Origin of the sequence: Streptomyces sp. HP-A2021 (assembly GCF_022807935.1) — a bacterium.
In the GTDB taxonomy this organism is placed as follows: Bacteria; Actinomycetota; Actinomycetes; order Streptomycetales; family Streptomycetaceae; genus Streptomyces; species Streptomyces afghaniensis.
The window spans coordinates 567,109-791,728 of the sequence record NZ_CP094344.1; the positions used below are offsets into that span (position 1 = coordinate 567,109).

Sequence of the window (224,620 nt, forward strand, 5' to 3'; positions counted from 1 at the left end):
TCAACACCCGCTCGGCGATCGCCAGTTCGTCCCGCTCGACCTCGACCTCCTGAAGCACTCCACAGGGCTTGGAGCCAGTCGGGCGGGTGATGGCGCGGGGTGTGGTCCAGGCGGTGGCAACGGCCGGATGACGTGTCATTTGGGGATTCGGGCCATGCCGCAGCCGAGGACTGCCCGGATGGTCACCTGGGCCTGAGGCTGGGCCGCGCTTCAGTGAGGCAGCAGGACCTCAACCTGCCCCCGGATGTCCTGCACGATCTCCTCGACGCTCAAGGCGATGTTCACGCTCGCCGCCATGCTGAGGAACATCACGGCGGACACGATGTGTGCCAGCGTCGCGGCGTCGCCCTCTGCGACCCGCTCGTCTCGGCGCAGCACGGCGGCGACGGCCTCCTCGGTCTGCGCGACGATGGCGAGTGCCGCGCCGTGCCGGGGCTCCTCGGGGTCGCCGAAGACCATCTCTCGCAGGTAGGTGCGTCCGTTGTCGATCTGGATGCGGTTGCACTCGACGATCGGCCGGACGATCGCCAGCACCGCGTCCAGCACGCCTGGGACGGTCTCGGCGTCCGCCCGGCCCCGCTCAAGTGCTTCGACGTACTTGGCGTTCTGGACAAGGAGGAGGAGTTCGCCCTTGGTCTTGGCATAAAGGAACAGGGTCCCGGTGCCGATGTCGGCCTTGTCAGCGATCTGCTGGGTCGTGACCTCATCGACGCCGTGTTCGGCGAACAGTTCACTGGCGGCAGCGACGATGCGGTCGAGTTTTTCCTGCTTGTTCCGCTCGCGCCGTCCGAGAGGCATGGCGGTGTCCTCCAGGGATTCTGACTGTAATCAGTTATGATTCTACTCAATATCATGTGAGCTCGAATGTGGCTCCGCTCATTCTCCCATCGCGGGGCGGCGAGTCGTTGCTCCATCCGTGCGCAGCCACGTACTTCACATCCCCCTGGGAAAGAAGGAACCCATGCCCTCCCTCGATGGAGCAGTCGTCCTCGTCACCGGCGCCAATGGCGGTATCGGCACCCACTTCGTCCAGGACGCCCTGGCTCGCGGCGCCGTCAAGGTCTACGCCACCGCCCGCTCCCCCCGCGCCTGGGACGATGACCGCATCGTCCCCCTGACCCTTGACATCACCGACCGCGCGTCGATCGACGCGGCCGTCGCCGCAGCGGCGGATGTCACCGTGCTCGTCAACAACGCGGGCGCCATCCCGCCGAGCGCGAGCCTGCTGGACGTCACCGAGGCCGACATCCGGGCGAACATGGAGACGAACTTCTTCGGACCGGTCTTCCTCGCCCGCGCCTTCGCACCGATCCTCGCCGCCAAGAAGGGGTCAGTCCTCATCGACGTGCACTCCGTTGCCAGCTGGTATGCCTTCGGCGGCGCCTACAGCGCGTCCAAGGCCGCACTGTGGTCGGCCACCAACTCGCTGCGCATCGAGTTCGCACCCATGGGCGTCCACGTGACGGGTGTGCACATGGGCTACGTCGACACCGGTATGGCCGCGCACGCCGACGGACCCAAGATGCTGCCGACGCAGCTGGTGACGACGGTCTACGACGCCGTCGAGGCCGGAGAATACGAGGTCCTGGCCGACGAGTTGACCAAGGGGGTCAAGGCGGCTCTGAGCGGCCCGGTCGAGGCGCTTTACCCGGACCTGCACAGCACGGACACCTGAGCTTGATCTTCGGTCCCGACGTGATCTCTTCACGTCGGGACCCAGTGATCCATGTTCGAACAGTTGGACGGCCGGTGTCCAGAAGCGGTGCACCGTCGCGGCCGTCGAGCGGTGGATGACATCGGCGGTCGATCCGGCAGCAGCCCGATCCGACCACGGTGCCGAAGACGTCGGAAATCAGGTGGGCCCCGCGGCAACGAGGACGGACGCGGCATCGGCTGCGTCCGTGCTCGTCTTCTGATGGGTGTCAGCGTTGCTGGTTGGCGATGCCGATGTAGTGCCCGAGACGGTACTCGAAGTCGATGCCGGCCTGTTCGACGACGGCCTGCGTGCCTGCGGCCCGGGTGAGGAAACCGGGGAGGGTGAGGGAGCGGGTGAACTCGCCGTACGCGGCGACCAGGTCCGCGTCCGGGGGCAGGGATGCCCGGTTGATCTGGGCTTTGGCCGAGGCGAGTGAGGTGCGGTCGAAGGAGGCGAGTCGGGCGGCGACGGTGCCGACGAAGGCGTCGAGTTCGCTGTCGGGGAGGGCGCGGGTGACCCAGCCCCAGCGTTCGGCGGTGTCGGCGTCGTAGTCGTCGCTGGTGAGGATGGCTTCCAGGGCGCGGTCGCGTCCGATGGCCCGGGGCAGGCGTTCGCTGCCACCACCGCCGGGCAGCAGTCCGCTACCGACCTCGGGCTGTCCGAAGATCGCCTTCTCACGACTGGCGTAGCGCAGATCGAGGGCGAGGGCGAGCTCGTTCCCGCCGCCGCGGGTGCGTCCACGGATGGCCGCGATCGTGATGTACGGCGCTTTGGAGAGTTCCAGGACCAGATTCGTCCATGCCGGCACCGCGTCCGGGTCCTCGGGGGCGGGGAAGTCGGCGGCGGCGGCCAGGTCGAAGTGGTTGTAGAAGAAGTCGGGGGTGGCGCTGTCGAACAGCACGACCTGGATGTCCGGGTCGGTCGCCAGTTCGGTGACGATCTCGATGAGGCGCAGGACTGTCTCGCCGGCGATGAGATTGACGGGCGGGTTGGCGAAGGTGATCTTCGCGATCTGCGGTGAGGTGCGCTCGTAGTGGATGGTGCTCTGCTGCTCGCTCATGGTTGGCTCCAGATACGTGAGGGGTAACAGACGGCGACGGGGGCGCGAGGAGGGCCAGGAAGCCGGGGCGGATGGATTTGCCGAGCAGATCCGGCGGTCCCGCTTCCGGTCTACGCGCCGCTCACTCCTGGTAGCGCGGGAGGATCTCGCCGTTCTTGACGTAGGTGAGGGTGGCGGTGACGTCGTAGGCGTGGATCGCGGAGACTTGCGGTGCCAGCCGGCTGGACAGGTCCTCGATCGCGTTGCCGGTGAAGAAGGCGTCCCGTGCCGCGGTGTCGGTGAACCCGAGGCTGACCGAGGCGTGGAAGTGCTGGTCGCGGGGGTTGTCGTGGGCGACGTCCGGGGTGTCCCAGAGCTTTTCGAGCCAGGGCAGGAACGTCTGCGTGCGCAGCTCCTTCAGCACTCCGGTGCCGGCGAGCGCGGGTGCGAGCTGCTCGTTGACGAACTTCCGGAAGGCGCCGGCGCCGACCCCGTCTCTGCGGCGAAGGTAGATCAGCGCGCGGGCACCGACCGTCTGTCCGGGGCCTGCGACGTCGTACCACCGAGAGGAGTTGGGCGGGCCGGCGTAGAGCAGGGTGCGGCGGAACACGTTGATCTCGTCGGCGTAGGCCAGCTTCGTCTGCTCACGCCCTTTCAGGGGTGCAAGCACCGATTGGAAGGTGACTTCCGCGACGCCGTCGATCTTCCGGTCGGCGGGGATCTCGGTCTGGACCCCGTCGATGGCCGGCCACAGGCCCGTGTTGTGCTCGGCGAGGTGGATCTGCCGGTACTCCTCCAGGCCCGGGGTGGCGGAGATGATCCCTGAGTGCGGGCCCTTCCAGTGGTCCATGCCGGTCTGGCGGGGCTGGTCGGTGCGCACCCACAGCAGGATCGAGGAGGTGAGAGGCTTCTTCACTTCCAGGGGCGCGGCGGCCGGTGACGTGCTCATGGTGTTGCCCTTTTTTCCTGGTCAGGTGGTGGTCATCGGGCCAGGAAATCGACCGCTACGGGGGCGAATTCCTGGTGGTACTGGAAGATGCCGCCGTGCCCGGAGTCGGGGTAGATGATCAGCTCGCTGCCCTTGATACGCCGGTGCAGGTCCTCCGACAGGACCGACGGCACCATGCGGTCGTTGTCGCCGTTGGCGATCAGGGTGGGCTGCGTGATCGACGACAGGTCGTCGGGGGCGGAGCGCCCCCACTTCTTGATCGCCTTCAGCTGCGTCTGGAACGCCTTGGTCTTGATCTCCGCGTCGCGGTCGACAGTGCGCTCCTTGAGCCGGTTGACGAACGCGCGCCCGGCGGCCTTGCCGGTGGCATTGCGGTTGAAGAACAGGAACTCCTTGGGGTCCGAACGGGTCAAGGTGGCGCGCAGGATGTCCCAGTAGGTGATTCTGGCGACCTTGTCCATGTCCTTGCCGCCCTTGGGCCCGGTGCCGGTGAGGACCAGCTTGCGGACGAGCTCGGGGTGCTTCACCACCAGGGCCTGAGCGACCATGCCGCCGAGGGAGAAGGAGAAGACGTCGATCTTGTCGTACCCGAGCGCCTTGATGAACGTGTAGGCGTCGTCGGCCATCGCCTCGACACTGTCCGGCACCTGACCGGTGGATGCCCCGACACCGCGGTTGTCGAAAGCGATGACGTGACGGCCCTTCGCGATGGGATCGATGATGCGGGGGTCCCAGTTGTCCAGGGTCGCGGCGAGGTGGACGAAGAAGACGACGGGGATACCGCCCTTCGGGCCCAGCTCGCGGTAGGCGTAGGTGACGCCGCCGGCGCTGACGGTGCGGGCCGGGGCCTTCGCGTAGGAGGTGATGACGGCTTCGTTCGGGGTGTCGGTGCTGCTCATGACGGATTCTCCTTGCATGTTCTGTGTCGCTGTGTGTTTCGTGTCGCCCGTCGCGGTTGCGGCGGTCAGCTGTTGCCGATGACGGCCTTGCCGCGGATGCCGCCCTGGGACAGGGACTGCAGCGCGTGCGGGGTCTGGTCGAAGGGGAACACCTTTCCCACGACCGGGCGCACCGCGCCCTGGTCGACGAGGGTGGTGATCTGGCGGAGCTGGTCGCCACTGGCGCGCATGAACAGGAACTCGTACATCACGCCGAGCTTCTTGGCCTGCTTGCGGATCTTGCGGCTCAGGCCTGCGACCGCGAGGCGCAGCAGCGGGTTCAGACCGGCCTCGCGGGCGAACGCGGGGTCCGGGGGACCGGCGATCCCGATGGCCTTGCCGCCGGGCTTGAGCACCCGCAGTGACTTCTCGAGAGTCTCCCCACCGAGGCTGTCCAGCACCAGGTCGTAGCCGGTCAGGAGCTGCTCGAAGTCCTGGCTGCGGTAATCGATCACCGTGTCCGCGCCGAGCGCGCGCACGAAGTCCGCGTTGGAACCGCTGGCGGTCGTGGCGACGCTCGCCCCGAGGTGTGCGGCGAGCTGGATCGCGATCGAACCGACCCCGCCGGCGCCGGCGTGGATGAGAACCTTCTGCCCGGGCCGCACCTTCCCGCGCTCCACCAGCGCCTGCCACGCCGTGAGCGCCGCCAGCGGCAGCGAGCCGGCCTCTTCCATGCTGATGGAAGCGGGCTTGAGCGCCAGGTCGCCTTCCGCTATGGCGATGCGCTCGGCGAACGTGCCGATGCGGTCCTGGTGGGGCCGGGCGTAGACCTCGTCTCCGGGCTTGAAGCCGCGAACTGCCGTCCCGACGCCGACGACGGTGCCCGCGACGTCGTTACCCAGGATCAGCGGCAGCTTGTAGGGCAGGATCTGCTTGAACTCACCGGCGCGGATCTTCTCATCCAGCGGGTTCAGTCCGGCGGCCTCCACCCGCACGAGCACGTCGTGCTCCCCCACGGTGGGCTCGGGGACCTCCGCCTCCTGCAGCGGCTCCTTGTACTTGGTGACTACGAACGCTCGCATGGGGCGCTACTCCTAATAATTGTCCTATTTATCCAGGTCTGAGACTGGATCAGCAAACCCGGCGCGACATCCGGGGGCCTCGCAACCTCGCCCCACCCTGCTAATCCGAGTACACTCAACTATGAGTCCACTCAGAAATATTGTCAAGGGAGGTCCCCATGGGAAGCGGTCACATGCCGATCGGGCGCCGCGAGAGGGCCAAACAGGACAAGCGCGAGCGCATCATGACCGCCGCCCGCGAGCTGTTCGCCGAACACGGCGTCGACAGGGTCACGACGCAGCAGGTCGCCCGCCGGGCCGATGTCGCAATCGGGACGCTCTATCTGTACGCGTCCACGAAGGCCGAGTTGCTGATCATGGTGCAGAACGAGAAGTTCGCCGCCGCCGTCGATTCCGGCCTCGCCGCCGCGAACGCCGCCGTCGGACAGGGCGCGCTGGAGCCGGTCATCGCACTGATCCGCCCCGTAGTGGAGTGCGTGAGGGAGCACATCGAGAACGGCCGCACATACCTGTGCGAACTCGTCTTCGGCGACCCGGCCGAGCCCTACCGGCAAGCGGGTCTAGCCCTTGCCGGCCGCCTCGAGGACGGCATCACCGGCCTGCTCAGCCGCAACGAGTACATCGATGCCGCCGATGCGGCGACGCTGGCGCGGGTGATCACCGCGATCATCCACATCAGCACCACCGCCACGGTGTGCCTGCACCGCAGCGACGAAGCCGTGCTCGCCGACATCCGCGACCAGATCCACGCCACCCTGGCGCCGCACATCCGCGCCGCATGACCGCTCGCTCCACGAGCCGACCATGTCCCCGGAACGGGGGCACTTCGTGAGCGCGCACTACGGCGTCGTCACCGTCGGCGCCGGAACCGCGGGCACGTCACCGCGATCCGCGCCGCGCAACTCGGCAAGAACATCCTGTCCGGCAGTCCGGCAGTCCGGCGGTGCGGACAACGGACAGCCGCACCCCCTGTCCCTAACCCCGCACACCCGGTCAAGTGCGTTACATCTGATCGAACCACGCGCCGATTTCGGCAAGCTCCGCCTCGCCCCGGTCAGCTCTGAGAACCTGCTCACGGCGCACATGCTCAGGCCGGCAGCGTCTGTCCGCCCTGCGCCTCACGTTCCCAGGTGGGACTGCGGTCCTTGTCGACCAAGGCCGCTCGGACGCCCTCCAGGAAGTCCGGCGTGCGGATGGTCGTGCGCGTGAGAGTGAGTTCGGTGTCAAGGCACTCGCGCAACGTCTGCTGTCTGCCCCGGGCCAGCAGGTTGTGAGTGATCTCCAAGCTCTGCGGCGAGGCGGACTCCAAGGCGATCAACGCACCTGCCGCCCAGGCGGTGTCGAGGTGACGCAGGCGTTTCTCGATCTCGCCGAGGGTCGGCGCGCCGAACGCCCAGTCCATCTCCTCGCGCACCTCCGCCAGCCTGCTCTCCCCCACCGGGGAACGGTCGGCAAGGCGGTTCAGGGCGACGTCCACCGGGGCGCCGGGGCTGTCTGCCAGGGCATCTCCGACCGCACCGAACCTGTCCGTGGGGACGAAGTGCGTGGCCCGCCCCGTGTACAGGGCGTCGGCCGCGTCGAGCCGGTGCCCGGTCAGTCCCAGGTACATGCCGATCGCGCCGGGTAGCCGCGGCGCAGCGCCGCCGCGCCCCGCAGTCAGAGGTGATCCCGATCCTTCTGGGTTTACTTTTCTATACTCAGCCAGTAGCGTCACGGCCAGCACATCAACCTGGCTGCACGCGGGACATGGGCGTGGCAGCAACCTGCGAAGGAGCACCACCATGGGAGCAAGCCCAGAGGCACGGCAGTTCGCCCAGTTCCTCGAGAGCGTGAGCGCGAAGTCCTCGACGCCGGGCCTCGACCTGGCCATCGTCCGCGACATCGTCGACTCGAACCACAAGGCGTCGACCGAGCCGGAAGGCGTCACGTACGCCGAGGTGGACGCGGGCGGCGTCCCCGCCCTCTGGGCCATCCCCGAGGGAGCCGATCCCGACCGGGCTCTGCTCCACTTCCACTTCGGCGGGTCGGTCACCGCCTCCATGCACTCGGACCGCAAGGCTGCGGGCCATATCGCGAAGGCGGCCGGCGCCCGCTCCCTCGTCGTGGACTTCCGCCTGGCGCCCGAACACCCTTACCCGGCGCAGCTCGACGACGCCGAGACGGCGTACCGGTGGCTGCTCTCGCAGGGCTATGAGCCGCGGAACATCGGCAGCACGGGCCATTCGATCGGCGGCACCCTCGCGGTGATGCTCCCGCTGCGCCTGCTCGCGCAGGGGGAGGCGACCCCGGGCGCGATCGTCAGCGTCTCGCCGTGGACCGACCTCACCCTCCAGAACGCGTCGGTGGACGAGAACGAAGACAACGACAAGATGCTCAGCAGGAACACTCTCGAGCTCTTCCGTGGAGCCTGGCTTCAGGAGCCCGGAGTGGACTTCGCCGATCCGAAGATCAGCCTCGTGAACGCCGATCTGACCGGCCTGCCTCCCACGATCGTCCTCTACGGCGAGTACGAGACCCTCGCCGACGACGGCGCCCAACTGGGCCGTCGCCTCGAGGACTTCAAGGTCACCTCCGAGGTCCACCGCCTGCCCGAGGGACAGCACTCGTTCGTCCTGGGCGCGGGGCGCGTACCCGAGGTGGACGAGGCGATCCAGCAGATGGGTCAGTGGCTCCGCGAGCACCTCGGCGCGTGAGCTGAAGCCACACCGGGCGGAGCGGCCTTTCGGCCGGACCGCCGCACCACCGCGATGCCGGTGACCGGTCCGCCAGTCGTCGGCATCCTGCTCGACCATGTCGGTCGGCATGCGGTGCCTTGTGTCCGACACGGTTCCGCACACAGCCACACCACCGTCCCTTGATGCCACAAGGAGTGCGCGATGGGAGCGTACGAGGATGTCTTCCGCGCCAGTACCGAGGACCCGGAGAGCTTCTGGCTGACGGCGGCAGAGGGCATCGACTGGGATGTCACCCCACGACGCGCCCTGGACTCCTCGGGCGCCCCCTTCCACCGCTGGTTTCCCGACGGACGGCTCAATGTCTGTTTCAACGCGGTCGACCGGCACGTCGAAGCCGGCCGCGGTGCACAGGCTGCGCTCATCTATGACTCACCCGTGACCGACACCCGGCGCACCTACACCTATGTGCAGCTGAGGGACGAGGTGGCGGCTTTCGCGGGAGCACTCGCGCGGCTCGGTGTCGGGCACGGCGACCGTGTGGTGATCTACATGCCGATGGTCCCCGAGGCCGTTGTCGCGATGCTGGCCTGCGCACGTATCGGCGCGGTGCACTCGGTCGTCTTCGGCGGGTTCGCCCCGCGCGAACTCGCGCTGCGCATCGATGACGCGGCCCCCAAGGTGGTCGTCTCCGCCTCCTGCGGCATCGAGGGCAAGCGTGTCATCGCGTACAAGCCCCTGCTCGACGAGGCGATCGAGCTCGCGGCCCACAAGCCGGACAAGAGCGTGATTCTGCAACGCCCGCAGGAGACGGCCGAGTTGGGGCCTCACGATCTCGACTGGGCCGACCTGGTGGCTGCCGCGCCGCCGGCCGGCTGCGTTCCCGTCCCCGCAACCGACCCCCTCTACATCCTCTACACCTCCGGAACGACCGGAAAGCCCAAGGGAGTCGTACGTGACTGCGGCGGCTACGCGGTCGCCCTCCACTGGTCGATGGGCGCCGTCTACGACGTGGGCCCGGGCGAGACGATGTTCACCGGTTCCGACGTCGGCTGGGTCGTCGGCCACTCGTACATCGTCTACGCGCCCCTGCTGGCCGGCGCGACGACGGTGCTGTACGAGGGCAAGCCGGTGGGCACCCCGGACGCGGGCCAGTTCTGGCGCGTTGCCGCCGAGTACGGGGTCAGGACCATGTTCACGGCACCCACCGCGTTCCGGGCCATCCGCAAGCAGGACCCGAAGGGAACGCTCACCGCGGGCTACGACCTGACCGGCCTGCGCCACCTCTTCCTCGCCGGCGAGCGCCTCGATCCCGAGACCTACCACTGGGCGAGCGATCTGCTGGGCATCCCGGTGATCGACCACTGGTGGCAGACCGAGACCGGCTGGCCCATCGTCGCCAACCCGGTGGGCATCGAGGCGGCTCCCCTCAAGCCCGGGTCTCCCACCCGCCCGCTGCCGGGCTGGGACGTCCGGGTCCTCGACGCTTCGGGCGAGCCGGCGCCCGCCGGCGTCGACGGCGCGATCGTCGTGCGGCTCCCGCTGCCGCCCGGCGCACTGCCCACGCTCTGGCAGGACGACGACCGGTACGTCGCCTCCTACCTCTCCGCCTACACCGGCTACTACCTCACCGGCGACAGCGGACACATCGACGACGACGGCTACGTCTTCGTCATGGGCCGCACCGACGACGTCATCAACGTCGCCGGACACCGCCTGTCCACCGGCAGCATGGAAGAGGCCCTGGCCGCTCATCCCGACGTCGCCGAATGCGCCGTCATCGGCGTCGCCGACGCCTTGAAGGGGCAGGTACCGCGCGGCTTCGTCGTCCTGAAAGCCGGCAGCAACCGCGAACCGGGCGAGGTCGAGGCCGAACTCGTCCAGCTCGTACGCGACCGCATCGGCGCCGTCGCCTCCCTCAAGGACGTCGCGGTAGTAGCCGCCCTGCCCAAGACCCGCTCGGGCAAGATCCTCCGCAAGACCATGCGCGGCATCGCCGACGGGCACGACGAGCCCATCCCCTCCACAATGGACGACCCCGGTGTCATCGAGGTCCTGCGCCCTGTTCTCCGCCGCGCCGGTCACACCCCGTGATCGACTGTCGCCTTCCCTGGCTTACGGTGAGCGGTCGCGCCCGGCGGACTGCCCCACCGGAGCCTTGACGTCGATCATGTCGCGACCTGGGGTCTCCCCCGCGACCCGGCAGTCGTCTCCACGGCCCGCGTCCAGGCATCCGATCAACTGACCGCCTGCGGACTGGAAGAACTGACCTTCACCACCGAACTCGTGGTCAGCGAACTGGTGACGACCACCATCCGCTACGGCAGGAGCCCCATCCAACTGCGGATGATCCTGCAGTCCGCTCTGACGCGCGAAGTCTCCGACGCCAGCAGCACCGCCCCGCACCTGCGCCGCGCCCGGGTCTTCGACGAGAGCGGCCGGGGCCTGCCCCTCCTCGTCCAGCCCACCGAACACTGGGGCACACGGCACAACCGCGAGGGCAAGGTCGTCTGGGCGGAGCAGGCGATTCCAGCAGCCGTTGCGGAACTCTCATCCGCTCTGGCGTGAGGTTCTTGCGCGAGCTGCGCCGCGCGGCTTCGTGCCCCATGCCGGGACCCACTTGCCACAGCCCACTCGACCGCATAGCATTACGATCGTAATTTGATAGGCCGGTGCCCACCCCGACTCAGTCGGCGGGCGCAGGGCGGGTGCGTCTTCGGGCCCAGGAGCAGAAGAGCCCGGTGCCCACGTCCACGCGGTGTCCGCCCCCGCCCCTTTCGAACCATCACCCATCACCTGAGGAATCCTCCATGCTCAACGCCTTGTGGAACCCGACCACCGTCGGAGAGATCTCCCTGCCGCACCGGCTGGCCATGGCCCCCCTGACCCGCAGCAGGGCCACCCCGGACGGCGTGCCGACCGAGCTGAACGCCGAGTACTACGCCCAGCGCGCCTCGCACGCGCTCATCATCACCGAGGGCACCCAGCCCTCCGCCGACGGCCAGGGCTACCCGGTGACCCCGGGCATCTACACCGAGGAACACATCGCCGGCTGGCGCAAGGTCACCGACGCCGTACACAAGGCCGACGGACGCATCGTCATCCAGCTGATGCACGCCGGGCGCATCTCCCACCCGGACAACACCCCCCACCACCGGCAGCCGGTGGCCCCCTCCGCGATCAAGCCGGCCGGCCAGACGTTCACCCCGTCCGGGCTCCAGGAGATGCCGGAGCCGCGCGCGCTGTCCACCGAGGAGGTCGCCGCGACGGTCGACGACTTCCGGCGCGCCGCCGCGGCCGCCATCGCGGCCGGCGCCGACGGCGTCGAGATCCACGGGGCCAACGGCTACCTGGTCAACCAGTTCCTCTTCCCCAGCGCCAACCAGCGCACCGACCAGTACGGGGGCTCCCTCGACAACCGCATCCGTTTCGCGGTGGAGGTCGCCACGGCCGTGGCCGACGAGATCGGCGCCGGCCGCACCGGCATCCGGATCTCTCCCGGCAACCCCTTCAAGCTCAACGACCTCGCGGAGAGCGACCCGCACGAGCTCTACCCGCACCTGCTTCGCGCCCTCGCCCCCCTCAACCTCGCCTACCTGCACATCGGTCACGGCGGCGACGAGGAACTCCTCTTCACCCTCCGCAAGCTGTGGCCCACCTCCCTGATCCTCAACCGGGCCGGTGCCGACATCGCCACCCGCGCCAAGGACGTGGAAGACGGTCTGGCCGACGTCGTCACCGTCGGCACCATGGCCCTCGCCAATCCCGACCTCGTCGAGCGCGTACGCTCCGGCGCCCCCCTGAACACCCCCGACCCCGCCACCTTCTACGGCGGCGGCGCGGCCGGCTACACCGACTACCCCACCCACGCCGCCTGACGAAGAGCACGGCGCCCGAAGGAATCATCTCCTTCGGGCGCCTGGGCACGACTGCGGCGCACGGCGGCCGGCGACCCGAGGAGTCAACGGGCTGCCACCGACGTGCGCCGCAGTCGTTTCACCTCGCACTCCGGCGTTCTCCGCCGAGATCGAGGGAGTCCGGCATCACGGCCCGGACCGATACCGGTCGCCGCCGAGGCTCACCTCTGCGAGGGAGGCACCGGGAAGAGCATGCAACTGCTGGTGGCGTGGGCGAGCAGACGGTCCGTGCCGTCGACCAACTGTGCCTGGGCCAGGGCGGTTTGACGGCCCTTGCTGACCACCGTGCCGATGGCGCGTACCGTACCCGTGTCCACGGTGATCCGTCGCAGGAACTTCACCGTCAGGTCGAGCGAGGTGTACGCCACGCCCTGCGGAAGGGTCGACTGGACTGCGCAACCAGCCGCCGAATCGAGCAGGGTGGCGAAGATGCCACCATGCACGCTGCCGATCGGGTTGTAGTGCTCCTCACCCGGTGTCAGGGAGAAGACCGCCCTGCCGGGCTCCACCTCGTCCAGGGTGAAGTCGATGGAGTAGTTGATGGGCGGCCCCGGCAGTCGCCCCGCCTGCAACTCACGCAGGAAGTCGATGCCGGCCATGCGTCCGGCGGCTTCCGCCAGGATCGCGGGATCTTCCCATTGATACGTACGCGTTCGTCCCACGACCGGGCACCTTCCATCTGACTTTTGAAGGTGAAGCTAGCTTCCCGCTCACCTGACTGTCAATGGCGAAGCCAGGCCCTTACGATGGCGGGATGGAGTGGCTTGAGGCGAGCACGGAGAACTGCCCCATCCAGCGCACGCTGGACGTGGTGGGTGAGAAATGGACGCTGCTGATCCTGCGTGACGCCGTCAACGGAGTCCGCCGCTTCGACGACTTCCACCGCCACATCGGCCTGTCGGAAGCCGTCCTCAGCGACCGCCTCCGGAAGCTGATCGCGGCCGGCGTCCTGAAGACCATCCCCTACCGGGAGCCGGGCAGCCGCTCCCGCAACGAGTACCGCCTGACCCGCAAGGGCTGGGATCTGTGGCCTGTCCTGATGGCGCTGAGCCAGTGGGGCGAGGCGTACGCCCTCGGCCCCGAGGGGCCCGTACTGGACATCCGTCACACCGACTGCGACGCCCCGGTCCGCGTCATCGTCGAGTGTTCCGCAGAGCACTCCACCCTCACCCCCGGGGAAGTCACCGCCCGACTCGGACCCGGTGCCCGCATCCGGTCGTGAGCACGCCGGTCATGCGGACGCCGGACATGGGCACGCCGGTCATGATATTACGCGCGTCAGGCCATGGATTACCCCTTGAATGCGAAGCATGGGCCTTACGGAGCGAACGGAGGAAGCTCGTGGTGCGCTACGCCAAGGAGCACAAGCAGGTGACGCGGCGACGCATCATCGAGAAGGCCGGCCACCGGTTCAAGCAGGACGGCATCGACGGCTCGGGCATCTCCACGCTGATGGCGGACGCGGGGCTCACCAACGGAGCCTTCTACGCCCACTTCACCCCAAGGACGACCTCGTCGCCCATGTCGTGGCCGAGGAACTGCACACGCAGGTCGCGAGGTACGGCACCCTGCGACCCGGCCGCCCGGGACTCGAGGACCTCATTCGCGAGTACCTGTCCCCCGAGCACCGGGACAACCCCGGCGTCGGATGCCCCTCCGCCGCCCTTCTCGACGAGATCGGCCGCTGCGAGGACGGGACCAGGCAGGCCTACAGCGACGGCGCGCGGGCCATCCTGGAGGAGATCTCCGCCCGCCTGACACCCGAGGACCCGCGGTCCGCTCAGGCCAAGGCCATCGGGCTCTTCACCATGCTGGTGGGGACGTTGCAACTCTCCCGCGCCTTGTCCGACCAGAAGCACGCCGATGAGGTCCTTGAGCTGGGGATCGAGAACGCTCTCGCGTTCATGGGGTGAGGCGGAAGGCGAGGTCGCGTCAGTGAACGGGTGCCTCGAGCCGCTCACCCAAAGGGCGCCACGGCCCTGAGGCACCAACCGCGGCCCAGACTACGACCGCACCGCACGCCTTTTACCGCTCGAGGAACTCGAGAGCCGTCTCCACGAACTGCCCGTGGAACTGGAAGATGCCGCCATGGCCGGCGTCGGGGTAGAGGACCAACTCGCCGTTCGGCACTCGCCGCGCCAGGTCGACCGAGTTCTGGGTCGGAACCATCCTGTCGCTCTCGCCGTTTGCGACGAGCACCGGCTGGTGGATGACCGAGAGGTCGTGGGGCCGCTCCAGCCCCCAACAGTGAATGGCCTTGAGCTGAGCGCCGTACGACGTGAGAGAGATCGCCTTGTCCCTGCCCTGGGGCGCTCCTTCAGGCGGGCCAGGAACGCCTTCCCGGCCCGACGCCCATTGGCGGTACGGGTGAAGAAGAGGAACTGCTTCGGGTCCTGAAGGGTGAGCAGCCCCCGAACGGTGTCGAGATGGGACAACCGGGTCACGTCCTTAATGCCCTCGCCCCCCGCCGGACCGGTACCCGTGAGGATCAGCTTGCGGACGAGGTCCGGATCGGTCTGCGCGATCACCTGGGCGATCATGCCGCCCATCGAGAAGCCGTGGAGATCGACGTACTCGAGCCCGAGTGCCCGGATGAACATGACGGCGTCCTTCGCCATCGCCTGGATGGTGCGCGGCGTCGAACCGCTGGAAGCACCGACACCCCTGTTGTCGAAGGTGACGACATGACGCTTGGCGGCGATGCCGTCGACGACCCGGGGGTCCCAGTTGTCGAGAACCGCGGCGAGGTGGGTGAGGAAGACCACCGGGACGCCGGACCGGGGACCAAGCTCGCGGTAGCCGGGAACTCGGCCCTGAGGACGGCGTACCGCTGATCCTCCTGATTCACCTGGCCGGGGTCCTGGACAACTGGGACCCGCGCGTCGTCGACGGACTCGCCGCACGACGCCGGGTCATCGCCTTCGACAACCGCGGGGTGGGCGGATCGAGCGGCTCCACGCCGGACACGATCGAGGTGATGGCCCGCGACGCGGTGCTGTTCATCCGAGCCCTCGGGTTCGACCAGGTCGATCTGCTCGGCCTGTCGATGGGCGGCTTCATCGCACAGGTCATCGCGGAACAAGAACCTCACCTCATCCGCAAGGTCATCCTGGCGGGCACAGGCCCCGCCGGGGGCACCGGCATCGACAAGGTCCCGGCGCTCACCCTCCAGGCCACGCTCAAGGGCGCCCTGACACGCCAGGATCCCAAGCTCTCCCTCTTCTTCACCGAAACCGAGGGCGGTCGGCGGGCCGGACGGGCCTTCCTGGAACGGCTGAAGGAGCGCACGCACCACCGCGACAAGGGTCGAATATCGAAGCACTGTCGCAGGCTGGACACCACCGCTTTGAAATCCGAAGCAGAAGGATTGGCGGAGGTTTCGCGCCTGCCCCCGGCGCTCGGCCGAGCCACGGCAACCTCGTGACCCGGCGGTCCCGCCCCGCCTCCGATCCGAGGCGGGGCGTCAGTCCGCGGAGCCCCTCTCCGGCGCCCCGTCGCCCACGGTGTCCGGATGTGAGACGCGGCTGGCGGACTGGTCGTCGATGTGGTCCGCCCCTTGCGGGTCGATCGTGGCCGCCCAGCGTTCCGCCCAGCGGGCGAGGGGGTTCAGGGCGTGGCGCGCCTCCTGTCCCAGCGGGGTGAGCTCGTAGCGGCTGTCCGGTAGTTGGTGAATCACCTGGGCATCCAGCAGTTCGGTCAGGCGCTGCCGCATCACGCTGGAGGACATGTCGTCGCACCGCTTCTGCAAGGGGCGGAATCCAAGCGGACCCGCGCGAAGCTCCCACAGGATGCGCAGACTCCACCGCCGCCCGAACAGATCGAGTGCGGCCATGAGGGGGCGGCCGGTGGTCGAGCCGCGAACAGGACTGCCAGGTCTGGGTGTTGCCATGTCGGGATGTCCAGCTCTCCAGGGTTGATGCTTCGAATTCCGACACGCTAGCATCGGTGACCGCTTCGGAAATCGAAACGGAGGAGCTGTTGTGGCACCTGCCCTGACGACCTGGGTGAGGGGCGTTCCTGAAAGCCCGGGTCGACGGAGGCGAGACCGGCCGGGAGGACCGGTACATGCGCAAGGTGCCCCGAGTTCGACGTCGGCGCCGAGTCGCACGGACGGCTCACCCGGAACCCGTTCGTGGCGGGGGGACGGGTGACCGGCACGCGGGAGATCGAGTACAGGATCCACCAGGTCCTGCAAATCGGCCCAGCGGAACTTCAGTGCTGCCTCGTCAGCGGTTGCCGCCACCAAGCCAACGTCCACTCAGAGCTGGAGACCAGATGACCACGACCGAGTTTCCCTCGGCGGCAGCACGGGCCGCCGCCGCTGCCGCCCTGGCCGAGGACGCGTCAGGGAAGGACATCACCACCGAGTGGAGCGTTCCCGAGGACCTGGCGGCCACGGCCGAGATCCGCACCCGGCAAAGCGGCATCGCCGCCGGCCTCCCCGTGGTCGCCGAGGTCTTCGCGCAGGTCGACCCCGAGGTCAAGGTCGAGCCGGCCGTCGCCGACGGCGCCCGACTGGCCGACGGCCAAGTCCTGGTGCACCTGTCCGGTTCGGCGCGCAGCCTGATCACCGGGGAGCGTACGGCGCTGAACTTCCTGCAGCGCATGTGCGGCATCGCGACGCTGACCGGCCGCTACGTCCAAGCTGTGGCAGGGACCAGGGCGCGCATCCTGGACACGCGCAAGACGGCGCCGGGCCTGCGCGCCCTGGACAAGTACGCGGTCACCGCCGGCGGCGGCCACAACCACCGCCTCGATCTCGCGGCGATGGTCCTGCTCAAGGAGAACCACATCGCCGCGGCGGGCGCGGTGACCGCCGCGATCGAGGCGGTCAGGCGCGGGATGGCGCGCACCGGGCAGACCGTGGAGAGCGATGTCGAGGTGCAGACCGTCACCCAGGCCGTCGAGGCCCTCGACGCCGGAGCCCGCTGGATCATGCTCGACAACATGCCGGTGGCCGACATCGAGCAGGTCGTGAAGGTCCGGGCCGGGCGGGCCGACGCTTCCCGGATCCTGCTGGAGGCCTCGGGCACCATCCGCCTGGACACAGTTCCCGCCATCGCCGGGACGGGCGTCGACCTCATCTCGGTCGGGGCGTTGACGCACAGCGCGCCCGCACTGGACCTGACCATGCTGCTGACCACCGGCCCGGTGCCATGTCCGAGGTAGCGGTCGTCCTCGCGTGTCAGCGAGACGGCGCGGGTGGCAGCCCGACCGCCGTTCTGGATGATGCGCCGTTCACCGACGAGGAGCGATGCCGCATTCCCACGGCGTTGGGAACATCGCACGCCGTCTTCCTCCGCGCGACCGGAATCGAGCGTCGTCAGCCCGCGTACACAGTGCGGTTCTTCACAGCCCAGGGCGAACTGCCCGCCTGCGGCCACGGCACCGTCGCCGCCCTCGCCGTGCTCGCCGAACGGGAAGGCGGCGACCACGACTACCGCGCCGCCCTGCGTACGGCCCACCGCAGCTTCGACGGTCGGGCAAGCCGAAACGATGACGGCCTGACGGCGTCGTTCGACCCGGGCCCGGTCACCCTGCGTAGCGCCGGTGGACCCGAACTGAGGGCAGTCGCAGGCGGCCTCGGACTGACGGAGGACGCGGTCGTCGGCGACGCCTGCGTGGCGTCGAACGGGCGGCCGAGGCTTCTGCTGCCCATCCGATCCCGCGCCGCACTGGCCGAACTCACGCCGGAATCAACCCTGTTACGCGCAGCCTGTGACCGCTACGGTCTGCTGGGCTGCTACGCCTACTCGCCCCCGGACCGACACGGCCGAGCAGCAGCCCGGATGTTCGCCCCGTCGATCGGCGTCCCCGAGGACATCGCCAACGCCAACAGCACGGCCTGCCTGGCAGCGCATGCTGCCGAGTTCGGCACACACCGCCTCGCTGTCGACATGGGTGACCACCTCGGCAGCCCGTCCACCATCACAGCGACCGTCCACCGCGACCGCACGGGACACCGGATCCGAGTCGGCGGCCAGGCAGCGATCGTGCGCAGGGTCATGCGATGAGGCCCGCGCGCTCAAGGCGAGGGTGCCGGTGCCCAGCAGGTCCAACTGCTCCGGTGAGAGCCCGGCCAGTTCTGGCGGCATCTGTGGCAGGGGCTCAGGGTTGATGGCCGATCACGCCGTACTGGTGCGACTCCTCCCTACTTGTCGGCTCATCTTCGTTCCAGTTCAGGCCGCCGCCCTTCCGGCGAGGCCGGTCATCGACTCGCCCGGCTCCGACCGCAGCCCCAGCCGGTTGATCGAAGCCGTCCGACTTCGACGCCGTCTCCGTCGGCTCGCTGACCTACAGCGCGCCGGCCATGGATCTGAGCAAGCTTCTGAGCATCAATTCCGAACACAGGAGGTAACTGTGGCCAAGGGCTACTGGGTCAGCGTCTACCCCACCATCACAGACCCTGAGAGGCTTGCTGCCTACAACGAACTGGCCGGTCTGGCCGTCAAGGCCGCAGGCGGGCGGGTGCTCGCCAGCATCGGCAGCCGGGTCGTCGCACACGAAGCCGGAATCGCCGAGCGCGTTGTCCTGATCGAGTTCGACAGCTTCGAACAGGCGGTCGCCGCATACGAGAGTGCGGCCTACCAGAAGGCGCTGGCCGAACTCCCCGACGGCTTCGAGCGCGACTTCCGCATCATCGAAGGCCTCGACTGACGATCGAGGCTGCGTCGGCGACGAACACCAAGCCGACTGCCGGGATCACCCCGGCTCGTCCGCGCGCCGCACCGTCGCGAACAGCGCCAGGCCAGTGGCATCGGCAGTGATGTCCAGTCCGGCGACGGTTCCCGGCGGCGCGGCGGCGCGAACGTCGGCCTCGATGTCGGCGGGGTGCGTTCGACGAGGTTCCAGCGGCCGATGTGGGTCATCAGGGCGGCGTACGGGTTCGGGGTCGCGATGTTGGAGAAGTAGAACGTGCCTCCGGGGCGGCACAGGCGGGACAGGGTGGTGCGGATCAGGGCTCGGGCGAAGCGTTCGAGGTAGTCGAAGAGGCCTCCGGCCAGGACCAGATCGAAGGGGCCGTGGTCGGCAGCCAGGTGGGCGGCGGTGCGCAGGACGTTGCCGGGGGCCGCGGCGGTCTGGACGCGGGTCGCGGGCGGCAGGTGTGTGAGGGCGTGCTGGAGGGCGTCGGGGTCGACGTCGTTGAGGACCAGGCGGTCGGCGGGGTGCAGGAGAGCCGGGTCGACCCGGCGCAGGTCGGCGGCGCCTCCGGACGCGATCAGCAGGATGCGGCGGCCGGTGGCGCGCGGGGGCCGTGCTCGGGACGTCCGCCGGGTCGCTCCCGAGTGCGGACTCGATGAGCGCGGCCTGGTGGGCGATCTTGTTGCGGTGCTGGTCGGTGATGGGAGCGTGCAGGAGGTAGTCGTCGAAGTGGTGGCCCCAGGTGCCGGGCACGCCTCCGGGCTGAGCACGCAGGATGTACTCGATGATCTCGAAGTCGCCGGCCGGGCCGCGAGCCTGCTCACGGCTCAGCTGGACCATACCGCCGGCGTCGGCGAACATCTCGGCCAGCGGTGCCATGGCCGCCGTGACGGTGTCCTGACGGGCCGTGGCGAGCGCGGCGGGGAGTCGGCGAGGGCGAAGTCGTCGAAGTAGCAGTGTTCGGTCGCGCGGTCTGCGCCGGCGATCGCCGGGAGTTCGGCCATGGCGATCAGCCGCTCTCACAAGGCGCGTTGGCCGCAAGCAGGCATCCCAGCCCGAGAGGCGGGAGAGGTCAGGACTGCGCGCTCCGGAACGCGAGATACCGGCTGAAAGCTTCGTGGCTGTCGGGGGTGAAGCGCCACTCCAGCAAAGCCGAGCCGAGTTCCGGCTCGGTCAGCCAGCCATGCCAGGCGACCTCATCGGGATCGGGGACCACGGCGTCCGGCACCACGGCTTCGTGCACGCCAAGCCAGTGAGGGCTCAAACCGCTGCGGTTGATGAACGTGAACAGCAGGCGCGGCAGCGCACGAATGCCCAGCTCTTCGGCCAGTTCCCGCGCGGCGGCCTGTTCATAGGACTCGCCGACATTTGCGGCGCCACCGACCTCGACCTCATAGAGTCCGGAGAAGCGCGACATCTGCTCCGACCGCCGGTGGACGAGGATCCGGCCACGATCATCACGACACACCGTCACGGCGACCCGATGCAGCCAACCCTCCCGGATGGCCTCCCGACGGCTGACCACCCCCAGCACGTGATCTTGACCGTCGACACGCTCCACCAATTCATCCACGACGCACACCCTGGCAGAGCCCACCGACAACGCCGCTTCTCGGCGACCCGCGGAGGCTGGCCCCCAAGCGCCTGCACCAGGAGGCCGCACGCGGATGACGACAGTTGTCCTGCAAATACGACACCTATCGTGCTCAGCCTCACCGGAGGGCATCAGTATCAGCGGACAGGCGGTCGATGTGGCGCCAGGGTGAACCCGGAGGGCAAAGAGGAAACGGCCACCTCACGCTCGACGGCATCGGCCTACCGTTGGGTAGCAGTCGCCGCGGTCCGAACAGGCGTCATAGTGGCGGTATGGGCCCGCGATTGTGGCTGCACAACGCGCACACCCACCGGTGGACCGTTGTCTGCGCGAACGAGGGAACGCTGAGCGGCTGACACTCGGCCTCTGTGGCAGCGGGCGTCTCCTGCTTCCGCTGTCGACGACGAACTTGTCGAACAGCACCAGTCGTGCGGCACCAGCGCGACCGGGCAGGGCATGTGGTGGATCAGAGCGTGCGCGACCGGCCCGGCGTGCGGGCCGACCACGGCACGGCGCCTGCGGCTGCCCACGACGAGCAGCCCCGCACCGGCGGCTGCCCGGACGAGGACGTGCGTCGGCCATCCCTCGTGAAGCTCTTCCTTCACAACGGCGGTGGGGTACTTCTCGCGCCATGGTGCGAGCAGCTCCGCCAGCTCGTGCTCTGCCTCCGCCCTGCGCCGGGCACGCGCCTCGGCGTCGGCAAAGCCGTGGGAGAAGGGCACCCGCCAGGCGTGTACCGCGCGCAGCTGTGCACGGCGCAGCTCGGCGGCGTGGAAGGCGAAGTCCAGGACTTCGTCGGACGGTTCGTCGACGTCGACGGCTACCGCCACATCGCGGCAAGGCGGGCGGAACGAGGGCTTCCCCTCGGCTGCCGGCAGGTGCTCCGTCTCGGCCGTCTCATCCGCCCGTACCAGGACGACAGGATGCTCCAGACGGGCGACGGTGGCCATGGCAACCGACCCGGACACGAATCCGCCCAGGACACTGGGGCCTTGGCTGCCGATGACGAGAAGGTCGGCACTCTCGGACTCGGCGAGCAGAGTGGAGACAGGTGGCATGCACACCTGTTCCGCGGTGATGGACAGCTGCGGGTAACGCTCGACCAGCCGGTCGAGGGCGCTGTGCAGCACATGGTGGGCGTGATATTGCGGGGCCCTCAGCTCCGGCAGCACCACGTCGGGGGCGACACTCGCCGGCAGACCGCCCTCCCAGGCGTGCACGAGCCGGAGCGGCAGTCCTCGGCGAAGCGCTTCCCTGGCCGCCCAATCGGACGCTGCGAAACCCTCGGGAGAACCGTCCACACCGGCGACAACCGACTTGGCCATGACCGGCACCTCCTGGTCATCTCGTGCGTGGGGACGAGGGGTTGTTCCATGCCCTGCACGCCCGGAAGCCGTGTCGCTTCCCATATCCAGGGTGACGCCGCCACGGGCACGGGCGCAGGGGTCGACAGGTCCTGCTTTTGGACCGTCCGGCCCATCCTGGGTGTCAGGGAACAGCTGTTTCTCCCCAGAACTGGATGCCGAGGACCTCCGGCAGCACGGCGTGTGCCTTGGTCGTTCCCTCCTCCTCCTCGAAGAGATGGAGCCGGAGCGGCCTTGCGCTCGTAGCGCCGGTGCAGGCGGCGGCGCCCACAAAGCCACGCCACCGTCCGATGCCGGGACCGGCCGGGGTGAGGTGGAACTCGCCGCGCATCAGGTCGTCGAAGACGACGGCGATGGTGCCGTTCCGCTCCGTCCAGCGGACCTGCGCCGGCTGCCTGGCCGCTCCACTGTCGCCCGCGACGCCTGAGGTCAGCCGGGCGGTGACCTCGTGTCACTGCGCTGTCTGGGCGTGCACGGTGCGCATCGTGGACTCGTAGGTGGCTAGTCCCGCGCCGACCGCGGTCAGTGGCACACCGACGACGAGGATGAGCATCAGGAAGCGCTGGAACCAGGATTCGAACCAGTCGGACCGACGCCTCAGCGGGTTCGACCCCGCCGCCACGTGGTGCTTGCAGGGCGGCGGCGGACCCGATGGGTACGGCGAACCTCGCGCGCTCATGAGCCGACCTCCGGCAGGTCGCTGTTCCGTTCTCCACCACTGGTCCCACCATCGAACGGCGACGGTCTTGGTCACAGGGCCGAAGGTCCCGGCGTGACCGGACTTCCGTCCCCGCCGACGGCCCCGGAACGAGCCGCTCGGCCCGCATGCGCGGTGGCGGGTGTCGGGGCGATCCTCGAAGGAGAGAGCACACCACGGTCGGCGTGCCATGAGGTTTTGACCGTTCGCCCTTCAGCTCGTTGACCGCCCGCCATATCTCCAGCTTCTTCCGGGACGGAGGCCGCCGCCATGCCACAAGTCGTCGCCGTGGGCCTCGACGGCTCACCGGAAAGTCTCGCCGCGGCCCGCTGGGCCGCCGACGACGCCGAGAACGCCCTGCTCCAGGCGGCCTCGGAGTCCGAGATGCTCGTGCCCGGCTCCCGTGGACTGGAACCCGCCGAGAGCTCCTTCCCCTCGTGCAGACGGCCGTCCATCACGGACGTTGCCCGGTCGCCGTCGTCCCTCATGACTGATCCCGGCCACGGCCCGGTATCTCAGGGGTCACCGGTGGCCGCGAGCGCCGGCAGAGTAAGGAGACCATCATGAGCGAACAGACGCCGCTCGCCCCCGTTGAGGCCTGGCGGGCCGTGGCGGCATGTGTCCTCTCTTCCTGGGCGCTGCTCGCCCGGCGCCGGGTCCACCTGCCGAGAGAACGGGTGGGAACGCGCATCCGCTTCGCCGACGGCACGTCGGCCCGGGTGTACCGGGAGACCCGCCTCGGCAGCGGACTGGCGCAGCATCCGTGCACGCTGGTGGTCGTTTTCCGGCTGCGCCTGGTCCACGGTCCCGGGCACGCGCTGTTCCGGGCGGAGAGCCTGCTGAACACTCCGCTTTTCGTCGGTTTCCCCGGCTTCGCCTCGAAATTGTGGCTGGCCCACGACGAGGACGGCCGATACCGCGGCCTGTACGAGTGGGACGACCCGCAGCGCGCCGAGCACTACGCCCGTTCTCTGTGGCGGGTACTGGCCCTGGTCTGTGTGCCCGGATCCATCAGCTTCACCGTGCTGCCCGGGCTGCGCCGCGACGACGTCCTCGCGGACCCCGGACTGGTCGAGGGCGCGGCGCGGGACGACGCCCCGGATTGGTGGCGCGTGACTGCCGGAACGGGGCAATGACGGTGGACATCCTGGTCGTCGGGGCCGGTCCGACCGGCCTCGCCCTGGCGCTGGAGGCCCACGACCACGGGGCACGGGTCCGAATCGTGGAGCGGCGGCCGGATCCCTTCCGGCCCTCCCGGGCCCTCATCCTGCATCCACGCACCCTGGAGGTGCTGCGCCCGCTCGGGGTCACCGACGCCGTGCTGGAACGGTCGGACACCGCCCCGGCGCCTGTTCTCCGGCTCGGCTCCCGCGCAGTCGAGTCCAGGCTGGCCGGCTTCGCACTGCCCGAGACGGCGTTCCCGCATCTGTCCCTCGTGCGGCAGACGGATGTCGAAGACGTGCTGACGCGGGCACTCGCCGAGCGCGGGGTGCGCGTGGAGCGGGGGACCGAGCTGCTCGCCGCCCGCGACGGCGGCCGGAACGCGTCGGCCGTCCTGCGATCCCCGCACGGCACGGACGAGATCCATTGCCTCTTCGTCGCGGGCTGCGACGGCCCGGCCAGTACCGTGCGTGCCTGCGCCGGTATCGGGTGGCACAGCAGGCCGTACGCCGTGGAGGTGATCCTCGCCGACCTCGACCTGGCGAGTGCCTCAAGTCATCCCGGTCCTTCCGGTGCTCAGGTGTTCGCCGGGCGCGACGGACTCGTGTTCCTCTTCCCGCTCGGAGAGCAGGCCGCCTGGCGGCTGCTGGCCACACGGGCGGCCGACGGCGGAGCCGGGCGGGACTTCGGCCAACCCGGCCCCGCCGTCCCGCAGGCCGAGCTCCAGCGGTTGCTGGACGACGCGGGGGCGCAGACGCTGATCGAGCGCCTGGCGTGGTCCGCGCGGGTGCCGCTGCGCTGCGGCCTCGCTCGGCGGTTCCGCCGGGGACGGCTCTTCCTCGCCGGGGACGCGGCACACAACTACTCACCAGCCACCGGCCAGGGCATGAACGCCGGCATCCAGGACGCGGTGAACCTCGGCTGGAAACTCGCCTTCGCGGCAGGACGTGCCGGGGTCGGGTCCCCGGTCGGGCCTGGTGACGATGCGCTGTTGGACTCCTACGAAGGGGAACGCAGGCCGGCTGCCCACCGCCGGCTCCTCCTCACGCACACGGCGTTCTGGGCGGAGGCGTCGACCGGGCGGATCCCCTCCTGGCTGCGCGGGGTGGCCGCCCCGCGCGCGGCCCCGTTCGTGCCCGCCCTGCTGGAGCGGCGTCGGCTGGTCGCCGAGGCCGTCCGTGTCGTCTCCCAGCTGCGGGTGAACTACCGGCACAGCCCCCTGTCCGTGCAGGGATCACCTCCCTTGCGGGGCGCTCCCCGCCCGGGCGACCGTCTGCCGGACGCGACCGTCAGCATCGGAGGGGACCCGCAGCGGCTGCACCAGCTGCTGGCCGGCCCGGGTGTGCACCTGCTCGTGCAGCGCGACGCCGATCCCCCGCCGCAGGCGGCGACCGGCGCCCAGGTCACCGTCCTTCGACTGGCGAACAGTCCGGGCCGAGGTCTGGTCGCGGTCCGTCCGGACGGGCATGTCGGCTTCCAGTGCGGGGCCGCCGACCCCGTCGGGCTGCTCCGCTGGCTGACGCTGGTCGGCGCGGCTCCTTCTTCCCCCCGTCCGGACGTAATCGCAGGCCACTGACGCGAGCGCGGCGTCGCCGGCTCACTCGTCGTCCACCAGTGCCGCCCTACGTGTCAACCCCCTTGGCATCGCGAGGCCACCGACGAGCGCCGCCCTTCCGAAATACCCCCTGGGGTATTTCTGTTACGGTGAAGAACAGATACCCCCCGGGGTACACCGTCCTAGAGGAGTCGTAGCCGTGTTCTTCGTCGACACCCTGGAAATCGAAGGCCTGGGCAACCGCAGCTACCTGGCCGGAGGCCCCGAGGCCGCAGTCGTGGTGGATCCCCCGCGCGACATCGATCAGGTCATCGCGGCAGCCGCCCGCCGCGGGGTACGCATCGCGTACGTGGCCGAGACCCATGTGCACAACGACTACATCACCGGCGGCCTGGAGCTGGCCCGCACGACCGGGGCCCGCTACCTGGTGCCGGCCGGGGCCTCGGTGTCCTTCGACCGCACACCCGTCGCCGACGGCGACTCGATCGCGGTGGACGAGGGTCTGCTCCTGCGCGCCATGGCCACTCCTGGCCACACGCCGCACCACACGTCCTATGTCCTGGAGGCGGACAGGAGGCCCGTGGCGGCCTTCACCGGCGGATCACTGCTGATCGGCAGCGTCGGGCGGCCGGACCTGGTGGAGCCGCGGCTGACCGAGCGGCTGGCCCGCGCCCAGCACGCCTCCGCCCATCGACTGGCCGACACCCTCGACGACGACGTGCGGGTGCTGCCCACGCACGGCTTCGGCAGCTTCTGCTCCTCTTCACAGGCCGAGGGAGACGCGACGACGATCGGCGCGGAGCGCAAGAACAACGACGCCCTCACCACGGACGTCGACACCTTCGTCGCGGAGATGCTCGCCGGCCTGGACGACGTGCCCGCGTACTACGCGCACATGGGCCCGGCCAACGCCTCCGGTCCCGCGCCCGTCGACCTCACCCCGCCGCGGTCGGCCGACGCCGAGGAGATCGCCTCCCGGCTGGCGGCCGGAGAGTGGGTGGTGGACCTGCGCAACCGCGTCGCCTTCGCCGAGGGCCACGTGGCCGGCTCGTTCAACTTCGAGGGCGACGGCAAACTGGCCACCTACCTGGCGTGGCTGATCCCCTGGGGCAAGCCCGTCACCCTGCTGGCCTCCACACCGGAGGGGATCACCGCGGCGCAGCGGGAGCTGGCCCGCGTGGGCATCGACCGTCCGGCCGCCGCCGCCACCGGAGAGGCACACACCTGGGTCCGCGAAGGCGAGCGGGTGGCGACGTTCCGTCGCGCCCGCTTCGCCGATCTCGCCGAGGCCCGCGAGAGGGGCGAGCAGGTGGTGGTGCTGGATGTGCGCCGCGCTTCCGAGCGGGCCGACGGGTTCGTCGACGGCTCGGTGCACATCCCCGTCCACGAGCTGTACGGCCGACTCGGTGAGGTGCCCGCAGGTGTGGTGTGGGTGCACTGCGCCGGCGGGATGCGCGCGGCGATCGCCGCCTCCCTGCTGGACGCCGCCGGCCGTGAGGTGGTCGCCGTCGACGACGCCTTCACCGCCGCCGGCGAAGCCGGGCTGCCCCTCACCGGGCCCGTCGCCACCGACTGACCGCATCGCACCTTCCGTACGGAGACACGCACCATGTCGCCCTTCTTCCGACGCTGCTCCGGCCGCGTCACCCCGGAGCAGGCCCACCGGCTGGTCGCCGACGGGCAGGCCGTGCTCCTCGACGTCCGCGAGACGCAGGAGTGGAACGCCGGGCACGCCCCCGGGGCGCTGCACCTGCCTCTCACTCGACTGATGGCGGGAGCCCCTCTCCCCGCCGCCGCGCGGGGCAAGCGGGTGGTGGCCATCTGCCGCTCCGGAAACCGCTCCCGTACGACCGCGGACCTGCTGTCCGCCGCCGGGCTAGAGGCCACCGACGTCACCGGAGGCATGGCCGCCTGGGCCTGGCAGGGCCTGCCGGTCACCGGTGTGAACGGCAGCGGCGGTGTCATAGCGTGAGCGAGCTGATCCTGGCCCTGATCGCCGGAGGGGTGGTGGGGCTGGCGCTCGGCGCGCTCGGTGGCGGCGGCAGCGTCCTGGCGGTGCCCGCGCTGATCTATCTGCTCGGTTTCACCCCGGCGGCGGCCACCACGACCGCCCTGCTCATCGTCGTCGCCACCTCGCTGACCGCCCTGTACGGCCACGCCCGCGCCGGGAACGTGCGGTGGCGGACCGGTGCCTTGTTCGCGGCGGCAGGGCTGCTGCCCGCCGCCGTGGCCGGAGCCCTGGCAGGGCATCTGCCGCAGTCGCTGCTGACCGCCGCGTTCGCCGCCGTCGCCGCAGTCGCGGCCGTCCGTATGCTGCGCCCCGCCCGGGACCTTTCCGCAGGGCCCCAGGGCACACGGCCGACCCGGGCCGCCGGAGCCGGCGCGGGGCTGGGGGCACTGACCGGGCTGCTCGGCGTCGGCGGAGGCTTTCTGGCTGTCCCCGCCCTGATCACGGTGCTGGCGTTCGAGATGCAGGCCGCGATCGGCACGAGCCTGCTGGTCATCTCCGCGAACTCCCTCGCCTCCCTGGCCACCCGGGGCGCCACGACGGCGAGCGTCGACTGGGCGGTGATCGCACCGTTCACCGGGGCCGCGATCCTGGGCGCCTGGGACGGCAAGCGGCTGGCCACCAAGGTCTCCGGCACCCTGCTGCAACGCGCGTTCGCCGTCGTGCTGCTGGCAGTGGCCGCGTTCATGCTTGTCGACGCCCTGACATGAACGGGCTACCGGGGCAGGCCCGGACCGGTGCGCCTGGCGTCAGGCGAGCGACAGGAAGAGCTTCTCCAGCCGCGCCCGCATCTCCTCACGATCCTCGGAGGCCGCCATGGCCCCGTCGGTCAGGCACTGCTGGAGGCCGGTGGCGATGATCGCGAAGCCCGCCTTGTCCAGCGCCCGGGACGCCGCCGCGAGCTGGGTGACCACGTCCTCGCAGTCACGCCCCTCCTCGATCATCTTGATCACGCCGGCGATCTGGCCCTGCGCCCGGCGCAACCTGTTGACCACAGTCCTCAGTTCCTCAGCCGCCATCGCCAGTTCCACAGCCCACACTCCTTCGCGGATACCCCCATGGGTATCCTACCGAAGGGGTGACGCACAGAGAGCAAAGGAAATTCCCGTGGCACGCACCGCCCTCACCGCCGACCAGGCCAGCGCCCGCCTTCACGAGCTGACCGTCATCGACGTACGCACCCCCGGCGAATACGCGACCGGCCACCTGCCCGACGCCCACAACATTCCACTCGACCACCTCGATGCGGCCCTGCCTGCCCTCAGGACGGCCGCCGAGCGCGGCGACCTCCTGGTCGTGTGCGCCTCGGGCGCCCGCTCCGCAGAAGCCTGCCGGCGACTGGCCGAGGCTGGCATCACAGCCGCCACCCTCACCGGAGGCACCAGCACCTGGACCCAGCTCGGCCACGACGTCCACCGCCCCGCCGGCGTCCGCGCACCCTGGCCGATGGAACGGCAGGTCCGCCTGGCCGCCGGGTCCCTCGTCCTGTCGGGCCTCCTCGCCGGACGGCTCCACCCGGGGGCGCGGTGGATCTCCGCAGGTGTCGCCGGTGGCTTGGTCTTCTCCGCGGTCACCGACACCTGCGGCATGGCCCGCCTGCTCGCCAAGCTCCCGTACAACCGGCCCAAGGCGACCGACCTCGATTCCACTCTCACTGCGCTGAGCGGCGGACGTCCCTCGGTCTGAGCCGCGCCAGCGGGTGAGGCTTCGGACACGACGTTGCCCGGCGGTCGAACATGCACGGGCGGTGGTGCCCGACGTCGTTGTGAGTCATGCCGTGGTCACTGTCGAGCCCTTGACTGCTCTGGAGGCGCGCGTCGTTGGTGGCGCTTCGCAGCTGGTCCGCGTGGAGCGCCACGATGCCCGCGTTACCGAATGCCTTGCACCCGTACGCGAATGTGTAGGACGCCCCCGCCGAGGGGCGCAGCGGATGCGGTCCGAGACCCTGGCCGACCCTCGGGTGCGCCTGTGCACGGCGGGGCGCCGTTTGCTGGTCAGGCCACGGTGACGTCGTCGTCGAGGTAGACGTCCTGTACGGCGTGGAGCAGCGCGATGCCCTCTGCGGTGGGACGCTGGAAGGCCTTCCTGCCGGTGATGAGGCCGGTGCCTCCTGCCCGCTTGTTGATCACGGCGGTCCGTACGGCCTGCGCGAGGTCTCCTTTGCCGGCCGACGCACCGCCGCTGTTGATGAGCCCGACGCGTCCCATGTAGCAGTTGGCCACCTGCCAGCGCGTGAGGTCGATCGGATGATCGGTGGTGAGCTTGTCGTACAGACGCTCGTCGGTCCTGCCGAAGCCCAGCGCGAGATAGCCGCCGTTGTTCTCCGGCTGCTTCTGCTTGACGATGTCGGCCTCGATCGTCACACCGAGGTGGTTGGCCTGCCCGGTGAGGTCGGCCGACACCGAGTAGTCCACGCCGTCCTTCTTGAACGCCGGGTTGCGCAGGTAGCACCACAGCACGCTGAACATGCCCAGCTGATGGGCGCGCGCGAATGCCTCGCGGGCTTCCTGCAACTGTCGGTCCGACTGCTCAGAGCCGAAGTAGACGGTGGCGCCGACACCGGCCGCGCCCAGGTCGAAACACTGCTCGACATCGCCGAACATGACCTGGTCGTCGTGGTTCGGGTAGGTCAGCAGCTCGTTGTGGTTGAGCTTGACGATGAACGGGATCCGGTGCGCATAGCGCCGTGACACGGCACCGAGCACACCGAGCGTGCTCGCGACCGCGTTGCAGCCGCCCTCGACGGCAAGTTCGACAACGTTCCCGGGGTCGAGATAACGGGGGTTCGCGGCAAAGGCGGACGCCGCCGAGTGTTCGATGCCCTGGTCGACCGGCAAGATCGACAGGTGTCCTGTTCCCGCCAGACGGCCGTGGTCGAAAAGAGACTGCAGGTTGCGCAGGACCCGGGGGGAGCGGTCGGACACGGCCACGGCCCGCTCCACAAAGTCGGGGCCTGGAAGCACCATGTCTTCCTTGGGGATCCCGTGAGCGGTGTGGGCCAGCAGGTCATCGGCCTCATCGCCCAGCAAGCCTTGGATGTCGGTCATCGGCTCGCCCCTTCGGTCGGTCGGGAAATGCGACGTGGGACAGGTGGCACCCGGGTTCCCCCGACCACCGGGCTCATGTGACAGGGATCGCCCTCAGGCCGAGCACCACGACGGGGCAGTGACAGGCGGCCGGAGCAGAGTGTGGCTTCAGGGATCCGGCCCGGGCGCCGGAGCGGTCACGCCGTGGAACAGTGGAGGAGAGGAGTCATGGGCCCATGGCGCCGCGAAGGTTCGGGCCGGACGAAGGAGGCCAGGATGCGTCCCCCTGTGCTGGCGGGCATCGACGGGTCCGCGCGCGCAGCGGCGGCAGCCGACTGGGCGGCGCGGGAGGCCGCGCTGCGCGGCGTTCCGCTGCGACTGCTCCACGCAACTCCACAGCTTCCTGAGGCCATTGCGCCGGGCCCGGCACTGAACCGGTTGCGGGAGATGGGCGCCCAGTTGGTCCAGCGGACGGTTACGGAATTCGCCGACCGTTACCCGGACCTGGAAGTGGAGGGCGAGCATGCCGATGACTCCCCGGCCGGCGCCCTCCGCAGCGCGGCACGTGATGCCGCACTCCTCGTTGTCGGCACCCGCGGAACGGGTGGTTTCGAGGGGCTGGCGGTCGGCTCGGTGGCCCTTCGGACGGCGGCAGTGGCCTCTTGCCCCGTCGTGCTCGTCCCTCACCGTTCCGGCACCTTCGCCGATGGGGCGTCCGCGGCACGCGGCACTGGCCAGGTCGTGCTGGGGTTCAACGCGCAGCGGCCGGTCGGTGAGGTGGCCGACTTCGCTTTCTCGGCCGCCGAGGCCTGCGCGGCACCTCTGCGCGTGGTGCAGGCCTGGGCCCTTCCCGTCGAGTCCGTCTCACCCCGCATCCTGGTGGTGACCGAGGAGGATCGAGCCACCTGGGAGGATCAGGAGGTTCTGCGGCTCTCTGACGCCCTGCGTCCGTGGCAGCAAAAGTACCCGGGTGTCACGGTTGGCTCCGACGTCATGCTGCTCCACCCAGCGGAAGCACTCCTGAATGCCTCCCGGAGTGCGGGCCTGCTCGTCGTGGGGCGCCGTACCGAGCCGCAGGCGGCCGAAGGCCGACTGGGCCCGGTCGCCCACGCCGTACTGCACCACGCCCGCTGCCCGGTCGCGGTCGTACCGCACGCCGGATGACGGATCAGCCGTAGAACGCCTCGAACTCGTCGTACAGCGACGGCTCCACCACCTTGTTCTCCGCTGTGGCTTCCGCGAGGGGCACGCGGACGATTCGCGTGCTCCGCAGGGCGACCATGCAGCCGAAGTCCCCCTCCTTGACCGCGTCGATGGCGTGCAGCCCGAAGCGGGTGGCCAACCATCGGTCGAAGGGGCTCGGGGTGCCGCCGCGCTGGATGTGGCCCAGGACTGTGGTGCGGGCGTCCTTCTCGGTGCGTGCGGAGATCTCCTGGGCCAGCCATTCACCGATGCCGGACAGCCGCACATGACCGAACTCGTCCAGAGACTGGTCCTTGACGATCATTTGCCCCTCTTTGGGGGCCGCCCCTTCGGCCACGACGACGATCGGCGCATAGTTGATCTGGAACCGGCGTTTCACCTGCTCACACACCTGCTCGATGTCGAACGGCCGCTCCGGGATGAGGATCACGTTGGCGCCGCCGGCGATGCCGGCGTGCAGGGCGATCCAGCCGGAATGCCGTCCCATCACCTCCACCACAAGGGCGCGCATGTGTGACTCGGCGGTGGTGTGAAGGCGGTCGATGGCCTCCGTCGCGATACCGACGGCGGTGTCGAAGCCGAAGGTGTAGTCGGTACCCGAAACGTCATTGTCGATGGTCTTCGGCACGCCGACCAGATTGATCCCCTGTCGGCTGAGCTCCGTGGCCGCCCCCAGCGTGTCCTCCCCGCCGATCACGACAAGCGCGTCCACATCATGCGCCGCGAGCGTGTCCCGCACTCGTCGCAGCCCCTCCTCGTGCTTGAACGGGTTCGTGCGGGAGGACCCGAGGATTGTCCCGCCGCGGGGAAGGATTCCCCGAACGCTGGAGATATCGAGTGGAACGACGTCGTTCTTGAGCAATCCGAGCCAGCCGTCCCGCACACCAACGAAATCGAATGAGTATTCCTGGACGCCTTTGCGGACGACGGCGCGGATCACGGCGTTGAGGCCGGGACAATCACCGCCACCGGTCAGTACTCCGACCTTCATGGGTCTTCTCCCATCCGATGCACACCCTGTCCGGTCGCGGCCCTCGTCGCGACCGGGGACGGCTGCCGGGGCACGTGGATCGCCGCCTCCCTCCAGCCTCCCCCGGTTCCGTCGGCGGTGGCCACTCGACAGGCGCAAAACCGCAGGCCCCCTGTGTGGTGAGCCGGGTGACACCGACGCGGGCATGCGGCACCCGGCCTCCCCGAGAAACGAAGTGCTTCGCGCCGACGATCAGGCGGCACGGCTGACGGACGTCACCTGCTGTCACTGCCGACGGCACCGACGAGCGCCGCCCGGCCGGCCTCCAGCCTCGCCGCGGGGATCCGGAACGGTGAGCAGGAGACGTAGTCCAGCCCGGCCCGGTGGAAGAAGTGGATGGACTCCGGATCGCCGCCGTGCTCGCCGCACACGCCCGTCTCCAGGCGGGGGTCGACCGCCCGGCCGGCCTCGACGGCGAGTTCCACGAGCCGGCCCACACCCTCCTGGTCGAGGGTCTCGAAGGGTGAGGCGGTGAAGACGCCCTTCTCGAGGTAGAGCGGGAAGAAGGATGCCTCAGCGTCGTCGCGCGACAGGCCCCAAGTCGTCTGGGTGAGGTCGTTGGTGCCGAACGAGAAGAAGTCGGCCACCTCGGCGATCCGGCCGGCGGTGAGTGCCGCACGGGGTAGCTCGATCATGGTGCCGATCGGGCAGTCCAGGGTGGTCCCCGTCTCCATCGCGACTTTCGCGAGCACTCGCTCCGCCTCCGCACGCGCCAGCCGCAGCTCCTCTACCGTCCCCACGAGCGGGATCATGATCTCAGCGCGGGGCCGACCTCCGTCGCGCAGCCGCTGGGCGACGGCCTCGGCGACCGCCCGGACCTGCATGGCAACGAGGCCGGGCACGGCGAGGCCGAGGCGTACCCCGCGCAGCCCCAGCATGGGATTCTGTTCGTGCATCCGCTCGACGGCGGTGAGGAGTTCACGGTCGTGCGGATCGGGGTGAGCGGTGGAGGCGATGCGGACGGCCAGGTCCGTGCGGTCCGGCAGGAACTCGTGCAGCGGCGGGTCGAGCAGCCGGATCGTCACCGGCAGTCCGTCCATCGCCTTGAGAATGCCGGTGAAGTCCTCGCGCTGGAGCGGCAGCAATGCGGCCAGGGCCGCCTCCCGTGCGGTGTCGTCGCGGGCCAGGATCATCGCCTCGACCAGGGCCCTGCGGTCGCCGAGGAACATGTGCTCGGTGCGGCACAGCCCGATGCCCTGGGCTCCCAGCCTTCGGGCACGTGCGGCGTCCTTGGGCGTGTCGGCGTTCGCGCGGACCTCGAGACGCCTGACGGAGTCGGCATGATCGAGGAGGCCGAGGACGGCCCGCGTCAGGGGCCCTGTCGCCGTGCCTGTCTCCAGGGGCCCGCTCACCTCGGAGGCGGTGAGCGGCACTGTGCCCAGGTACACCGTTCCGGCGGTGCCGTCGACGGAGACGGTGTCGCCCTCGCGCACCACAGCACCCGCCGGCGTGGTGAACTGCCGGGCGGCGGAGTCGATGACCAGCGCGTCGGCGCCGCAGACGCAGACCTTGCCCATGCCGCGGGCGACGACGGCGGCATGGCTGGTCTTGCCGCCCCGGCTGGTCAGGACCGCCTGTGCGGCGATCATGCCGGGCAGGTCCTCGGGGGTGGTTTCGCGGCGGACCAGGACGGTGTGCTGTCCGTCGGCAGCGCGGCGCACGGCGGCTTCCGAGTCGAACACCACGGCCCCGACCGCCGCACCGGGCGAGGCGGGCACCCCGTGGGCGAGGGGCACGTCGGAGGTGCGGGTGGCGAAGCGGGGGAACATGAGCCGGGTCAGTTCCGTGCCATCGACGCGGGCCAGAGCTTCGTCGGACGTGATCGTGCCCGCCTCGTCGAGCTCGTGCGCGATACGGAAAGCGGCCTCGGCGGTGCGCTTGCCCACCCGTGTCTGCAGAATCCACAGACGTCCTCGCTCGACCGTGAACTCGACGTCGCACAGGTCGCGGTAGTGGGCCTCCAGAGTACGCAGGTGATCGCCGAGTTGTTCGTACGCCCGGGGGTCGAGGTGCTCCAGCTCGGCCAGCGGGACGGCGTTGCGCACGCCGGCGACGACGTCCTCGCCCTGGGCGTCGGGCAGATAGTCGCCGTACATGCCACGCTCTCCGGTGGCAGGGTCGCGGGTGAAGGCGACGCCGGTGCCGGAGTCGGGGCCGAGGTTGCCGAAGACCATCGCCTGCATGTTCACCGCGGTGCCGAGGTCGTCGGGGATGTGTTCGCGGCGGCGGTAGACGCGGGCGCGTTCGCTGTTCCAGGAGCCGAAGACCGCGCGGATGGCCCGGTAGAGCTGCTCGAAGGGGTCCTGCGGGAACTCCTCTCCCGTCTCGCGGCGGATAACGCCCTTGAACTCCTCGACGACGTGGGCCAGTTCTTCCGCGTCCAAGGCGTGGTCGTCGGTCACGGACAGCACGGTCTTATGGGCTCCGACGACCCGTTCGAACAGCCCGGCGTCCACCCCCATCACGCTGTGGCCGAACATCTGGAGCAGGCGGCGGTAGGAGTCCCAGGCGAACCGCTCCCGTCCGGATGCCTTGGCAAGGCCAGCCACGGAGTCGTCGTTGAGACCGATGTCAAGAATGGTGTCCATCATCCCGGGCATCGAGAAACGCGCTCCGGAACGAACGGACACCAGCAGCGGATCGTCGGCCCGCCCGAGATCGCGCCCCATGGCACGCTCCAGGTTCGCCAGCGCATGGGCCACCTCCACGCCGAGCTCCGGCGGTTCCTGACCGGTCTCCAGATACACCCGGCACGCCTCCGTGGTGACGGTGAAGCCGGGCGGCACCGGCAGTCCGAGCCGAGTCATCTCGGCCAGGCCGGCGCCCTTGCCCCCGAGCAGGGCAGCCATCTCCCGGCCGCCCTCGGCGAACTCGTACACGTACTGGGTCGGTGTGCTCATCTCGCATCGGGTCTCTCACTCGTGCGGCACGATGGCCACGGGGCAGCCGACCTGGTGAACGACGGCGTGCCCAGGTGCGGGCCCTCCGTGCGATCGGTGACCCGGCGGCCGGCAACGAGTAAAAAGCCGGTGAAACCGCTCAACCCGCGTGAGCCCAGGGCCCGGGGTTCGCCCTGCTCGGCGGCTCTCGGCCGGCCCGGGGGCGGCCGGGCCCTCGATCAGTTCGTCGTCCAGGCGCCCGTCGGGGCGCATGGCGTGGGTGCGGTCCGCAGCCTCCCGGAGGGTGCGCCGCGCCGACCGGCGCTCGGCGGTGTTCACGGCCTCGCCGTTCCGTCATGGGTGCCCGTGCTCGGCGCGCACCAGCATGAGGGGGCTCTGGCGGTGCTGCGCCTCGCGGCCGCCCGTTGCGCGGCGCCCAGGCTCTCCGCGACTCCGGCGATGGCAGGCGCAACCATGACGCGCACCTCCTGAGCTCGATGTGCTCCTCGCTGTCATGCTTCACGGGCCGAGGCCGGGCGCCGTGCAGGGGCCGCAATGTCCTCGCGGAGGGCCGACCGGCCCATACGCCAAGTCTCGATCGACACGGTTACTCCCGCATGCGGGCGGTACAACCCGCCGGTGAGGGCTTACGGCCATGGAACGGCGGCCGGGGTGGCTCCTCCTCCAGAGCCCGTGGAGAGTGCCTGCGACGGGGGCCCGCCCCGCCTCATCGGACTGTGGGAGGGCGCCCGTCTGACCGTGGTCGTGGACTCGGCGCGGGCGCTGCGCGCCATCGATGTCCGCGCCCCTTGGCGGGCGCCGTGGAGACGGAACTGGGCGAGCCGCTGCCGTGAGGGGCCTACCTGGGACCGTCGGACCCTCCACATGTCCGTCCGGCCCATCGGCTCGCGGCCTTCCGAGAGCAAGACTGAAAGTGCGGACCGGCGACGAAAGGCATGCCATGAGCGTCACCCCGGCATCCGGCGAACGGGTGCACGCCCTTCTCACCGACGGCACGACGGTGTGCGTACGGCCCGCGCGGCCGGACGACCAGAAGGCCCTCCGGTTGCACTCGGAGATGTCGGACGCGAGCCTGCGGCTGCGCTTCTTCTCCGTCAGCCGACGCTCCGGCGAGCAGGCCGCCGCGAGGGTCGCCCAGCCAGAGGACTCCGGCTACCGGGCGCTGGTCGCCGAGCGCGGTGGCCGGATCATCCGCATCGCCGAGTACCAGATCGATGTCGGCAAAACGGCCGGCAGCGCCGAGATCTCGCTCGCTGTGGGGAACAAACGCCATCACCGCGGAGTAGGCACACTGCTGCTGGAGCACCTGATCTCCGCTGCCCGCGCTCACGGCGTCAGGACGTTCACCGCGGGCGCGCTCACCGACAACCACGAGGTGCTCAAGGTCTTCGCCGACCTGGGCCTGCGCGCGGAACGGCGCTTCGACGGGCCTGCGGTGCACTGCGTGATCCCTCTGGGCGGCACCGGTCCGGTCGTTCTCCCAGGTCTTGAGCAGTTGCTGCTGCGACTGTCCCGGATGGCGAGCGACCTGCCGCAGCTGGCGGAGGTGGACTTCAATCCGGTCCTCGCCCGGCCCGAGCACGTCACCGCTCTCGACGCGCGGATCCGGCTGCTGCCGCGCCGCGCCCAAGACCCCTATCTGCGCCAGCTCCGCTGAACCGCGGGCCTGCGCACCGCCGAAGGAGGCGGAACACGATGAAGCACAGCAAGGTCGGCGCACTGATGACGGCCGACGTCGTGCGCGCCGAGTACGGCACGCCGTTCAAGGAGGTGGCCCGGCGGCTCGCCGAGCACCGGATCAGTGGTCTGCCAGTGGTGGACGACGACGAAAAGGTCCTCGGGGTGATCTCCGAGACGGACGTGATGGCCAGGCAGGCGGAGACCCGCGACCCGGCCGAGCCGCGACGGCTGCTCCGCCGGCCGCGCTGGACGCCGGGATCGCGCGCTCGCCGAGCCAAGGCACAAGCGCGGACCGCCGGACAGCTCATGTCCCGTCCGGCCATCACGGTCCACAGCGACGCGACCGTGGTCGAGGCGGCCCGCGTCATGGCACAGCACCGCGTCGAACGGCTGCCGGTCGTCGACGACGAGGAGCGGCTCGTCGGCATCGTCACCCGCCGCGATCTGCTCGAGGTGTTCCTGCGCCCCGACGCGGAGATCCGGGAGGCGATCAGGAACGAGGTACTGGGGCGGGCCCTGTGGCTGCCGCCCGATGCCGTCGACGTGGACGTCCACGAGGGCGTCGTCACGCTCACCGGACAGCTGGAGCGGCGTGTGGAAACCACCTCGGCAGTGGAGATGTGCCGCCGGATGGACGGTGTGGTCGCGGTCGTCGACCACCTCACCTACCGTTTCGACGACTCCGGGCTGTCGCCCGAGAAGCCGACCCTGCACGGGCTCCCCTACTACTGGCAGCGCAAGCCGTGAGGAGGCCTGGCAATCATGAAGGAAAAGGTTCTGGTGGCCTACGGTTCCACCAACGGATCGACGGCCGAGATCGCCGACTACGTCGGTGAGGTCCTGGCCGAGGAAGGGCTGGCCGTGGACGTGCGGCCCGCCTCGGACGTCACCGACCTCGCGTCGTACGGCGCGGTCGTCCTCGGCGGCGGACTCTACGGGGGCCGCTGGCATCGCGACACCCGGCGCTTCGCACGGCGGCACCGCAAGGCCCTGGCCGAGCTGCCGGTGTGGCTGTTCAGCAGCGGGCCCCTTGACCCCTCGGCGTCCGAGCGGGACATCCCCCCGGCACCCGGAGTGCAGCGGGTGATGAACCGCATCGGCCCGCGGGGTCACCTCACCTTCGGGGGACGGCTGGAGGGTGACGTCAAAGGGCGCATCGCCCGGATGATCGTCAACTCCGGCGACTATCGCGACTTCGAGCAGATCGGCACCTGGGCAACCACGGTGGCCCGGGACCTGGCGGTGCCCGAGGGCTGACCGCTCCTGGTACAACCCTTCTGGCTTGTCAGGCGTGTGCCACCACGGCGACGGGGGCGACGGCGTGGTGCAGGACGGCATGGGCGACGGGGCCGATGTGCACGCCGAACCGGCTGCGCCGGATCCGCCGGCCCATGACGACCAGGGAGGCATCACGGGAGGCGTTCGCCAGCTGGTCCGCAGCACTGCCGGCGCTGGAGGCCTCGATCACCTCGACGGCCGGGTACTTGTGCCGCCAGGGGCGCAGTGCCTCGGTGAGTTCTGCCGCATGATCCCGGGCGAGTTCGTCGTACAGGCTCACATGGTCGGACAGACCGTAGATGTTGTACGGCGGAGGGCTCCAGGCGTGCAGGACGCGCAGGGCCGTGTCGCGACGGGCCGCCTCCTCGAAAGCGAAGGTGATGACCGTGTCGTCAGGGCTGCGGGTGTCGAGGCCGAGGAGCACCGCGCGGAACGGGGTCGCCGCGGACGGTATGCCGGCCGGGTCCATGGTGTGCTCGTCCACTGCCTGCTCACCGGCCCGCACCAGTACCACCGGCACTTCGGTGCGCGCGATGACGGCCTGGCCCACGGAGCCGACCATGAATCCTCCGATCCCGCTCAGGCCGCGGGAGCCGAGGACCACCAGTTCGGCGTCCCCCGCCAAGTCCACCAGGACATCGCCCGGCAGCCCGGTCAGGTGGACCGCGTTCACGTCCACTCCCGGATGACGTGACTGGAGCCCCTCGGCTGTCTCGCGCGGGATCCGCTCGCTCCAGTGCTGCAGGGTCTCCGGACCGAGAAGCGGAGCCTGTGCCATCGGTTCCGGGACGGGCTCCCAGACGTGCACCAGCCGCAGCGGCAGTCCACGCAGCTTCGCCTCACGAGCCGCCCACTCCGCGGCCGCCCGGCTCTCGGACGAGCCGTCAAGGCCCACCATGATGTAGCCCAGCATGCTGACCACTTCCTGAATCGGTATCCGTTGCGACGCCTCTCGGGAGCAAGGCGCCGGCCGTGCGCCGCACCGCCACTCGGATCACGCCGCCGGAACGGCCAGCTCGTCGTGCCGCTGCCCGCCGAGCACGACTTTGAGCGCGCCGGTGTCGCCGGCGTGTGCGAACACCTCGTACGCCTCTTCCATCTGGTCCAGCGGGAAGGTGTGGGTGACCAGCGGTGCGGTGGGCACCCGCCCGGAGGCCGCCATCCTCAGCAACATGGGCGTGGAGGACGTGTCCACCAGCCCGGTGGTGATGGTCACGTTCTTGATCCACAGGTCTTCGAGATGCAGGGTCGCGGGCTTGCCGTGCACGCCTACGTTGGCCACCCGGCCGCCGGGCCGCACCATGCGGGTGCACATCTCGAAGCTCTCCGGCACTCCCACCGCCTCGATGACCACGTCGGCGCCGAGGCCGTCGGTGAGGTCGGCGACGAGCTGCTCCGGCTCGTCTCGCACGGGGACGACGGCGTCGGCACCGAGCCGCCTGGCGGCCTCGAGCCGGGAGTCGGCGAGATCCACGGCGATGATCCGCTCAGGCGAGTACAGCCGGGCGGTGAGGATCGCGGCGAGTCCGATCGGCCCGGCTCCGACGACGACGACCGTGTCACCGGGCCGTACTCCCCCGTTGGTCACTCCCACCTCATAGGCGGTCGGGAAGATGTCCGCGAGCAGCACGGCGTCCTGGCTCTCCAGCGCCCCCGGCAGCGCGTGCACGGACATGTCGGCGTGGGGCACGCGCACATACTCCGCCTGTGTGCCGTCGATCAGGTGGCCGAGGATCCAGCCTCCGCCGCCCTGGCACTGGCCGTACGCGCCCTCCTTGCAGAAGCGGCAACGGCCGCAGGCGGTGATGCAGGAGACGAGGACCCGGTCGCCCGGACGGACATTCCGCACGTCGCTGCCGGTCTCGACGACCTCGCCGACCGCTTCGTGTCCCAGCACCGTTCCGGAAGGCACCTCCGGCACGTCACCCTTGAGGATGTGCAGGTCCGTCCCGCAGATCGTGACGGCGTCGACCCGGACGATCGCGTCGGTGGGATCCTTGAGGCCCGGGTCCGGGACCTCCTCCCATGCGGACTGCCCGGCGCCGTGGAAAACGAAGCCCTTCATGTCCGTTCCTCCCTGGTCCTCCGGCCGTTCGGCCTGACGTCGTCGGATGACTGGGGCGGGCACGGAGCGCGCCGGAGATACCCCATGAGTCCATCTTTGACCGGAGTGGTGGTCTTCGCTCGGGCCGGGCGGTCCTGTCGCAGGGCACCAGCTCGTGGTGGGCCCGGGCGAGATGGTTCGTCCACGGCACCGTCCCGAGAGCCCCGCCCCGCGGTACGGGCGATCGCGGTCCTGGTCGTCGCCACGCCCTGTCCTCTGTCGTTCGCTGCACCGGTCGCGCTCGTCCCCGTCCTCTCCCGCGCCTCCCGCCCGGCCTGGTCGTGCGGGACGGCGGCGCACCGGACAACCTGAGCCGTGCCCGCATCCTGCTGCTGGACAAGACCGGCTGCGCCTGCGCTCATGGCGTTCTCCTCGCCGTGCCGTGGACACCGGGATCCGGCCGGTCAGCTACGGCCGGATCCGGGATGATGGTGCTGGTCGTGCTTGTGCAGCGGGTCCTCGTCGCGGTCGGTGTCACGACTGTGACCGCCGTGCCTGTCCTGACCGTGCATGCTCCTCATCATGAAGAACATCATCAGCGGGCAGGCGACGACGAGGGCGGGCCAGACGAGGCTCTCCAGCGACGCGCCGACGACCAGGGCTCCGATGACGACGAGCGCGGCGGCCAACGCGTACATGCCGTAGTTGCGCTTGTTCATCTCGTTCATCACGGGCCTCCTTCAGCGGAGGACAGGCGGCCGCAAGCCAGCGCGGTCGGCTTTCAGATCTTGGTGAGAGGGCCGGCGTGCAGTGCGTCCAGGCGACGCCGGTACTCCTCTTCGTCGATCTCCCCGCGGGCGAACCGCTCACCGAGGACCTGCTCGGGTGTCGGTGCCGCGGGGGTGTGGGTGTGCTCGTGCTGGCGGTTGAGGGTGCGGAGCAGCAGCACGGCCGCAGTGATGATCAGTGCCCAGAAAAGGATCATGCTGGCTGACATCGCGAACCAGCCCCATCCGCTGACGTCGTGGTCGTACCAGAACATCATCGCCATTCACCTGCTTGGGATCTTTCGGCGATCGGGTGCGGACTCGGGGGCCGGCACCGTCGAGGAGCATGTGCCCTCATATGCATCGTGCCTGTTTCGGGGTCGGCGTGCTGGGGCCGGACGGCCCGGACCGGGTGGGCCGTCCGGCCCCTACCACGCAGGGCCTGAGGGGCGGAGGCTTGGACGGGCGGCCCGCCGGGGTCCTGGCCATCGCCGACACGGTCAAGGACGACTCCGCCGCCGCAATCACCGCGCTTCAGCGCCTGGGCATCGAGGTGGTCGTCATCACCGGCGACAACACCCGTACCGCTGCAGCGATCGCCGCCCAGGTCGGTGTCACGCGGGTGCTCGCCGAGGTGCTGCCCGAGCACAAAGCTGACGAGATCCGCCGACTGCAGGGCGAAGGCCGCACTATCGGCATGGTCGGCGACGGCATCGACGACGCCCCGGCCCTGGCCGCCGCCGACGTCGGCCTCGCGATCGGCACCGGCACCGACGTGGCCATCGAAGCCGCCGACATCACCCTCATTTCCGGCTCCCTGACCGGCGTCGTCACCACCATCCGGCTGTCGCGGGCCACCATGCGCAACATCCGGCAGAACCTGTTCTTCGCCCTGGTCTACAACGCCGTCGGCGTGCCCCTCGCGGCGGGCGCCCTGTACCCGCTGTGGGGCCTTCGACTCAGCCCGATCATCGCCGCCGCCGCGATGGCCCTGTCCTCCCTGTCAGTGGTGACCAACGCCTCCCGCCTGCGACGCTGGCACACCAGCCCGCTACCGCCCGCCATGCCGGCATCCCTCGAACCGCAGGTGGAATCCGCAGCCGACCGGGGTCCCACCCGGTCCGCTGCGACCGTTGACGGACGGCGGGGGCATCAGCCACCGGAGTCCGGCGCCGGCCAAGGGCTCTTCCCGGGGGAGGAGTCGATGACGGTCGACCCTGTATGCGGCATGCACCTGGACCCGGCGACTGCCGCGCTCCGGCGGGACACGGAATCCGGCACATTCTTCTTCTGCTCCGCGCACTGCGCGGCCGCCTTCGACGCGTCCCCGCGCAGCTCCCCCGCACCGGAGGCGAACGGGACACAGGAAGGACGGGAGAGCCGTTGACCACCATCGCAGCCGGTCCGAGCCCGCGAATCCGGAACTTCGCCGGCCACATGCGGCCACACCGGCCACAAGGACGATCGTCTTTCCCGGTTGCACAAGGTCGAGGGCAGGTTCGACGACCACATCCGGCAAGGCGTCCGCGACGCGGTCCGCGACGACGAGGCAGAGGGCGAACTCACCCCCTCGTCCTGCGCCGCACGCTACGACTGTCACCGCCTCCACCACGACGAGCCGGTAAAACCCCCAGGGGGTATATTCGCATACAGTGAGCCCGTGCCACGGGGGCGACGCGGAGACAAGTCCGAGCGGAGGCGATGGCGATGGCGACAGTTCGCGCCCATGCCATTCGCTGCGCAGGCGGCGCCGTCATCGCCCTGCTCGCCGCTCTGGCCGTACTGATCCATCACGAGACGGCCGCTGTCCCGGACGCCCCGGCGCAACACGCCACGCACTCCACGCACATCGGGCATGCCATGCCCGGCATGGCGTCCTCGTCCGCTGCCGCGGCACGGCAGGTCTCCGACCTCACTCACGCGGACAGGTTCAGTACACCCGCCCCCGCCCCCGCGCACGGCGTCGACGGCAGCACCTGCGCCGTTCCGGGCATGCAGCACTGCACCGCCGGAAACGTCGAGGTACTCAAGCTCCCCATGCCGCCGCAGGGCACTCCGGTGCAGTCCGCCGACCCGTACCAGACCGAGCCCAGCCCTCGGCCCGCCGGCACGGTCGGCCGCGCGCCACCCGACCTGTCGGTCCTCTCCCGACTGCGCATCTAGGCCGCGACCACGGCACCCGTCTGCCGTCCTCGCCGCGCCCCATGCCAGTTTGAAGAAGAGGACTCACATCGTGAACAGCATCAACCGCCGCTCCATCCTGCTCGCCGGACTCGGCGCCGCCGGTGCGGGCGCACTCGCCGCCTGCACCGACTCCGGCAGCGCCCCTGCCCTGGTCAGCCCATCCGGTTCCGCCGTCGCCGCCACGGAGAGGAGGCGGGGCGGCACCGGCAGGCAGCACAAGATCGCACTGACCGCCGCGCCCGCAAGGGTAGACCTGGGCGGCGGCGTCAAGGCCAACACCTGGGCCTTCGACGGCCGCACCCCGGGCAAGGAGATCCGGCTCTCCGCCGGGGACACTCTGGTCGCCGAACTCGCGAACCAGCTGCCGGGCAAGACCACCACATCGATCCACTGGCACGGCATCGCCCTGCGCAACGACATGGACGGCGTGCCCCCGGCCACCCAGGCCGCCGTCCGCCCCGGCTCCACCTTCACCTACCGGTTCGTGGCCGACGCCCCGGGCACGTACTTCTTCCACCCGCACGTCGGCGTCCAACTCGACCGCGGCCTGTACGCCCCGCTGATCGTCGAGGACCCGCGCGAGCCGCTGGCGTACGACGACGAATGGGTGGTCGTCCTGGACGACTGGGTCGACGGTGTCACCGGCACCCCAGACGAGGTCTTCGCCGAACTCAGTCAGGGCATGGGCGGCATGGACATGGGCGGCAACTCCGGCTCCGGCATGGAGGGCCACGACATGCACTCCATGGGGAAGGCGAGCGGCGATCCATCCCCGTCCGCCTCAGCCCCGTCGGGCGGGATGCCGTCGACATTCATGCTCATGGGCGCGGAGAGCGATCTGCTGGGCGGCGATGCCGGCGACGTGAAGTACCCCTACCACCTGGTCAACGGCCGCGTGCCGGACGATCCGGAGGTCTACACCGGCAAGCCCGGCCGCAAGGTGCGCCTGCGGATCATCAACGCGGGCAGTGACACCGCCTACCGGGTCGCCCTCAGCGGTCACAAGATGACCGTCACGCACACCGACGGCTTCCCCGTCCAGCACCGGCAAACAGACGCGCTCCTGATCGGCATGGGCGAGCGCTACGACGTGCTGGTCACCCTCGCTGACGGCGTCTTCCCGCTGGTCGCCCTGGCCGAGGGGAAGAACACCAGCGGGCTGGCCCTCGTGCGCACGGGCTCCGGCCGCGCGCCCACCGCCGCCGTACGCCCGAGGGAACTCGACGGCACGGTCATGACCGCGTCCGGGCTCCGCGCGGTTGACGACGTGCGACTGGAGTCCGCCACGGCCGACGTCACGCACCGGATCGAACTCACCGGCGGCATGATGCACTACAACTGGGCCATCAACGGCAAGCCGTTCGACATGGCCGATCCGGACGCCAACGCCATCGTGGTCGAGGAGGGTCGGCGAGTCCGGCTGGACTTCGTCAACACCACCACCATGTGGCATCCGATGCACCTGCACGGCCACACCTTCCAGCTCGGCCGCTCCGGCCCCCGTAAGGACACCGCGATCGTGCTGCCCAAGAAAAAGCTGTCCGTGTTCTTCGACACCGACAACCCCGGCCAGTGGATGCTGCACTGCCACAACGCCTACCACGGCGAGGCCGGGATGATGACAAACGTCGCCTACCAGGCATGACCCCCAGTGGCCGGACAGCGTGCCACTCACGTGTCGTCCGGCCGCATCAGTAGCCGTAGTCGTCGCGACCGAACTCCACGGGCATATCGCTGCATTCGGGGTCGGCGCCCAGCAGGTCCCGTACGTCCTGCTGGTCTTGAGTGAAGGCACCGCCGTCGATGCTGGCGAAGCGGACCGAACCCGCTCCGGTCGGGGTGAAGCCGATGGCCGCCTGGGGCAGGCCCATCGGGGGCCGGGCGGTGAGCTGCCGGTCGGGCTCGAATCGGCCGCGCATCGCCGTCAACCCGGGATGAGGCCCTCGTCGGAGAGCAGTTCCCGCACCTGTGTGAGGCTGGTGTCCTCGTCGGGCAGGACCAGGTCGGACGGCGTGATCGTTTCGGCCGGCAGAGGCGTGCCATAGCTGCGTACCGCGTCCAGCAGAGCCGACAGCGCGGTGGCGAACAGCCTGTCGTCGTCGGCGTCGGCTGCCGACTGCAGAGCGGCATCCAGCTCGTTGAGCCGGTCGAGGTGATCTTCCGTGATCTCGTACTGGCCCTCGCCGAGAATCCGCATGATCATGACGTCGCCTCCTGGTCCGGCGGGCCCTGCTCGGTGCTCTTACCTTCGACGGCCGGCGGGGTGGCGGACGCGGGGAGCTGGGCTTTCATCCGGGCCAGTTCCTTATCCACGTCCTGGCCCGCGGTGACGCGTTCGAGTTCGGCCTGGATGTCGTCGCGGCCGGCGGGCAAGGTGGCGTCCTCCAGGGCGCCGGAGGCGAGCAGTTCGTCCAGTGCTCCGGCGCGGGCCTGCAGTTGTTCGGTCTTGTCCTCGGCGCGCTGCATGGCCAGGCCGACATCGCCCATCTCCTCGCCGATGCCGGTGACGGCCTCGGTGATGCGGGTCTGGGCCTCGGCCGCGGTGTAGCGGGCCTTGATGGTCTCCTTGCTGGTGCGGAACGTGTCCACCTTGGCCTGGAGGCGCTGTGAGGCCAGGGTGAGTTTCTCCTCCTCGGCCTGCAGCGTCGCCTGCTGGGTCTGGAGATCTGTGAGCTGAGAGGCCACGGCGGTGCGCCGGCTCAGGGCTTCGCGGGCGAGGTCCTCGCGCCCGGCGGCAAGCGCCTGCTGGGCCTGGCCCTCCAGCTTGCCGCTGGACTGGCGCAACTGGTTGATCTGCAGATCGATGCGCTTGCGGCTGGTGGCCACGTCCGCCACACCGCGTCGTACCTTCTGCAGCAACTCCTGCTGCTGGGTATAGGAGTAGTCCAGTACCTCGCGCGGGTCTTCGGCCTTGTCCAGGGCCTTGTTCGCCTTGATCCGGAACAGGGCTGCTATGCGGTGGGCGATGCTGGTCATAGCGGCCTGCCTCCTCTCGATCGATGAGGAATCAGCCAGGCCATGCCATGTCTGCGGGACACTTCCAGGCTCCGGCGGCGTGGTCCGTGCCGCAACCTCGGTCGGCGTCCGGGGGCACGGCTGCGACGGCAGCACTCTCCCGCTCGCGCTTGGCGGGTCGATGATGGAGGTGAGCCGCAAAGGAGGTGACCGGCGATGCCACCGCACTGTGATTCTCTCGACGGTCCGTCACGGCCGCGCGCCAAGCCCTGGAGGGCAGTGATATCGACCTGGTCCTGCCCTACGTACCCGAAGAAGGGGAACCAGCGGTCCGTGAGGCGTTCAGTCTCACGGCCAATGCGCGCACGTCCGGCCGGGACGCACAGGAAGTGGCCGACCGCTGGTTCTTCGAGACGGTCGTCCGCGTCCACCGCGCCGGAGAAGGCGCTCCCTTCACGGGACTGAAGCCGGCCGGGCTCGATGTGGGGCCGGTGATCCCGGCTGCTGAGCGTGCCCTTGATGCCGGCTCAGCGGACGAACTGGCCGTGGCACTCTGCGGGATCATCCGTGAGCAGGTGGAAGAGCGTCACGGCCGGGCCATGGCGCTGAAGGAGCATGCCGCTGAGGGGGTGGCTGCCGCCCGCGCCTTCGTGGAGGCCAGTCTCGGCCTGCAGGTGTGGGCCCACCACGTGTACAAACAAGCGGTCGCCGTCCCGCACGCATCAACCCGGCGCTCGTAAGAAGCGAACAGTCCGGGCCCGCCCTCCCTACGAATCCGGCGCAGAGGACGGCGTGCGTATCGCCAGTTCGCCGAGGACCCGCACGAGGTCGGTCCTCGGTTGCGGTGCCACGGCGTCCTCCCTGAATTCATGCCGTCGCACTGACACGCGTGCGCAGGTTGCGGAACTGGCGGGTCTGCATGATCAGATGGGCGGGCTCCCAGAACAGCACGTCCATGGTCCGGGTGAGGGGCCGGGGGCGGCTGCGACCCCTCGTGCGGACGATGAGCCGGGTCCTTCCGCCGGGCTCCGGCCGGAGGTGGAAGCCCCAGATCGAGTCGATGTACGCCTTGGGCAGCGGCTCGTGCCGCACGTCGAAGGGGCGTCCCGAGGGCAGTTTCGTCTGCGAGCGCAGTACCAGGGTCCGCTCCGGTTCCAGGACCGCGACGGTGAACCAGGCGTCGCCGCTCGGCAGGGCGTCCAGGTGCTGGTCCTGCTCCAGGCGCTGCCACGCCGGGACGATGCGTTCTGCGCTCGGGCGTCCGCCGTTGTCCAGACGGTCCCAGCTGTACCAGCCGCCGCGGTTGCAGCCCATCTGTGCCAGCCAGGGCCAGACCTCTTCGGGCGGCGCCGTAAGGGTCGTGGCCATGGTCGAGATGCCGTCGGCATCGGGGACGAGGCCATCGCCGGGGAGGTCGCGGTCGGCTTCGTCGTGTGTCGTGCCCCAGGTCAGCAGCCGTGGCCGCAGGAAGACTCCGTACAAGGCCAACGCTGCGGCCGCCACACCGAGTGGACGTCGCCCGGCCCCAGGCCGGTGCTCGCTCATGTCTTCAGCGTCGCAGCTCCGAATCAGTCCCACCACAGAAACTCGGCACCGCCGACCCCGGAGCCCGGCCCGATCCGAGCGCCGTCACTTCACGCACGGCATGTCGTTGGCCTCTCGAGCTCAGTCGGCGGGAGTCAGGACGGTGGGCGGGCCGGCGGTGACGCCGCCGTCCAGGACGAACTCCACGCCGGTCGAGAACGTGGCCTCGGTGGCGATGAAGAGGACCATACGGGCGACTTCCTCGGGTTCACCGAACCGCGGGAGGGGCTGTCCGGCAGTGAACGAGTCGTCGAAGTCGGCCGTCATCGCTGTCCGCACCGCACCGGGATGGACCGAGCAGACACGGATCCCGTCCGGGGCCAGTTCCAGAGCCGCGGCCTTGGTCAGCCCGCGCAGTGCCCACTTGCTGGTCACATACGCTCCGATGCCGGCGTAGCCGGTGAGGCCGGCGATCGAGGAGATGTTCACGATCACGCCTCCGCCGGCCCGGCGGAGAGACGGTGCCGCCGTACTCATGCCCAGCCAGGCGCCCTGGACGTTGACGTCGATGACCCTCCGGAAGGATTCGAGGCTCTGCTCCTCGACGGTCCCCCACTCGAGGATCCCGGCGTTGTTGACCAGCACCGAGACCGGGCCGAGGTCCCGCTCCGTCTCCGCGACAACCGTCTGCCAGCCGTCCTCGGTGCTGACGTCAAGGTGCGCGTAGCGGGCCGGGCCACCGAGCTCCGCCGCCAGCTTCTCCCCCTCGGCGTCGAGAACATCCGCGACCACCACGCTCGCGCCCTCGGCCGCGAACATACGCGCCACAGCGGCGCCGATCCCTCTGGCTCCGCCGGTGACGATCGCCACCCGCTCGTTCAGACGTCCCATCATGACCTCCTGAACCTGCCTCGACGAAAATGCGTAAGCGCGGCATCGGCAGCGACGCACTCGGCACGACGGCATGCCATGTCTGGTCTCAAGGGCCGCACGCCGAAGGCCAACAGGTCGGTCAAGGGGTCGCGCAGATGATCTCGACGACATGGCCCACTCAGGCCGGTGCCCCTCCAGACCAGTGTGGATTCCTCGCCTCCCGTGCGCATGCCGGGAACAGGCGCCCACGTCACTCAATGTCCCTGGGCTGCCGGTAGGCCCGCCCGCGGCGGGCGTTCCGGTCTCAGTCGCGCCTGGAGTCGCATGACGACATGGCCGAGGCCGGACAGCACGCAGGCGATCGCCAGGTCGGTGAGCGCGAGCGGCTCCGTACCCAGCAAGTCCCGCAGGGGCGGCAGATAGACACCGGCCGCCTGGAGGCTCAGTGCCACGCCAACGGCCACCAGCAGGAACGGGTTGGCCAGGGTGCCCGGGCGGGCCCGGGAGCCGAGTGCCACGCCGAGCTGGGTCGCCCCGAGCACCAGAAACATCATGGACTGCCAGGGACGTCCGGTCTCCCGGGCCCAGACGCCGACCACGAGGGTCACCGTCGCGACGAAGGCCCCCATGAACAGGATCCGCGGCCACAGACCGGCCCCCAGCACGCTCTCTTCGGGAGGCCGGGGCGGGTGACGCATCGTGTCCGGGTCGACGGGTTCCGCGCCGAGAGCGACACCGGGCAGGCCGTGCGTGAGCAGGTTGATCCACAGGATCTGTGCGGGCAGCAGCGGCAGCGGCATCCCCAGGAAGGGGCCGAGGAGCATCACCAGGATCTCCGCGGTGCCCCCGGCGAGCGCGTAGAGCAGGAACCGGCGCACGTTCGCGTAGACCCGGCGTCCCTCCTCGACAGCCGCCACGATCGTGGCCGGGTTGTCGTCGGCGAGCACCAGATCGGCCGCCTGGCGTGCGACCTCGGTGCCGCGCCGGCCCATGGCCACGCCGATGTCGGCCTGACGCAGGGCCGGGCCGTCGTTGACGCCGTCCCCCGTCATCGCCACCACGTGCCCGGCCCCGCGCCACGCCTGGACGATGTCCAGCTTCTGCTCGGGAGTGGTCCGGGCGTAGACGCGTACATCCGTCAGATCGCCTGCTGTGCCTGCCCGGATCCGGTCGCCTGTGGTGACCTCGTCGTCCCGGGTGGCGATGCTGAGGCGCCCGGCCACGGCCCGCGCGGTCAGCGGGTGGTCGCCGGTGATGAGTACGGGGACGATGCCGGCCCGTTTGCAGGCGGTGATCGTCGGCTCGGACGCGCTGCGGGGCGGGTCCAGGATGCCGACGAGGCCGAGGAGCGACAAGCCCGACTCCCAGGTCGGGGGCGGCTGCGCCCGGCCGTCGTGGTCGGCCGAGGCGACGGCGAGCACCCGGTATCCACGGCGTGCCAAGGACTCCGCCTGTGCGGCCGCGCGGGCGACCGTCTCGGGGTGGTCACCCAGAATCTGCTGGCGGAGCACGGATTCCGGCGCTCCTTTGCACGCGATGCGTACCCCGCCGTCCGGGCGGCGGTGCACGGTCGTCATGCGCTTGCGGCTGCTGTCGAAGGGAATCTCCTCCAGGCGCGGTAGTTCGCTGTCCAGCGCCGCCCGGTCCAGCCCGAGGCGGGCCCCGGCCACCAGCAGGGCGGCCTCGGTGGGATCGCCGAGCGCGCTCCACTCCGGGGAATGGTGCGAGGGGGGCTCCAGCGCCGCGTCGTTGCACAGCATCGCGACGCTCAGCAGCGCCGCCAGGTCGGGTGCGTCGCCCGCGGTCACCGCCTTGCCGTCTCGGACGACCCGGCCCTCGGGTTCGTAGCCGGTCCCCACGACCGATGCCTCGCCGAGTGAGGTCCACAGTTGCTCGGCCGCCATCCGGCCCTCGGTCAGGGTGCCCGTCTTGTCGGTGGCGATCACAGTCACCGAGCCCAGGGTTTCCACCGCGGGCAGTCGGCGGACGATGGCGTGCCGGTCCGCCATCCGCCGTGCTCCCAGAGCGAGAGCGAGCGTCACCACGGCGGGAAGGGACTCCGGAACGGCGGCGACGGCGAGGCTGATCGCCGCCACGATCATCAGCTCCACGGGCTGTCCGCGCACCAGCCCGAGAGCGAGCACGACCGCGCACAGCGCCACCGTGACAGCCGCCAGCGTCCGACCGAACTTCACCAACCGGTGTTGTAGAGGGGTGAGGCCAGGCGCGCCGCCCATCAGGGAAGCGATCCGGCCGAGCGCGCTGTCGACGCCGGTCGCGGTCACCACGACCCGTCCGTGGCCGCGGACGACAACCGTGCCCGCCGACACCGCCCCGCGCACTTCGTCACTGTCGGGGACCTTCTCCACCGGAACGGACTCGCCCGTCAGTGACGACTCGTCCGCCAGCAGCAACGCCGCGGCGAGCACGTCCCCGTCCGCGGGGACGATGTCCCCCTCGGCCACCAGGACCACATCGCCCGGCACCACCTCGGCTGCCGCGACGGAGCGCTCCTCACCGTCCCGCACGACCCTGGCGGCGGGGGCGCTCATGGCGGACAGTGCCATCACCGCCTGTTCCGCCCGCACTTCCTGTACGACGCCGACCACGGTGTTCACGATGATCACGAACAGGATCACCGCGGCGTCGGAGAAATCGCCCGTCCCGATGGTCAGGGCGGCCGCCACGAGCAGAACCAGGATCAGCGGATCGCGCAGCTGCTGCAGCACCCGCCGCCACACCGGAGTCCGCGGTTCCGCGGGGATCTCGTTGGGCCCGTGGAGAGCCAGCCGCCGCGCGGCCTCGACCGACGACAGCCCCGTGGCGGGAGTCGTGCCCGGGAGCCGGTCGACCTTCGCGGCGGGTCTGCGGCCTCCCTCCCGCCGGTTCATGTCCGTGACAGATCCGCGTCCGGACGGTTCCGTGCATGGGCTGCCATCCACCGCTCCCGTCATCTGTCCGGCCACCGACCCGCGGGACGTACCTCCCGTCTTCTCAGAGTGCACCCTTGCTCAAGGCTGCGCGCGGCTGCGGCCGTGGTCGTCGGCGTACGCGGCGAACACTTCCGTCGACGTTCCGCCCGTATGGAGGAAGCGCTGGTCAAGGATGGCGGCGAGGTCCTTCAGGGCACCGGCGAGCAGGTCACCGGCCAGTCGCACTTCCGGCCGCCGCGCGGCCTGCCCGCGTCGGGCAAGGGCATCGGCGTAGCCGACCATGGCCGCCAGCGAGGAGTGGTCCTCCCCGTCGTGGAAGTAGTACGCCTCGGCGTACTGGGTGAAGTCGATACGGACACGTACGACCTCGGTGGCCAGGCTGTCCAGCAGGAGCGCCCCCGCCGTGCAGTCGATCTGCTGCGTCGTCGGGTCCGAGTCGCGCAGCAGCGCCAGCCGGATGGCCAGGACCCTTCTGCGGGTCAGCGCCGGGTAGATCTCCAGGACCCAGGAGACCGTGGCCGTCAGGAGGGCGAATCCGACGAGGGCTTCCAACGGTGAGACAAGGCGAAGCCAGCTCTCAGCGGGTGCGATGTCCCCCAGGCCCAGGGTGGCGACCGTGACGAGCGACAGGTACACGGAGTCGAGCAGCGCCGGCTCCTGCGCCGCCTCGGAACCGGGCGAGAAGGTGAACGCCTCAGGCATGTGGGGCCAGTAGACGATGGCCCAGCCGAGGATGACGGTGACGGCCCACATACTCACCACCGTCACCATGGCGAGTGGTCCCACGAGCCCGACCACCCGCCTACGCGCACGGAAGCGGCGGGCCAGTCGCCACAGCGCCGTCATGACGAGGCGGCTCAGGCCACCGTGGCGGGTGGGGTGCCAGAGGGTGTGGAACAAGTCCCGCAGGGTGATCATGACGAGCCCGGCACCGACCAGCGAGACCAGCCACTTCATTCACGTCTCCCACGGCCCTTGTCGCCTGAAGCGGAACCCGCTTTCTCGGAGCCTATGGCCTGTGTGGTGGATCATGCGGCAGCCGCGGGGCCCGGCACGCCCAAGTGCGCTGTTCAACTCATCGGCAGCTCGAGCGTGCAGGTCTCCCCGGGCGCGACGGTCACAGCCCGGTCGGCCAGCACCACGCGGATCGGCGATTCCTCCGAGTCGGGCACACCGATCCCCAACTGCCCTCTTCGGCGCCTTACGCCGACACCCCAGTGACCGCGGTAGCGCAGCGAGAATCCGTACTCGGACAGTGCCGGGAGGGGAACCGGGTCCAGCCACAGGGCGTCCTCGCGCGTCTCCAGTCCGGTCAGACCCCGCTGGACCAGGTCGAGGGTCCCGGCCATGGCCCCGAGATGGATGCCCTCGCCGGTCGTGCCGCCCTGGATGTCGGCGATGTCCGCCTCCAATGCCTCCTGGACGTACTTCCATGCCTCGGCCCGTCTTGCGCGGGCGAGGACCAGTCCGTGGACGAGCCCGCTGAGCGTGGAGCCGTGGCTGGTGCGCTGGAGGTAGTAGTCGACGGTCCTGCGCCAGACCTCGTCGTCCAGGTCGTACCCGAGGCGTCGGAACAGATCCCGCAGTTCGGCGGGCGAGAAGAGATAGCCGAGCATGAGGACGTCGGCCTGCTTGGACGCTTTGTAGCGGGTGACCGTGTCGCCCTCGGCTTCCAGGATCCGGTCCAGGCGCCGGATGCTGTCGTAGCGCGCTCGGTAGACGTCCCAGTCCAGCTCGGCGAGGTCGTCGTAGCCTTCGAACTGGCTGATGACGCCTTGGTGGAATGGCACCCGCAACCGCCGGGAGACCTCCTCCCACTTGGGGAGTTCGTCGCCGCCCAGCCGGACGCGTTCGAGCAGTTCTTCCCGGCGCCAGGCGGGAAGGCGCCGCAGGAGATCCAGGGCACGGGTCAGGACCCAGGCGGCGGTGACATTGGTGTACGTGTTGTCGTCCAGCCCCGGCGTGGTGGCCCTCGGGTAGCCGTCGTGGTACTCGTCGGGGCCGACGACGCCGTGGATGCGGTAGCGGCCCGTGCCGGGGTCGAAGTCGGCGAGGTCGGCCCAGAAGCGGGCGATCTGCAGCAGCATCTCCGCGCCCTTGGTGTGCAGGTACTCCGTGTCGCCGGTGGCCTCGCAGTACTGCCACACGTTGTAAGCCACTGCCGAGCCCACGTGGTGCTGAAGCCGGGAGTGGTCGGGCAGCCAGCGCCCCGAGTGCGGGTTGAGATGCCACACCTGAGTCTCCTCGCGGCCGTCGCTGCCGCTCTGCCACGGGTACATCGCCCCGGCCCGGCCGATGGCGCCGGCCGCCCGGCACGCTCGCGGGAGGCGTCGGTAGCGGTAGTTCAGCAGCGCCCGGGAGACCTCCGGGAAATGCAGGTTGAGATACGGCAGCACGAACAGTTCGTCCCAGAACACATGGCCCCGGTACGCCTCACCGTGCAGCCCCCGGGCCGGCACTCCCACGTCCAGGTCCGCGGTGTGCGGCGAGAGCGTCTGCAGGACGTGGAAGAGATGGAGGCGCAGGACGCGACCGGCCCGGCCGGGCACCTGGATGTCCGCGCGCCTCCACAACCGCTCCCACGCGGCGACGTGGGAGTCCAGCAGATCCGAGATGCCCCCCGCCGTGGACACTCGGTCGAGTGCTGCCTCGAGCGGGTCGCTGATCGCCGTGTCGCGGGAGGTGAACAGCGCCACTGTCTTCTCCACGTCGACGGGTCGGCCCGCAGCGATCGGGACCACCAAGCGGTGGACGGCACGGCGCCGGGCGGGACGCAGCTCCGAAGAGGCCGCGGATCGGCCGACGACGACCGTCCGGGCGGCCATGGCGATGCCGATGCCCGAGGTGCTGGTGCGGCAGCTCAGCCAGACCGTGTCGGGCTCCTGTGCCCCCGTCCGCACATGGGTCAGGTGGCTCCCGTTGAGGGCGCGGTAGCGGTGCACGTTGCCGTTGATCACGTCGCCGTCGAGGCAGGACTGGATCTCGATCTCCCCCGACCAGTCCTCGGGCGTGAAGACCGTCCGCAGGGCCGCCAGGTGAGGGTCCCCCATGTGCACCAGGCGGGTCTGCCGGACGCCGAGGACGCCCACATCGTCGTCCCGGAAACGAAGCGTGCGGGTGAGCGTGGCCCGGCGCAGGTCCAGGACGTGCCGGTAGTCCAGTAGTGCGCTCGTGTCAGGAGAGAACCACGGGCACCACGCTCCCCCGGCGCGGCGCACACGGAACCGCAGAAGCAGCCAGTTCGGAAGGTTGACCAGGTCCTCGTTCACCACGTGCCGTCCCGCCACGGTCGACTCCAGGCGGTTGTAGCACCCGGCGGCGTAGGTCCCCGGGTAGTGCACCAGGCCCGCCCGGCACTCGGGCGCCGCGCCACGCGTGGCGAAGTAGCCGTTGCCCAACGTGCAGAGTGATTCGCGCAACCGCTCGGCCGTGGGGTCGTAGCCCTCGTACTCCCATGTCCAGTCCGACATGCGCGCCCTCCCCTTCTCGCTCGACGAGATGTGCGGGAGCGTGAGACGCGCCGGATCAGGCCCGCTGCGGGACGACGGCCACCGGGCACTCGGCGTGATGCAGCAGGGTGTGGGCGACCCTGCCGAGCTGCAGACCGAAGTGACCGTGCCGCCTCAATGCGCCGACGACCACCAGATCGGCCTCGGCCGAGGCATCCAGGAGAGCCTTGTGTGCGGGGCCTTCGACCGCTCGGCGATGCACATCGACCTGCGGATGATCCCGTACGGCGTCGCGCAGTGCGTCGGTGAGGAGCGCGGAGGCCCGTTCCTCGTGGGCACCGGCGGCGTCGTCCGCGACCAGGGGGTGGTCAACGTGCTCATGGGCGGGGCGGCGCCAGGCCCGTACCGCGTGCAGGGCGCTGCCGCGCGCCTCGGCCTCGCGGAAGGCGAACCGCACAGCGGCCGGTCCCTCCGTCGAATCGCCGACGCCGACCATGACCTTGCCGAAGGCGCCCTGCTGGTTCCGCTCCCCGCCGCGGACCACGAAGACCGGGCACATCGCACGGGCGGCCACCGCGAGGCTGACCGACCCCAGCAGCAACCCGGCGACCTCGCCGCGACCGCGGGAGCCCACGACCAGGGCGAAGGATTCATGAGCCGCGTGCAGGAGCGCGGACACGGCGTCGTCGGGCAGCACATCGCTCGACACCTTCACCTGTGGGTTGCGCAGTTGGGCGCGTTCCGCGCAGGACGCCGCGATGTGCTCGGCCAGGACCTCTTCGGCCGGACGGTCAGTGCTGAAGGAAGGGCGGCGTGCCTCGTACCGCTCCCACAAAGAGGCGTGGACAAGACGCAGAGACAGCCCGAGTCGTGCCGCCTCGTCCACCGCCCAGTCCACGGCCTGCAGGCTGGAGTCCGATCCGTCGACACCCACGACCAGCGGGAGTTCCATGGTCACCATCACCTTCCTGCCCCGGGCGCTGCGGGAAGTCCCTGTCAATACCGTCGCACCGCCCTGGGCCCGTCGCGACACGTGGACCGACTCTTGGCAGGGGCACCCACGCCCAGGTTGCACTGCGCCGATTTGCGACGATCGTGGAGTCAGGTGGCCGGGGGAAGGAACGGGGGCCGCTCCTGCCGGGTGCCGCTCCTGCCGTCTCAGCCACGGCCGTCTCGTCGGCCGGACAGGGCCCGCTCCGCGCCGAGGTCACGGTGAAGGGAGACGATCGTGGTGGTGAGGACCGGCGCTTTCGGCGCCCTGACCAAGAAGCATCAGGAGCAGCTCATGTCGCTGGCTCGTGAAGTGTCGTTCGCGATCGACGAGCGCATCTTCAACGAGGGCGCCAAAGCCGACCGCTTCTGGATCATCCACACGGGCACCGTCGCTCTCGACGTCCATGTTCCCGGCCGCCGCGCGGCGGTCATCGAGACCCTCGGTGCCGGGGAACTACTGGGCTGGTCCTGGCTGGTCCCTCCCCATCACTGGCACTTGGGGGCCCAGGCCACCAGCCCGGTACGCGCCTACGAGTTCGACGCGGCCGCGGTCAGTGAGCTGTGCGGGAAGGACCCGGAACTGAAGCAGGAACTGTTGGCCTATGTCGCCGCAGTGATCGCGGGGCGGCTCAGGTCCGCGCGGGTTCGGCTGCTCGACCTGTACGCGCCCTACGGCGCGGGCGAGGTGCCCTGACGAGGCGAGACGAGGTGGTTCGCGGTGTCCGAGACCCCGCACATCGTGAGCGATGTGATGACCCAGACGGTCGTGGCCGTGGGACGCGACGCGCCGTTCAAGGAGATCGTCCGGACCATGGAGCAGTGGAAGGTAAGTGCCATGCCGGTCCTGGAGGGTGAAGGGCGCGTCATCGGCGTCGTGTCCGAGGCCGACCTGCTGCCCAAGGAGGAGTTCCGCGACAGCGACCCGAACCTCTTCGAGCAGCGCCGGCGCCTGTCCGACGTCGCCAAGGCCGGGGGCGTGACGGCGGAGGAACTCATGAGCACCCCCGCTGTCAAGGTCCACCCCGACGCCACCTTGGCCCAGGCCGCCAGGATCATGGCCGTCCGGCACGTCAAGCGGCTGCCCGTGGTCGACCAGGTGGGCGTGCTCCAGGGCATCGTCAGCCGTGCCGATCTGCTGAAGGTCTTCCTGCGGTCGGACGAGGACATCGAGGAGGAGGTCCGCCGCACCGTGGTGTCCTACCTCTTCCCGGCCTTCAGCCACGCCATCCACGTGAACGTGCACGAGGGAGTCGTCACCCTCCGCGGACACATCCGCGACACCTCGCTCATCTCGGTCGCCGTGCGCCTCGTGCGCGCCGTGGAGGGCGTCGTGGACGTCGAGCCGCAGCTCACCGGGCAGTCAGCCGGTCCGGACAGGCCGGAGGAAGGTCAGTGACCCGTGTACCGGGCGGCGCCCGGCACTGACGGGCTGCGGTCCCTCGGGCAGGTCAGGGCCGGATGTCGAGTACCTCCGCCACTGGTCGGCGCGGCGTGCGGGGGCCTTTGGGGCCGTATCCCAGGCGCAGCAGCATCTGCGTGTAACCCGTCCCGGTGACCGGATCACGCAGCGGCCAGCGCAGGTCCGTCCATTCGAGGGGCTGGGTGGCGAAGGAGCTGGACAGGCCCTCCAGGGTGGCCAGCAGCAGGACGCGTTCCATGGCCTGGCCGGCGCGCAGCCAGTCCTCCGGACGGTCGTGGCTCGTGCTGACCAGGGCTACCTGAGGGCTCTCTTCGAAGTGTGCGGCGTCCCGTCCCGCCACCTGCCGTGGGCCCGCGAAGTCCCGCATGGGAGCTTTGCCCCCGCGCTTGCGCGGTCCGAAGGCGTATTCCGGGACTCCGTCGTCGGTCATGTTCGCCGACGGTGCGTCGATACGGGTCCATTCGGCCAGGTCCTGGTCGCTGCCGTGGTCGGTGAGGTTGCGCGCCTCGGCTTCCTGGACCATCTCCAGCACCTCCTGCAGATGCCATGAGGTGGGGAACGTCAGCTCGGCTCCCTCACGCCGGGCGGCCTCGCTGAGCGCCTCCCGCACGGCATCGGGAATCTCCGTCTCGTCGAACGGGAAGCGGCTGCTGTGCCGTTCGTGGATCGCCGGATACAGCGCGCCGAGGTCGTTCTCCCCGATTCCGGGTGCGGTCAGCCGCACGCTCGCGAGGAGCGCCGGATCGGACGGGTCGTGCAGCAGCCGGGTCTCCGGATGCCAGCCCTCGTGGGCCACGGCGACCCGCAGGTTCAGCAGGGCGGCGCCGCAGCCGATGTGAAGGCCGCGGGTACGGGGGTCGGAGCGGGGCATGGCACGCTCGAAGTCGGCGCGCATCTCGAACGTGCGGCTGCGCCGGACGTAGCGGAAGCGCCAGGGCTGTGCGTTGTGCATCGACGGGGCGGCGGCAGCGTCGTGGACCATGTCCGTCAGGCGCTCGTCGGACGGTTCTTGTCCGCTCACCGGGGTCTCCTCTCGCGGATCGGTGGCAGAGGCCAGGAGGGGGCCGGTCCTGCGGTGGTCACTCGTCGGCAGGGGTGATGCGCCTGCCCGTGAGGCTCGCGGGCCGGATCGACACCCACATCTCGCGTTCACCGCCTGCCCAGGGCGTGGTGTGGGCGCGTCGGGTGAGCCCGTGCACGGCGTCGGGCTCCGTGACGACGTGCGCCGGGCCGACTGCCAGCACACTCCAGCCTTGACTCATGGCCTCGTCCACATGGTCCACTTCGAAGGCGACTTCCTTCCCCACGGCCGCTGCCGGCACCGAGCCGGGCGCCGTCCGGAAAACGATGGCGTCGTCTACGACCTCGTAGTTGACCGGGACCACCGCCGGGCGACCGTCGGACGCCGGGAGCGCGATGCGCCCCACACCGTGCGTGGACAGCAGAGTGCGGCACTCCTGCGGGCTGAGATCCCTCAGCCGCGGGTGCAGTAGCGCCTGGCCTTGGCCGGGAGGCAGATCGATGCCGCCCCCACGCAGGGCAGCGACGGTGGTGCCCAGCGCGTCGGCCAGCCTGATGAGAGTGCCCAGACTCGGGTCGGCGGGCTGATCCTCCAGGTACGCCAGGTAGTCGGGCGACATGCGGGCGCGGCGGGCCGTCTCTCCCAGGCTGAGCCCACTCCTGTGGCGTTCCGCGGCCACGCGCCGACCGATGTCGCCAGGGTTGGGAGTCCCGGTCGGCGGGGCTGCCGCGGAGACGGGCCCTGGCTCGACCGTATCCGGCTGGGAAGCCCCCTGGGGCGTCCCGGGCTGCTGTCCGTGCTCGACGTGGCGGAGGTGCGCGTCGGGGCCGGGGAACACGAGCGTCACTTCATTCGTGTCCGACCAGCGCACGTCGTAGGGCGGTGTTCCGTCCCCGTGGTGGAGTCCGACGATCTCGCCGTCGCGCCTGGTGGCGCCGGTCGCCGGGCTTTCGATGACGAGTTGGTCGCCGAGGTGAGCTCGCATGATCGCCGCCCTCTCCTCAGAATGGTGTTGTAACCAACGTGCCACGCGCGACAGACCACCGCATGGGCCGACCGGTCCCTATCCGCAGGGTGGGCCGGGATGACTGACTGTCACGTACCGGATGGGAGCCGACATGCGCCACCGAACGGTCGCGGAACTCATGACCCGGGACGTCGTCCGAGCGCGGCGTGACACGCCGTTCAAGGAGATCGCCAGGCTGCTGGCGGAGAACGACGTCACCGCCGTACCCGTCGTGGACGATCTGGACCGTCCCGCGGGTGTGGTGTCGGAGGCCGATCTGCTGCGCAAGAGCGCCGACCGGACCGACCCCTCCGGTCGAAGCCCGGTTCCACACCTCGAGGCATGGGAGCGGGCCAAGGCGGAGGGGTCCCGCGCCGAGGAGCTGATGTCGGCTCCCGCGGTGTGCGCACGTCCGGAGTGGAGCGTGGTCGAGGCCGCCCGGCTGATGGAGGTCCATCACATCAAGCGGTTGCCCGTGGTGGACGAGACGGACCGGCTGCTGGGCATCGTCAGCCGCGGTGACCTGCTGCGGATCTTCCTGCGCCGGGACGACGCCATCCGCGACGAGATCACCGAGGACGTGCTGTGGCGCACGATGGGCCTTGCTCCCTCGGAGGTGACGGCCGAGGTGCGCGACGGACGGGTCGAACTCGGTGGCTCCGTCGAGTTCAGGAGTCTTATTCCCGTCATCGAGCGGCTGTGCGGCAGCGTCGACGGCGTGGTCTCGGTCGCCGGGCACATCGACTACCGGAACGACGACGCCCGCCCTTCATCCGCCGGCGGCTGAGCCCCGCAGAAGCGTGGTCGGGCGAGGGCCGACGCCAGAACCGCCGGCCCTCCGGAAACAAACGGGCACCTGCCGACCCCGGACGCGTCCCGGTGACTGGCGCCCGCAGCCGGCTCAGCCGGTGATCTCGATGCGGTGTGCCTTCCCCTGCTCGGTCTTCAGGACGCGCACCGTGAGGATCCCGTTGGTCAGATCCGCGCTGATGTGCTCGGTATCGGAGTTCGGGGGCAGCGTCGTGCGGTAGTCGAACTGCCCGATGCGGCGGGTGTGCCTGCGTACCGCCCCTGCGTGTTCCTTCACTTGCCGCCGTCGGTCACAAGCGCCAGCCGACGGCCTGACGGGTGCTCGGCCGGGACGCCCCCACGCCCTCGATGTCGCGCTCGGCGATGTCCAGCAGTTGCTGGGCGAGTTCTCGCATGGCCCGGCCCGCCGCCAGTTCGTCGCCGATCTCCGGCACGTTCCTGTCCGCCGGATGACGGTGCGCGGTTCCATGGCCGGTGAGCTCCGTGGTGCCGGTGTCCAGCACCACATGTGCCTTCGTCGCTCCCTCGTCGTCCTCGAAGAGGTGGAGACGAACCTTCCATTCCACCGTATGTGGCATCACTTTCCTCCTCACTGCGATCCGGATGCGGCCCGTCATGGACGCGCGGGCCGTGCGTAGGGAGCCGACGTCTGCTCGTCGATGCGGCGCCGGACGCGGCGGGCGAGTGCGCTCAAGTGCTCGGAGGCCGTCGCGCGGGGCGCGACCGGGTCCAGTATCCGGCGGGCGGCCGGTGGCAGACCGGCCAGATCGGCGGCAAGTCTCTCCCGGCACGCGTCGAGCGTGGGCCTTCCACCGGTTCGCTGCCCACCTCGCATCACCGTCTCCAGCAGCGGGCTGCCGTCGCCGGGCGACTGCTCGTCGGCGAGACGGATCACGTCGGCGTATGCGGTGCGGCGGAACACCTGCTTGGGGCCGGGTGCGGTCACTTTCGCCGACGACAGCTTCATCACCGGGCGCCCGTCGTACTCCACCATCTTGTACGCGGAGTCCAGGTACGGGGCGTCGGCCGAGACCCCGACCCGGGTCCCGACGGCGTAGGTGTCGATCGGCGCTCCGGAGCGGACCAGATCGTCCACGGCGTACTCGTCGAGACCCCCGCTGGCGATGATCCGTACCTCGGGCAGGCCGACGCTGTCGAGGGTGGAGCGTGCCCGGGCCGCCAGGGCACCGAGGTCGCCGCTGTCCAGCCGTACGGCCGAGCCGGGACCGCGGGCCGCGTGGTCGAGGTCTCGCAGGACTCGCGCCGCGACGCGGATGCCCTCCTCGGTGTCGTAGGTGTCCACCAGCAACGTCACGGGGCCGGGGTGGCAGCGTGCGAACGCGCGGAACGCTTCTTCCTCCGTGGCGAACGCCTCCACGTAGGAGTGGGCCATCGTGCCGACGGCGGGGATGCCGAGAGCCGTAGCCGCGGCCACGTTGCTGGTGCCGGCGAAGCCGGCCATCGCAGCGAGCCGGGCGGCCTGGAACCCGGCCTGCGGGCCGTGCGTGCGCCGCAGGGAAAAGTCCACGACCGGATGCCCGGCCGCCGCGAGCACACAACGCGCGGCCTTAGAGGCGATGGCCGTCTGGTGGCTGAGCTGGTTGAGCACGTACGTCTCGGCCAGCTGCGCCTGTGGGAGAGGGGCGGTCACCTCCAGCAGCGGCTCTCCCGCGAGCACGATCCGGCCCTCCGGTACGGCCCGCACGTCACCCGTGAACTCCAGGCCGAGCAGGGGCTGAAGATCCCGCGGAGGCCGGTGCAGCACGGACGCGAAGGCGTCGACGTCCTCGGGGCCCACTCGGAGGCCGGACAGGTAGTCCAGGGCCGACTCCAGTCCTGCGGCGACCAGGAAGCCGCGCTCAGGAGGAAGGTCGCGGACGAAGAGGCTGAAGGTGGCCGGGCCGGTCATCCCCTCCCGCAGGTAGGACATGGCCATCGTCACCTCGTACAGATCGGTGGTCGTGGCTTCGGACATCGACGTCGCCTCCTCGTGCACGTCCGGTCTCTGCCCTCACCGGCGGAAGCGCGCGGACCACAGGGGCTCCACCAGATTCCACTCGGCGTCCCACTGTGCGTACCTTCTCCGGTTCAGCACGCGGTGCATGCCCGCACGTGCCGCGAAGAACCCGCCGACCACTCCGACCGCGGCCATGCCGCCCACGAACCAGCCGTTGGTCCTCGCGGTGAGTGTGGTCATCGGCGGGCTGGTGATGGTTCCCTCCCGGTCCAGCCACACCGGCACGGTGGCCCCTTCGGGCGTCCCCGACTTCACGAGGGTCGTTCCCGTCCGCACCGTGCCGTTGTCGTCGGTCCAGCGGACCTGCGCCCGTTGCTTCCCGTCCGTGGCGACGCCCTTGACGTCAGACGTCAGCCGGGCGGCGACCTCCTGCCGTTCCGCCGACTGGGCTTGCACGGTGCGTATCGACGACTCGTACGCTGTCAGCCCCGCGCTGAGCGCTGCCGCCGGCAGTCCGAGGACCAGGACGAACATCAGGAAGCGGCGGATCCAGGTTTCGAACCTGTCGCACGGACGGATCAGGGGGTTCGCCCCCTTGTGCGGGCGTTCCCTGCGCGACGGGGATGGGCCTGACGCGTACGGCGAATCCTGTGCACTCATAAGTCGGCCTCCAGCAAGTCGCTGGTCCCGTTTCCCCACCGCTTGGTACCACCATCGGACAACTGCGGACGTTCGGTCACAGGGCCGAAGGTCCCTGCTGGGCCGACTTCCGGCCCGCTTGGGGCCGACCGTCGACGTGATCCGTCCCTGCCGGGTTGCGGTCATATCCGGGGAACAACCGCGATCGGGCACGGCGCGTGATGCAGTAGCGCGTGGTTGGTGAGGCCCAGTTGCAGGCCCAGGTGCCCTTGTCGTCTGCGGGCGCCGACGACCAGCAGATCCGCCTCCGACGCGGCTTCCAGCAGTGCCTGGCGTGCCGGTCCCTCGATCACCCGTCGGCTCACCTGGGCGTCGTGGTATTGCTCCTCCGGGGTGCGCAGGGCGTCGTCGAGCACCTGCGCCGGCGACCGGCGGTGGGCTTCCAGGGCGTACCAAGAGGGGGCCTGAACTGTGGTGAGGACACCCAACTGTGTGCTCCAGGCATGCACAGCGACCAGCCGGCAGCGCCGCACCTGGGCCTCGCGGAGGGCGAACTGCACGGCCGTGCCGCTGCCCTCGCCCTCCTCGACACCGACGACCACGCTTCCGAACCGGGCATTCCGGTGCTCCGCCGCCCCCCGCACCACGACGACCGGGCAGTCCGCGCGTGCCGCCACGGCGAGGCTGACCGACCCCAGGAGCATCCCGGCGAGGTCTCCGAGCCCCCTCGAGCCGAGCACCAGCGCAAAGGCGTTGCGCCCCTTGTCGACCAAGGCGGAGGCCGCGTCGCCGTGCAGCACCTCGCTCGACAGCCGCACCGTGGGCGCCCCATTGACGGCACGTTCCGAGGCGTGACCGATGACGTCGGACACCTCGTGATCTCGCGGCGCCGCGTGCAGGAGGTGGAGTGGCACTCCGTGCCGGACCGCCTCGTCGGCGGCCCAGTCCACCGCCTCCAGGCTCGCCTCGGACCCGTCGACGCCGACCACCAGGGGAATCGTCATCGCCCCTGCCTCCTCTCCGGCCGGCCCGCCTCCGGTCCCCTCCCTTGCGGGTGCACATGCGCCGCGGAAGGGATTGCGGTACTCCTCGAATGAGGAACGCGCCACGCTCGGGATGTCGGCAACATCCGAACAGTCCGGCAAATCAGACTCGTCAGCCGCCATTTCCAGCTTGCTATGAGACGGAGGCCGCTGCCATGCAATCAGTCCTCACCGTGGGCCTCGACGGTTCACCCGAGAGCCTTGCGGCCGCCCGCTGGGCAGCCGACGAGGCCGAGAAGCGCAGGCTCACCCTGCGCCTGCTGCACGCCTGGCCGATGCTGGTACCGGAACCGGCCCGTCTCCCCTCCGAAGTCGATCAGAACTACTGGGCGAAGCGTCTCGTCCACACCGCGCAGGCGGAGCTTGAGACGCGCCATCCGGGCCTGTCCATCAGCGGGAGCCTGGTCGCCGAGGACGTCCAGAACGCCCTACTGCAAGCGGCCTCGGAGTCCGAGGCGCTCGTGCTCGGTTCACGAGGGCTGGAGTCTGTCGCGAGTTACTTCCTGGGCGACGTCAGCATGCCGGTCGTGGCACGGGCCCAGCGGCCGGTGGTGCTGGTCCGCGCCGACACCGGCGAGGACGGGCCGGTCCCGGCACCCGCGAGTCGCGTGGTCGTTGCACTGAAGCTGCGTGATTCCTCGGAAAGTCTGCTCGACTTCGCCTTCCACACGGCTGCGGCCAGGGGCGTGCCTCTTCTTGCCGTCCACGGCCGAAGCGTGCCACTCCATGCCCGTGTGCCCTGGGGTGTGGACCACGACGTCACCGAGGAGATGAAGCGGGACGCGCAGAAACTCCTGAGCACGGCGCTCCGCCCTTGGCGTGAGAAGTATCCGCAGGTGGACGTGACCGACAGCATCCGTTTCGCAAGCCCGGCCAAGGCCGTCGTACAAGCCGCCGAAGACGCCGTGCTGCTGGTCGTCGGCCGCCGCGAACACCGTCCCGGTCTGGCGCCCCACCTGGGTCCCGTCGCCCAGGCCGCCATCCACCATGGGCGCTGCCCTGTCGCCGTCGTCCCTCATGACTGAACCTGGCCGCAGTGAGACATCGGTTCGGTCGGCGTCGCCGGACGACGCGTCAGTGCCCCGCTCCGGTGCAGGGCACCATGGCGAGCCGCTGCCGCGCGCGGAGGTGTACGAGACGCACACCTCCGTCGTGTTCTTCGTCGGCGACCGCGCCTACAAGCTCAAGAAGCCGGTGGATCTGGGATTTCTCGACTACACCACGCTGGCGTCTCGCCGAGCCGCGTGCGAACGCGAAGTTACTCTCAACCGCCGCTTCGCCCCCGACGTCTACCTGGGTCTGGGCGAGATCCGCAGCCCTGACGCGGAAGCGCCCGAACCGCTCGTGGTGATGCGCCGCATGCCCGCGGATCGCCGCCTCTCCCGGCTGGTGCGCGAAGGGGCCGCCGTCGACGACATCCTGCGGGGCCTCGCCCGGCAGGTCGCGACGTGGCACGCGGAGGCCCCCCGCGGCCGGGACGTGGACGAACAGGGCACGCGGGATGCGCTGTCGTCCCGCTGGGAGGCCAGTTTCGATCAGGTCCGCGCGCTGGCCGCCGACGGCTTCGTGCCGGACGGCGTTGCGGAGGTGGGGCGGCTTGTGCGCCGCTATCTCGCCGGGCGCGAGCGTTTGTTCGCCTCACGTATCGAGCAGGGGCGGGTGGTCGACGGTCACGGTGATCTGCTCGCCGAGGACGTCTTCAGTCTCGACGACGGTCCTCGGGTCCTGGACTGCTTGGAGTTCGACGACCACCTGCGCTACGTCGACGGTCTCGACGACGCCGCCTTCCTCGCCATGGACCTGGAACAGCTCGGCGCCCCGGAGGCCGCCGCGTACTTCCTCGCCCAGTACAGCGAGTACTCCGGCGACCCCGCACCCCCTTCCCTGTGGCACCACTACGTCGCCTACCGCGCGTTCGTCCGCGCCAAGGTCTCCCTGATCCAGGCACGCCAGGGCGCGCCGGACGCAGCGACGGCGTCACGACGGCTGGTCTCGACGACGCTGCGCCATCTGCGTACCTCCGCCGTGGGCCTGACGCTGGTCGGCGGGCTGCCGGGCAGCGGGAAATCCACCCTCGCCGGAGCTCTGGCCGACCGGCTGGGGGTCACGCTGCTCAGCAGCGACCGCCTCCGCAAGGAGCTGGCGGGCATCCCCGCCGAGCAGTCTGCGGCCGCCGACTACGGCGAGGGCCTGTACACCCCCGAGTGGACGGCCAGGACCTACGCCACCCTGCTCGACCGTGCGTCCGCCCTGCTGTCCTCCGGTGAGTCCGTCGTGCTGGACGCCACCTGGTCCGATGCGGGCCAGCGCGAAGCGGCACTGCTCGTGGCCGAACGCACCAGCGCCGACCTGGTGGCCCTGCACTGCCACGTGCCGGGCGACGTGACAGCGGCCCGCCTGGCCACGCGGGCCGCCGGAATCTCCGACGCCGGCCTCGACATCGCCACCGCCATGGCGGCCAGGGAACCGCCATGGCCGGAGGCGATCGCGGTCGATACCAGCGGCCCGCTGGACTCCGCGGTCGCCCGGGCGCTGACAGCCGTGCGCCCGTGGGGCTCCAGCCAGGCCCCGGTCTTCCGCCGCCCCTACATGGAGCCGGACTGAGCGGGCGGTGGACCCGCGTATATCCGGGACCGGCTACCGGCCACCGGGCTCCCGGCGGCCACCAGAATTCGCGGGATGTTGCGCCGCCGACCCGGCCGGGCTGACGGGCCGGTTCTCGCTGATCGACGCAGCGGCAGCTCCTCCATGCGGTCATGAACACCGGCCGAACGACGAGACGACGGATCCCGCCGTGCCGGCGGTCCGACGGGCTGATGATTCCGGTTGCCCGCACATCCCTCGGGAGTGACCGTGGAGTGCAGGAGCGAGTGAGTATCGTGCGAGCGCTCGTCTACCACGGCCCCGGACAGATCTCCTGGGACCCCGTCCCGGACCCCGCGATCGAGGAGCCGACCGACGCGATCGTGCGCGTCGACGCCACCACCGTCTGCGGAAGTGACCTGCGCATCCTGCGGGGCGATCTCCCCGAGGTGAAGCCGGGGACGGTCCTCGGGCACGAGGCCGTCGGCGAGGTTTTGGAGGTCGGACGCGACGTCCACCACGTGCGTCCTGGGGACCAGCTGATCATGTCGGCCGTCTCGGCCTGCGGCCGCTGCCGGGAATGCCGTGACACCAAGCTCGGGCAGTGCAGCGAGGGCGGTGGATGGCTTCTTGGCAATCTGATCAACGGGACCCAGGCCGAGCTGGCGCTGATTCCCCTCGCCGACCACTCCACCCACCGGCGGCCGTGGAAGGTCCCGCTCAACGAAGCGGTCCTGCTCGCCGAACTCCTCCCCACGGCCTACGAGTTCGGGGTACGGAACGGCCACGTGAGCCCGGGCGACACCGTGGTCGTGGTCGGGGCGGGTCCCGTCGGTCTCGCCTCGGTGATCATCGCACGGCTGTCCTCGCCCCGGCGGATCATCGTGGTGGACCTGTCCGCCGCGCGGCTCGAAGCCGCCGCCGGTGTGGGGGCCGATGCCGCCGAAGTGCCCGGCAAGGTGATCGCCGAGCTGTCCGAGGGACCGGGTGCCGACGTGGTCATCGAGGCATCGGGCGAACCGGACGGCTTCGTTCTGGCCACCCGCGCCGTCCGTACCGGAGGGCACATCGCCAACATCGGGGTGCACGGCAAGCCGGTGACGCTGCATCTCGAGTCCCTGTGGCGCGAGAACCTGACCATCAGCACCGGCCAGGTGGACACATCCCCCACACGGTGGTTGCTGGAGCTGGTGAGGTACGGAGACCTGCCCATCTCCGGACTGGTCACCCACACCCTCCCCCTCGACCGGATGAAGGACGCCTACGAGGCGTTCGCCGGCGGCACCACCACGGGCGCTCTCAAGGTCGTACTGCACCGCGAGTGACAGACCGGCCAGCAGGGGCCCGAACGGACCGACCCGTCCCCAGGTCGGGGCCGCCCGGCCCTACAGCACGCCGATGATGGGTGGTGCCATGGAATTGAGCCGAGGGCCACAAGGAGACACGGAGAAGCGGAGCAGAGCCGCGCACCGTGTGATTCGGGCCCGCAAGAAGCGGGCGGCCCCCGGCTCCATGGCGTCGGCCCCAGGCCGACGCCCTCCCTAATCCGGAATTAAGAGCGGTCCGTTGGCGTCATCCGCGACGGAGCTGCTCGAGTGGTGGCGGCCCGTGCGGTACCGAGTGGATGCAAGCGGGCGGCTTGGCCCATGAGGCCTTCGGACAGACGGGGCACGTCTCGGCCCGCATCGGCCGCCACCACGAACCGATGGAAGCCACCGGAACACTGGATGAGCCGACGCCCAGCTCACAGCGAGTCTGAAAGATGTTGGCGCCCGCTGGCGCTGGGCGGACGCTTGACGTCCCTCCCGGCCTGCGATGCCTACCGAAAGATCGGCGACGCCCAGCGCCACCGAGCGTCAACACCATTTCGAACATCACTCGTTGGTGTTGGTGGTGCGAGCCCACTCCACGGTGACCTCTCACGACGCCCGAGCCCCGAGCTCCCGCGAAGACCGAGGCCCGCGGGGGGAGCTGGTGCCACGAACAGCTACTGAGGTGGCGGACCGGCCGTGAGGGGCTGAGTCCTGGGATTAGGTCGCTGCGTGGCCCGCGTGAACTCGCGAACGATCAGCAAGAGCATGACGGAGGGGGCAAACTTGATCTACTGCGGTATCGACTGGGCCGAGCGCACGCACGACGTAGCCCTGGTCGACGAGAGCGGCCAACTGCTCGCCAAGCGGCACATCACCGACGACGCGGCTGGCTACAAGATCCTTCTGGACCTGCTTGCCGACCACGGCGACTGTGAGGACAACCCGATCCCGGTCGCGATCGAAACCTCCCGGGGACTGCTTGTGGCCGTGCTGCGAACCGGTAAGCGTCAAGTGTTCGCCATCAATCCGATGGCCGCTTCCCGCTACCGCGATCGGCACTCCGTTTCCCGCAAGAAGTCCGACCCCGGCGACGCCCTGGTCCTGGCGAACATCTTGCGCACCGACATGCACGCCCACCGGCCACTGCCGCAGGACAGTGACCTGGCCCGCGCCGTCGCAGTTCTTGCACGTGCCCAGCAGGACGCCGTCTGGAACCGCCAACAGATCGCCAACCAGCTCCGCTCCTTGCTGCGTGAGTACTACCCGGCTGCCCTGGCAGCCGTGGAGACCTGGAAGAAGGGCCTCTGCCGACCCGAGGCCCACGAACTCCTCCGCCTCGCACCCACACCGACGCGAGCCGCAAGACTGACCCGCGCGCAACTCCGGTCGGCCCTCAAGCGGGCCGGCCGCCAGCGCGGCATCGAAGCGGAAGCCGACCGCCTCCACGAGATCCTCCGAGGCGCCTGGGCTCATCAGCCGCCGCTCGTCGAGGACGCTCTCGGCAAGCAGATGCTCGCCTTGCTCATTCAGCTTGAAGCCGCCTCCAAGGCTGCCACCGACCTCGAAGAGGCGGTGGACGAAGCATTCCCTCAGCACCCGGATGCTGACATCATCCTCAGTTTCCCCGGCCTCGGCGTCCAGCTCGGCGCCCGGGTGCTGGCCGAGATCGGTGACGACCGGCAGCGCTTCTCGGACGCCCGTGGGCTGAAGGCCTATGCCGGCGCGTCACCCATCACGAGGGCGTCCGGCAAGAAGTCCAGTGTCACCAGGCGGTGGGTGAAGAATGACCGTCTCAACCATGCCGGCTACCTATGGGCCTTCTCTGCCATCAGCGCCTCTCCTGGCGCCAAGGCGCACTACCGCAGGCGCCGTGACGACCATGGTGACTGGCACGCAGCGGCCCAGCGCAACCTCTTCAATCGCATGCTCGGCCAGCTCTACCACTGTCTCCAGCAGCACGAGCTGTTCGATGAACAGACGGCGTTTCCTACTACTGCCGAAGCTCTAGAGGCGGCGTGACCAGGCTGCAGGGCGTGAATAGGTGGCTGTGTTCACGAGTTTCGGTTCTGGCACAGCTTCCGCGCAACGGCCACTCTGAGTGACGGCTGGGCTTCTCAGGGCGGCACTGAAGTCGCCCGAGCCGGCGACACCCATATGATCGTCGGGCTGATCGCTAGAGGGGGAACATGTTGCGGGCCAAGAGGGCAGTCCAAGGGATATGCGCGGTTGGGGCGATCTTGTCTCTGTTTGGGTGTGGGTCCGGGGCCGGCGCTAAAGAGCACAGGCCCACCCAGGGCGACACGCCGTCGCCTCAGTCCGTCAGGGCCCTGGACAAGGATCAAGTACGGGCGGTGTTACCGGACTCGGACGCCGTGCCTCCCGGTTGGGAGAAGTCCGGCACGCTCCGTCTCCACGGTGCCAACCCCGAAGACGGCGGTAGCTTGGCTTACGGCACCCAGGGTTACGCTGCGACCGACCTCGAAGGCACTGTTGGATTCGGTCTCCAATCTTTTCGGACGAGGGCTCAGGCCATCGGCAGATACACGGAGAGCAAGTCTCAGATGGCAAGCGCTCAAGTTGGGCCCGCACAGATCCCGGACGTCGATGCAGCGTTCACGGCCTCCTACTGCATCGGCAAGAACCATTGCAGTACCTCGATCACCCTCCGCCTGGACTCTGTATTTGCCTACGTGAACATCAACACGGATGGTCCAGCCGCGGCCGACGCCAAGATCTTGAACTCTGTCACCCGCATGTTCGCCCAGCGCATCCGGCAGGCACAGAATGGGCAGCCACCATCGGCAAAGGCAACATGAAACGGTAAGAGTCTAACTCTGCGCAGTCACTACACAGAAGTTGAGCCAGAACCCATTTACATGGACAAAGCCAAATAGGCTTCCGCGCATGGGCAGTGACTCTTTTCCCTACAACCGGTTCCTTGGTGAGTTTCAGGAACTGGCACATGGTCGCCCCGACGGCCCTGCACTTCGCGACTCGGTCCGCGACCACGCCGCCCCGGACGAGGAGAAGCTGGTGCAGTATCTCCGTTCAGGATCTGCCCTTGCCGTCACCGGATCACCAGTCCATGACGCGCTGAGCAACGAACTCATCGGCGCGTTGGAGCTGCACACTGACGGCGAGTGGTTCTGGTACTCAGACCTCGCTCACTACGTCGAGCGCTACCACGTCCCGCTGGACGAGACCTTCGTCGATCACGCACGCGCACACCACTGGACTCCACCCAAGCTCTCCCCGGAAGACCTCATCCAGATCGGAGACACTCTGGACGCGGTGCTCGATGCCGAAGACGCCGGAGACACGCATGGCTTGACGAGTTAAGGGCCTGAGGTGTCTTTCGGGCCGTGTCCTCCGGCCGAAGTGCAGGCGGGCCAGGCTCGACGACTCTAGATATTGTGGGCAATTCCGGTAGGAGCACCGACGTACTGGGAAACCATTCGCATCGCGGTACGCACCGAGACGGTCAACTGGTCGTCGCTGATCGCCGCGGCGGTCTCGCCATCGGGCCGGTCATGACCGCTCGCCGGTCGGCATTCATACGCTGAGCGGCCGCCAGTGAATTGGTGGGCAAGGCGAGGCCCCCAGTCAGGACTCCGGCGAGGAGCTGACGCCAGTCTTCGGGGCTGTCGGACGTGGCCTCGGCGCGCTGAGGGACACGAGAGAGCGCCCAGGTCACAGGGCAGCCCCGAAGGTGCCGTCGGGGAGGCGGGAAGGACTCCTGATGCTGATCGCCGACACACCGGCCGCCGATGCCGTCCGTCTGTCTCATTCGGAGCCCGGATGGGTGAGCGTGTTGTCGCTCGTGCGGTCAGCGAAGTAGTCCTCGATATTGCGCACGGTGGTCTCGGCGATCTGGCCTACGGCGTCCTGGGTGAAGTACGCCTGATGTGAGGTGACCAGCACGTTGGGGAGGGTCATCAGCCGGGCCAGGCGTTCGTCGGTCATCACTTCCAGGGACTTGTCGAGGAAGAAGACCCCGGCCTCCTCCTCGTACACGTCCAGGCCCACCTCCCTGAGGCGGCCGGCGCGCAGGGTGGTCAGCAGGGCGTCGGTGTCGACCAGGCCGCCGCGGCTGGAGTTGACCAGGACCGCGTCGTCCTTCATCAGGGCCAGGGCGTGTGCGTCCACGAGATGGTGGGTGTCCGGCAGTAGCGGTACGTGCAGGCTGATCAGGTCGGATTCGGCGAACACCCGCTCGCGCGGGACGTACTCCATGCCGAGGGCCAGGCAGGCGGGGTTCTCGGCGACGTCCCAGCCGAGCAGGCGCATGCCGAAGCCGTGGGCGATGAGGGCAAACGCCGTGCCGATCTTGCCGGTGCCCATGACTCCCACCGTGCGGCCGTGCAGGTCGCGGCCCATGAGCCCATCGAGCCGGAAGTCGAACTCGCGGGTGCGGTGCGCGGCCCGTACGATCCGCCGGCCCACTGCCAGGGCCAGTGCCCAGGCGAACTCGGCGACCGAGTAGGGCGAGTAGTACGACACCCGGGCCACCGTCAGACCCAGCTCTCGGGCCGTGGCCAGGTCTATGTTGTTGTAGCCGGTGGACCGCTGGGCGATCAGCTTGGTGCCGTGCTTGGCCAAATGGCGCAGTACCTCGGCGTCGAGGGTGTCGTTCACACTGCTGAGCACGACCTCATGGCCTGCCGCGAGGGGAACGGTGTCCCGGTTCAGGAAGAGGTTCAGGCAGCGCAGATCGTGGCGGTCGGCGAACGCCCTGGCGAAAGTCTCCCCCAGCAGTGGCTGCTCGTCGGCCAGGACTCCGTACGCGATGATCTCCACAGGGGCCTCCCTGTTCTGTGGGCCAGGTGCCCTTGCGGACCAGGCAGTCGTCGGACCAGCCGGGCCTGGGCGTAAGGACTCTGTCAGCACAACCCGGTGTGCCGTATGCGCAACAGTCCTCACACACGCTCGGGCACCACAGCGACCGGACATGCGGCGTGGTGCAGCACCGTGTGGGCGACCCTGCCGAGTTGCAGTCCAAAGTGCCCCGGGTGGCGCCGTGCCCCCACGACCAGCAGCTCCGCACCGTGGGAGGCATCCAGGAGCACCTTCCGGGCGGAGCCTTCGGCCGTGCGCTTGAGCAGTTCCACGCCCGCTGGGGCGTCGTGCAGCGCGGCGTCCAGCGTTTGCACTGCCCCCTCCTCATACGCGTGCACCGGCCTTTCCCCGAGCAGCGGATGGTCGATGGCCTCGCTCGCCGGACGCCGCCAGGCGCGTATGGCCTCCACCAGGGCGCCGCGTCGCTCTGCCTCCTCCAAAGCGAAGCGGACGGCGTTCGCGGTTGCCGCCTCCGCTCCGATACCCAGAACGATGCGACGAGGCGTCCCGCTCCCGTCGTCGTGGCCGCCACGGACCACGATCACAGGGCAGTCGGCCTGTCCCGCCACGGTCAGGCTGACGGAACCGAGTAGCAGCTCGGCAACATCACCGCGACCGCGGCACCCCAGGACCAGCACGGATGCCTTACGTGCCTCACGCACCAGAACGGGCGTCGGCCCGTCCGGTATCACCTGGGTGGACACTTTCAGATCAGGTACCCGCTTCCGGGCACGTTCGTGTGCGGCCGCTACGAAGACACCATTGAGGATCTGCTCCGACCTGTCCCCTCCAGTGGCGAAGACGGCGCGTTCGTACCGCTCCCACAGCGAGGCGTACACCACCCGCAGCGGCAGCCCGCGCAGCGCGGCCTCATCCGCTGCCCAGTCCACGGCGCTCAGGCTCGACTCAGAGCCGTCCACGCCCACGACCACGGGAAGATCCATCGCTCTCACCGCCCTGCGCAAAGGCTGAAGAAGGCTCGCCGAACGTCCGGGTCACTGCCCCCTTCATCATCCCCGACTCCTCACAGGTGTGTCAGTCGCGCGGAGCGGCAGCGCCGGGCGCGGCGGCAAGACGCAGCACCGAGCGTGTACGGGGCGCAATTCCTGCTCCACGCCTGTTCCGGCTCGGCCGCGCCGACGCGGCACTCGCGCTGCGCACCTGCACATCCGAGGTGCTGCTGCATCGCTCCGCCGCAGCGGACCTCCTGATCATCGGAGCCCGGCGCAGGCACGGCCACTTCAGCCTCCATCTGGGCCGGGTGGGGCACACGCTGTTGCATCACGCGGACTGCCCGGTGGCGATCGTGCCGCAACGGGACCGACCATGAAAACACACCCCCCCGTCCGGCTCGGTCCTACTCTCCAGGGAGCACGCATGACGATTCACGTCGGGATCGACGGCCTCGGTCGGCACGGCGACGGGTGCGGCTCCGGCAAGCGGGCTGCTCGTCCTCACCGCCCACACGGCAAGGCAGCGGCCGTGAACGCCCCGCTCGCCGGATCCCCGGCATCCCGCACCTCAGTCGCGCCCTTGCTCCGGGACGTCCGAGCCGTCGTCCTCGACACCGACGGTGTGATCACGGACTCGGCCCGGGTGCACGCTGCGGCGTGGAAGACCGCATTCGACGCCTTCCTGCGCGAGCACCCGCCCGAGAACCCCGACCTGCGGCGCCCGTTCGACCCGCAGGACGACTACCTGCGGTACGTGGACGGCAAATCCCGCATCGACGGCGCCGCCGCCTTCCTGGCCTCACGAGGCTTCGCGTCGTCGGCCGAGATAGTGCAGGCCGTCGCCGCAGACAAGGAACGGCTCTTCACGGAGCAGCTGCGCGAGCACGGTGTCGACGCGTATCCCGGCACGGTACGGCTGGTGCGCGCACTGCGCCGGGCCAGGGTGCCCGTGGCCGCCGCGTCCGCCTCCCGCCATGCCCGTGAACTCCTGGACCACGCCGGGGTACTGGACCTCTTCGACGCGCTCGTCGACGGAGGTGAAGCGGCCCGGCTGGGACTGCCGGGCAAGCCGCAACCCGACCTGTTTCTGGAGGCGGCCCGCCGCCTCGGTGTCCCCGCCGACCGTGCCGCAGTCGTCGAGGACGCGCTGGCGGGCGTCGAGGCGGGCCGTCGCGGGGGGTTCGCCCTCGTGGTCGGCGTGGACCGGACCGCCGGCCCGGACACCACTGAGAGGCTGCTGCGACACGGTGCCGACATCGTCGTACGGGATCTCGGAGAACTGCTCGCGGGAGGAGCACCGACGTGACGGGCTGGATCTGGGAGTACGAGGGCTACGATCCCGCGGACGGACGTCTTCGGGAGTCGCTCTGCACGCTGGGCAACGGCTACTTCGTGACCCGCGGGGCGCTCCCCGAGTGCGCCGAGCGCGGTGAGGTGCCCAGCGCGGAGAAGACCTCACCAGCGGGGAGACCCGGTACCGCAGGACGCGGGCTGGAACTGGACGTGGCACCGACCGCCTCGTCGCTCCCTCTGTCCGGTACCAGCGGGCCCGAGCTCGCCTGTTCGCCGCTCATGATCGGCAGCGCTCTCGTCGTGTGACAGGCCGGCCGGCGAGGACAGGGCCGTCCGGGAGACGGGTCCCGGGCCGTTCGCTGCCTCACGCCGGGACCGTGATGACGGGGCAGCGGGCATGGTGCAGTACTCCCTGACTGACCGAGCCCAGCAACATGCCGGTGAACCCTCCGTGCCCCCTGGTTCCCACGACCAGGCCCAGGGCGTGTTCCGAGGACTCCGTCAGGACCCGCACCGGGTGTCCGCGGACGACCTCGTGGTGCAGCTCCACTTCCGGATGCGACGCGGTGCGGCCCGCGACCGTCTCCGAGAGCACCCGGCGGCACTCCCGCACCGCGGCTTCCTCATCGAGGACACCGAGGAGCGGCGGATGCCACACGTACAGGGCCCGCAGGAGCGCTCCGCGCAGGGCCGCCTCCTCGAACGCCACATCCACCGCCGCGGCCGAATGCGGGCTGCCGTCGACGCCGACCACGAAGTACGCAGGCTGCTGGGTGACATGCTCCGGCTCCGGCACAACCGCGACCGAGCAGGGAGCGTGGGCGGTGAGCGGGAGCACCACAGAAGCGGACGAGAACATCTCGCGCCGCCTGCTCAGGTGCCAGGAGCCCACCACTACCAGGGCGGCGCCCCGAGCCTCCTCGCGCAGGACCCACGCCGGCTCTCCTTCCGCCAGCAGCGTCGACACCTCCACCGCCGGACGCCGGGACTCGACAAAGGCGACCGCCTCCTTGAGCACCTGCTCACCCAGCCCGTGCAGCGCCCGGTTCCACTCCTCCCACGACGGCCGCGCCTCCCCCGACCGGTACCCGCCGGTCGGCACACCCTGGGCATGGACGAGCCGCAGCGGCAGGTGACGTCGGTCCGCCTCGTCGGTGGCCCAGGCGAGGACCAACCGCTTCGAAGGGTCCGGGTCGACGCCCACCACGATCGGCCGACGCCCGTCCGCACCAGTCATGGCGCCTCCAGGGATCTCCCCGCCGCCCGTCCGTTCACTGTTCTTCCAGCCTCACCCCCTGCCGTCGGGTGCCGCCACGCCACGGCTGCCGGGCGCGCGGCCTGTTGGCTCGTCTGTTTCCACCGCGCGATGCGGGGTGTCGCAGGCTGGTGAAGGCTGGAAGGAAGGCGGCGGTGCACCAGTGCCGGCCGACCCCTGCGGCGGTCAGGACCGGCCGCCAGGCGAGAAGGAGAGTCCGTCGTGGCGAATCCGGTCGTCGTGGGAGTGGACGGCTCGCCATCGAGCCTGCACGCGGTGGAGGTCGCGGCACGCGAGGCCGGTCTGCGCGGCGTGGGCCTACGGCTCGTGCACGCCTTCGGGTGGCCGTCGATGCACGTACCGCCCGGCGGCCCCCCGTGGAATCCGGCTGCGGCGGGGGTGCGTGAGCTGGTGGACGGCACACTGATCGAGGCCGAGCAGAGGGCCCGCAGAGCAGCGCCACAAGTGGAGACAACGCGAGAGGTCACCGTCGGTGAGCCGCTGATGGTGCTGGAGATCGAGTCGCGTTCTGCGGCGCTCGTCGTGGTCGGCAGCCGCGGGCTGGGCGCGTTCGGCAGCCTTCTGCTGGGCTCCACCGCCGTGCACCTAGCCGCGCACGGCCGCTGCCCGGTGCTGGTGGTGCGCGGCCGGCCGGACCCGAACGGTCCCGTGCTGCTGGCGGTCGACGGCTCACCGGCGGGCGAGAAAGCCGTCGAGTTCGGCTTCGCCGAGGCATCTATGCGCGGCGTGGACCTGGTGGCCCTGCACGTGTGGAACACCTGGAGCGAGCGGGCCTACGAGGGTCCTGGTGATCCTCTGAACGTGGTCGTGGACATCGAGCGGCTCCGCGAGGAGGAGCAGCGGCTGCTGGACGACACGCTGTCTCCATGGCAGGAACGCCATCCCGGCGTCACCGTACAGCGGCGCTTGGTCCGGTCCCGGGTCCGCCCGGCCCTGATCGAGGCCAGCCGCGAGGCACAGCTGGTCGTGGCCGGTGCCCGCGGCCGCGGCGGCTTCACAGGACTGCTGCTCGGCTCGGTCAGCCAGGCCCTGCTGCACCACGCGCACTGCCCCGTCGCCGTAGTACGTGGCGGAAAGCGGGAGCGCTGACGGGCCATGACCCGTGAGCGACGCCTGCGGCGGCTGCCGACGCCGCAGTACTCATACGTGCTGCGGCACGACCGCAACAGGGCACTGGGCGTGGTGCAGGAGTGTGTGGGCCACCCGGCCGAGCTGGAGCCCGAAGGGGTCCTGCCGTCGCCGCGCTCCGACGATCACGAGGTCGGCTGCGGCTGAGCGGTCCACCAGCACCTTACGGGCGGGCCCCTCCACCGTCGTGCGGCGCACCCGCACGTCCGGGTGGTCGGCGACCGGGCCGCGGAGCAGCTCGTCCGCCTGGGCTCGGGCCCGCTTTTCGTGGTACCGGGCACCTGTCTCGGCGAGCGCGGCCACATCTGCGGTTTCGTGCGCGGGGCAGCGCCAGGCCCGGACCACGTCGAGAGTGCACCCACGTACCTCGGCCTCACGAAGGGCGAACCACGCCGCTTCTCCGCCGACAGCGGGGTCCCCGGCCCCGAGGAGGATCCGCTCGTGGGTACCGGCCAGGCCGGCCTTGTCGCCCCGCACCACGATCACCGGACAGTGCGCGCGGGCCGCGACGGCCAGCCCGACGGAACCGAGCAGCAGTCCCTTCAGCTCGCCACGGCCCCGCGAACCGGTGACCAGGGCGCAGGCGTTGTTGCTCTCCCGCAGAAGCGCGTCCTCCGCTTCGGCCGGGAGGACGTCGGTGGACACCTTCACGTCGGGGTTGCGCCGCCGGGCCCGCTGCGCCGCGGAGGCGACGATGTGGTCGGCCATCACCTGCTCCGACGGGCGTCCGGTACTGAGTGACGGGGTGATGCCCTCGTAGCGCTCCCAGAGGGAGGCGTATACCAGCCGCAGCGAAAGTCCGTGCCGGGCGGCCTCATCCACCGCCCAGTCGAGCGCCACCAGGCAACCGTCCGATCCGTCCACGCCCACGACCAAGGGCAGGTCCAGCCTCATCGTTCCCACCGCCTCACTGTCGGGCAGTCTGCAGGTTCACTCTCACCGTCACCCCCGGAACAGCCGGTCGCGTGGGGGCTGTTCGGTCCCTGCCGGGGACGCTCGGCCCAACGGTCAGGCCCGCCCGTGACTGGCCAGCGGGCTCGCGGGCGGGCGCAAGACCGCATGCCGGGCATGAGCCGCTCTGGGGCGCAACCACTCAACCGCCGTTCCCGCCGGGGGACCGGCAGCTCCTGGAAACACGAGGGTCCACCGGAAGAGCGGATCCGCTGCGAACCCGTTGTGCGACTCGCGGCACATTCATGTGCGACTCAGGGCACTGTCACGCTCAGAGGCTCCCGCACCGGGGCGACTCGGGTGCCGGGCCCCGTCTCCAGCACCGGCATCGTGATGGTCAGGACACCATGTTGGTACTGCGCCGTGGCCTCGTCGCCCTTCGCCCCGGTCGGCAGCGGAGTGTAGTGGCCGTAGAGGAACTGCTTCTCGGCGGCCACCACGCTGCGCTGGGCGCGCAGGGTCAGGACACCTCCTCTGATAGTGATCTCGATGTCCTCGGCGTCGACTCCCGGAAGCTCGGCCAGCAGCACATACGTCCCGTCGGTCAGGCGCTCTTCCACGTGGATGGCGCGCGTTTCGCGAACGGTGTCCATCACAGGGAAGCTTGCCTCCGCCCAATCGGTCGGGGCGGACATCACTGGCAGGCCGGCGAGCCTCTCGATCGTGCTGGTCATTTCGTTCACCTCTTCTCCAATAACAGCGTCTTCCACCGGGCACTGTGCGCGCTTGGGCCGACCGGCCCATCGGGAGGGTCGGGCGGCACCTGCCCTCACCAGGACGACCGTCCGACGCTGGAAAGGACGAAGCCCACACAGCTGCCGTACGGAGCCGAGGAGCGCGGTGTCATGGTCAACTTTTGGGGCGGCCGGTCCGCGACCGCACTGACGAAGGCCCTACCGGACCCGGGTACCAGGACCGGTCGGCCCTATCGCACGCCCCATGCACCCGGCTTCGCTGGGACCATGTCCGATACTTCCATCGGGTCCACTCCGCATCCCACGGAGCGCACGGTCGGCGGGACCACCGTCGTGACAGTGTGTGGCGAGATCGACCTGCTCACGGCACCGGGTCTGGCGGGGCGCCTCGACGTACTGACCGCCGGTCCGTGCCCCGACCTGGTACTGGACCTGGGCGCGGTGTCCTTCATGGACTGCACCGGGCTGGGGGTCCTGTGCCGGGCACGGAACAGGGCCATGGCTCGGCACGGCCGACTACGTCTGGTCACCGACAGCACCTTCTTCCGGTGGACCCTCCGGCACGCCGGTCTGGCGGGCGTCTTCGAAGTGCTCCCGTGCCTGCCCGATGGCGTGGCCGATACGCCGACCGCCGAAGCTGACAACGTCACGGCGGGCCGACCGGCCCCAGAGCTCCGCTGACCGCCAGGACGGGCCGGGCTGAGCCCCGGGCAGGGCTCAGCCCCGGGCAGGGCTCAGCCCCGGGCAGGGCTCAGCCCCGGCGACACGCCGCCGACCGCAGCCCTTCCCGTCAGCTCGTCAGCTCCTGGCCGATCCGCGCCGCCCATGCCTTGATCTGGTCGAAGTCCCGGAAGTCCCCGCCCTTTCCGTTACGGACGATCATCCGGGCGACCCATCCCTTCGCGCCCTCCCGAAGGCAGCCGCCGAAGGTGATGTGCTCCTGGGCATCGAGCTGGGCCATGGCCTTCTTCACCCCGGGCACGGGCGGGATGTCCCGCTCCGATGCCGAGGGGTCGAGCGGGCCGCTGCTGAACAACCACACCGGGCGTTCGGCCAGGGCCTTGCCGTGACGCCGGACGAAGCGGCGGGCATCCTTGTGCCAGCGGCCGGCGTACAGCCCGCCGCCGACCAAGACGGCGTCGTACGGCGCCGCACTCGGCACGGACCGGGCCGGGAGGGCATCGACCGTCAGCCCGTCCTCGCGCAGGACTTCGGCGATGGTCTCGGCGATCTCCGCGGTGGATCCGTTCGTCGTTCCGTAGGCGACCAGCACGTTCGTCGGCATGATGGTCCGCCTCCTCTCACAGTTTTCGCAGAAAGTCGTCGGTCACGCCGTGCAGCGCCTGTTCGTCCGACCGCAGACGCGTGTCGTCCAGGCGCCAGGTGAGCCTGTCGACGACGGCGACCACGCCGTCGATCTGCCGGGTCATGGATGCGGCGATGGCCGTCTCACTCCTGCGTTCCAGTTGGCCGGCGAGCGTGACCACGCCTTCGGTGACGGAGACGTCGATACTGCTCGGTGCCAGCCACAGCGCACGTACCAGTACCTCGTCGATCACCTCGTCGCGGATCTCCGCGTCGGGCCGCAGAAAGACCTGGAGCAGGTCGCGCCGGGTGACGATGCCGACCAGCCGGTCCTCTTCGTCGAGCACCGGCAACCGCTCCACGTGCCGCCGGGCCATAGTCCGCGCGGCCTCGATGATGGTGTCGTCGGCGTGCACGGTGAACGGTGGCGTGCTCATCAGCTGACCGGCCGTGCGCGCCGTCGCCTTCGCGGCCCGGCGCCGCACGGCGGGATTCAGCACAGCGAATCGGAAGCGGCGGCTGGGCTCGTACGGGGCGGGGGTCGCGGCCTGGTGGGCCATCAGGTCGGTTTCGGAGATGACGCCGATGACTCGGTCGTCCTCGTCCACCACGGGCAGTCCGCTGATCCGGTGGTCGGCGAGCAGCCGGGCCACTTCTTTGAACGGGGTTCCGCAGACGGCCCGGACCACGTCCATGGTCATGACGGAGCCGACTTTGTTGTGCTTCATGGTGTGTCCTCCTCGGCTGGCTCGGCCGACGCGGCTGACTCAGCGGAGTCGGCGCAGATAGGGGTCCTGGGCCCGGCGCGGCAGCAGGCGCAGTCGGGCGTCGAGCACGGTGACCGCGCCGGGCGTCGCGAGGACCGGGTTGAAGTCGGCCTCCGCGAGCTGTGGCAGGTCGCTCGCCATACGCGACAGGCGCAGGAGCAACTGCTCCAGCCCCGGGAGGTCCAGGGGCCGGCCGCCACGCGAGCCGAACAGCAGCGGTGCACAGCGCGGAGACGTGATCAGGTCGTGCACGTCGTGGTCGGTGAGTGGCGCGAGTCGGGCGGCGTGGTCAGCAAGTACGTCTGTGGCCGTGCCGCCGAGCCCGAAGAGGACGAGCGGCCCGAAGACCTCGTCCTGGACGACGCCGGCGAACAGCTCGGTGCCGCGCTCGGCGAGCGGCTGGACGACCACCCCGCTCAGCCGGTCGCCGAAACGTGTCCCGAAATCCCGGAAGCCCGCCCGCACTTGGGCGTCTCCTTCGAGGTCGAGATGGACGGCACGCTCCTCGGTCTTGTGCACCAGTCCCGGCCAGTACGCCTTCAGCACCACCCGGCCGTCCGGGCCCCGCAGCCGCCGGGCCGCGAGGACCGCCTCATCCTCTGTCTCCGCCCAGGCCCACGGAATCTGGGGGATGCCACAACAGTCGAGGAGTTCAGCGCAGGCGCGTGGGTCGAGCCAGCCGCCATCCGGCCACACGGCGAGATACTCCTCGGCGATCTCATGAGCTCGCCCTGTGCCGATGTCTTCCAGTTCCGGGACCGTGCCGACGGGCCGGCTGAGCCAGGCAGCGCGGCGCGCCGCGTGGGCCAGCGCCCGGGCCACGGCCTGCGGCTCGGCGTACGAGGGGATCGTGCCGCCGGCGGCCGCGGGCAGCAGTGTCACCGGAACGCCCTGCTCCAGGCGTACGACGGCGACCGGCCGGTCCCGGCGGCTCGGGACGCGGGTCGCCGCCCGCGTCAGGTCGTCGCCGGTCGCCTCGGCGACCGCCGTGGGCACCAGGGCCACGAGGACCGCGTCGATGCCGCCGTACGTCATCAGCCGCTCGACACACGCGCTGAGCTGCTCCTCGGTCACCGCGGCCGTGGCATCCACCGGATTGCCGATCGCGGCTCCGTCAGGCAGCACGGCTTTCAGGTCATGGGTCAGCTCGTCGCCGAACGACGACAGCACGAGCCCCGCCTCCGCACAGGCGTCGGCAGCGAGCACGCCGATGCCGCCCGCGTTCGTGACGACGGCAACGCCGTTACCCGCTGGGAGCGGCTGGGAATGCAGCAAGGCGGCGGTTTCCAGGAGTTCGCCGACCGAGCGGGTGGCGGTGATACCGGCCTGGGTGAACAGCGCCTGCCGGGTCATGGTGCGGGTAGCGGCAGCCGCGGTGTGCGACGCGGCAGCCCGCCGGCCCGCCTCCGTACGGCCGGCGTCCACCGTGAGGACCGGCATGCGGCGGGTCACGCGCCGGGCCGTACGCGAGAACGCGCGCGGGTTGCCGAACGACTCCAGGTGCAGCAGCGCGAGGTCGGTGCGGCCGTCGCTTTCCCACCACTGAAGCATGTCGTTGCCGCTGACGTCGTACTTGTCGCCGAGGGAGGCGAAGGTCGACACGCCGATGCCGAGGCGGGACAGTCCGTCGAGGAGCGCGATGCCGACGCCGCCCGACTGCACGGCGACCCCCGCCGTGCCGGGGCGCGGATGGTCGGCGGCGAAGGTCGCGTCGAGACTGACGTGCGGATCCGTGTTGGAGATGCCCAGACAGTTCGGGCCGACGAGCCGCATGCCGTACGTGCGGCAGGCGGCCATGAGCGCCCGTGCCTGGTCGGCGTCGAGGCCGGCGGTGACGACCAGGAGAGCTCGTACGCCCGCCTTACCGCACTCCTCGGCGGTAGCCGGCACCGCGGCGGCGGGCACGGCGAGAACCGCGAGATCGGGGGTCTTCGGCAGGGCGCTGACCGACGGGTGGGAGGGCACGCCGAGGATCGCGGTGGCGGCGGGGTTCACTGCGAACAGGTGCCGGGTGAAGCCGCCGGCCTTCAGGTGGTGAAGGATCGCCCGGCCCACTGACCCGGGCCTGCGCCCGGCGCCGACGACGGCGACCGCGTCCGGCCGGAAGAGCGGCTGCAGACTGGCCACGTCGGCGGCCCGGCCCCGCTCCTCCACGGCCGACAGGTAGGCATCGTCCTGGTCCAGCTGAATGGTGCAGCGCACCTCGGGGCCGTCGAAGTGCCGGGCCGTGCGCAGACCGAGGTCGGCGAAGAGCCGGAGCACTTCATGGTTCTCACCCAACGCGTCGGCCGTGAACGCGGTGATGCCGTTCGCGCGGGCGGCGGAAACCAAGTGCTCGACGAGAAGGGTGCCCACCCCACGGTGGTGCACGCCGTCCGCGACCGCGACGGAGATCTCGGCCGTATCCTCCTCGCCGCCGCTGTCGTACTCGGCGAGCCCGATCACCCGGCCCTGCGTCTCGGCGAGCAGGGCCCGGTAGCCCGCGCGCGCCGGCGCGCAGGCCCGGTCGGCGGCCATCGCGGCGGAACGGCGGCTCGCCGCGAAGAACCGCAGCCGCAGGTTCTCCGGGGACATCTCCTCGTAGAAGCTTCGCAGCCGCTCGTGATCGCCCGGCCGCACGGGACGTATGCACACGGTGGTGCCGTCCGCGAGCAGCGCGTGGACCGGGGGGCGGTCGAGCAGATCGTTCGTCATGGTGGTCTCCTCCGAGCCGCTCGGCGGCTGCCGACGCTTCGAGCATCCAGCGCGTCCTGAAGCGGCCCTATGGGCCGTCCGGGGCAGCCGGGGGCCGATCGGCCCTACGGCGCCCCGCGGTAAGTCCCTGGTACGCCGCGCGGCTGGCCGGCCGGACCACCGCCTCTTGGGTTGTGTCTCAGTCGTGGGCGACGACGGCGAGGGGCGCTGTGGCGTGGTGCAGGACGGCATGCGTGACCGGACCGATGTGCACCCCGAACGGGTGGCGGCGTATCCGTCGGCCGACGACGACCAGCGAGGCCCTGCGGGAGGCGTCGATCAGGCGGCCCGCCGGGCTGCCTGATGGGGACTCCTCGGCCACCTCGACGGACGGGTACTTCTGCCGCCACAAGCTCAGTGCCTCGGCGAGTGCGGAGACGTGCCAGTGGGCGATCTGGTCGTACCGTTCCAGGTCGGTGGTCGGGCCGTCCATGTAGTACGGGGGCAGGCTCCACCCGTGCACGGCCCGCAAGCCGGTATCGCGCCGGGCAGCCTCGTCGAAGGCGAACTCGATCACCGAGGCATCTAGGTTGTCGATGTCGATGCCGAGCACGACCGGCCGGTACCGCGTCACGGCCGACGGTATGCCCGCCGGGTCCATCTCGTGCTCGTCCGCCGCCTGCTCACCGGCCCGGACCAGGACCACGGGGCACTCGGCGTGCGCGACGACGGCCAAGCCGACCGAGCCGACCAGGAACCCGCCGATCCCGCTCAGGCCACGCGAGCCGAGTACGAGCAACTCGGCTCCCTTCGCGGCCTCGCACAGCATCTCGCTCGGGCGACCGGCCAGATGCTCGGCGGTCACCTCGACACCGGGGTGGCGCAGCCGGAGACCCTCGGCAGAATCGCGGGGAATCTTCTCGCTCCAGTGCTGACGGGTCTCGGCGCCGAGCAGCGGGGCCTGTGCCACGGGCTCCGGCACTGGCTCCCACACGTGGAGGATCTTGACCGGCAGGCCGCGCAGTTTCGCCTCACGGGCAGCCCACTCGGCGGCGGCCCGGCTCTCCGGCGAGCCGTCGAGGCCGACGATGATCGTGCGCGTCATGGTCTCCACCTCCTGAGTAACGGCTGATGGTTCGAGCGTGCCTACGCGAACGGTCGTCGTCGAGGGGCCACAGGTCCCCTGTAGGGACCGACCGGCCCCACCGGCACAACTGGGGCCGATCGGCCCTGGTGCATCCGGCCCCGGCGCGTAACGATCGTTGTCAGGGGCAGTCTGCAGTCCGCCCTACCGGCGTTCCGGGGAACGAGGGGTCGAGATGACCGAGCCGCGCACCTTCACCGAGGAGCACCCGATCCGGGTCTTCCTGCTCGACGACCACGAGGTCGTGCGCCGCGGTCTGACGGACCTCCTGGACGCCGAACCCGACATCTCGGTGGTCGGGGACGCCGAGAACGTCCAGCACGCACTCGCCCGGGGCCCTGCGCTCCGCCCCGACGTGGCCGTTCTCGACGTACGCCTGCCGGACGGCGACGGCATCACCGTCTGCCGCGAGCTGCGCAGCCGCATGCCCGAGCTGGCCTGTCTGATGCTGACCTCGTTCGACGACGAGGAGGCGCTGCTCGACGCGATCATGGCTGGGGCCGCCGGTTATGTGCTCAAGCAGCTCAGGGGCTCCGACCTGGTCTCGGCGGTACGCACGGTCGCCACGGGACAGTCCATGCTCGACCCGGAGACAACGGGCCGGCTGATGCGCTCGCTGCGCGCCGACCCCTCCGAGGAACCGGCCGTCGCACCCGAACTGGCGAGCCTTTCGCCACGGGAGCGGGACATTCTCGCCCTGATCGGCGACGGGCTCACCAACCGCGAGATCGGCAAGAAGCTCTACCTCTCCGAGAAGACCGTCAAGAACCACATCTCCCGGCTCCTGGCCAAGCTCGGCGTACAGCGACGTGTCCAGGCCGCTGTCCTCGCGTCACACCTGGAGCACTCCGAGGCGAGCGAGCGCCCGGCGCACTGAGCCTGAGTCACCGGCAAGCCGACGGTCATCCTTGCGGCGACCGCACCGGAACCCGCCACACCACCCGGGTACCGCCTCCCTCCGGCCGCTTACCGATCCGCAGCTCCCCGCCGAGCGCGATGGCCCGCTCCTCCATGTTCTTCAGCCCACTGCGCGCGACACCCTCCGGTACCCCGCGACCGTCGTCGGTCACCGTGAGGGTCAACTCTCCCTTGGCGCACCGCAGGTGCACGTCGGCGGAGCGGGCCCCGGAGTGCCGGGCCACGTTGCTCAGAGCCTCGCCGAGCACCGCAAGCACGTGATCAGCGACATCACCCGGCACGTCGGTGTCGACCAGCCCCTCGATCCGCACCGCGGGAGTGAAACCCAGGGACGAGTCAGCCGCCGTCACCGCGCCCGAGACCCGGCCCCGCAGACCGCTGCTCTCCCTCGCCCCACCGCTGTGTGTCCGCAGTCCGAAGATCGTGGACCGGATGATCTTGATGGTCTCGTCCAGATCATCCACGGTCCGCGTCAACCGCTCCACGGCCTCCGGATGATCGACGAAGCGCTGGGTGCTCTGCAGCGTCATCCCAGCCGCGAACAGCCGCTGAATGGCCAGGTCATGCAGATCACGCGCGATCCGGTCACGGTCCCGCAGCAGCGCGATCTGCTCGGCGTCCCGCCGCCGCTCGGCCAGCTCCAGCGCCAGCGCCGCCTGCCCGGCGAACCCGAGCAAGGGACGGGTGTCGGCATCCGTGAACGGCGTACGCCCCGCCGCACGCCCCAGCAGCAGCACACCGCCGGCCTTGCCGCCGACCTCCAGCGGCACGCCGACCACGGGCCCGAGCCCGGCCCACTGCGCCGCATGCCCACTGGTCCGGGCATCCTCATGGATATCGGCGCTCACCGCAGGCTCCGCCGTGGCGAGAACGGCGGCCACGAACCCGTCCTGCCCGGACATCACCAGACCGCTGCGCCGCTCCGCGTCCAGCCCGACGGCGAGCATCGGCCGCAGCGCGTTCTCCTCGGGCACCCGTTCGGCGATCATCCCGGCATCGGCGTCGGCGATCTGCCGCGCCTGCTCCACGATCAGCCCCAGGACATCCGTGCTCGGGGCCCCCGACAGCAGGGCACGCGTGACCTCGGAACTCGCCCCCAGCCAGCGCTCGCGCAGCCGCGTCTCCTCGTACAGGCGGGCGTTCTCCACGGCCACACCCGCCGCCACCGCGAGGGTGGAGAGCACCGACTCGTCCTCGGCGTCGAACTCCACCGCGCCGCGCTTCTCTGTGAGGTACAGGTTGCCGAACACCTGGTCACGCACCCGGATGGGGACACCGAGGAAGGAGTGCATCGGAGGGTGGTGCGACGGAAAGCCGTACGAGGACGGATGCGCGGAGATCTCCGCCAACCGCAGCGGCTCCGGATGCCGGATCAGCTCGCCCAGAATGCCGTGCCCGCTCGGCAGATCCCCGATCCGGGCCCGCTGCTCGTCACTGATGCCGACGGTGTGGAACTCGGAGAGCATGCGGTCGTCACCGATGACTCCCAGGGCCCCGTACTCGGCGTCCACGAGCACGACAGCCGCCTCGACGATGCGCCGGAGCACCTGCGCGAGATCCAGCTCCCGCCCGACCGACAGCACCGCCTCCAACAGACTGTGCACGCGATCCTGAGCGCCGCGCGCCGCGTCGATACGCGCCTGCAGTTCGTCCAGCAACTCGTCCAGCCGCAGCTTCGGCAGGTGCTGACCGGGCTGCCCGCGCCGTTCCCCGCTCATCGTCGCCTCCGACCGGCTCCGCGGACACACCCAGGTCAGGCGGGCGTCTTCCACCCTTCACGATAGTGGCGGTGGCAGGGTTAGGCAGGCACCACGCGCCGCCTCCTCGACCCCACCTGCCTCGCGCCCGTCCCCTCGGCCAGCGCGGTCAAAGCGGGGGCTGCGGGAGTTGGCGACGGCGGCGTCATGGCCGAGCGCGGTCAACCGACGGGCGGGATTGCGACCGATATCGCCCGCCGCGATGATGCCGACCTTCGCAGATGCCGGCCGCCGAAACGATCGGTAACATGCCCCGTCCGCCGGACCGGTCGGTCAGGGCACCGACCGCGATGCGCCCCAGAGAGCCGACCACGTCGGGCACCGCGACCAGCAGCGACTGCTCGAACGACGGAGCGGCTCAATACCGGGCGTCCCGCGATAGCTCGGCACTTCGCCGTGGCTCGATCCGCATAGGGGACGACGGGCGGGCCGGACGCATGTCAGTTGGGGAGCAGCAGGCGGAAGGTGGCGTGCCCGGGGGTGCTGGTGACGTCGGCGGTTCCGCCGTGGGCGGTGATGACGGCGTGGACGATGGCGAGGCCGAGACCTGTGCTTCCGGTGCTGCGTGAGCGGGCGCGGTCGGCGCGGACGAAGCGTTCGAAGACTTCGGGCTGGAGTTCTTCGGGGATGCCCGGTCCGTTGTCGCTCACGGTCACGCAGGTGTTGGTGGTGTCTGCGGTGAGGGAGATGGTCACCTCGGTGCCCGGTGGGGTGTGGGTGCGGGCGTTGGCGAGGAGGTTGCCGATGGCCTGCTGGAGACGGTGTGCGTCGCCGGTGACGGTGACGGGTTCTTCGGGGAGGTCGAGGAGCCAGCGGTGTTGGGGGCCTGCGGCGCGGGCGTCCTCGGTGGCGTTCAGGACGAGCCGGGTCAGGTCGACCGTCTCGCGTTCGAGGGGGCGTCCGGCGTCGAGGCGGGCGAGGAGGAGCAAGTCGTCGACAAGGCGGGTCATGCGCTGTGATTCGGCGTCGATGCGTTCCAGGGCGTGGTGGACTTCGGCGGGGACGGGGCTGTGGTGGCGCAGGGCGAGTTCGGCGTGGCCGCGGATGTTGGCCACGGGGGTGCGGAGCTCGTGGCTGGCGTCAGCGGCGAAGTGCCGGAGTCTTTCCTCGCTGGCGCGGAGTCTTTCCTCGCCGGTCTGGCGCCGGGTGAGGGCGTCCTCGATGTGGCCGAGCATGTGGTTGAGCGCGGTGCCGACCTGGCCGACTTCGGTTTGTGGGTCGGTGTCGGGCAGGGGCTGTGGCATGGCGACTTCGCCGCTGGCAAGCGGCAGCCTGGCGACGCCGGCGGCCTGTGCGGTGACCCTCTGGAGGGGGCGCAAGGAGATCTGTACCCACAGGGCGCCCGCGATGGCGGTGGCTGCGAGGGCTGCGCCGAACACGGCGGCCTCGACGGCTTCGAGGCGGTGGAGTGTGTCTTCGACGGGGTGCAGCGGCAGACCGGTGATCAGGATGTCGTGGTCGTCGCCCTGGACGGCCGTGAGGCGGTAGGGCCCGAGCGTGGAGAGGCGGATGGTGTGTCCGCGCCCGTCGGCGGGGAGGTCTGCCAGTGCGCGGCGATCGCCTTGGGTGAGCTGGACGGGGCGGTCGGTCGCGTCGTCGACCACGGCGGCCTGGGTGACGGCGCCGGCAAGGAGGCGGGCGCCGAAGGTCGCCTCGGACTGCCCGCGGGTATCGGGGCGGTTGTCGGCGTCGGGTGTGGCTTCGTGTTCCAGGCTGGCGGCGAACCGGCCGCCGGAGGCGGTGAGCTGTTCGTCCAGACGCCCCACCAGGAACCCTCTCAGAGCGAGGACGGTGGTGATGCCGACGGCGAGACACGCGATGGCGAGGAGGGCGACGAGTCCGGTGGTGAGCTGGCCGCGCAGGGAGCGGGGCGCAAGGCGTCTCACGAGGGCTCCGGCTTGAGGACGTAACCGACACCGCGCACCGTGTGGATCATCGGGGTGCGTCCGGCGTCGATCTTTTTGCGCAGGTAGCTGATGTAGAGCTCGACGATGTGGGCGCGGCCGCCGAAGTCGTAGGCCCAGACCCGGTCGAGGATCTGGTCCTTGGACAGCACCCTGCGGGGGTTGCGCATGAGGAACCGCAAGAGTTCGAACTCGGTGCGGGACAGGTCGACGACCGTGCCGGCGCGGCGGACTTCGCGGGCTTCCTCGTCCATGGTGAGGTCGCCGACCGTCAGCCAGTTCTCGCCCGGCTCTGTGGTCATGCCGGCCCGGCGCAGCAGTCCGCGCAGCCGGGCCAGGACTTCTTCCAGGCTGAAGGGCTTGGTGACGTAGTCGTCGCCGCCCGCGGTGATGCCTGCGATGCGGTCCTCGACCGCGTCGCGGGCGGTCAGGAACAGCACGCACACGCTGGGCGCCTCGCGCCGCAGTTCGCGCAGGACCTGCAGGCCGTCGAGGTCGGGCAGCATCCAGTCCAGGACCACCGCGTCGGGCCGGAAGTCACGGGCCGTCGCGAGCGCGCCGACCCCGTCGGCGGCCGTCCGCACCTGCCAGCCCTCGCCGGTCAGTACGCCGGCCAGCACGTCGGTGACGTCGGGTTCGTCGTCGACGACCAGGACCCGCACCGGTGCCCCGTCGGGGCGGTGCAGGAGAGATTTCGTTCGGCGCTCGTCCATGGTCGGTCCAGCATCCCCCAGCCCGGCGCTGCCGTGAGGGGCGGGACCTCTGAGTTTCCTCTGAATCGCCGCTGAGGCGGGCTGCCGGAGGCTGTTTCAGAAGGTACGCAGAGGTGGGGCCGTGAGGCTGGCCGCCCATCGCCGGAGCGTGCTCTTCCGGAAGGAGCCTCATGACCACCACGTTCACGTCCACCACCTATGCGAGCCGCGCCATGCGTCACCGGCGGCCTCGCCGCAGCATCGTGCCGTTCTTGGCACAGCTGGTGATCTGGACCGGTGCCGCCGGAGTGCTGGGATTGTGGTGGAGCGACACGACCTCCGTGATCGGCCCTGCGGGCTGGCTCACCGGCGCGGGGCGTATCACCGGTCTGCTGGCCGGCTACGCCTGCGCGGTCCTGCTGGCGCTGATGGCCCGCATCCCGCTCCTGGACAACACCGTGGGCACCGACCGCCTCGCCCGCTGGCACGCCCTGGGCGGCCGCTGCACCATCTCGCTCGCCCTCGCCCACACCCTGCTGATCATCTGGGGCTACTCCCTCGCCTCCCACACGAACGTGGTCAGCCAGACCTCCACGCTCGTTCTGCACTACCCCGATCTCCTCAAGGGCACCGCCGGCTTTCTGCTGTTCCTCGCCACCGGCATCCTCTCGGCCCGCGCCGTGCGCCGGAAGATGAGCTACGAGACCTGGCACTACCTGCACTTCGCCACCTACCTGGCCATCTTCCTCACCTTCGGACACCAGCTGTCCAACGGCGCGGACTTCGTCGGCAACCGACTCGCCCAGGTGGCCTGGTACACGCTCTTCCTCGGCGTCGCCACGCTGGTGGCCTGGTACCGGTTCGCCGTCCCCCTACGGCGCGGACTGCGCCACCGCCTGCGGGTCACCGCCGTGCATCCCGAGGCGCCGGGCGTTGTCTCCGTCCACCTCAGCGGCGACCACCTGGACGAGCTGAGGGCTGAGCCGGGCCAGTTCCTGCGCTGGCGCTTCCTTACCCGCGGGCTGTGGTGGACCGCCAACCCCTACTCGCTGTCCGCCCCCGCCCATCCCGATCGGCTACGGATCACGGTGAAGACGGCGGGCGGGCACAGCGGCGCGCTCGCCCGGCTGGCTCCCGGCACCCGCGTGTGGGCCGAGGGCCCCTACGGCGGCTTCACCGCGCACCGCCGCACCGCCGCCAAGGTCCTGCTCCTGGGCGGCGGCGTCGGCATCACCCCCCTGCGGACGCTGTTCGAGACACTGCCGGGACAGGTCACGCTCATCTACCGGGCCCGCCGCCCCGAGGACCTCGCCCTGCGAGGTGAGATCGACGCGATAGCCGCCCACCGCCACGCCGCCGTCCACTACATCGTCGACGAGCCGGCCGGGTACTCATCGCCGCTCACCGCTGAGGGCTTGAGCAGCCTGGTGCCGGACCTGGCCGCGCACGACGTGTACCTCTGTGGCCCGCCTGGCATGGCCGAGGCCGCGATACGGGCCCTGCGGGAGGCAGGCGTGCCGGGCCGCCGCATCCACCACGAGTCGTTCGCGTTCTGAGGGAGAACCGCCATGCGCCGAGCCGTCCTCGCCACCACCGGGATCAGCGCCCTGATCGTCACGCTGCTCGCTCTCAAACCGCACCAGCCCCCCGCCCTGGCCGCCGTCCCGCCACGTTCCCCCCTGGCATCCTCCTCGCCGCACACTCCCGGGAGTACCCCGTCGGGCAAGCCGAGCGGGACGGGCACGTACACCGGAGATCCCATCGACACCCAGTACGGGACCGTGCAGGTGGCCGCCACCCTCACCCACGGCAGACTCACCGCCGTCCGGGTACTCCGGGCACCGGACCAGAACGGCCGGGACCAGCAGATCGCCTCCTACGCCCTGCCCCGACTGACCCAGGAAGCCATAGGTGCCCAAAGCGCCCACATCGACGCCATCTCCGGCGCCAGCTACACCAGCCAGGGCTACATCCAGTCCCTGCAGAGCGCACTGGACCAAGCCCATGCCTGACACCACAACCCGCCTGCACCACGTCGAACACGTGATGGGCACCGTCTTCTCCTTCGACATCCGCGACCAGCCCACCCCGGCCATCCACCGCGCGCTCGCCCACGCCGTCCGTGCTCTGCACACGGTGGACGCGGTGTTCTCCACCTACCGCCCAGACAGCGCCATCAGCCGGCTCGGCCGCGGCGAAATCCGCCCCGCTGACTGCCCGCCGGAGGTCCACGAAGTGCTGTCGCTGTGCGCCCACGCCACGCACGCCAGCGACGGCTGGTTCAGCATCACCCCCGACGGCTCCCTCGACCCCGCCGGCCTCGTCAAGGGCTGGGCCACCGAAACCGCATCCCAGCTGCTGCATGAAGCTGGCGCCCGCAACACGTGCGTCAACGGCGGCGGCGACCTCCAACTGCGCGGCCAGGCGGCCCCCGGCGCCCCGTGGCGCATCGGCATCGCCCACCCGCTGCGCCCCGGCGAGCTCGCCACGGTCATCACCACCGAGGGGGACCTGGCCATCGCCACCTCAGGAACCGCCGAACGCGGCGCCCACATCCTCAATCCCCACCACGGCACACCCGCCACGGAGCTCACCTCCATCACCGTCACCGGCCCCCGGCTGACCATGACGGACGCCTACGCCACCGCCGCGTTCGCCCGGGGCGACAGCTCCCGGGACTGGCTCGAATCGCTGCAGGGATACGAGGCGCTCGCCCTCAAACCCGACGGCCAGACATGGCGCACAAGCGGATTCACCGTCCATGGACGATGACGCGGGTTACGGGCCACCTCATGCCTTTGAGCAACGCGCGCCCCCTCACGACCGCGGCCCCCACTGCCGCGGCCGGCCGAGTCGCCCGAGCCGCGCCTGCCCCCTCCAGCCTTGAACGCCCACCTCGAAGGAGCCCCCGTGGGACCCCATCTCATCAACGGCATCCCCGCGCACGTCCTGTTCGTCCACGTCGTCGTGGTCCTGGTGCCCCTCACCGCACTCTGCCTGATCCTGTGTGCCGCCTGGCCGTCGGCAATGCGCCGATTCGGTATCGCACTGCCGATCCTCGCCCTGGTATCCCTGGTGAGCGTGCCACTGACGACACAGGCCGGCGAGTGGCTGGAACGACACGTGGACAGCAACGCTCTGGTGCGCAAGCACACCGAGCTCGGTGACCAGCTGCTCCCCTGGGCGGTGGCCTTGTTCGTGCTGGCCACCGCCGTGTGGTGGACGTATCGTCGCGCCGCCGCCCGCACCCCCGAGGCGGTGGAATCCACAGGCAGGGCCGTGGCAACGGTGCACCTTCCGCTGCGCGTGGCCGCCGCCACACTGTCGCTCGTCATCGGCGTGGGCGCGGGCATACAGGTCTACCGAATCGGGGATTCCGGCGCCAAAGCCGCCTGGCACGACGCCTACTCGGTCAATCCCCAGCAGGAGCGCGACTGACCCGCGCCTGCCCAGACGCGCTCGCGGCCGAATGGGTAATGCGTAGTCAAGACATCGATGAGCCATACGGCATCGAGTCGACGCCGAAGTGCTCGCAGCGCATGCGCAGGGGTCCTTGCGCGCTGCAGAGTCAATAGTCGGGTGCGGTCGTTGTTGCTGGACAGACTCACGACACGACGCGCACGACTCAGTTCACAGTAGGTTGCAGGCCGGGTCAGGGTGATCTCGATCGCGTGGTGCGCGGTCACGGGTGCGTCGCCTTCCTGCTCCGGCCGGCAGGCCCTTGGCGCCGGGTGAACGTCGGGCGCCGGGTGTGGATGACCTCGTGGTGGATAAGGGGTCGAAGGGCTCCCACTCGGTTACCGCCACGTCGGCGGCTGTGGGAATGGCAGCGTGCTCGGGGCAGCGTTGGGCCCTCCAACGCAGTTGCTCGGCATAGGGCAGGCCGGTGACTCCGTAGACGGCCATGACTGCTCCAGGCAGAGGAAGCTGACCATGCCTTGTGGCGACGGGCACGAGAGTCCAGACACCTCCCTGGGTCTCGGGCGTGAGCAGGCGACTTGTGCAGCGCAGCGGTGGCGGCGCCGGGTCTGGGCGACGCACTGGATCTCGTCCACCGGGCGGTTGGCGAGGTAACGGCTGTACAAGAGTTGGGCGACAGGACGGGCCGGCCGACAGGTGGCCATCGGTGAGGCTTCCGTGTTCGGCAGGGTGGAAGGAGGAACGAATGGGCCGCTGTCGATCAGGCGGCGGGTGTTGACCGCCAAAGCGCGCCTCAGCGCTGCCAATTCGGGTACGGCCGGAAGAGCGTGACGGGCAGGGCACAGCATGACCTGCGGGAGGCGGCACCAGCCACTGCCGTCGCCCGCCGGGCGAGCGACGCCGCGGCTGACGTGCCATTGTCAGGTAGCGGGCACCCTCTCGGCAGGCAGCTCGTGAGGGTGCAGGCGGATGGATAGCTCGTTGGTGCGGTGGTACCACTCGATTCGCAGTCCCGGCAGCGGTCACTTTGACCGCAACGCAGTAGACGACCGGCGCTCTCGTGGCTTAGGGCGCGCACCGGGAGGAGTCAATTGATCATGGTGCCAACTATCCCTCTTTTGTGCCAACTAAAAATCCTCGTCACACTCGGTCAGCGCCGGACCCGCGGCATCCCCAGCCCGATCCACGAGATGATCTCCCGCTGGATCTCGTTGTTGCCGCCGCCGAAGGTGAAGATGACCGCCGAACGGTAGCCGCGTTCCAGCTCGCCGTGCAGGACCGCGCCCGCCGAGCCCTCCTTCAGCGCGCCGGGGGCGGCGACGATCTCCATGAGCCAGGCGTAGGCGTCGCGCCGGGCCTCGGAGCCGTAGACCTTGACGGCGGAGGCGTCCTGCGGGGTGAGGGTGCCGTCCTGGACGGCACCGACCATCCGCCAGTTGAGCAGCTTCAGCGCGTCCAGCCGGGTGTGCGTCCGGGCCAGGAGGCGGCGTACCCAGGGCAGGTCGGCGACGCGGCGGCCGTCGGCGAGCTTGGTCTCCATCGCCCAGCGCTGCACGTCGTGCAGGGCGCGGATCGCCATGGTGCCGTGGGCGGCCAGCGTCACGCGTTCGTGGTTGAGCTGGTTGGTGATCAGCCGCCAGCCCTGGTTCTCGGCGCCGACCCGGTGGGAGACGGGGACGCGGACGTTCTCGTAGTAGCTGGCCGTGGTGTCGTGCGAGGCGAGGGTGTTGATGAGGGTGCACGAGTAGCCGGGGCCGGTGGTCGGCATCAGGAGCATGGTGATGCCCTTGTGCGGCGGGGCGGCGGGATCCGTACGGACCGCCAGCCACACCCAGTCCGCCGTGTCGCCGTTGGTCGTCCAGATCTTCTGGCCGTTGACGACGTACTCGTCGCCCTCCCGGACCGCCCGGGTCCGCAGGGACGCGAGGTCGGTGCCCGCGTCGGGCTCGCTGTAGCCGATGGCGAAGTCGATCTCGCCGGAGAGGATCCTCGGCAGGAAGTAGGCCTTCTGTTCCTCGGTGCCGTACTGCATGATCGTCGGACCGACGGTGTTCAGCGCCATGAGGGGCAGCGGGACGCCGGCCTGGGCGGCCTCGTCGAAGAAGATGAACTGCTCCATCGCGGTCAGGCCGCGCCCGCCGTACTCCTCGGGCCAGCCCACGCCGAGCCAGCCGTCCGCGCCGAGCCGCCGGATGGTCTCGCGGTAGAACCGCTTCTGGGCGGCCGGGTCGCCGTGCCGGGCGTACGCGTGGTCCGGGACCAGTTCGGCGAAGTAGGCGCGCAGTTCGGTGCGCAGCCGCTGCTGCTCGGGCGTGTATTCGAGGTGCACGGCGCCTCCAGGCTCCCAAGGCCGGTCCTGTCGGCGCACACCGTAGAACGTGTTTCAGAAATTGGGAATGGCGGGCGACGGGGAACATCCCCGGTCCAGCCCGCGGAAAGCCTCCTCAGTTCAGCGTCGCGAGGAAGTCCGTGCACGCCCGCGCGCACGCACGGCACGCCGCCGCCGAGTCCTCCGCCCCCGCCTGCCGGTCGAAGACGTGCGCGGCCTCCAGGCACACGGTCCGGCACCACTCCACCTGGACGCGGATGGTCGACTCGTCCACCTGGTTCTGCTCGGACAGCACACGGCAGGTCGCGTCGCAGACCTCCGCGCACATGATGCCTTTGCGTCGTACGAGTTCCTGGTTCTCGGTGCCGTCGGGGTCCACGAGGCTCGCGCGCAACGCGCACGCCCGGGCGCACTCGGTGCACGCCTGGGCACAGGCGAAGCGGTCCTCCAGGAACCGGAACAGCTCCTGCTGGGATGTCGTCACACCGCGCGGGTAGCCCCACCGATGCCGGTCAAACCCGGTGTCGCCCAGGGTTCCGTACGGTTTTCCGGCCCTGTCGGCCGGGCACCCGGCAGGCCCGGGAACGACGACGCACGGAGGTGAGTCACATGCCCGGGCGACAGGAACTTCCGTCGACCCTGGAGCGGTCCGCCAAGGAGGCGCAGCGCACCTGGATCAAGGCGCACGACTCGGCCGTGGAGCAGTACGGCGAGGGCGAGCGCGCGCACCGCGTGGCCTTCGGGGCGCTGAAGCACACCCATGAGAAGGTCGGCGACCACTGGGAGCGCAAGGAGGGCGGCCGCAAGGCCCCGTCGGACCCGCGCTCGGCCCGGCCCCGGCAGCAGGGCGGCCGCAGCGGCGAGGGCGTCGACGAGCGTGCCTCGAAGGAGCACCTGTACGACCTCGCGAAGCGACTGGGGGTCGAGGGGCGGTCGCGCATGTCGAAGGCGGAGCTGCTGGACGCCGTCCGCAGGGAGAACCGCTCGCGGACCAGGTCCTCGCAACCGTCCTCGCGGTCGTCCGCACGGTCCTCCTCGGCGTCCAGGTGAGCCGGTTCATGGTGAGGACCAGGGGTACTCGCGCGCCATGACTAGCGCATGGATGGAGATGGCCGCGGGCCGTGGCGCCCTCGGCATCGGGCTGATCGTGGCGGGTGTGGTGGTCGTGGCCCTGCTGCTGGGGGCCTTCGTCCTCGGCGTGCGCGTCAAGCGCAGGGAGCTGCCCACGCCGCGGCCCGACGAGCAGCCGCGACTGCCCGACGGCGGCCCGGTCCGTGAGACGAGTGAGCGCCGGGAGCCCGACGAGGTGCCCAGAAGCCAGGACCGTCTGACGCCGCACGAGCTGAAGACGCACGGCAACCAGAGCGACCGGAGGAGCGCGACCCAGGAGCGTCCCCGCTGGAACGAGGGCAGCAGCGGCTCGTTCGGCAGCGGCGGCCCGGGCGGCCGCTGAGCCCCCTCCCCCGCGGCACTCCGCTCCGTACCCCACGTACGTGAACACGCCGTACATGCCGTACACGTCGTACACAGGGAAGTGAGAACCATGGCCGATCCCGCCCGCGACACCCTCCCGCTGCCGGACTACGACCATCTGCCGATCGGCGGCCTGGAGAGCCGTGTGCGGTCGCTGTCCGCGGACGAGGTGGAGGAACTGCTGGCGTACGAGCGGTCGCACGCCGACCGGCTGCCGGTGACCGAGCTGCTGGGGTCCCGCCTCGAGCAGCTGCGCGAGGGCGCGGAGCCGACGTCCGGCGATCCGGGCGCCCTGCGTCCCGAGACCGGCGAGGGGCACGGAGGCTCTCCGGTGTCACCCGCCACGTCCCCGCAGCCGTTCAGCCCGCCGCCGCACGGCACGCCCGACCAGCGGGGCAAGCCGAAGGGTGACCGCACGTAGGCGTCACCGCCGGACAGAGCCGACCGAAGGGCCCGTGCCTGTGCACGGGCCCTTTTTCGCGCGCACCGCTCAGGGTGAGGTGGATCACAGCAGGCAAGTGCAGCGTGGCGTGGGGTCCAGCGTCTTTCCAGTGGTGCAGGGGGTCACTGAGACGCGGGACGGTGGGGATGGAGCAGGTTCGGGCGGACGGCTTCGACGAGTTCGTGGCCGCCCGTTGGTCGGCGCTGCTCCATGTCGCGCGGCTGCTGACGGGCGGCGACCGGCAGCGGGCCGAGGACCTGGTGCAGGAAGCGCTGGTGAAGCTGTGGTTCGCCTGGCCGAAGGTCGCCGAGCAGGCGCCGGAGGCGTACGTCCGCACGGTGCTGGTGCGGATGGCGGCGCGCTCGGCGAAGCGGCGCTGGTGGGGTGAGCGCCCGGTGGATCAGCTGCCCGACCGGGCCGATCCGGGCGACGTGTCGTCCACCGTGGCGGAACGCTCGCGGCTGGAGGGCGCGTTGGCCCTGCTGACTCCCAAGCAGCGGGCCGCGGTGGTGCTGCGTTACTACGAGGACCTCCCCGAGGCCCAGGTCGCCGAGGCGCTGGGCTGTCCGGTGGGCACGGCACGGTCCCACGCGTCACGCGGAGTCGCACGGCTCCGCCAGATCCTGTCCGACGCCGTCAGGCCTGTGGGGTGAAGGGAGAAGCGATGGACGACTTCGAGCGGGACCTGTCGCGGCTGATGCGCGACACCCAGCAGCACACCCCCTACGAGCCCGAACATCGGCAGCGGCTGCACGCCGGCATCCGTTCCCGCCGCAGGTCGCGGCTGCTGTGGAAGGCGGGCGGCTCCGCCGTGGCGGTGGCCGGGCTCAGCGTCGGGCTCGCCCTGCTGCCGAGCATGCTCACCAGGGCCCAGCCCGCCGATCACCGGCCACAGCCCGCGACGAGCCCGACTCCCTCGCAGGACGGCGGGCCCACCTCCGACTCCCCGGACCCCAGTGCGACTCCTACCGAGCCGGAGTCGTCCCCGCCGGCGACCACGACCGGCGGCAGCACGCCTCCCGGGGGCCCGAGCACGACGATCAGCCCCACGCCGACCGCCACGGCCTCCGAGAGCCGGACCACCTCGGCGTCCCCCACGCCGCCCCCTTCCCCGACGCCCACGACGGCTCCGCCGTCCGCCCTGGAGGAGACGCAGGAGCCTTCCGCATCGGCCACCGAGTAGCCGCCTGAGCGGCCCTTCCCGTCAGGGGCGTCAGCCCTCCTGACCCCGTCACCGCCCCGAACACCGCCCCGGGCGCCTTCCGCCTGCCCGGAACCGGCGCCCGTGCACGTCCGGCGCCAGAAAGAGACCGTGAAGCAGCCATGAGAACCGTACGGCGGCCGGCCCTGGCCGACCGCCCGACCACCGAGCTGTCCGCGTTGCCGCGCCGGGCGCCCTTGCCCGCGCACCACCCGGATCCCGTCCTCGACGTCGTCGTCCCCGTGTTCAACGAGGAGAACGACCTGGAGCCCTGCGTCCGGCGCCTGCACGTGCATCTCGCCGAGACCTTCCCCTACTCCTTCCGGATCACCATCGCCGACAACGCCAGCACCGACCGGACCCCGCTCATCGCGGCGCGGCTGGCCGCGGAGCTGCCCGGCACGGACTGGATCCGGCTGGCCGAGAAGGGGCGCGGCCGTGCGCTGCACACCGCCTGGTCACGCTCGGGCGCCCCCGTGCTGGCGTATCTCGACGTGGACCTGTCCACGGACCTCGCGGCGCTGCTGCCGCTGGTCGCGCCGCTGATCTCCGGCCACTCGGACATCGCCATCGGCACCCGGCTGGCGCGCGGTTCGCGGGTGGTGCGCGGACCGAAGCGGGAGATCATCTCCCGCTGCTACAACGGTCTGCTGCGCGGCACGCTCGCCGTGGGGTTCTCCGACGCGCAGTGCGGGTTCAAGGCGGTGCGGCGGGACGTCGCCGAGCGGCTGCTCCCCCTGGTGGAGGACCGCGAGTGGTTCTTCGACACCGAGTTGCTGGTCATCGCCGAGCGCGCGGGGCTGCGGATCCACGAGGTGCCGGTGGACTGGGTGGACGACCCGGACAGCCGGGTGCACATCCTGTCCACGGCCCTGGCCGACCTGCGCGGCATGGCCAGGCTCGGGGGTGCGCTGGCGTGCGGTCGGCTGCCGCTGTCCGCGCTCCGCCGCAGCGGCGGTGACCTCGCCGGGGAGCTGCCGGCGGGCCTGGCCCGGCAGGTGGTGCGCTTCGCCGCGGTCGGGGTCGCCAGCACCCTGTGCTACCTGCTGCTCTACACGGCCCTCCGGCCACCGACGGGGGCGCAGGCCGCCAACGCGCTGGCCCTGCTGGCCAGTGCGGTCGCCAACACCGCAGCCAACCGGCGGCTCACCTTCGGGGTGCGGGGGCGCTGCGGCGCGCTGCGGCACCACCTCAAGGGGCTCGCGGCCTTCCTGGTCGGGCTGGCGCTGACCAGCGGTTCGCTGGCGGCCCTCCACCACGCCGTCCCCGGGGCCGGCCACCGGGTCGAACTCGTGACGCTCGTCGCCGCCAACCTGGCCGCGACGCTGCTGCGCTTCCTCCTCTTCCGGGCCTGGGTGTTCCCCGCCCGCCACGACGCCCGTCCCACTCCCCGTACGACAGGATCCTCATGAGCACCGTCGAGCTGCGTCGACCGCCGTCCGGCCTCGACGACGCCCACGAAGTCCCCGGCGGCTCCCGGGAGTTCCGCCGACGCCTGCGCGGGGCCGCCGTGCGCTACGGGCCCGTGCTGCTGACGTACGGCGTGCTGAAGCTGGCCGGCTTCGCCGTCTTCATGTACCTACTGGACTCCGCGGGCGACTTCCGGAAGAAGAACCCGCGTTTCGGCGGCGGTGAACACGCCTGGGACGTCCTGGCCAGCTGGGACGGCTGGTGGTACCAGCAGATCGCCCAGCACGGGTACGACCCCGCGCTGAAACCGGTCCCGGGCGCGACGGGCCTGATCACGCTGGAGGGCAACTCGGCGGCGTTCTTCCCGCTGTACCCGACGCTGATGCGGCTGGTCTCGGAGGGCACCGGACTCGGTCTGTACGGCGCCGGCATGACGGTCTCGGTCGTCGCGTCGTTCGTCGCCGCCCTCGGCATCTACGCCGTGACGCATCGGCTGTGCGGTCACCGGGCCGGGCTGGCCGCGGCCGGACTGTGGGCCGTCTGGCCCGGTTCGGGCACCCAGTGGTCGGGCTACTCGGAGTCCCTCTACACGGCACTCGCCGCATGGGCCTGTCACGCCGTCATGTCCCGCCGCTGGCTCACCGCCGGGCTGCTGACCTGCGCGGCCGGGCTGTGCCGGCCCACCGCCGCCGCGCTGGTCGCCGCCCTCGCGGTCGCCGCGCTGCTGTCCCTGCGCCGACGGGAGGACGGGGTCCGGCGTCCGCTGGGCGCCGTGGCGATCGCGCCGCTGGGTCTCTTCGGCTACCTGGCGTGGGTCAACTACCGCATGGGCGACATCAACGGCTACTCCAAGCTCCAGGACGGCGCCTGGGCCCACAAGTTCGACTGGGGAGCCCACTCGTTCAACGTGCTGACGTCCATCCCGGTCGGGCACTTCGACTATCTCTTCGCTACGCCCTTCCTGGACGTCATCGGTGTCTGCGTGGTGCTGACGGCGCCGGTGCTGACCGTGCTGCTACTGCGTCTGAGACCGCCCGCCGTGCTCGTCGTCTACACGGTCCTCTCGTACCTCATGGTGATGGCCACCCAGCAGATCTTCGGCAACGTCTCGCGCTATCTGCTCCCGCTCTTCCCGCTGTTCGTCCCGCTCGCCCTCGCCCTGCGCCGGCTCAGGTGGCCGTCCCTGGTCGCCGTGCTCGGCACGGCCGCGCTGGCCTCCGGGTCGTACGGGGGGTATGTGCTGTTCGAACTCGGGGTGCCGTAAAGAGCGTCGGGCGGCTCATGAGATGCCCCCGAAACATTCCCTTCACGCAGGAAGTATTTAGGGGTAACGCCCGCTGCCTACCGTGCCTGCCTTGTCAGTCCCCAACCCGCAGCAAGGAGGCGTGGCATGAGTACCGAGCCACGACTGGCCGAGGTCGCCGAGCCGGAACCCGCACAGAAGGCGGCACCGGGCGCCGACCAGGCCGTCAAGGAGACCCTCGAGGACTACACGCTCCGCTTCGCGCCGCGCAGTTACCGGCGCTGGACCCCGATGGTGGTGGCGACGACCGCGCTCGGCGGCATCGCCTACATGGCCGACTTCTCCATCGGCGCCGGCATCGGTCTGGCCCACGGGACGGGCAACGCGCTGCTCGCGATCGCCGTCGCCGCCGTCGTCATCTTCGTGACCGGTTTTCCGCTGGCCTACTACGGGGCCCGCTACAACATCGACCTGGACCTGATCACGCGGGGCTCCGGCTTCGGTTACTTCGGGTCGGTGCTCACCAGCGTCATCTTCGCCAGCTTCACCTTCATCTTCTTCGCCCTCGAGGGCTCGATCATGGCCCAGGGCCTGAAGCTGGGCCTCGGACTGCCGCTGTGGCTGGGCTACTTGGTGTCCACGCTCATGGTGATCCCCCTGGTCATCTACGGCATGACGGCGCTGAGCAAGCTCCAGGTGTGGACCACCCCGATCTGGCTGCTGCTGATGGTCGGTCCGCTGGTCTACCTGGTCGCCACCGACCCGGGGACCGTCGACCGTTTCCTCGCCTACGCGGGCACGGACGGGGACGGCGGCGTCAACACCGCCTCCGTGCTGCTGGGCGCGGGCGTGTGTCTGTCGCTCATCGCGCAGATCGGCGAGCAGATCGACTACCTCCGCTTCATGCCGCCCAAGACGGAGGCCAACAAGCGGAGTTGGTGGACGGCCGTGGTGATGGCCGGCCCCGGCTGGGTGGTGCTGGGCGCGCTGAAGCAGGCCATCGGGGTGTTCCTCGCGGTCTACATCATCGCCGAGGTCGGTGCCACCGCCGCACCCGAGCCGATCCAGCAGTTCAAGCACGCCTTCGACGCGATGATGCCGTCCTGGCTCGTCCTCCCGCTGGCCGTGGCCCTGGTCGTGATCAGCCAGATCAAGATCAACGTGACGAACGCGTACTCCGGCTCCCTCGCCTGGACCAACTCCTTCACCCGGGTCACGAGGCGCTACCCGGGCCGGATGGTCTTCGTCCTGGTCAACCTCGGCTTCGCGCTCGCCCTGATGGAGGCCGACATGTTCAGCTTCCTCAACAGCATCCTGGGCTTCTACTCGAACTGCGCGATCGCCTGGGTGGTCACCGTGGCCACCGACATCGGCATCAACAAGTACGTACTGAAGCTGTCCCCGCACGCCCCCGAGTTCCGCCGCGGCATGCTCTACGCCGTCAACCCGGTCGGGGTCGTGTCCTTCGTCGCCGCCTCCGCGCTGTCCATCGCCATGTACTTCCACGCGCTGGGCGACACGCTCCAGCCGTACTCCCCCGTCGCCGCGGCCGTCATCGCGTTCGTCCTCACCCCGCTGATGGCCGTGGTCACCAAGGGCAGGTACTACCTGCGCCGCACCGACGACGGCATCGCCGAGCCGCTCCTCGACGAGGACGGCAACCCCAGCGCCAGCACCTACGAGTGCCACGTGTGCCGGCAGCGGTTCGAGCGGCCGGACGTGGCCGCCTGCCGGACGCACGACGCCGTCGTCTGCTCGCTCTGCCTGAGCACCGACAAGGTCGGCGACCACGTCTTGCCGGAGGCACCCGCCGTCGTATGACACTCAGGGGGGCGGAGGCCATGAGGCGCTTCCGCCCCTTCGGCACGTACCAAGTCGGTCTCGGACTCCCTTGGCCACCACCCGCGAAGGGGCGGCCCCGCGCACCGGGCGGCATACTGATCTTGCGTTGCGCAGTGATGCGGGCCGATGGTCGGAGAGGAGACGACGGGACGTGACCACCGAAGGGCCGGGCGGCGGACGGGGAACGCCCGACGAGCCGGACGGCACTCCCCCGATCCCGGACGACGTGTGGCTGAGGTTCCTCACGGACAGCGAGCACGCCATACGCGCCTCCGCGCCCAGGGAGCCCTCCGCGCAGGAGCGGGCGGCGGGACTGCGGCTCCAACCCCCCTACGCCGTCGGTGACCTGTGGCAGCCGGAGGACCTGTGGGTCCGCGTGGCCTGGCCCGACCTGGACCGCCGTGCCAAGGTCCGGCGCGTGGGACGGGTCGTCGCCACCGCCGCCGCAGTGGCTCTGGCGCTGGGAGCCTGGTCCCAGTTGTCCACCGGCGCGGGCGCGGATCCCCGGCCGGGAACGGGCACCGTGCGGCAGGTGGAGGGAGCGACCGCGCGGCTGCCCACGGCCACTCCCTTCCCGTCCGGATCGCCCGCCCCGGCACCCCCCAGGTAGCACACACAGGACGGGTACGGTCCCGCACGGCCGCCTACGATGAGCTCACAGACCAAATTTGGGCGCTCGTCCGGGCGCGGCCCCCGCAGGCGAGTCATCAGGGACGCGCACGCCGACGAAAGGGGGACAGACATGAGCGCGCCACGCCTCAGCAGTACGCCGTTGCCGGGCATAGGTGTCCGCTACGACCTGACGACCCGGGACAGCCGCCGCCTGTCCGTGGTCGCCCACCGCGACGGCCACCGGACGATCAGCGCCTACCGCAACGACGACCCGGACGCCTGCGACCTGTCGGTACGTCTGACGGCGGAGGAGGCGGCGACGCTCATCGACGCGCTGATGCCCGCGCACCACACGCCGAACCTGCTGTCCACCACCGACCTGGGGCTCGTCGCCGAGCGGATCGAACTGTCCGGCACCTCGCACTGGAACGGCCGGCTCCTGGGCGAGTCCCGGATCCGCACCGATACCGGCGCGTCCATCGTGGCGGTGCTGCGCAGGGCCGAGGCGATCCCCTCCCCCACGCCGGACTTCCGGCTCGCCGGCGGTGACACGCTCATCGTCATCGGGACCCGCGAGGGCGTGGAGGCTGCCGCCGCGATACTCGGGCGGGAGTGACCCGCCATGCACTCCTCCGCGGTGTTCCTGATCGAGTTCGGCTGCCTCATCCTCGGGCTCGGGCTGCTCGGCCGCCTCGCCGGGCGCTTCAGCTTCTCGCCGATCCCTCTCTACCTGCTGGCCGGGCTGGCCTTCGGCGAGGGCGGACTGCTGCCGATGGTCGCCAGCGAGGACTTCGTCGCCATCGGCGCCGAGATCGGTGTCATCCTGCTGCTGCTCATGCTGGGCCTGGAGTACACGGCCACCGACCTCGTCTCCAACCTCAGGACCCACTACCCGGCCGGGATCGTCGACGCCGTCCTCAACGCCCTGCCCGGAGCAGTGCTCGCCCTGCTGCTCGGCTGGGGCCCCGTCGCGGCCGTCGTGCTGGCCGGGGTCACCTGGGTCTCCTCCTCCGGCGTCATCGCCAGGGTCCTCGGCGAACTGGGGCGGCTCGGCAACCGCGAGACCCCGGCCATCCTGAGCATCCTGGTCCTCGAGGACCTCTCCATGGCGGTCTACCTGCCGATCGTCACCGCCCTGCTGGCCGGAGTGGGTCTGGCCGCGGGTGCCGTCACGCTGGCCATCGCCCTGGGCGTGGCCACACTCGTGCTCGTCCTCGCGGTGCGCTACGGCCGCCATGTCTCCCGCTTCGTCTCCAGCGACGACCCCGAGAAACTGCTGCTGGTGGTGCTCGGCGTGACCCTGGTGGTCGCCGGGCTCGCGCAGCAACTCCAGGTGTCCGCGGCCGTGGGCGCCTTCCTGGTGGGCATCGCGCTGTCCGGCGAGGTCGCCGAGGGCGCGACGAGCCTGCTCGCGCCGCTGCGGGACCTGTTCGCCGCGGTGTTCTTCGTCTTCTTCGGCCTGCACACCGACCCGGCCAGCATCCCGCCCGTACTGCTGCCCGCGCTCGCCCTGGCGGCCGTCACCACCGCGACGAAGATCGCCACCGGCTACTGGGCCGCGCGCCGCGCCGGGATCGGGCCCAAGGGCCGCTGGCGCGCCGGCGGCACGCTCGTGGCCCGCGGCGAGTTCTCCATCGTCATCGCCGGGCTCGCCGTCACGTCCGGCATCGAGCCCTCTCTGGGCCCGCTCGCCACGGCGTACGTCCTCATCCTGGTCCTGCTCGGCCCGCTGACCGCGCGCTACACCGAGCCCGTCGCCACCGGCCTGACCGGCCGCCTGCGCCGGAAACGGAGCACGTCCGGCGCTGCGTCGGCACCTGTTCCCCCGGGCGCCCACGAGTCCATCGACGACCAGGACATCGTCGGCCGCACGTGACCGGCCCGGCAGGGCCGGGCCGGGTCGCGACTGGTGCGCTTGCCTCCCGCGGCCCACACCCCCTGCCACCTCGTCCGCGGCAGGGGGACGCGCGTACGGCCGCGAGAAGTTCGGGGGCCTCACGGCTGACCACGGCGGACGCCTGACGGGCGGGGCCGCCTGTCCTGCGGGAGCGTGGCGCCCGGCAGACTCCGCGAGCCGCCGGGGTACGGCTGCACTCCCGAGCCCGCCGCGCGAAGGCCCTCCGGGCGGAAGCCCGACGCCCGGCGCACCCCACTCGCCGACAGCGCGCGACCGCACCCCCGCCCGCAGCGCGACAGCGCACCGCGCTAAAGACCCCCGCCTGCCGGCAAAAGACCCCCGACGACGGCGTACAGCCATATCCCCCGTGCCTGCCCCCCCCTCGGAGGCCCGCGCGCGGCAGTCCCCGCCGGCCGACGAGGTACGGCTGCGCTCCGTGCCGGCCGTGCGAAGGCGCCACGCACAGCGACACACGGCCTCACCCCCCGTCCGGCGCCCGGAGGCGCCCCGCAGGGGTCGCTGCCGGTGCCCGGTCAGCCCGTCTTCCAGCCCCGGCGGGTGTCGATCCGCTCCCATTCCGCGCCCCACTGCGCCATGCGCCGCCGGTCCATGAACAGCCGTGTCAGCCAGGCGGCGCCCAGCACCGTCCCGCCCGCGAGGGCTCCTGCCAGACCGCCGCCCACGGTCGTGTGCAGCCAGGCCTCGCCCGCGGACACCGGTGGGGTCGTGATGTCACCGCTCCTGTTCACCCACAGGGGGACCGTCTTCCCGGCTGGGGTCCGGGGCGGCACCCGTGCCTGCTCCGTGTGCGTCGAGCCGTCCGGCGCGGTCCACCGCACCTTCGCCCACACCCGGTGATCGCTCGCCGCGCGGGCCGGTGACGGGCCCGGCGCGTCTTCGACGGCGACCGCGGAAACCCGACGGCTCTCGGCCTGCTGTCGTTCGACGGCCTGCTCGACCGCGCCCGCCGCCATCAGGCCCGCGCACACACCGCCGAGCAGGGCGAGCACCCAGCCGGCGAGCACGACCCAGGCTTCGACGACGTCGATACGCCGCTTGAGCGCGTTGCGCCGCCACCGCCACCACCGCACGGTCACACGCTCTGAGGCTTCCATCGGCCGACACCCCCTCGTGAGCACCGGCAGCACCCTTCCAGTGTGCGCCTGAACCGGGTCCCTGTCGGCCTATCACTCAGCCGGAGAACGCGGCGATCCGTACCCGGTCGCTCTCGTCGCCGGACAGGAAGGACGCCAGCGCTCGCCCTTCCCCCGCGACGGAGTCCCGGTCGGCCCGGGAGAGGCGGCGCAGCGGGGTGACCAGGACGGTGTCCGTCTCGACGCTCCAGGTCGCGGCGACCCGGCCGTCGACCAGGACGACGCGGGCGCCTTCGACCGACAGGCCGCGATGGGCTTCGTCGATGATCCGGCCTCGGTCGTGGTAGCCGAGGATCGCGTTGTCGAACGCCGGCAGGAACCGCACCGGCGCGGGGGTGTCGGGGTCGGGGCGCGGCGCGTCGGGGAGGTCCAGCAGTTCCCGGCCGCGCTCGTCGCGGAAGGCGACCAGTTCCTCGCGCAGGGCGGATACCGCGGCCGGCAGTCCCGCCAGTCCGCACCAGGCGCGCAGATCGGCCGAGGCGGCGGGGCCGAACGCGGCCAGGTAACGCCGTACCAGCGTCTGCCCCACGGGATCGGAGTCGTCCAGGACCGGTGCGTCGATCTCGCGCCCCAGCCAGGAGGAGACCAGGGCGTAGCGCACTCCCGCCCTGGTGCGCCACAGTCCGCGCGGCGGCAGTTGCACCATGGGGAGCAGGCCGGCGACCAGCATCTCGCCCAGTGGCCGGGCCCCTGCCGCGGGCCAGCGGCCGGCGACGGCTCCCGCGAGGTCCCCCATGGAGCGGGGTTCGCCGTCGGCCATGACCTCCCGACCCGCCGCCGCGAGTTCGCCGAGGTCCACTCCCTCCAGCTCGCGGCGGTACGTCCCGAGCACCCGTTGGCGCAGCATCGCGTCGTGGCGGGCCCGCCAGGCCACGAGGTCGGCGGCGGTGACGAGGTGGACGGTGCGGCGCATGAGATGGGTCCGCACCACACACCGCCCGGTCAGCAGCCCCGACAGCACCTCCGGATCGAACGCCCGCAGCCGGGACCAGAGCCCGATGAACGGTTCCTGCGGTTCCTGCGCCTGGAGACCGCACAGATGAGCGACGGCGTCGAGGACCGGCAGGTCGGCGCGGTCGAGGAGCAACTGCCGCGCGAGGGTGGCACGGTTGAGCGCCCGGGCGTCGAGAACGGTCAATGGAGCACCTCGGCCTTCGAGTCGTGTGCCGGCCCGTGGTCCGAGAGGTCCGGGCGGCTTGCCCGATCACCGTCGCACCCGATGCGGTCAGGCTGTGACCGCATCAGCCGTCACGCTCCGGCATGAGGCCGGGGCGGCGGCGGAAGCGTCCGGTCAGCGCGGCCCTGCCGTGGTTCCCCGCACGACCGACGACGGGGCGAGGGCGATCTCGCGGGACTCGGTACGGCCGCCGTCGAGGCGGTCGACGGCGGCCGCGACGGCCTGCCGGGCCTGTTCCTCGGCGTTCTGGCTGACGGTGGTCAGGTCGAAGGCGTCCAGCCGGGACAGCGTGTCGTCGTAGCCGGCGACGGACACCGTGCCGCGGACGTCGACGCCGGCGCGCCGGAAGGCGGTGAGGAGACCGATGGCGCTCTGGTCGTTGAACGCCACGACGGCGGTCGGCAGGTCGCCGCTGCCGAGCAGGTGCCGGCCGGCCCTCTCCCCGGCCTGCTCCGTGCTGTCCCCGTGGATGACCCTGATGTGCTCGTCGAGTCCGTGCCTGCGCATGGCACTCCGGTAGCCGCGGCGCCGGTCGGTGGCGATCAGGTGGTGCGAAGGACGCCACGCTCTGCCCGGGCGCGGACATCCGCGGCGTGCTGGACACGTCGTTCACGCGCGTGCCCGCCGACGCGCCGGGCAAAGTGCCCACCGGCTACGGGTTCTGGTGCAACGCCTGACCGGAGAACCCGGCGTGGAAGTTCGTCGCCGTCGGCGAGGGACACGACGTGGCCTACTGGACGGAGTTCCTGCGCGCCCTCGCCGAGGTCGACCCGGACATGGCGGTGAACATCGAACACGAGGACGCCGCCTACTCGCAGACCGAGGGCCTGGCCCTGGCCGCGAAGAACCTCCACAGCGCCGCTGCCGCCCTGTGACGCGGCTTCGCGTCCGGCCTCGTCTCCGCCGGCCGGGGGCCGGCCCCGGCCGCGAGCGGCTCATCGGCGTTGCCATTCCTCCGCGAGGAGCCGGTACGAGCGCACCCGGTCGGCGTGGCCGTGGGTGATGGTGGTGACGAGCAGCTCGTCGGCGCCGGTGGCCTCCCTCAGTTGTTCGAGCTGGTCGGCGACGCGCCCGGGCGAGCCGACGAACCGGGTGTCGACGCGGTCGGCGACCAGGGCCCGGTCCTGCTCGGTCCAGTCGTGGGCGTGGGCCTGTTCGGGGGTCGGGAAGGGGATCGCGCCCTCGGCGGTGCGGATGCTGCGGACCCACAGGCCGTAGCCGGTGGCCAGTTCGCGGGCGGTGTCGTCGTCCTCGGCGACGACGACGTCCGCCGAGACGCTGACGTAGGGCTTGTCGAGGTGGTCGGACGGCTGGAACGCGGCCCGGTACCCCTCGGCCGCCTCCAGTACGGTGGCCGGGCTGACATGGTAGTTGGCGGTGAAGCGCAGACCGTTGCGGCCCGCGACGTCGGCGCTCTCCCCGCCGCTGCTGCCGAGGATCCATACCTGCACGTCGGCGCCTTCTCCCGGGACGGCGTGAGCTTCGAGCCCGTCCGCCGAGCGGTAGTCGCCGCGCAGCAACGCGAGGATGTCGCCGATCTGTTCGCCGTAGTCCTGGTGCCGGGCGCCCGGTTGCCGCAGCAGTTGCTGCTGGAGCCTGAGGCGTGGTGAGTCCCGCAAGTGGTCGGGCGAGAACCGGGGCGGGATCTTCAGGCCGTTGGGGGTGCGCCCGTCGACGACGGGGGTGGTGGTCGGGCGGGGTGCCGCCGGCTGTCCCGGGGGACGTCCGCCGGAGCGGCCGAGGCCCAGGTCGAGTCGCCCGGGGTGCAGGGCGTCGATCAGGCCGAACTCCTCGACGGTGGACAGGGCCGTGCGGTGGCCGAGTTGTACGGCGCCGGAGCCGATCCTGATCGTGGAGGTCGCGGCGGCGGTCAGGGCCAGCAGCACGGCGGGAGAGGTGCCGGCCACGCCCGGGTTGAGGTGGTGCTCGGCGAACCAGTAACGGCTGTAGCCGAACCGCTCGGTCTGCCGCGCGAGGTCGATCGTGTGGTGCAGCGCCTCGGCGGCGGTGGAGCCGGACGGGATCGGGACGAGGTCGAGGACCCCGAGAGGGATGCCGGACATGGTCGGGTGCTCCTCAGCGGTCGGTGGGCGGGACTGCGGGCAGGCGGACGGCTAGCTGCCGGTCTTCGGCAAGCCCGGCGGGTTGATCTCCGACCTGGTCACGGCCTCGCCGGACAGGCCCCAGCGCTTCAGCACCTTCGCGTACGTGCCGTTGTCGATGATGTGGTTCAGCGCGTCGGCGAGCGGCTCGGCCAGTCCGCTGTCCTTCTTGGTGGTGGCCGCGATGAGGCCCTGGAGCCGGGCGCCGGCGCCCGAGTAGGTGCCGACGACCTCCGTCCTGCCGGTGGTGGCCGCGTGGTAGGCGGCGGTCGGGTTGGGGCCGAGGTAGAGGTCTATTCGGCCGGACTGGAGGGCGAGGTAGGTGTCGCTGTCGCTCTGGTAGTACTTGATGTCCACCGGCTTCCGGCCGGCCTTCTTGTTCTCCGCCGACCACTCGACCAGCAGTTTCTCCTGGTTGGTGCCGCTGCCCACGGCGACGGTCTTTCCGGCGACGTCCTGGGGCCCGGTGACCTTCAGGCCGCTGCCCTTCCTCGCCTCGAAGGCCAGGTTGTCCTCGCGGTAGGTGGCGAAGTCGTACTTCTCCTTGCGTTCCTCGGTGACGGTGATGTTGCTGAGGCCGGCGTCGTACTTGGCGCTGTCGAGGCCGACGAAGATGTTCTCCCACGACACGGTGTTGAGGTGCGCCTTCAGACCGAGGACGTCGGCGACCAGGTGGGCGATGTCCGGCTCGACGCCGATGACGGTCCTGTTGTCCGTGGCGTAGAAGGTCAGGGGCGCCGCGGAGCCGGACGAGGCGACGAGTTCCAGGGTGCCTCTCCTGCGGATGCGCTCCGGGACTTCGGCCGCTATGGAGTCGACCTTGCCGGTGGTGACACGGTTCTGGTCGGGGCTGATGTTGATCTTCGTCTCGTTGCCGGGTGTGGCCGCGACCTCCGCCGTGCCGCCGTCGGTCGGGTTGGCGCAGGCGGCGAGGACGAGGGCGCCGACGAGTCCGAGCGCTGCCGCGGTGGTGGTACGGCGGGGGACGAGAGTGGTCACGGAGGTGCTCCTTGCGTGCGGGACCGTGCGGGACGGGTCGGTGGTCAGAGGACCTTGGAGAGGAAGGCGCGGGTGCGCTCGTGCCGCGGGGCGTCGAGTACGGCCGAGGGCGGGCCCTGCTCCACGACGACGCCGCCGTCCATGAACACCACGGTGTCGGCGACCTCGCGGGCGAAGCCGATCTCGTGGGTCACGACGATCATGGTGGTTCCGGTGCGGGCCAGGTCCTTGATGACGTCGAGGACCTCGCCGACCAGTTCCGGGTCGAGCGCCGAGGTGGGTTCGTCGAAGAGCAGCACCTTGGGTTCGAGGGCGAGCGCGCGGGCGATGGCGACCCGCTGTTGCTGGCCGCCGGACAACTGCCGGGGATAGGCACCGGTCTTGTCGGCGAGCCCGACCCGCTCCAGCAGCCGGCGGGCGGTCTCCTCCGCGTCCCTGCGCGGGCGGCGCAGGGCGGAGACGGGGGCCTCGACGAGGTTCTCCAGGACGGTCAGGTGCGGGAAGAGGTTGAAGTTCTGGAAGACGAACCCGATGTGGGTGCGCTGCTTCAGGACGTCCTTCTCCTTGAGCTCGTGCAGCTTGTTCCCGGAGCGGCGGTAGCCGATGAGTTCGCCGTCGATGCTGATCCAGCCGCGGTCGACCTTCTCCAGGTGGTTGATGGTGCGCAGGAGCGTGGACTTCCCCGAGCCGGACGGGCCGAGGACCACGGTGACCTCGCCGGCGCGAACCGTCAGGTCGACGCCGCGCAGCACCTGAAGGGGGCCGAAGTTCTTGTGGACGCCGTGGACGTCGACCATGACGGCACTCATGTGCTCTCCTTCGTCACGAAGCGCCGGGCGCGCTGGAGCGGGGTGGGCGGTGGGGTGCGGTCGGCGCCCCGGGCGTAGCGGCGCTCCACGTAGTACTGGGCGACCGACAGCACGGAGGTCAGTACGACGTACCAGGCGGTGGCGACCAGCAGCAGCGGGATCACCCGGCCGTTGCGGCCGTAGATCACCTGCACCTGGTAGAAGAGCTCGCCGATGGACATCACGTAGACCACCGAGGTGCCCTTGAGCAGGCCGACGATCTCGTTGCCCGCGGTGGGCAGGATGGCGCGCATGGCCTGCGGGAGCACGATCCGGCGGATCTGCCGCAACCGGGGGATGCCCAGCGCGGCGGCTGCCTCCAGTTGTCCGTGGTCGACGGCGATGACGCCGCCGCGGACGATCTCGGCGGCGTAGGCGGCCTGGTGCAGGGTCAGCCCGATGACGGCGGCGCCGATGGTGCCGATGAGCGTGTTGCTGTCGACGGACCAGAACACCGGCCCGAAGGGGATGCCGACGCCCAACTCCCGGTAGAGGGCGCTGAGGTTGAACCAGAACACCAGCTGGACGATCATCGGGATGGACCGGAAGATCCAGATGTAGGTCCAGGCGACGGTCGAGAGCACCGGGCTGCGCGACAGCCGCATGAAGGCGAGCACGGTGCCGAGGAGGAAGCCGAGGACGGTGGCGTAGGCGGTGAGCTGGAGGGTCACCCACACCGCCTGGACGATCGTCTCGGAGAAGACGTAGTCGCGGAATACGTGCCACTCCCAGACGGGGTTGGTGGCCAGGCCGTGGACGAACTGGGCGACCAGCACGACAACGGCGGCGCCGGCGGCCCAGCGGGCGTAGTGGCGGGTGGGTACGACCTTCGGTTCGGCCGGGTCGCCGGCCGCTGTGGTGGCCGGTTCCGTGATGGTGTCGCTGCTCATGGGTCACCTGTGCTCGGGCGGGTTGATCCGCGAGGTGTCGATCGCGGAGGCGGTGGTGCCCCACTTGCCGAGGATCCGGGCGTAGGTGCCGTCGTCGATCAGCTCGTCGACGGCCGCCTGGAACGCCCTGGTGAGCGGGGAGCCCTTCCGGAAGGCGAAGCCGACGTCGAGGCGGTGGTACTCGCCGAGGAAGGTGGTCTGCGCCGCGGGCTGGGCCGCCTGGTGGCGCAGCCCGTTGATGGTCGACATGATCACGTCGATGCGGCCCTGCTGGAGCGCGGTGAGCGTCGCCCCGGTCTCCGAGTAGACCTTCACCTCGTACGGCTTCTTGCCGGTCTTCGCGCACACGCCCTTCTGCGCGGTGAGGGTCGTCTCGAACGTGGTGCCGGCGCCGGTGCCGATGGTCAGGCCGCACAGCTGGGTCAGGTCGGTGACCTTCTTCCTGAGCGTGGTGTTGCCCTTCTTCACCGCGAAGCCCTGGCCGTCGTTGATGTAGGTGACGAAGTCGACGGTCTTCAGGCGCTGGGTCGTGACGCCGAAGTTGCCGGTGCCGACGTCGTACTTGCCGCTGCCGAGGGCGGGCAGGATCGTTTCGAAGGAGGCGTCCTGCCGCACCGCCTTCACGCCGAGGACCTTCGCCACCGCCTCGGTGATGTCGATGTCCTGGCCCGCGGGTGGCTTGCCGGGCCCGTCCGGGTAGTAGGCCCCGGGCGGGGTCCCGATGGAGCTGCCGATTCGCAGCGTGCCCGCCCTGCGTACGTCGGCGGGCAGCAGTGCGGCGACGGAGTCCACCTTGCGTACGGCGGCGACCGGGTCGGAGGTCGGTGCGGGCGACTGCGCGCCCACCGGACCGGTCCCGGCGGTGCCGCCGGAGCCGCAGGCCGTCAGCGCCAGGGCTGGCAGCAGCGCGAGGGCGGCGGTGCCGCGCGGACGGGTTCTGCTCGTTCGGGTGTTCACGGGGTGAGGGCCTCTCGCAGGTGCTTCTCGAACGGCAGCGGGCCGATGGACTCCGGGTCGGCCTCCGTGTCGAACAGCGGGGTGTAACCGGTGGCCAGGTACAGGGCGCGGGCCTCGGGCTGGCGCGGGCCGGTGGTGAGGAAGATCCGCCGGTAGCCGCGCAGGGCCGCCTCGTGCTCCAGCTCGGCGACGACGCGCCGGGCCAGACCACGCCGCCGGTGGGCGGAGTGGGTCCAGATCCGCTTCAGCTCGGCCGTGGCCAGGTCGTACCGGCGGAAGGCGCCGCCCGCGACGGGCTCGCCCCGCTCCAGCAGCAACAGGAGCAGACCGCCGTGCGGTTCGGTGAACTCGTCGTCGGGGTAGCGCGCGATCTCGGCGTGCGCGTCCCTGCCGTAGCGGGTCGAGTACTCGTGGCCCAGTTCGCGCAGCAGCGGTTCTACGCGAGGGTCGGAGACGGGCACGTGAATGAACGTCAGTTCCGGTGCGGAGGTCACCCGTTCACCGCCGCGAGGGTCTGCGTCCCGCGGGTCGCGCGCTCGGCGTCGCGCTTGGCGACCTCCTCGCGGACGAGGGGGATCACGTACCGGCCGAAGTCGATGGCGTCGCCCAGCAGGTCGTAGCCGCGGGCGGAGAGGATGTCCACGCCGAGGTCGTAGTAGTCGAGCAGGGCCCGGGCGACCGTCTCCGGAGTGCCGACCAGGGCGTTGGAGTTCCCCGCGCCGCCGGTCGCGGCGGCCGTCGGGGTCCACAGGGCGCGGTCGTAGCGCTCCCCCGCCTCGGCGATGGCGAGCAGCCGCTGCGAGCCGGCGTTCTGCGGGGCGTCGGTACGGTGGCGCCGCTTGAGCCCGGCCGTGCCCTGTTCCCTGATGGCGCCGACCGTGCGGTGGGCCTTCTCCCAGGCCAGTTCCTCGGTCGGGGCGATGATCGGGCGGAAGGCGACCTGGATGCGCGGCACGTCGGCGCGGCCCGCCGCCTTCGCCGCGGCCTTCACGGCCTCGATCTGCTCGGCGGTCTTCTCCAGCGGTTCTCCCCAGAGGCAGTAGACGTCGGCCTCGGCGCCCCCGGCGGCGTACGCGGCGGGCGACGAGCCGCCGAACGACACGTTCGGGCGGGGCTGCTGGACCGGGAAGACGTCACTGACGAAGTCGTGGAAACGGTAGTGCTCACCCTCGTGGTCGAAGGGCTCGTGCGTCGTCCAGATCTTCTTGACGACGCGGATGTACTCGCGGGTGCGGGTGTAGCGCTCGTCCTTGCTGAGGGTGTCGCCCTCGCGGCCCTGTTCGTGGTCGTTGCCGCCGGTGATGAAGTGCACGGTCAGGCGCCCCTCGCTGATCTGGTCGAGGGTCGCGAAGGTCTTGGCGGCGAAGGTGGGGTACGAGACGTTGGGCCGGTGGGCGAGGAGGATCTGGAGATGGTCCAGCCGGCTCGCGATGTACGCGGCGGCCGGTGCCGGATCCGGTGATCCGGAGCCGTAGGCGAACAGCACCCGGTCCCAGCCGTGCTCCTCGTGCGCCCGGGCGAGCCGGAGCGTGTACTCCTTGTCGAAGGCGGCGCCGGAGCGCGGGGTCGTTTCGGAGCCGTCGTTGGTGGCGGCGATGCCAAGAAACTCCACGGGCATGGGTATGGCCTTTCCTCAAGTCCTCTGGTGCCGTGCCGAGTTCGGTGCCGGGGCGGGGAGGCGCGGCGGGGCGGCCCGCGGCGCGGTCGGGAACGACGGCGCCTCAGGGCAGGGGAATGCGGGTGAAGAGCGGGTGTGATGACGCCGGGGTGTGGGCCCCGGACGAGGTGGGGCGGCGACGGCAGCGCGTGTCAGGGAGATGACTCGGCCCGCGACGGGGACACCGAGGGAGGGAAAGGGCCGGTCAGACGGCCCGCTGCCGGGTCAGGCGCAACACGCCGCGGACCACACCCGACCGAAGTCGATGTGGCCACGGGTGACCAGGCGCTGCTCGGCGTTCATGCGAATACTTGAGCAGGACGACTCACGTTCCGTCAACCACGGCCCGGATGGCGGACGGCAGTTGGGCGGCTCCTGTGTGGTCGACACCTGTGTGGTTGACACCTGTGTGCGTCGGCCCCATACGATCGACGGCACCGCGTTGAGGGACGCGGCGAGCGTGATGACGCCCCTGCCGGGCTCCGATCCCGTATCCACGCCGTGCTTCCCTCCCTGGAGAGCCTTCTGATGGTCTCGCCGTCCGATCTCGCCGCATCCCTCCGCGCACCTGCGTCTGCGTCTCCGCCTGCGCCGGTCACGCAGGGTGCGAATTCCGAAGACCTGCCGCGGATCGTGCCGCGCCGGCGCCTCGGCCGCCTGCTGTCCGCCGCCGTCGCACTGCTGCTCTTCGCGATGGCGGTCAACTCCGTCGTCCGCAACCGTGCCTTCCAGTGGGAGGTGGTCGGCCAGTACTTCACCAGTGCCGCCGTGCTCGACGGGCTGCTGCTGACCCTGTGGCTGACCGGGGTGGTGATGGTGCTCGGTTTCCTGCTCGGCATCCCGCTGGCCGTGATGCGGCTGTCGGCCAACCCGGTTCTGGGCACCCTGAGTTGGGGTTATGTGTGGGTCTTCCGGTCCACCCCGCTGCTGGTGCAGCTGCTGTTCTGGTTCAACATCGGCGCCCTCTACCCGACGCTCGGCCTGGGCATCCCGTTCGGTCCGCAGTTCGTCACCGTCAAGACGGTGAACCTGCTCGGACCCGCCCTCACAGCCGTCATCGGCCTGACCCTGCACGAGGCCGCCTACGCCGCCGAGGTGGTGCGCGGCGGGATCCTCTCGGTGGACGCGGGGCAGACGGAGGCCGCCCAGGCCCTGGGCATCGGCAAGGTGCGCGCCCTGAAGCGGATCGTCGTGCCGCAGGCGATGCGCTCCATCGTGCCGACCGCCGGCAACATGCTGATCGGCACTCTGAAGGGCACGAGCATCGTCAGCGTGCTGGCCGTGCACGACCTGCTGTACTCGGCGCAGTTGGTCTACAACCAGACCTACCAGGTCATCCCGCTGCTGATGGTCGCCACCCTCTGGTACATCGCCGTCACCACCGTGCTCGGTGTGGGGCAGTTCTATGTCGAGCGTCACTACGCGCGGGGCGCCGCGCGGGCCCTGCCGCCCACTCCTGTGCAGCGGCTGGTCGCGGCGGGGCGGACGCGATGGGCCGCATATCGCCGTGCCCTGCGCCTCTAGCTTCCCTACTTTTCCTATAGAATTACTAGGGAAGTATTGACGGGGCCCGGCGGCGCTGCACAGGATGATGTGCGTGCCTCAACCATCGACTTGAGGAGACCTCTGCCATGGGCGTTGCCCCTGCGCCGTCCGACTCCGACGCGGAATCGGACCGGACCGGGCCCGGGAGTGGTCACTGGCTGCGCGTGGCCCGCGAGACCGCGGACGACCTGGCCACGGACGCGGTGGCCAGGGACCAGGCGGGCAAGCCCCCGTTCGACGAGGTGTCCCGGCTGCGCGAGTCAGGACTGCTGACACTCCTCGTGCCGGCCGCGCTCGGGGGCGGCGGCGCGGACTGGCCGACGGCGTACGCGGTGGTCCGGGAGATCGCCGCGGCCGACGGCGCGATAGGCCAACTGCTCGGCTGTCACTACTTCATGTCGTGGAGCGCCCGGTTCTTCACCGAGCCCGCTCTCGCTGCCCGGCTGGAGCAGCGGTCCGCGGCCGAGGAGTGGTGTTGGGGCGGTGGTCTGGCACGTCAGGAACCGGCTCTGACGCTGGTCAGGGACGGGCAGGGGTATGTGCTGACCGGTCGGCAGAGCTTCGCCGCCGGTGTCCTGGTCGCCGACCGCCTCGCCGCGCGGGCGGTGCGGGCCGACACCGGCGAACCACTCGCCGTCGTGGTCGATCCCGCTCTGCCGGGCGTGGTGGTCGACGGCGACGCCGACCCCTTCGGGCAACGGCTCGCGGCCGGCGGAAGCGTGGAGTTCGACGCCGTACCGATCGCCGCGGACGACGTCCTGGGCTCGCTGGCCGCGGACGAGGACGTGCTGTCGCCCCTGACGGCATTGGTGTCCCCGGTCGGGCGGCTCCTTTCGGTGCAACTGCGTCTCGGCATGGCGGAGGGAGTGCTCGCCGAGGCCCGTGAGTACAGCAGGACCGGCCGGTCCCTCTGGCACCCGGACTGGCCGGTCGGCTCGCCTCAGGACCCGCAGGTGCTGACCGTGTACGGGGAACTCACCGTGCTCACCCGCTCCGCGTCCGCCCTCGCCGACCAGGCGCGGGAAGCCGTGCACGGCGGGCTGGCCCGTGGCGAGGACCTCGGCTACGACGAGTACGCGGAGATCTCCGTCCTCGTCGCCATGGCCGAAGCCGCCGCCTCCAGGGCCGTGCAGGAGTCCACCGCCCGTGCCCTCGACATCATCGGTGCCCGCTCCGCGTCCTCACGGCTGGGCTTCGACCGCTTCTGGCGCAATGCCCGGACCCACACCCTGTACGAACCCGTGACCCACCGGCTCCGCGATGTCGGGGATTACTTCCTCAACGGTGCGCACCCTCCGTTCGTGTTCCCCGTCTGAACGGACCCCGCATGACGGACCCCGCATGACGGATCCGCAGGAAAGGACCCCGCACATGACCACCAGCACCGGCTTCGACGTCCGCAGGATCGGCGGCCGTATCGGCGCCGAGATCCTCGGCGTGGATCTCTCCGGCGACCTCGAACCCGCCCTCGTCTCCGAGATCGGCTCCGCGCTCCTGGAGCACAAGGCGCTCCTCTTCCGCGATCAGCACCTCGACGACGCGGGCCAGCTCCGCTTCGCCTCCCTCTTCGGCGAGCTCACCACCGCCCACCCCACCGTGCCTTCCGTCGAAGGGCAGCCCCGGATCCTGCCCGTCGACGCCGACGAGGGCATCCGCTCCAACGTGTGGCACACCGACGTCACGTTCGTCCGTACGCCCCCGAAGGCGTCCACGCTGCGCGGCATCGTCGTCCCGCCCTACGGCGGCAACACCCTCATCGCCAACTCGGCCGCCGCGTACCGGGATCTGCCCGAGCCGCTGCGCGAGCTGGCGGACCGGCTGTGGGCCGTGCACACCAACGCCTATGACTACGCGGCCCCGAAGAGCGAAAAGGCGGCCGAGTACCGCAAGCGGTTCGTCTCACGCGCGTACCGCACTGTCCACCCGGTCGTCCGGGTCCACCCCGAGACCGGGGAACGAGGCCTGTTCATCGGCGGTTTCGCCCAGAGCATCGTCGGTCTGGGCTCGTCCGAATCCCGTGACCTGCTGCGCATCTTCCAGTCGTACGTCACCCGCCCGGAGAACATCGTGCGGGTGGCCTGGACACCGGGCGACGTCGTCCTGTTCGACAACCGCATCACCCAGCACTACGCCCCCGACGACTACGGCGACCTGCCGCGCCTGCTGCACCGGGTGACGGTCGCGGGCGACGTCCCCGCCGGTGTCGACGGCACCCTCAGCCACGTCCTCGAAGGCGACGACGCCTCCCACTACACCCCTGCCGTGGCCTGAGCCGCCGGAAGGGGACACGTGCCCCCGCCGACGGCCCTGGCGCTCCGTCAGGCGTCGGCGTCGACACGCGGGAGCGGGCCGCCCGCGGCGGTCTTGCCGGTGTCCGCCGACTCCTCGGAGAGCCGCTCCATGCCGCTGGTGTTCTTCAGCGGCTTCTCCTTGATGAACAGCACGGCGATCAGCGCGAGCGCCGCGAAGGGGGTGGCGACGAGGAAGAGTTCGGCCGTGGCGACCCCGTAGGCGTGCTCCACGATCTCCCGCATCGGCGCCGGCAGGGCGGTCATGTCGGGCACTCCTCCGTGCCCGGCCCGGCCTCCGCCCTCGACGGCACCGCCCGCGTCCTTCAGGCTCTTGGTCATCTCCGAGGCGACACGGTTGGCCAGGATCGCGCCGAGCACGCTGGTCCCGATGGTGCCGCCCATGCTGCGGAAGAAGGACAACACCGACGTCGCGGCGCCCAGTTCGGCGGCCGGGACGTCGTTCTGCGCGGCCAGCACGAGGTTCTGCATCAGCATGCCGACACCGATGCCCATGACCGCCATGTAGAAGCTGAGGAGCCCGAAGTGGGTGTCCGGCCCGATCGTGGACAGCAGTCCGAGACCGGCGGTCATGGTGACGGCGCCCACGACGAGGTACACCTTCCATCGGCCGGTCGCGCTGATGATCTGCCCCGCGACGGTGGAGGAGACCAGCAGGCCGAGGATCATGGGCAGGCTCATCAGACCCGCGATCGTCGGGGACTTGCCCAGGGAGACCTGGAAGTACTGCGACAGGAAGACCGTACCGCCGAACATGGCCACACCGACGAGGAGGCTGGCGACGGTGGTCAGGGCCACCGTCCGGTTACGGAAGATGCCGAGCGGAATGACCGGCTCGGCGACCTTCGCCTCGACGAGTACCGCGAGGACCAGCAGCACCACTCCCCCGCCGGTCAGCGCGGCGGTCTGCCACGACGCCCAGTCGAACTCGTTCCCGGCGAGCGTGACCCAGATCAGCAGCGCGCAGACACCCGCGACGATCAGGAAGGCGCCCAGGTAGTCGATCTTCGCCTCGCGGCGGACGGTGGGCAGGTGCAGCGTGCGCTGGAGCAGGGCGATGGCGAGCAAGGCGAAGGGCACACCGATGAAGAAGCACCAGCGCCAGCCGAGCCACGAGGTGTCCACCAGGACGCCGCCGATCAGCGGACCGGCCACGGTGCCCACGGCGAACACGGCGCCGAAGATTCCCGCGTACTTGCCCAGCCTGCGCGGCGGGATGATCGCCGCCATGACGACCTGCGCGAGCGCCGTGAGACCGCCGGCGCCGATGCCCTGGACCACCCGGCTGAAGATGAGCAGCCCCACGTCGTGGGAGAAGCCCGCCAGCAGCGAGCCGACGACGAACAGGCCCAGGGAGAGCTGCAGCAGCAGTTTCTTGTTGTAGAGGTCGGACAGCTTGCCCCACAGCGGCACGGTAGCGGTCATGGCCAGCAGTTCGGCGGTGACGACCCAGGTGTAGGAGGACTGGCCGGCTCCGAGGTCGGCGATGATCCGGGGCAGCGCGTTGGACACCACGGTGCCGGCCAGGATGGCGACGAACATGCCCGCCATCAGTCCCGACATGGCCTGGAGTATCTGCCGGTTGGACATGGCGGACGGAGACGCCTCCACGGGCGCCGCTGAAGAATTCACATCGTCTCTTTCACGAAAGGGACCGGGACGGACACGGGTCCCGGAGCGATGAGCGGCTGCCTACCGGTCCGCCGGACCGGCCGGTCCCGCCGGTGACGGAGCCGGAAGCCCCGCTGCGAGATGCTCGAACGTCTCCCGGAAGACGTCCACGAAGGCGAGTTCGTCCTGCCGGACGCACCAGTGCTCGACGGCGACCCGGACGGCCGCGATGCCGACAGCGGCGAGCAGACGGGGGTAGAGACCCAGCGCCCGCCTCCTGCGTTCGTCGTCCGGCGACCCGAGCGCCGGGCGATCCTCGGAGAAGAGCGGCGAGCCGGCGCCGATGCGCTCGGCGAGCGTCTCGGCCAGGGCGAGTTCATCGGCCATGTGGGCGCCGAGACTGCGCGCGAGCAGGTGCGGTGAGCGGCGCAGCACCTCGGAGTGCAGGCGCCACAGTTCCTGCTGCTGCTCGATTTCCGCCAGTTCGGTCGCCATGGCGTCGCGAAGCGCCTGAAGCGGGGGCAGCTCGGCGGGCGCGGCCAGTACGGCTTGCCGGACCCTCGCACTGGCGTCCGCGCCGATCATGACGAAGACGTCGTCACGGGCGTCGAAGTAGTTGAAGAACGTCCGCGCGGACACCCCGGCTGCCTCACTGATCGCATCGACGGTGACGTGCTCCGCCCCGTGCTCCGCCGCGAGCCGCACCGCCGCCGCCACCAGGGCGGCGCGGGTCGCCCGCTTCTTGCGCTCGCGCAGCCCGACGCCCGCCGGGTTCCCCTCCGTCATAGTTGCATGGTACGCAAAGATGCAGGCTCTGCAAAAAGTACTCCCGGTCGGCACCGACGGCAGACGGAGCCCGGATGGTTACGGCCGGGCAGGCCGGGAACGCGGTGCGCTGAACGAACCCGAAGCGAGGCCGGTGCCGCGATGACCGAGTACGAACGCTCACGCACGATGCCCGCACAGCCCGAGCAGGTCTTCGACCAGGCCGCGAACGTCGGCCAGTTGGACACCTGGCTGCCGGCGGCCCTGCACGTCGAGGCCGAGGAGCTGCCCGCCGTCACCGTGCACGAGGACCGCACCGACGAGGACACCTCCGCCCTGCTGCGCGCGCAGCGCGACCAGATGCGGCTCGAATGGGGCACCCGCGACCAGGGCAGCTACTCGGGCTGGCTCCAGGTCGCCGGCATCGGCGGCGGAGCCAGTGAGGTGACGGTGCACCTGTCGTTCTTCGACGACAGCCACGACCCCGGCGAGACGATGGTCCGCGACGCCCTGGAGACAAGCCTTCAGCGCCTGGAGGAGCAGGTGCGGCTGCGCGTCGACCACGCGGCCGGCTGATCCGGGACCGTACGCCATGGCTCGCGTCAAGCAGTACGCCGTCGCGGCGTCCGGACAGTGGACCGACGAGGAGGAAGGCCGGCGCCGCCTGCCGTCCGGCGAGGTGCACGCCTGGGAGCCGGGGCTGAACCAGACCGTCTGCGGCCTGTCCCTCAGCCGCTCCCGGCTGGTCCGCTTCCCGCACATCACCTGGCCCGACACCTTCCCGGAGTCCGGCGGTGCGGCGGACCGGGTGCGGCGCCAGTGCCCGCGCTGCGCCTCGGTCGCCGGGCGCCGCGGCCAGGACGCACGCCCCCGGTGGCAGCGCACGAACCCGCGGCCGTGAGCGGTCCCCTCGGCCTCATCCCGTACCGCCTCAGGTCCGCCCGGGTCAGACACCTCCCGCATGTCACTCCAGCATCCCGTTTTGTCGGGGTTTGCCATTCCGTGGCCGCGGCACTCGGGGCACGCGCGAGCGTCGAGCCGACAGCGTCGGGCCGACGCCGTGACATGCGGCCCCGGGGACGGGGCAGAACAGAGGGTGACCGATGACGACGATCGGTGTGGAAGAGGAGTACCTGCTCCTCGACCCGGTTACCGGGCTACCGGTACCCCTGGCCGACAAGGTGCGTGCCGCGGCGGGTCTGGCGCATCTCGTGGCCGACCAGGAGGTGCAGTGCGAGCTGCTGCAGGCGCAGGTCGAGGTGGCCACGCCGGTGTGCGGCACGCTGGAGGAGGCGGGGGGACATCTGCTGCGGCTGCGGCACGCCATCGGGGCGGCGGCCGAAGCGCACGGCTGCCGGATCGCGGCCTGCGGAACGCCCCCGCTGCGCCATCGTCACCCGGTGGCCGTCACCGACCAGGCCCGCTATCGGGCCATGCTCACGCAGGCGCCCCAGCTGGTGGCGGAGCAGCTGGTCAACGGCATGCACGTACACGTGGCCGTGCCCAGCCGGGAGACCGGCGTGCAGGTCCTGAACCGGATCCGGGTCTGGCTGCCGACCCTGACGGCCATGTCCGCGAACTCCCCGCTCTGGGACGGCCACGACACCGGTTTCGCCAGCTGGCGCACCGTGATCTTCGGCCGCTGGCCGGTCAGCGGCGCGCCCCCCTACTTCCGTGACGTGGCCGACCACGACCGGCGCGTGACGCAACTGCTGGAGACCGGTGTGATCTCGGACAGCGGGCAGTTGTACTGGCAGGCCCGCCTGTCGGCCCGGTACCCCACCGTCGAGGTGCGCTGCCTGGACGTTCAACTGCGGGCGGACGACGCCGTCATGCTCGCGGGGATGACCCACGCTCTCGTGGACACGGCCATCAGGGAAACGGTCGCCGGGGCGCCGGTGCCCGACTGCCCGCCGGAGCTTCTCCAGATCGCTCTGTGGCATGCCGCCCGTCACGGTCTGAGCGACACCTTGATCTGCCCGGGCGGCAGGCCTCGCCGCGCCGGGGACGTGCTGTACCAGCTCCTGCGGCACGTCGCTCCGGCACTCGACGCGTCCGGCGCGACCCGGCAGGTGACGGCCCTGGTCCACCGGCTTCTCCAGAACGGAACCGGAGCGGACAGGCAACGCGCCGCTCTCGCCGAAGGCGGCATACGGGCCGTCACCGACCTGATCGGCGCGGAGAGCAGCATGTCGTGACTCCCCGGACTCCCCGGACTCCTCGAACGGCCGGCAGGCCCGGATCAGGACGAGATCCCGGCGGCCAGTCGCGCCGCTCCCGCGCCACGCCCCGGCTGCGGTCAGCGAGGAGGCTGGGACTGGAGGGACTCGGCGGCGGTGCGATCGACCTCGGCCGCGTCGGCGAGGGCCGCGGCAGCGGCTTGTGCTGCCTGCGCCGTGTCGTCGGCGGCCTGGGCGGCCATGTCGTCCGTGGGTTTCTCGCGGGTGGCCGGCGACGGGGGCAGCACCTCGCTGAAGGCCCGGGACACGCCCTGAAGTGCCGAGGTGACCTCACTGGGGATCATCCAGAACGTGCTGCCCGCTCCCTGCGCCAGTTGGGGCAGCGTCTGGAGGTACTGCCAGGCGAGCAGCTTCGGGTCGGGGTCGTTGCGGTGCACGGCCTGGAACACCTCGTCGATGGCCCGGGACTGGCCCTCGGCCTGGAGGATCGCGGCGGTGCGGTTTCCCTCCGCGCGCAGGACGGCGGCCTGCTTGTCGCCTTCGGCGGTGAGGATCTGTGACTGGCGTTGCCCTTCGGCCCCGAGGATCGCGGCTCGCTTGTCCCGCTCCGCCCGCATCTGCTTCTGCATCGCGTCCTTGATGGACTGCGGGGGATCGATGGCCTTGATCTCCACCCGGTTGACCCTCAGCCCCCACTTGCCGGTGGCCTCGTCCAGGACGCCGCGGAGCTGGCTGTTGATGGTGTCGCGCGAGGTGAGAGTCTTCTCCAGGTCCATGGATCCCACGACGTTGCGCAATGTGGTGACGGTGAGCTGCTCGACCGCCTGGAGGAAATTCGCGATCTCGTAGAAGGCCGCCCGCGGATCGGTGACCTGGAAGTAGAGGACGGTGTCGATCTCGACGACCAGGTTGTCCTCGGTGATGACCGGCTGCGGCTTGAAGGAGACGACCTGTTCCCGTAGGTCGATCACCGGATGCACCCGGTCGATGTACGGGATGACGAGACTGAGGCCGGGATTCAGGGTGCGGTGGTAGCGGCCGAGTCGCTCGACGTTACGAGCACGGGCCTGGGGAACGATTCGGACCGCCCGCACCACGGTGAAAACCGCGAACAGCGCGACGATCAGGCCGGCGATCAAGAACGCGGAGGTATCCATGATTCTCAGTCCCGTGGGTAGACGATCGCGGTGGCACCACTGATCTCTATGACGTCGACGGTCTTGCCGGCGGGAATCACCAGCGTCTCGTCGAGGGCGCGGGCCGTCCACTCCTCACCGTCGATACGGACCCGGCCGCCCAGGCCCGTCACCTCGGACACGACATAAGCGCCCCTGCCGACCAAGGCGTCCACGCCGAACCGTGCCGCCTGGGGCTGGACCACGTGGCGCAGCGCGACGGGGCGCAGGAACAGCAGGGTGACGGTGGCCACTGCCGTGAAGACCAAGAACTGGAAAGGCAGCGGCAGTCCGACCGCGGCGGAACCCGCCGTGACCAACGCGGCCGCGCTCAGCATCCCGAGCGCAGCGGTCAGGGTGAAGATCTCGGCCACGGCCAGCACGGCCGCGATGATCAACCAGATCAGCCATGGATCCATTGCGCGCCCCCCTCTCACCGGTACGGGCACGGAAGGGTCGTTTGCATCCGTTTTACCCACATCGCGAAGATCGCTACCCCAGAGACGGGTCACAGACTTGTCTCCTACGCCGTTCCGGCCGGCGGAACGGACCGTCCGGCGGGCGAACAGGCCCTCACCTTGGGCGATGCCGGCGGGGAACTCCCCACCGGATGGCACGACTTGCCGCTCCTTGAGCTGCTGCCCTTCGGCACGGAACGACGCAGCGGGTCGATGGGGGCGTCGACCTGGCCTCCGCCCTTGCCGCCGGTCCCGCCACCTGCGCGGCGGAGTCCGCGACTGCGGACGTGAGCGGAGTGGACAGAGGGAAAGGTGAGCCGATGCGGAACGGTGGTCGCGTCAGACTCTCGTAAGAGTCCCGCAGACCGTCCGCACCTGACGACCCGTCATCAAGGTCGGTATCGAGTCGGCGTCCGTACCGCCGTACCCCGCTGTCGACGCCGAGAACCGCCAAGATCGACAACTGGTCAAGCCAGAGTCGGGCTGCGAGGATGAGGGCAGAGGCGCAAGTGCCAGTCTCACCAGGAGGTACCCGTGAAGATGCTGATCAACGTCCCGGAGACCGTGGTCGCGGACGCGCTGCGTGGTCTGGCGGCTGCCCACCCGGAGCTGACCGTGGACGTGGAGAACCGGGTGATCGTGCGGCGGGACGCTCCCGTGGCCGGAAAAGTGGGGCTGGTCTCGGGCGGTGGCTCGGGGCACGAGCCGCTGCACGGGGGTTTCGTAGGGCCCGGCATGCTGTCGGCCGCCTGTCCGGGCGAGGTGTTCACCTCCCCGGTGCCCGACCAGATGCTGCGCGCGGCCGCCGCCGTGGACAGCGGGGCCGGGGTCCTGTTCATCGTGAAGAACTACACCGGTGACGTGCTCAACTTCGACATGGCCGCCGAGCTGGCCGAGGACGAGGGCATTCAGGTCGCGAAGGTGCTGGTCAACGATGACGTGGCGGTGACCGACAGCCTCTACACCGCGGGGCGGCGCGGTACCGGCGCGACCCTGTTCGTGGAGAAGATCGCGGGCGCCGCCGCCGACGAGGGCATGCCGCTCGAGCGGGTGGCGGCGATCGCCCGGCAGGTCAACGAGAACTCCCGCAGTTTCGGCGTCGCACTGAGCGCATGCAGCACGCCGGCCAAGGGCAGCCCCACTTTCGATCTCCCGCCCGGTGAGCTGGAGTTGGGCATCGGCATCCACGGCGAGCCCGGCCGGGAGCGGCGGGCGATGATGACGTCCGGCGAGATCGCCGAGGCCGCCGTCGAGGCGGTGGTGGAGGACCTGAGGCCGCGCAATCCCGTGCTGGTCCTGGTGAACGGCATGGGGGCGACGCCGCTGCTCGAGCTGTACGGCTTCAACGCCGAGGTACACCGCGTGCTCGCCGCCCGCGGTGTCCCCGTCGCCCGCGTTCTCGTGGGCAACTACGTCACCTCCCTGGACATGGCGGGCGCCTCGCTCACCATCTGCCAGGCCGACGAGGACATGCTGCGGCTGTGGGACGCGCCGGTGAAGACGCCGGGTCTGCGCTGGGGCATGTGACGCGGAAGGGGTAGAGGATCACGACGTACCTACCAGGCAAGGAGACCCAGTGCTCGACGCCGATTTCTTCCGCCGTTGGATGACGGCGACCGCCGCGTCCGTCGACCGGGAGGCGGAACGGCTCACCGCCCTCGACTCGCCCATCGGGGACGCCGACCACGGCAGCAACCTCCAGCGCGGCTTCACGGCCGTGACGGCGGCCCTGGAGAAGGAGGCTCCCGGCACGCCCGGCGGTGTCCTGACGCTGGCCGGGCGCCAGCTGATCTCGACGGTCGGCGGCGCCTCGGGTCCGCTGTACGGGACGCTGCTGCGCCGTACCGGCAAGGCGCTCGGGGACGCCGCCGAGGTCAGCCCGGAACAGCTGGCCGAGGCGCTGCGGGCCGGGGTGGACGCGGTCAGGACGCTGGGCGGCGCCGCACCGGGCGACAAGACCATGATCGACGCTCTGGTGCCCGCGGTGGACGCGCTGGGCGACTCGTTCACGGCGGCCCGGACCGCCGCGGAGGAGGGCGCCGTGGCGACGACGCCCTTGCAGGCGCGCAAGGGCCGGGCGAGCTATCTGGGCGAGCGCAGCATCGGGCACCAGGACCCGGGTGCCACGTCGGCGGCGCTGCTCGTCGCCGGACTCGCGGAGGCCGCCGGTGAGTGACGAGCGGCTCGTGGGAATCGTGCTGGTGTCGCACAGCGCGGAGGTGGCCGCGTCGGTCGCCGAGCTGGCGAAGGGGCTCGCGGGCGGTGGCCCGGCGGTGCCCGTCGCTCCGGCGGGCGGTTCCGAAGGCGGCGGGCTCGGCACCAGCGCCGAACTGATCGCCGCGGCGGCCGCGTCCGTCGACCGGGGAGCCGGCGTCGCCGTACTGACCGACCTGGGCAGTGCGGTGCTCACCGTGAAGGCGCTGCTCGCGGAGGGTGACGAACTCCCGGAGCAGACACGGCTGGTGGACGCTCCGTTCGTGGAGGGAGCCGTCGCCGCGGTCGTCACGGCGGCGACCGGGGCCGACCTGGCGGCGGTGGAGTCGGCCGCGGCGGAGGCCTACACGTACCGGAAGGTGTGAGACCGGGCCGGGCGCGCCAGGGCCTGGGTGCGAGAGCGGCGTGCCCGGCGCCCGTCGGCCGCCGGGCGGTAGAGGGCCCCTGACGCTCCGTAAAGCACTCGGCGTCGGCGGTCGGCATGAGCCGGCCGGCACCGGGCGGCACTCGGGCAATGACTCCACGACTCCGTCAAGCACTCGGCGTCGCTCGGTCAATGACCCCACGGCTCTCCGTCGAGCACTCGGCCTCGCTCGGTCAATGACCCCACGACGCTCAGTCAAGCACTCGGCGTCGCTCGGTCAATGACCCCACGGCTCTCCGTCGAGCGCTGGGCTGTCGCCCACGAATCGCCTCGCCAGCCGCTCCCCCTTCGTCACGGCCGCCGCGTGGTCCTCGATGGGTGACACGCGGACGTTCTTGAAGACGATGTAGGTGACGCCGGACGGTGTGCCGCCGCCGTGCGGGTCGGCGCGGACACCGAGGGCCTTGGCGGTCGCGAAGGACGCCTCTCCGATGATGTCCTGCGGGCCCGTGTCGCCGACGACCGCGTACTGCACACGGTCGCGGTGGACGACGGCCACGACGGAACCGCCGCCCACACCGTGCTCCCGGTAGTCCCAGATGCGGCTCGGGGCGGGCACAACGATGAAGGGGAGGCGTTCGGCGCTCAGGGGGCGCCCGTCGGACTGCGCGTAGGCGGTGCTGCCGGAGTAGTGGGGGTCCGTGCGCCGATTGCAGCGGGGTCCCGGGCGGCCGTCGCAGTCGATGTCCATGTCGGCCTTCCAGAACACGGCGTCTTTGGTGCCGCAGACCGGGATCCTCGCGGGCCGGCCGCTGTCGCTGCGGTACCGGCCGCGGGAGACCGGAGCGCAGTCCCGCACTTTGGCCAGCAGATCGGCGGCGCGGACGGGGGCCTCGCGCCACACCACCGGCCGGGGCGGAGCGGCGGAGGGTGTCGTCGGGGCGAGCAGGGCGGCGCTGGCCGCGGCCAGTGTGAGCGACTGGACACGCACGATAGAGGAGCCTTTCCTGGGGAACCTGACGGGCACTCAGCCCAATCTGTTCCCGGCGCGATCACCCGGCCACCGCTGGAGGGCCGGACGGTGCACGCCCCCAACGTCCGACAGGGGCCGGGGGCCTGAGTCCGTGTGAGAACTCAGGCCGGCCCGGCCACCCGCGCCGGCGCGGGATCTGCGACGACAGCGGTCCGCGCGACAGGCCCGAACTCCCTGGTGTCCGCCAGGAGTTCGGCCGTGAGGACCTCAGCATACGTAACTCTTCCGGGTGGTCACGAACGGCGGGGGTGACGCCCCGGCGCCCGCGCCCGCCGACACCACCCCCCTCGCCACCCCCTCTTGATGTGGCCGCGTCAGCCGCGCCATATTGGTCCGGACCATTCCTGAGTGTCGGCCCCGGGAGGCAGTGCCGTGCGAGGCGTTCCCCTTTCCGTCCCGGCTCGTCTGCTCTGCCGCGTCGCGCTCTGCGGGGCCCTCGCGCTGGTCGCCTCCTGTGGTGCGGCCGGATCGGGCGAAGGGGACGGCGGCGCTCTGCCCGGAGCACCGACCGGAGTCACCGCAGCGGCGGGCAGCGCGACGAGCGTGCATGTCATGTGGACCGCGGCCGCACGGGCCGAGGCCTACGAGGTGTATCGCGGCACCAGGAAGGTCAAGGAAGTTCCGGGTTCGGAGCACATGGTGGATGTCACCAGGCTCCGGTCCGCCACGGTGTATGTCTTCACCGTGCGGGCCCGGGGCGCCGACGGTCGGCTCGGGCCGCCCAGCCGTGAGGTCCGGGCGAGGACGCCGGCGGCCACGCCGGACGACCAGCGCGCACCGACCCGCCCGTCGGCGCCTCGCGGCCGCACGGCCGGAAGCCGGGCGGCCCAGCTGTCCTGGTCCGCCTCGACGGATGACCGAGGCGTGGTGTCGTACGACGTCCACCAGGGAGGCACGAAGATCCACAGCGTGGGCGGGGGCCAGACGGCGACCGTGGTCACCGGGCTGCGGCCCGGCACGGCCTACTCGTTCACCGTCCGGGCCAGGGACGCTGCCGGAAACGTCTCCCCCGCCAGTCCCGCCGTCCGCCTCACCACCCCGGGTACGGACGACGGCCGCGCCACGGCCCCGACCGCCTTCCGGGCGACCGGCCACCGCGCACACGGGGCCTACTACGTCGACCTGAGCTGGGTGCCGCCCCGCGTGGACGGCGCGATCGCCGAGTACGAGATCCACCTGGACGGCCGTCGGGCCACGTCCCTCGTGTTCGGCGGGAGCGCGCCGCGCGACCGGGCCACGTACAGCTTCTACGTGGGACGGGACGCCGGTGTCAGCCACCGGGTCCGGGTCCGGGCGATGCTGCCGGACGGCACGTGGGGAGGCTTCTCGGTGGAGCGGACGGTGACGACGGGGCCGGGGCGCTGACGCGCTCCGGGGCGTGGTCCGGCTGTGGGAACCCGTCACCTGCACGGGCGCACCCGGCGTGCGGCCGGGGCCGGGGGGACCTTGGCTGACCCTGAGGCAGCACGGGCGTTCCCCGACCCTCGGCGGCGCAAGGGATGTACCGCCAACCGTGCCGCCGGAGGGCAGTTGACATGCGTAGCTCATCGCCAGTTCTCCGCTCCGGCCTGACCGTGGCAGCCGCCCTGCCCCTCGCCCTGGCCGCGGTGCCCGCTGCCGCGGGCCCGGGCATCTCCGTGAGCACCACGGGTTCCACGGTGTCGGTCACGACCAGCGCGTGCACCCAGATCAACGGCAGCTGGGGCACCGCCTCGCTTCTCACCAGCAGTCAGGGCAGCTTCGCCCAAGGGCGTCAGGTGACCCTGTCGGGGACGTCGACCAGTCAGTCCGCGGCCTGGTCGAACGTCACCGCGGGGACGTACACCGTCATCGTCATCTGCTCGGACGGCACCACCGCGGGCACCCAGTCGGTCGTCGTCTCCCCCGCTCCCTCCCCGACGAGGTCGCCGTCCCCCTCGGCCTCGCCGTCCCGCGGTGTCATGGGCGGGGCCGGCGGGAGCGCCACCGACTACGGCACCGTCACGCTCGTCGCGGGCGGCACGCTGGTCGGGATCGGCCTCCTCGGGACGGCCTGGTACCTGCGCCGGCGCAACAGGCCGTACCGGCTCTGATCCGGTACGTACGGCGGCCCGCCCTTCCGAAGCGCTCCGGTCGGGCGGGCCGCCGTGACACCCGTCAGGCCGGGCGGGTCGACTCGCCGTCCGGCAGTTCGGCGAAGTCCGCCAGGGCGCGCCTGAGCCACTGGGTCCAGAACGTCTCCAGGTCGATGCCGGCCCGGAGCACCAGATGCCGCAGCCGGTCCTCGGTGCCGTCCCGGCCGGGAGGGAAGTCGCGCTGCTCGATCTCCTGGTACTCCGCCAGCTGCCGCTCGTGCAGCTCCAGGTGGCGTCGCAGATCGGCCTCCAGGCCCGCGGTGCCGACCACGGCCGCCGCCCTGAGGCGCAGCAGCAGCGGATCACGGTGCGGCTTGGGGTCCTGGGAGGCGGCCGTCCAGCGGGCCAGTTCGGCGCGGCCCGCCGGCAGGACCTCGTAGTTCTTCTTCTGCCCGCGCGTCGGCTGCTCGGCGGGCAGGGCCCGGATCAGGCCGTCGGTCTCCAGCTTTCCCAGCTCGCGATAGATCTGCTGGTGCGTCGCGGACCAGAAGTACCCGATCGACCGGTCGAACCGGCGGGTCAGTTCCAGCCCGGACGACGGCCTCTCGAGCAGGGCGGTGAGGATCGCGTGCGGGAGTGACATGGCCTCATCCTAGGGACGCGTCCCGCCCTACAGGGCGGCCGCCAGCTCGGTGCCCTGCTTGATGGCGCGCTTGGCGTCCAGTTCCGCGGCCACGTCGGCACCGCCGATGAGGTGGGCGCTGCGCCCGGCCGCGATCAGTTCCTCGTACAGGCCGCGGCGCGGCTCCTGGCCGGTGCACAGCACGATCGTGTCGACCTCCAGGACCGTGCTCTCCTCGCCGACGGTGATGTGCAGTCCGGCGTCGTCGATCCGGTCGTAGCTCACGCCCGGGACCATGGTGACGCCGCGGTGCTTGAGCTCGGTGCGGTGGATCCAGCCGGTGGTCTTGCCGAGGCCTGCGCCGACCTTGGAGGTCTTGCGCTGGAGCAGGTGGACGGTGCGCGGCGGGGCGGGCCGCTCGGGCGCGGCGAGGCCGCCGGGGGCGCGGTAGTCGAGGTCGACGCCCCACTGGCGGAAGTACGTCTGCGGGTTCTCGTGCGCCTTGTCACCGCTGTCCGTGAGGTATTCGGCGACGTCGAAGCCGATGCCGCCCGCGCCGAGGATCGCGACCCGGTCGCCGACGGGGGCGCCGTCGCGCAGGACGTCGAGGTAGCCGAGGACGCTGGGGTGGTCGACGCCGGGGATGTCGGGGGTGCGCGGGGTGACGCCGGTGGCGACGACGACCTCGTCGAAGCCGTCGAGGTCCGTGGCCGTGACGGGGGTGTTCAGCCGTATGCCGACGCCGTGCCAGTCGAGCTGGGTGCGGAAGTAGCGGAGCGTCTCGTCGAACTCCTGCTTGCCGGGGACCTTGCGGGCGACGTTGAGCTGGCCGCCGATCTCGCTCGCCGCGTCGAACAGCGTCACCTCGTGCCCGCGTTCGGCGGCGGAGACCGCACAGGCAAGCCCGGCCGGACCGGCGCCGACGACCGCGACACGCTTGCGCAGCCGGGTCGGGGAGAGCACCAGCTCGGTCTCGTGGCAGGCGCGCGGGTTGACCAGGCAGGAGGTGATCAGGCCGCTGAAGGTGTGGTCGAGGCAGGCCTGGTTGCAGCCGATGCAGGTGTTGATCGCCTCGGGCCGGCCGGCGGTGGCCTTGATGACGAAGTCCGGGTCGGCGAGCATCGGGCGGGCCATCGACACCATGTCGGCCGCGCCCTCGGCGAGCAACTCCTCGGCAAGTTCGGGGGTGTTGATGCGGTTGGTGGTGACGAGCGGGACGGACACCTCGCCCATCAGCCGCTTGGTCACCCAGGTGTAGGCGCCGCGCGGCACGGAGGTCGCGATGGTGGGGATGCGGGCCTCGTGCCAGCCGATGCCCGTGTTGATGATGGTGGCGCCGGCGGCCTCGACGGCCTTGGCGAGGGTGATCACCTCGTCGAGCGTGGAGCCGCCCGGGACGAGGTCGAGCATGGACAGCCGGTAGACGACGATGAAGTCCTCGCCGACCGCCTCGCGCACCCGCCGCACGATCTCCAAGGGGAAGCGCGTGCGGTTCTCGTACGAGCCGCCCCAGCGGTCGGTGCGCTGGTTGGTCTGCCGGGCGATGAACTCGTTGATGAGGTAGCCCTCGGAGCCCATGATCTCGACGCCGTCGTAGCCGGCCTGCCGGGCGAGGCGGGCGGCGCGGGCGTAGTCGTCGATGGTCCGCTCGACGTCGGCGTCGGTGAGTTCGCGGGGCGGGTAGGGGCTGATCGGCGCCTGGAGCGGGCTGGGAGCGACCAGGTCCTGGTGATAGGCGTACCGGCCGAAGTGCAGGATCTGCATGGCGATCCGGCCGCCCTCGCGGTGCACGGCGTCGGTGATGACCCGGTGCTGCTCGGCCTCCGCCTCGGTGGTGAGCTTGGCGCCGCCCTCGTAGGGGCGTCCCTCGTCGTTGGGTGCGATGCCGCCGGTGACGATCAGACCCACTCCGCCCCGGGCCCGGGCCGCGTAGAAGGCGGCCATGCGGTCGAACCCACCCTCGGCTTCCTCCAGACCGACGTGCATGGAGCCCATGAGGACCCGGTTGGGCAAGGTCGTGAAGCCCAGGTCGAGGGGGGTCAGCAGGTGCGGGTAACGGCTCATCGGGCCCTCCGTGCGCGGTGTCGTGTCTGTAGTTGTAGAGGACGTCCGACGGTTTATGCAACTAGTTGCACAAGGTGATGGAGGGCACAGTCGGTTCCATGAGCAGGGATCTCGGTCGTGGCCGACGGGCGCGGGCTGCTCCGGGCACGGATCGCCGTGCACGCGGCGTCAGGGCACTCCGGGTCGAGCCGGGCGACGGTCGGCGCGGTGGCGCGCTTCCGGCCGCCGCGGCGGGCGAGGGCTGCGGGCCGGGGCGACGGCGGCGGGCCGTGGAACGTCGGCATCTGCCGGCGGCCATGCCATCCCGGCCACGGACGGCTTCGGTCTGCCGTACGAGGGGCTCCACGGCGTGGACGAACGCGTGCACCTCTGCCCGTGGCGCACGCCGCCCAGCGGCGGGCCGTCCTCGGCCTGCCGGACGTGGATGGGCGGCCCCTGCTCGCGTGGGGCGGTCACCAGCTCGTGAGGGCGGTCACCGGCTTTCGAGGCGCACGTGCAGTTCCGTCTCCTGGTCGCCGGAGACCGTGCTGAGGTCCCGCACGTCGAACAGCGAGTCCAGCCTCATGCGGAACTGCTCGATCGCCCAGTAACCGCCGTGCAGGTCGGCGTCGACGGAGGACGACAGCCGGGCCGGCCGCGCCCCCTCGTGCTTGTCGGCGACATCGAACGTGCCGAGCCACACGGTCGGGCGGGTCTCGTGCAGATTCTCGGGTACGTCGTCGGCGCACCGGTCGGACTCGAAGCAGGAGCACAGCGTGTCGAACACGATCCGGGCGTCCTGCTTGCTGCACCCGCTGATCTCCACCGAGACGGAGTGGGGGTGCGGTCGCTCCTCGTCCATCGTGCTCGCTCCTCTCGTGGCGTATCCGCCCCTACCCCAGCAAAGCACCACCTTCTGCCGAGCACTACCGGCGGTGCCCCAGCCGTGCTGACGGGTTTACGGAGCGGGCGACTCCGTGTTGGGAGATGGTGGAAGGTGACGGAAGGGGCCTCGGATCGACGGCTCCGCGCGGTAGAACATGGGGTGTCGGCACCGTGACGGCGGGCCGCGAGATCGGCGAAGGCGGGGCGCGGGATGAGTGCAGCCGGGTCTCCCATGGCCGAGGGCGACGAGCCGGCGCGCGCGCCGGTGCGGCCGAGCGGGCTGCTCGATGTCCTGCGCCTGGCCTCGGTGGTCCTGGACGCCGAGGGCCGCATCGTGCTGTGGAGCCCGCAGGCCGAGGAGCTGTTCGGATACGAGGCGCGGGAGGCGCTGGGGCAGTACGCCGCCCGGATCATGGTCCACGAGCAGCACCTCGAGCTCGTGGTCAAGCTGTTCGCGGACGTCATGGGCACCGGGCAGAGCTGGGCGGGGGCCTTTCCCGTCCGCCGCAAGGACGGCACCACGCGGCTCGTGGAGTTCCGCAACATGCGACTGCTGGACGATCAGGGGGATGTCTACGCGCTCGGTCTGTGCGCCGACCAGTCGACCGTGCACCGGCTGGAGCGCGAGGTGGCGCTGTCGACGCGGATGATCGCCCAGTCCCCGATCGGGCTGGCCGTGCTGGACACCGACCTGCGCTACGTCTCGGTCAACCCGGCGCTGGAGGAGCTCAACGGCGTGCCTGCCGAGGAGCACCTGGGCCGCAGCGTCCGTGAGGTGGTGCCGCGGATGGACGTCGACGCGCTGGAGTCCGCGGCGCACCGGGTGCTGGACACCGGGCAGCCGGTCGTCGACCAGTCCACGATCGGCCGCACCCCGGCCGACCCGGACCGGGACCACGCCTGGTCGATCTCGCTGTACCGGCTGGAGAACGCCTTCGGGACCGTGCTGGGCGTGGCCGTCTCGATCGTCGACGTCACCGAGCAGTACCGCGCGGGCATCGAGGCCGAGGCCGCGCGGCGCCGTCTGGCCATGATCGCCGATGCCTCCGGCCGCATCGGCACCACGCTCGACCTGGACCGCACGGCCCGTGAGCTCGCCGACGTGGCCGTGCCGGAACTCGCCGACATCGCGGCCGTCGACCTGCTGGACGCGGTGGTGCAGGGCCGGCGTACCAGCCTCGACCCGGCCGAGGCGGCGGTGATCCGCGCGCTGGCGGTCCAGGGCTACGACTCCGCCGAGGCGCTGGAGGCGGCCGACCCGCCCGGGCAGGTGGCCCGGTACGCGCCCGACCGGCTCGTCACCCAGTGCGTGCGCACGGCCAGTCCCGTGATGCTGCCGCACGTCGGGGACGAGGACCTGGCCCGCATCGCCCGGTCCCCGGAGGCGGCCGGGCTGCTGGGCCGGGCCGGGGTGCACTCGTATCTGGCGGTGCCGCTGATCGCGCGCGGCGAGGTGCTGGGCGCCCTGGACCTCAAGCGCACCCGCAATCCGCTGCCGTTCAGCGAGGACGACCTGCTGCTGGCCCGCGAGCTGGCGGCGCGGGCCGCGGTGCAGATCGACAACGCCCGCTGGTACCAGAGCGCCCGCGACACCGCGCTCACTCTGCAGCGCAGCCTGCTGCCCAGCCATCCGCCCGTGACGGGCGGGCTGGAGGTGGCCTCCCGCTACCAGCCGGCCGGGGCCACGAGCGAGGTGGGTGGCGACTGGTTCGACGTGATCGACCTGGAGGGCGGCAAGACCGCGCTCGTCGTGGGCGATGTGATGGGCAGTGGCATCCCCGCGGCGGCGACCATGGGGCGGCTGCGCACGGCGACCAACACGCTGGCCTCCCTCGACCTCGATCCCGCCCTGCTCCTGGAACACCTCGACAAGATCACCGCTGGGCTGGAACAGGCCATCGCCACCTGTGTCTACGCCGTCCACGACCCGCATCTGCGGCAGTGCCGGATCGCCAACGCCGGGCATCTGCCGCCGGTGCGCGTCCGGGCCGGGCGGCCTCCCGAGCTGCTCGACCTGCCGACCGGGGTACCGCTCGGCGTGGGCGGTGTCGCCTTCTCCACGACGACCGTCGACCTGGAGCCGGGCGACCGGCTGGTGTTCTACACCGACGGTCTCGTCGAGACCCGGCGCGACTCGCTCGACGACCGGCTCGACACGCTGCTGTCCCTGCTCGACGGGCCCGACCGCCCGCTGGAGGAGGTCTGCGACCTGCTGCTGCGCACCCTGCACGAGCCGGACAACTTCGACGACGTGGCACTGCTCATCGCGCGGGCGACACCGCCGGGCTGAGGGGCCCCCGGCGTTCGGCTGCGCGCTCGGTCGTTACGGTGCGACGCCGATCACCACATGGGCGTACAGCTCCTCCGAGACGGCCAGGTGTGCCGTCAGGCCGTTGCGTTCGAAGGCGTCGAGGGCGGTCGGTGCCTGGTGGCGGCTCGTCTCCACCAGGACGCAGCCGCCGGGCGCGAGCCAGTGGGGCGCCTCGGCCGCGACCCGGCGCAGGACGTCGAGTCCGTCCGCGCCGCCGTCGAGCGCGACCAGCGGCTCGTGGGCGCGGGCCTCCGGCGGCAGCAGGCCGATCTCGTCGCTCGGTACGTAGGGCACGTTGGCCGCGAGGATGCCGACGCGGCCCCGCAGGTCGCCGGGCAGCGCCTCGAAAAGGTCCCCTTGGTGGACGTGACCGCCGGCGGCGGCGACGTTGCCACGGGCGCAGCGCACCGCGGCGGGGTCGATGTCGGCGGCGTGCAGTTCGACGCTGCCGAGTCCGGCGGCCAGCGCCGCGCCGACGGCGCCCGAGCCGCAGCACAGGTCAACGACTACGTCGGCGCCGGGCGCCCGGGCCAGGGCCTGTTCGACCAGGAACTCGGTGCGGCGGCGCGGCACGAAGACGCCCGGGTCGACGGTGATGCGCAGGCCCAGGAACTCGGCCCAGCCGACGACGAGTTCGAGGGGCAGGCCCGCGACGCGGCGTTCGACCATGGCGGCGGCCTCGGCCGGGGTGCGGGCGGTGGCGAGGATCAACTCGGCCTCGTCCTCGGCGAACACGCAGCCCGCGGTGCGCAGGGCGGCGACGAAGGAGTCACGGGAGGACGGTGGAACGGGAGAGACGGAGGGCATGGAAGCCAGGAGCCTTTCGAGATTCGAAGGGCGCTCCGGCGGTCGCCTACGGCCGACGATCCGCGCGACGTCGAGGAGAGAGCACCCGGGCTGACACAGCGGTAATGGGTCTCACCTCCTCGGTTTCCGACGGCTGGGTCCGTCCCGAGCCGGACGGCAACACTACCCGACGGCCCGGCCGACCGGTACGGCACCTCGTCCGCCCCCCGCCCGCCCGCCGGCAGACGACGGGCGGGTGGTTGGGTTATGCAACCATAGAAGGCCGGAGGGCGCCTTGGTGAGGGAGGTCCGATGAAGCCTGCCGACGACGTGGAGAGGATCCAGCGGGAGATGACGGTCTTCGCCCGCCGTGCCCGTGCCGCGGCGGGGCGGATGCACCCGGAGCTGTCGCTGGTGTCGTACACACTGCTCGGGCACCTGGAGGAGAGCGGCGGGTGCCGTGCCACGGACCTGGCCGCCCACTACGCCCTGGACAAGTCCACCGTCAGTCGCCAGGTGGCCGCGCTGGAACGCGCCGGTCTGATCGAACGCCGCCCCGACGCGGAGGACCAGCGCGTCCTGGTGCTGCATCTTACGGAGGCCGGGCGGCGCATCCTGGCCCAGGTCACCGAGAGCCGCCGGGCGGCCTTCCGGGAGCGGCTGGCGGACTGGCCGGCCGAGGACCTGGCGCGATTCGCCGACTACCTCGTGCGCTACAACGCGGGCCCTGCTCCCGGCCGGCACGACCAGGGGCCCACCGCACGCACGCCCGACTAGGTGGGCGCCGCACGTACGGTTGAATACGCAATCATTGAGCATGCCGGTTCGGCGGGGCACCGTCGGCCCGGCCCGGAGGCACACCGCATGCACATCACCCGAGGCTTCACCGGGCGCCCACGCGTGGCCGACCCCGGTCTGCCGCCCGGCCAGTACGACGCGGGCGACGACTGGCCCGTGCTGTCCGCCGAGGTCACTCCCGACCTCGCACCAGCCGACTGGACGTTCCGTATCGACGGTCTGGTGGCCGAGCCCCGCACCTGGGACTGGGAGGAGGCGCACCGGCTGCCGCCGTCGGCGTACGAGGGCGCCATCCACTGTGTGACGAGCTGGTCGAAGTTCGGAGTCCGGTTCGCGGGGGTGTCCCTGGACGCGTTCTTGGATGTGGTCCGGCCCCATGGGTCGGCGACCCATGCCGTCGCCTACTCGCACACCGGTTACACCACGAACCTCCCGCTCGCCGACCTGACCGGCGGGCGCGCCTGGATCGCATGGGAGTACGACGGCAGGCCGCTCGCCCCGGAACACGGCGGCCCGGCGCGGCTGCTGGTGCCGCACCTGTACTTCTGGAAGAGCGCCAAGTGGATAGCGGGCCTGCGGATCCTCGACCACGACGAGCCGGGTTTCTGGGAGCGGAACGGCTATCACGAGCGGGGCAACCCCTGGGAGGAGCAGAGGTACTCCGGTGACTGAGACGTTCGTGCCTCCCACGCGGTTCGCCGTGCCCGGGCGCATCGCCGTGAGCGAGCAGGCCGCCTCCGTGTGGCAGACCGCCACGCTGACCGGGATCCGCCGCGAGACCGCTCGTGCCGCCACCTTCCGGCTCGCCGTGCCCGGCTGGCCGGGACACCTTCCCGGCCAGCACCTGATGGTGCGGCTGACCGCCGAGGACGGCTATGTGGCCCAGCGCCACTACTCGATCGCGTCCGCGCCGGACGACTCCGGGCACATCGAGCTGACCCTGGATCATGTCGAGGGCGGCGAGGTCTCGGGCTGGTTCCACACCGTCGCCCGGCCGGGTGACCAGGTCGAAGTGCGCGGCCCGGTCAGCGGTTTCTTCGCCTGGCCGGGCGACCGGCCCGCGCTGCTGGTCGGCGCCGGCTCCGGCGTCGTACCGCTGATGTCGATGGTCCGGCACCACCGGGCGCGCAACCTGACCGTGCCGCTGCGGCTGCTGGTGTCCGCGCGCAGTCCCGAAGAGCTCGTCTACGCCCGCGAGTTCGGCGCCGAGACGACGCCCGTGTTCACGCGGAGCGCGCCGGAGGGTGTGGCGGTGGGACGTATGGCTGCCGCACATGTGGCGCCGCTCCTGGCCGAGCAGCCTTCCGGTGGGTGGGAGGCCTATGTGTGCGGCTCCAACTCCTTCGCCGAGCACGCCTCCCGGCTGCTCGTGACGGCGGGTCAGCCGGTGGACCGCATCCGGATCGAGCGGTTCGGCTGACCTGGACGGCGGCTCCTTCCCCGGTGTCAGCGGCCCCTTTCCTGGTGGCGTCACAGGGGTGGTGTGCGGCTCACCACAGGGCGCGCCCCGGTGTTTCACCGCGGTCGGCCCGGGCACTCCGGCCGAAGGGCTCCGGCACGCGGCGACCCGGGCCGTGCCGAGCGATCGAGGTGTGTCGGAGGGGGTACCCGACCCGTGTGGGCACTCGCACGCGTGACGTGACGTGGAGGGAGCGGCGGCGCCGCCACCGCACGGCCGGTCCGGCCCTCCGGCCGCGGTGACGGCGAGGAGGTCGACATGCGAACCCGGGTGCTCGGCTGGCGTTGGCGGCACAGTCCGCTGCGGCGCCGGTCGGACGTCGTCGAGGCGTGGACGGTGCTGGTGGTCGCCGTCCTGATACTGGTGGGCGCGCCACTGGCGGGGGCGGCCGCCGCCTGGTGGGCCCATGGCGAGGCGCGGTCGGTCTCGGCGGAACAACAGGCCGAGCGTCACCGCGTCCGTGCCGAGGTCGTCGGCAGGCGGAGCGACTCGCTGCCGTCTGTGCAGGCCGACGGGCAGCGCGCGTACCGGGCCACCGTGCGCTGGACGGAGCCCGGCGAGGGCGCGCGCACCGCGACGGCACGGGTCCCCGGGGACGCGCGGCCGGGTGAGGTCGTGGACGTGTGGTTCGACTCCCGGGGGCGGAGTGTGGCCCCGCCGGTGGACGGCACGGCGGTCTGGCAGCACACCCTCACCATGGGCACGTGCGCCGCGGGCGGTGTGGTGCTCGTGGTGCTCCTCGGCCACTCCGTCGTGCGCCGGGTCGCGCTGCGCCGTCGGCTGGCCGAGTGGGAGCGGGAGTGGGCCCGTACGGAACCGGAGTGGACGCATCGCGGCGCCTGACGCGGCCGCTGCACGGCAGGTGAAGCCGACGCACGGCAGGTGACCGGGGCACGGCAAAAGACCTGGCGGGCCCTCCGATCACACACGTAATGTGATCATCCGCACTGTCTCCGCAGCCGTTCCTCACCCAAGGCGGTCCTACATGGCCCTGTTCGACCTTCCTCTCGACGAACTCCGCGAGTACCGCAGCGCGTCCACCGAGCCCGAGGACTTCGACGCGTTCTGGTCCAAGACACTCCAGGAGGCGCGCGAGCACGACCTGGACGCCCGCTTCGAACCGGTTGACACGGGGCTGTCCACTGTGCAGGTGTTCGACGTGACGTTCGCCGGGTTCGGCGGCCATCCGGTCAAGGGCTGGCTGACGCTGCCGGCGGGAGCCGACGGACCGCTGCCGCTGGTCGTGGAGTTCATCGGCTACGGCGGAGGACGCGGGCTGCCGCACGAGCATCTGCTGTGGGCGTCCACGGGCCGGGCGCACTTCGTGATGGACACCCGCGGGCAGGGCAGCGCCTGGGGAGGGGGCGGCGGCACGGCGGACCCGGTGGGCGGCGCGCCCGCGTTCCCGGGTTTCATGACGCGCGGTATCGACGCGCCGGAGAACTACTACTACCGCCGGGTGTTCACGGACGCCGTGCGTGCCGTGGAGGCGGCCCGCTCGCACCCGCTCACCGACCCGACGCGCACGGTCGCCGTCGGGGGCAGCCAGGGCGGCGGCATCACGATCGCGGTGGGCGGCCTGGTCCCGGACCTGGCGGGCATAGCGCCGGACGTGCCGTTCCTGTGCGACTACCCGCGTGCGGCGACCGTCACGGACCGCCACCCGTACCGGGAGATCGGCCTGTACCTCAAGACGCACCGCGGCCGTACCGAACAGGCCCTGCGCACGCTCTCCTACTTCGACGGCGTCCACTTCGCCGCCCGCGGCCGGGCCCCCGCGCTCTTCTCGGCCGCCCTCGAAGACCAGACCTGCCCGCCCTCGACCGTCTTCGCGGCCTTCAACGCCTGGAGCCACGAGGACAAGACGATCGAGGTGTACGACTTCAACGACCACGAGGGCGGCGGCCCCTTCCAGGAGGAGGCCAAGCTGCGCTGGATGCGCTCGTACATCTGACCCCGCCGCCGACGGGCGACTGATCCGGCCGTTTCGGCGGCGGCAGGCTTCCACCAAGTCCGACCAGTCGGTACGTTCTTCGCGCCCGGGCCGCACCTCGGCGGCCCGGGCCCGGCGAGGTGGTGGAGGGGCCCATGTCAGGGAACGAGGCACAGGTGCGCGGTCATTGCGACGCGCGTTTCACGGCGGTACGCAGGACGTTCGAGGAGAACTTCCGGGAGCGGGGCGAGCTGGGTGCCGCGGTGGCCGTCACCGTCGGCGGCGAGGTGGTGGTGGACCTGTGGGGCGGCTGGGCCGACGCCGCACACACCCGGCCGTGGGAACAGGACACGCTGGTCAACGTGTGGTCCACGACCAAGGGACCGGTGGCACTGTGCGCGCACATCCTGGCCGACCGGGGGCTGCTGGATCTCGACGCGCCGGTGGCCGCGTACTGGCCGGAGTTCGCCGCGGCCGGCAAGGAGAAGGTCCTCGTACGGCACCTGCTGTCCCACCGCGCCGGACTGGCCGGGCTGCGCGAACCGCACTCGCTGGAGCAGCTCTGCGACTGGGAGCTGACCACCCAGCGGCTCGCGGCGACGCAGCCCTGGTGGGAACCGGGAACCACGTCCGGCTATCACGCCCTGACCTACGGCCATCTGGTCGGCGAGGTCGTCCGGCGGGTGTCGGGGCTGATGCCGGGGGCCTTCCTGGAGCGGGAGGTCACCGGGCCGCTCGGCATCGACTTCCGCATCGGCCTGCCGGAGAAGGACTACGGACGGGCGGCGGAGCTGGACCAGCCGCCGGTCGCGGCGAGCAGTGAACAGGCCGCCGTCTTCGCCCAGTTGGCGCCCGCGGCGATCGCCGCGGTGACCAACCCCGCGGTGTCCGCCGCCGGAACCCTCAAGCCCGGCTGGCGGGCCGCAGAGATTCCGGCGGCGAACGGGCACGGCACCGCGCGTGCGGTCGCCGAGCTGTACGGCGTCTTCGCGGGGCGGGGTTCGTACGGGGGCAAGCGCATCCTGTCCCCCGATGCCGCCGAGCGGGTGCGCGAGGGACAGGGCAGCTGCCGGGATCTGGTGCTCGGGGCCGGGTTCGAGGGCGAGACCGAGGCGGGGCTCGGTCTGTGGCTCAGCGGATCCAACGGCTCCTACGGACCCAACCCGCGTGCTTTCGGTCATGACGGCTTCGGCGGCTCCTGCGGGCTCGCCGACCCGGAGGCGCACGTGTCGATGGGGTATGTGATGAACCGTATGGGGCCTCACATCGCGAACGACCCGCGCAAGATGGCCCTGGTCGACGCCCTCTACAGCGCTCTGTGACAGCGGGTGCGGGCGGGCCGGTTTCGGCCGAACCGTCCGGCCACCCTTCCCCGCTGGTTTAGACCAATGCTAGACCTGGTGGCGCACCGAGCCCAAGCGGCTACCGAACGTCACCAACAGGAGGCGCGGCATGGCCCGCACCACCCCGCACGACCACCCGACGGCCGACGGAGAGCCCCTGTACCGGCGGCTCGCCATGGAGCTGCTCGGCGAACTGCGCGACGGCACCGTGCCGCCCGGCGAACGACTGCCGGGCGAGCGGCGGCTGGCCGGGCACTTCGGGGTCAGCCGGGAAACCGTACGGCAGGCGCTGGAACTGCTGCGCCGCGACGGTCTCGTCGCCACCGACCGGCGCGGCAGCCACGCCACCCTGCCCGGCCCGCCGGTCGAGAGCCCGGCCTCGCTCACCTTCCCGGTCGGGGCCCGGGCCGCGACCCCGGGCACGGTCGCCCGCGCCACCGTGACCTGGGAGCCACCCCCGCCGGACCATGCGGAGGCCCTGGGACTGGCCCCGGGCCGGCCGACCCTGATCCACCGCTACCGGTGCGCGACGGCCGCCGGACGCCGGCTGCGTCATGCCGTGACGTCCTTCTCCGCCGTGGCGCTCGCGGAGGTGGAGGAGCTGGCCCGGTACCGCGACCGCGCCGACGGCACCGCCACCGCGCATCTGCGGCGGGCCTACGACTGGATGCGCCGGGCCGGTCTGACACTGCACCATCGCGACGCCATCACCCGCCTGGCGGGCACACCGTCGGTACGGGTCACGCGCCGGGTGCACGATCAGTACGCGCGCCCACTGGAGATCACCGACCTGGTGGTGGACGACCAACAGGACGCCCTGGTCTACGAGTTCACTCTGCCGGGCCGGACGCCGGCGCCGAGCGGCGCGTGACGCGGCCGGGGCCGCTGAGGACCCGGGCCGGGTACGCCCCCGCGGGAGTCCCTTCTCCTACCGGCACCGGCGGCGCGAACCGGGGAGCGCGGAGATCATCGACAGGAAGCCCGAGACCACACTCCACCGAGAGGATGCCTCATGAGCACGTTCACCACGTCCGACGGAACCGAGATCTACTACAAGGACTGGGGCGAGGGGCAGCCCGTGGTGTTCAGCCACGGCTGGCCCCTCAACGCTGACGCCTGGGACGGACAGGCGCGGCTGGTCGCCGAGCACGGGTTCCGGGCGATCGCGCACGACCGCCGCGGGCACGGCCGCTCGGGGCAACCGTGGCAGGGCAACCACATGGACCGGTACGCCGACGACCTGGCCGAGCTGATCGAGGCGCTGAACCTCACCGACGCGGTCCTGGTGGGCCATTCGACCGGCGGCGGAGAGGTGGCCCGTTACATCGGGCGGCACGGGACCGGGCGGGTCGCCAAGGCCGTGCTGCTGGGCGCGGTGCCGCCGCTGATGCTGCGGACGGAGGCCAATCCGGAGGGCACCCCGAAGGACGCCTTCGACGGGATCCGCGCGGCCGTGGCGGCGGACCGCTCGCAGTTCTACTGGGAGCTGAGCGAGAGCTTCTACGGCTTCAACCGGCCCGGGGCCGCCGTGTCGGAGGGCGTGCGGCGGGCGTTCTGGATGTGGAGCATGCAGGCCGGGCTGAAGGGCGCCTACGACTGCGTCGCGCAGTTCTCGGAGACCGACTTCACGGAGGACCTGGGGCGGATCGACGTACCGACGCTGGTGGCGCACGGCGACGACGACCAGATCGTGCCGATCGGCGCCTCGGCCCAGCGGACCGCCCAGCTCGTCAAGGACGCGACGCTGAAGGTGTACCCGGGCGCCCCGCACGGCCTGGTGGGCGACTACGAGCAGGCGTTCAACGACGATCTGCTGAACTTCCTGCGCGACTGACTAGCCCGGAGTCCGGGCGACGACCAGGCGCACCCGTGGGCTGCCGTCCTGTCGCCGCCCGAACTCCGGCAGCGCGTGGAGGTCCACCCGGAAGCCGGCCCGGGCGAGTTCACGCCGTACCTCCCCGAAGCGGAACGCGCGGTAGTACATGACGAACGGAGGCCGCCACAGCGCGTTGCGCACCCGCATCACCGTGTCGAAGCCGAGCAGCGTCCAGTAGCCGAGCGAGCCCGGGCGGGGCGGGGCGACCAGTGGAAACGCGAAGCAGCCGCCCGGCCGCAGGACGGAGCGGACCTGCGCGAACAGTCCGGGCAGCTCGCGGGGCAGGAAGTGCCCGAAGGCCCCGAAACTCACCACCAGGTCGAAGGCGGGCCCGAAGGGCAGGGCACGGGCATCCGCACGGACGAAGGAGACCGGCGGTCCGGCCGGCCGGACCCGTTCCCGGGCCACGTCGAGCATGCCCGCACTGAAGTCGACCCCGACGACCCGCTCCCGGCACACCCCTGCCAGCACACCGACACCCGCGCCGGTGCCGCAGCACAGGTCGAGCCCGGCGTCGAAGGGTCCCGTCCGCCGCAAGGCCGACTCGACGGCGCCGAGGACCGCGTCGGGCGTCCGGAAGGGGGTGTGGTCGAACTTCGGCGCGAGGAGATCGTAGCCGCGTTCGACGGACGACAGCGCCTGGACGGCGAGCTCACGCAGGCTGGGTCCTTCGGGGCTGAACATCGACCCAGACTAATCGGCCCGGACTCATCGGCTCAGACTCATCGGCTCAGCGGTCGGCTCGGCCCAGGGGAGCTCGCCGCTCGAGGATCGTGAGCCAGGAGGCGTTCGCGGACGCGCTCGTAGCGGGCGAGACTGGCCGCTGCCCCCGGGCCCAGGCCTCGCGTTCCTCGACCAGCGCGCGGGTGGCCTCGGGGTCCGCGCCGTCCATGGCCTGGATCTTGATGAGGAGTTCGTCGCGGATGGCGGTGGGCCGGCGGGGCGGGGCGCCGGCGAAGGCGCGCAGGTCGTTCGATGCGTGCATTTCCGTGAGGCGGTCGAGGCACTCGACCTCGACGCCGCCGAGGCGCTGCTGGCTCCGGACGTCGTCTTCACCAGCCCGGTCGAGGACTTCCGCTGCGTGCGCGAGATCAACGACGTGAACGGCCGTGTGACCGTGATGGTGCGCCCGTTGTCGGCGGCGCAGGCGCTGGCGGCGGCCATGGGCGCGCAGTTCGAGCGGATCGCCGAGGAGGCACGGGCGCGCTCGATGTGAGCGACACGTCCGGGGGCTGTTTCCCGCGTTCTGCCGCCGCTCGCGGCCCGCCGGCGGTTGGATGTCCTCATGACGTCCGTCGATCACGACCGGCTGATGCGGGCCAACCAGGCGAACTGGGACGCCCGCACGCCCGTCCATCTCGCCAGCCGGTTCTACGGCCTCGACCAGGACCCCGACCCCGAGCGCTGGTTCGCGTCCTGGGAGTGGGAGGACCTCGGCGAGCTGGCCGGTCGTGACGTGCTGCACCTCCAGTGTCACCTCGGCACGGAGACGATCGCCTTCGCACGGCGCGGCGCCCGGGCCGTCGGCCTCGACTTCTCCGAGGCGTCCGTGGCGGCGGCGACCGGCATCGCCGCGAAGGCCGGTGCGGACGTGACGTACGTCCGCGCGAACGTCTACGACGCCGACGAGGCCCTCGGCGGGCGGCGGTTCGACGTCGTCTACACCGGCAAGGGCGCCCTGTGTTACCTGCCGGACCTGGACCGGTGGGCGGAGGTCGTCGGCCGGCTCCTGCGTCCCGGCGGCCGGTTGTACGTCGTCGAGTTCCATCCCCTGCTCAACTCCCTCGGCCCGAAACCGGCTCCGGGCGAGGGTCCCGAGCTGCTCCTGCGCCACGACTACCTGGGCGGCGGCGGTCCCGTGCACCGGGACGCGACCCACACCTACACGGACGGCCCGGCCGTCGAGGGCGCCACGGACAGCTACGAGTGGATGCACGGAATGGGCGAGGTCGTCAACGCGTTGACGGATGCGGGACTGGCCGTCCGGCGGCTGCGGGAGAGCGACGAACTTCCCTGGCCGCGCTGGCCGCAGATGGTCCGTACGGAGTCCGGCTGGTGGCGGCTGCCCGAGCCGCGGATCCCCCTGTTGTACGGGCTGCTGGCCACCCGCTGACGCGCATCCCTCTCCCCCGGCGCCCCGTCGGGTGGTAGTCTGCAAACAGCACTCGTGCACGCCCCTATCTGTGGGCGCCGGTGCAGTTCTTCCTTTCTCTCCGTCATTTCCGGCACCTCGACGTGCTCTGTCGTATCCGAGGCGCTGTTCCCGCCGCCGGAGGCCTGCTCCAGGCCCTCCCCTCGCGGCTCTCTCCCCTTCCCTTCGCATGTCCCGTGCCTGCCGTCCGTGAAAGGACACATCACCATGACCACCACACTCGACACCCCGCCCGTCCAGCAGCATTCCGAGTCCCGGACGGTTTTCGGTGTCCTCGACATCGACGCCGGCGGGAAGGGGCATCTGCGCGATGAGAACTGCCTGCCCGCACCCACCGACCCCGCGGTCTCCCCCGCCCTGATCCGCCGTCACGGCCTGCGCAAGGGCGACCTCGTCGAGGGCACCCTGGGCGACCGGCGCGGTCTCACCGACGTCGCACGGATCGATGGCCGTACGACCGCGGAACTGCGCGGCCGCCGGCACTTCCGGGACCTGACGCCCCTGCATCCTCATGAGCGCCTGCGTCTCGAACACCCGGCCGCCGGACTGGCCGGCCGGGTCGTCGACCTGATCGCACCGGTCGGCAAGGGTCAGCGCGGGCTTCTCGTGGCCCCGCCCAAGACCGGCAAGACGGTCCTCCTCCAGCAGCTCGCGGCCGCCGTCACCGGCAACCATCCCGAGTGCCGGCTGATGATGCTGCTGCTCGACGAGCGGCCCGAGGAGGTCACCGACATGCAGCGCGGCGTGCGGGGCGAGGTGTACGCCTCGACCTTCGACCGGAGCGCCAAGCAGCACATCGCGCTCGCCGAGCTCGTGATCGAACGGGCCAAGCGGCTCGTCGAGGCCGGCGAGGACGTCGTGATCCTCCTCGACTCCCTCACCCGGCTGTGCCGGGCGCACAACAACGCGGCCGCCTCCGGGGGCCGCATCCTCACCGGGGGCGTGGACGCATCCGCGCTGACCGGCCCCAAGCGGTTCTTCGGCGCCGCCCGGTCGGCCGAGGAGGGCGGTTCCCTCACGATCCTCGCGACGGCGCTGGTGGAGACCGGTTCCCGGGCCGACGACTTCTACTTCGAGGAGCTGAAGAGCACGGGCAACATGGAGCTCCGGTTGAGCCGCGAACCGGCGTCCCGGCGCGTGTTCCCGGCCGTCGACATCATCCCCTCCGGCACCCGCCGCGAGGAACTCCTGCTGCCACCGGCCGAGTTGGCGGCCGTGCACGGCCTGCGGCGCGTGCTGCAGAACCGGGACGGGCAGGGCGCCCTGGAGACCCTCCTGGAACGCATGCGCGAAACCCCGGACAACGCGACGTTCCTTCGGCGCATCCAGCCGACACTGCCCTCGGAGTGAGCTGTCGCGTCAGCCTGGCCCGCCCGTGCCGGCCCGGAGCAGGGACGCCCCCGCGGGCGTGAGCGTGTGCAGTACGGCCGGGCCGTGCCGGACGGTGGTGATGAGCCCCGCGTCCCGCAGCGCGGTGGCATGCCGGCTGGCCGAGGACGCCGAGACGCCGGCGGCACGGGCCATCTCGGCGGTCGTGGCGCCGGTGGCGGCGGCGCGCAGCGCCACCGCGCGAGCGCGACCGAGGAGAGTGGTCAAGGGCCTCTCGGAGGCGTCGGAGCCGTACGGGGCGCCCGGCGAGCTCGGCTCGTGGAGCAGCGAGTACCAGAGCACCGGCGGCAGTTGCGGATCGGCGAAGGCGACCGGCTCGCCCCAGTTGAAGTACGAGGGGACGAGCGTGAGTCCACGGCCGTCCAGGTGCAGATCCCGGTCGGCGGTCTGCTTGGGATAGCTGACCTCCAGGACGGGAGGGCGCCAGCGCAGCATGGGCCCGAGTCCGGAGAGCATCCCCTCGACCCCGCCGTCCAGGAGCCCACGGCAGCGGGCCACCCGCTCCGCCTCGATCCGGGCCTGTGCCTGTTCCTCGTACGGGGCGACGACCGCGGCGTGGTACGCGCGCAGCATGCCCACCAACTCCTTGCGCGCTTGCAGCCCGGTCAGCTGTCCGGCCCATGCGGGGGCGCCCACCGTCCGGTCGAGGACGGCCAGCTCCGCCAGGACGCGTTGTGGAGGAGTGGCCACGATCGCTTCCATGCCCGTGTCGAAGTCGCCCACCGCGCCGGCGGGGGTCAGGAAGTCCGGGAAGTACGCAGCTCTCGGATACAGGGGTAACAGAACGCTCCGCAGGACCCGCTCCAGCCCCTTGTCCCGCAGCTGCTGCCGCGCCGTGCGGTACCACCCGACGTAGGCCCACCGGCCTTTGCGGGACTGCAACCGGTGCAGACTCGCGGCGATCTCCGACACCGGATCGGGCGCGGCGGCGACCCTGGTGCGCGCCAGGTCCCCGTCGCTGAAGTGGATGCGAAGCATGCCGTCGTCCCCCTTTGCTCAGCCTTTGCGCTTTCATGCCACAAACTTGGTTCGGCCTGGCCGGGCGATCGTAAGTTGCGGACATCAAGGCGCGATAAACGCGGGTTTGACGGACGAGGCGCGCACGTTCATCTCCGCCTGCGCGGGCGTCACGCTCACCACCGGTCGGCCGTGCGTGCGGCATCCGGGTGCTCGCGCGTGATGTCCGGCCCGGTCGTCGCGGTGCGGAGGACATCCGTTTCTACGTTGATCATATGATCAACGGATTCTCATCCCGGGTGGCGGCGTCGACCTGTGTGCTCTGTGCGGCAGGGCTGCTGGCCCTGATGCCCGCCGCGGCGGCCGGTTCCGGCAGGGCGGAACCCAGTCCGCCTGCCGGGCCGAGGGCGGCGGCCGGGCACCCCTCGCTGCTGCACCGCCCCGGCACCCAGGTCCGCCCGCGCGCCGGTGCGCCGCGCCTCCCGGAGACCTCGGCGCTGTCCTGGCTGGTGGCCGACGCCCGCACCGGCGAGGTGCTCGCCGCCCACAACGCGCACCGAAGACTGCCCCCGGCCAGCACTCTGAAGACCCTGTTCGCCCTCACCGTGCTGCCCACGCTGCCGGCCGGAATCCGGCACACGGTCCGTGAGGAGGAGCTCCGGGGCATCGGGGCCGGCAGCAGCATCGTCGGGGTCACCGAGGGGCGTACCTACCGGGTCGCCGACCTGTGGCGGGGCGTCTTCCTCAACTCCGGCAACGACGCCGTGCACGTCCTGGCCGAGCTCAACGGCGGCTGGCGGGCCACGGCTCAGCGCATGCAGGCCAAGGCCCGCGCCCTGGGCGCCCACGACACGCACGTGGTCTCCCCGGACGGCTACGACGCGCCGGGCCAGGTGTCGTCGGCGTTCGACCTGGCGGTCTTCGGACGGGTCGGGCTGCGCAACCCCGACTTCGCGCGGTACTGCGCCACCGTCGAGGCCAGGTTCCCGGGCGGCGGAGGCTGGTCGTACCCGATCCGCAACACCAACCGGCTGCTGAGCGGCGCCCCCGGTGTGAAGCCGTACCGGGGACTGATCGGCATCAAGAACGGCTACACCAGCAAGGCGGGCAGCACGCTCGTCGCGGCGGCGCGGCGCGGCGGGCGCACCCTCGTCGTGACGGTGATGAACCCTCAGGAAGGCGGCGGCTCCGCGGTGTACGAGGAAGCCCGCTCACTGCTCGACTGGGGCTTCGAGGCGGGCAGCCGGGTCGAACCGGTGGGTTCCCTCGACGTGTCCAGGGCCGCCGCCCGACCGGACGCGGCGACTCCGCCCGCCGTCGCGTCCGCCGTGCCGAAGGAGGCCGGGTCCGGCTGGACGGAAGCGGGGCTGATCGCGGGTGCCGCCGGACTGGGCGCGGCGGCAGTCGTACTGGTGCTGCGGCTGCCGGTCCGCCGGTCCGGAGGCTGCTGACCGGCCGGCAGCCACAGCAGCAGGCCCAGGGTGATCCAGGCGTAGGTGTTGCTGCCCAGGAACCCGTCCACGCCGGACGCGTCGTCGAACCACAGCCACACCACGCTGGTGCACAGCACCGCGTACAGGGTGCCCGCGATCCGGGCACGGCCGGTACGGATCAGCACGGCGAAGGACGGCAGCAGCCACACGAGGTGGTGCACCCAGGTGATCGGGCTGACGAGACAGGCGGCGAGGCCGGTCAGGGCGAACGCCGCCATCCAGTCTCCCGCGGCGACGGCCCGGCGGGCCCGCAGCGCCCACACGCCGAGGAGCAGCACAACGACCGCCGCCCACACCGCCCGGTCGGGTTCGCCCAGGCGGGCCAGGATGCCCTGCACCGACTGGTTCGAGACATAGCCGAGGCGGCCGACCCGGTTGGTGTCCCACAGTGCCTCGGTCCAGTAGAAGCGTGAGGCGTCGGGGTCCGCCGACGCCGCGAGGGCCGTGGCACCGAGGGCGACGGCCGTGGCGACCGCCGCCGCGCGCCACCGCCTGGCCACCAGCAGCAGGCCGATGAACAACGCCGGCGTGAGCTTGATCGCGGCCGCCAGCCCGATGCCGATGCCCGCCCAGCGTGTGCGTCCGTTGGCGAGCAACGCCGCGTCGGTGAGCACGAGAGCCAGCAGCAGCAGGTTCACCTGGCCGAAGCTGAAGGTGTCGCGGAGTGGTTCGAACAGGGCGAGGACGCAGGCGGTCAGGGCCCAGCCGTACCAGCCGTGGCGCCGCCAGGCCGGGCCGGCGAGCAGCCGCAGGATCAGGGCCAGGGCCGCCAGGTTGAGCAGCAGGGCGGCCGCGATCGCGGTGTGGAGGTCCAGCAGGGCCATCGGCAGCATGACGACGGCGGCGAACGGAGGGTAGGTGAAGCCGTACACCGTGCCGGGGACCCGGTAGTCGTAGATCCGGCCGCCGTGGTGGACCCAGCTGTCGATGGTTCCGTGGTAGACGCGCAGGTCGAACCAGTCGCGCAGCAGGGGCACGGTCGCGGTGAAGACCGTCACCACCGTGACGAGGGCGAGCACGAGCAACAGTCGTCCGCGGTCGGTGCGCGGCGGGGCCGGAGTCATGCCGTGCGTCCCAGCGCCGGTGCCAGCTCGGCCTGGTGGGCCTGCCACAGCACGACGACCGCGAGCGCGCCGCCGGAGACGGCCAGCACGAGTTGCCCGGTGTCGGCCGGGCCGCCGCCGGGCAGGACGCAGAGCGCCAGCACACCGGTCACGGCCGCCATGCGGTGGCGTACGGAGGTGCTGGGCGCGGCGGCGGCGATGAGGAACAGGCCCCACAAGGCGTACCAGGGGCGGATCGCCGGGCCGAGCACGGCCACCGCCGCCAGGCTCAGGCCCAGCGCGTACAGCGGTCGCGGGCGCAGCCGGAGCCATATCAGGACGATCGCGACCCCGGCCGAGACGACACCCAGGGTGTGCCAGGCGGGGATCGCCAGGGGCGCGAGATCGCTGCCGAGGTGTTCCAGCAGGGCGCGCGTGGCGCGGCCGAGCAGGGTGGTCAGGGCCCAGTTCTGGGGCGAGACGGGGGTGTTCAGGGCGGCGATCCAGCCGTATCCGGTGCCCGCCGCGGCCGTGGCCGCGACGGTCGTCCCCGCGGCCGCCACGGCGGTCGTGACGAAGGCCTTCGCCGTACTGCGGCCCGCACGGACCTGGAGGACGACGACGGCGGCAAGACCGAGCGCGGCGGGCGCCTTGACCAGCGCGGCGAGCGTGACGAGGACGGCCCCGAGGATCGGCCACCGGCCGAGCGCCGCCACCAGGCCGACGCCGAGCAGGCCCAGCATGACGGCGTCGTTGTGCGCCCCCGCGACCAGGTGCAGCAGGACGAGCGGGTTGAGGGCGCCCAGCCACAGAGCGGCGGACGGGTCGGCCCCGCTGTGGCGTGCGAGGCGGGGCAGCGCGGCGGCCATCAGGGCCACGCCGGCGAGTGCGACGAGCCGCATTCCGAACAGCCCGGCGGGCAGTTCCCCGCGCGTCAGCGCCGACAGGGCCGCCGCGACGGCGAGGAACACCGGGCCGTACGGGGCTCCGGTGTGCCGCCAGAGCGGGGCGACCTCGCCGGCGAGCGGGCCGCCGAGCTGCGACGGCCCGTGCGCGTAGACGTCCATGTGCGCATCGACCATCGCCCCTTGGGCGAGGTAGCTGTACACGTCCCGGCTGAACAGCGGCGGGGCGACCAGCAGCGGGGCGGCCCAGACCGCGAGGACGAGCAGCAGGGCGCGGGGCTCGGGGGGTCTCGGTCCTCGGACCAGCCGGCCCAGCAGTGCCCAGGCCGCGATCAGCAGGACGAGTCCGAAGTACACCGCCACCAGGCCGAGGGCGGCGCGCGCGGAGGCCGGGTGGAGGAGGTCCCGTACGGGCAGGGCTCCGGCCGTCTCACCGCCTGCCGCGAGGAAGGCGGTACCGGCCAGACCGAGTATCTGGCAGCGGCGGAGATCGACGGGGAAAGCCATGGCCAACACTCGGGCAGCGTGTCAACGTGGGGTGGCCTCGCGGCGACGTGCAGCCCTCTGGCGGGGAGCGGGAGTATGACCGGCCGGTGATCAGGTGTGGGCGATGGGGGCCGGGAGCATCTGCCGGGTGCGGAGGTGTGCGGGGTGCGGGCTCGTCATGGCTTGTCGCGCAGTTCCCCGCGCTCCTGAAGGCATGACCCCGACGCCCGCTGAGATGTTCCGTCAGAACACCGACAGGCCCGTCAGCGTCGTGAATCTGTCCAGGGCCGCCACGCCCGCCACCGAGTTGCCCCGTTCGTCCAGGCCCGGGCTCCACACACACAGCGTGCAGCGGCCCGGGACGACCGCGATGATGCCGCCGCCCACGCCGCTCTTGCCGGGCAGGCCCACACGGTAGGCGAAGTCGCCCGCCGCGTCGTACGTGCCGCAGGTCAGCATGATCGCGTTGATCTGCTTGGCCTGGCTGAGGGTGAGCAGGCGGGTGCCGTCGGCGCGTATGCCGTGCCGGGCGAGGAAGGCCGTGGCGAGGGCGAGATCGGCGCAGGACGCCGCGATCGAGCACTGCCGGAAGTACTCGTCGAGCAGGACGGGCACCGGGTTGTCGATGTTGCCGTAGGACGCCATGAAGTGGCCGAGCGCGGCGTTGCGGTCGCCGTGCGCCGACTCGGACGCGGCGACCTCCTGATCGAAGGTCAGGTCAGCGTTGCCGCTCTCCGCCCGCAGGAACGCCAGCAGTTCGCCCGACGCGTCGCCGGTACGGGTGTGCAGCCGGTCGGTGACGACGAGGGCGCCGGCGTTGATGAACGGGTTGCGCGGGATGCCGTTCTCGTACTCCAGCTGGACCAGGGAGTTGAAGGGGTTGCCGGAGGGCTCGCGGCCGACGTGTTCCCACAGGGCGTCGCCCTCGCGGGCCAGGACGAGGGCGAGGGTGAAGACCTTGGTGATGGACTGCGCGGAGAAGGGACGCCGCCAGTCCCCCACGCCGTACACCGTGCCGTCCGGCTCGGCGACGGCCATGCCGAAGCTGCGCGGGTCGCGGGCGGCGAGCGCCGGGATGTAGTCGGCGGCTCGGCCCCGGCCGGGCGTCCGCTCGATCTCCTCGGCGATGCGCTCCAGGACCGGCTGGAAGGTCGTCGACGACGTCATGATCCGATTGTCCCTCCTGCCGGTCCCGGTGATCTCGCGTCCGTCAGGCCACCGGAGCCGGGCCGCTGCCCGCCAGGACCTCCGGGCGCAGCAGGCCGGCGAGCGTCTCGGCGGGCAGCAGTCCCTTTTCCAGGACGAGTTCGGCCACGCCACGGCCGGTGGCGAGGGCCTCCTTGGCGATGTCGGTGGCGGCCGTGTAGCCGATGTGGGGGTTGAGGGCGGTGACGAGGCCGATGGAGTTCTCGACGGTCGCGCGCAGCGCCTCGGTGTTGGCGGTGATGCCGTCGACGCACCGCTCGGCGAGGGTGAGGCAGGCGGCACGCAGGTGCGTGATGGACTCCGACAGCGAGTGCAGGATGATCGGCTCGAAGGCGTTGAGCTGGAGCTGTCCGGCCTCGGCGGCCATGGTGATGGTGACGTCGTTGCCGATCACCTCGAAGGCGACCTGGTTGACGACCTCGGGGATCACCGGGTTGACCTTGCCGGGCATGATGGACGAACCGGCCTGCACCGGCGGCAGGTTGATCTCGTTCAGGCCCGCGCGCGGACCGGAGGACAGCAGGCGCAGGTCGTTGCAGCTCTTGGAGAGCTTGACCGCGATGCGCTTGAGCACGCCGGACATCTGGACGAAGGCGCCGCAGTCCTGGGTGGCCTCGACCAGGTTGGCCGCCGTCACCAACGGCAGGCCGGTGATGGCCGCGAGGTGGCGACGGGCCGACTCGGCGTATCCGGCGGGGGCGTTGAGGCCGGTGCCGATCGCCGTGGCGCCGAGGTTGATCTCATGGATCAGCTCGACGGCCTCGGCAAGACGGGACCGGTCCTCGTCCATCATGACGGCGTACGCGGAGAACTCCTGGCCGAGCGTCATCGGCACCGCGTCCTGCAACTGTGTGCGGCCCATCTTGAGCACGTCGCGGAACTCGACGGCCTTGCGGGCGAAGGCGTCCTGGAGGACGGACATCGCGTCGAGCAGCCCGCGCACGGCGAACACCGTGGCGATCTTGACGGCGGTGGGGTAGACGTCGTTGGTGGACTGGCCGAGGTTGACGTCCTCGTTGGGGTGCAGGTACCGGTACTCGCCCTTGGCGTGGCCCAGCAGTTCCAGCGCCCGGTTCGCCACGACCTCGTTGGCGTTCATGTTGGTGGAGGTGCCGGCGCCGCCCTGGACGACGTCGACGACGAACTGGTCGTGCAGCTTGCCGTCGCGGATCTCCCGGCAGGCCTCGACGATGGCGGCGGCCTTCTTCGGCTCCAGCAGGCCGAGTTCCTCGTTGGCGAGGGCGGCGGCCTCCTTGACGGCGGCCAGGGCGTCGATCAGGTGCGGGTAGGCGGAGATGGTCATGCCCGTGATGGGGAAGTTCTCCGTGGCGCGCAGGGTGTGCACACCCCAGTAGGCCTCGGCGGGAACATCACGGTCGCCGAGCAGATCGTGCTCGGCGCGGGTGGCGGCGGTCATGAGCGGGAAGGCCCCTTTTCTGAGAAGTGAGGGTGGATGTGCGCCCCACAAGGGGCGCGGGGAACTGCGCGACCAGCCACACTGGGCCCGCAGTCGCCGACGAACAGATCCGGCACGCTGTCAGGCGCGAGCCGATCCGACAACGGGCTCCAGCGAGCGAACGGGCCGCACACGCCCGACCTCCCGGCCACCCCCGAGCAGCGGCTCACCCCCGAACTCGGAAAGCAGCTCCGGGTCGACACCCGCCCGCGCCAACGCCGCGGCAGCAACCGGCACACGCGCCCGATTCGCCCCGTCCGCGATCTTCACCGCCACAGCCCGCCCATCGGCCAGCGCAGCGACCTGCACCCCCTCGAAGCCGTCCTTGGACAGCAGCCCCGGCACGGCCCGCATCAGCGCGGCGACGTCCCGGCCGGAGCCGGAGGCCATCTCGGCGTGCTCGCGCATCGCGTCGGCCACGCGGGCCTCGGGCGTGCCCGGCGCGGCGGTGGCGATCCGGGCGGTGGCCCGGGCCAGGCCGTGCAGGGAGATCGAGAACAGGGGCGCGCCACAGCCGTCGACGGTGACCCGGGCGATGCGCTGCCCGGTGAGGTCCTCGACGATCTCGGCGATGGCCTGCTGGAGCGGGTGGCCGGGGTCGAGGTAGTTCTCCAGCGGCCAGCCGTTGAGGGTGCAGGTGTAGAGCATGGCCGCGTGCTTGCCGGAGCAGTTCTGCGCGAGCCGGGAGGGCAGCCGGCCCTCGCGCACCCAGGCGTCCCGGACGACCGCGTCGAACGGCAGGTCCGGGACGTTGCGCAGGTGGTCCTCGGTGAGCCCGGCGAGTTCGAGGATGCGCCGGGTACCGGCGAGGTGGCGTTCCTCGCCGGAGTGGCTGGCCGCGGTCAGCGACAGCAGGTCGCCGTCGAGCGGGAGCCCGGCCCGGGCCATGGCCACGGCCTGGACGGGCTTGATCGCGGAGCGGGGGTAGAAGGCGGCCTCGATGTCTCCGATCTGGAGCTGGACCTCTCCGTCGGCGCCGAGGACGACGACGGAGCCGTAGTGGATGCCTTCGACGATTCCGCCGCGTACGAGGTGGGCGACGGGGGCGTGGACGGGTTCACGGACAAGGGGTGCGTCCGCGAGGGAACTGCTGTACATCACTGCCTGCTTCTCGTGGAGCGGCGCGTCTGTCACGCGTCTGCTCCGGTGGTGGACTTGCGGGCGACACGGCCGCGGACGGCGAACCATCCGGCGACCAGTGCCCCGACGATCAGCGGCAGGCACAGCACGGTGGTGCGTCCCGCGCCGCCGTCGGCGTACATGAGGACCAGGACGGAGGCGAGGAACGCCAGCGTCACGATCTCGGTCCAGGGGGAGCCCGGCAGCCGGTAGCCCGGGCGGGTCAGCTCGCCCTTCTGGGTCTTCTGCCAGAAGAGGAGGTGACAGATCATGATCATGCCCCAGGTGGCGAGGATACCGATCGCCGCGAAGTTCAGCACGATCTCGAACGCCTCGGCGGGCACGACGAAGTTGAGGCCGACGCCCAGCACGCAGATTCCGCTGGTGAGGAGGATGCCGCCGTAGGGGACCTGGCTGCGGCTCATCACGGAGGTGAACTTGGGCGCGGACCCGGCCATGGCCATGGAGCGCAGGATGCGGCCGGTGGAGTACAGGCCGGAGTTGAGGGAGGACATCGCGGCGGTGAGGACGACGAGGTTCATCACGCCGCCGGCCGCCGGGACGCCGATGTTGGACAGCACCGTGACGAAGGGGCTCTCCCCCGCCGTGTACTTGTTCCACGGCAGCAGCATCGACAGCAGGACGACCGAGCCGACGTAGAACACGCCCACACGCCACATGATCGAGTTGATCGCCTTCGGCATGATCTTCTCGGGGTTCTGGGTCTCACCGGCCGCGACGCCGACGAGCTCGACGGAGGCGTAGGCGAAGACGACGCCCTGGATGATCAGCAGCATGGGCAGCAGGCCGTGCGGGAAGACGCCGCCGTTGTCGCTGATGAGGGACGGACCGGGGCTGTGGCCGTCGACGGGATGCTGGGTGACCAGCAGGAAGATGCCTATGCACATGAAGACGACGAGCGCGCCGACCTTGACGATCGCGAACCAGAATTCCAGCTCGCCGAAGATCTTCACCGAGATCAGGTTCACGGTGAGCACGACCGCCAGCGCGATGAGCGCGATCACCCACTGCGGGATGTCGGAGAACATGCCCCAGTAGTGGGTGTACGTGGCCACCGCGGTGATGTCGGCGATGCCGGTGGTCGCCCAGTTGAGGAAGTACATCCAGCCGGCGGTGTAGGCACCCTTCTCCCCCATGAACTCGCGGGCGTACGACACGAAGGCGCCGGAGGAGGGCCGGTACAGCACGAGTTCGCCGAGGGCGCGCACGACGAGGAAGGCGAACAGGCCGCAGACCGCGTAGGCGATGAAGAGGGAGGGACCGGCGTCGGCGAGGCGGCCGCCGGCGCCGAGGAAGAGGCCGGTGCCGATGGCGCCGCCGATGGCGATCATGTTGACGTGCCGGGACTTCAGGGACTTGCTGTAGCCGGCGTCTCCGGCGTCGACATGGCCGGAACGTTTCTGCACGCCTTCGTGCAGGGACTGCTCGCTCACGCCTCGGGTCCGCCTTCCGTGGGGGTGTCCGTGCGCGCGGGGCGCACGATGTCGGTGAGGGTGGTCTCGACGCGGTCGAGGTGGTGGGCCATCGCCTCCACCGCGTCGTTCTCGGAACCGTCGATCAGCGCCTCGACGATCGCCCGGTGCTCGCGGTTGGACTGCTCGCGGCGGCCGCCCAGCTCGTTGAGGAAGGCGGACTGGCGGGCCAGCGCGTCCCGGATCTCCTCGATGACCCGGCGGAAGACCGGGTTCTGGGCGGCCTCGGCCACGGCGAGGTGGAACAGCGTGTCCATCGCGACCCAGGCGGTGGTGTCCGTCTCCCGTTCCATCCGGTCCAGGAGGTGGGCCAGGTGGTCGAGGTTCTCCGGGGTGCGGCGCCGGGCCGCGTACCCGGCGACCGGGATCTCGACGTGGCGGCGCACCTCCAGCAGGTCGCTGGCCGAGTAGTCGCCGAACGTGGGGTCCTCGACGGCACTGGCGACGACGAAGGTGCCCTTGCCGGTCCTGGAGACGGTCAGGCCCATGGTCTGCAGGGCCCGCAGCGCTTCGCGCAGCACGGGCCGGGAGACCTCCAGGGTGCGGCACAGCTCCGCCTCGGAGGGGAGCTTGTCGCCGATCGCGTAGTCGCCGCGCTCGATGGCGCCGCGCAGATGCGCCAGCACCGCTTCCATGGCGCTGACGCGCCGCACGGGCTGTCCGGCTGTCCGGCTGTCTGACAGGTTCACGGAGGCGATCCTGCGGGTCGCGGGAGGTGCCTGTCAAGGGGTGGCAACGAAACGTTCAGGGGGCCGGAAGCCCGCGTTCACACTCCCGGCCCGCCGGCCCCCGCGACCGGTCAGCTGGTGAGCACACCCGTCCCGAGCAGGCCGAACAGCAGCACTCCCACGACGATCCGGTAGATCACGAAGGCGTTGAAGGAGTGCTTGGCGACGAACTTCAGCAGCCAGGCGATGGAACCGTAGGCCACCACGAAGGACACGATCGTGCCGACGGCGAGCGGGGCCGCGCCCACGCCGGTGCCCAGGGCGTCCTTGAGTTCGTAGAGGCCGGCGCCGGTCAGGGCGGGGATGCCGAGGAAGAAGGAGAGCCGGGTGGCGGCGACCCGGTCCAGGTCGAGGATCAGCGCCGTGGACATGGTGGCACCGGAGCGGGAGAAGCCGGGGAAGAGCAGGGCGAGGATCTGGGAGCTGCCGACGAGCATGGCGTCCTTGAAGGAGGTGTCGTCCTCGCCACGCTTGTGCCGGCCCATCTGGTCCGCCGCCCACATCACCCCGCTGCCGACGATGAGCGAGCCGGCCACCACCCACAGCGAGGCGAGCGGGCCCTGGATGAGCGGCTTGGCGGCGAGCCCGACGGCGACGATCGGGATGGTGGCGCAGATGACCCACCAGGCGAACTTGTAGTCGTGGTGGTACCGCTCCTCACGGTCGCGCAGGCCCCGCCCCCAGGCGGAGACGATCCGCACGATGTCCTTGAAGAAGTACACGAGCACCGCGGCGATCGCGCCGACCTGGATGACGGCCGAGAACCCGATCACGGCGTGGTCGTCGACGGGGATGCCCATGAGCCCTTCGACGATCTTCAGATGGCCGGTGGAGGAGACGGGCAGGAACTCGGTCACCCCCTCGACGGCTCCGAGGACGACGGCCTGACCGACGTTGATGACGCTCATGGGATCCAGTTCTGTACGGCGAGTGACGGGCACGGAGAGGACCGTCTTACTACACGCGGACGAGAATCGATCTCACAGACGCGCGAGTGCCACCCCCGCGAACGCCGCCCCGAGGCCGGCCGCCAGGCTCGCCGTCACATTGAGGACGGCGTAGCCGCGGGCTCCGGTCTCCACCAGCCGCAGCGTCTCGTAGGAGAACGTCGAGTACGTCGTCAGGGCCCCGCACAGACCCGTGCCGAGCAGCAGTTGGACGTGTCCCGCCACGCCGGTGAGCAGGCCGAGGATCAGGCAGCCGGTGACGTTCACCGCGAAGGTGCCCCAGGGGAAGACGGAGTCGTGCCGGGACTGCACCGCGCGATCGGTGAGGTAGCGCAGCGGGGCGCCGACCATCGCGCCCCCGACGACCAGCAGCCAGTTCACAACGACCTCTTACCCTTCGCGCCCCTTTCGCCCGGGGTGCGCTCCTGGCCGGTGTACCTGATGACCTCGCAGTCGTCGAGGGTCACCAGGCCCTCGGTGACGAGTTCGTCGAGCTGGGCCAGGAAGGCCCTCACGCGTGGCTCGGTGTCGACGATCACGACGGCGACCGGCAGGTCCTCACTCAGGGACAGCAGTCGCGAAGTGTGGATCAGCGAGGAGGCGCCGAAGCCCTCGACGCCCCGGAAGACGCTGGCGCCCGCGAGGCCCGCCGCGTGGGCCCGGTGCACGATCTCCGAGTAGAGGGGCTTGTGGTGCCAGGTGTCGTTCTCGCCGACGAAGACGGTCAGGCGCAGGGCCCTGCCGGTCAGCCGTGTCATGACTGCCTCCACTTCAGGGCACGGCGGGTCGACCAGGCCGCGAGCCACACCGCCGTGAGCGCCGCGAGCGGGGTCGCGGCGAGGTAGGTCAGGCCGGTGCCGAGGTGACCGCTGTCGGCCAGTTTCTGGATGTCGACGGCGTAGGTCGAGAAGGTCGTGAAACCCCCGAGCACGCCGGTGCCGAAGAACGGGCGGACCAGGCGGTGGGTGGCCCGGAACTCTGTGATGACCACCATGAACGCGCCGATCACGGCACAGCCGGCGACGTTGACCCAGAAGATCGTCCAGGGGAAGCCGCCCGTGTGCGCGGGCCACCACAGGGACGCCGCGTAGCGGGCGGCGGCCCCCGCTCCCCCGCCGAGCGCAACCACCGCGACGACCGGCGCCTGGGCGCGCCAGGCGGGCGGGTGCGGAGCAGCGGGCCGGATGCGGAGGCTTTCCGCCTCGGGGGCCGTCATGGTCGTGCGTCTCCTACTCGCCGGGGCCCGGGATCGTGCGGGCGCGTGCCGTCGCAAGTAGGGACCGTTGGCGGCGTCCGCGCCGCGGTTCGGGTACGGCGGGCCCCACCGCCGCGCCGCGAGAGGTGTCGCGGCCGGGGTTCAGGTTAACCCCGGCGGCGAACCGGCGTCACTTCGGGGCGGGCGGCTCGCAGACCGCCACACCCGGCTCCCAGAGGCTGCCCAGCACGAGGTGTCCGCCCGCTTCGCACACGCTGGTGACCATCCGGTACCCGGAGTGGCGGCGGGCGAGGTGGTGGACGGGGCGGCCCTCGTCGTCGAAGGCCAGGACGGCGATCGTGCCGGTGGGACGGAAGGGAGCGCGTACGGCCACGCGGGCGGCGGCGCGGCGGACCGCGGGCGCGCTGCGGTGGAACAGGTCGAGGGCGGGGACGCGGGGCCCGGCGAGCGCGACCCAGACCGGTCCGTCCGGGGCGCCGCGCCAGAGGTTGTCGGGCATGCCCGGGAGGTTCTCGGCGAAGGGTTCGCTCCGGCCGGCGTCGGGCCCGGTGAGCCCGTAGCGAATGAGGCGGCGGGCGCCGGTCTCGGCGACGACGAGGAACGACTCGTCGGCTCCGGCGGCGAGCCCGTTGGCGAACTGGAGGCCGTCCAGCACCACCTCGGGGGTGTCCGCGCCGGGGGCGAGGCGCAGCAGGCGTCCCGTCCCGGTGTGTTCGACGATGTCGCCGATCCAGTGGTCCAGGGGGTGGCGGCGGCTGGAGACGGTGAAGTACACGCTGCCGTCGGAGAGGGACACGACGTTGCTGGCGAACCGCAGCCGCTCCCCCGCCACCGAGTCGGCGAGGACCCGGACCGTGCCGTCGCCGGTGCCGACGCGCAGCAGTCCGCGTTCGGCGTCGCACACCAGCAGGTCGCCGTCCGGGAGGATTTCGAGCCCGAGCGGCCTGCCGCCGGTCTCGGCGATCACCTCGGTGCGGGCGGTCACCGGGTCCCCCAGGCCGTCCAGGCGCAGGATGCGGCCGTCCGCCAGGCCGGTCAGCACGCGCCCGCGCGGGTCGGCGACCACGTCCTCGGGGCCGTGGCCCACGGCGACGTAGTGGCGTGGGACGAGTGCCGTGGGGCGTTCCATCGCGTGTGTCCTTCACCGTCGGGGAGATTCCGCTGTGCCGGGTCGCACTGGTCGTACCGGGTCGCCTACCAGCCCTTCTCAAACATCCGGGCGACCTCGGCGATCCGCATCTCGTCGCGGTGGTAGTGCACGCTGCCCGCGGACCGGCTGGTGCGCAGCATGCCGGTGGCCTGGAGCAGCCGGAGGTGGGTGACGGCGACCGGGCGGGGTATCGAGAACGTCTCGGCGACGGCGTCCGCGGTGACGCCGTGTGCGGCGGGGCCGGGTTCCTTCAGCCAGGCCAGGATGCGCAGGCGCGTCTCGTCCTTGGGAGTCCTCAGCATGTCGTGCCCCTGCCTCGCGGCTCTGGTCCTCTTGGCGCGTCTTCCCACTGTCTCGCAGTCGAAGCCGCCGCGCCGGAGGGCTCGGCCTCCTTGACCGATATCGAACTGCCGTGGCGCGCAGGAGAGTTCGGGTCGGCCCGCGGTCTGCGTGCGGGAACGGGAGAGGGCCCGGCCGTGGGTGTGCGGCCGGGCCCTCTCCCCCGTCGGGTCAGCGGTGGCGGAACCAGGACGTCGACGAGAGGGCCCGGTCGTCGTACCCGAACAGCGCCTGGTTCTCCCAGGCGTTGCCGGAGGACGCGTCGGTCGGGTCCCAGCCGTTGCCGTTCACCGCGGTCCAGGTGGCCTCCCAGTAGAAGATGCCGAGGCCACGGCCGTTCGGGACGGCCTCCACGATGCTCGCCACGTCGTTCATCCACCGGGTCTGGCCGGCCACGCTCGCCGGGTAGCCGGAGACCAGCTCGGCACTGGTGTCGATGATGTTTTCGTGCGAGTCCTCGCTGTCCAGTCGGAACGGGTAGGCGGTCTCGGCGACGAAGACCGGCTTGCCGTAGCGGGAGGCCGCGTCGTCGAGGGTCGTCTGGAAGTCGGCCAGCGTGCCGTGCCAGTAGCCGTAGTAGGACAGGCCGATCGCGTCGAACTTCACGCCGTTGGAGCGCGCGCTGTCGAACCACCAGCGGGTGCCGGCCAGGTCACCGCCCTTGGCGAGGTGCAGGGCGACGGTCGTGCCGGAGTTGACCGCCTTGACCGCGTCGTAGCCGGAGTTGAGCAGACCGGCCAGCTGCGTCCAGTTGGAGGTGGATCCCTCGTTCCACAGCATGCCGCCGTTGATCTCGTTGCCGACCTGGACCATGTCGGCGGTGGTGCCCTGCGCCTTCAGGGCGTTCAAGACGTCGTACGTGTGGTTGTACACGTCGGTCCTGAGTTGACCGTACGAGTGTCCGGCCCAGGCGGCGGGCTTGTCCTGGCGGCCCGGGTCGGCCCAGAAGTCCGAGTAGTGGAAGTCGACCAGGAGCTTCATGCCCTGCGCCTTGACGCGCTTGGCCGTGGCGAGGACGCGTGCCTTGTCGTTGTAGCCGTCGGCCGGGTTCACCCAGACCTTGAGGCGCGCGTAGTTCATGCCGGACGTCTTGAGGATCGCCAGGGGGTCGCCGACCGTGCCGGAGCTGTTCCGGTAGACGCCGCCCTTGGCCTCGCTCTTGGCCAGGGACGAGATGTCGGCACCCTTGATCGACGTACCGGACGTGCCCGACGTGAAGGTCAGGTCGTCGACATTGATCCAGTTGCCGGCGTTCGCGTCACTGTTGACGCTGAGCGTGCACTGGTTGTTGGTCACATTGACCGGCACGACGATCCGGATCCACCCACTGGCCGAGACCGGCAGGTCGGTGCGCTGTTCCGCGCCGCCGCAGTTCTTCAGTGCTATGTACGCGGACTTCTGCCCGCCGCCGGAGCGCACCCAGGCGGTGAGCTTGTAGCTGCCGTTGGTGAGTCCGGACAGGTACTGGTATGTCTCCACCTTGTAGGCGCTGGAGGCCCAGTGGCTCAGGCGGTAGCTGCCGCCGTGGCCGCCGGACTCGGTGAACGAGGCGCCGGTGTCGCCGTACTCGGACCAGCCGCTGGGGGCGGCCGCGCCCGCACCGTCGGCCTCGAAGCCGCCGTTGGTCAGCGTGCTCGCGGCGTGGGCGGAGGTGGCGGGCAGGGCGGTGAGGGCGAGCCCGGCCGCGAGCGGGAGCAGCAGGGTTCTGAGCGTGCGTCTGGGATGGAACATCGTCGTCCGTCGTCCCTTCGACGTGGGGGTTGGGGGTGCCCTCGCCCGGAGGTGGGGCGGGAGAGCCCCTCCGCCCGCGGCTCCTGCGGCTCGCACGGGCGGAGGGGAGTCGGTTCAGCCGTCGAGCCGTACGACCCGGACGGCTCCGGCCGGGACCGGCAGCCGGCCCACGGCGCGTTCACCGGTCAGCAGTTCGGTGCCGGGGGCCTCCAGCGGCACCTTGGCGTCCGAGCCGGTGTGGTTGACGGCGAACAGGTAGGTGCCCGACTCGCCGGTACGGCGGACCACTTCGACGTCCCGGGGCAGGTCGGCGCGCCGGGTGAGCCGGGCGTCCTCGACCGCCCAGCCGAGCAGCGCGTCGATGCCGTCGGGTCCCAGCCGGGTGGAGACGTACCAGGCGGTGCCTTCGCCGAGGCGGTGCCGGGTGACGGCGGGCCGCCCGGCGGTGAGGCCGTCGGCGTACGTCAGGACGGTCTCGGCGCCGCCCGGCACCACGAACTCCGCCCACACGTCGGCGCCCAGCTCGGATCCGTCGGGGCCGCTGACGCGCACCCGTTCGCCGGGCAGCAGCGGCGAGAACTCCTCGACGGTGAGGCCGAGGACGTCCCGCAGCGGGCCCGGGTAGGCGCCCTCGTGGACGGCGTCGTGTTCGTCGACGATGCCGGAGAAGTACGAGACGACCAGCGTGCCGCCGTTGCGGACGTAGGCCGTGAGGTTGTTCCCGGCCGCCTTCGTCATCAGGTACAGGGCCGGTACGACGACAAGGGGATACCTCGACAAGTCGGCTTCCGGGTGGGCGAAGTCGACGGTGAGGTGGCGGTCGTAGAGGGCTTCGTAGAAGGCGTCGGCGCGTTCGCGGGCGTCGTGGTCGACGCTGGGGCGCCAGTCGAGGTTCTGCGCCCACCAGGAGTGCCAGTCCCACAGCACGGCCACGTCGGCCTCGGTTCGGGTGCCGCGGATCTCGCTCAACGCGTCGACGGCCGCACCGAGTTGGACGACCTCGCGCCACACCCGGGTGTCGGTGCCGCCGTGCGGGACCATCGCCGAGTGGAACTTCTCGGCGCCGCGCCGGGACTGGCGCCACTGGAAGAACATGGCTCCCTCGGAGCCGCGCGCCACGTGCGTGAGGGAGTTGCGGGCCATCTGGCCGGGGGCCTTGGCGGGGTTGCGGGGCTGCCAGTTGACACCCGAGGTGGAGTGCTCCAGCAGCAGCCAGGGGTCGCCGCCTGCGACGGAGCGGGTGAGGTCGGCGGCCATCGCCAGGTTGACGTGGGTGCGGCGGCCGTCGGTGATCAGGTAGTGGTCGTTGGTGACGATGTCGACCTCGCGGCCCCAGGCCCAGTAGTCGACGGAGTCGCACTGGCTCAGCGCCGTCATGAAGTTGGTGGTGACCGGGACGCCCGGGGAGAGGCGGTGCAGGATGTCCCGCTCCATCACGAAGTTCTCGCGCATGGTGGCGTCGGCGAACCGCTTGTAGTCCAGTGCCTGGCCGGGGTTGACGGCCGCGGGGGTGAGCCGGGGCGGGTTGATCTGGTCGAAGTCCGTGTAGCGCTGGCCCCAGAAGGCCGTTCCCCAGGCCTCGTTGACCGCGTCGACCGTGCCGTACGTCGTCGCCAGCCAGCGGCGGAAGTGCGCGGCGCACGAGTCGCAGTAGCAGGCCGAGACGGGGACGCCGTACTCGTTGTGCACGTGCCACATCGCCAGGGCCGGGTGGTCGCCGTAGCGCTCGGCGAGCTTCGTGGTGACGGCCGCGGCGGCCGCGCGGTAGTCCGTGTTGCTGTGGCAGATCGCCGCGCGGGAGCCGAACTCGTAGCGCACGCCCTCGGCGGTCACGGGCAGCGCGTCGGGGTGGGCCCGGTAGAACCAGGCGGGCGGTACGACGGTAGGGGTGCCGAGGTCGACGCGGACGCCGTTCTCGTGCAACAGGTCCAGGAGCCGGTCCAGCCAGCCGAAGTCGTAGGTGCCGGGTGAGGGCTCCAGCAGTGCCCAGGAGAAGATCCCGACGCTCACCATCGTGACGCCGGCCTCCCGCATCAGCCGGACGTCCTCCTGCCAGACGCTCTCCGGCCACTGCTCGGGGTTGTAGTCCCCACCGAAGGCGAGCCTGGTGAGGCCCCTGGGGGTGGTCTCCGGCATGGATGGTCTCCCGGTCGATCGATCAAATGGGAACGTGCACACACGATGGCGCAGTGCAGAGCCCAACATAACCGCACAGCAACAACCATTGACAAGTGTCCGGGATGTTTCTCTACTGTGAACGCTCACAGAAGCATGGCAGGTTCTCGCAGCAGGCGAGAACCCCAGGTCAGGGGAGAGATCCATGCCGTACACGAAGCGCCGCCGCCTCGTGACATCCGCCGTCGCCCTCGCGCTCGGCGCCGCCGCCCTCGCCGCCTGCGGCTCGGAATCCGGGGACAGCGAGACCGAGTCGGGGCCGGTCTCGCTGACGTACTGGACCTGGACGCCCGGCATGGACAAGGTCGTGGACCTGTGGAACAAGGGGCCGGGCAAGAAGGACCAGATCACCGTCACGGTGAAGAAGCAGGCGTCCGGTGACACGCTCATCACCAAGATCCTCACCGCGCACAAGGCGGGCAAGGCACCCGACCTGGTGCAGGCGGAGTACCAGGCGCTGCCCACGCTGGTCAGCAACGACGCCCTGGCGGACATATCGAAGAACGTGGGTGACGCGAAGGACAGGTTCGCCGACGGTGTCTGGCAGCAGACGACGCTGGGCACGGACGCGGTCTACGCGGTCCCGCAGGACATCGGGCCGATGATGTTCTACTACCGCGAGGACCTGTTCAAGGAGTACGGCCTGACGGTGCCGACGACCTGGGACGAGTTCGCGAAGACCGCGCGCAAGCTGAAGCAGGCCGCCCCCGACAAGGACCTCACCACCTTCTCCGCCAACGACTCCGGCCTCTTCGCCGGCCTCGCCCAGCAGGCCGGCGCCAAGTGGTGGACGACGTCCGGTGACCAGTGGAAGGTCTCCATCAACGACGCGGCGACACAGAAGGTCGCGAAGTTCTGGGGCGGACTGGTCAAGGAGGGCGCCATCGACAACCAGCCGATGTACACCCCGTCCTGGAACAAGGCGCTCAACACCGGCAAGCAGATCGCCTGGGTCAGCGCCGTGTGGGCGCCGGGCACGCTGACCACGGCCGCCCCCGAGACCAAGGGCAAGTGGGCCATGGCCCCGCTCCCCCAGTGGTCCGCGAACGAGAACCGCACCGGCAGCTGGGGCGGCTCCTCCACCGCCGTCACCACGGATTCCAAGCACCAGGAGGCCGCCGCGAAGTTCGCCGCCTGGCTGAACACCGACGGCGACGCCCTGAACGCGCTGGCCAAGGAGAGCGGCATCTACCCGGCCGCCAAGAACGCCCAGACCAGCGGCGCCTTCCTCAAGCCGCCGGCCTACTTCTCCCACCAGGCCGACTTCTACACCAAGGCCGCCGACATCGCGGAGACCACGGCGCCGTCCGCCTGGGGCCCCAACGTGAACGTCGCCTACACCACTTTCAAGGACGCCTTCGGCGCCGCCGCGAAGAACAAGTCGGACTTCGGCGCCGCGCTGAACAAGATGCAGGCCGACACCGTCGCCGACATGAAGAAGCAGGGCTTCGAGGTCGCTCGGTGAAAAGCACGGCACGCCGGCAGTCGTACGGGGTCAAGGGGGCCCCGTACGCCTTCCTTCTCCCCGCGACGATCCTTTTCGCACTGTTCTTCGCACTGCCGATCGGCTACGCGATCTGGCTCAGCCTGCACAAGGTGAAGGTCTCCGGCCTCGGCCTGGGCTCCGGCGCCCGCAGGGAGGTCTGGGCCGGGCTGGAGAACTACACCGACGCCCTCACCGACAGCGAGCTGGTGAACGGCTCGCTGCGCGTACTGGGCTACGGCTGCATCGTCGTCCCCGTGATGCTCGGTCTCGCGCTGCTGTTCGCGCTGATGCTGGACTCCGAGAAGGTGCGGCTGGCCCCCTTCACCCGGCTCGCGATCTTCCTGCCGTACGCCATCCCCGGTGTGGTGGCGGCGCTGCTGTGGGGCTTCCTGTACCTGCCGGACGTCAGCCCCTTCTACTTCGTGCTCGACAAGCTGGGGCTGCCACAGCCCGACCTGCTGGACGGCGGGCCGCTGTACCTGGCGCTGTCGAACATCGCGGTCTGGGGCGGCACCGGCTTCAACATGATCGTCATCTACACCTCGCTCCAGGCGATCCCGGCGGAGGTCTACGAGGCGGCGAAGCTGGACGGCGCCACCCCGGTGCAGATCGCGCTGCGGATCAAGATCCCGATGGTGGCGCCGTCGCTGGTGCTGACCTTCTTCTTCTCGATCATCGCGACGCTCCAGGTGTTCAACGAGCCGACCACCCTCAAGCCGCTCACCAACTCCGTGTCCACGACGTGGAGCCCGCTGATGAACGTGCACCGGGACGCGTTCGGCGAGGGTGACGTCTACGGCGCCGCGGCGCAGGCCGTGATCATCGCGTTCGCCACGCTCCTGCTGTCCTTCGGCTTCCTGCGGGCCGCGAACCGTCGTCAGAAGCAGGAGGCAGCTCGATGAGTTCCCTTGCCGTCCCCCAGACCGAGCCGGTGGCGGGCAGCACGCCCGGTACCGCCCAGGGCCGCCCGCCGCTGCGTCGCCGGATCGCCCTGATCCCGACGGTCACACTGTTCCTGGGGGCGACCTACTGCCTGCTGCCGGTGGCCTGGGTGGTCATCGCGGCCACGAAGTCGGGCCGTGAGCTGTTCTCCACGTTCACGTTCCTGCCGGGCACCGGCTTCGCCGGCAACTTCCGGGATCTGAGCGCCTACCGCGACGGCGTCTACTGGGAGTGGATGGGCAACTCCGCCCTCCATGCCGGGCTCGGCGCCCTGCTGTCGGCGTGCGTGTCCGCGTTCAGCGGCTACGCGCTGGCGATCTACCGCTTCCGGGGGCGCGAGACGATCTTCAACGTGCTGCTCGCGGGTGTGCTGATGCCGCCGGTGATCCTGGCCATCCCGCAGTACCTGCTGCTGGCGAAGGCCGACCTCACGGACTCCTTCCTGTCCGTCCTGCTGCCGCAGATCCTCTCGCCGTACGGCGTCTACCTCGCGCGGATCTACGCCGCCGCCGCGGTACCAGCCGACGTGGTCGAGGCCGGCCGGATGGACGGGGCGAGCGAGTGGCGGATCTTCACGCGGATCGCGCTGCCGATGATGATCCCCGGCATGGTGACGGTGTTCCTGTTCCAGTTCGTGGCGATCTGGAACAACTTCCTGCTGCCGTACATCATGCTCAGCGACGACGAGAAGTTCCCGATCACCCTCGGGCTGTTCACGTTGCTGGAGCAGGGCGCCAACACCCCGGCGCTGTACACCCTGGTGATCACGGGCGCGTTCCTGGCGGTGCTCCCGCTGGTGGCTCTCTTCCTGGTCATCCAGCGGTTCTGGAGTCTGGATCTGCTCTCCGGAGCCGTAAAGTCATGACCATGAACGCTTCGGGGGGCAGGCGCAGGCCGCCCACGATCCACGACGTGGCGCGCGAGGCGGGGGTCTCGCGCGGCACGGTCTCGCGCGTGCTCAACGGCGGCCACTACGTCAGCCCGGCCGCGCAGGAAGCGGTCAACGCGGCCATCCGCAGGACGGGGTACGTCGTCAACCGGCACGCCCGCTCCCTGATCACCGGGCGGTCCGACTCGATCGGCTTCCTGCTCACCGAACCGCAGGAGCGGTTCTTCGAGGATCCCAACTTCAACGTCCTGCTGCGCGGCTGCACCCAGGCGCTCGCCGCGCACGACATCCCGCTGCTGCTGATGCTGGCGGGCACCGAGGACGAACGGCGCCGCCTCACCCGGTACATCACCGCCGGGCACGTCGACGGCGTGCTGCTGGTCTCCAACCACTCCGGTGACCCCGTCGCCGAGCAGCTGCGCGAGGCCGGTGTGCCGCTGGTGGCGTGCGGGAAGCCGATCGGGCTCGGCTCGAAGGTGAGCTACGTGGCCGCCGACGACCGCGACGGCGCCCGCGACATGGTGCGCCATCTGCTGTCGCTCGGGCGGCGCCGGGTGGGCATGGTGACAGGACCGCTGGACACGCCCGGCGGTGTCGAGCGTCTCGCCGGCTACCAGGAGGTGCTCGCGGAGGCGGGCCTGGAGTTCGACGAGCGCCTCGTCGTCTCCGGCGACTACAGCCGGGCCAGCGGCGAGGCGGGCGCCGAGCGGCTGCTGGCACAGGCCTCGGACCTGGACGCGGTGTTCGTCGCCTCGGACCTGATGGCGCAGGGCGTGCTGGCGGTCCTCCAGCGGGCGGGGCGGCGCGTGCCGCAGGACGTCGCGGTCGGCGGCTTCGACGACTCCCCGGCCGCCCTGGCCTCCAGCCCCGAGCTCACGACCATCCGGCAGCCGTGGGACCGCATCAGCGCCGAGATGGTACGGGTGCTGCTCGCGCAGATCGGGGGCGAGGACCCGGCGGCGGTGATCCTGCCGACGGAGCTGGTCAAACGGGAGTCGACGTAGGCTCTCCGCCGTCCTGCCAGGGTCTGAGCCGCGTGCATTGCATGCACGGTCATTGAATGCCGCGCCGGTGTTACCGTTCACATATGGCGTCGAAAACGGCTGGTGGGCGGCTCGAGGAACGGTGGCGGGACATCCTGTCGGCGCACGCGCGCACGATGTGCGAGATCGACCGTGTGCTGCACCCGCACGGCCTCGGCGCGTCCGACTTCGAGGTCCTGGACCTCCTCGCCACGGCGGCGCCCGAGGAGGGCGAGCAGTGCCGGGTGCAGAACCTGGTCGGGCGGGTCCATCTCAGCCAGAGCGCGCTGTCCCGGCTCATCGCCCGGCTGGAGAAGGACGGGCTGGTGACGCGTTCGGTGTGCATGGAGGACCGGCGCGGCGTGTGGGTGGCCCTTTCCTCCAAGGGCCGTGACCTGCACGCGCGGGTACTGCCGCTGCAGCGGGCCGCGCTGGCCCGGACACTGGGTGCGTAGACCGCCCGGCCCGGGCCCGGCCCGGTTACGTCCTACGGACGTGCCAGCAGGGTGCGTACTCCCTCCGAGGTGAGCGTCAGGCGGTGCTCCGAGCTGCCGTCTATGGTCAGCGACAGGTCGTCGGCCGGCCACTGGGCGGCCAGGGCGCCGAGCGGCACCAGACGGTAGCGGGAGACGAACGGCAGCAGCCCGGCCATCTCCACCTCGGAGGTGAACACGGGCACCACCGGCTCGCCGCCCGGCTGCTCCAGCACCGGCAGTGCCACCGCCGAGGGGTTGGCGGCGTCGGCGTCGTTCGCGTCGTCGGGCACGGGGATGAGCACGTCGCTGTTGGCGAGCGCGTCCAGAGCCGCCGCGTCCTCGGTGTTCTCGGTGAGGACGTCCAGAGCCCGCTGGGCGGGCGTGGGCGTGGGGTCGTTTGCGGGTGTCTCCATGGCAGATTCCCTGGTAGCGGCGGTCGTGCGGCCCGCCCGGGGCAAGATCCGCCCCGGACGCGGTGCTGCTCGCGTACCCGATCGTGCCCGGGGCAATCCTGCTCGATCTCCGAGGTTCGGGGATGTGTGGGATGAGGTTCAGGAAATCTGTGGGACGAGGTTCGGGGAATCCGGGGGGTGAGATCAATTCCCGAGCAGCCGACAGGGCAGCGCACGCTCCCTCACACCACCCCCGTCCGGCTCCACCCGGTACACCCCTGCTCCCCGCGCCCGGGTGACGGCCTCCGTCAGCACACCGTCCGTGAACAGTGCCGCGGCCCCGTCCTCCACCGCCCACCCTGACGGCAACCGCCCCGCCGCCACGGCCGCGCGGTAGGAGGGCCGACGGCCCGGTTCACTGTCGTAGTGCGGACAGACGGAGCCGGGGACCAGCCCCAGGCCGTCGGGGAGATGCGTCAACGGCCCGAAGGAGTCGGTGTGCGAGCCCTCGGCCCAGCAGTTGGCACCGGCACTGATTCCGCACAGGAGCGTGCCGTGGCTGTAGGCCTCCCGCAGCAGCCGGTCCACTCCGTGGGTGCGCCATACCGCCAGGAGGTTGGCCGTGTTGCCACCGCCCACGTAGATGACGTCCTGGGCGAGCAGGAAGGAGCGCAGTGCGTCGTCGTCCAGGTCGCGGCGGAACAGGTGCAGGACGGAGGGTTCGCAGGCGGGGCGGTTCCCGTACGCCGTACGGAACTGTTCTATGTAGGCCGGCGCGTCACCGCTGGCCGTGGGTACGAAGCACACCTTGGGGCGGGGCACGCGTGCCCGGGCCAGTACCCAGTCGTCGAGGAGGCCGTCGTCGTCGGTGGAGAAGCCGCCTCCGAGGAGGGCGATGCGCTGCGGGGGTTCGATGGCCACGGCTTTGCCTTCCTGGACGGGTGCGTGTGAGCGTGCGTGTGCCTCCCAGGTCCGCGATCAGCCATGGGAATCCAGGCCGTTGCGGTCGAGTGCCGCCCGGATCCGGCCGAGCCACTCCCCGGCCAGCCTGCGGCCGTCGGGGAGTTGATCGTCTCGGTCCCAGCGCCACGTGGTGATCATCGCCAGCACGAGGATCCGGCACGCGCGCAGCATGTCCTGATCGACACCCGGATAGTGCTCGCCGACTTCATCGGGCGCATGGGCGAGGTCGAATTCGACGGGCCCACGGCAACACGTCTCCAGGTCGATGAACAGCAGTCCGTTCTGCGTGGCGAGCAGGTTGCCCGGGTGCGGCTCGCCGTGCAGCAGCTGCTCGGCGCCGCCGCGCTCGACGATCACTCGCCTCAGGCTTCGCAGCGTGTCGCCGAGCAACTCCCGGTCCGCGTCGGCCAGCGCCGGAGTGCGCTCGCGGTTCGCCACGAGTCGCTGAGCCTGCTCGACTCGATCCGTGAAGTGCGGCGTCGGGACATCGACTGTGCGCATGCCGGCATGCAGCAGGTCGAGCGCAGTGGCGTAGTCGGCCGGTGAGACCTCTCGAGGTGTCACGGGTTCGTAGTAGGTCCACAGCGTGACCGCGAAGCCATCACGCTCATGAACGCGTGGCTCCACTCGAGGCTCGAGAGCAGCCACCGGGCAGCCGGATGCGGCGAGCCGCTGGGCGAGCTCGACTTCGAACTGTGCGACCTGCTGCGCTACGGGTGCCACCCGGGCCAGGACGTCGCACGGCAGCAGACGCAGAGTGAGCTTGTTCGAGTCATGAAGAACGATCGCGTCGTCGGCTGTCAGGCCAAGTGAAGATGCGGTCGAGATGGCCGTGTCCACCGCACGCCGGACCTCGGACGTCTGCATCGCCGCCTGGCTCCTCTCCCCCGCGCACTAGATCCGCGGGCCGTTGTGCAGAACGGCGAAGACCCCGCGGGCACGAGTGCCGTCCGGGAGCTGCCAGGGGCCGGTGACCTGGCCGGTCGCTCCCCGGGAGAGCGGAAGCGGGCCGTCCGGGGCAGGTCGCAGGACCCGGTGCAGATGGAGGGTCGGGCCGTGCGGCGCGGTCAGCCGGGTGCCGTCCTGGTCGTCGGTGGCGACGAAGTCCGTGGGGAGGGAGCCTTCGCCGGTGCGTGAGACGACGACCTCCCGGTCGGGGACATCGCTGATGTTCTGGTCCTGGGCCTGCGCCCGGCCCTCGATCAAGGCAGCCAACTGGGCGACCAGAACGGGGTCGTGGCAACCGTCGTAGGCCCAGCGCCGCCCGAGCACGCCGTGCTCCATGGTGCCCACGAGGGCATGCTCCGCCCCGTCGAGCGCGGCGCCGCGATAGGTGAGCGGCACCAGGTAGGTGACGGCGTGCGGGCCGGAGGTGTCGGTGACGACGATGAACTCGATCCCGACCTCCCCCTGCGGGTCGTCCAGCCGGAACCCGCCGGCCTTGGCCAGCTGCGGTCCGGCCGCGCCACCGCGGTACCACGGACGGGACGGCAGCCAGGAGGTGAGCAGTTCCAGCTTGGTCGGTTCGACCGTGGTGCGGTGGATGACGGCCATGCCGAGGGTGTCCTTCCGTCCGTTGTGCCGACCCGAGGGCGCAGGCGCCCACGCGCGCATTAGATCAGCCGCCGTACGGGCTTGACCACGCGATTACTGCAGGGGGCGCGGCAGCGCGGAGTCCGCGCGGCTTCTCATTCACGCCGTCAAAGGGTGTCCGCGAACCTGATGTTACCGGTAACATCACCATCGCCCGCCCTTGCTGCGAGCCGTACGCGACATGTCCTCGCCCGCCCCACCCGGCAGGCCCTCCCTCGGAGTCCGCGTGAACGACCAGCCCACCGCACAGCGCGCAACCCCCCTCTCCTCCACTCCGGCCCCGGTCTTCAGCCGCTCCGCCGTGGTCGCCTCCTGTGTGGGCTTCGTGCTCATGGGTGCGTTGCAGGCCCTGTACGGGCCCGCGATCCCCGGCTTCCGCGCGGAGTTCGGGCTCTCGCCGTCCGCCGCCGGGCTGGGGCTCAGTGCCCACTTCGTCGGTGGCGTGGCCGGTGTGCTGTTGTTCGACCGGCTCTACGGGCGGGTCGGCAACCGGTACATCCTCGGCAGCTCCTACCTGCTGATGGCGGTCGGCGCGGCGGGCTTCGCACTGGCGCCCGGCTGGCCCACCGCTCTGGCGGCGGCCCTGCTCGCCGGACTCGGTTTCGGCGGCATCGACTACGGACTCAACCAGCTGTTCGCCGTGGGCTTCGGCCACCGTTCGACCGCGATGCTGAACATCCTCCACGCCCACTTCGGCATCGGCGCCATCCTCAGCCCCGCCCTGATCGGCGTGGTCGGCTCCGAGCACTACCCGGCCGTCTTTCTCGGTTTCGCCCTCGCCAACCTGCCGTTGCTGCTGTGTCTGAAGGGAGTACGGAACGACGCGCCCGTCCCGGCCGGTGACGACGCGAGCGGTGGCGCGGTCCTCCGGCGGAGCCTCGCCTCGGTGCTCGCCGTCTTCGTCACGCTCTACGTCCTGCACGTCGGCATCGAGGCCGGTGTCGGCGGCTGGGAACCCACGCACCTGGAGACCGCCGGCTACGGCGCGGGCGTCGCCGCCACCGCCACCTCCGTGTACTGGCTGATGATGACCGTGGGCCGCTTCCTGGTCGCGCCGCTCGCGCTGCGTTTCTCCGCCCAGACGATCATCGTCGTCTCCTGCGCGGGTATGACGGTGTGTCTGCTGGCCGCGTCCGTGCCGGCGCTGGCGCCGTACGCGTACGCCGGTGTCGGTCTGTTCATCGCGCCGATCTTCCCGACCGGGCTGCCCTGGCTGAACCGGGCCGCCCCGCGGGCCCGGAGAGCCGGCGCCCTGGTCATCGCGGCGTCCATGATCGGCGGTGTCGCCGCCGGGCCGGCGCTGGGCAAGGCCATCGAGTGGTCGGGGGTCCGCGCGGTGCCGCTGCTGCTGTGCGGTGTCTCCGCGCTGTGCCTGGGCGCCACGCTCTGGCTGATCCGTGTCACCCGCTCTCACTGACTGCTCCCATCGACTCCCATCGACTTCCGCCCGTATCCCGAAGGGAAGCTTCCGCATGCCCGCCCTGACGACGACGTCCCACGGCTTCCTGCTGCACGGCGAGCCGTTCCGGATCATCTCCGGTGCGCTGCACTACTTCCGTGTCCACCCCGGCCTGTGGTCCGACCGGCTGCGCAAGGCGCGGCTGATGGGCCTCAACACGGTGGAGACGTACCTCCCGTGGAACCACCACCAGCCCGATCCCGAGGGCCCGCTCGTGCTCGACGGCTTCCTCGACCTGCCCCGGTTCCTCCAGCTCGCCCAGGACGAGGGGCTGCACGTGCTGCTGCGTCCCGGCCCGTTCATCTGTGCCGAGTGGGACGGCGGCGGCCTGCCCGACTGGCTGACCTCCGACCCGGACATCCGGCTGCGGTCCAGCGATCCGCGTTTCACCGGGGCCGTCGACCGCTACCTGGACCTGCTGCTGCCCGCGCTCCGGCCGCACCTGGCCGCGGCCGGAGGTCCGGTCATCGCCGTGCAGGTGGAGAACGAGTACGGGGCCTACGGCGACGACAGCGCGTACCTGAAGCACCTGGCCGACGCGTTCCGCTCCCGGGGCGTCGAGGAGCTGCTGTTCACCTGCGACCAGGCCGACCCCGAGCACCTGGCCGCCGGGAGCCTGCCGGGCGTGCTGTCCGCCGGCACCTTCGGCAGCCGGGTCGAGCAGAGCCTCGGGCGGCTGCGCGAGTACCAGACCGAAGGCCCGCTGTTCTGCGCGGAGTTCTGGATCGGCTGGTTCGACCACTGGGGCGGGCCGCACCACGTACGGGACGCGGCCGACGCCGCCGCCGATCTGGACCAGCTGCTGTCCGCCGGGGCGTCCGTCAACATCTACATGTTCCACGGCGGCACCAACTTCGGCTTCACCAACGGCGCCAACCACAAGCACGCCTACGAGCCCACCGTCACGTCGTACGACTACGACGCCGCGCTCACCGAGTGCGGCGACCCGGGCCCGAAGTACCACGCCTTCCGCGAGGTCATCGCCCGCCATGCCGGCGTCCCCGACGAGCCCGTCCCTGCACCCGGTCCCAAACTGCCGCCGACCGGCGTCGAGTTGGGCGGCCGGGCACCTCTGCTTCCCCTCGCCGACCTGCTCACCGCTCCCGTCCGCACCGACGACCCGGTGACCATGGCCGAGCTCGGGCAGCACACCGGCTACGCGCTCTACCGCACCGTCCTGCCCGCCTCCGGTGACGGCCTGCTGCACTTCGCCGGCGGTGTCGGCGACCGTGCCCAGGTGTTCGTCGACGGCGCACCCGTCGGTGTCCTGGAGCGTGAACGCCACGACGAGACGCTGCCGGTGCGTGTCCCGCACCCGGGAGCCAGGCTGGAGGTACTCGTCGAGAACATGGGCGGCGTCAACTACGGGCCCCGCATCGGCGCCCCGAAGGGCCTGCTCGGGCCCGTCTCCTTCAACGGCACGCCCCTGCGCGGCTGGGACTGCCACGCGCTGCCCCTGGACGGCCTGGACGCGGTGCCGTTCACCCCGGGCGACGGGGCGGCGGTCACGGTGCCCGCCTTCCACCGCGGCACCTTCGAGGTGGACACACCCGCCGACGCCTTCCTCTCCCTGCCCGGCTGGACGAAGGGACAGGCCTGGGTCAACGGCTTCCACCTGGGCCGCTACTGGAACCGCGGCCCGCAGCACACGCTCTACGTCCCTGCGCCGGTGCTGCGGCCGGGCACCAACGAGCTGGTCCTGCTGGAACTGCACGGCACCGCCACCACCCGCGCCCAGCTCACCGACACGCCCGACCTCGGCCCGGAGAACACCTGGTGACCCCGCACCGGCTGCGCGTTCCCGCGCCCTCCGCTCCCCCGCCGACCGGCCACCTGCCCTTCGCGGACGCGCCGGGCGTGCCCGATCCGATCGAGGTCACCGGCCGCTGGCTCACCCGTGGCGGCCGCCCCTGGTTCCCGGTCTCCGGCGAGTTCCACTACTCCCGCTACCCGGCCCGGGAGTGGGAGGAGGAGCTGCTGAAGATGAAGGCGGGCGGGGTGAGTGCCGTCGCCTCCTACGTCATCTGGATCCACCACGAGGAGATCGAGGGGCGGATCCGCTTCGACGGTGACCGCGACCTGCGCCGCTTCGCCGAGCTGTGTGCCCGCCACGGCCTGGACTTCATCCCGCGGATCGGCCCGTGGTGTCACGCGGAGGTGCGCAACGGCGGCCTGCCCGACTGGCTGCTCGCCCGCGCCGGCATGCCGCGCACCGACGATCCGGCCTATCTGGAGCCCGTACGCAACTGGTTCACGGAGATCGCCGGGCAGTTGCGCGGCCTGGACCGGGCGCACGGCGGCCCGATCGTCGCGATCCAGATCGAGAACGAGCTCTACGACCAGCCCGGCCATCTGCGCACCCTGAAGCGCCTGGCCCAGGAGGCCGGGCTGAGCGCGCCGCTGTGGACGTCGACCGCCTGGGGCGGGGTCCAGCTCCCGGGTGACGAACTGCTGCCGCTGTACGGCGGCTACCCGGAGGCGTTCTGGACAGAGGCGGACGGCGGCTGGCCCGACACCTGCCGAAAGCACTTCTTCTTCACCCACGAGCGCGACGACGAGGGCATCGGCGCCGACCTGCGGCCCATGACCGTACGCGGCACCGACCCGGTACCGGCGAACCGATTCCCCTGGGCCACCTGCGAGCTGGGCGGCGGCATGGCGGTGGCCTACCACCGGCGGCCCCGGGTGGAAGCCGCCGACGTGGCCGCCCTGGGGCTCACCAAGATCGGCTGCGGCTCGGTGTGGCAGGGCTACTACATGTTCCACGGCGGCACCAACCCGCACGGTGAGCTGACGGACCTTCAGGAGTCGCACGCCACCGGCTACCCCAACGACCTGCCGGTCCTGACCTACGACTTCCAGGCCCCGCTCGGCGAGTACGGCCAGGTGCGGCCCTCGTACCACGAACTGCGGCTCCAGCACCTGCTGCTGGAGTGCTTCGGGCACCGGATCGCCCCCATGGAGTCCGTGCTGCCCGAGCGGCGGCCGGCCGGGCAGCACGACCGGGACACGCTGCGCTGGGCCGTCCGTACCGACGGCACGTCGGGCTTCCTGTTCGTGACCAACCACCAGCCGCACGATCCGCTGCCCGACCACGCGGACACGGCCTTCACGGTCGACTTCCCGGACGCACCCGCGCTCACGCTGCCGAGCGCTCCCGTCACGGTGCCCTCCGGCGCCTGCTTCTGCTGGCCGCTGCGGCTGGACGTGGCCGGGCTGCGGCTGGAGTGGGCGACCTCTCAGCCGGTGTGCACCGTCGAGGCGGGCGGCCGTACGGTCCTGGTGCTGGCCGCGACCGACGGCATCGCACCCGAACTCGTCCTGGACGCGGACACGGTCTCGTCTGTCGCGACACCGTCCGGGGAGGCCACGCCGGTCGCCGGCCGGATCGTGGTCAGCGGAGTGCGGCCCGGCACCGACGCCCTGGTCGAGGTGGACGCCGCCGACGGTTCACGCGTCGGGCTGCTGGTCCTGGATCCGGCGACGGCCCGCACCGTCTACCGGGGTGACGCGTGGGGAGCCGAGCGGCTGGTGCTGTCCGGGGACGCTGTCGTCTTCGACGGTGACGAAGTACGGCTGCACAGTCCGGCCGCCGAGCCGTCGTTCGCGGTGCTGCCCGCGCCGGATTCCGCCCAGGTGGTGGTGGCGGGGACACGGGTGCGGGAGGAGGCGGACGGCGTGTTCACCCGCTACACGATCGAGGCCGCGCCCCTCCCGGACAGTGCGGTGCCCGTCACCCTGGTCAGGCCCGCAGGCCCGGCGCCCGAGCCGGTGACCGGCGTGCAGGGCCGGGCGAGCGTCCCGGCGGACAAGTACGTGGAGACGGTGGCCGCCGAGTACCGCGTCGACGTACCGGAGGACCTGCTGCGGACGCCCGCCGGTGTCCTGCTGCGGCTGCGCTGGACGGGTGACCTGGCCCGGGCGTACGTGGGGGACGTCCTGGTCGCCGACCAGTTCTACTCGGGCCGGGTCTGGGACATCGGCCTGGACCGGCTGCCGGTCGAGGCACTGAGAACGGAGGGCCTGCGACTGAAGGTGCTGCCGTTGGCGGCGGATGCCCGGGTCCATGTGCCCGGACAGGTGGGCGAAGCGTGGCGTGCGGCGGGTGTGCAGCACGCCGAGTGGGTGGTCTCGCGCTCGTGGACGGTGCGGGCCGGCTGAGAAACCCCGCGGGCCCCGCCCGGCCTATGCTGTGCTCCTGCCGGGCGGGGTCAGGACCGCCGTAACCGACGTCGAGGAAACACCCGTCATGACACCGAGCGCCACCGACAGCCCTGTGCCCAGGGGCCGCAGCAGGCGCAACTTCGCGGGGGCGCGGCCGGTGATGGCCGACGTGGCCCGGCTGGCCGGCGTCTCCAAGCAGACCGTCTCCCGGGTGCTCAACGACCATCCGGCCGTCCGTGCGGAGACGCGCGAGGCGGTCCTGGACGCCATGCGCACGCTCGGCTACCGGCCCAGCCGCAGCGCGCGGTCGCTGGCCAGCGGCCGGACCCGGATGCTCGGGGTCATCTCCTTCGACGCCGCCAGGTACGGGCCCGCCTCCATCCTGACCGCCATCAACACCGCAGCTCAGGAGGCCGGTTACCTGGTGAGCTCGATCGCGCTCGACACGGCCGATCACGACACCGTCGTCGAGGCCGTGAACCGGCTGTCGGCCGAGGGCGCGGACGGCGTGATCGCCATCGCCCCGCAGCAGTGGGTGGGCCTGGCCCTGGCGGAGACCGACCTCGGAACTCCCCTGGTGGTGCTGGAGAGCGCCCTCGACGACAGCACGCCCCCGGTCACCGGCGATTCCCGCACCGGTGCCCGCAAGGCCACCGAGCACCTGCTCGGCCTCGGGCACGCCACCGTCTGGCACATCGCGGGCCCGGCCGGCTGGACCTCCGCCGACCACCGGCTGGCGAGCTGGCAGGCGTCGCTCCAGGCGGCCGGTGCCGATGTCCCGGCCCCCCTCGTCGGGGACTGGAGCGCCGGCTCCGGTTACGACCTGGGCCGTCGGCTGGCCCGGCGTACCGAGGTGACGGCGGTGTTCGCCTCGAACGACCAGATGGCCCTGGGTCTGCTGCACGCCCTGCATGAGTCCGGGCGCTCCGTCCCGGGGGACGTCAGCGTCGTCGGCTACGACGACATCCCCGAGGCCGCCCATCTCCTGCCGCCGCTGACCACCGTCCGCACGGACTTCGCCGAGATCGGCACCCGTTCCCTGCGGCTCCTCCTGGACCGCATCGACGGTCCCGGGGAACGGCCTCGCGTCGACACGCTCGTCCCCGTGGATCTCGTGGTGCGGGCCAGCACCGGCCCGCCGCCGGTGGGCTGACGGCGTTCGTCAGTCGCTCCCCTCGGCGGAGGCCCGCTGCCAGGCCGTCTCCCGCAGCAGACGCAGGCCGTTCAGACCGACCAGGACCGTGGAGCCCTCGTGACCCGCGACGCCCAGCGGCAGCGGCAGGTTCCCGGCCAGGTCCCAGACGACCAGGCCGGCGATGAACACCCCGGCGATGACGAGGTTCTGCACGACCAGCCTGCGCGCGCGGCGCGAGAGGGCGACGGTTGCGGGGACCGCCGCGAGTTCGTCGCGCACGATCACGGCGTCGGCGGTCTCCAGGGCGAGGTCGGAGCCCGCCCGGCCCATGGCGATGCCGGTGTGGGCGGCGGCCAGGGCGGGTGCGTCGTTGACGCCGTCCCCGACGACCAGCACCTTGCGGCCCGCGCGCTCCATCTCCTGAACCGCCGTCAGCTTGTCCTGCGGCAGCAGCCCGGCACGCACGTCGTCGATGCCGGCCTCGGCGGCGAGGTGTGCGGCGGCCCGGGGGTTGTCGCCGGTGAGGAGCGTCGGGGCGGTGCCGGTGAGGGTGGTGAGCGCGGCGACGGTGGCGGCGGCGTCCGGGCGCAGCCGGTCGGCGATGCCGAGCAGTCCGGCGGGGGCGCCGTCGACGAGGACGAGGACGGCGGTACGGCCGGACTCCTCCAGTTCCCCGGCGACGGCGGCGACCGTGCTGCCCGTGCCGTCCAGGAGACGGGCCGGGGCGCCGACGGCGACCGCACGGCCGCTCACGACGGCGGTCACTCCCACGCCGGGCGCGGAGGTGAAGTCCTCCGCGTCGGAAAGGCCGAGACCGCGCTCACGGGCCGCGTCCACGACCGCGCGGGCCAGCGGATGCTCACTGGGCCGCTCGGCGGCTGCCGCCAGCGCCAGCAACTCCCCTTCGTCCAGGCCCGATTCCGGCAGCGGCCGGACATCGGTGACGCGCGGGCTGCCCTCGGTCAGCGTGCCGGTCTTGTCCAGCGCGACCGCGTCGATCTGGCCGAGCCGCTCCATCACCACGGCCGACTTCACCAGCACGCCGTGCCGTCCGGCGTTGGCGATGGCCGACAGCAGGGGCGGCATGGTCGCCAGTACGACCGCGCACGGCGATGCCACGATCATGAACGTCATGGCGCGCAGCAGCGCGTCGGTGAGCTGCTCGCCGAAGGCGAGGGGCACCAGGAAGACGGCCAGGGTCGCGGCCACCATGCCCAGCGAGTAACGCTGTTCGACCTTCTCGATGAACAGCTGGGTGGGCGCCTTCGTCTCGGACGCTTCCTCCACCATCCGGACGATCCGGGCGATCACCGAGTCGGACGCGTCGCGCTCGACCCTGATCCGCAGGGCGCCGGTGCCGTTGAGGGTGCCCGCGAAGACCTCGTCGCCCGGCTCCTTCGCCGCGGGGAGCGGCTCGCCGGTGATGGTCGCCTGGTCCACGTCGCTCGCCCCGTCCAGCACTCGGCCGTCGGCGCCGACGCGCTCACCGGGGCGGACGAGGACGGTGTCGCCGACCGCCAGCTCCTCGACGGACACGGTCTGTTCGCCGCCGTCCGGAGTCAGCCGGGTGGCCGTGGCGGGGGCGAGATCGAGCAGGCCGCGGACGGAGTCGGCGGTGCGGGCGGTGGCCAACGCCTCCAGCGCGCCGGAGGTGGCGAAGATGACGATGAGCAGGGCGCCGTCCATGACCTGCCCGATCGAGGCCGCCCCCAGGGCGGCGACGACCATGAGCAGGTCGACGTCGAGGGTGCGCTCCTTGAGCGCCTTGAGCCCTTCCCAGCCCGGCTCCCAGCCGCCCGTGACGTACGACAGGGCGTAGAGCGGGCCCCAGGTCCAGGCCGGGGCGCCGGTCAGCTGCAAGGGCAGCGCGAGGAGGAAGAGGACGGTGGCCGCCGCGGCCCAGCGCGCCTCGGGGAGCGCGAGGACACGGGTACGCCGCCGGGGCACGGTCCCGGTGCGCGCGGGCTCCGCCCGGTCGACCGGCTGCGGCGTGAGGGTGGAGGTCATCAGAAGAGTCCTTCGGGCGGGGGCATGCCTCCCCACCATACAGGAACACATGAAGACTGATTCATGTCTTCATCGGTGACCGAACTCAGCCGTTGCAGATCGCTCCGGGACTAGTAGTGCTTCGTTAGGTTCTGGTTCTTCCGGTCGGCAGGGGGCGGCCGCAGGTGGTGCAGGTGCCGGTCCAGCACCTCAGCAGGTCCTGAAGGACGTCGAGGACCTGGTAGAGGGTCAGGCCGGCATCGGGGCTTTTGGGTCGAGCCGCCGAAGGGTGAGGAAGGCCTGGGCGGCGGTGACGAGGGTGACGTGGTGGTGCCAGCCGCGCCAGGTGCGGCCCTCGAAGTGGTCCAGGCCCAGGCCGTGCTTGAGCTCGCGGTAGTCGTGCTCGATGCGCCAGCGCATCTTCGCCCACCGCACCAGGTCGGCGACCGGGGTGGTGACAGGCAGGTTGGTCACCCAGTAGCCGGTCGGCTCGGCCGCTTCTGCGGGCTGCTCGATCAGCAGGGTCCGCAGCGGCAGCACCCCGTTCCAGCGGCTGCGTCCGCCGGCCGCTTCCTGAGCGGTTCGGGTGGCTTCCTTGCCCGAGGGCCGCACCTCGAGCACGGCGAATCGCGAGGTCATCGTGCCTTTGCTGCCCTGCCGCCAAGTGACCGAATCGAAGCGGGTGTCAGAGTCGACAAACGCGGTCAGTGGCTTGGCAGCCTCGCGGTAGCGGGGCAGGGTGGGTGGCCCCAGCCCGCCGTACTCGGGCTGCCACGGCTTTGCCGCGGCCGGGCGGGCAATCTCCTTGGAGTCGACCGCCATCACGTATGACCAGCCGCGTTCTTCCAGTGCGAGCCGGAAGGAGACGCTGCGGCCGTAACCGGCATCGGCCACGATCACCGGCACTGCCAGCCCCTGGCCGGCCAGCCGGCCCAGCAGTCCCAGTGCCAGGCCGGTCTTGGAGACATGCCCGACCTCCTCGGGCACCCCGGCCCGCTGCCGTCGCCAGTCATCGTCCGCCCATTCCCGGGGCAGGAACAACTCCCACTCCAGCGGGCAGGACGCGGTGTCGGTGGCCGCGTGCACACTGACCGCAACCTGGCAGTCGGCCCGCTTGCCCAACGCTCCGCAGTACTGCCGGGCCACCCCCACCGACGCCGTCCCGCCCGCCCGCCGCTGATCCCGCCGCGGGACCGAAGCGAACACATCGGCAACGAACTCCGATAACTCACCCCGGAGCCGTTCCACTTCCCCCAGCCTCATGCCAGTCAGATGCCCACTACCAGGCGAGATCACCCGACGTAACGAAGCACTACTAGGGCTTCTCGGTGGCTCCCCACGTGTCGAGGTAGGACTCGGCGCCGCGGAACAGGTCCTCCACCACGTCCTGGCCGCCGACCCGGCGGATGTCCTCGATCCAGTCCGGGACGAGGCCGTAGTGGGCGGCGCCGTCGGTGTTCAGGTCCCAGGTGCGCTCGCCGGTGGTCTGCCGGTCGATGACGGAGCCGCCGTCGACGCTCTTGAAGGGGTAGGTGACCCTGTTCGGGGCGTCCGCACCACGGGGGGCCGGCCAGCCGCCGACGCCGTTCATGTCGGTGCCGTAGCCGTAGCCCACGCCGTACTTGTCGCGCAGGGCCTCCGTGCGCTTCGCCTCCGCGACGAAGCCCTCGGAGCCGTGCATGTACTGGGCGATGAACCCGCCCAGGCGGTACACCCGTTCGGTCCAGTTCAGGTCCATCCAGCTGTGCGAGGAGAGCACGCCCGGGTAGGACTCGGCCTCGAAGATGTCGAGCACCCGGCCGGTGGCCTTGACGCTCATGTGGTCGATCTCCAGCATCATCCCGCGTTGCATCATGCCGCGGACGGCGTACTCGCCGAGTCCGGTGAGTCCTCGGACGTTGCACTGGGCGTCCGCCTTGTACGAGGGAACCCGCACACCCGCCGGTAGCTTCTTCTCGGCCGCGGCCGCCGTCGCGTTGCCGATGGGGTTGTCGTGTTGCGGGCCCTTGCACGTCTCCGTCTTCCAGAAGGTGCCCGTCGACAGGAACTGCCCGACGTTGATGGCCGTTCCGAGCGCGCCCGAGTCGAAACGGACACCGCACAGCGCGTTGTCGAACTTGTGGCACAGGAACATGCTGCGCACGCCCAGCGCGTACAACTCGTCCAGGCCCTTGTCGATGTCGGCCCTGCTGCATTGGGGGATGTCGAGGATCTGCTTGCAGCCGAAGGGCTCGGAGGTCTCGACGCCGAGGACGACCGCCAGCTTGCCCTGCTCGATCACCTCACGGGCCTGCGCGCTGTCGGTGACGATCCGGAACCAGCCCTTGCCCGGCCCGCCGTACATCTTGTCCACGAAGGACTGCATGTCGTACGTCAGTTTGGCCTGGAGCCGGATGGACGTCATCTCGTCGCAGCCGCGGTCCTTGAAGAAGTACACGGAGCAGATGACGCCATTGGTGACGAGGTCGTTGACCAGGACCCGCTGACCGCCGCGCCAGGCCCGCTCCACCCAGGCGTAGTAATTCTGCTGGTGGGTCAGCGAGTCGTGGGCCGGCCAGTCCTTGAAGGTGGGCCAGCCGACCGGGTCGTGTTTGCCGTCGCCCCCGTTGGTGATGAAGTCGAAGATCGCGAGCGAGCCGTCCGGGTAGTGCTCGGGGCAGTCCTTGAGCGCGTCGGCGACACCCTGCTCGGAGAACGGCTTTCCGCAGACCAGACGGCCACCGAAGCCCTCGTTGGCGAAGATGTGGTCGTGCGCGTCGACGAATCCGCGGACTTCGCCCTTGGCGTCGGTGCCGGTGAAGGGCTCGCCCGTGACGTTGATCCGGGAGTCCGGCGCGGGTCGCGCCGTCGGGTTCCACCAGTCGGTTCCGGCCGCCGAACTCGGCGTCGGGCCCAGCGCGACGGCCAGCACGAGCAGGAGGAGCGACACAACGGTGACGTTCTTGCGTCGGCGGTACGGGCGTCCTGCACTGGTCACGGCCCACGTCCTCGGTCGGGGGGGGTGGCGGGGTCGACGTACCGGCCGCCCGGTGCCCCGAAGGCCCGGGACCGAGGGCCGGGTTGTCATGACCTCATCCAAGGATCCGACGAGGATGGCCACTGCCGCGTCACGAGTCAAGAGCCCGTGACCGATGACCTACTGACGGGTCATCGGATCGCCGGGGTCGGAGCCGGCTCAGCGCAGACGGTCCTTCGTTCGAAGCCGAGGCCGCACAAGGGGTTGGCCTCCGGGCGGCCGTCCATCATCTCGGCGACCTTGTAGTACGCGCCGTCGAAAGGCAGGAACCAGGGAGTGCCGTTGTAGAACGGGACGGGGACCTTCTGCCGCGTGCGGCAGCCGGTCCCAGGAGAAGCCGACCATGCCGCCCCCCACGTAGTCGATCCGTACCCCGGCGAGCCGGTAATGCCCCGTGCCCGGCCGGGGGGGGGAGGGGGAGGCCGGGCACGGGGCGACCCGCGTGCGGCCGGGGGGACCGCACGCGGGGGCTGCCCGCCCGGTGCGCGACGGGGCGTGTCTCAGGGCAGGAACACGGTCATCGCACAGGCACCGCGACGTACTGGTACTCCAGGAACTCATCGATACCGACCTGGCCGCCCTCACGGCCGAGGCCGGACTGCTTGACCCCGCCGAACGGCGCGGCCGGGTTGGAGACGAGGCCGGTGTTCAGGCCCACCATGCCCACCTCCAGCCCCTCGCTGACACGCAGCCCGCGGTCCAGCCCCTGGGTGAAGACGTAACCGACCAGACCCCAGGGCGTGTCGTTGGCCCGGCGCAGCACCTCGTCCTCGTCGTCGAAGGTGAGGATCGCGGCCACGGGGCCGAAGATCTCCGTGTCCATCAGGCGGCTCTCGGGGGATACATCGGTGAGCACGGTCGGCGGGTAGAAGCAGCCCGGCCCTTCCGGCGTACGGCCGCCGACGAGGACCCGGGCGCCGCGCTCCACCGCGTCGGCGACGAGTTCCTCGACCTTGCCGCGTCCGGTCCTGTCGATCAGCGGGCCGACGTCGACACCGTCCCGGGTACCGGGACCGACCACGAGCGCGCGCATCCGCTCGGCGAGCCGCCGGCCGAACTCGTCCGCGACCGACCGGTGGACGAAGAAACGGTTCGCGGCGGTGCACGCCTCGCCCATGTTGCGCATCTTGGCGACCATCGCGCCGTCCACGGCCACGTCCAGGTCGGCGTCGTCGAAGACGATGAACGGGGCGTTGCCGCCCAGCTCCATCGAGGTGCGGACGACCGTGTCGGCGCACTGGGCGAGCAGGATGCGGCCGACGCCGGTGGAGCCGGTGAAGGAGAGCTTGCGGATCCGGCCGCCGCGCAGCAGCGGCTCGCACACCTCTCCGGCGCGGGAAGTGGTGACGACGTTCAGCACGCCGTCCGGCAGGCCGGCCTCCTTGAGGATGCCGGCCAGGGCGAGGCTGGAGAGCGGGGTCTGCGGGGCCGGCTTGAGGATCATCGTGCAGCCCGCCGCGATGGCCGGGCCGATCTTGCGGGTGCCCATGGCCAGCGGGAAGTTCCACGGCGTGATCAGCAGGCAGGGCCCGACCGGGCGGCGGGAGAGCAGCATGCGGTTGCGCCCGTCGGGCAGCGTGCCGCACCCGCCGTCGATGCGGACGGCCTCCTCGGAGAACCAGCGGAAGAACTCGGCGGCGTACGCCACCTCTCCCCTGGCCTCGGCGAGCGGCTTGCCCATCTCGGACGTCATCAGGTGGGCGAGTTCGTCCGTGCGCTCGAGGATGAGCTCGTAGGCGCGGCGCAGGATCTCGCTGCGGGCCCGGGGCGCGGTGCGTGCCCAATCCTGCTGGGCCTGAACGGCCGCTTCCTCAGCGAGCTTGGCGTCCTTCGGACCGGCGTCGGCGACGTGGCAGAGGATCTCGCCGGTCGCGGGGTCGTCGACGGGCATGGTGGCGCCGTCCGCGGCGTCCACCCAGGCACCGCCGATGAACAACTGGTTCAGTACGTCGGTCATGATGTCTCTCCTGTTTGATCGGCGGCGGGGTCGAGGAGTTCCGCGAGGTGCAGGGCGCGGATGTCCCGGCCGTCGGCGAGGTGGTCGATCTGGGTGGCGCAGCTGAAGCCGTCGGCCACGACGGTGCGTCCGTCGAGGTGGTCGATGCGGGGTTTGAGGGCGAGATCGGCGACGGCCATCGAGGTTTCGTAGTGCTCTGCCTCGAAGCCGAAGTTCCCGGCGAGTCCGCAGCAGCCCTCGGCCTCGTCGACGCCGCGTACGCCGAGCCGGCGCAGCAGGTCGGCGGGGCGGCGGCCCTTGAAGGTGGCGTACTCGTGGCAGTGGGTCTGGAGGACGACGTTCTCGGGCAGCGGCGGCGGGCTCCAGTCCTGGTCGGCGAGATCGGTGAGGGCCCCGGTGAAGGTCTGGACGCGGCTCGCCACGCGCTGGGCGGCCTCGGTGCCGAGCAGTTCGGGGACGTCACGTTTCAACGCGGCCGCACAGCTCGGCTCGGCCACGATGATCGGCCGGTCGTCACCGTCGAGCGCGGCGACCGTGCGGGCCATGATCTTGCGGGCGACGTTCAGCTGTCCGGTGCTGACCCAGGTCAGCCCGCAGCACAGTCCGTCCCGCGGCGCGCAGGCGACACCGGCGTCGGCCAGCACACGGCTCGCGGCTCCCGCGACCTCGGGGCGGAAGGCGCGGGTGAAGCTGTCGACGAAGAGCACGGCCTTCGCCGGCTCCGCGGTTTTGGCGGCGCGCAGGGCCTTGCGCAGGGCGCGGCGGGAGGCGAAGGCGGGAATCCTCCGCTTGGTCGTCACGCCGCCGAGACGGGCGAGCAGCTTGCCGACCGGCCCGCGCAGCAGCGCGTTGATCGGCCGGGCGGCGTAACCGGCCAGGGCGGAGGTCCTGGGCAGCCAGCCGAGTGAGTAGTGGGAACGGGGGCGCAGGCGGCCCTTGTAGTGCTGGTGGAGGAACTCCGCCTTGTACGTGGCCATGTCGACGCCGACCGGACAGTCACTGGAGCAGGCCTTGCACGACAGACACAGATCGAGGGCGTCCTTGACCTCGGTCGAGCGCCAGCCGTCCCGCACGGCCTCACCGCGGACCATCTCCTGGAGCATGCGGGCCCGGCCCCGGGTGGAGGCGTTCTCCTCGCCCGTGGCCCGGTAGCTCGGACACATCACCCCGCCCGCGTCACTGCGGCAACGGCCGACACCGACGCAGCGGCGCACGGCGCCCGCGAATCCGTCCTCGTCATGGGGGAAGCCGAAGGTCGTGTCCAGCAGCGGGAGTTCCCGCAGCGCCAGGTCGGCGTCCAAGGGAGCCGCGTCGACGATCACACCGGGGTTGAGCAGCCCGTCGGGGTCGAAGGTCTTCTTGAACGCGGCGAACGCGGCGATCATGCGGTGGCTGTACATGACCTCCAGCAGTTCGCTGCGGGCGCGTCCGTCGCCGTGCTCTCCCGACAGCGTGCCGCCGTGCCCGACGACCAGCGCGGCCGCCTCGGTGACGAAGCGCCGCATGACCGTCCGGCCGGCCTCGGTCGCCGGGTCGAAGTCGATGCGCACGTGGACGCATCCCGCGCCGAAGTGCCCGTACAGCACGCCCGTCAGCTCGTGCGAGGTCAGCAGCTTGCGGAAGTCGCGCAGGTAGGCGGCCAGGTTCTCCGGGGCGACGGCCGCGTCCTCCCAGCCGGGCCAGGACTCCCCACCGTCCACGAGCCGGGCGGCCAGCCCCGCCCCGTCCTCACGCACCCGCCACAGCGAACGCCGCTCGGCCGGGCTCTCCACGACCCGGCCGCCGGTCATCCGCCCCCGGGCCTTGAGAGTGTCGAGGAGCTCAGCGGCGCGGGCGTTCACCGCGGCCTGGTCGTCGCCTTCGAGCTCGACGTACAGCCAGGCCCGCCCCTCGGGCAGGCCGGTGACGGAGTCCGGGCCGCGGCGGGCACGCATGGTGGCGACGATCGCCTCGTCCATGCCCTCCACCGCACTGGGCGACCAGCGCAGGATCTCCGGCACGTCCTCGGCCGCCTCGACCACGTCCTCGTAGCCGAGCGTCAGCAGTGTGGATGCCTGTGCGGTCGCCACCAGGCGGACCGTCGCGGCGGTGACGACCGCACAGGTGCCTTCCGTGCCCACGAGTGCGCGGGCCATGTCGAAGCCGTTCTCGGGCAGCAGGTGCTGCAGCTGGAAGCCGGAGACCTGACGCGGGATCCGGCCCAGCTCGGTGCGGATCAGCGCCAGGTTGTCCTCGACCAGCCGCCTGAGGCCGGATTCGAGCCGGGCGACGCGCCGTACGGCCTCCGCGTCGCCCGGCTCTGCGGCACGCAGCCCGGAGTGGTCGGCGACGGCCCGCACGCCGTCGGCCGTCACGATCTCCAGGGCCTCGACGTGGCCGCTGGTCCGCCCGTCGCGCACCGACCGGTTGCCGCACGCGTCGTTGCCGATCATGCCGCCGAGGGTGCAGCGGCTGTGCGAGGACGGATCCGGCCCGAAGTCGAGCCCGTGCAGGGCGGTCGCGCCGCGCAGGGCGTCGAGGACGACACCGGCCTCGACCCGCGCGGTGCGCGCCTCCTCGTCGATGTCCAGGATCCGGTTCATGTACCGGGAGAAGTCCAGGACGACTCCCAGCCCGACCGCGTTGCCGGCCATGCTGGTGCCTCCGCCCCGGGCGGTGACCGGGACGCCGGCCTCCCGGCAGGCCCGCAGCACCGCGACCACGTCGTCGGCGGTGCGCGGGAAGGCCACCGCGCGCGGCAGCACACGGTAGTTGGAGGCGTCGTAGGCGTAGGGGCCCGTCGCTCCCGGGCCGGTCTCCACCCGCAGACCGGGCGCGATCTCGGCGATCCGGGCCGTCAGACCCGCCAGGTCGCGGGTGGCGGTGGTCATCGGTCCGCCGCTCCCGAGGTGCCGGCCTCGACGGCGTTGGCCCAGGCCTGGAGACCCTCGTCCACGCCCGCCTCGTCGATGACGAGCGCCGGGATCATGCGGACCACCTGGTTCCAGGCGCCGCACAGCAGCAGGAGCAGGCCCTCGTCGATGGCGGCGCGCTGCACGCGGGCGGCGGTCTCGGGGTCGGGGCTGCCGTCCTCGGTGACGAACTCGGTGGCGAGCATGAGGCCGAGGCCGCGGACGTCGCCGATGCCCGGGGTCCGGTCGGCCACCGCCTCCAGGCCGTGGCGCAGCCGCTTGCCCATCGCCTCGGCGTTCTCGACGAGCTTCTCGTCACGGACGACGTCGAGGGTCGCGCAGGCCGCGGCGCAGGCGACGGCGTTGGCGCCGTACGTGCCGCCCTGCGAGCCGGGCCACGCCTTGGCCATCAGCTCCTCGGAGGCGGCGATGCCGGAGAGGGGGAAGCCGCTGGCCAGGCCCTTGGCGGTGACGAGGATGTCCGGGGTGACGCCGAAGTGGTCGTGTCCCCAGAAGCGTCCGGTGCGGCCGACGCCGGTCTGCACCTCGTCGAAGATCAGCAGGAAGCCGTGCCGGTCCGCCCGCTCGCGCAGCCCCTCGATGAAGGTGCGGTTCGCGGGCACGTAGCCGCCCTCGCCGAGCACCGGCTCGACGATGATCGCGGCCGTGTCGGCGGGCGACGAGATCGTCTGGAGGGTGTAGTCGAGCTCCTTGAGGGCGAAGCGCGTGGCGGTCTCCTCGTCCCAGCCGTACCGGAAGGGCGTCGGGAACGGAGTGACGACCACGCCGCTCATCAGCGGGGAGAAACCGGACCGGAAGCGGATGCCGGAGGTGGTCATGGAGGCGGCGGCGACCGTACGGCCGTGGAAACCGCCGTGGCAGACGATGACGTTGGGCCGGCCGGTGGCCTGGCGGGCCAGCCGCAGTGCCGCCTCGACGGCCTCGCTGCCGGAGTTGGTGAAGAACAGGCTGTCGAGGCCGGCCGGCAGTACCTCGCCCAGCTTGCCGACGAGGCGGCGCAGCGGCTCGTGCATGACGGTGGTGTACTGGCCGTGGATCAGCGTGCCCACCTGCTCCTGCGCCGCCGCCACGACCTTGGGGTGACAGTGCCCGGTGCTGGTGACGCCGATGCCGGCGGTGAAGTCGAGGTAGCGGCGGCCGTCCTCACCATAGAGGTGGACGCCCTCGCCCCGGGCCGCCACCACGGGCGTGGCCTGGCGAAGGTGCGGTGACAGTGCGGTCATGTTGTCTCCCGGCCGTGCGTCGAGGTGTGGTTGCTTGGCTCAGCTCCGGTAACCGAGCATCCAAGCCACCGCGAGGGGCGACAACGCGTGATCTGTCCAGCCGGAACGCGTTGTTCGGACGTTGTGTCAACCTCCCAGCCCCTCGGGTCCCGCCCGCCCCTGCCGTGGACAGCTCTTGCGCAGGTCAGTGCCGCTTGTCAGAGTGACCGGGCGAGCAGGGAGTCACCGTGAACGAGAACGACCCGAAGGCCCCGGCCGGTCGCGCGCCGACCGTCGCCGACGTGCTGGCCCTGCCCGTCCTGGCCGCCGGACAGCCCCAGGTCGTCACCGGGCTGGCGTCTCTGGACCGGCCGGTGCGCTGGGTGCACATCACCGAGCTGACGGATCCGGCGTCCTTCCTCAAGGGCGGGGAGCTGGTCCTGACGACGGGCATGCCGCTGCCCGAGGACGCCGCGGGGGTCCGCCGGTACGTCGACGAACTGACCGAGGTGGGAGCGGCCGCCCTGGTCATCGAGCTGGTACGGCGCTACCACCGTCCGCCCGACGCCCTCGTCCAGGCCTGCCGCGCCCGGGGGCTCCCGCTGGTCACTCTCGCCCGGGACGTCAACTTCCTGGAGGTCACCCAGGTCGTCCACGCGCTCATCCTCGGCAACCAGGCCGAGGCGATGCGCCGGACCCAGCGGATCCACGAGGCGTTCACCGCGCTGACGCTGCGCGGCGCGGGGCCGGAGGACGTGGTGCGCGCGGCGGCGGAGATGAGCGGCCGCACGGTCGTCCTGGAGAACCTGGCGCACCAGGCACTGATCTGCGAGCCGTCGGGGAGCACGGTGCAGGAGGCGCTCACCGGCTGGGAACAGCGCTCCCGGGCCACCGAGCCCGGCGACCACACCGAGGTGGGCGGCCCGGAGGGCTGGCTCACCGCGCCGGTCTCCTACCAGGGGGAACGCTGGGGCCGTCTGGCCATGCTCCGGGCTCCCGACGACGGGCCGGCCTTCGGGCCGGAGCACGTCACCGTCCTGGAGAGGACGGCGATGGCGCTGACCGTCGCCCGCCTCATCCACGCCACTCCTTGGGAACACACGGCCCACCGCAACGCCCTGCGGGAACTGGCGGAACAGCGCCACCACTCCCCCGCGGACGCCCGTGCCCGCTGCGCCGCGCTGGGCCTGCCCACCGAGGACAGCCGATACCTGGCGCTCCTCGTCGACCTGGGCCCCGGTGCGTCGGGCACCGAGCCGGAGTCCCGACTGCACCGGGAGCTCAGGTCGGCGGGAATCCCGGCCCTCGTCGGGGAGCTCTCCCCCGGCCGCCTGGGTGTCCTGCCGGCCCTGCGCGCCGCCCAGCCCTGGCGTCCGGTGGCCGAGCGCCTGAGCCGCACCGCGCTGGGGCTGTCCCCGCAGGCGCTCGTGAGTGTCGGCTCGGAGGTGGCGGACCTCGCCGACATCCCCCGTTCCTTCCGGGAGGCGGCCCGCGTCATAGAGGCCACCCCGCCCGGCCAGCCCCTTCCCCCCGACCGCTCCTTCCACGAGCTGCCGGACATCGACCTGCGCCGCCTGCTGTACGCGCTGCGCGAGGACACCCGCGTCCAGGACTACACCGAACGGCGGCTCGGCCGGCTCATCGACCACGACACCCGGCACGGCACGGATCTGCTGACGACGCTGGGCCACTACCTCGACGCCGCCGGCAACAAGACCACCGCGGCGCGCCGCGGCGGCCTGTCCAGGGAGACCATGTACCAGCGTCTGCGCACCATCGAACGCCTCCTCGACACCGACCTCGAATCCGGCGAACGGCGCACCGAACTCCACGTGGCGCTCACGGCGTTGCGCGTGCTGCGCGCAGGGTGAGCATCAGTCCGGCCGGGGCCCCGCCTGTCGGACCAGCCGCCATTCCTGGGAACCGTCCGCGGCCTCGTTCTGGAGGGTGAGCGGCGCCCCTCGGGACGCACCGGTCAGGTACAGGTCCGGGTTCTTGGCCGCCTGGAACCTGTAGGAGCCGTCGTCGGTCCTGATGACGTTCCAGGTGCCGGCGGAGTTGTCGTCGACCCACTGGCCGATGCGCTGCCCGGCGGAAGCGGTCCCGGTCCAGATCGCCGCCGCCCGGCCGCCCGACTTGTTCAGCAGGGTCGTACCGCCCTGCGGCCGGGTCACCACGTGCCAGTACTGGGTGTCCTTGTCCGTGGCCGCGCCGGCGTCCTCCAGGCGGACGTCGGGGACGTCACCGTTGCCGATGCTGGCGTCGTTGGTCTTGCCGCCGGTGCCGATGACCTGACCGGTCTTGCGGTTCACCAACCGGTAGTACGGCCCCTCCGAGTGGCCGAGGTCGACTTCGGCGTGGGCGATCACCGACGTGTCCTGGTTGTTGAGGATCACGATGCGGCCGGTACCGGCGACGTACTGGAGGTTGCGGCTGTAGCCGGCCCGCGAGGTCGTCTGGTACTCCTTCCACACACCGTCGCTGCGTCCGCTGTCGTTGACCCAGACGTTGCCGCTGCCGGCCGCGTTGTAGACCAGGCGCCCGTCGGGGAGCCGGATGACGACCGGGCTGCCGCCGGTGGCGAGGGGACGGGAACCGGCGTCGGCCGGCAGGGAGGTGACGCCCTCTCCGGTGGGAGTGCCGCGGTGGAAGACCAGCGGGTCGTCGGCGAGCACGTACCTGGTGTTGGCTCCGCCGCCCCAGTACTCGAAGGTGAGCAGCCACTTGCCGTCCGAGGTCCGCACGACGTTCGTCATGCCCGGGCGCCCGCCGCCGATCTCCGTCTTGCCGCCGCCCATGTCCTGGGTGTGCCCCGCGACGTCCACGACGGGCTCGCTCCACCGGGCGGCGCGTCCGTCCCAGGTCTTGTGGACGAGGATCTGGCCGTGCGAGTCCGGGGCGGTGTCGTTCGCGGGGTCCGGTATGGGCACGCCGGTGACCGGGTCGAAGCCGAGGTAGTCGTTCTCGTCGGAGTAGTAGCAGACGAGCCGGCCCTTGTGGACCATCAGGTACGGCTCCCAGAGGGGGTCCACCTGCCGGTGCGTGTTCGCTGCGGCGACGTTCCTGCCGACCGCGCCCGCGCTGCCGCCCTGCCAGCCGCCGGTCGCGATGACGTCGACGACCTTCCAAGATCGGCCCTCGTCCGTGCTGGAGTACAGCGCGATCGCCAGGTCCTCGCGGTCCCCGTCGTTGGACGGCGTCCAGTCCGGGTCGGCTGCCTTGTGCTCCAGGTAGTACTGGTCGTCGCCCGACACGACGCTCGCGAGCAGCAGCGTGCCCTTCTTCAGCTTCCCGACCGATTGGGGGAGCACGTACAGGTACGGATTGGTCCAGTTGCTCGTGTACTTCGCGTACTTCGGGTCCCGGGAGAGGTACGCCGGAGCCCTGACCTCCGACAGCGGCTGCCACGACGTGCCGTGGTCATCGCTCTTGTAGACCGGCAGCGTCTCCCCGTCGGCGCTGCCCGACTGCGGTACGACGGTGGCCTTCTCGAACGACGCGACCAGCCGTCCGCCGGGCAGCTGCGCCGACTTGGGGTAGACGGCGCAGTTGCCCCGGCCCTTCAGGCACGGCTCGTCCCCGAGCCGGTACACGATGCCGCCGGTCGGGTTGTAGGCCTGCGCGGTGGCCATGGGTATCGCCAGCAGCGCTGCAGCCGCGATGAAGCTGCCCAGCACCGTGGCCGGTCTTCCTCCGTACATGGCCCCTCCACCTTCGGCGTCGTCGTATGACTGCGCAGTCAGAGGGGAGTCTGTGGGCGATGTCGCGCCGCGGTCAAGACCCCGGCGCGATCTGCCGGGTGCGGGTTTCTGCGGGCGACCTGACCCAGGCTCAGGTGTCGAAGTCCACCGTCAGCGCGTCGGAGACCGGGAACGACTGGCAGGTGAGGACGTAGCCCGCGTCGACCTCGGCCGGTTCGAGGGCGAAGTTGCGGCGCATGTCGGCCTTGCCGTCGGTGACCAGGGCGCGGCAGGTGCCGCAGACCCCGCCCTTGCAGGCGAACGGCAGGTCGGGGCGGGTCTGCTGGGCGCCTTCCAGGATGGTCCGCTCGCGGGGCAGGGCGGAGGTGGTGGAGCGGCCGTCGAGAGTGACGGTGACCTGGCTGACCGGGCCGGAGGGGCCTGCCTCGGCGTGGTGGACCTCGCGTACGGGTTCGTCGTCGGCGTAGAACAGCTCCTGGTGGACGCGGTCGCCCGGCACACCGAGGCCGGACAGGACCTCTTGGGCGGCGCGGACCATGCCGTGCGGCCCGCACAGCCACCAGTGGTCGGCGGACTCCACGTCGACCAGCGCGTCGACGAGTGCCGACAGCCGGGCGGCGTCGAGACGGCCGGAGAGCACCTCGGCCTCGCGGGGCTCACGGGAGAGGACGTGGGCGAGCTGGAACCGCGTCGGGTAGAGGTCCTTCAGGTCGGCCAGGTCGTCGGCGAACATCACCGTGCCGGTGCGGCGGTTGCCGTAGAGAAGGGTGACGGTCGAGCGGTCGTCGGTGGCCAGGACGGACTCGGCGATGGAGACCATGGGCGTGATGCCGGAGCCGGCCGCGATGAGCACGTGGTGGCCGGGGGTGGTGAGGTCGGGCGTGAAGGCGCCGGTGGGGGCCATCACCTCGACGGTGTCGCCGGGGCGCACCTCGTGCACCAGCCAGGAGGAGAACAGGCCGCCGGGTACGACCCGGACACCGATGCGCGGTGCCGTGCCGGCGGGTGAGCAGATCGAGTACGAGCGGCGCTCGTCGCGGCCGTCGACCTCGCGCCGCAGGGTGAGCGACTGGCCGGGCGCGAAGGCGAACTCCTCGGCCAGCTCGGCCGGGATGTCGAAACTGACGGCCACCGCGTCCTCGCACAGCGGCTGCACGGCGGAGACCCGCAGGGGGTGGAAGACCGGACGCCGGCGGGCTCGCGGGCGCGGCGCCGGGGCGGGGGCCGGCTGCATCAGGTCCTCCATCAGATCTCCTTGACGTACTCGAACGGCTCGCGGCAGGCGAGGCAGCGCCACAGCGCCTTGCAGGACGTGGCGGCGAAGCGGGAGGTCTCCTCGGTGTCCGCGCTGCCGCAGCGGGGGCAGGCCACGGAGCGGCGGATCGGCGCCAGCACGAGCGGGACCGGTCCGGCGGCGCGCGCGGGCGCGGCCCCGGGCGGGGCGATGCCGTGTTCGGCGAGCTTGCGGCGGCCTTGCGGCGTGATCCAGTCGCTGGTCCACGGCGGGTCGAGGACGGTGCGGATCTCCACGCGCGCGTAGCCGGCGTCCTTGAGCCGGGCGGCCACGCCGGCGCGCATCTCCGCCATGGCCGGGCAGCCCGAATAGGTCGGGGTCAGGCTCGCGACCACCGTCCCGTCCGAGTCCAGGGACACCTCGCGCAGCACTCCGAGGTCGGCGAGCGTGAGCATGGGCAGTTCGGGGTCGGGCACCTGCTCGGCAACGCGCCGGGCCCGTCGCACGTCCAGGGTCGTCGTCACCATGTCGCCTCCGGGTGGGCGCGGGCCACGCCCTGCAACTCGGCCAGCAGCGGGGCGAGATGCTCGGTGTGCTCCCCGGTGCGGCCCGAGCCGGGCAGCGGCCGGTAGACGGGCATGGGCAGCCCGGCCGCCTCGGTGACCTGGCGCAGGACGGCGACGACCTCGTCCCGCGCGTCGAACACCGTGAACAACTCGCCCAGGTAGGGCGCCACCTGCTCCAGCGCCTTGCGTGTCCGGCGGTGGGATTCCTCGGTGCCGTCGCCCAGCCGGACCACCCACTCGGCCGCGTACTGCCGGTGGTAGGCCAGTTCCTTCACACCCTTGGCGGCGATCGCCGCGAGCACCGGGTCGCGGTGGGCGGTGAGCCGCTCGAAGTGCGCGAGGCGCCAGCTTGCGAACACGAGCAGCCGCACGATCGAGAACGCGAAGTCGCCGTTGGGCACTTCGGCCAGGCGTACGTTGCGGAACTCGCCGGCGTCGCGGAAGTAGGCGTAGGCGTCCTCGCCGCGCCCGGTCCCGTCGACCTGGCCCGCGCGGGAGTACAGCAGGCGGGCCTGGCCGAGCAGATCGAGCCCGATGTTGGCCAGCGCCACCTCCTCCTCCAGCTCGGGCGCCCGGGTGGTCCACTCGGCCAGCCGCTGGGCGGAGACCAGGGCGTCGTCGGCCAGGGTGACGCAGAGGTCGGCCAGTTCCCCGGCGTCCACACCGTCGGGGACGGCGGTGTCGACGCCGTGCAGGGGGTCCTCGAAGCCGGTGCCGTACGCCCAGCGGGTGTCGTCCTCGTGTCCCTCGGCGAGGGTCATGTAGACGTGGTCGTCGCTCATGCCCTCTCCTCAGATGTGCGGGACGTCGTCGGGGATGTCGTAGAAGGTCGGATGCCGGTAGACCTTGTCCGCGCTGGGCTCGAAGAACGGGTCCTTCTCGTCGCGGGTCGAGGCGGCGATGTGCTCGGAGCGCACCACCCAGATGCTCACGCCCTCGTTGCGCCGCGTGTACAGGTCACGGGCGTGCGTGAGCGCCATGCGGTCGTCGGCGGCGTGCAGCGAGCCCACGTGGACGTGGTTCAGCCCGCGCTTGCCGCGCACGAACACCTCGTACAGCGGCCAGTTCTGCTTCCCGTCGGTCATGCCACCGCTCCCTTCTCCGCGCGTACGGCCTGCTTGGCCGCGTGTGCGGTGGCCGCCTCACGCACCCAGGCGCCCTCCTCGTGGGCCGTCCGGCGCCGCTCCATCCGCTGGGCGTTGCACGGGCCGTCGCCCTTGATGACCCGCATCAGCTCGTCCCAGTCCGGGGTACCGAAGTCGTGGTGCCCGCGCTCCTCGTTCCAGCGCAGCTCCGGGTCGGGCAGCGTCACCCCGAGCTTCTCGGCCTGCGGGACGGTCATGTCGACGAACCGCTGACGCAGCTCGTCGTTGCTGTGCCGCTTGATCTTCCAGGCCATCGACTGCGCCGAGTTGGGCGAGGCGTCGTCCGGCGGGCCGAACATCATCAGCGACGGCCACCACCAGCGGTCCACCGCGTCCTGCACCATCTCCCGCTGCTCCTCGGTGCCGCGCATCATCGTCATCAGCAGCTCGTAGCCCTGCCGCTGATGGAACGACTCCTCCTTGCAGATCCGCACCATCGCCCGCGCATACGGCCCGTACGACGACCGGCACAGCGGCACCTGGTTGCAGATCGCCGCCCCGTCCACGAACCAGCCGATCACCCCGACGTCCGCGAAGGACAGCGTGGGGTAGTTGAAGATCGACGAGTACTTCTGGCGGCCCTCGATCAGCCGCTCGGTCAGATCCGCGCGGTCGGCGCCCAGCGTCTCCGCCGCCGAGTACAGATAGAGCCCGTGCCCGGCCTCGTCCTGGACCTTCGCGAACAGAATGGCCTTGCGGCGCAGCGATGGCGCGCGCGTGATCCACTCGCCCTCCGGCTGCATGCCGATGATCTCCGAGTGCGCGTGCTGCGCGATCTGCCGGACGAGTGTCTTCCGGTAGCCCTCCGGCATCCAGTCTCGCGGCTCGATCCGCCGGTCCCGCGCGATCGTCGCGTCGAAGTGCTCCTGGAGAACCGGCTCGGTGCCGCCCGACCCCGCGGGGCTGGAGTGTGTCGTGTCCATCCGTCCCACTTCCCAACCGACCATTCGTTCGGTCCATCATAGAACGACCCCGCGCGCCTTGGTAAGCCCCTGATCCTTGACAGGCCTCGAGGCGGCTGGATTACTTGGCAGCGCCGAAGCTAACCGAATGGTCGGTCGGGTTACAAGGTGGTGCGTGAAGTGAGACGTACAGCTGACACGGCGGCTGGACAGCGGCGGGGCGAACCTCTCCCCCACGACCTGCTGGATGACGCTGAACGCCTGACGCGCGAGGGACTGCGCGAGCTCCAGCTCGACCGGCTGCGCCGGAGCCTGCGCCACGCCTACGACAACGTGAAGACGTACCGGAAGAAGTTCGACCAGGCCGGTGTCACGCCCGACGACTGCCGGACCTTGGCGGACCTGTCGCGCTTCCCCTTCACGACCAAGGCGGATCTGCGCGACACCTATCCGTTCGGCATGTTCGCCGTCCCCATGGACCAGGTCCGCCGCGTCCACGCCTCCAGCGGCACCACCGGCCGCCCCACGGTCGTCGGCTACACGGAGAACGACCTGTCCATGTGGGCCGACCTGGTCGCCCGCTCGATCCGCGCCGCCGGCGGGCGCCCCGGGCACAAGGTGCACATCTCCTACGGCTACGGCCTGTTCACCGGCGGCCTCGGCGCACACTACGGGGCCGAGCGGGCCGGGTGCACCGTCATCCCCGCCTCAGGAGGCATGACCGCACGCCAGGTGCAGATCATGCAGGACTTCCAGCCCGAGATCATCATGGTCACCCCGTCCTACATGCTCACCCTCCTCGACGAGTTCGAGCGTCAGGGCGTCGACCCCCGCTCCACCTCACTGAAGGTCGGGATCTTCGGTGCCGAGCCGTGGACGGAGGAGATGCGCCGCGAGATCGAGGAGCGGATGGACCTCCACGCCGTCGACATATACGGCCTGTCCGAGGTCATCGGCCCCGGCGTGGCCCAGGAGTGCGTGGAGACCAAGGACGGCCTGCACGTGTGGGAGGACCACTTCTACCCCGAGGTCGTCGACCCGCTCACCGGCGAGGTGCTGCCCGACGGCGAGGAGGGCGAACTGGTCTTCACCTCCCTCACCAAGGAAGCCCTGCCGGTCGTCCGCTACCGCACCCGCGACCTGACCCGGCTGCTGCCCGGCACGGCCCGGCCCGCCTTCCGCCGCATCGAGAAGATCACCGGCCGTTGCGACGACATGATCATCCTGCGTGGGGTGAACGTCTTCCCCAGCCAGATCGAGGAGATCGTCCTGCGCACGCCCGGCGTCGCCCCGCACTTCCAGATCGAGCTGTCCCGGCGCGACCGGATGGACCACATGACCGTCCGCGTCGAAACCCGCCCCGGCACGCCCGCCGGCCTGCGCGACGCCGCCGCCCGCGCGATCGCCAAGGGCGTCAAGGACGGAGTCGGCGTGACCGTCGACGTGTCGATCGTCGAACCGGAGACCCTGGAGCGCTCCCTCGGCAAGCTCCGCCGGGTCAAGGACCTGCGCGGCGAGCGGTGATCCTGCCCTCACAGGCAGCTCCGCGCCTCGGCAGCGGTCACCCTCTCCGGCGTGCCGGTTTCGGACGCTGCCGGTTTGCGGATCAGGAGCAGGGCCGCGTCGTCGTGCAGCCGGCCGCCGACATGGGCCAGCAGTTCGTCGTGGAGCGCGCCGAGGGTGCGGGACGGCTCGTGGGACACGTGCCGCTCCAGTCCTTCGGCGAGCTGATAGAAGGCCCGCCCGTGGTCCCGGGCTTCGGTGACCCCGTCGGTGTAGAGCAGCAGCTGGTCGCCGTCGGTGAAGGGGAGCTCATGGAGGCTGGGCCCGTGACCGGCGAGGGCGCGCAGCCCGAGGGGCGGGGACGGATGAGCGGGCTCCACCGGTGTGACGCTCCCGCAGGAGCGCACCAGCAGCGGCGGCGCGTGCCCGCAGTTCACCACCTCCAGGTGCCCGTCGCGCGGGTATCCGGCGACCACGGCGGTGACGAAGTCGTCGTGACCGAGGTTGCGCGCCAGACTCCGCTCGATCCTGTCGACCACGGCGAGGAGGTCGGGCTCGTCGTGGGCGGCCTCGCGGAAGACACCGAGCACCAGCGCGGCCGTCCCCACGGCGGGCAGCCCCTTGCCCCGCACATCCCCGACGATCAGCCGCACCCCGTGCGGTGTGGGTATCAGGGCGTAGAGGTCCCCGCCGATGCGGGCCTCGGCCGCCGCGGCGCTGTAGCGGACGGCCGCCTGGAACGGTCCGACGGTCGACGGCACGGGCTTGAGCAGCGCGTGCTGGGCGGTCTCCGCGACCGAACGGACGGCCGCGAGCACCCGCTCCCGGCGCACCCGCAGCACGCCGGCCAGGCCGCTCGCGAGGGTGACGGCCGTCAGGGCCGACAGCACGGCGGCCAGTTCCCGGTCCGGCATACCGTCCTGGATGCCGAGAGTCAGGCAGGACACGACGGCGAGCAGGCCTACCCAGAGGACTCCGCGCGGGCCGTTGGTCGTGGCAGCGAGGGCGGGACCGGCCGCCAGCAGGGGCAGCCAGATCATCCCGGCTCCGCCGGCGAGGTCGACGAGCACGATGACGGTGACGATCAGTACCGGCAGGACGGGCGTACCGGCGGCCAGCTGCGCGACGAGACGTCTGCGCGCCGAGTTCCCGGCACCGGCCACTCGGTTGCTGAACGGCCGTACGGCCCAGTGGTCGTCACCAAGGTCTCGGGGGTGGCTCATGTCGGTATCCGTGGTCCTCGCCTGTGAGTGGGGCGCCGGGCTGGGGAAGCGCCCCGGAAATGTCTGTTTCATCCAGAAAACGGGGTGAGCTGGGGCACCGGCAAGGAGCGGATTTTCAGATAGTGAGCGAGAGGCTGCGGGTCACGCGGCTCGCGGTCGGGAGCAGGCGATTGCTGATCTCCGGCAGTCGGGAGAGCCGGCTCGCGGGCAGTGAGACGCCGAGGGAGCCGAGTGTGTCCCCGCTGTAGACCGGGACGGCGACGCACACCGTGCCGAGGGCGTACTCCTCCAGGTCCGTGACGGCCGGGGCCAGGGGTGAGGTGGCCAGCCGCCGGAGCAGTTCCGGGGGGCTGGTGATCGTCCGCGGGGTGAGGTCGGCGAGGTGGTGGCGGGAGAGGTAGTCCTTGCGGGCCTCCTCGTCCAGTTCCCTGAGCACGGACTTGCCGAGGGCGGTCGCGTGTCCCGCGTCCTCGAAGCCCACCCAGAGATCGACGCGGGGCGTCCCGGGACCGTCGACGATCTCGGCGACCCGGATCTCACCCTCCTCGTAGAAGGTGAGATAGGCGGGGGTCGCGAGCTCGTCCCGCAGCGCGGCGAGCGTGGGCCGGACGCGGCTGAGCAGCGCCTGCGCACGGCCCGTGGTCTGGAGGTTGTGCAGCTTGTCGCCGAGGACGAACCCACCGTCGTCCAGCTTCCGCACGTAGCCGTCGTGCACCAGTGTCCGCAGCAGGTGATAGGCGGTGGCCAGAGGCAGGCCGGTCTCACGCGCCAGTTGCTTGGCCGGCGCGCCGTTCTGGTGCGCGCTCACCGCCTCCAGCAGCCGCATGGCCCGCTGGACGGAGCTGATGAGCGTAGGGCCTTCTTGCGCACCCATAGGACCAGGGTACGGCGCGGGCAGGGCAGGGACGAGACGGCCGCCGCCCCGACCGACGCCGGCTGCCGCCCGGCGGCTACCGGGGCGCAGGAGGCGCGGTCGAGGCGCGGACCACGAGTTCGACCGGGGGGTCGTTCGCCGGTGGCAGTTGCGTGTCCGGCTGCTCGATGGCCTGCACCAGGAGCCGGAGTCCCTCTCGCGCCACGGCGTCGAACGGCTGGCGCACCGTGGTCAGCGGTGGGGTCACGTACGCGGCGACGGGGACGTCGTCGAAGCCGACCACGCTGACGTCGTCCGGCACGCGCCGCCCGGCCTCCGTCAGGGCGCGGATCACACCGATGGCCATGTCGTCGTTGGCGGCGAACACGGCGGTGACGTCACCGTCGGCGGCGAGGGCGCGGCCCGCCTCGTGGCCCGACGCGGCCGACCAGTCGCCGACGAGCACGGCCGGCTGCTCCGTGCCCCGCGCGGTGAGGGCGCTGCGCCAGCCCTCCCGGCGGTCCCGGGCGGCGAACCACCGTTCGGGGCCCGCGAGGTGGTGGACCGTCCTGTGGCCGAGGTCCAGCAGGTGTTCGGTGGCCGTGCGGGCGAGGAGTTCGGCGCCGACGCCCGCGGCGACGGTCCGGGTGCCGCCGAACACCACCGGCGCTCCGAGGACGAGAACCGGCACGTCGACACTGAGGGAGACCGTTCCCTCGTCGATGGGCTCGGAGACGACGATGCCGTCCACGCCCTGCTCCAGCAGCGACTCCACGGCGCCGACGACACCTCCCGGGTCGCCTTCCAGGGTGTTGACCACCCGCAGCGCGTATCCCGCGTCCCGCGCGGCCCGCTCGACGCCGATCAGGAGCGAGGCGGGCCCGTAGAGGGCGGTCCCGAGCGTGACCACGCCGATGGAGCGGGTCCGCCCGGAGGCCAGTGCCCTGGCCGCGCTGTTCAGCCGGTAGCCGAGTTCCCCGGCCGCTTCCAGCACCCGCCGGCGCACCTCGTCGGAGACGTACCGCTCCCCGTTGAGGACCCTCGACACCGTCTTCTGCGAGACGCCGGCCAGCCGGGCCACGTCCACGCTGCGCGGCGCGGTGCCGCCGGCCCGTCCTGCCCCTCGCGTCATGCGTCTCTCCCTGGGTCCTGATGTCCTGCCGGACTGCGCAGTCATGCGTACGCAGTGAAACGGGCCGCGTCAAGAAGCGGGGCGTGCGCTCAGTCCGTCACCGGAGCCTCAGCTGTCGGCCAGGGCGCGGTCGAAGAGGGGGAGCAGGCGGTCCCAGTGGCGCTGCAGGCCGGCGGGGTCGAAGGCGTCGGTGTCGGACATGGTGAAGCCGTGGACGGTGCCGGGGTAGATCTCGGAGGTGTAGCGGACACCGGCGGCGTCCAGGGCCTGGTTCAGCTCGCCGAGGGCCTCGGGTGTCAGGTCGCTTTCGGCGTGGCCGAAGTGGACCTGGGCGGTGATCCCGGCGAGGGCTTCGGGCCCGTCCGCGCCGACGGGGCCGTGGAATGCGGCGACGGCGGCCACTTGGCCGGGGTGCGCCGCGGCGGTGCGGGTCGCGAGGAGGCCGCCTATGCAGTAGCCGGTCACCGCGACCGGTCCGGCGCCGACCTCGGGCCGGGTGGTGAGGAACCTCAGGTAGGCGTCGGCGTCGCTCAGGACACGTTCGGCGGTGTGCTCCTCGATCAAGGGCATCACCTGGGCCATGAGCGCGGGCCTGACCTCTTCTCCGATGTGCTCGGGCAGGTCGATCACCGGTGCCGCGCCGTGCCGGTAGAAGGGGTTGGGGACGAGCACGTAGTACCCGTGCCCGGCCAGTTCGCGTGCCATCTCCCGCAGCACGGGGCGGATACCGAAGCCGTCCGCGTACATCAGCACCCCAGGGTGCCGCTCGCCGTGGTCGGGGAAGGCGGCGAAGGCGTCGGCCCGGCCGTCCGTGGTGGGAATCTGCAGCATCTCGGTGGGCATGAATTCTCCTGTCGTGGTTGATGTGTCGGTCTGTGATCAACACGACGGAGGTGGAGCCCGCGCAGCAGCACATGGTCCTCGGTCGAACAGCGGGCCCGCACCGGCCCGTACGGCGCTCAGAGGAGCACCGGGTCACCGATCCGTGTGTGGCGCGATGCCGTCCCGGTATTCATGGCCGCACAGCCTAGCCCACCGGCCAGAAGCCTGCCCGGCCGTCGAGAACGGACAGCGGGCGATCCGGATGGAGCAAGGGGCCCGGGAAGACCGGCGAAACGCCGCCGTGGTCCTTCTCGGGCCTCCCCTGACCGGCGACCATGCGATGTCATGGACATCTTGCTCGTCGCCAGCGCGTTCAACAGCCTTTCCCAGCGTGTGTACGCGGAACTGTCGGACCACGGGCACCGCGTGGACGTCGTCCTCGCCTCCCACGGGCCCGACGCCGTCCGGGCCGCCGTACGCGAGGTGCGCCCGGAACTGATCGTCGCCCCGATGCTCAAGTCGGCCCTGCCGGAGGACGTGTGGCAGGAGCACACCTGTCTGGTCGTACACCCGGGGCCGCCCGGCGACCGGGGCCCGTCCTCGCTGGACTGGGCGATCGCCGAGGAGGCGTCCGAGTGGGGCGTGACGGTGCTCCAGGCCGAGGCGGCGATGGACGCCGGGGACATCTGGGCGGACGGGTCCTTCCCGGTGCCCCCGGCCGGCAAGGGCGACGTGTACCGGGGCGAGGTGTCCGACGCCGCCGTGGCCGCCGTGCTGCTGGCCGTGCGGCGGTACGCCGACGGATCGTTCAAGCCACGGCCGCAGAGCGATCCCGGGACCCGTGTGGTGTGGCGGGACTTCTTCCGCCAGGAGCAGCGGCGGATCGACTGGGAGAACGACAGCACGGCGACGGTGCTGCGCAAGCTCCGCGGGGCCGACTCGCAGCCGGGCGTCCTGGACGAACTCTGCGGCCGGGAGGTGTTCCTGCACGGCGGGCATCCCGAGGACCGGCTGCGCGGACAGCCGGGAGAGCTGCTCGCGACCCGGTCCGGCGCTCTCTGCCGGGCCACCCGGGACGGCGCGGTGTGGATCCCGGAACTGCGCCCCCGCAAGAACTCCGGCGACCCGGCTCCCTTCCGCCGCCCGGCGGCCTCGGTCCTCGCCTCCTTCCCGGCCCCGCCCGGCAGCGGCCCGGGCATGCCGGGTTCGAACGACCGCCCGTACTGGCTGCCGGAGATCGCCGTCCCGCTCGAACTGCCGCCGAACCGCACCACGTGGTCCGACATCCGCTACCGGCAGCGGGACGACATCGGCTTCCTGTTCTTCTCGTTCCCGAGCGGGGCGATGAGCACCAACCACTGCCGCAGGCTGCTCGCCGCCTACCGGTACGCGCTCACCCGCTCCACCTCGGTGCTGGTGCTCGGCGGCGCCCGGGACTTCTTCTCCAACGGCATCCACCTCAACGTCATCGAGGCGTCGAGCGACCCGGCGGGCGAGTCCTGGACCAACCTCGTCGCCATGAACGACCTGGTCGAGGCCGTGCTGCGCACCACCGACCGGCTGGTGGTGGCGGCGCTCGGCGGCAACGCGGCGGCCGGCGGTGTCATGCTGGCCCTGGCCGCCGACGAGGTCTGGTGCCGCACGGGCAGCGTCCTCAACCCGCACTACCGGAACATGGGCCTGTACGGATCGGAGTACTGGACGTACTCGCTGCCGCGCCGTGTGGGCGCCGAGACGGCCGAGCGGCTGACGAGCGAGGCCTTGCCGGTGAGCGCCGCGACGGCCGAGCGGATCGGGCTGGTGGATCGTCTGGTGCCGGTCCCTTCCCAGGAGTTCACCGGGGAGGTCGAGCGCCTGGCTGCCGAGGTGGCCGGCGACCCGGATCTGGCACGCCGGATCACCGCCAAAGCCACGGCACGGCACGCGGACGAGCTCCAGCGCCCCCTCGCCGAATACCGGCGGAGCGAACTCGCCCGCATGCGCGCCGTCTTCTTCGATCCGCAGGCCCCCTACCACGAGCTGCGGTCCGCCTTCGTGCGCAAGAACCCGACCGGCTCGGCCCGGCCGCTGGCCCACGGAGGCGCGGGATGAGTGCACGGCTGCTCGTGGCGGGCGTCGGCAACATCTTCCTCGCGGACGACGCCTTCGGCCCCGAGGTGATCCGCGCCCTGGAGCAGCGTCCGCTGCCGCCCGAGGTGCGGGTACGGGACTTCGGCATCCGCGGCCTGGACCTGGCGTACGCGCTGCTCGACGGCTACGACACGGCCGTCCTGGTCGACGCGGCCGCACGGGGACACGAGCCGGGCACCCTGTCGCTGATCGAGCCGGACCTGCCCGGCCGCGCCACGGCCGGCGCCCCGCCCGAGGCGCACGGCATGGACCCGGCGAAGGTCCTCGCCCTGGCCGCCCACCTGGGTGACGAACCGCTCCCGCGCGTCCTCGTCCTGGCCTGCGAGCCGGAGCTGCGGGCACCCGCCGGCGAGGACATCGCCCCGGGTGTCAGCGCGACGGTGCGCGAAGCGGTGGGGCGGGCCGTCACGGCCCTGCACGCCATGGTTCCGGTGCTGCTGGCGGACCCCGCGGCCACGCCCCCGTTGAGCCGCCCGGACGAATCCCCCGTCCTGTCCCCGCCGGGCTGCCGGGCACCGTGAGCGACGGCGCCGAGGATCGGGAGCGGACGAGTTTCCCCACCGACCGCGAGGAGCGGCGCCCATGTGCGATTCCGTGGACGAGGTCACTCAGGCCGTGCTGGCGAAGAACGACGGTCTGGCCGCGGGCCTGCGCGACGAGCTGACCCGGCGCGGGGTGAGCGTGGTCAATCTGCTGTCCAGCCCGGGCAGCGGCAAGACGGAGCTGCTCGGGCGGGTGCTCGCCAGGGCGGTGGAGCGGGACCTTCCGGTGGCCGCGCTCACCGCCGACCTGGCGACCGAGAACGACGCCGACCGGCTGGCCCGTTCGGGAGCCCCGGTGAAGCAGCTGCTGACGGACGGGCTGTGCCATCTGGAGGCGCGGCAGTTGCGCGGCCATGTGGAGAGCTGGCTGCCTGAGGCCACCTCTCTGCTGTTCGTGGAGAACGTCGGCAACCTGGTCTGCCCCGCGGCCTACGACCTCGGTGAGAGCCTGCGGATCGTACTGATGGCGGTGACGGAGGGCGAGGACAAGCCGCTGAAGTACCCCACGGCCTTCGGGTCCGCCCATCTGGTGGTGCTGACCAAGACGGACCTGGCCGGACCCGCCGGGTTCGACGAGACGGCCTTCGACACTCATGTCCAGCGGGTCAATCCCGGGGTGGAGGTGCTGCGGTCCTGCGCCCGCACCGGCGCCGGCGTCGACGCTCTTCTGGAGCGGGTGCTCGCCGTACGGGACGGGGCCCCGGCGCACCGGCCTCCGCTGGCGCCCCGCCCGCACACCCACACCCATGAGGACGCCGAAGCCGGCCTCGTCCCGTGACAGCGCCCGTCACACAGGCGGTGCGCCGCCGCGTCACCGTGCGCGGCACCGTACAGGGCGTGGGGTTCCGCCCCTTCGTGCACCGCCTGGCCACCGGTCTCTCGCTCACGGGATTCGTGAGCAACACGGCGAACGGGGTCCTCATCGAGGTGGAGGGCCCGCCGGACCGTGTCGCCGACTTCTGCGACCGGCTGGCGACCGAGCCTCCGCCGTTGGCCGCCGTCACGGACGCCGGGGTCGAGGACCTCCCCGTCAGCGGCGCCGACGACAGCTTCGCCATCCGTGCCACCGACGACTCCCCCGGCCGCACCCATCTCCCGCCCGACACGGCGACCTGCGCGGACTGTCTGCGGGACCTGGCCGATCCGGCCGGCCGCCGGCACCGGCACCCGTTCGTCACCTGCACCCACTGCGGGCCCCGCTTCACCATCGCCACGGGCATGCCGTACGACCGGGCGGTCACCACCATGACCGGCTTCCCGATGTGCTCCGACTGCGCCCGGGAGTACGGCGATCCCCTCGACCGCCGCTTCCACGCCCAGCCCGTGGCCTGCCCCGGCTGCGGTCCGCGGCTGCGCTTGGTGCCCGCCGCCGGCAGCGATGTCGGCCCGGCGCGGGACGCCGACCCCCTGGTGACGGCACGTGCATTGCTGGCCGCCGGGCGGATCGTCGCCGTCAAGGGCCTCGGCGGCTACCACCTGGCGTGCGACGCGTCCGACGCGCGGGCCGTCGAGACGCTGCGCAGCCGCAAGGCACGCGGCGGCAAGCCGTTCGCGGTGATGTGCGCGGACCTGGACACCGTCCGGCGGATCGCCGTGCTCTCCGCGCCCGAACTGGCCGCCCTCGCCAGCCCCCGGCGCCCCATCGTCCTGCTCCGCCGACGGGCGGGCCGGGCGGGCCTCGCGCCCGGCGTGTGTCCCGGCAGCCCCCACCTCGGCGTCATGCTGCCCTACACGCCCCTGCACACCCTGCTGTTCGGCCTGCCCGGCGATCCGCCGGGACCGCGCGTGCTGGTCATGACCAGCGGCAACCGTTCCGGCGAACCGATCGTCACGGACGACGACGAGGCACTGGTCCGGCTCGCCGGGCTGGCCGACGCGTGGCTCACCCACGACCGGCCCATCGCCTCGCCCTGTGACGACTCCCTGCTGCGGGTGCGCCCCGACGGCACCGAGCAGGTGCTGCGCCGGTCCCGGGGGTATGTGCCCCGCCCGTTGCGGCTGCCGGTCCCGGTGCGGCCCGCGCTCGCCGTGGGCGGCGATCTGAAGAACGCCCTGTGCCTCGGCGAGGGCGACCACGCCTGGTTCGGCCCGCACATCGGCGACATGGGCGATCTGACCACCCTGGAGGCGGCCCGGCGGGCGGAGGCTCACATGCGGTGCCTGACCGGCGTCGCCCCCGAAGTCGTCGCCGCGGACCGGCACCCCGGATACCACTCGGCGAGGTGGGCCGCCCGACTGGCCGGGCACGCCCCGGTGCTGGTCCAGCACCACCACGCGCACATCGCCTCCACGATGGCCGAGCACGGCCTCGACGGCACCGCACCCGTGATCGGCGTCGCCTTCGACGGCACCGGCTACGGCGACGACGGCACCGTCTGGGGCGGCGAGATCCTGCTCGCCGACTACCGCGGCTTCCGGCGCTACGCCCACCTGGCCCCCGCCCCGCTGCCCGGCGGCGACGCGGGCGTGGCCAACCCCTGCCGCCTGGCGCTGGCCCGGCTGTGGGCGGCGGGGCTGCCGTGGGACGCGACCCTGCCCTGCGTAAAGGCCTGCGCATCCGATGAACTTGCGCTGCTTCACAGGCAGTTGGAGCGCGGCCTGGCCTGTGTGGCGACCTCCAGCATGGGCCGGCTCTTCGACGCGGTGTCGTCGCTCGTCGGCGTGTGCCATCGCGCGGGGTACGAGGCCCAGGCCGCCCTGGAGCTGGAGGCCGCGGCCGCTGCGGCCTGGGACGCCGAGACCTCGGCGTACGCCTTCGCCGGCGATCTCGACCCGGCGCCCGTGCTCAGCGCACTGGTCGCCGATCTGCGGCGGGGCACCCCCGCCCCCGTGCTCGCCGCCCGCTTCCATCGCGGTGTGGCGCGGGCCGTCGCGGAGATCTGCCGGCGTGTACGCCGGGACACCGGCCTGGCCACCGTCGCCCTCAGCGGCGGGGTCTTCGCCAACGCGCTGCTGGACGAGGAGTGCACGCGACTCCTGACCGGCGACGGATTCGCGGTGCTCCGCCACGGCGAAGTCCCCCCGAACGACGGCGGATTGGCCCTCGGCCAGCTGGTGGTCGCGGCGCACCTACGACAGGAGGAGTGACCCATGTGTTTGGCAGTGCCCGGCAAGGTCGTGGCCATCGACGACAGCGCGGATCCGCTCACCGGGCTGATCGACTTCGGCGGAGTGCAGAAACAGGCGTGTCTGGAGTACGTGCCCGAGGTGCGGGTGGGCGAGTACGTCATCGTGCACGTCGGCTTCGCGCTCCAGCGCCTGGACGAGGAGTCGGCCCTGGCCTCGCTGAAGCTGTTCGAGGAACTGGGGCTGTTGGAGGAGGAGTTCGGCGACGCCTGGGAGCAGGCGGCGAAGGAGGCGGGAACGGCGTGAAGTACATCGACGAGTTCAACGACCCGGAGCTGGCCCGGCGGCTGCTGGACGAGATCCGGGCCACCGCGACCCGGCCGTGGGCCCTGATGGAGGTGTGCGGCGGGCAGACCCACTCGATCATCCGGCACGGCATCGACCAACTGCTTCCCGAGCAGGTGGAGTTGATCCACGGCCCCGGCTGCCCCGTCTGCGTCACACCGCTGGAGGTCATCGACAAGGCGCTGGAGATCGCCTCACGGCCCGGGGTGATCTTCTGTTCCTTCGGCGACATGCTCCGGGTGCCGGGCACCGGCCGCGACCTGTTCCGGGTCAAGGGCGAGGGCGGCGACGTCCGTGTGGTCTACTCACCGCTCGACGCCCTGGAGCTGGCCCGCCGCCACCCCGACCGGGAGGTGGTGTTCTTCGCGATCGGCTTCGAGACCACGGCCCCGGCCAACGCGATGGCCGTGCACCAGGCGCGCAGGCTGGGTCTGAGCAACTTCAGCCTGCTGGTGTCGCATGTGCGGGTGCCCCCGGCCGTCGAGGCGATCATGACGGCCCCGGCCTGCCGGGTGCAGGGTTTCCTGGCCGCCGGGCACGTGTGCAGCGTGATGGGCACGGCGGAGTACCCGGAGCTGGCCGAGCGGTTCGGTGTGCCGATGGTGGTGACCGGGTTCGAGCCGCTGGACATCCTGGAGGGCATCCGCCGGGCGGTCCGCCAGCTGGAGCGTGGCGAACACCGGGTGGAGAACGCGTATCCGCGCGCCGTGCGCGAGGAGGGCAATCCGGCCGCCGTGCGCATGATCGAGGAGGTGTTCGAGGTCACCGACCGGTCCTGGCGCGGCATCGGGCGGATCCCGGCCAGTGGCTGGCGGCTGCGCGACGCATTCCGGGCGTACGACGCCGAGCACCGCTTCGACGTCACCGGGATCCGTACGGAGGAACCCGCGGAGTGCCGCAGCGGTGAGGTGCTCCAGGGGCTGATCAAGCCGACGGAGTGCGCCGCGTTCGGCACCACCTGCACCCCGCGCACCCCGCTCGGCGCCACCATGGTCTCCAGCGAGGGCGCCTGCGCGGCCTATTACCTGTACCGCCGGATGAACGCCCCGACGCCGCCGGCCGGCCGGGCCACGCAGGAAGGGGTGGCTCCCGTTGCCTGAGCAACTCGCCGAAGTGGTCGACCCGGCCAACTGGACCTGCCCCGCCCCGCTGCGCGACCAGGGTGTCGTGGTGATGGGACACGGCGGTGGCGGAGCCCTGTCGGCGGAACTGATGGAGCAGGTCTTCACCCCCGCCTACGGCAACGCCACCCTCGCCGGTCTCGCCGACTCGGCCGTCCTCGAACTCGGCGGCGCGCGACTGGCCTTCTCCACCGACTCCTACGTCGTCCGGCCGCTGTTCTTCCCCGGCGGCAGCCTGGGCGACCTCGCGGTCAACGGCACCGTCAACGACCTGGCGATGAGCGGTGCGCGGCCCGCGTATCTCTCCGCCGCGTTCGTGCTGGAGGAAGGCGTCGAGCTGACCGTTGTGGAGCGGATCGCCCGCGCGATGGGCGCGGCGGCCGAGACAGCGGGGGTCACCATCGCCACGGGTGACACCAAGGTGGTGGAGTCCGGGCACGGCGATGGTGTGTACGTCACCACCGCCGGTGTCGGGCTCGTCCCGGACGGGGTGGACATCCGGCCCCAGCGTGCGCGACCCGGGGACGCCGTGATCGTCAGCGGGCCGATCGGCCTGCACGGGGTGGCGATCATGAGTGTGCGGGAAGGGCTGGAGTTCGGGGTCGAGGTCGCCAGCGACACCGCGCCCCTAGCGGATCTGGTGGCGTCGATGCTGGCCGTCACCTCCGACATCCATGTGCTGCGCGACCCCACCAGGGGCGGCCTGGCGGCGTCCCTCAACGAGATCGCCCGTGCCTCGGGGACCGGGGTCCGGCTTCAGGAGCGTGCCGTTCCGGTGCCGGACGCGGTGGCGAACGCCTGCGGGTTCCTCGGGATCGACCCTCTCTACGTCGCCAACGAGGGCCGGCTCGTCGCCTTCGTGCCCCGCTCGGCGGCGGACGAGGTCCTCGCGGCGATGCGCGACCACCCGCAGGGTGCCGGGGCCACGCTGATCGGCGAGTGCGTCGCCGATCATCCGGGCATGGTCGTGGCCGCCACCGGCCTCGGCGGCACGCGGGTGGTGGATCTGCCGCTCGGCGAGCAGTTGCCGCGTATCTGCTGATCCGCTCCGGACGTGGGTGGGCCCCGCCGAGCTGCTCGGCGGGGCCCGCTCACGCTATGCCGGGGCCGGTGACGGCTCGATCCCTGTGATCTCCAGTTCCCGGCCGCTGCGCAGGTCGCTGGAGGGCTGGTCGCAGCGCGGGCACCAGAAGAACGGGGGCATGCCCACCGGGAACTCCTCGGCGCACGGACCGCACCAGGCCTGCGCGGGGACCTGCTCGACCACGAGCCGGGCCCCGGCCAGGGCTGTGCCGTCGCGGGCCACCTCGAAGGCGAAGTCCAGGGCGTCGGGGACGACGCCCGCCAGCTCGCCGACCCGGACGGTCACCGCCGAGACGGTGTCCGTCCCGTCCGCCCGGGCCAGCTCGTCGGCCCGCTCGATGATCGCGGTCGCGATGGACAGTTCGTGCACGGCCGGCTCACGGGTAGCGGTGCCCGGCGCGGAAACCGCCGGCCATCCGCCAGAGCCGCATCTCCCGCCTCAGGCTGGGAATCTCCCAGCACAACAGTGCCAGGGCCACACCGCCCACCAGGGCGACCTCGGCCTTCAGCACCCGCTGTCCGCTCATCCCGCCTCGCCTGCGCGTGACGGGTCTGCGTACTCGTCGGACCTTCATTGCGGCGACTCCCTGCTCTCTCATCACGGCTCTCATCCCGGCGAGATGTTCGGCATGGTCTCGGCGAGGGTGTCATGCCGCTTCCAGTGGATCCCCGTGGAGCGGCGCGCGTCCGCGGTGCCGTCCTCGTGGTGTCCCTTCTGCTCGTCGTACCGTCCCTTGTTGCCCTGGTGCATGCCGGCGACGTGTCCGGGCGTGTCGGGCTTCGCCTGGGCACGGCCCACTCTGATGCTGCCCATGGGTGTTCTCCTTCCTCGCCTCCGGCTTGCGGAGTGCGTGTTCATGGCCGCTCGGTGAGGTCCTTGAAGAACCGCTCGACGGCCGGCCAGACCTGGCCTCCGCCGGACAGGCCGCGCCACTCCCGGCGTACGAGGGCGACCATCCGGTAGCAGTCGTCGACCGGCACGATCCAGTGGTGGTCGAGGCCGTGGACGGTGTTCACCAGCAGGGCCTCCACGTCGGGTTGCACGCCGGCGAGCTGCGGACACGTCCCGGCCAGCTCCTGCCAGGCCGTCGCGTCCACCTCCCACCGCATGGCCCCCGCCGGGCTCGGGCCCTGCGCGGTGACCGTGCCGTCCGTCCGGGGCACGAAGAAGACCAGGCCGACGGGTACGCCCAGCACGGCCGTGTCGACCTTGGGCAGCCGGACCCGGCGCCGGGGCACGAGCCGGTAGTGCCCGTCGCCCGCCCCGGCACCGGCGAACAGCACCGAGCAGGGGCCGCAGACGCAGCGCACCTCCTCCTGCCCGGTGTCGTAGAGGTGGGCGTGCTCGTCGGCGACGGGCGCGGCGCACAGGTCGCACCCCTCCGCCCCGGCCGCCGTCGTGCGGTCGGCCGAGGAGCGGATGAGGCGGGCGAGTGCCCCGTCGGTGGTCACCGTGCGCCTCGGTGCGTCAGTGTGGTCAGGGGTACGAACGCGGGAGCCGGTGTGCTCGGCAGGGGCTCCACCGCCGCCAGCTCGGGAGCGACGGCGAGCACCGCCTCCCGGACCGCGTCGGTGACCTCGGAGCCTCCACCGCCGCAGCCGGAGCCGCAGCCGCCGCCCGTCTTCAGACGCACCCGGCCGATCTCGCCTTCCACACCGGCCCATTCCACGTCCCCGCCCCGTTCCCGTACGGCGGGCCGCAGCCGTTCGACCGCGCGGGCCGCCCGGCGCTCGGGGGGCTCGGGGTGGATGTCGTGCAGCACCAGCAGGTGGCCCAGCAGCTCGTCGTCAGCCAGGCGTTCCGCGAGCTGTTCGTCCGCCTGGTCCAGGACGCGGGCCAGCGCCTCGCCGTAGATTTCGGTCAGCAGCCGGACCGCCTCCGTGGCCGCGCCGGGCAGGGGTTCGAGGCCTTCCAGTACCTCGTCGAGCCGGGCGAGCCGGGCCTCGACGTCCGGGTCGGCCAGCCGCGTGCCCACGGCCTCAGCCATGGTTCGCCCCGTACGTCGGCGAGTGCAGGGTGGTGAGCGTCTTGCCCTTGCCGACGTACATGTGAACGCCGCACGGCAGGCAGGGGTCGAAGCTGCGGACCGTGCGCATGATGTCGACGCCCTTGAAGTCGTCCGGACCGTTCTCCTCGAAGATGGGCTGACCCTGGACGGCGTCCTCGTACGGGCCGGGGGTGCCGTACATGTCACGGGGGCTGGCGTTCCACGGGGTGGGCGGGTACGGGTGGTAGTTGGCGATCTTCTTGTCCTTGATCACCAGGTGGTGGGAGAGGACGCCGCGCACCGCCTCGTGGAAGCCGCAGCCGATCGCCTCATCGGGGACCTCGTAGTTCTCGAACACCTTGGTCTCGCCCGCGCGCACCATCCCCATGGCCTCTTCGAGGAACTGCAGGGCCATGGCGGCGGCGTAGGCGACGAAGTACGGCCGGGCGCGGTCGCGTTCGATGGTGTTGCTCCACCGCGGGATGCGCCACTCCAGGGTCGTCTCCGGCAGGGACTCGCCCTTGGGCAGGGAGATGCGCACGCTGTGGCCGGTGGACTTGACGTACGGGGTGTCGACCAGGCCGCTCAGCGCGGTCGTCCACAGGCGGGCCAGCGGGCCTCCGCCGGTGTCCAGGGCGAGGTGGTCGCCGGTGCGCTGGTCGTACCAGCGGGGGCTCATCACCCAGCTGTACTTGTCGTCGAAGTCGCGCTTCTGCGGCACCGGGACGGTGGTCTGGTTCCAGGGGTGGCGCATGTCGACGGGGTTGCCGAGCGGGTCGTGGGTGACGAAGGGATCCTCGTTGACCCAGTCCTCGTAGTACGAGCTGCCCAGCATGATCCGCAGGCCGAGGTTGATGTCGACGAGGTTGTTGGTGACCAGTTCGCCGTCGACGACGATGCCCGGGGTGACGTACATCGCCTTGCCCCAGGTGTTCATCGACTCGTAGCGGTAGTCGACGACCTTGGGGTCCTGGAAGGCGCCCCAGCAGCCCAGCAGGACGCGGCGGCGGCCGACCTCCTCGTAGCCGGGCAGTGCCTCGTAGAAGAAGTCGAAGACGTCGTCGTTCATGGCGACGGCCTTCTTCACGAAGTCGATGACCCGCATGAGGCGGCTGAGGTAGTCGGTGAAGGCGGTCGGCTGCGGCATCGTGCCGACGCCGCCCGGGTACAGCGTGGACGGGTGGACGTGCCGCCCCTCCATCAGGCAGAACATCTCGCGGGTGACCCGGCTGACCTTCAGGGCCTCCTTGTAGACCTCACCTTCGAAGGGGTTGAAGGCCTTCATGATGTCGGCGATGGTGCGGTAGCCGTGGATGTCGCCGCGGGGCGCCGCGGTGCGTTCGGCGCGGGCCAGCACACCGGGGTTGGTGGCCTTGACCATCGCCTCGCAGAAGTCCACGAAGACCAGGTTGTCCTGGAAGATCGTGTGGTCGAACATGTACTCGGCGGCTTCGCCGAGGTTGACGATGTGCTCGGCCAGCGGGGGCGGCTTGACGCCGTAGGCCATCTGCTGGGCGTAGTCGGAGCAGGTGGTGTGGTTGTCGCCGCAGATGCCGCAGATCCGGGACGTGATGAAGCCCGCGTCGCGCGGGTCCTTGCCCTTCATGAACACCGAGTAGCCGCGGAAGAGCGACGAGGTGCTGTGGCATTCCACGACTTCCCGGTTGGCGAAGTCGATCTTCGTGTAGATGCCCAGGTTCCCGATGATCCGGGTGATGGGATCCCAGGACATGTCCACGAGCTGGGGTGGTTTGCGCTCGGTGGGCCGGGCCTCGGTGGTGGTCATCTGCGGTACTGCCCCTCGCTGTCGGTGGTGTGGGGGTGGGTGGTGGAGGGCTTCACGCCCGGCATCAGGGGCGCCAGCGCGGGTCGTAGCCGCTGGTCAGCTTGCGCTTGTTGTGGCGCCACCTGGGCTCGTGGTTGACCAGCTCGTTGGTCATGCCGCGCAGGCGGCGGATGACGGCCCCGTACGGCTTGATGACCAGGGAGGACAGGGTTCCGCCGGGGGGTTCGTCCATGAACGGCATGAACGCGTCGGGGAAGCCGGGCATCGTGCAGCCGATGCAGATGCCGCCGACGTTGGGGCAGCCGCCGATGCCGGCCATCCAGCCGCGCTTGGGTACGTTGCAGTTGACGACCGGACCCCAGCAGCCCGTCTTGACCAGGCACTTGGGAGAGTTGTAGTCCTTGGCGAAGCTGGCCTGCTCGTAGTACGAGCCGCGGTCGCAGCCCTCGTGGACCGTCTTCCCGAACAGCCACTGCGGGCGCAGCATGTGGTCCAGCGGCGGCGGGGGCGCGGAGCCGGCCGCGTGGTAGAGGACCCAGACCAGGGTCTCCATGAAGTTCTCGGGCTGGATCGGGCAGCCGGGCACGTTGACGATCGGCAGGCCGCCCTGGGAGGTGAAGTCCCAGCCCAGGTAGTCGGCCAGGCCCATGCAGCCGGTCGGGTTGCCGGACATGGCGTGGATGCCGCCGAAGGTGGCGCAGGTGCCGGCGGCGACCACCGCCCAGGCCTTGGGGGCCAGTTGGTCGATCCACCAGTTCAGGGGCTGCGGCTCGCCGGTCTCCGGGTCGTTGCCGAAGGACGTCCAGTAGCCGTCGCCCTCGATGATGTTCTGGTTGGGGACCGAGCCCTCGATGACGAGGATGAACGGGCCCAGTTCGCCGCGTACGGCCGCCCGGTAGGGGGCGAGGAAGTCCTCGCCGCCCAGGCTCGGGGAGAGCACCTTGTTGACGAGGTTCACCTTGGGCAGGCCCGGGATCAGTCCGAGCACCAGGTCCTCGATGGAGGGCTGATCGGCGGCCGTGAGGGAGACGGTGTCGCCGTCACAGCTCATGCCCTCGGAGATCCAGAGGATGGTGATCTCGTCGAAGCCCTGCCGGTCCTCGGACCGGTCGGGTTCCTTGCTGACTTCGGTGGTGCTGCTGTGCGTTGTCATGTCACTCGGCCTCCGCTGCGGGGGTCTCGGAGTCGGTCGTGTGCCGCGAGGGGGCTGCGGCGGGAGCCGGTGCCGACGGCTCGTCCGGGGATCCGGCGGGCCCGAGGGGTTCGAGCTCGTCGGGCCGGAAGTAGTGGAAGCGGCCGTACCAGGTGTGCAGTTCGGACGCGGGGTCGTCGTCGAGGGTGACGGCCAGGTGCACGCTGCCGTCCACGTCGTGGAAGACGGCGGCGACCTCGGCGGTGCGACCGGCCAGGAACATGTCCTGGGCGTCGGCGCCGCGTCCCCGGGGGCGAAGCCGGACGCGGCTGCCGCCGCCCAGCGGGACGCCGCCGACGAGCACGGTGTCGGTGACCGGGGAGAGACCGTCGTCGGCACCCTCCTGCCACCAGGCGGGGCGGTCGGTGGGGGCGGGGGCGCGGGTGCCGGGGTCGCGGGGGCGGGCGCGGGCGCTACGGGGGCGGGAGTCCCGGGCGTCGGGGTCGCCGGCACGGGCGTCATGGGAGCGGGAGCCCCAGGCGTCCGGCTCATAGGGGCGGGAGCCCCATGCGCCGAGGTCCCGGGGACGGCTGCCCCTGGCAACGGGGCCGCGGGCGCGGGCGTCATGGGGGCGGGAGCCCCGGGCATCGGGGGCGCCGGCACGGGCGTCACGGGGGCTGGGGCCCCAGGCGTCGGGGTCACAGGGGCGGGAGCCCCCGGCATCGGTGTCACGGGCGCGGGCGTCACGGGGTCGGGAACCCCGGGCGCCGGGGTCACAAGCGCGGACGTCACGGGCGCGGCAGCCCCGGCCGCCGAAGTCGCAAGCGCGGCAGTCCCAGGCACCGGAGTCACGGGGACGGCAGCCCCGGCCGCCGAAGCTGCAAGCACGGGCGTCACGGGCGCGGCAGCCGCAGGCGCCGGGGTCCCGGGGTCGGCAGTCACGGGGGCGGCCGGCGTCAGGGAGCGGACGGCGCCGTGCAGGCGTTCGAAGACCTCCTGCGGCATCGTGTCGACGCGGTCGAGGATCGCGGCCGCCCTCGGGTCGGTGGCCCGCGCCTCGCGCTTCTCCTCGTCGGTCAGCAGCATCGTGCGCAGCGTGAGGATCTCGTCGATCTCGGCGGCGTCGTGCAGGTCGCCCGGGCTCTCGGGGGCCACCCGGGGGTGGTCGGGCAGGATGATCGGTGCGGAGAGCAGGACGTGGCCGTCGTCGCCGCCGAGGACGGGGAAGGTGAACTCGTTCCGGCAGGAGCGGGCGAGTGCGCTCAGGTCCGCCGGCGGATCGATCAGCGAGACGAACTCCACGCCGTCGCCGCCGATGAGGGTGTGGGTGGCGATGAGGGCGCGCCGCAGCGCCTCGTCACGAGCGGTCCGCGACTCTGGTGCGGATCCGGTGTTCGTGGTGCGCACACGGAGCCGGCAGAGGTCGTCCGCCAGTCGCTCGGCGGTGACGGTGACGTCGGCCCGTACCTCCTCGCGGTGTCGCACCACCCGCCCGGCGGGCAGCGGCTCGACGTCCACGCCGGCCGGCACCACCACGGGAACGGTGCGTCCGCCCTGAAGAAGCTCGTCGAGCGGGACCTCGACCTCGTGTTCACACGGCACGGCCTCGTCAAAGGTCAGATGCGTCGTGCCGTCGGCGGTGCGCAGCGACTCGACGGCGTGCTGACGGCCGTCCCGGGTCTCCTCCACCTGCTTGCGCTGCATCTGGAGGTGACGGATCCGCACACGTACGGACGCGCTGCCGGGCCGCCGGATCCGCAGCAGGCACTCGGTCTGCTGGTACCAGGAGTCGGCGGAGCCGGAGACACCGGGGACCACGGGGCCGTCCGCCTCCACCCAGTCCCGCGGGAACAGGACCCCGAACTGCCAGCGGACGCGGTTCTTGGCCGAGGACCGGCGGTAGGGATAGAGGAGGTAGCCCTCGTAGAGGACGGCGTCGGCGACGGCGCTCACCTGCTCGAAGGCGTCCGGGGACCGGTCGCGGGGCGGATCCTCGCCGCCTCTCGTGGCAGCGCACGCCGTGCCGCCCTCGGCCTGTCCCTCCGCCATCGCGTCTCCTCGTCCAGGTGTGCACACGCATTCAGGGGTGCACGCGCATCCCTTCCACCACGGTCACACCGCTCATCCACGGTCGCCTCCTACGGCGCAGTGCGATTGGGCCGTTCGGGGCTGTCGCGTGGTGCACGACGACGGCCCGTCCGCGGTGAGCGCGACGGGCCGGTGTCGGGAGCGTGGGAGTCGAGGGCGTCACCTCCGCACGAGGGACAGCCGACGTGCCACCAGGGGGATGATCACCGCGGCGGCCACCACATGCGACGCGGCGAGGACGATCTGGGTGGACGTGGCCGTGTGCGGGGCGACGGCCGGGCCGGCGAGGGACAGTGCGGTGAGGACGACGGTGGTCACGGTGAACGTGCGGGCGGGCCGCTTCGCCCAGCGGGCGAGCACCACCGCCAGGACGATCCCGGCGACCGACCAGAACACCACGCCGCCGCCGAAGCCGCCGACGGGGATCTCCGCGGCCTCCCGGGCGCCGGGGCTGGCCGCCTCCATCGGGACGCCCGCGGCCCGGGTGACGAGTGCGAACGCCTCCGTGACGACGGCACCGGCGAGCGTCGCCAGGACGCCGACCAGCCATACGGGGCGCGTGGAAAGGAAGCCGGTGGTGTGCCGGGAGTCGGTGCGGGCCTGCGTCTGAGGGGTCGTCACGCTCATGTCGCCTTCTCCTGCTCGGTGTTGGGCTCGGTACGCCTTACGGAGAGGTAGACCGGGCGACGCGCCGGAACTCATCGGTGAACCGGGGACCGGCAGACCGTTCGGCCGAACAGCGCAAGTCACCTGCACGAACGGGCGAGTCCGGGGAAGGCGTCACCCCATGAACCAGCCGAAGACCCAGCACCCCCGCACGACCACCGGCCCCGGCGTCACGACCCTGGCCGACCCGCTGGTCAACAAGGGCACCGCCTTCAGCCGGCAGGAGCGCGCCGAGCTCGGCCTCGACGGGCTGCTGCCGCCCGCCGTGGAGACCCTGGACGAGCAGGTCGCCCGCGCCTACGAGGCGTTCCACGGCTACGACAAGCCCCTCAACCGGCACATCTACCTGCGCCAGCTCCAGGACACCAACGAGGTGCTGTTCTACCGTCTGGTCACCGAGTATCTGGAGGAGTTGCTGCCGGTCGTCTACACGCCGACGGTGGGTGAGGCCTGTCAGCGTTTCAGCGAGATCTACCGGCGGCCGCGCGGACTGTTCCTGACGTGGGAGGACCGGCACCGTTTCCGGGACATCCTGCGCAACCGCCCGCACCGCGACAAGGACGTGGACGTCATCGTCGTCACCGACGGGCAGCGCATCCTCGGCCTGGGCGACCAGGGCGTGGGCGGGATGGGCATCCCGATCGGCAAGCTCAGCCTCTACACGGCGATCGGCGGCATCCACCCCGCCCGCACCCTGCCGATCCTGCTGGACGTCGGCACCGACAACGAGGACCTGCTCGGCAACCCGCGCTACCTCGGTCGGCGCGCCCGCAGGCTGACCGGCCCCGACTACGACGAGATGATCGAGGCGTTCGTCTCGGCGGTCGAGGCGGAGCTGCCCGGCACGCTGCTCCAGTGGGAGGACTTCGCCACCGCCCACGCCCATCCCATCCTCTCGCGCTACCGGGACCGGCTGCTCACCTTCAACGACGACATCCAGGGCACGGCGGCCGTCACGCTCGGCGCCCTGTCCACCGCTGCGAACGTGTCCGGCACTCCGCTGTCCGAGCAGCGCCTGGTGATTCTGGGCGCGGGGTCGGCCGCCATCGGTGTCGCCGACATGATCCGGACCGCCATGGTCGAGGAGGGCCTGTCCGAGGACGAGGCCACGGCACGGTTCTGGATCCTGGACGTCGACGGCCTGTTGGTGCGCTCGCGTACGGAACTGACGCCGCAGCAGCGGGTGTTCGCGCGCGACGACGACGAGGTGACCGGCTGGGCCGGCACCGGCCTCGCCGAGGTGGTGCGCCGTGTCGAGCCGACGGCGCTCATCGGGCTGTCGACGGCTCACGGCGCGTTCACCGAGGAGATCGTGCGGCAGATGGGATCGACCTGCGAACGGCCCGTCATCTTCCCGCTCTCCAACCCCACCTCCCACTCCGAGGCCGAGCCGGCGGACCTCACCCGCTGGACCGGCGGCCGGGCGCTGATCGCCACCGGCTCACCCTTTCCGCCACTGACGGTGGACGGGAACCAGGTGCCGGTGGCGCAGTCGAACAACGTGTACGTCTTCCCGGCCATGGGCCTCGCGGTGACGGCGAGCCGGGCCACGCGCGTCACCGACCGCATGATGGTGGCCGCCGCCCGGGCCGTCGCCGACTGCGCGGTACGGGCGGCGCATGGCGACGACGGTCCCGTGCCGCTGCTGCCGCCCCTGAGCGGGATGCGCGAGTCCGCCCGCGAGATCGCACTGGCCGCGGCCCTCGCCGCCGTCGAGGACGGGGTGGCCCCGCGGGCGACGGAAGCGGAACTGCGCGAGGCGATCGCCAAGACGCAGTGGACACCGCGGTACGAGACCTGAGTACGGGCCGGGCGGCCGGCGTCGGCCGGATGGCGATCTCTCACCGCCTCTTTTCCCCTCGATGCTGTCGTGACATGCTCATGTCCACCCCTCCACTTGAACGGCGTTCACGGTCATGAACTCGAAGGGAGTGGATCATGAGGACAAGACCTCGATTAGGCGTCCTGCTGGTGGTTCTCGCCGCGCTCATCACGGGGGCCGCCCCCACCGCCTCGGCCCGCGCGGAGGCCCAGCACACGTACCGGACCCCGCACACCGCCGTACTGGACGGCACCCGTCTGCACCGGACCAAGGTCCGGCTGGATCACGGAGATCCCCGACTCCGGCGCGCCGTCGAGGTGCTGCGGGGGCGCGCCGACAGATGGCTGGACCAGGGGCCCTGGACCGTCGTGGACAAACCCCGGCCCGCCCCGAGCGGAGATCTCCACGACTACCTCAGTCAGGCTCCGTACTGGTGGCCCACCAAGGCCCCGGCCCCGGACAATCCGTGGGGCTGCCCGTACGTGCAACGCGACGGCGAGCGCAACCCCGAGGTCGACTCCGGCACCGACCGCCAGGACGTCGAGAAGACCTTCGACTCCGCCTACGACCTCTCCCTCGCCTGGTACTACACCGGGG

The 224,620-nt window shown here is 71.1% G+C and carries 210 protein-coding genes and 16 pseudogenes (2 of these 226 running past the window's edge); 102 read left to right on the forward strand and 124 right to left on the reverse strand.

All coding sequences use genetic code 11. The features are described from left to right. Positions 1-139, reverse strand: partial view of a hypothetical protein gene (locus tag MQE23_RS02665; protein ID WP_243378111.1) — the 5' portion only. The gene continues 329 nt to the left of window position 1, outside the view; the window shows 139 of its 468 coding nt (coding positions 1-139); its start codon is at positions 137-139; its stop codon lies beyond the left edge, outside the window. 71 nt (positions 140-210) lie between these two features. Beyond that, a complete protein-coding gene (locus MQE23_RS02670; protein WP_243378113.1) occupies positions 211-798 on the reverse strand; it encodes a TetR/AcrR family transcriptional regulator in 588 nt (195 codons plus the stop codon). A 163-nt stretch (positions 799-961) separates the two neighbouring features. On the opposite strand from MQE23_RS02670, the gene MQE23_RS02675 reads away from it, so the two are divergent. Beyond that, entirely contained in the window at positions 962-1,675 is a 714-nt protein-coding gene (locus tag MQE23_RS02675) for an SDR family oxidoreductase (RefSeq protein ID WP_037668168.1), read from the forward strand. A 247-nt stretch (positions 1,676-1,922) separates the two neighbouring features. Here the strand turns inward: MQE23_RS02675 and MQE23_RS02680 are convergent, their stop codons facing one another. From MQE23_RS02680 to MQE23_RS02695, 4 genes are all read right to left on the reverse strand, one after another. Beyond that, positions 1,923-2,756, reverse strand: coding sequence for an enoyl-CoA hydratase/isomerase family protein (locus MQE23_RS02680; RefSeq protein ID WP_020271560.1), 834 nt, complete (start codon positions 2,754-2,756; stop codon positions 1,923-1,925). 121 nt (positions 2,757-2,877) lie between these two features. Further along, positions 2,878-3,684, reverse strand: a complete 807-nt coding sequence (locus tag MQE23_RS02685) for a strictosidine synthase (protein WP_243378115.1) — start codon at positions 3,682-3,684, stop codon at positions 2,878-2,880. A gap of 32 nt (positions 3,685-3,716) precedes the next feature. Further along, positions 3,717-4,583 (reverse strand): alpha/beta hydrolase, encoded by an 867-nt coding sequence (locus MQE23_RS02690; protein ID WP_243378116.1) that lies wholly within the window; start codon positions 4,581-4,583, stop codon positions 3,717-3,719. A gap of 65 nt (positions 4,584-4,648) precedes the next feature. Beyond that, entirely contained in the window at positions 4,649-5,644 is a 996-nt protein-coding gene (locus tag MQE23_RS02695; RefSeq protein ID WP_243378117.1) for an NADP-dependent oxidoreductase, read from the reverse strand. Positions 5,645-5,802: 158 nt separating this feature from the next. Between MQE23_RS02695 and MQE23_RS02700 the strand changes: the two genes are divergently transcribed. Continuing rightward, positions 5,803-6,426, forward strand: a complete 624-nt coding sequence (locus tag MQE23_RS02700; protein WP_037668166.1) for a TetR/AcrR family transcriptional regulator — start codon at positions 5,803-5,805, stop codon at positions 6,424-6,426. A gap of 305 nt (positions 6,427-6,731) precedes the next feature. Here the strand turns inward: MQE23_RS02700 and MQE23_RS02705 are convergent, their stop codons facing one another. Continuing rightward, positions 6,732-7,526, reverse strand: a complete 795-nt coding sequence (locus MQE23_RS02705; protein WP_347710121.1) for an enoyl-CoA hydratase/isomerase family protein — start codon at positions 7,524-7,526, stop codon at positions 6,732-6,734. Here MQE23_RS02705 and MQE23_RS02710 point away from each other — a divergent pair. From MQE23_RS02710 to MQE23_RS02725, 4 genes and pseudogenes are all read left to right on the forward strand, one after another. Continuing rightward, the gene (locus tag MQE23_RS02710) at positions 7,426-8,337 is read left to right on the forward strand and encodes an alpha/beta hydrolase (protein ID WP_243378119.1); all 912 of its coding nucleotides are present in this window, start codon (positions 7,426-7,428) and stop codon (positions 8,335-8,337) included. The two genes, MQE23_RS02705 and MQE23_RS02710, sit on opposite strands and share 101 nt — an antisense overlap. A 183-nt stretch (positions 8,338-8,520) precedes the next feature. Further along, positions 8,521-10,410, forward strand: a complete 1,890-nt coding sequence (locus MQE23_RS02715; RefSeq protein ID WP_243378120.1) for a propionyl-CoA synthetase — start codon at positions 8,521-8,523, stop codon at positions 10,408-10,410. A gap of 57 nt (positions 10,411-10,467) precedes the next feature. Next, positions 10,468-10,884, forward strand: a pseudogene (locus tag MQE23_RS02720) (ATP-binding protein); the annotation flags it as partial. Positions 10,885-11,126: 242 nt separating this feature from the next. Next, complete coding sequence (locus MQE23_RS02725; protein ID WP_243378122.1) at positions 11,127-12,194, forward strand: alkene reductase; 1,068 nt, start codon at positions 11,127-11,129, stop codon at positions 12,192-12,194. 200 nt (positions 12,195-12,394) lie between these two features. Here the strand turns inward: MQE23_RS02725 and MQE23_RS02730 are convergent, their stop codons facing one another. Then, on the reverse strand, positions 12,395-12,895 hold the full coding sequence (locus MQE23_RS02730) for a PaaI family thioesterase (protein WP_020273841.1): 501 nt from the start codon (positions 12,893-12,895) through the stop codon (positions 12,395-12,397). Positions 12,896-12,987: 92 nt separating this feature from the next. Here MQE23_RS02730 and MQE23_RS02735 point away from each other — a divergent pair, with 92 nt between their 5' ends. After that, positions 12,988-13,455 carry a helix-turn-helix domain-containing protein gene (locus MQE23_RS02735; protein ID WP_243378123.1) on the forward strand — a complete coding sequence of 156 codons (468 nt, stop codon included), beginning with the start codon at positions 12,988-12,990 and terminating at the stop codon, positions 13,453-13,455. Positions 13,456-13,574: 119 nt separating this feature from the next. Further along, positions 13,575-14,146 (forward strand): annotated as a pseudogene (locus MQE23_RS02740) (TetR/AcrR family transcriptional regulator). A 112-nt stretch (positions 14,147-14,258) separates the two neighbouring features. Here the strand turns inward: MQE23_RS02740 and MQE23_RS02745 are convergent. Both MQE23_RS02745 and MQE23_RS43610 read right to left on the reverse strand, forming a co-directional pair. After that, positions 14,259-14,522: an alpha/beta hydrolase gene (locus MQE23_RS02745; RefSeq protein WP_342364993.1), complete on the reverse strand. Its 264-nt coding sequence runs from the start codon at positions 14,520-14,522 to the stop codon at positions 14,259-14,261. 41 nt (positions 14,523-14,563) lie between these two features. Then, positions 14,564-15,136 (reverse strand): annotated as a pseudogene (locus MQE23_RS43610) (alpha/beta hydrolase); the annotation flags it as partial. Between MQE23_RS43610 and MQE23_RS02755 the strand changes: the two are divergent. Next, entirely contained in the window at positions 15,082-15,657 is a 576-nt protein-coding gene (locus MQE23_RS02755) for an alpha/beta hydrolase (protein ID WP_279345189.1), read from the forward strand. The pseudogene MQE23_RS43610 and the gene MQE23_RS02755 sit on opposite strands and share 55 nt — an antisense overlap. A gap of 39 nt (positions 15,658-15,696) precedes the next feature. Here MQE23_RS02755 and MQE23_RS02760 read toward each other — a convergent pair whose 3' ends face one another. After that, complete coding sequence (locus MQE23_RS02760; protein ID WP_082319927.1) at positions 15,697-16,122, reverse strand: helix-turn-helix domain-containing protein; 426 nt, start codon at positions 16,120-16,122, stop codon at positions 15,697-15,699. A gap of 386 nt (positions 16,123-16,508) precedes the next feature. Between MQE23_RS02760 and nadC the strand changes: the two genes are divergently transcribed. The 3 genes from nadC to MQE23_RS02775 all read left to right on the forward strand — a co-directional run bounded on the left by nadC (position 16,509) and on the right by MQE23_RS02775 (position 18,890). Next, positions 16,509-17,402, forward strand: a complete 894-nt coding sequence (nadC, locus tag MQE23_RS02765; protein ID WP_020273835.1) for a carboxylating nicotinate-nucleotide diphosphorylase — start codon at positions 16,509-16,511, stop codon at positions 17,400-17,402. Beyond that, entirely contained in the window at positions 17,390-18,247 is an 858-nt protein-coding gene (locus MQE23_RS02770; protein WP_037670322.1) for a PhzF family phenazine biosynthesis isomerase, read from the forward strand. The genes nadC and MQE23_RS02770 overlap by 13 nt, the downstream gene beginning before the upstream one ends. A gap of 346 nt (positions 18,248-18,593) precedes the next feature. After that, positions 18,594-18,890 carry a DUF1330 domain-containing protein gene (locus tag MQE23_RS02775; protein WP_020273833.1) on the forward strand — a complete coding sequence of 99 codons (297 nt, stop codon included), beginning with the start codon at positions 18,594-18,596 and terminating at the stop codon, positions 18,888-18,890. On the opposite strand, the gene MQE23_RS02780 is transcribed toward MQE23_RS02775, so the two are convergent. The 5 genes from MQE23_RS02780 to MQE23_RS02800 form a co-directional block, all read right to left on the reverse strand. Next, the gene (locus MQE23_RS02780) at positions 18,818-19,645 is read right to left on the reverse strand and encodes a class I SAM-dependent methyltransferase (protein WP_243378124.1); all 828 of its coding nucleotides are present in this window, start codon (positions 19,643-19,645) and stop codon (positions 18,818-18,820) included. The genes MQE23_RS02775 and MQE23_RS02780 overlap by 73 nt on opposite strands. Positions 19,646-19,947: 302 nt before the next feature. Further along, a complete protein-coding gene (locus MQE23_RS02785) occupies positions 19,948-20,457 on the reverse strand; it encodes an NUDIX domain-containing protein (protein WP_243382462.1) in 510 nt (169 codons plus the stop codon). A 233-nt stretch (positions 20,458-20,690) separates the two neighbouring features. Next, positions 20,691-21,794 (reverse strand): universal stress protein, encoded by a 1,104-nt coding sequence (locus tag MQE23_RS02790; protein WP_342364992.1) that lies wholly within the window; start codon positions 21,792-21,794, stop codon positions 20,691-20,693. A gap of 163 nt (positions 21,795-21,957) precedes the next feature. Further along, on the reverse strand, positions 21,958-22,164 hold the full coding sequence (locus tag MQE23_RS02795) for a hypothetical protein (protein ID WP_243378126.1): 207 nt from the start codon (positions 22,162-22,164) through the stop codon (positions 21,958-21,960). Between the two features lie 120 nt (positions 22,165-22,284). Beyond that, entirely contained in the window at positions 22,285-22,512 is a 228-nt protein-coding gene (locus MQE23_RS02800) for a hypothetical protein (RefSeq protein WP_128092605.1), read from the reverse strand. Positions 22,513-22,800: 288 nt separating this feature from the next. On the opposite strand from MQE23_RS02800, the pseudogene MQE23_RS02805 reads away from it, so the two are divergent. From MQE23_RS02805 to MQE23_RS02830, 6 genes and pseudogenes are all read left to right on the forward strand, one after another. Then, positions 22,801-22,962 (forward strand): annotated as a pseudogene (locus tag MQE23_RS02805) (universal stress protein); the annotation flags it as partial. Positions 22,963-23,093: 131 nt separating this feature from the next. After that, positions 23,094-23,666: a hypothetical protein gene (locus tag MQE23_RS02810; protein WP_243378127.1), complete on the forward strand. Its 573-nt coding sequence runs from the start codon at positions 23,094-23,096 to the stop codon at positions 23,664-23,666. Beyond that, positions 23,663-25,267, forward strand: a complete 1,605-nt coding sequence (locus MQE23_RS02815; protein ID WP_020273826.1) for an FAD-dependent monooxygenase — start codon at positions 23,663-23,665, stop codon at positions 25,265-25,267. The genes MQE23_RS02810 and MQE23_RS02815 overlap by 4 nt, the downstream gene beginning before the upstream one ends. Before the next feature lie 178 nt (positions 25,268-25,445). After that, the gene (locus tag MQE23_RS02820; RefSeq protein WP_020273825.1) at positions 25,446-26,822 is read left to right on the forward strand and encodes an MBL fold metallo-hydrolase; all 1,377 of its coding nucleotides are present in this window, start codon (positions 25,446-25,448) and stop codon (positions 26,820-26,822) included. Between the two features lie 33 nt (positions 26,823-26,855). After that, the gene (locus MQE23_RS02825; protein ID WP_020273824.1) at positions 26,856-27,218 is read left to right on the forward strand and encodes a rhodanese-like domain-containing protein; all 363 of its coding nucleotides are present in this window, start codon (positions 26,856-26,858) and stop codon (positions 27,216-27,218) included. Further along, positions 27,215-27,964, forward strand: coding sequence for a sulfite exporter TauE/SafE family protein (locus MQE23_RS02830; RefSeq protein ID WP_243378129.1), 750 nt, complete (start codon positions 27,215-27,217; stop codon positions 27,962-27,964). Before MQE23_RS02825 ends, MQE23_RS02830 begins: the two co-directional genes overlap by 4 nt. A gap of 39 nt (positions 27,965-28,003) precedes the next feature. Here the strand turns inward: MQE23_RS02830 and MQE23_RS02835 are convergent, their stop codons facing one another. After that, complete coding sequence (locus MQE23_RS02835; RefSeq protein WP_020273821.1) at positions 28,004-28,285, reverse strand: metal-sensitive transcriptional regulator; 282 nt, start codon at positions 28,283-28,285, stop codon at positions 28,004-28,006. A 76-nt stretch (positions 28,286-28,361) separates the two neighbouring features. Here MQE23_RS02835 and MQE23_RS02840 point away from each other — a divergent pair, with 76 nt between their 5' ends. Next, entirely contained in the window at positions 28,362-28,940 is a 579-nt protein-coding gene (locus tag MQE23_RS02840) for a rhodanese-like domain-containing protein (RefSeq protein ID WP_243378130.1), read from the forward strand. A gap of 308 nt (positions 28,941-29,248) precedes the next feature. On the opposite strand, the gene MQE23_RS02845 is transcribed toward MQE23_RS02840, so the two are convergent. Then, positions 29,249-30,301 carry a class I fructose-bisphosphate aldolase gene (locus tag MQE23_RS02845; RefSeq protein WP_243378132.1) on the reverse strand — a complete coding sequence of 351 codons (1,053 nt, stop codon included), beginning with the start codon at positions 30,299-30,301 and terminating at the stop codon, positions 29,249-29,251. Positions 30,302-30,568: 267 nt separating this feature from the next. Here MQE23_RS02845 and MQE23_RS02850 point away from each other — a divergent pair, with 267 nt between their 5' ends. Then, a complete protein-coding gene (locus MQE23_RS02850; protein WP_020273818.1) occupies positions 30,569-31,444 on the forward strand; it encodes a universal stress protein in 876 nt (291 codons plus the stop codon). Between the two features lie 4 nt (positions 31,445-31,448). Here the strand turns inward: MQE23_RS02850 and MQE23_RS02855 are convergent, their stop codons facing one another. Both MQE23_RS02855 and ppdK read right to left on the reverse strand, forming a co-directional pair. Then, the gene (locus MQE23_RS02855; protein ID WP_243378133.1) at positions 31,449-32,474 is read right to left on the reverse strand and encodes a 6-phosphofructokinase; all 1,026 of its coding nucleotides are present in this window, start codon (positions 32,472-32,474) and stop codon (positions 31,449-31,451) included. A gap of 254 nt (positions 32,475-32,728) precedes the next feature. Further along, the gene (gene ppdK / locus MQE23_RS02860; protein ID WP_020273816.1) at positions 32,729-35,413 is read right to left on the reverse strand and encodes a pyruvate, phosphate dikinase; all 2,685 of its coding nucleotides are present in this window, start codon (positions 35,411-35,413) and stop codon (positions 32,729-32,731) included. Between the two features lie 940 nt (positions 35,414-36,353). Between ppdK and MQE23_RS02865 the strand changes: the two genes are divergently transcribed. The 3 genes from MQE23_RS02865 to MQE23_RS02875 are packed head-to-tail and all read left to right on the forward strand — an operon-like array spanning position 36,354 to position 38,350. Beyond that, the gene (locus MQE23_RS02865; protein ID WP_243378134.1) at positions 36,354-37,070 is read left to right on the forward strand and encodes a GNAT family N-acetyltransferase; all 717 of its coding nucleotides are present in this window, start codon (positions 36,354-36,356) and stop codon (positions 37,068-37,070) included. Between the two features lie 38 nt (positions 37,071-37,108). After that, positions 37,109-37,840: a CBS domain-containing protein gene (locus MQE23_RS02870; RefSeq protein ID WP_243378135.1), complete on the forward strand. Its 732-nt coding sequence runs from the start codon at positions 37,109-37,111 to the stop codon at positions 37,838-37,840. A gap of 15 nt (positions 37,841-37,855) precedes the next feature. Then, on the forward strand, positions 37,856-38,350 hold the full coding sequence (locus MQE23_RS02875; RefSeq protein ID WP_243378136.1) for a flavodoxin domain-containing protein: 495 nt from the start codon (positions 37,856-37,858) through the stop codon (positions 38,348-38,350). A gap of 28 nt (positions 38,351-38,378) precedes the next feature. Here MQE23_RS02875 and MQE23_RS02880 read toward each other — a convergent pair whose 3' ends face one another. From MQE23_RS02880 to MQE23_RS02895, 4 genes are all read right to left on the reverse strand, one after another. After that, positions 38,379-39,284 (reverse strand): universal stress protein, encoded by a 906-nt coding sequence (locus MQE23_RS02880; RefSeq protein ID WP_243378138.1) that lies wholly within the window; start codon positions 39,282-39,284, stop codon positions 38,379-38,381. A gap of 81 nt (positions 39,285-39,365) precedes the next feature. Beyond that, on the reverse strand, positions 39,366-40,436 hold the full coding sequence (locus MQE23_RS02885; RefSeq protein ID WP_243378139.1) for a zinc-dependent alcohol dehydrogenase family protein: 1,071 nt from the start codon (positions 40,434-40,436) through the stop codon (positions 39,366-39,368). Between the two features lie 443 nt (positions 40,437-40,879). Beyond that, positions 40,880-41,143 (reverse strand): DUF2933 domain-containing protein, encoded by a 264-nt coding sequence (locus tag MQE23_RS02890; protein WP_243378140.1) that lies wholly within the window; start codon positions 41,141-41,143, stop codon positions 40,880-40,882. 53 nt (positions 41,144-41,196) lie between these two features. Then, the gene (locus MQE23_RS02895; protein WP_243382464.1) at positions 41,197-41,460 is read right to left on the reverse strand and encodes an SHOCT domain-containing protein; all 264 of its coding nucleotides are present in this window, start codon (positions 41,458-41,460) and stop codon (positions 41,197-41,199) included. Between the two features lie 179 nt (positions 41,461-41,639). On the opposite strand from MQE23_RS02895, the pseudogene MQE23_RS02900 reads away from it, so the two are divergent. The 3 genes and pseudogenes from MQE23_RS02900 to MQE23_RS02910 form a co-directional block, all read left to right on the forward strand. Beyond that, positions 41,640-42,569 (forward strand): annotated as a pseudogene (locus tag MQE23_RS02900) (HAD-IC family P-type ATPase); the annotation flags it as partial. Positions 42,570-42,889: 320 nt separating this feature from the next. Beyond that, positions 42,890-43,345, forward strand: coding sequence for a hypothetical protein (locus MQE23_RS02905; RefSeq protein WP_243378142.1), 456 nt, complete (start codon positions 42,890-42,892; stop codon positions 43,343-43,345). A 70-nt stretch (positions 43,346-43,415) separates the two neighbouring features. Beyond that, a complete protein-coding gene (locus MQE23_RS02910; RefSeq protein WP_243378143.1) occupies positions 43,416-45,011 on the forward strand; it encodes a multicopper oxidase family protein in 1,596 nt (531 codons plus the stop codon). A 46-nt stretch (positions 45,012-45,057) separates the two neighbouring features. Here the strand turns inward: MQE23_RS02910 and MQE23_RS02915 are convergent, their stop codons facing one another. Genes MQE23_RS02915 through MQE23_RS02925 form a run of 3 tightly spaced genes read right to left on the reverse strand, consistent with a single transcriptional unit; the run spans position 45,058 to position 46,342 of the window. Next, positions 45,058-45,285, reverse strand: a complete 228-nt coding sequence (locus MQE23_RS02915; RefSeq protein ID WP_243378145.1) for a hypothetical protein — start codon at positions 45,283-45,285, stop codon at positions 45,058-45,060. A 5-nt stretch (positions 45,286-45,290) separates the two neighbouring features. Then, complete coding sequence (locus tag MQE23_RS02920) at positions 45,291-45,569, reverse strand: hypothetical protein (RefSeq protein WP_243378146.1); 279 nt, start codon at positions 45,567-45,569, stop codon at positions 45,291-45,293. Beyond that, complete coding sequence (locus MQE23_RS02925; protein WP_243378147.1) at positions 45,566-46,342, reverse strand: PspA/IM30 family protein; 777 nt, start codon at positions 46,340-46,342, stop codon at positions 45,566-45,568. The genes MQE23_RS02920 and MQE23_RS02925 overlap by 4 nt, the downstream gene beginning before the upstream one ends. Before the next feature lie 239 nt (positions 46,343-46,581). On the opposite strand from MQE23_RS02925, the pseudogene MQE23_RS02930 reads away from it, so the two are divergent. Continuing rightward, a pseudogene (locus tag MQE23_RS02930) lies at positions 46,582-47,061 on the forward strand (DUF6448 family protein); the annotation flags it as partial. A gap of 127 nt (positions 47,062-47,188) precedes the next feature. Here the strand turns inward: MQE23_RS02930 and MQE23_RS02935 are convergent. The 6 genes from MQE23_RS02935 to MQE23_RS02960 form a co-directional block, all read right to left on the reverse strand. Beyond that, positions 47,189-47,866, reverse strand: a complete 678-nt coding sequence (locus MQE23_RS02935; RefSeq protein ID WP_243378148.1) for a hypothetical protein — start codon at positions 47,864-47,866, stop codon at positions 47,189-47,191. A 120-nt stretch (positions 47,867-47,986) separates the two neighbouring features. Next, entirely contained in the window at positions 47,987-48,736 is a 750-nt protein-coding gene (locus MQE23_RS02940; protein ID WP_243378149.1) for a glucose 1-dehydrogenase, read from the reverse strand. 236 nt (positions 48,737-48,972) lie between these two features. Continuing rightward, positions 48,973-51,609, reverse strand: a complete 2,637-nt coding sequence (locus MQE23_RS02945) for a cation-translocating P-type ATPase (RefSeq protein WP_243378150.1) — start codon at positions 51,607-51,609, stop codon at positions 48,973-48,975. Positions 51,610-51,729: 120 nt separating this feature from the next. Then, positions 51,730-52,608: an ion channel gene (locus MQE23_RS02950; RefSeq protein WP_243378152.1), complete on the reverse strand. Its 879-nt coding sequence runs from the start codon at positions 52,606-52,608 to the stop codon at positions 51,730-51,732. A 113-nt stretch (positions 52,609-52,721) separates the two neighbouring features. Next, the gene (locus tag MQE23_RS02955; protein ID WP_243378153.1) at positions 52,722-55,121 is read right to left on the reverse strand and encodes a glycosyl hydrolase family 65 protein; all 2,400 of its coding nucleotides are present in this window, start codon (positions 55,119-55,121) and stop codon (positions 52,722-52,724) included. A gap of 55 nt (positions 55,122-55,176) precedes the next feature. Continuing rightward, positions 55,177-56,052, reverse strand: coding sequence for a universal stress protein (locus MQE23_RS02960; RefSeq protein WP_243378155.1), 876 nt, complete (start codon positions 56,050-56,052; stop codon positions 55,177-55,179). Positions 56,053-56,385: 333 nt separating this feature from the next. On the opposite strand from MQE23_RS02960, the gene MQE23_RS02965 reads away from it, so the two are divergent. Next, positions 56,386-56,787 (forward strand): cyclic nucleotide-binding domain-containing protein, encoded by a 402-nt coding sequence (locus MQE23_RS02965; RefSeq protein ID WP_243382468.1) that lies wholly within the window; start codon positions 56,386-56,388, stop codon positions 56,785-56,787. A gap of 24 nt (positions 56,788-56,811) precedes the next feature. After that, entirely contained in the window at positions 56,812-57,489 is a 678-nt protein-coding gene (locus MQE23_RS02970) for a CBS domain-containing protein (RefSeq protein ID WP_243378156.1), read from the forward strand. Between the two features lie 52 nt (positions 57,490-57,541). Here MQE23_RS02970 and MQE23_RS02975 read toward each other — a convergent pair whose 3' ends face one another. Both MQE23_RS02975 and MQE23_RS02980 read right to left on the reverse strand, forming a co-directional pair. Next, positions 57,542-58,495 carry a nitroreductase family protein gene (locus tag MQE23_RS02975; protein ID WP_243382470.1) on the reverse strand — a complete coding sequence of 318 codons (954 nt, stop codon included), beginning with the start codon at positions 58,493-58,495 and terminating at the stop codon, positions 57,542-57,544. 97 nt (positions 58,496-58,592) lie between these two features. Further along, positions 58,593-59,519 (reverse strand): pyridoxamine 5'-phosphate oxidase family protein, encoded by a 927-nt coding sequence (locus MQE23_RS02980; RefSeq protein ID WP_243378158.1) that lies wholly within the window; start codon positions 59,517-59,519, stop codon positions 58,593-58,595. A gap of 133 nt (positions 59,520-59,652) precedes the next feature. Here MQE23_RS02980 and MQE23_RS02985 point away from each other — a divergent pair, with 133 nt between their 5' ends. Continuing rightward, the gene (locus MQE23_RS02985; RefSeq protein WP_243378159.1) at positions 59,653-60,327 is read left to right on the forward strand and encodes a CBS domain-containing protein; all 675 of its coding nucleotides are present in this window, start codon (positions 59,653-59,655) and stop codon (positions 60,325-60,327) included. Between the two features lie 114 nt (positions 60,328-60,441). Here the strand turns inward: MQE23_RS02985 and MQE23_RS02990 are convergent, their stop codons facing one another. The 5 genes from MQE23_RS02990 to MQE23_RS03010 all read right to left on the reverse strand — a co-directional run bounded on the left by MQE23_RS02990 (position 60,442) and on the right by MQE23_RS03010 (position 63,950). After that, positions 60,442-60,627: an Hsp20/alpha crystallin family protein gene (locus tag MQE23_RS02990; RefSeq protein WP_020271351.1), complete on the reverse strand. Its 186-nt coding sequence runs from the start codon at positions 60,625-60,627 to the stop codon at positions 60,442-60,444. 13 nt (positions 60,628-60,640) lie between these two features. Beyond that, on the reverse strand, positions 60,641-60,928 hold the full coding sequence (locus MQE23_RS02995) for a DUF1876 domain-containing protein (protein WP_037668046.1): 288 nt from the start codon (positions 60,926-60,928) through the stop codon (positions 60,641-60,643). A 35-nt stretch (positions 60,929-60,963) separates the two neighbouring features. After that, positions 60,964-62,325 (reverse strand): nicotinate phosphoribosyltransferase, encoded by a 1,362-nt coding sequence (locus MQE23_RS03000; protein ID WP_037668044.1) that lies wholly within the window; start codon positions 62,323-62,325, stop codon positions 60,964-60,966. 36 nt (positions 62,326-62,361) lie between these two features. After that, positions 62,362-62,967, reverse strand: coding sequence for a hypothetical protein (locus MQE23_RS03005; protein WP_037668042.1), 606 nt, complete (start codon positions 62,965-62,967; stop codon positions 62,362-62,364). A 161-nt stretch (positions 62,968-63,128) separates the two neighbouring features. Then, positions 63,129-63,950, reverse strand: a complete 822-nt coding sequence (locus MQE23_RS03010) for a universal stress protein (protein ID WP_020271347.1) — start codon at positions 63,948-63,950, stop codon at positions 63,129-63,131. A 194-nt stretch (positions 63,951-64,144) separates the two neighbouring features. On the opposite strand from MQE23_RS03010, the gene MQE23_RS03015 reads away from it, so the two are divergent. From MQE23_RS03015 to MQE23_RS03040, 6 genes are all read left to right on the forward strand, one after another. Further along, positions 64,145-65,014: a universal stress protein gene (locus MQE23_RS03015; RefSeq protein ID WP_037668040.1), complete on the forward strand. Its 870-nt coding sequence runs from the start codon at positions 64,145-64,147 to the stop codon at positions 65,012-65,014. A gap of 103 nt (positions 65,015-65,117) precedes the next feature. Continuing rightward, entirely contained in the window at positions 65,118-66,593 is a 1,476-nt protein-coding gene (locus tag MQE23_RS03020) for a bifunctional aminoglycoside phosphotransferase/ATP-binding protein (protein ID WP_020271345.1), read from the forward strand. Positions 66,594-66,868: 275 nt separating this feature from the next. Next, the gene (locus tag MQE23_RS03025) at positions 66,869-67,897 is read left to right on the forward strand and encodes an alcohol dehydrogenase catalytic domain-containing protein (RefSeq protein WP_020271344.1); all 1,029 of its coding nucleotides are present in this window, start codon (positions 66,869-66,871) and stop codon (positions 67,895-67,897) included. Between the two features lie 753 nt (positions 67,898-68,650). Beyond that, positions 68,651-69,904, forward strand: a complete 1,254-nt coding sequence (locus MQE23_RS03030) for an IS110 family transposase (RefSeq protein WP_037668039.1) — start codon at positions 68,651-68,653, stop codon at positions 69,902-69,904. A gap of 542 nt (positions 69,905-70,446) precedes the next feature. Continuing rightward, a complete protein-coding gene (locus MQE23_RS03035; RefSeq protein ID WP_128092509.1) occupies positions 70,447-70,701 on the forward strand; it encodes a hypothetical protein in 255 nt (84 codons plus the stop codon). A gap of 88 nt (positions 70,702-70,789) precedes the next feature. Continuing rightward, the gene (locus tag MQE23_RS03040) at positions 70,790-71,224 is read left to right on the forward strand and encodes a hypothetical protein (RefSeq protein ID WP_020271341.1); all 435 of its coding nucleotides are present in this window, start codon (positions 70,790-70,792) and stop codon (positions 71,222-71,224) included. A 444-nt stretch (positions 71,225-71,668) separates the two neighbouring features. Here MQE23_RS03040 and MQE23_RS03045 read toward each other — a convergent pair whose 3' ends face one another. Together MQE23_RS03045 and MQE23_RS03050 are read right to left on the reverse strand one after the other, a co-directional pair. After that, positions 71,669-72,682, reverse strand: coding sequence for a 2-hydroxyacid dehydrogenase (locus tag MQE23_RS03045; protein ID WP_020271340.1), 1,014 nt, complete (start codon positions 72,680-72,682; stop codon positions 71,669-71,671). A 119-nt stretch (positions 72,683-72,801) separates the two neighbouring features. Further along, positions 72,802-73,665, reverse strand: coding sequence for a universal stress protein (locus MQE23_RS03050; protein ID WP_020271339.1), 864 nt, complete (start codon positions 73,663-73,665; stop codon positions 72,802-72,804). Positions 73,666-73,895: 230 nt separating this feature from the next. Here MQE23_RS03050 and MQE23_RS03055 point away from each other — a divergent pair. The 3 genes and pseudogenes from MQE23_RS03055 to MQE23_RS03065 all read left to right on the forward strand — a co-directional run. Beyond that, positions 73,896-74,051, forward strand: a pseudogene (locus MQE23_RS03055) (universal stress protein); the annotation flags it as partial. A gap of 47 nt (positions 74,052-74,098) precedes the next feature. Then, positions 74,099-74,980, forward strand: a complete 882-nt coding sequence (locus MQE23_RS03060; protein ID WP_082319805.1) for a beta-phosphoglucomutase family hydrolase — start codon at positions 74,099-74,101, stop codon at positions 74,978-74,980. Next, positions 74,977-75,093, forward strand: a pseudogene (locus MQE23_RS03065) (hypothetical protein); the annotation flags it as partial. The gene MQE23_RS03060 and the pseudogene MQE23_RS03065, both read left to right, overlap by 4 nt. A gap of 238 nt (positions 75,094-75,331) precedes the next feature. On the opposite strand, the gene MQE23_RS03070 reads toward MQE23_RS03065, so the two are convergent. Next, on the reverse strand, positions 75,332-76,204 hold the full coding sequence (locus MQE23_RS03070) for a universal stress protein (protein ID WP_037668036.1): 873 nt from the start codon (positions 76,202-76,204) through the stop codon (positions 75,332-75,334). A gap of 240 nt (positions 76,205-76,444) precedes the next feature. Here MQE23_RS03070 and MQE23_RS03075 point away from each other — a divergent pair, with 240 nt between their 5' ends. Further along, positions 76,445-77,332 (forward strand): universal stress protein, encoded by an 888-nt coding sequence (locus tag MQE23_RS03075; protein WP_020271335.1) that lies wholly within the window; start codon positions 76,445-76,447, stop codon positions 77,330-77,332. Between the two features lie 51 nt (positions 77,333-77,383). Here MQE23_RS03075 and MQE23_RS03080 read toward each other — a convergent pair whose 3' ends face one another. Continuing rightward, a complete protein-coding gene (locus MQE23_RS03080) occupies positions 77,384-78,265 on the reverse strand; it encodes a universal stress protein (protein WP_020271334.1) in 882 nt (293 codons plus the stop codon). Between the two features lie 311 nt (positions 78,266-78,576). Then, entirely contained in the window at positions 78,577-78,996 is a 420-nt protein-coding gene (locus MQE23_RS03085; protein WP_037668034.1) for an Hsp20/alpha crystallin family protein, read from the reverse strand. A 288-nt stretch (positions 78,997-79,284) separates the two neighbouring features. On the opposite strand from MQE23_RS03085, the gene MQE23_RS03090 reads away from it, so the two are divergent. Beyond that, the gene (locus tag MQE23_RS03090) at positions 79,285-79,698 is read left to right on the forward strand and encodes an STAS domain-containing protein (protein WP_051185517.1); all 414 of its coding nucleotides are present in this window, start codon (positions 79,285-79,287) and stop codon (positions 79,696-79,698) included. 109 nt (positions 79,699-79,807) lie between these two features. Here the strand turns inward: MQE23_RS03090 and MQE23_RS03095 are convergent, their stop codons facing one another. From MQE23_RS03095 to MQE23_RS03110, 4 genes are all read right to left on the reverse strand, one after another. Continuing rightward, complete coding sequence (locus tag MQE23_RS03095; protein WP_243378161.1) at positions 79,808-80,302, reverse strand: flavodoxin domain-containing protein; 495 nt, start codon at positions 80,300-80,302, stop codon at positions 79,808-79,810. Positions 80,303-80,318: 16 nt separating this feature from the next. After that, on the reverse strand, positions 80,319-81,050 hold the full coding sequence (locus tag MQE23_RS03100; protein WP_243378162.1) for a CBS domain-containing protein: 732 nt from the start codon (positions 81,048-81,050) through the stop codon (positions 80,319-80,321). Between the two features lie 39 nt (positions 81,051-81,089). Continuing rightward, positions 81,090-83,783 carry a bifunctional GNAT family N-acetyltransferase/acetate--CoA ligase family protein gene (locus MQE23_RS03105; protein ID WP_243378163.1) on the reverse strand — a complete coding sequence of 898 codons (2,694 nt, stop codon included), beginning with the start codon at positions 83,781-83,783 and terminating at the stop codon, positions 81,090-81,092. Positions 83,784-83,961: 178 nt separating this feature from the next. After that, the gene (locus MQE23_RS03110) at positions 83,962-84,867 is read right to left on the reverse strand and encodes a universal stress protein (protein ID WP_243378164.1); all 906 of its coding nucleotides are present in this window, start codon (positions 84,865-84,867) and stop codon (positions 83,962-83,964) included. Between the two features lie 214 nt (positions 84,868-85,081). Between MQE23_RS03110 and MQE23_RS03115 the strand changes: the two genes are divergently transcribed. Continuing rightward, on the forward strand, positions 85,082-85,783 hold the full coding sequence (locus MQE23_RS03115; protein WP_243378165.1) for a response regulator transcription factor: 702 nt from the start codon (positions 85,082-85,084) through the stop codon (positions 85,781-85,783). A 25-nt stretch (positions 85,784-85,808) separates the two neighbouring features. On the opposite strand, the gene MQE23_RS03120 is transcribed toward MQE23_RS03115, so the two are convergent. The 5 genes and pseudogenes from MQE23_RS03120 to MQE23_RS03140 all read right to left on the reverse strand — a co-directional run bounded on the left by MQE23_RS03120 (position 85,809) and on the right by MQE23_RS03140 (position 90,198). Next, on the reverse strand, positions 85,809-87,542 hold the full coding sequence (locus MQE23_RS03120) for a GAF domain-containing protein (RefSeq protein WP_243378167.1): 1,734 nt from the start codon (positions 87,540-87,542) through the stop codon (positions 85,809-85,811). 57 nt (positions 87,543-87,599) lie between these two features. Next, a complete protein-coding gene (locus tag MQE23_RS03125) occupies positions 87,600-87,788 on the reverse strand; it encodes a hypothetical protein (RefSeq protein ID WP_347710161.1) in 189 nt (62 codons plus the stop codon). Between the two features lie 13 nt (positions 87,789-87,801). Then, a pseudogene (locus MQE23_RS03130) lies at positions 87,802-87,930 on the reverse strand (MFS transporter); the annotation flags it as partial. A 91-nt stretch (positions 87,931-88,021) separates the two neighbouring features. After that, positions 88,022-89,467: an ATP-binding protein gene (locus MQE23_RS03135; RefSeq protein WP_243378168.1), complete on the reverse strand. Its 1,446-nt coding sequence runs from the start codon at positions 89,465-89,467 to the stop codon at positions 88,022-88,024. Then, positions 89,464-90,198: a response regulator transcription factor gene (locus MQE23_RS03140; protein ID WP_243378170.1), complete on the reverse strand. Its 735-nt coding sequence runs from the start codon at positions 90,196-90,198 to the stop codon at positions 89,464-89,466. Before MQE23_RS03140 ends, MQE23_RS03135 begins: the two co-directional genes overlap by 4 nt. A 170-nt stretch (positions 90,199-90,368) precedes the next feature. Between MQE23_RS03140 and MQE23_RS03145 the strand changes: the two genes are divergently transcribed. The 4 genes from MQE23_RS03145 to MQE23_RS03160 all read left to right on the forward strand — a co-directional run bounded on the left by MQE23_RS03145 (position 90,369) and on the right by MQE23_RS03160 (position 93,615). Continuing rightward, positions 90,369-91,733: a ferredoxin reductase family protein gene (locus tag MQE23_RS03145; protein WP_243378171.1), complete on the forward strand. Its 1,365-nt coding sequence runs from the start codon at positions 90,369-90,371 to the stop codon at positions 91,731-91,733. A gap of 12 nt (positions 91,734-91,745) precedes the next feature. Further along, positions 91,746-92,189: an FMN-binding protein gene (locus MQE23_RS03150; RefSeq protein WP_020273028.1), complete on the forward strand. Its 444-nt coding sequence runs from the start codon at positions 91,746-91,748 to the stop codon at positions 92,187-92,189. Further along, positions 92,182-92,949 (forward strand): FAD:protein FMN transferase, encoded by a 768-nt coding sequence (locus MQE23_RS03155; RefSeq protein ID WP_243378173.1) that lies wholly within the window; start codon positions 92,182-92,184, stop codon positions 92,947-92,949. Before MQE23_RS03150 ends, MQE23_RS03155 begins: the two co-directional genes overlap by 8 nt. A gap of 138 nt (positions 92,950-93,087) precedes the next feature. After that, on the forward strand, positions 93,088-93,615 hold the full coding sequence (locus MQE23_RS03160) for a DUF2231 domain-containing protein (RefSeq protein WP_037669557.1): 528 nt from the start codon (positions 93,088-93,090) through the stop codon (positions 93,613-93,615). Positions 93,616-93,974: 359 nt separating this feature from the next. On the opposite strand, the pseudogene MQE23_RS03165 reads toward MQE23_RS03160, so the two are convergent. The 3 genes and pseudogenes from MQE23_RS03165 to MQE23_RS03175 all read right to left on the reverse strand — a co-directional run bounded on the left by MQE23_RS03165 (position 93,975) and on the right by MQE23_RS03175 (position 96,410). Next, a pseudogene (locus MQE23_RS03165) lies at positions 93,975-94,616 on the reverse strand (DUF6083 domain-containing protein). A gap of 131 nt (positions 94,617-94,747) precedes the next feature. Further along, positions 94,748-95,926 (reverse strand): acyl-CoA dehydrogenase family protein, encoded by a 1,179-nt coding sequence (locus MQE23_RS03170; protein ID WP_020273025.1) that lies wholly within the window; start codon positions 95,924-95,926, stop codon positions 94,748-94,750. 115 nt (positions 95,927-96,041) lie between these two features. After that, entirely contained in the window at positions 96,042-96,410 is a 369-nt protein-coding gene (locus MQE23_RS03175) for a hypothetical protein (protein ID WP_020273024.1), read from the reverse strand. 125 nt (positions 96,411-96,535) lie between these two features. On the opposite strand from MQE23_RS03175, the gene MQE23_RS03180 reads away from it, so the two are divergent. The 11 genes from MQE23_RS03180 to MQE23_RS03230 all read left to right on the forward strand — a co-directional run bounded on the left by MQE23_RS03180 (position 96,536) and on the right by MQE23_RS03230 (position 106,025). Next, positions 96,536-96,976, forward strand: coding sequence for a ChaB family protein (locus MQE23_RS03180; RefSeq protein WP_020273023.1), 441 nt, complete (start codon positions 96,536-96,538; stop codon positions 96,974-96,976). A gap of 37 nt (positions 96,977-97,013) precedes the next feature. Beyond that, entirely contained in the window at positions 97,014-97,379 is a 366-nt protein-coding gene (locus tag MQE23_RS03185; RefSeq protein WP_037669554.1) for a DUF6479 family protein, read from the forward strand. Between the two features lie 90 nt (positions 97,380-97,469). Then, the gene (locus tag MQE23_RS03190; RefSeq protein ID WP_020273021.1) at positions 97,470-97,820 is read left to right on the forward strand and encodes a hypothetical protein; all 351 of its coding nucleotides are present in this window, start codon (positions 97,470-97,472) and stop codon (positions 97,818-97,820) included. A 167-nt stretch (positions 97,821-97,987) separates the two neighbouring features. Continuing rightward, the gene (locus MQE23_RS03195) at positions 97,988-98,494 is read left to right on the forward strand and encodes a SigE family RNA polymerase sigma factor (protein WP_020273020.1); all 507 of its coding nucleotides are present in this window, start codon (positions 97,988-97,990) and stop codon (positions 98,492-98,494) included. 11 nt (positions 98,495-98,505) lie between these two features. Further along, on the forward strand, positions 98,506-99,024 hold the full coding sequence (locus MQE23_RS03200; protein ID WP_020273019.1) for a hypothetical protein: 519 nt from the start codon (positions 98,506-98,508) through the stop codon (positions 99,022-99,024). Positions 99,025-99,164: 140 nt separating this feature from the next. Continuing rightward, positions 99,165-100,454, forward strand: coding sequence for a bifunctional glycosyltransferase family 2/GtrA family protein (locus tag MQE23_RS03205; protein WP_243378174.1), 1,290 nt, complete (start codon positions 99,165-99,167; stop codon positions 100,452-100,454). Next, positions 100,451-101,716 carry a glycosyltransferase family 39 protein gene (locus MQE23_RS03210; protein ID WP_243378176.1) on the forward strand — a complete coding sequence of 422 codons (1,266 nt, stop codon included), beginning with the start codon at positions 100,451-100,453 and terminating at the stop codon, positions 101,714-101,716. Before MQE23_RS03205 ends, MQE23_RS03210 begins: the two co-directional genes overlap by 4 nt. A 126-nt stretch (positions 101,717-101,842) precedes the next feature. Then, the gene (locus MQE23_RS03215) at positions 101,843-103,516 is read left to right on the forward strand and encodes an allantoin permease (RefSeq protein WP_243378177.1); all 1,674 of its coding nucleotides are present in this window, start codon (positions 101,843-101,845) and stop codon (positions 103,514-103,516) included. 172 nt (positions 103,517-103,688) lie between these two features. Continuing rightward, positions 103,689-104,147, forward strand: coding sequence for a hypothetical protein (locus MQE23_RS03220; RefSeq protein WP_243378178.1), 459 nt, complete (start codon positions 103,689-103,691; stop codon positions 104,145-104,147). Positions 104,148-104,279: 132 nt separating this feature from the next. Further along, a complete protein-coding gene (locus MQE23_RS03225) occupies positions 104,280-104,765 on the forward strand; it encodes a TrkA C-terminal domain-containing protein (RefSeq protein ID WP_037669551.1) in 486 nt (161 codons plus the stop codon). A 6-nt stretch (positions 104,766-104,771) separates the two neighbouring features. Further along, positions 104,772-106,025 (forward strand): cation:proton antiporter, encoded by a 1,254-nt coding sequence (locus MQE23_RS03230; protein WP_020273012.1) that lies wholly within the window; start codon positions 104,772-104,774, stop codon positions 106,023-106,025. A 554-nt stretch (positions 106,026-106,579) separates the two neighbouring features. Here the strand turns inward: MQE23_RS03230 and MQE23_RS03235 are convergent. The 3 genes from MQE23_RS03235 to MQE23_RS03245 form a co-directional block, all read right to left on the reverse strand. After that, a complete protein-coding gene (locus tag MQE23_RS03235) occupies positions 106,580-107,161 on the reverse strand; it encodes a hypothetical protein (protein WP_243378179.1) in 582 nt (193 codons plus the stop codon). Positions 107,162-107,237: 76 nt separating this feature from the next. Continuing rightward, positions 107,238-108,338, reverse strand: coding sequence for a winged helix DNA-binding domain-containing protein (locus MQE23_RS03240; protein WP_020273010.1), 1,101 nt, complete (start codon positions 108,336-108,338; stop codon positions 107,238-107,240). 153 nt (positions 108,339-108,491) lie between these two features. Further along, on the reverse strand, positions 108,492-108,923 hold the full coding sequence (locus tag MQE23_RS03245; protein WP_347710162.1) for a substrate-binding domain-containing protein: 432 nt from the start codon (positions 108,921-108,923) through the stop codon (positions 108,492-108,494). A gap of 179 nt (positions 108,924-109,102) precedes the next feature. On the opposite strand from MQE23_RS03245, the gene MQE23_RS03250 reads away from it, so the two are divergent. Continuing rightward, positions 109,103-109,252 (forward strand): hypothetical protein, encoded by a 150-nt coding sequence (locus tag MQE23_RS03250; protein ID WP_020273380.1) that lies wholly within the window; start codon positions 109,103-109,105, stop codon positions 109,250-109,252. A gap of 60 nt (positions 109,253-109,312) precedes the next feature. Here MQE23_RS03250 and MQE23_RS03255 read toward each other — a convergent pair whose 3' ends face one another. From MQE23_RS03255 to MQE23_RS03285, 7 genes are read right to left on the reverse strand one after another with little or no spacing between them, the layout of a single operon-like run. Beyond that, positions 109,313-110,440: an LLM class flavin-dependent oxidoreductase gene (locus MQE23_RS03255; protein WP_243378181.1), complete on the reverse strand. Its 1,128-nt coding sequence runs from the start codon at positions 110,438-110,440 to the stop codon at positions 109,313-109,315. A 51-nt stretch (positions 110,441-110,491) separates the two neighbouring features. After that, on the reverse strand, positions 110,492-111,478 hold the full coding sequence (locus MQE23_RS03260; RefSeq protein WP_243378182.1) for an ABC transporter substrate-binding protein: 987 nt from the start codon (positions 111,476-111,478) through the stop codon (positions 110,492-110,494). Positions 111,479-111,522: 44 nt separating this feature from the next. After that, the gene (locus tag MQE23_RS03265; RefSeq protein ID WP_020273383.1) at positions 111,523-112,287 is read right to left on the reverse strand and encodes an amino acid ABC transporter ATP-binding protein; all 765 of its coding nucleotides are present in this window, start codon (positions 112,285-112,287) and stop codon (positions 111,523-111,525) included. Continuing rightward, positions 112,284-113,216 (reverse strand): amino acid ABC transporter permease, encoded by a 933-nt coding sequence (locus MQE23_RS03270; RefSeq protein WP_020273384.1) that lies wholly within the window; start codon positions 113,214-113,216, stop codon positions 112,284-112,286. The genes MQE23_RS03265 and MQE23_RS03270 overlap by 4 nt, the downstream gene beginning before the upstream one ends. Before the next feature lie 3 nt (positions 113,217-113,219). After that, positions 113,220-114,173: an ABC transporter substrate-binding protein gene (locus MQE23_RS03275; RefSeq protein WP_243378184.1), complete on the reverse strand. Its 954-nt coding sequence runs from the start codon at positions 114,171-114,173 to the stop codon at positions 113,220-113,222. Beyond that, complete coding sequence (locus MQE23_RS03280) at positions 114,170-114,667, reverse strand: GNAT family N-acetyltransferase (RefSeq protein WP_020273386.1); 498 nt, start codon at positions 114,665-114,667, stop codon at positions 114,170-114,172. The genes MQE23_RS03275 and MQE23_RS03280 overlap by 4 nt, the downstream gene beginning before the upstream one ends. Further along, positions 114,664-115,791 (reverse strand): LLM class flavin-dependent oxidoreductase, encoded by a 1,128-nt coding sequence (locus tag MQE23_RS03285; protein ID WP_020273387.1) that lies wholly within the window; start codon positions 115,789-115,791, stop codon positions 114,664-114,666. Before MQE23_RS03285 ends, MQE23_RS03280 begins: the two co-directional genes overlap by 4 nt. A 567-nt stretch (positions 115,792-116,358) precedes the next feature. Here MQE23_RS03285 and MQE23_RS03290 point away from each other — a divergent pair. From MQE23_RS03290 to MQE23_RS03300, 3 genes are all read left to right on the forward strand, one after another. Further along, entirely contained in the window at positions 116,359-117,354 is a 996-nt protein-coding gene (locus MQE23_RS03290; RefSeq protein WP_037669941.1) for an amino acid ABC transporter permease, read from the forward strand. A 107-nt stretch (positions 117,355-117,461) separates the two neighbouring features. Then, the gene (locus MQE23_RS03295; protein WP_243378185.1) at positions 117,462-118,691 is read left to right on the forward strand and encodes an acyl-CoA dehydrogenase family protein; all 1,230 of its coding nucleotides are present in this window, start codon (positions 117,462-117,464) and stop codon (positions 118,689-118,691) included. Between the two features lie 55 nt (positions 118,692-118,746). Continuing rightward, on the forward strand, positions 118,747-119,646 hold the full coding sequence (locus tag MQE23_RS03300; RefSeq protein ID WP_243378187.1) for a TauD/TfdA family dioxygenase: 900 nt from the start codon (positions 118,747-118,749) through the stop codon (positions 119,644-119,646). Positions 119,647-119,693: 47 nt separating this feature from the next. On the opposite strand, the gene MQE23_RS03305 is transcribed toward MQE23_RS03300, so the two are convergent. Further along, positions 119,694-121,274: an MDR family MFS transporter gene (locus tag MQE23_RS03305; protein WP_243382474.1), complete on the reverse strand. Its 1,581-nt coding sequence runs from the start codon at positions 121,272-121,274 to the stop codon at positions 119,694-119,696. 102 nt (positions 121,275-121,376) lie between these two features. Beyond that, complete coding sequence (locus MQE23_RS03310; protein ID WP_020273392.1) at positions 121,377-122,081, reverse strand: TetR family transcriptional regulator; 705 nt, start codon at positions 122,079-122,081, stop codon at positions 121,377-121,379. Positions 122,082-122,222: 141 nt separating this feature from the next. Between MQE23_RS03310 and MQE23_RS03315 the strand changes: the two genes are divergently transcribed. From MQE23_RS03315 to MQE23_RS03325, 3 genes are all read left to right on the forward strand, one after another. Beyond that, on the forward strand, positions 122,223-122,636 hold the full coding sequence (locus MQE23_RS03315; RefSeq protein ID WP_020273393.1) for an SRPBCC family protein: 414 nt from the start codon (positions 122,223-122,225) through the stop codon (positions 122,634-122,636). A gap of 16 nt (positions 122,637-122,652) precedes the next feature. After that, positions 122,653-122,961, forward strand: a complete 309-nt coding sequence (locus MQE23_RS03320; protein ID WP_020273394.1) for a hypothetical protein — start codon at positions 122,653-122,655, stop codon at positions 122,959-122,961. 202 nt (positions 122,962-123,163) lie between these two features. After that, positions 123,164-124,258 (forward strand): glutamate--cysteine ligase, encoded by a 1,095-nt coding sequence (locus tag MQE23_RS03325; RefSeq protein WP_020273395.1) that lies wholly within the window; start codon positions 123,164-123,166, stop codon positions 124,256-124,258. 101 nt (positions 124,259-124,359) lie between these two features. Here MQE23_RS03325 and MQE23_RS03330 read toward each other — a convergent pair whose 3' ends face one another. Both MQE23_RS03330 and MQE23_RS03335 read right to left on the reverse strand, forming a co-directional pair. Continuing rightward, the gene (locus MQE23_RS03330; protein ID WP_037669949.1) at positions 124,360-125,397 is read right to left on the reverse strand and encodes an SPFH domain-containing protein; all 1,038 of its coding nucleotides are present in this window, start codon (positions 125,395-125,397) and stop codon (positions 124,360-124,362) included. A gap of 5 nt (positions 125,398-125,402) precedes the next feature. Then, positions 125,403-125,834, reverse strand: a complete 432-nt coding sequence (locus MQE23_RS03335) for an NfeD family protein (RefSeq protein ID WP_020273397.1) — start codon at positions 125,832-125,834, stop codon at positions 125,403-125,405. 573 nt (positions 125,835-126,407) lie between these two features. Between MQE23_RS03335 and dhaK the strand changes: the two genes are divergently transcribed. From dhaK to MQE23_RS03350, 3 genes are read left to right on the forward strand one after another with little or no spacing between them, the layout of a single operon-like run. Further along, complete coding sequence (dhaK, locus tag MQE23_RS03340) at positions 126,408-127,400, forward strand: dihydroxyacetone kinase subunit DhaK (protein WP_020273398.1); 993 nt, start codon at positions 126,408-126,410, stop codon at positions 127,398-127,400. A gap of 49 nt (positions 127,401-127,449) precedes the next feature. Then, positions 127,450-128,049, forward strand: coding sequence for a dihydroxyacetone kinase subunit DhaL (gene dhaL / locus MQE23_RS03345; RefSeq protein WP_020273399.1), 600 nt, complete (start codon positions 127,450-127,452; stop codon positions 128,047-128,049). Then, on the forward strand, positions 128,042-128,452 hold the full coding sequence (locus MQE23_RS03350) for a hypothetical protein (protein ID WP_020273400.1): 411 nt from the start codon (positions 128,042-128,044) through the stop codon (positions 128,450-128,452). Before dhaL ends, MQE23_RS03350 begins: the two co-directional genes overlap by 8 nt. Positions 128,453-128,728: 276 nt before the next feature. Here the strand turns inward: MQE23_RS03350 and MQE23_RS03355 are convergent, their stop codons facing one another. Beyond that, the gene (locus MQE23_RS03355; protein ID WP_243378188.1) at positions 128,729-129,442 is read right to left on the reverse strand and encodes a glycoside hydrolase family 75 protein; all 714 of its coding nucleotides are present in this window, start codon (positions 129,440-129,442) and stop codon (positions 128,729-128,731) included. A 414-nt stretch (positions 129,443-129,856) separates the two neighbouring features. Here MQE23_RS03355 and MQE23_RS03360 point away from each other — a divergent pair, with 414 nt between their 5' ends. Both MQE23_RS03360 and MQE23_RS03365 read left to right on the forward strand, forming a co-directional pair. Continuing rightward, positions 129,857-130,849, forward strand: a complete 993-nt coding sequence (locus MQE23_RS03360; protein WP_243378190.1) for a fibronectin type III domain-containing protein — start codon at positions 129,857-129,859, stop codon at positions 130,847-130,849. A 170-nt stretch (positions 130,850-131,019) separates the two neighbouring features. After that, entirely contained in the window at positions 131,020-131,556 is a 537-nt protein-coding gene (locus MQE23_RS03365) for a hypothetical protein (protein WP_037669951.1), read from the forward strand. A gap of 64 nt (positions 131,557-131,620) precedes the next feature. On the opposite strand, the gene MQE23_RS03370 is transcribed toward MQE23_RS03365, so the two are convergent. From MQE23_RS03370 to MQE23_RS03380, 3 genes are all read right to left on the reverse strand, one after another. Further along, entirely contained in the window at positions 131,621-132,181 is a 561-nt protein-coding gene (locus MQE23_RS03370; protein ID WP_020273404.1) for a PadR family transcriptional regulator, read from the reverse strand. A 27-nt stretch (positions 132,182-132,208) separates the two neighbouring features. Continuing rightward, positions 132,209-134,224 carry an NADPH-dependent 2,4-dienoyl-CoA reductase gene (locus MQE23_RS03375; RefSeq protein WP_020273405.1) on the reverse strand — a complete coding sequence of 672 codons (2,016 nt, stop codon included), beginning with the start codon at positions 134,222-134,224 and terminating at the stop codon, positions 132,209-132,211. Positions 134,225-134,696: 472 nt separating this feature from the next. Continuing rightward, positions 134,697-135,065: a hypothetical protein gene (locus MQE23_RS03380; RefSeq protein WP_020273407.1), complete on the reverse strand. Its 369-nt coding sequence runs from the start codon at positions 135,063-135,065 to the stop codon at positions 134,697-134,699. 234 nt (positions 135,066-135,299) lie between these two features. On the opposite strand from MQE23_RS03380, the gene MQE23_RS03385 reads away from it, so the two are divergent. Continuing rightward, the gene (locus tag MQE23_RS03385; protein ID WP_243378191.1) at positions 135,300-137,378 is read left to right on the forward strand and encodes a SpoIIE family protein phosphatase; all 2,079 of its coding nucleotides are present in this window, start codon (positions 135,300-135,302) and stop codon (positions 137,376-137,378) included. A 33-nt stretch (positions 137,379-137,411) separates the two neighbouring features. Here MQE23_RS03385 and MQE23_RS03390 read toward each other — a convergent pair whose 3' ends face one another. Then, positions 137,412-138,206 (reverse strand): putative protein N(5)-glutamine methyltransferase, encoded by a 795-nt coding sequence (locus MQE23_RS03390; protein WP_020273409.1) that lies wholly within the window; start codon positions 138,204-138,206, stop codon positions 137,412-137,414. Positions 138,207-138,497: 291 nt separating this feature from the next. Between MQE23_RS03390 and MQE23_RS03395 the strand changes: the two genes are divergently transcribed. The 8 genes from MQE23_RS03395 to MQE23_RS03430 all read left to right on the forward strand — a co-directional run bounded on the left by MQE23_RS03395 (position 138,498) and on the right by MQE23_RS03430 (position 145,552). After that, on the forward strand, positions 138,498-138,962 hold the full coding sequence (locus MQE23_RS03395) for a MarR family transcriptional regulator (RefSeq protein WP_020273410.1): 465 nt from the start codon (positions 138,498-138,500) through the stop codon (positions 138,960-138,962). 87 nt (positions 138,963-139,049) lie between these two features. Next, on the forward strand, positions 139,050-139,655 hold the full coding sequence (locus tag MQE23_RS03400; protein WP_020273411.1) for a sulfite oxidase-like oxidoreductase: 606 nt from the start codon (positions 139,050-139,052) through the stop codon (positions 139,653-139,655). Continuing rightward, on the forward strand, positions 139,648-140,403 hold the full coding sequence (locus tag MQE23_RS03405; RefSeq protein ID WP_037669956.1) for a ferredoxin reductase: 756 nt from the start codon (positions 139,648-139,650) through the stop codon (positions 140,401-140,403). Before MQE23_RS03400 ends, MQE23_RS03405 begins: the two co-directional genes overlap by 8 nt. Positions 140,404-140,700: 297 nt before the next feature. Then, positions 140,701-141,285 (forward strand): hypothetical protein, encoded by a 585-nt coding sequence (locus MQE23_RS03410; RefSeq protein WP_243378193.1) that lies wholly within the window; start codon positions 140,701-140,703, stop codon positions 141,283-141,285. 142 nt (positions 141,286-141,427) lie between these two features. Further along, positions 141,428-142,396 (forward strand): acetylxylan esterase, encoded by a 969-nt coding sequence (locus tag MQE23_RS03415; RefSeq protein ID WP_020273414.1) that lies wholly within the window; start codon positions 141,428-141,430, stop codon positions 142,394-142,396. A 134-nt stretch (positions 142,397-142,530) separates the two neighbouring features. Further along, a complete protein-coding gene (locus MQE23_RS03420; protein WP_243378194.1) occupies positions 142,531-143,697 on the forward strand; it encodes a serine hydrolase domain-containing protein in 1,167 nt (388 codons plus the stop codon). 130 nt (positions 143,698-143,827) lie between these two features. After that, positions 143,828-144,589 carry a GntR family transcriptional regulator gene (locus MQE23_RS03425; protein ID WP_243378196.1) on the forward strand — a complete coding sequence of 254 codons (762 nt, stop codon included), beginning with the start codon at positions 143,828-143,830 and terminating at the stop codon, positions 144,587-144,589. 141 nt (positions 144,590-144,730) lie between these two features. After that, entirely contained in the window at positions 144,731-145,552 is an 822-nt protein-coding gene (locus MQE23_RS03430) for an alpha/beta hydrolase (RefSeq protein ID WP_020274833.1), read from the forward strand. Here MQE23_RS03430 and MQE23_RS03435 read toward each other — a convergent pair whose 3' ends face one another. Both MQE23_RS03435 and MQE23_RS03440 read right to left on the reverse strand, forming a co-directional pair. Further along, on the reverse strand, positions 145,553-146,278 hold the full coding sequence (locus MQE23_RS03435) for a class I SAM-dependent methyltransferase (protein ID WP_020274832.1): 726 nt from the start codon (positions 146,276-146,278) through the stop codon (positions 145,553-145,555). It lies immediately after the preceding gene. 95 nt (positions 146,279-146,373) lie between these two features. Continuing rightward, positions 146,374-146,564: pseudogene (locus MQE23_RS03440) on the reverse strand (PadR family transcriptional regulator); the annotation flags it as partial. A 9-nt stretch (positions 146,565-146,573) separates the two neighbouring features. Here MQE23_RS03440 and MQE23_RS03445 point away from each other — a divergent pair. The 3 genes from MQE23_RS03445 (at position 146,574) to rho (ending at position 149,096) form a co-directional block, all read left to right on the forward strand. Then, entirely contained in the window at positions 146,574-146,810 is a 237-nt protein-coding gene (locus MQE23_RS03445) for an iron-sulfur cluster assembly protein (RefSeq protein WP_020274830.1), read from the forward strand. Between the two features lie 69 nt (positions 146,811-146,879). Then, positions 146,880-147,707, forward strand: a complete 828-nt coding sequence (locus MQE23_RS03450) for a class I SAM-dependent methyltransferase (protein ID WP_037671243.1) — start codon at positions 146,880-146,882, stop codon at positions 147,705-147,707. A 246-nt stretch (positions 147,708-147,953) separates the two neighbouring features. Further along, positions 147,954-149,096 carry a transcription termination factor Rho gene (gene rho, locus MQE23_RS03455; protein ID WP_037671241.1) on the forward strand — a complete coding sequence of 381 codons (1,143 nt, stop codon included), beginning with the start codon at positions 147,954-147,956 and terminating at the stop codon, positions 149,094-149,096. Between the two features lie 9 nt (positions 149,097-149,105). Here the strand turns inward: rho and MQE23_RS03460 are convergent, their stop codons facing one another. Then, positions 149,106-150,113, reverse strand: a complete 1,008-nt coding sequence (locus MQE23_RS03460) for a helix-turn-helix domain-containing protein (RefSeq protein ID WP_020274827.1) — start codon at positions 150,111-150,113, stop codon at positions 149,106-149,108. Positions 150,114-150,439: 326 nt separating this feature from the next. Between MQE23_RS03460 and MQE23_RS03465 the strand changes: the two are divergent. Further along, positions 150,440-151,252: pseudogene (locus tag MQE23_RS03465) on the forward strand (serine hydrolase); the annotation flags it as partial. 11 nt (positions 151,253-151,263) lie between these two features. On the opposite strand, the gene MQE23_RS43615 reads toward MQE23_RS03465, so the two are convergent. From MQE23_RS43615 to MQE23_RS03540, 15 genes are all read right to left on the reverse strand, one after another. Further along, positions 151,264-152,649, reverse strand: coding sequence for a glycosyltransferase 87 family protein (locus MQE23_RS43615; RefSeq protein WP_347710122.1), 1,386 nt, complete (start codon positions 152,647-152,649; stop codon positions 151,264-151,266). After that, entirely contained in the window at positions 152,646-154,040 is a 1,395-nt protein-coding gene (gene mptB / locus MQE23_RS03475; RefSeq protein WP_243378198.1) for a polyprenol phosphomannose-dependent alpha 1,6 mannosyltransferase MptB, read from the reverse strand. Before mptB ends, MQE23_RS43615 begins: the two co-directional genes overlap by 4 nt. Positions 154,041-154,262: 222 nt before the next feature. Continuing rightward, complete coding sequence (locus MQE23_RS03480; protein WP_020274822.1) at positions 154,263-155,186, reverse strand: glutaminase; 924 nt, start codon at positions 155,184-155,186, stop codon at positions 154,263-154,265. A gap of 43 nt (positions 155,187-155,229) precedes the next feature. Further along, positions 155,230-156,642 (reverse strand): aspartate ammonia-lyase, encoded by a 1,413-nt coding sequence (gene aspA / locus MQE23_RS03485; RefSeq protein ID WP_020274821.1) that lies wholly within the window; start codon positions 156,640-156,642, stop codon positions 155,230-155,232. A gap of 120 nt (positions 156,643-156,762) precedes the next feature. Next, entirely contained in the window at positions 156,763-157,779 is a 1,017-nt protein-coding gene (locus tag MQE23_RS03490; protein WP_243382476.1) for an asparaginase, read from the reverse strand. A 32-nt stretch (positions 157,780-157,811) separates the two neighbouring features. Then, positions 157,812-159,254, reverse strand: a complete 1,443-nt coding sequence (locus tag MQE23_RS03495) for an amino acid permease (RefSeq protein ID WP_020274819.1) — start codon at positions 159,252-159,254, stop codon at positions 157,812-157,814. Next, positions 159,251-159,928, reverse strand: a complete 678-nt coding sequence (locus MQE23_RS03500) for a FadR/GntR family transcriptional regulator (protein ID WP_037671233.1) — start codon at positions 159,926-159,928, stop codon at positions 159,251-159,253. Before MQE23_RS03500 ends, MQE23_RS03495 begins: the two co-directional genes overlap by 4 nt. Before the next feature lie 164 nt (positions 159,929-160,092). Next, on the reverse strand, positions 160,093-160,929 hold the full coding sequence (locus tag MQE23_RS03505) for an undecaprenyl-diphosphate phosphatase (protein ID WP_020274817.1): 837 nt from the start codon (positions 160,927-160,929) through the stop codon (positions 160,093-160,095). 72 nt (positions 160,930-161,001) lie between these two features. Then, a complete protein-coding gene (gene crcB / locus MQE23_RS03510; protein ID WP_020274816.1) occupies positions 161,002-161,349 on the reverse strand; it encodes a fluoride efflux transporter CrcB in 348 nt (115 codons plus the stop codon). Continuing rightward, positions 161,346-161,726, reverse strand: a complete 381-nt coding sequence (locus MQE23_RS03515) for a DUF190 domain-containing protein (RefSeq protein ID WP_037671228.1) — start codon at positions 161,724-161,726, stop codon at positions 161,346-161,348. The genes crcB (MQE23_RS03510) and MQE23_RS03515 overlap by 4 nt, the downstream gene beginning before the upstream one ends. Beyond that, positions 161,723-162,184 (reverse strand): fluoride efflux transporter CrcB, encoded by a 462-nt coding sequence (crcB, locus tag MQE23_RS03520; RefSeq protein ID WP_020274814.1) that lies wholly within the window; start codon positions 162,182-162,184, stop codon positions 161,723-161,725. Before crcB (MQE23_RS03520) ends, MQE23_RS03515 begins: the two co-directional genes overlap by 4 nt. A gap of 169 nt (positions 162,185-162,353) precedes the next feature. Continuing rightward, positions 162,354-163,313, reverse strand: coding sequence for an SMP-30/gluconolactonase/LRE family protein (locus tag MQE23_RS03525; RefSeq protein ID WP_020274813.1), 960 nt, complete (start codon positions 163,311-163,313; stop codon positions 162,354-162,356). Positions 163,314-163,378: 65 nt separating this feature from the next. Then, positions 163,379-163,636, reverse strand: a complete 258-nt coding sequence (locus MQE23_RS03530) for a helix-turn-helix domain-containing protein (protein WP_020274812.1) — start codon at positions 163,634-163,636, stop codon at positions 163,379-163,381. Between the two features lie 208 nt (positions 163,637-163,844). Beyond that, positions 163,845-165,404, reverse strand: a complete 1,560-nt coding sequence (locus MQE23_RS03535; protein WP_243378200.1) for an arabinogalactan endo-1,4-beta-galactosidase — start codon at positions 165,402-165,404, stop codon at positions 163,845-163,847. A gap of 114 nt (positions 165,405-165,518) precedes the next feature. Beyond that, the gene (locus MQE23_RS03540) at positions 165,519-167,540 is read right to left on the reverse strand and encodes a beta-galactosidase (protein ID WP_243378201.1); all 2,022 of its coding nucleotides are present in this window, start codon (positions 167,538-167,540) and stop codon (positions 165,519-165,521) included. 184 nt (positions 167,541-167,724) lie between these two features. On the opposite strand from MQE23_RS03540, the gene MQE23_RS03545 reads away from it, so the two are divergent. The 5 genes from MQE23_RS03545 (at position 167,725) to MQE23_RS03565 (ending at position 172,373) form a co-directional block, all read left to right on the forward strand. Beyond that, the gene (locus tag MQE23_RS03545; RefSeq protein ID WP_020276484.1) at positions 167,725-169,044 is read left to right on the forward strand and encodes an extracellular solute-binding protein; all 1,320 of its coding nucleotides are present in this window, start codon (positions 167,725-167,727) and stop codon (positions 169,042-169,044) included. Beyond that, positions 169,041-169,967 carry a sugar ABC transporter permease gene (locus MQE23_RS03550; RefSeq protein WP_243378202.1) on the forward strand — a complete coding sequence of 309 codons (927 nt, stop codon included), beginning with the start codon at positions 169,041-169,043 and terminating at the stop codon, positions 169,965-169,967. Before MQE23_RS03545 ends, MQE23_RS03550 begins: the two co-directional genes overlap by 4 nt. After that, positions 169,964-170,872, forward strand: coding sequence for a carbohydrate ABC transporter permease (locus MQE23_RS03555; protein WP_243378203.1), 909 nt, complete (start codon positions 169,964-169,966; stop codon positions 170,870-170,872). Before MQE23_RS03550 ends, MQE23_RS03555 begins: the two co-directional genes overlap by 4 nt. Further along, positions 170,869-171,900 (forward strand): LacI family DNA-binding transcriptional regulator, encoded by a 1,032-nt coding sequence (locus MQE23_RS03560; protein ID WP_020276487.1) that lies wholly within the window; start codon positions 170,869-170,871, stop codon positions 171,898-171,900. Before MQE23_RS03555 ends, MQE23_RS03560 begins: the two co-directional genes overlap by 4 nt. Before the next feature lie 83 nt (positions 171,901-171,983). Next, positions 171,984-172,373 (forward strand): MarR family transcriptional regulator, encoded by a 390-nt coding sequence (locus MQE23_RS03565; protein ID WP_020276488.1) that lies wholly within the window; start codon positions 171,984-171,986, stop codon positions 172,371-172,373. A gap of 32 nt (positions 172,374-172,405) precedes the next feature. Here MQE23_RS03565 and MQE23_RS03570 read toward each other — a convergent pair whose 3' ends face one another. The 4 genes from MQE23_RS03570 to MQE23_RS03585 all read right to left on the reverse strand — a co-directional run bounded on the left by MQE23_RS03570 (position 172,406) and on the right by MQE23_RS03585 (position 175,303). Beyond that, a complete protein-coding gene (locus MQE23_RS03570) occupies positions 172,406-172,807 on the reverse strand; it encodes an SseB family protein (protein WP_010043978.1) in 402 nt (133 codons plus the stop codon). Positions 172,808-172,990: 183 nt separating this feature from the next. Further along, on the reverse strand, positions 172,991-173,707 hold the full coding sequence (locus MQE23_RS03575; protein ID WP_020276489.1) for a Type 1 glutamine amidotransferase-like domain-containing protein: 717 nt from the start codon (positions 173,705-173,707) through the stop codon (positions 172,991-172,993). Positions 173,708-173,764: 57 nt separating this feature from the next. Continuing rightward, the gene (locus MQE23_RS03580; RefSeq protein WP_037672989.1) at positions 173,765-174,616 is read right to left on the reverse strand and encodes an aminoglycoside phosphotransferase family protein; all 852 of its coding nucleotides are present in this window, start codon (positions 174,614-174,616) and stop codon (positions 173,765-173,767) included. A gap of 27 nt (positions 174,617-174,643) precedes the next feature. After that, entirely contained in the window at positions 174,644-175,303 is a 660-nt protein-coding gene (locus MQE23_RS03585) for a hypothetical protein (RefSeq protein ID WP_020276492.1), read from the reverse strand. Between the two features lie 265 nt (positions 175,304-175,568). Between MQE23_RS03585 and MQE23_RS03590 the strand changes: the two genes are divergently transcribed. From MQE23_RS03590 to MQE23_RS03605, 4 genes are all read left to right on the forward strand, one after another. Continuing rightward, on the forward strand, positions 175,569-176,759 hold the full coding sequence (locus MQE23_RS03590; protein WP_243378204.1) for an MFS transporter: 1,191 nt from the start codon (positions 175,569-175,571) through the stop codon (positions 176,757-176,759). A 55-nt stretch (positions 176,760-176,814) separates the two neighbouring features. After that, positions 176,815-178,581 carry a beta-galactosidase gene (locus MQE23_RS03595; RefSeq protein ID WP_243378206.1) on the forward strand — a complete coding sequence of 589 codons (1,767 nt, stop codon included), beginning with the start codon at positions 176,815-176,817 and terminating at the stop codon, positions 178,579-178,581. Beyond that, positions 178,575-180,962 carry a beta-galactosidase gene (locus tag MQE23_RS03600; protein ID WP_243382478.1) on the forward strand — a complete coding sequence of 796 codons (2,388 nt, stop codon included), beginning with the start codon at positions 178,575-178,577 and terminating at the stop codon, positions 180,960-180,962. Before MQE23_RS03595 ends, MQE23_RS03600 begins: the two co-directional genes overlap by 7 nt. An 88-nt stretch (positions 180,963-181,050) precedes the next feature. Next, positions 181,051-182,118: a LacI family DNA-binding transcriptional regulator gene (locus MQE23_RS03605; protein WP_037666576.1), complete on the forward strand. Its 1,068-nt coding sequence runs from the start codon at positions 181,051-181,053 to the stop codon at positions 182,116-182,118. A 9-nt stretch (positions 182,119-182,127) separates the two neighbouring features. Here the strand turns inward: MQE23_RS03605 and MQE23_RS03610 are convergent, their stop codons facing one another. From MQE23_RS03610 to MQE23_RS03635, 6 genes and pseudogenes are all read right to left on the reverse strand, one after another. Beyond that, positions 182,128-184,107 (reverse strand): heavy metal translocating P-type ATPase, encoded by a 1,980-nt coding sequence (locus tag MQE23_RS03610; RefSeq protein WP_243378207.1) that lies wholly within the window; start codon positions 184,105-184,107, stop codon positions 182,128-182,130. A 228-nt stretch (positions 184,108-184,335) separates the two neighbouring features. Then, positions 184,336-185,349, reverse strand: a complete 1,014-nt coding sequence (locus MQE23_RS03615) for an IS701 family transposase (protein WP_243378209.1) — start codon at positions 185,347-185,349, stop codon at positions 184,336-184,338. Between the two features lie 58 nt (positions 185,350-185,407). Beyond that, positions 185,408-187,063 (reverse strand): annotated as a pseudogene (locus tag MQE23_RS03620) (hypothetical protein); the annotation flags it as partial. Positions 187,064-187,619: 556 nt separating this feature from the next. After that, positions 187,620-189,059: an NAD-dependent succinate-semialdehyde dehydrogenase gene (locus MQE23_RS03625; protein ID WP_243378210.1), complete on the reverse strand. Its 1,440-nt coding sequence runs from the start codon at positions 189,057-189,059 to the stop codon at positions 187,620-187,622. Beyond that, entirely contained in the window at positions 189,056-191,929 is a 2,874-nt protein-coding gene (locus MQE23_RS03630; RefSeq protein WP_243378212.1) for an FAD-binding and (Fe-S)-binding domain-containing protein, read from the reverse strand. The genes MQE23_RS03625 and MQE23_RS03630 overlap by 4 nt, the downstream gene beginning before the upstream one ends. Next, positions 191,926-193,194: an aminotransferase class III-fold pyridoxal phosphate-dependent enzyme gene (locus tag MQE23_RS03635; RefSeq protein WP_243378213.1), complete on the reverse strand. Its 1,269-nt coding sequence runs from the start codon at positions 193,192-193,194 to the stop codon at positions 191,926-191,928. The genes MQE23_RS03630 and MQE23_RS03635 overlap by 4 nt, the downstream gene beginning before the upstream one ends. 227 nt (positions 193,195-193,421) lie before the next feature. Here MQE23_RS03635 and MQE23_RS03640 point away from each other — a divergent pair, with 227 nt between their 5' ends. Beyond that, a complete protein-coding gene (locus MQE23_RS03640; protein ID WP_020276227.1) occupies positions 193,422-195,044 on the forward strand; it encodes a PucR family transcriptional regulator ligand-binding domain-containing protein in 1,623 nt (540 codons plus the stop codon). Between the two features lie 3 nt (positions 195,045-195,047). Here the strand turns inward: MQE23_RS03640 and MQE23_RS03645 are convergent, their stop codons facing one another. The 6 genes from MQE23_RS03645 to paaA all read right to left on the reverse strand — a co-directional run bounded on the left by MQE23_RS03645 (position 195,048) and on the right by paaA (position 200,742). Continuing rightward, positions 195,048-196,805, reverse strand: coding sequence for an RICIN domain-containing protein (locus MQE23_RS03645; protein ID WP_128092681.1), 1,758 nt, complete (start codon positions 196,803-196,805; stop codon positions 195,048-195,050). Positions 196,806-197,004: 199 nt separating this feature from the next. Continuing rightward, on the reverse strand, positions 197,005-198,108 hold the full coding sequence (gene paaE, locus MQE23_RS03650) for a 1,2-phenylacetyl-CoA epoxidase subunit PaaE (RefSeq protein ID WP_243382481.1): 1,104 nt from the start codon (positions 198,106-198,108) through the stop codon (positions 197,005-197,007). Positions 198,109-198,119: 11 nt separating this feature from the next. Beyond that, entirely contained in the window at positions 198,120-198,635 is a 516-nt protein-coding gene (paaD, locus tag MQE23_RS03655; RefSeq protein ID WP_243378215.1) for a 1,2-phenylacetyl-CoA epoxidase subunit PaaD, read from the reverse strand. Next, positions 198,629-199,456, reverse strand: a complete 828-nt coding sequence (paaC, locus tag MQE23_RS03660; protein WP_243378216.1) for a 1,2-phenylacetyl-CoA epoxidase subunit PaaC — start codon at positions 199,454-199,456, stop codon at positions 198,629-198,631. Before paaC ends, paaD begins: the two co-directional genes overlap by 7 nt. Before the next feature lie 9 nt (positions 199,457-199,465). Beyond that, complete coding sequence (paaB, locus tag MQE23_RS03665; RefSeq protein WP_020274713.1) at positions 199,466-199,759, reverse strand: 1,2-phenylacetyl-CoA epoxidase subunit PaaB; 294 nt, start codon at positions 199,757-199,759, stop codon at positions 199,466-199,468. After that, on the reverse strand, positions 199,756-200,742 hold the full coding sequence (gene paaA, locus MQE23_RS03670; protein ID WP_020274712.1) for a 1,2-phenylacetyl-CoA epoxidase subunit PaaA: 987 nt from the start codon (positions 200,740-200,742) through the stop codon (positions 199,756-199,758). Before paaA ends, paaB begins: the two co-directional genes overlap by 4 nt. A 150-nt stretch (positions 200,743-200,892) precedes the next feature. On the opposite strand from paaA, the gene paaK reads away from it, so the two are divergent. Further along, positions 200,893-202,245: a phenylacetate--CoA ligase PaaK gene (gene paaK / locus MQE23_RS03675; protein ID WP_243378218.1), complete on the forward strand. Its 1,353-nt coding sequence runs from the start codon at positions 200,893-200,895 to the stop codon at positions 202,243-202,245. Positions 202,246-202,253: 8 nt separating this feature from the next. On the opposite strand, the gene MQE23_RS03680 is transcribed toward paaK, so the two are convergent. The 4 genes from MQE23_RS03680 to MQE23_RS03695 all read right to left on the reverse strand — a co-directional run bounded on the left by MQE23_RS03680 (position 202,254) and on the right by MQE23_RS03695 (position 206,275). Continuing rightward, a complete protein-coding gene (locus MQE23_RS03680; protein WP_243378219.1) occupies positions 202,254-203,447 on the reverse strand; it encodes a PP2C family protein-serine/threonine phosphatase in 1,194 nt (397 codons plus the stop codon). Between the two features lie 115 nt (positions 203,448-203,562). Beyond that, positions 203,563-204,321, reverse strand: a complete 759-nt coding sequence (locus tag MQE23_RS03685) for an IclR family transcriptional regulator (RefSeq protein WP_037671105.1) — start codon at positions 204,319-204,321, stop codon at positions 203,563-203,565. A 76-nt stretch (positions 204,322-204,397) separates the two neighbouring features. Next, a complete protein-coding gene (locus MQE23_RS03690; RefSeq protein ID WP_037671102.1) occupies positions 204,398-205,432 on the reverse strand; it encodes a LacI family DNA-binding transcriptional regulator in 1,035 nt (344 codons plus the stop codon). A 108-nt stretch (positions 205,433-205,540) separates the two neighbouring features. Next, positions 205,541-206,275 carry a dienelactone hydrolase family protein gene (locus tag MQE23_RS03695; protein WP_020274707.1) on the reverse strand — a complete coding sequence of 245 codons (735 nt, stop codon included), beginning with the start codon at positions 206,273-206,275 and terminating at the stop codon, positions 205,541-205,543. Positions 206,276-206,599: 324 nt separating this feature from the next. Between MQE23_RS03695 and MQE23_RS03700 the strand changes: the two genes are divergently transcribed. From MQE23_RS03700 to hypE, 7 genes and pseudogenes are all read left to right on the forward strand, one after another. Continuing rightward, positions 206,600-208,345 (forward strand): enoyl-CoA hydratase-related protein, encoded by a 1,746-nt coding sequence (locus tag MQE23_RS03700; protein WP_037671100.1) that lies wholly within the window; start codon positions 206,600-206,602, stop codon positions 208,343-208,345. After that, positions 208,342-208,925, forward strand: a pseudogene (locus MQE23_RS03705) (hydrogenase maturation protease); the annotation flags it as partial. The gene MQE23_RS03700 and the pseudogene MQE23_RS03705, both read left to right, overlap by 4 nt. A gap of 41 nt (positions 208,926-208,966) precedes the next feature. Beyond that, positions 208,967-209,704 carry a hydrogenase nickel incorporation protein HypB gene (gene hypB, locus MQE23_RS03710; RefSeq protein ID WP_037671097.1) on the forward strand — a complete coding sequence of 246 codons (738 nt, stop codon included), beginning with the start codon at positions 208,967-208,969 and terminating at the stop codon, positions 209,702-209,704. Beyond that, positions 209,701-212,013 carry a carbamoyltransferase HypF gene (gene hypF, locus MQE23_RS03715; protein ID WP_243378223.1) on the forward strand — a complete coding sequence of 771 codons (2,313 nt, stop codon included), beginning with the start codon at positions 209,701-209,703 and terminating at the stop codon, positions 212,011-212,013. Before hypB ends, hypF begins: the two co-directional genes overlap by 4 nt. 3 nt (positions 212,014-212,016) lie before the next feature. Beyond that, a complete protein-coding gene (locus tag MQE23_RS03720) occupies positions 212,017-212,298 on the forward strand; it encodes a HypC/HybG/HupF family hydrogenase formation chaperone (protein WP_037671093.1) in 282 nt (93 codons plus the stop codon). Continuing rightward, positions 212,295-213,437 (forward strand): hydrogenase formation protein HypD, encoded by a 1,143-nt coding sequence (hypD, locus tag MQE23_RS03725; protein ID WP_020274699.1) that lies wholly within the window; start codon positions 212,295-212,297, stop codon positions 213,435-213,437. Before MQE23_RS03720 ends, hypD begins: the two co-directional genes overlap by 4 nt. Next, positions 213,430-214,500, forward strand: coding sequence for a hydrogenase expression/formation protein HypE (gene hypE / locus MQE23_RS03730; protein ID WP_020274698.1), 1,071 nt, complete (start codon positions 213,430-213,432; stop codon positions 214,498-214,500). The genes hypD and hypE overlap by 8 nt, the downstream gene beginning before the upstream one ends. 54 nt (positions 214,501-214,554) lie before the next feature. Here the strand turns inward: hypE and hypA are convergent, their stop codons facing one another. From hypA to MQE23_RS03775, 10 genes and pseudogenes are all read right to left on the reverse strand, one after another. Continuing rightward, positions 214,555-214,911 carry a hydrogenase maturation nickel metallochaperone HypA gene (gene hypA / locus MQE23_RS03735; RefSeq protein ID WP_020274697.1) on the reverse strand — a complete coding sequence of 119 codons (357 nt, stop codon included), beginning with the start codon at positions 214,909-214,911 and terminating at the stop codon, positions 214,555-214,557. Between the two features lie 7 nt (positions 214,912-214,918). After that, positions 214,919-215,116, reverse strand: coding sequence for a hypothetical protein (locus MQE23_RS03740; RefSeq protein ID WP_037671091.1), 198 nt, complete (start codon positions 215,114-215,116; stop codon positions 214,919-214,921). A gap of 32 nt (positions 215,117-215,148) precedes the next feature. After that, complete coding sequence (locus tag MQE23_RS03745) at positions 215,149-215,355, reverse strand: hypothetical protein (protein ID WP_037671088.1); 207 nt, start codon at positions 215,353-215,355, stop codon at positions 215,149-215,151. A 41-nt stretch (positions 215,356-215,396) separates the two neighbouring features. Then, positions 215,397-215,993, reverse strand: a complete 597-nt coding sequence (locus MQE23_RS03750) for a DUF5947 family protein (protein ID WP_243378224.1) — start codon at positions 215,991-215,993, stop codon at positions 215,397-215,399. Continuing rightward, positions 215,990-216,529, reverse strand: coding sequence for a NifU family protein (locus tag MQE23_RS03755; protein WP_243378225.1), 540 nt, complete (start codon positions 216,527-216,529; stop codon positions 215,990-215,992). The genes MQE23_RS03750 and MQE23_RS03755 overlap by 4 nt, the downstream gene beginning before the upstream one ends. Next, a complete protein-coding gene (locus MQE23_RS03760; RefSeq protein WP_020274692.1) occupies positions 216,522-218,315 on the reverse strand; it encodes a nickel-dependent hydrogenase large subunit in 1,794 nt (597 codons plus the stop codon). The genes MQE23_RS03755 and MQE23_RS03760 overlap by 8 nt, the downstream gene beginning before the upstream one ends. 64 nt (positions 218,316-218,379) lie before the next feature. Next, entirely contained in the window at positions 218,380-219,468 is a 1,089-nt protein-coding gene (locus MQE23_RS03765; RefSeq protein WP_020274691.1) for a hydrogenase small subunit, read from the reverse strand. A 1-nt stretch (position 219,469) separates the two neighbouring features. Next, positions 219,470-219,880, reverse strand: a pseudogene (locus tag MQE23_RS43620) (hypothetical protein); the annotation flags it as partial. A gap of 515 nt (positions 219,881-220,395) precedes the next feature. Next, positions 220,396-221,496, reverse strand: a pseudogene (locus tag MQE23_RS43625) (hypothetical protein); the annotation flags it as partial. Positions 221,497-221,694: 198 nt separating this feature from the next. Beyond that, positions 221,695-222,162, reverse strand: a complete 468-nt coding sequence (locus MQE23_RS03775) for a DUF6069 family protein (RefSeq protein ID WP_243378229.1) — start codon at positions 222,160-222,162, stop codon at positions 221,695-221,697. 160 nt (positions 222,163-222,322) lie between these two features. Here MQE23_RS03775 and MQE23_RS03780 point away from each other — a divergent pair, with 160 nt between their 5' ends. Together MQE23_RS03780 and MQE23_RS03785 are read left to right on the forward strand one after the other, a co-directional pair. Then, on the forward strand, positions 222,323-224,002 hold the full coding sequence (locus MQE23_RS03780) for an NAD-dependent malic enzyme (protein ID WP_243378231.1): 1,680 nt from the start codon (positions 222,323-222,325) through the stop codon (positions 224,000-224,002). A gap of 137 nt (positions 224,003-224,139) precedes the next feature. Continuing rightward, positions 224,140-224,620 carry the 5' end (the start) of an alginate lyase family protein gene (locus tag MQE23_RS03785; RefSeq protein WP_243378232.1) on the forward strand. Its footprint extends 797 nt past the window's final position, so only the first 481 of its 1,278 coding nucleotides appear in the window; the start codon lies at positions 224,140-224,142; the stop codon falls past the right edge of the window.

Bases quoted from the DNA above. Each gene is read 5' to 3' on its own strand.
- MQE23_RS02670 (WP_243378113.1), bottom strand. From the start codon at position 798: ATGCCTCTCGGACGGCGCGAGCGGAACAAGCAGGAAAAACTCGACCGC.
- MQE23_RS02675 (WP_037668168.1), top strand. From the start codon at position 962: ATGCCCTCCCTCGATGGAGCAGTCGTCCTCGTCACCGGCGCCAATGGC.
- MQE23_RS02680 (WP_020271560.1), bottom strand. From the start codon at position 2,756: ATGAGCGAGCAGCAGAGCACCATCCACTACGAGCGCACCTCACCGCAG.
- MQE23_RS02685 (WP_243378115.1), bottom strand. From the start codon at position 3,684: ATGAGCACGTCACCGGCCGCCGCGCCCCTGGAAGTGAAGAAGCCTCTC.
- MQE23_RS02690 (WP_243378116.1), bottom strand. From the start codon at position 4,583: ATGAGCAGCACCGACACCCCGAACGAAGCCGTCATCACCTCCTACGCG.
- MQE23_RS02695 (WP_243378117.1), bottom strand. From the start codon at position 5,644: ATGCGAGCGTTCGTAGTCACCAAGTACAAGGAGCCGCTGCAGGAGGCG.
- MQE23_RS02700 (WP_037668166.1), top strand. From the start codon at position 5,803: ATGGGAAGCGGTCACATGCCGATCGGGCGCCGCGAGAGGGCCAAACAG.
- MQE23_RS02710 (WP_243378119.1), top strand. From the start codon at position 7,426: ATGGGAGCAAGCCCAGAGGCACGGCAGTTCGCCCAGTTCCTCGAGAGC.
- MQE23_RS02705 (WP_347710121.1), bottom strand. From the start codon at position 7,526: ATGTCGCGGACGATGGCCAGGTCGAGGCCCGGCGTCGAGGACTTCGCG.
- MQE23_RS02715 (WP_243378120.1), top strand. From the start codon at position 8,521: ATGGGAGCGTACGAGGATGTCTTCCGCGCCAGTACCGAGGACCCGGAG.
- MQE23_RS02725 (WP_243378122.1), top strand. From the start codon at position 11,127: ATGCTCAACGCCTTGTGGAACCCGACCACCGTCGGAGAGATCTCCCTG.
- MQE23_RS02735 (WP_243378123.1), top strand. From the start codon at position 12,988: ATGGAGTGGCTTGAGGCGAGCACGGAGAACTGCCCCATCCAGCGCACG.
- MQE23_RS02760 (WP_082319927.1), bottom strand. From the start codon at position 16,122: ATGGCAACACCCAGACCTGGCAGTCCTGTTCGCGGCTCGACCACCGGC.
- nadC (WP_020273835.1), top strand. From the start codon at position 16,509: ATGACCACGACCGAGTTTCCCTCGGCGGCAGCACGGGCCGCCGCCGCT.
- MQE23_RS02770 (WP_037670322.1), top strand. From the start codon at position 17,390: ATGTCCGAGGTAGCGGTCGTCCTCGCGTGTCAGCGAGACGGCGCGGGT.
- MQE23_RS02790 (WP_342364992.1), bottom strand. From the start codon at position 21,794: ATGGCCAAGTCGGTTGTCGCCGGTGTGGACGGTTCTCCCGAGGGTTTC.
- MQE23_RS02795 (WP_243378126.1), bottom strand. From the start codon at position 22,164: ATGCGCGGCGAGTTCCACCTCACCCCGGCCGGTCCCGGCATCGGACGG.
- MQE23_RS02800 (WP_128092605.1), bottom strand. From the start codon at position 22,512: ATGAGCGCGCGAGGTTCGCCGTACCCATCGGGTCCGCCGCCGCCCTGC.
- MQE23_RS02810 (WP_243378127.1), top strand. From the start codon at position 23,094: ATGAGCGAACAGACGCCGCTCGCCCCCGTTGAGGCCTGGCGGGCCGTG.
- MQE23_RS02815 (WP_020273826.1), top strand. From the start codon at position 23,663: ATGACGGTGGACATCCTGGTCGTCGGGGCCGGTCCGACCGGCCTCGCC.
- MQE23_RS02825 (WP_020273824.1), top strand. From the start codon at position 26,856: ATGTCGCCCTTCTTCCGACGCTGCTCCGGCCGCGTCACCCCGGAGCAG.
- MQE23_RS02845 (WP_243378132.1), bottom strand. From the start codon at position 30,301: ATGACCGACATCCAAGGCTTGCTGGGCGATGAGGCCGATGACCTGCTG.
- MQE23_RS02855 (WP_243378133.1), bottom strand. From the start codon at position 32,474: ATGAAGGTCGGAGTACTGACCGGTGGCGGTGATTGTCCCGGCCTCAAC.
- ppdK (WP_020273816.1), bottom strand. From the start codon at position 35,413: ATGAGCACACCGACCCAGTACGTGTACGAGTTCGCCGAGGGCGGCCGG.
- MQE23_RS02865 (WP_243378134.1), top strand. From the start codon at position 36,354: ATGAGCGTCACCCCGGCATCCGGCGAACGGGTGCACGCCCTTCTCACC.
- MQE23_RS02870 (WP_243378135.1), top strand. From the start codon at position 37,109: ATGAAGCACAGCAAGGTCGGCGCACTGATGACGGCCGACGTCGTGCGC.
- MQE23_RS02875 (WP_243378136.1), top strand. From the start codon at position 37,856: ATGAAGGAAAAGGTTCTGGTGGCCTACGGTTCCACCAACGGATCGACG.
- MQE23_RS02880 (WP_243378138.1), bottom strand. From the start codon at position 39,284: ATGCTGGGCTACATCATGGTGGGCCTTGACGGCTCGTCCGAGAGCCGG.
- MQE23_RS02885 (WP_243378139.1), bottom strand. From the start codon at position 40,436: ATGAAGGGCTTCGTTTTCCACGGCGCCGGGCAGTCCGCATGGGAGGAG.
- MQE23_RS02890 (WP_243378140.1), bottom strand. From the start codon at position 41,143: ATGAACGAGATGAACAAGCGCAACTACGGCATGTACGCGTTGGCCGCC.
- MQE23_RS02895 (WP_243382464.1), bottom strand. From the start codon at position 41,460: ATGATGTTCTGGTACGACCACGACGTCAGCGGATGGGGCTGGTTCGCG.
- MQE23_RS02905 (WP_243378142.1), top strand. From the start codon at position 42,890: ATGGCGACAGTTCGCGCCCATGCCATTCGCTGCGCAGGCGGCGCCGTC.
- MQE23_RS02915 (WP_243378145.1), bottom strand. From the start codon at position 45,285: ATGCGCGGCCGATTCGAGCCCGACCGGCAGCTCACCGCCCGGCCCCCG.
- MQE23_RS02920 (WP_243378146.1), bottom strand. From the start codon at position 45,569: ATGATCATGCGGATTCTCGGCGAGGGCCAGTACGAGATCACGGAAGAT.
- MQE23_RS02925 (WP_243378147.1), bottom strand. From the start codon at position 46,342: ATGACCAGCATCGCCCACCGCATAGCAGCCCTGTTCCGGATCAAGGCG.
- MQE23_RS02935 (WP_243378148.1), bottom strand. From the start codon at position 47,866: ATGAGCGAGCACCGGCCTGGGGCCGGGCGACGTCCACTCGGTGTGGCG.
- MQE23_RS02940 (WP_243378149.1), bottom strand. From the start codon at position 48,736: ATGGGACGTCTGAACGAGCGGGTGGCGATCGTCACCGGCGGAGCCAGA.
- MQE23_RS02945 (WP_243378150.1), bottom strand. From the start codon at position 51,609: ATGAACCGGCGGGAGGGAGGCCGCAGACCCGCCGCGAAGGTCGACCGG.
- MQE23_RS02950 (WP_243378152.1), bottom strand. From the start codon at position 52,608: ATGAAGTGGCTGGTCTCGCTGGTCGGTGCCGGGCTCGTCATGATCACC.
- MQE23_RS02955 (WP_243378153.1), bottom strand. From the start codon at position 55,121: ATGTCGGACTGGACATGGGAGTACGAGGGCTACGACCCCACGGCCGAG.
- MQE23_RS02960 (WP_243378155.1), bottom strand. From the start codon at position 56,052: ATGGAACTCCCGCTGGTCGTGGGTGTCGACGGATCGGACTCCAGCCTG.
- MQE23_RS02965 (WP_243382468.1), top strand. From the start codon at position 56,386: ATGTCGCTGGCTCGTGAAGTGTCGTTCGCGATCGACGAGCGCATCTTC.
- MQE23_RS02975 (WP_243382470.1), bottom strand. From the start codon at position 58,495: ATGGTCCACGACGCTGCCGCCGCCCCGTCGATGCACAACGCACAGCCC.
- MQE23_RS02980 (WP_243378158.1), bottom strand. From the start codon at position 59,519: ATGCGAGCTCACCTCGGCGACCAACTCGTCATCGAAAGCCCGGCGACC.
- MQE23_RS02985 (WP_243378159.1), top strand. From the start codon at position 59,653: ATGCGCCACCGAACGGTCGCGGAACTCATGACCCGGGACGTCGTCCGA.
- MQE23_RS02995 (WP_037668046.1), bottom strand. From the start codon at position 60,928: ATGCCACATACGGTGGAATGGAAGGTTCGTCTCCACCTCTTCGAGGAC.
- MQE23_RS03000 (WP_037668044.1), bottom strand. From the start codon at position 62,325: ATGTCCGAAGCCACGACCACCGATCTGTACGAGGTGACGATGGCCATG.
- MQE23_RS03005 (WP_037668042.1), bottom strand. From the start codon at position 62,967: ATGAGTGCACAGGATTCGCCGTACGCGTCAGGCCCATCCCCGTCGCGC.
- MQE23_RS03010 (WP_020271347.1), bottom strand. From the start codon at position 63,950: ATGACGATTCCCCTGGTGGTCGGCGTCGACGGGTCCGAGGCGAGCCTG.
- MQE23_RS03015 (WP_037668040.1), top strand. From the start codon at position 64,145: ATGCAATCAGTCCTCACCGTGGGCCTCGACGGTTCACCCGAGAGCCTT.
- MQE23_RS03030 (WP_037668039.1), top strand. From the start codon at position 68,651: ATGACGGAGGGGGCAAACTTGATCTACTGCGGTATCGACTGGGCCGAG.
- MQE23_RS03035 (WP_128092509.1), top strand. From the start codon at position 70,447: ATGGCAAGCGCTCAAGTTGGGCCCGCACAGATCCCGGACGTCGATGCA.
- MQE23_RS03040 (WP_020271341.1), top strand. From the start codon at position 70,790: ATGGGCAGTGACTCTTTTCCCTACAACCGGTTCCTTGGTGAGTTTCAG.
- MQE23_RS03050 (WP_020271339.1), bottom strand. From the start codon at position 73,665: ATGGATCTTCCCGTGGTCGTGGGCGTGGACGGCTCTGAGTCGAGCCTG.
- MQE23_RS03060 (WP_082319805.1), top strand. From the start codon at position 74,099: ATGACGATTCACGTCGGGATCGACGGCCTCGGTCGGCACGGCGACGGG.
- MQE23_RS03070 (WP_037668036.1), bottom strand. From the start codon at position 76,204: ATGACTGGTGCGGACGGGCGTCGGCCGATCGTGGTGGGCGTCGACCCG.
- MQE23_RS03080 (WP_020271334.1), bottom strand. From the start codon at position 78,265: ATGAGGCTGGACCTGCCCTTGGTCGTGGGCGTGGACGGATCGGACGGT.
- MQE23_RS03085 (WP_037668034.1), bottom strand. From the start codon at position 78,996: ATGACCAGCACGATCGAGAGGCTCGCCGGCCTGCCAGTGATGTCCGCC.
- MQE23_RS03090 (WP_051185517.1), top strand. From the start codon at position 79,285: ATGTCCGATACTTCCATCGGGTCCACTCCGCATCCCACGGAGCGCACG.
- MQE23_RS03095 (WP_243378161.1), bottom strand. From the start codon at position 80,302: ATGCCGACGAACGTGCTGGTCGCCTACGGAACGACGAACGGATCCACC.
- MQE23_RS03100 (WP_243378162.1), bottom strand. From the start codon at position 81,050: ATGAAGCACAACAAAGTCGGCTCCGTCATGACCATGGACGTGGTCCGG.
- MQE23_RS03105 (WP_243378163.1), bottom strand. From the start codon at position 83,783: ATGACGAACGATCTGCTCGACCGCCCCCCGGTCCACGCGCTGCTCGCG.
- MQE23_RS03110 (WP_243378164.1), bottom strand. From the start codon at position 84,867: ATGACGCGCACGATCATCGTCGGCCTCGACGGCTCGCCGGAGAGCCGG.
- MQE23_RS03115 (WP_243378165.1), top strand. From the start codon at position 85,082: ATGACCGAGCCGCGCACCTTCACCGAGGAGCACCCGATCCGGGTCTTC.
- MQE23_RS03120 (WP_243378167.1), bottom strand. From the start codon at position 87,542: ATGAGCGGGGAACGGCGCGGGCAGCCCGGTCAGCACCTGCCGAAGCTG.
- MQE23_RS03140 (WP_243378170.1), bottom strand. From the start codon at position 90,198: ATGGACGAGCGCCGAACGAAATCTCTCCTGCACCGCCCCGACGGGGCA.
- MQE23_RS03145 (WP_243378171.1), top strand. From the start codon at position 90,369: ATGACCACCACGTTCACGTCCACCACCTATGCGAGCCGCGCCATGCGT.
- MQE23_RS03150 (WP_020273028.1), top strand. From the start codon at position 91,746: ATGCGCCGAGCCGTCCTCGCCACCACCGGGATCAGCGCCCTGATCGTC.
- MQE23_RS03155 (WP_243378173.1), top strand. From the start codon at position 92,182: ATGCCTGACACCACAACCCGCCTGCACCACGTCGAACACGTGATGGGC.
- MQE23_RS03180 (WP_020273023.1), top strand. From the start codon at position 96,536: ATGCCCGGGCGACAGGAACTTCCGTCGACCCTGGAGCGGTCCGCCAAG.
- MQE23_RS03185 (WP_037669554.1), top strand. From the start codon at position 97,014: ATGACTAGCGCATGGATGGAGATGGCCGCGGGCCGTGGCGCCCTCGGC.
- MQE23_RS03190 (WP_020273021.1), top strand. From the start codon at position 97,470: ATGGCCGATCCCGCCCGCGACACCCTCCCGCTGCCGGACTACGACCAT.
- MQE23_RS03195 (WP_020273020.1), top strand. From the start codon at position 97,988: ATGGAGCAGGTTCGGGCGGACGGCTTCGACGAGTTCGTGGCCGCCCGT.
- MQE23_RS03200 (WP_020273019.1), top strand. From the start codon at position 98,506: ATGGACGACTTCGAGCGGGACCTGTCGCGGCTGATGCGCGACACCCAG.
- MQE23_RS03205 (WP_243378174.1), top strand. From the start codon at position 99,165: ATGAGAACCGTACGGCGGCCGGCCCTGGCCGACCGCCCGACCACCGAG.
- MQE23_RS03210 (WP_243378176.1), top strand. From the start codon at position 100,451: ATGAGCACCGTCGAGCTGCGTCGACCGCCGTCCGGCCTCGACGACGCC.
- MQE23_RS03215 (WP_243378177.1), top strand. From the start codon at position 101,843: ATGAGTACCGAGCCACGACTGGCCGAGGTCGCCGAGCCGGAACCCGCA.
- MQE23_RS03225 (WP_037669551.1), top strand. From the start codon at position 104,280: ATGAGCGCGCCACGCCTCAGCAGTACGCCGTTGCCGGGCATAGGTGTC.
- MQE23_RS03230 (WP_020273012.1), top strand. From the start codon at position 104,772: ATGCACTCCTCCGCGGTGTTCCTGATCGAGTTCGGCTGCCTCATCCTC.
- MQE23_RS03235 (WP_243378179.1), bottom strand. From the start codon at position 107,161: ATGGAAGCCTCAGAGCGTGTGACCGTGCGGTGGTGGCGGTGGCGGCGC.
- MQE23_RS03255 (WP_243378181.1), bottom strand. From the start codon at position 110,440: ATGTCCGGCATCCCTCTCGGGGTCCTCGACCTCGTCCCGATCCCGTCC.
- MQE23_RS03265 (WP_020273383.1), bottom strand. From the start codon at position 112,287: ATGAGTGCCGTCATGGTCGACGTCCACGGCGTCCACAAGAACTTCGGC.
- MQE23_RS03270 (WP_020273384.1), bottom strand. From the start codon at position 113,216: ATGAGCAGCGACACCATCACGGAACCGGCCACCACAGCGGCCGGCGAC.
- MQE23_RS03285 (WP_020273387.1), bottom strand. From the start codon at position 115,791: ATGCCCGTGGAGTTTCTTGGCATCGCCGCCACCAACGACGGCTCCGAA.
- MQE23_RS03290 (WP_037669941.1), top strand. From the start codon at position 116,359: ATGGTCTCGCCGTCCGATCTCGCCGCATCCCTCCGCGCACCTGCGTCT.
- MQE23_RS03295 (WP_243378185.1), top strand. From the start codon at position 117,462: ATGGGCGTTGCCCCTGCGCCGTCCGACTCCGACGCGGAATCGGACCGG.
- MQE23_RS03300 (WP_243378187.1), top strand. From the start codon at position 118,747: ATGACCACCAGCACCGGCTTCGACGTCCGCAGGATCGGCGGCCGTATC.
- MQE23_RS03305 (WP_243382474.1), bottom strand. From the start codon at position 121,274: ATGTCCAACCGGCAGATACTCCAGGCCATGTCGGGACTGATGGCGGGC.
- MQE23_RS03310 (WP_020273392.1), bottom strand. From the start codon at position 122,081: ATGACGGAGGGGAACCCGGCGGGCGTCGGGCTGCGCGAGCGCAAGAAG.
- MQE23_RS03315 (WP_020273393.1), top strand. From the start codon at position 122,223: ATGACCGAGTACGAACGCTCACGCACGATGCCCGCACAGCCCGAGCAG.
- MQE23_RS03320 (WP_020273394.1), top strand. From the start codon at position 122,653: ATGGCTCGCGTCAAGCAGTACGCCGTCGCGGCGTCCGGACAGTGGACC.
- MQE23_RS03325 (WP_020273395.1), top strand. From the start codon at position 123,164: ATGACGACGATCGGTGTGGAAGAGGAGTACCTGCTCCTCGACCCGGTT.
- MQE23_RS03330 (WP_037669949.1), bottom strand. From the start codon at position 125,397: ATGGATACCTCCGCGTTCTTGATCGCCGGCCTGATCGTCGCGCTGTTC.
- MQE23_RS03335 (WP_020273397.1), bottom strand. From the start codon at position 125,834: ATGGATCCATGGCTGATCTGGTTGATCATCGCGGCCGTGCTGGCCGTG.
- MQE23_RS03365 (WP_037669951.1), top strand. From the start codon at position 131,020: ATGCGTAGCTCATCGCCAGTTCTCCGCTCCGGCCTGACCGTGGCAGCC.
- MQE23_RS03370 (WP_020273404.1), bottom strand. From the start codon at position 132,181: ATGTCACTCCCGCACGCGATCCTCACCGCCCTGCTCGAGAGGCCGTCG.
- MQE23_RS03375 (WP_020273405.1), bottom strand. From the start codon at position 134,224: ATGAGCCGTTACCCGCACCTGCTGACCCCCCTCGACCTGGGCTTCACG.
- MQE23_RS03380 (WP_020273407.1), bottom strand. From the start codon at position 135,065: ATGGACGAGGAGCGACCGCACCCCCACTCCGTCTCGGTGGAGATCAGC.
- MQE23_RS03385 (WP_243378191.1), top strand. From the start codon at position 135,300: ATGAGTGCAGCCGGGTCTCCCATGGCCGAGGGCGACGAGCCGGCGCGC.
- MQE23_RS03390 (WP_020273409.1), bottom strand. From the start codon at position 138,206: ATGCCCTCCGTCTCTCCCGTTCCACCGTCCTCCCGTGACTCCTTCGTC.
- MQE23_RS03395 (WP_020273410.1), top strand. From the start codon at position 138,498: ATGAAGCCTGCCGACGACGTGGAGAGGATCCAGCGGGAGATGACGGTC.
- MQE23_RS03400 (WP_020273411.1), top strand. From the start codon at position 139,050: ATGCACATCACCCGAGGCTTCACCGGGCGCCCACGCGTGGCCGACCCC.
- MQE23_RS03410 (WP_243378193.1), top strand. From the start codon at position 140,701: ATGCGAACCCGGGTGCTCGGCTGGCGTTGGCGGCACAGTCCGCTGCGG.
- MQE23_RS03415 (WP_020273414.1), top strand. From the start codon at position 141,428: ATGGCCCTGTTCGACCTTCCTCTCGACGAACTCCGCGAGTACCGCAGC.
- MQE23_RS03420 (WP_243378194.1), top strand. From the start codon at position 142,531: ATGTCAGGGAACGAGGCACAGGTGCGCGGTCATTGCGACGCGCGTTTC.
- MQE23_RS03425 (WP_243378196.1), top strand. From the start codon at position 143,828: ATGGCCCGCACCACCCCGCACGACCACCCGACGGCCGACGGAGAGCCC.
- MQE23_RS03430 (WP_020274833.1), top strand. From the start codon at position 144,731: ATGAGCACGTTCACCACGTCCGACGGAACCGAGATCTACTACAAGGAC.
- MQE23_RS03435 (WP_020274832.1), bottom strand. From the start codon at position 146,278: ATGTTCAGCCCCGAAGGACCCAGCCTGCGTGAGCTCGCCGTCCAGGCG.
- MQE23_RS03450 (WP_037671243.1), top strand. From the start codon at position 146,880: ATGACGTCCGTCGATCACGACCGGCTGATGCGGGCCAACCAGGCGAAC.
- rho (WP_037671241.1), top strand. From the start codon at position 147,954: ATGACCACCACACTCGACACCCCGCCCGTCCAGCAGCATTCCGAGTCC.
- MQE23_RS03460 (WP_020274827.1), bottom strand. From the start codon at position 150,113: ATGCTTCGCATCCACTTCAGCGACGGGGACCTGGCGCGCACCAGGGTC.
- MQE23_RS43615 (WP_347710122.1), bottom strand. From the start codon at position 152,649: ATGACTCCGGCCCCGCCGCGCACCGACCGCGGACGACTGTTGCTCGTG.
- mptB (WP_243378198.1), bottom strand. From the start codon at position 154,040: ATGGCTTTCCCCGTCGATCTCCGCCGCTGCCAGATACTCGGTCTGGCC.
- MQE23_RS03480 (WP_020274822.1), bottom strand. From the start codon at position 155,186: ATGACGTCGTCGACGACCTTCCAGCCGGTCCTGGAGCGCATCGCCGAG.
- aspA (WP_020274821.1), bottom strand. From the start codon at position 156,642: ATGACCGCCGCCACCCGCGCCGAGCACGATCTGCTCGGCGACCGTGAT.
- MQE23_RS03490 (WP_243382476.1), bottom strand. From the start codon at position 157,779: ATGTACAGCAGTTCCCTCGCGGACGCACCCCTTGTCCGTGAACCCGTC.
- MQE23_RS03500 (WP_037671233.1), bottom strand. From the start codon at position 159,928: ATGGAAGCGGTGCTGGCGCATCTGCGCGGCGCCATCGAGCGCGGCGAC.
- MQE23_RS03505 (WP_020274817.1), bottom strand. From the start codon at position 160,929: ATGAGCGTCATCAACGTCGGTCAGGCCGTCGTCCTCGGAGCCGTCGAG.
- MQE23_RS03515 (WP_037671228.1), bottom strand. From the start codon at position 161,726: ATGACACGGCTGACCGGCAGGGCCCTGCGCCTGACCGTCTTCGTCGGC.
- crcB (WP_020274814.1), bottom strand. From the start codon at position 162,184: ATGACGGCCCCCGAGGCGGAAAGCCTCCGCATCCGGCCCGCTGCTCCG.
- MQE23_RS03525 (WP_020274813.1), bottom strand. From the start codon at position 163,313: ATGGAACGCCCCACGGCACTCGTCCCACGCCACTACGTCGCCGTGGGC.
- MQE23_RS03530 (WP_020274812.1), bottom strand. From the start codon at position 163,636: ATGCTGAGGACTCCCAAGGACGAGACGCGCCTGCGCATCCTGGCCTGG.
- MQE23_RS03535 (WP_243378200.1), bottom strand. From the start codon at position 165,404: ATGTTCCATCCCAGACGCACGCTCAGAACCCTGCTGCTCCCGCTCGCG.
- MQE23_RS03540 (WP_243378201.1), bottom strand. From the start codon at position 167,540: ATGCCGGAGACCACCCCCAGGGGCCTCACCAGGCTCGCCTTCGGTGGG.
- MQE23_RS03545 (WP_020276484.1), top strand. From the start codon at position 167,725: ATGCCGTACACGAAGCGCCGCCGCCTCGTGACATCCGCCGTCGCCCTC.
- MQE23_RS03555 (WP_243378203.1), top strand. From the start codon at position 169,964: ATGAGTTCCCTTGCCGTCCCCCAGACCGAGCCGGTGGCGGGCAGCACG.
- MQE23_RS03560 (WP_020276487.1), top strand. From the start codon at position 170,869: ATGACCATGAACGCTTCGGGGGGCAGGCGCAGGCCGCCCACGATCCAC.
- MQE23_RS03565 (WP_020276488.1), top strand. From the start codon at position 171,984: ATGGCGTCGAAAACGGCTGGTGGGCGGCTCGAGGAACGGTGGCGGGAC.
- MQE23_RS03570 (WP_010043978.1), bottom strand. From the start codon at position 172,807: ATGGAGACACCCGCAAACGACCCCACGCCCACGCCCGCCCAGCGGGCT.
- MQE23_RS03580 (WP_037672989.1), bottom strand. From the start codon at position 174,616: ATGCAGACGTCCGAGGTCCGGCGTGCGGTGGACACGGCCATCTCGACC.
- MQE23_RS03585 (WP_020276492.1), bottom strand. From the start codon at position 175,303: ATGGCCGTCATCCACCGCACCACGGTCGAACCGACCAAGCTGGAACTG.
- MQE23_RS03595 (WP_243378206.1), top strand. From the start codon at position 176,815: ATGCCCGCCCTGACGACGACGTCCCACGGCTTCCTGCTGCACGGCGAG.
- MQE23_RS03605 (WP_037666576.1), top strand. From the start codon at position 181,051: ATGACACCGAGCGCCACCGACAGCCCTGTGCCCAGGGGCCGCAGCAGG.
- MQE23_RS03610 (WP_243378207.1), bottom strand. From the start codon at position 184,107: ATGACCTCCACCCTCACGCCGCAGCCGGTCGACCGGGCGGAGCCCGCG.
- MQE23_RS03615 (WP_243378209.1), bottom strand. From the start codon at position 185,349: ATGAGGCTGGGGGAAGTGGAACGGCTCCGGGGTGAGTTATCGGAGTTC.
- MQE23_RS03625 (WP_243378210.1), bottom strand. From the start codon at position 189,059: ATGACCGACGTACTGAACCAGTTGTTCATCGGCGGTGCCTGGGTGGAC.
- MQE23_RS03630 (WP_243378212.1), bottom strand. From the start codon at position 191,929: ATGACCACCGCCACCCGCGACCTGGCGGGTCTGACGGCCCGGATCGCC.
- MQE23_RS03635 (WP_243378213.1), bottom strand. From the start codon at position 193,194: ATGACCGCACTGTCACCGCACCTTCGCCAGGCCACGCCCGTGGTGGCG.
- MQE23_RS03645 (WP_128092681.1), bottom strand. From the start codon at position 196,805: ATGGCCACCGCGCAGGCCTACAACCCGACCGGCGGCATCGTGTACCGG.
- paaE (WP_243382481.1), bottom strand. From the start codon at position 198,108: ATGCAGCCGGCCCCCGCCCCGGCGCCGCGCCCGCGAGCCCGCCGGCGT.
- paaD (WP_243378215.1), bottom strand. From the start codon at position 198,635: ATGGTGACGACGACCCTGGACGTGCGACGGGCCCGGCGCGTTGCCGAG.
- paaC (WP_243378216.1), bottom strand. From the start codon at position 199,456: ATGAGCGACGACCACGTCTACATGACCCTCGCCGAGGGACACGAGGAC.
- paaB (WP_020274713.1), bottom strand. From the start codon at position 199,759: ATGACCGACGGGAAGCAGAACTGGCCGCTGTACGAGGTGTTCGTGCGC.
- paaA (WP_020274712.1), bottom strand. From the start codon at position 200,742: ATGGACACGACACACTCCAGCCCCGCGGGGTCGGGCGGCACCGAGCCG.
- MQE23_RS03680 (WP_243378219.1), bottom strand. From the start codon at position 203,447: ATGAGCCACCCCCGAGACCTTGGTGACGACCACTGGGCCGTACGGCCG.
- MQE23_RS03685 (WP_037671105.1), bottom strand. From the start codon at position 204,321: ATGGGTGCGCAAGAAGGCCCTACGCTCATCAGCTCCGTCCAGCGGGCC.
- MQE23_RS03690 (WP_037671102.1), bottom strand. From the start codon at position 205,432: ATGACGCGAGGGGCAGGACGGGCCGGCGGCACCGCGCCGCGCAGCGTG.
- MQE23_RS03695 (WP_020274707.1), bottom strand. From the start codon at position 206,275: ATGCCCACCGAGATGCTGCAGATTCCCACCACGGACGGCCGGGCCGAC.
- MQE23_RS03700 (WP_037671100.1), top strand. From the start codon at position 206,600: ATGGACATCTTGCTCGTCGCCAGCGCGTTCAACAGCCTTTCCCAGCGT.
- hypB (WP_037671097.1), top strand. From the start codon at position 208,967: ATGTGCGATTCCGTGGACGAGGTCACTCAGGCCGTGCTGGCGAAGAAC.
- MQE23_RS03720 (WP_037671093.1), top strand. From the start codon at position 212,017: ATGTGTTTGGCAGTGCCCGGCAAGGTCGTGGCCATCGACGACAGCGCG.
- MQE23_RS03740 (WP_037671091.1), bottom strand. From the start codon at position 215,116: ATGAAGGTCCGACGAGTACGCAGACCCGTCACGCGCAGGCGAGGCGGG.
- MQE23_RS03745 (WP_037671088.1), bottom strand. From the start codon at position 215,355: ATGGGCAGCATCAGAGTGGGCCGTGCCCAGGCGAAGCCCGACACGCCC.
- MQE23_RS03755 (WP_243378225.1), bottom strand. From the start codon at position 216,529: ATGGCTGAGGCCGTGGGCACGCGGCTGGCCGACCCGGACGTCGAGGCC.
- MQE23_RS03760 (WP_020274692.1), bottom strand. From the start codon at position 218,315: ATGACCACCACCGAGGCCCGGCCCACCGAGCGCAAACCACCCCAGCTC.
- MQE23_RS03765 (WP_020274691.1), bottom strand. From the start codon at position 219,468: ATGACAACGCACAGCAGCACCACCGAAGTCAGCAAGGAACCCGACCGG.
- MQE23_RS03775 (WP_243378229.1), bottom strand. From the start codon at position 222,162: ATGAGCGTGACGACCCCTCAGACGCAGGCCCGCACCGACTCCCGGCAC.
- MQE23_RS03780 (WP_243378231.1), top strand. From the start codon at position 222,323: ATGAACCAGCCGAAGACCCAGCACCCCCGCACGACCACCGGCCCCGGC.